The sequence below is a fragment of the Bacteroides faecis MAJ27 genome, from assembly GCF_900106755.1.
GTDB classification, from domain to species: Bacteria; Bacteroidota; Bacteroidia; order Bacteroidales; family Bacteroidaceae; genus Bacteroides; species Bacteroides faecis.
Genome location: NZ_FNNN01000001.1, coordinates 57,672 through 288,357, shown reverse-complemented (window position 1 = coordinate 288,357; position 230,686 = coordinate 57,672). Strand labels below are relative to the sequence as shown.

At 41.9% G+C, this 230,686-nt stretch carries 132 protein-coding genes and 2 pseudogenes (2 of these 134 only partly in view); 85 read left to right on the top strand and 49 right to left on the bottom strand.

Annotated elements, in window-relative coordinates:
* Together mgtE and rsmA are read right to left on the bottom strand one after the other, a co-directional pair.
* A protein-coding gene (mgtE, locus tag BLW31_RS00835) for a magnesium transporter (RefSeq protein WP_010536633.1) crosses the window boundary here: on the bottom strand, positions 1-1,220 show its 5' portion. It extends 121 nt beyond the left edge of the window; the window shows 1,220 of its 1,341 coding nt (coding positions 1-1,220); it begins with the start codon at positions 1,218-1,220; its stop codon lies beyond the left edge, outside the window.
* A 57-nt stretch (positions 1,221-1,277) separates the two neighbouring features.
* Entirely contained in the window at positions 1,278-2,081 is an 804-nt protein-coding gene (gene rsmA, locus BLW31_RS00830) for a 16S rRNA (adenine(1518)-N(6)/adenine(1519)-N(6))-dimethyltransferase RsmA (protein ID WP_010536634.1), read from the bottom strand.
* A gap of 70 nt (positions 2,082-2,151) precedes the next feature.
* On the opposite strand from rsmA, the gene BLW31_RS00825 reads away from it, so the two are divergent.
* From BLW31_RS00825 to BLW31_RS00800, 7 genes and pseudogenes are all read left to right on the top strand, one after another.
* Positions 2,152-3,138 carry a lysylphosphatidylglycerol synthase transmembrane domain-containing protein gene (locus tag BLW31_RS00825; RefSeq protein WP_010536635.1) on the top strand — a complete coding sequence of 329 codons (987 nt, stop codon included), beginning with the start codon at positions 2,152-2,154 and terminating at the stop codon, positions 3,136-3,138.
* Positions 3,139-3,163: 25 nt separating this feature from the next.
* Positions 3,164-4,621: an aminoacyl-histidine dipeptidase gene (locus BLW31_RS00820; protein ID WP_010536636.1), complete on the top strand. Its 1,458-nt coding sequence runs from the start codon at positions 3,164-3,166 to the stop codon at positions 4,619-4,621.
* A 671-nt stretch (positions 4,622-5,292) separates the two neighbouring features.
* Positions 5,293-8,481 (top strand): annotated as a pseudogene (locus tag BLW31_RS25195) (MG2 domain-containing protein); the annotation flags it as partial.
* A 210-nt stretch (positions 8,482-8,691) separates the two neighbouring features.
* Positions 8,692-11,031, top strand: a pseudogene (locus BLW31_RS25190) (alpha-2-macroglobulin family protein); the annotation flags it as partial.
* Positions 11,032-11,266: 235 nt separating this feature from the next.
* A complete protein-coding gene (locus BLW31_RS00810) occupies positions 11,267-12,334 on the top strand; it encodes a DUF1573 domain-containing protein (protein WP_010536638.1) in 1,068 nt (355 codons plus the stop codon).
* A gap of 11 nt (positions 12,335-12,345) precedes the next feature.
* A complete protein-coding gene (meaB, locus tag BLW31_RS00805) occupies positions 12,346-13,440 on the top strand; it encodes a methylmalonyl Co-A mutase-associated GTPase MeaB (protein WP_010536639.1) in 1,095 nt (364 codons plus the stop codon).
* Between the two features lie 97 nt (positions 13,441-13,537).
* Positions 13,538-17,566 carry a glycoside hydrolase family 2 TIM barrel-domain containing protein gene (locus tag BLW31_RS00800; RefSeq protein WP_029425298.1) on the top strand — a complete coding sequence of 1,343 codons (4,029 nt, stop codon included), beginning with the start codon at positions 13,538-13,540 and terminating at the stop codon, positions 17,564-17,566.
* A 75-nt stretch (positions 17,567-17,641) separates the two neighbouring features.
* On the opposite strand, the gene BLW31_RS00795 is transcribed toward BLW31_RS00800, so the two are convergent.
* Positions 17,642-18,559: a DMT family transporter gene (locus BLW31_RS00795; RefSeq protein ID WP_010536641.1), complete on the bottom strand. Its 918-nt coding sequence runs from the start codon at positions 18,557-18,559 to the stop codon at positions 17,642-17,644.
* Positions 18,560-18,665: 106 nt separating this feature from the next.
* On the opposite strand from BLW31_RS00795, the gene BLW31_RS00790 reads away from it, so the two are divergent.
* The 7 genes from BLW31_RS00790 to BLW31_RS00760 all read left to right on the top strand — a co-directional run bounded on the left by BLW31_RS00790 (position 18,666) and on the right by BLW31_RS00760 (position 30,127).
* Positions 18,666-19,541: an AAA family ATPase gene (locus tag BLW31_RS00790; RefSeq protein WP_010536642.1), complete on the top strand. Its 876-nt coding sequence runs from the start codon at positions 18,666-18,668 to the stop codon at positions 19,539-19,541.
* Positions 19,542-19,554: 13 nt separating this feature from the next.
* Positions 19,555-20,556 (top strand): DUF4435 domain-containing protein, encoded by a 1,002-nt coding sequence (locus BLW31_RS00785; RefSeq protein WP_010536643.1) that lies wholly within the window; start codon positions 19,555-19,557, stop codon positions 20,554-20,556.
* A gap of 56 nt (positions 20,557-20,612) precedes the next feature.
* Positions 20,613-21,944, top strand: coding sequence for a mechanosensitive ion channel family protein (locus BLW31_RS00780; RefSeq protein ID WP_010536644.1), 1,332 nt, complete (start codon positions 20,613-20,615; stop codon positions 21,942-21,944).
* A gap of 53 nt (positions 21,945-21,997) precedes the next feature.
* The gene (locus BLW31_RS00775) at positions 21,998-22,894 is read left to right on the top strand and encodes an AraC family transcriptional regulator (protein WP_010536645.1); all 897 of its coding nucleotides are present in this window, start codon (positions 21,998-22,000) and stop codon (positions 22,892-22,894) included.
* Between the two features lie 269 nt (positions 22,895-23,163).
* The gene (locus BLW31_RS00770) at positions 23,164-25,878 is read left to right on the top strand and encodes a TonB-dependent receptor (protein WP_010536646.1); all 2,715 of its coding nucleotides are present in this window, start codon (positions 23,164-23,166) and stop codon (positions 25,876-25,878) included.
* A gap of 43 nt (positions 25,879-25,921) precedes the next feature.
* Positions 25,922-27,136, top strand: a complete 1,215-nt coding sequence (locus BLW31_RS00765) for a beta-helix domain-containing protein (protein ID WP_010536647.1) — start codon at positions 25,922-25,924, stop codon at positions 27,134-27,136.
* Between the two features lie 192 nt (positions 27,137-27,328).
* Entirely contained in the window at positions 27,329-30,127 is a 2,799-nt protein-coding gene (locus BLW31_RS00760) for a sensor histidine kinase (RefSeq protein WP_010536648.1), read from the top strand.
* 80 nt (positions 30,128-30,207) lie between these two features.
* Here BLW31_RS00760 and BLW31_RS00755 read toward each other — a convergent pair whose 3' ends face one another.
* The 11 genes from BLW31_RS00755 to BLW31_RS00705 all read right to left on the bottom strand — a co-directional run bounded on the left by BLW31_RS00755 (position 30,208) and on the right by BLW31_RS00705 (position 41,123).
* Positions 30,208-31,650, bottom strand: a complete 1,443-nt coding sequence (locus tag BLW31_RS00755) for an NADH-quinone oxidoreductase subunit N (protein WP_022300932.1) — start codon at positions 31,648-31,650, stop codon at positions 30,208-30,210.
* A 37-nt stretch (positions 31,651-31,687) separates the two neighbouring features.
* Entirely contained in the window at positions 31,688-33,172 is a 1,485-nt protein-coding gene (locus BLW31_RS00750; protein WP_010536650.1) for a complex I subunit 4 family protein, read from the bottom strand.
* Between the two features lie 39 nt (positions 33,173-33,211).
* Positions 33,212-35,140, bottom strand: a complete 1,929-nt coding sequence (gene nuoL / locus BLW31_RS00745; RefSeq protein ID WP_010536651.1) for an NADH-quinone oxidoreductase subunit L — start codon at positions 35,138-35,140, stop codon at positions 33,212-33,214.
* A 215-nt stretch (positions 35,141-35,355) separates the two neighbouring features.
* Positions 35,356-35,664: an NADH-quinone oxidoreductase subunit NuoK gene (gene nuoK / locus BLW31_RS00740; RefSeq protein WP_007764713.1), complete on the bottom strand. Its 309-nt coding sequence runs from the start codon at positions 35,662-35,664 to the stop codon at positions 35,356-35,358.
* A 95-nt stretch (positions 35,665-35,759) separates the two neighbouring features.
* A complete protein-coding gene (locus tag BLW31_RS00735; RefSeq protein WP_010536653.1) occupies positions 35,760-36,272 on the bottom strand; it encodes an NADH-quinone oxidoreductase subunit J family protein in 513 nt (170 codons plus the stop codon).
* A 2-nt stretch (positions 36,273-36,274) separates the two neighbouring features.
* On the bottom strand, positions 36,275-36,763 hold the full coding sequence (locus BLW31_RS00730; RefSeq protein ID WP_010536654.1) for a 4Fe-4S binding protein: 489 nt from the start codon (positions 36,761-36,763) through the stop codon (positions 36,275-36,277).
* A gap of 56 nt (positions 36,764-36,819) precedes the next feature.
* On the bottom strand, positions 36,820-37,896 hold the full coding sequence (gene nuoH / locus BLW31_RS00725) for an NADH-quinone oxidoreductase subunit NuoH (protein WP_010536655.1): 1,077 nt from the start codon (positions 37,894-37,896) through the stop codon (positions 36,820-36,822).
* A gap of 123 nt (positions 37,897-38,019) precedes the next feature.
* On the bottom strand, positions 38,020-39,612 hold the full coding sequence (locus tag BLW31_RS00720; RefSeq protein ID WP_010536656.1) for an NADH-quinone oxidoreductase subunit D: 1,593 nt from the start codon (positions 39,610-39,612) through the stop codon (positions 38,020-38,022).
* An 85-nt stretch (positions 39,613-39,697) separates the two neighbouring features.
* Positions 39,698-40,291 carry an NADH-quinone oxidoreductase subunit B gene (locus BLW31_RS00715; RefSeq protein WP_008764304.1) on the bottom strand — a complete coding sequence of 198 codons (594 nt, stop codon included), beginning with the start codon at positions 40,289-40,291 and terminating at the stop codon, positions 39,698-39,700.
* Positions 40,282-40,632 carry an NADH-quinone oxidoreductase subunit A gene (locus BLW31_RS00710; protein WP_008760952.1) on the bottom strand — a complete coding sequence of 117 codons (351 nt, stop codon included), beginning with the start codon at positions 40,630-40,632 and terminating at the stop codon, positions 40,282-40,284. The genes BLW31_RS00715 and BLW31_RS00710 overlap by 10 nt, the downstream gene beginning before the upstream one ends.
* 113 nt (positions 40,633-40,745) lie before the next feature.
* Positions 40,746-41,123, bottom strand: coding sequence for a hypothetical protein (locus tag BLW31_RS00705; RefSeq protein ID WP_010536657.1), 378 nt, complete (start codon positions 41,121-41,123; stop codon positions 40,746-40,748).
* A gap of 259 nt (positions 41,124-41,382) precedes the next feature.
* Between BLW31_RS00705 and susR the strand changes: the two genes are divergently transcribed.
* The 28 genes from susR (at position 41,383) to BLW31_RS00560 (ending at position 92,421) form a co-directional block, all read left to right on the top strand.
* A complete protein-coding gene (susR, locus tag BLW31_RS00695; protein WP_022301547.1) occupies positions 41,383-42,987 on the top strand; it encodes a SusR family glycan utilization regulator in 1,605 nt (534 codons plus the stop codon).
* A gap of 190 nt (positions 42,988-43,177) precedes the next feature.
* Positions 43,178-43,702 (top strand): RNA polymerase sigma-70 factor, encoded by a 525-nt coding sequence (locus tag BLW31_RS00690; protein WP_010536660.1) that lies wholly within the window; start codon positions 43,178-43,180, stop codon positions 43,700-43,702.
* Positions 43,703-43,777: 75 nt separating this feature from the next.
* Positions 43,778-44,002, top strand: coding sequence for a hypothetical protein (locus BLW31_RS00685; protein WP_010536661.1), 225 nt, complete (start codon positions 43,778-43,780; stop codon positions 44,000-44,002).
* Positions 44,003-44,015: 13 nt separating this feature from the next.
* Entirely contained in the window at positions 44,016-46,565 is a 2,550-nt protein-coding gene (locus BLW31_RS00680) for a glycoside hydrolase family 38 N-terminal domain-containing protein (RefSeq protein WP_010536662.1), read from the top strand.
* Positions 46,566-46,599: 34 nt separating this feature from the next.
* On the top strand, positions 46,600-48,948 hold the full coding sequence (locus tag BLW31_RS00675) for a GH92 family glycosyl hydrolase (RefSeq protein WP_010536663.1): 2,349 nt from the start codon (positions 46,600-46,602) through the stop codon (positions 48,946-48,948).
* A 14-nt stretch (positions 48,949-48,962) separates the two neighbouring features.
* The gene (locus BLW31_RS00670) at positions 48,963-52,046 is read left to right on the top strand and encodes a discoidin domain-containing protein (protein WP_010536664.1); all 3,084 of its coding nucleotides are present in this window, start codon (positions 48,963-48,965) and stop codon (positions 52,044-52,046) included.
* Between the two features lie 772 nt (positions 52,047-52,818).
* Positions 52,819-54,225: an SGNH/GDSL hydrolase family protein gene (locus tag BLW31_RS00665; RefSeq protein WP_022301544.1), complete on the top strand. Its 1,407-nt coding sequence runs from the start codon at positions 52,819-52,821 to the stop codon at positions 54,223-54,225.
* Between the two features lie 70 nt (positions 54,226-54,295).
* Positions 54,296-56,974, top strand: coding sequence for a family 78 glycoside hydrolase catalytic domain (locus BLW31_RS00660; protein ID WP_022301543.1), 2,679 nt, complete (start codon positions 54,296-54,298; stop codon positions 56,972-56,974).
* A 9-nt stretch (positions 56,975-56,983) separates the two neighbouring features.
* A complete protein-coding gene (locus tag BLW31_RS00655) occupies positions 56,984-57,850 on the top strand; it encodes an alpha/beta hydrolase (protein ID WP_010536667.1) in 867 nt (288 codons plus the stop codon).
* Positions 57,851-58,204: 354 nt separating this feature from the next.
* Entirely contained in the window at positions 58,205-58,876 is a 672-nt protein-coding gene (locus tag BLW31_RS00650; RefSeq protein ID WP_229035514.1) for a GDSL-type esterase/lipase family protein, read from the top strand.
* 33 nt (positions 58,877-58,909) lie between these two features.
* A complete protein-coding gene (locus BLW31_RS00645; RefSeq protein ID WP_010536669.1) occupies positions 58,910-60,670 on the top strand; it encodes a hypothetical protein in 1,761 nt (586 codons plus the stop codon).
* A 183-nt stretch (positions 60,671-60,853) separates the two neighbouring features.
* Positions 60,854-62,224: an IPT/TIG domain-containing protein gene (locus BLW31_RS00640; RefSeq protein ID WP_010536670.1), complete on the top strand. Its 1,371-nt coding sequence runs from the start codon at positions 60,854-60,856 to the stop codon at positions 62,222-62,224.
* A 31-nt stretch (positions 62,225-62,255) separates the two neighbouring features.
* Entirely contained in the window at positions 62,256-65,357 is a 3,102-nt protein-coding gene (locus BLW31_RS00635; protein ID WP_010536671.1) for a SusC/RagA family TonB-linked outer membrane protein, read from the top strand.
* Between the two features lie 31 nt (positions 65,358-65,388).
* Positions 65,389-67,440 carry a RagB/SusD family nutrient uptake outer membrane protein gene (locus BLW31_RS00630; RefSeq protein WP_010536672.1) on the top strand — a complete coding sequence of 684 codons (2,052 nt, stop codon included), beginning with the start codon at positions 65,389-65,391 and terminating at the stop codon, positions 67,438-67,440.
* 19 nt (positions 67,441-67,459) lie between these two features.
* On the top strand, positions 67,460-68,488 hold the full coding sequence (locus tag BLW31_RS00625; protein ID WP_010536673.1) for a BT_3044 domain-containing protein: 1,029 nt from the start codon (positions 67,460-67,462) through the stop codon (positions 68,486-68,488).
* A gap of 26 nt (positions 68,489-68,514) precedes the next feature.
* Entirely contained in the window at positions 68,515-69,843 is a 1,329-nt protein-coding gene (locus BLW31_RS00620; protein WP_010536674.1) for a DUF5005 domain-containing protein, read from the top strand.
* Between the two features lie 217 nt (positions 69,844-70,060).
* Complete coding sequence (locus BLW31_RS00615; protein WP_022301540.1) at positions 70,061-71,917, top strand: RagB/SusD family nutrient uptake outer membrane protein; 1,857 nt, start codon at positions 70,061-70,063, stop codon at positions 71,915-71,917.
* A gap of 29 nt (positions 71,918-71,946) precedes the next feature.
* Entirely contained in the window at positions 71,947-72,399 is a 453-nt protein-coding gene (locus tag BLW31_RS00610; protein ID WP_010536676.1) for a DUF5004 domain-containing protein, read from the top strand.
* 17 nt (positions 72,400-72,416) lie between these two features.
* Positions 72,417-73,469, top strand: a complete 1,053-nt coding sequence (locus tag BLW31_RS00605) for a DUF4961 domain-containing protein (protein ID WP_010536677.1) — start codon at positions 72,417-72,419, stop codon at positions 73,467-73,469.
* A gap of 24 nt (positions 73,470-73,493) precedes the next feature.
* Positions 73,494-76,628, top strand: coding sequence for a SusC/RagA family TonB-linked outer membrane protein (locus tag BLW31_RS00600; RefSeq protein WP_010536678.1), 3,135 nt, complete (start codon positions 73,494-73,496; stop codon positions 76,626-76,628).
* Positions 76,629-76,634: 6 nt separating this feature from the next.
* Positions 76,635-78,431: a RagB/SusD family nutrient uptake outer membrane protein gene (locus BLW31_RS00595; RefSeq protein ID WP_022301539.1), complete on the top strand. Its 1,797-nt coding sequence runs from the start codon at positions 76,635-76,637 to the stop codon at positions 78,429-78,431.
* Between the two features lie 4 nt (positions 78,432-78,435).
* Complete coding sequence (locus BLW31_RS00590) at positions 78,436-81,516, top strand: SusC/RagA family TonB-linked outer membrane protein (protein ID WP_029425302.1); 3,081 nt, start codon at positions 78,436-78,438, stop codon at positions 81,514-81,516.
* 152 nt (positions 81,517-81,668) lie between these two features.
* Entirely contained in the window at positions 81,669-83,657 is a 1,989-nt protein-coding gene (locus BLW31_RS00585; RefSeq protein ID WP_010536681.1) for a sialate O-acetylesterase, read from the top strand.
* A gap of 37 nt (positions 83,658-83,694) precedes the next feature.
* On the top strand, positions 83,695-85,968 hold the full coding sequence (locus BLW31_RS00580; protein WP_008764319.1) for a GH92 family glycosyl hydrolase: 2,274 nt from the start codon (positions 83,695-83,697) through the stop codon (positions 85,966-85,968).
* 118 nt (positions 85,969-86,086) lie between these two features.
* Positions 86,087-88,240 carry a GH92 family glycosyl hydrolase gene (locus tag BLW31_RS00575; RefSeq protein ID WP_010536682.1) on the top strand — a complete coding sequence of 718 codons (2,154 nt, stop codon included), beginning with the start codon at positions 86,087-86,089 and terminating at the stop codon, positions 88,238-88,240.
* A gap of 26 nt (positions 88,241-88,266) precedes the next feature.
* Positions 88,267-89,400, top strand: coding sequence for a beta-1,2-mannosidase (locus BLW31_RS00570; protein ID WP_010536683.1), 1,134 nt, complete (start codon positions 88,267-88,269; stop codon positions 89,398-89,400).
* Positions 89,401-89,406: 6 nt separating this feature from the next.
* On the top strand, positions 89,407-90,945 hold the full coding sequence (locus tag BLW31_RS00565; protein ID WP_010536684.1) for a family 43 glycosylhydrolase: 1,539 nt from the start codon (positions 89,407-89,409) through the stop codon (positions 90,943-90,945).
* A gap of 93 nt (positions 90,946-91,038) precedes the next feature.
* Positions 91,039-92,421, top strand: a complete 1,383-nt coding sequence (locus BLW31_RS00560; RefSeq protein ID WP_010536685.1) for an SGNH/GDSL hydrolase family protein — start codon at positions 91,039-91,041, stop codon at positions 92,419-92,421.
* 89 nt (positions 92,422-92,510) lie between these two features.
* On the opposite strand, the gene BLW31_RS00555 is transcribed toward BLW31_RS00560, so the two are convergent.
* From BLW31_RS00555 to dxs, 3 genes are all read right to left on the bottom strand, one after another.
* The gene (locus BLW31_RS00555; RefSeq protein WP_010536686.1) at positions 92,511-93,962 is read right to left on the bottom strand and encodes a TrkH family potassium uptake protein; all 1,452 of its coding nucleotides are present in this window, start codon (positions 93,960-93,962) and stop codon (positions 92,511-92,513) included.
* A gap of 98 nt (positions 93,963-94,060) precedes the next feature.
* Positions 94,061-95,401: a Trk system potassium transporter TrkA gene (gene trkA / locus BLW31_RS00550; protein WP_010536687.1), complete on the bottom strand. Its 1,341-nt coding sequence runs from the start codon at positions 95,399-95,401 to the stop codon at positions 94,061-94,063.
* Between the two features lie 2 nt (positions 95,402-95,403).
* Positions 95,404-97,347, bottom strand: coding sequence for a 1-deoxy-D-xylulose-5-phosphate synthase (gene dxs, locus BLW31_RS00545; protein WP_010536688.1), 1,944 nt, complete (start codon positions 97,345-97,347; stop codon positions 95,404-95,406).
* Positions 97,348-97,866: 519 nt separating this feature from the next.
* Between dxs and BLW31_RS00540 the strand changes: the two genes are divergently transcribed.
* The 5 genes from BLW31_RS00540 to BLW31_RS00520 all read left to right on the top strand — a co-directional run bounded on the left by BLW31_RS00540 (position 97,867) and on the right by BLW31_RS00520 (position 105,977).
* Positions 97,867-98,856, top strand: coding sequence for a GSCFA domain-containing protein (locus tag BLW31_RS00540; protein ID WP_010536689.1), 990 nt, complete (start codon positions 97,867-97,869; stop codon positions 98,854-98,856).
* Positions 98,832-101,321, top strand: a complete 2,490-nt coding sequence (locus BLW31_RS00535) for a bifunctional UDP-N-acetylmuramoyl-tripeptide:D-alanyl-D-alanine ligase/alanine racemase (protein WP_010536690.1) — start codon at positions 98,832-98,834, stop codon at positions 101,319-101,321. Before BLW31_RS00540 ends, BLW31_RS00535 begins: the two co-directional genes overlap by 25 nt.
* Before the next feature lie 145 nt (positions 101,322-101,466).
* The gene (locus tag BLW31_RS00530; RefSeq protein WP_008760985.1) at positions 101,467-101,688 is read left to right on the top strand and encodes a Sec-independent protein translocase subunit TatA/TatB; all 222 of its coding nucleotides are present in this window, start codon (positions 101,467-101,469) and stop codon (positions 101,686-101,688) included.
* Between the two features lie 6 nt (positions 101,689-101,694).
* Positions 101,695-102,522 carry a twin-arginine translocase subunit TatC gene (tatC, locus tag BLW31_RS00525; RefSeq protein WP_010536691.1) on the top strand — a complete coding sequence of 276 codons (828 nt, stop codon included), beginning with the start codon at positions 101,695-101,697 and terminating at the stop codon, positions 102,520-102,522.
* Between the two features lie 83 nt (positions 102,523-102,605).
* Entirely contained in the window at positions 102,606-105,977 is a 3,372-nt protein-coding gene (locus BLW31_RS00520) for an AAA domain-containing protein (protein WP_074759430.1), read from the top strand.
* 370 nt (positions 105,978-106,347) lie between these two features.
* Here BLW31_RS00520 and BLW31_RS00515 read toward each other — a convergent pair whose 3' ends face one another.
* The 3 genes from BLW31_RS00515 to BLW31_RS00505 form a co-directional block, all read right to left on the bottom strand.
* Positions 106,348-107,865, bottom strand: a complete 1,518-nt coding sequence (locus tag BLW31_RS00515) for an MFS transporter (RefSeq protein WP_029425304.1) — start codon at positions 107,863-107,865, stop codon at positions 106,348-106,350.
* 258 nt (positions 107,866-108,123) lie between these two features.
* Positions 108,124-109,044 carry a 5-dehydro-4-deoxy-D-glucuronate isomerase gene (gene kduI / locus BLW31_RS00510; RefSeq protein ID WP_010536694.1) on the bottom strand — a complete coding sequence of 307 codons (921 nt, stop codon included), beginning with the start codon at positions 109,042-109,044 and terminating at the stop codon, positions 108,124-108,126.
* Positions 109,045-109,077: 33 nt separating this feature from the next.
* Positions 109,078-110,475, bottom strand: coding sequence for a PTS galactitol transporter subunit IIC (locus BLW31_RS00505; RefSeq protein ID WP_010536695.1), 1,398 nt, complete (start codon positions 110,473-110,475; stop codon positions 109,078-109,080).
* 301 nt (positions 110,476-110,776) lie between these two features.
* On the opposite strand from BLW31_RS00505, the gene BLW31_RS00500 reads away from it, so the two are divergent.
* The 4 genes from BLW31_RS00500 to BLW31_RS00485 all read left to right on the top strand — a co-directional run bounded on the left by BLW31_RS00500 (position 110,777) and on the right by BLW31_RS00485 (position 119,398).
* The gene (locus BLW31_RS00500) at positions 110,777-111,976 is read left to right on the top strand and encodes a glycoside hydrolase family 88/105 protein (RefSeq protein ID WP_029425305.1); all 1,200 of its coding nucleotides are present in this window, start codon (positions 110,777-110,779) and stop codon (positions 111,974-111,976) included.
* A gap of 9 nt (positions 111,977-111,985) precedes the next feature.
* Positions 111,986-112,954 carry a pectinesterase family protein gene (locus BLW31_RS00495; RefSeq protein WP_029425307.1) on the top strand — a complete coding sequence of 323 codons (969 nt, stop codon included), beginning with the start codon at positions 111,986-111,988 and terminating at the stop codon, positions 112,952-112,954.
* Between the two features lie 40 nt (positions 112,955-112,994).
* A complete protein-coding gene (locus tag BLW31_RS00490; RefSeq protein WP_029425308.1) occupies positions 112,995-114,734 on the top strand; it encodes a pectinesterase family protein in 1,740 nt (579 codons plus the stop codon).
* A 122-nt stretch (positions 114,735-114,856) separates the two neighbouring features.
* Positions 114,857-119,398, top strand: coding sequence for a hybrid sensor histidine kinase/response regulator transcription factor (locus BLW31_RS00485; RefSeq protein WP_050544913.1), 4,542 nt, complete (start codon positions 114,857-114,859; stop codon positions 119,396-119,398).
* Between the two features lie 909 nt (positions 119,399-120,307).
* On the opposite strand, the gene BLW31_RS00480 is transcribed toward BLW31_RS00485, so the two are convergent.
* The 5 genes from BLW31_RS00480 to BLW31_RS00460 form a co-directional block, all read right to left on the bottom strand.
* Positions 120,308-121,885: a DUF5123 domain-containing protein gene (locus BLW31_RS00480; protein WP_010536700.1), complete on the bottom strand. Its 1,578-nt coding sequence runs from the start codon at positions 121,883-121,885 to the stop codon at positions 120,308-120,310.
* Positions 121,886-121,898: 13 nt separating this feature from the next.
* The gene (locus tag BLW31_RS00475) at positions 121,899-123,719 is read right to left on the bottom strand and encodes a RagB/SusD family nutrient uptake outer membrane protein (RefSeq protein ID WP_010536701.1); all 1,821 of its coding nucleotides are present in this window, start codon (positions 123,717-123,719) and stop codon (positions 121,899-121,901) included.
* A 19-nt stretch (positions 123,720-123,738) separates the two neighbouring features.
* A complete protein-coding gene (locus tag BLW31_RS00470; protein WP_010536702.1) occupies positions 123,739-126,960 on the bottom strand; it encodes a SusC/RagA family TonB-linked outer membrane protein in 3,222 nt (1,073 codons plus the stop codon).
* A gap of 219 nt (positions 126,961-127,179) precedes the next feature.
* Complete coding sequence (locus BLW31_RS00465) at positions 127,180-128,673, bottom strand: pectate lyase (protein WP_010536703.1); 1,494 nt, start codon at positions 128,671-128,673, stop codon at positions 127,180-127,182.
* 6 nt (positions 128,674-128,679) lie between these two features.
* Positions 128,680-130,251, bottom strand: a complete 1,572-nt coding sequence (locus BLW31_RS00460; RefSeq protein WP_010536704.1) for a pectate lyase family protein — start codon at positions 130,249-130,251, stop codon at positions 128,680-128,682.
* A gap of 273 nt (positions 130,252-130,524) precedes the next feature.
* On the opposite strand from BLW31_RS00460, the gene BLW31_RS00450 reads away from it, so the two are divergent.
* From BLW31_RS00450 to BLW31_RS00415, 8 genes are all read left to right on the top strand, one after another.
* The gene (locus BLW31_RS00450; protein WP_010536706.1) at positions 130,525-131,319 is read left to right on the top strand and encodes a LiaF transmembrane domain-containing protein; all 795 of its coding nucleotides are present in this window, start codon (positions 130,525-130,527) and stop codon (positions 131,317-131,319) included.
* A gap of 3 nt (positions 131,320-131,322) precedes the next feature.
* Positions 131,323-132,135: a LytTR family DNA-binding domain-containing protein gene (locus BLW31_RS00445; protein WP_010536707.1), complete on the top strand. Its 813-nt coding sequence runs from the start codon at positions 131,323-131,325 to the stop codon at positions 132,133-132,135.
* 258 nt (positions 132,136-132,393) lie between these two features.
* Positions 132,394-134,823: a glycoside hydrolase family 95 protein gene (locus tag BLW31_RS00440; protein ID WP_229035538.1), complete on the top strand. Its 2,430-nt coding sequence runs from the start codon at positions 132,394-132,396 to the stop codon at positions 134,821-134,823.
* Positions 134,824-135,099: 276 nt separating this feature from the next.
* Positions 135,100-136,734 (top strand): pectate lyase family protein, encoded by a 1,635-nt coding sequence (locus BLW31_RS00435; protein ID WP_010536709.1) that lies wholly within the window; start codon positions 135,100-135,102, stop codon positions 136,732-136,734.
* A 34-nt stretch (positions 136,735-136,768) separates the two neighbouring features.
* A complete protein-coding gene (locus BLW31_RS00430; protein WP_022302169.1) occupies positions 136,769-138,433 on the top strand; it encodes a hypothetical protein in 1,665 nt (554 codons plus the stop codon).
* A gap of 47 nt (positions 138,434-138,480) precedes the next feature.
* Entirely contained in the window at positions 138,481-141,888 is a 3,408-nt protein-coding gene (locus BLW31_RS00425; protein ID WP_022302170.1) for a SusC/RagA family TonB-linked outer membrane protein, read from the top strand.
* An 11-nt stretch (positions 141,889-141,899) separates the two neighbouring features.
* Complete coding sequence (locus BLW31_RS00420; RefSeq protein ID WP_010536712.1) at positions 141,900-143,978, top strand: RagB/SusD family nutrient uptake outer membrane protein; 2,079 nt, start codon at positions 141,900-141,902, stop codon at positions 143,976-143,978.
* Between the two features lie 205 nt (positions 143,979-144,183).
* Positions 144,184-145,761 (top strand): glycoside hydrolase family 28 protein, encoded by a 1,578-nt coding sequence (locus BLW31_RS00415; protein ID WP_010536713.1) that lies wholly within the window; start codon positions 144,184-144,186, stop codon positions 145,759-145,761.
* Positions 145,762-146,031: 270 nt separating this feature from the next.
* Here BLW31_RS00415 and BLW31_RS00410 read toward each other — a convergent pair whose 3' ends face one another.
* Positions 146,032-150,381 (bottom strand): hybrid sensor histidine kinase/response regulator transcription factor, encoded by a 4,350-nt coding sequence (locus tag BLW31_RS00410; protein WP_010536714.1) that lies wholly within the window; start codon positions 150,379-150,381, stop codon positions 146,032-146,034.
* Positions 150,382-150,824: 443 nt separating this feature from the next.
* Between BLW31_RS00410 and mnmL the strand changes: the two genes are divergently transcribed.
* From mnmL to nagB, 3 genes are read left to right on the top strand one after another with little or no spacing between them, the layout of a single operon-like run.
* Positions 150,825-151,799 carry a tRNA modification radical SAM protein MnmL/YtqA gene (mnmL, locus tag BLW31_RS00405; RefSeq protein ID WP_010536715.1) on the top strand — a complete coding sequence of 325 codons (975 nt, stop codon included), beginning with the start codon at positions 150,825-150,827 and terminating at the stop codon, positions 151,797-151,799.
* Between the two features lie 56 nt (positions 151,800-151,855).
* Positions 151,856-153,052: an FprA family A-type flavoprotein gene (locus BLW31_RS00400; RefSeq protein ID WP_010536716.1), complete on the top strand. Its 1,197-nt coding sequence runs from the start codon at positions 151,856-151,858 to the stop codon at positions 153,050-153,052.
* 51 nt (positions 153,053-153,103) lie between these two features.
* Positions 153,104-153,916 (top strand): glucosamine-6-phosphate deaminase, encoded by an 813-nt coding sequence (gene nagB / locus BLW31_RS00395; RefSeq protein ID WP_010536717.1) that lies wholly within the window; start codon positions 153,104-153,106, stop codon positions 153,914-153,916.
* Between the two features lie 129 nt (positions 153,917-154,045).
* Here nagB and BLW31_RS00390 read toward each other — a convergent pair whose 3' ends face one another.
* The 4 genes from BLW31_RS00390 to BLW31_RS00375 form a co-directional block, all read right to left on the bottom strand.
* A complete protein-coding gene (locus BLW31_RS00390; protein WP_010536718.1) occupies positions 154,046-154,660 on the bottom strand; it encodes an L-threonylcarbamoyladenylate synthase in 615 nt (204 codons plus the stop codon).
* Between the two features lie 18 nt (positions 154,661-154,678).
* Positions 154,679-157,195: an AsmA family protein gene (locus BLW31_RS00385; protein WP_010536719.1), complete on the bottom strand. Its 2,517-nt coding sequence runs from the start codon at positions 157,193-157,195 to the stop codon at positions 154,679-154,681.
* Positions 157,196-157,355: 160 nt separating this feature from the next.
* Complete coding sequence (locus tag BLW31_RS00380; RefSeq protein ID WP_010536720.1) at positions 157,356-159,353, bottom strand: tetratricopeptide repeat protein; 1,998 nt, start codon at positions 159,351-159,353, stop codon at positions 157,356-157,358.
* 45 nt (positions 159,354-159,398) lie between these two features.
* Entirely contained in the window at positions 159,399-160,184 is a 786-nt protein-coding gene (locus BLW31_RS00375) for a Cof-type HAD-IIB family hydrolase (protein ID WP_010536721.1), read from the bottom strand.
* 70 nt (positions 160,185-160,254) lie between these two features.
* Here BLW31_RS00375 and BLW31_RS00370 point away from each other — a divergent pair, with 70 nt between their 5' ends.
* From BLW31_RS00370 to BLW31_RS00345, 6 genes are all read left to right on the top strand, one after another.
* Entirely contained in the window at positions 160,255-161,217 is a 963-nt protein-coding gene (locus tag BLW31_RS00370; RefSeq protein WP_029425313.1) for a ligand-binding sensor domain-containing protein, read from the top strand.
* On the top strand, positions 161,160-162,140 hold the full coding sequence (locus BLW31_RS00365; protein ID WP_010536723.1) for a response regulator transcription factor: 981 nt from the start codon (positions 161,160-161,162) through the stop codon (positions 162,138-162,140). Before BLW31_RS00370 ends, BLW31_RS00365 begins: the two co-directional genes overlap by 58 nt.
* A gap of 142 nt (positions 162,141-162,282) precedes the next feature.
* The gene (locus BLW31_RS00360; RefSeq protein ID WP_229035512.1) at positions 162,283-164,760 is read left to right on the top strand and encodes a beta-galactosidase; all 2,478 of its coding nucleotides are present in this window, start codon (positions 162,283-162,285) and stop codon (positions 164,758-164,760) included.
* A gap of 83 nt (positions 164,761-164,843) precedes the next feature.
* The gene (locus tag BLW31_RS00355) at positions 164,844-166,013 is read left to right on the top strand and encodes a MalY/PatB family protein (protein WP_010536725.1); all 1,170 of its coding nucleotides are present in this window, start codon (positions 164,844-164,846) and stop codon (positions 166,011-166,013) included.
* A gap of 276 nt (positions 166,014-166,289) precedes the next feature.
* The gene (locus tag BLW31_RS00350) at positions 166,290-166,607 is read left to right on the top strand and encodes a hypothetical protein (RefSeq protein WP_029425315.1); all 318 of its coding nucleotides are present in this window, start codon (positions 166,290-166,292) and stop codon (positions 166,605-166,607) included.
* 362 nt (positions 166,608-166,969) lie between these two features.
* Positions 166,970-167,296, top strand: a complete 327-nt coding sequence (locus BLW31_RS00345) for a hypothetical protein (protein ID WP_010536727.1) — start codon at positions 166,970-166,972, stop codon at positions 167,294-167,296.
* Between the two features lie 635 nt (positions 167,297-167,931).
* Here the strand turns inward: BLW31_RS00345 and BLW31_RS00340 are convergent.
* Genes BLW31_RS00340 through BLW31_RS00315 form a run of 6 tightly spaced genes read right to left on the bottom strand, consistent with a single transcriptional unit; the run spans position 167,932 to position 178,314 of the window.
* Positions 167,932-170,697, bottom strand: a complete 2,766-nt coding sequence (locus BLW31_RS00340) for an alpha-L-rhamnosidase (RefSeq protein ID WP_010536728.1) — start codon at positions 170,695-170,697, stop codon at positions 167,932-167,934.
* Positions 170,697-172,118 (bottom strand): rhamnogalacturonidase, encoded by a 1,422-nt coding sequence (locus BLW31_RS00335; RefSeq protein ID WP_010536729.1) that lies wholly within the window; start codon positions 172,116-172,118, stop codon positions 170,697-170,699. Before BLW31_RS00335 ends, BLW31_RS00340 begins: the two co-directional genes overlap by 1 nt.
* Complete coding sequence (locus BLW31_RS00330; protein ID WP_010536730.1) at positions 172,099-172,686, bottom strand: DUF4450 domain-containing protein; 588 nt, start codon at positions 172,684-172,686, stop codon at positions 172,099-172,101. Before BLW31_RS00330 ends, BLW31_RS00335 begins: the two co-directional genes overlap by 20 nt.
* Positions 172,637-174,157 (bottom strand): glycoside hydrolase family 28 protein, encoded by a 1,521-nt coding sequence (locus BLW31_RS00325; RefSeq protein ID WP_010536731.1) that lies wholly within the window; start codon positions 174,155-174,157, stop codon positions 172,637-172,639. The genes BLW31_RS00330 and BLW31_RS00325 overlap by 50 nt, the downstream gene beginning before the upstream one ends.
* 24 nt (positions 174,158-174,181) lie before the next feature.
* Positions 174,182-175,420 carry a rhamnogalacturonan acetylesterase gene (locus BLW31_RS00320; protein ID WP_010536732.1) on the bottom strand — a complete coding sequence of 413 codons (1,239 nt, stop codon included), beginning with the start codon at positions 175,418-175,420 and terminating at the stop codon, positions 174,182-174,184.
* A gap of 17 nt (positions 175,421-175,437) precedes the next feature.
* Entirely contained in the window at positions 175,438-178,314 is a 2,877-nt protein-coding gene (locus tag BLW31_RS00315; protein WP_010536733.1) for an exo-beta-1,4-galactosidase, read from the bottom strand.
* Positions 178,315-178,556: 242 nt separating this feature from the next.
* On the opposite strand from BLW31_RS00315, the gene BLW31_RS00305 reads away from it, so the two are divergent.
* The 6 genes from BLW31_RS00305 (at position 178,557) to BLW31_RS00280 (ending at position 189,485) form a co-directional block, all read left to right on the top strand.
* Complete coding sequence (locus tag BLW31_RS00305; RefSeq protein WP_029425318.1) at positions 178,557-180,914, top strand: family 43 glycosylhydrolase; 2,358 nt, start codon at positions 178,557-178,559, stop codon at positions 180,912-180,914.
* A 22-nt stretch (positions 180,915-180,936) separates the two neighbouring features.
* Entirely contained in the window at positions 180,937-183,039 is a 2,103-nt protein-coding gene (locus BLW31_RS00300; protein ID WP_010536735.1) for a beta-galactosidase, read from the top strand.
* A 43-nt stretch (positions 183,040-183,082) separates the two neighbouring features.
* Positions 183,083-184,381, top strand: a complete 1,299-nt coding sequence (locus BLW31_RS00295) for a rhamnogalacturonidase (protein ID WP_010536736.1) — start codon at positions 183,083-183,085, stop codon at positions 184,379-184,381.
* Between the two features lie 12 nt (positions 184,382-184,393).
* Positions 184,394-185,362 (top strand): polysaccharide deacetylase family protein, encoded by a 969-nt coding sequence (locus BLW31_RS00290; RefSeq protein ID WP_010536737.1) that lies wholly within the window; start codon positions 184,394-184,396, stop codon positions 185,360-185,362.
* Positions 185,363-185,395: 33 nt separating this feature from the next.
* Positions 185,396-186,784, top strand: coding sequence for an alpha-d-galacturonidase (locus tag BLW31_RS00285; RefSeq protein WP_022302207.1), 1,389 nt, complete (start codon positions 185,396-185,398; stop codon positions 186,782-186,784).
* Between the two features lie 292 nt (positions 186,785-187,076).
* Entirely contained in the window at positions 187,077-189,485 is a 2,409-nt protein-coding gene (locus BLW31_RS00280; protein WP_010536739.1) for a glycoside hydrolase family 2 TIM barrel-domain containing protein, read from the top strand.
* Positions 189,486-189,602: 117 nt separating this feature from the next.
* Here the strand turns inward: BLW31_RS00280 and BLW31_RS00275 are convergent, their stop codons facing one another.
* From BLW31_RS00275 to BLW31_RS00265, 3 genes are read right to left on the bottom strand one after another with little or no spacing between them, the layout of a single operon-like run.
* A complete protein-coding gene (locus tag BLW31_RS00275) occupies positions 189,603-191,801 on the bottom strand; it encodes an alpha-L-rhamnosidase-related protein (protein WP_010536740.1) in 2,199 nt (732 codons plus the stop codon).
* A 35-nt stretch (positions 191,802-191,836) separates the two neighbouring features.
* On the bottom strand, positions 191,837-194,722 hold the full coding sequence (locus BLW31_RS00270; RefSeq protein WP_010536741.1) for an exo-beta-1,4-galactosidase: 2,886 nt from the start codon (positions 194,720-194,722) through the stop codon (positions 191,837-191,839).
* Between the two features lie 51 nt (positions 194,723-194,773).
* Positions 194,774-196,357 (bottom strand): alpha-galactosidase, encoded by a 1,584-nt coding sequence (locus BLW31_RS00265; protein WP_010536742.1) that lies wholly within the window; start codon positions 196,355-196,357, stop codon positions 194,774-194,776.
* A 243-nt stretch (positions 196,358-196,600) separates the two neighbouring features.
* Between BLW31_RS00265 and BLW31_RS00260 the strand changes: the two genes are divergently transcribed.
* The 8 genes from BLW31_RS00260 to BLW31_RS00235 all read left to right on the top strand — a co-directional run bounded on the left by BLW31_RS00260 (position 196,601) and on the right by BLW31_RS00235 (position 202,517).
* A complete protein-coding gene (locus BLW31_RS00260) occupies positions 196,601-197,293 on the top strand; it encodes an SGNH/GDSL hydrolase family protein (protein WP_010536743.1) in 693 nt (230 codons plus the stop codon).
* A gap of 12 nt (positions 197,294-197,305) precedes the next feature.
* On the top strand, positions 197,306-198,913 hold the full coding sequence (locus tag BLW31_RS00255) for a glycoside hydrolase family 43 protein (RefSeq protein ID WP_233424536.1): 1,608 nt from the start codon (positions 197,306-197,308) through the stop codon (positions 198,911-198,913).
* A 158-nt stretch (positions 198,914-199,071) separates the two neighbouring features.
* Entirely contained in the window at positions 199,072-199,206 is a 135-nt protein-coding gene (locus tag BLW31_RS24640; protein ID WP_256207740.1) for a hypothetical protein, read from the top strand.
* A 15-nt stretch (positions 199,207-199,221) separates the two neighbouring features.
* Positions 199,222-199,539 carry a glycoside hydrolase family protein gene (locus tag BLW31_RS00250; RefSeq protein WP_029425319.1) on the top strand — a complete coding sequence of 106 codons (318 nt, stop codon included), beginning with the start codon at positions 199,222-199,224 and terminating at the stop codon, positions 199,537-199,539.
* A 7-nt stretch (positions 199,540-199,546) separates the two neighbouring features.
* The gene (locus BLW31_RS24280; RefSeq protein ID WP_022302215.1) at positions 199,547-199,699 is read left to right on the top strand and encodes a hypothetical protein; all 153 of its coding nucleotides are present in this window, start codon (positions 199,547-199,549) and stop codon (positions 199,697-199,699) included.
* Positions 199,677-199,976: a hypothetical protein gene (locus tag BLW31_RS00245; protein WP_130061481.1), complete on the top strand. Its 300-nt coding sequence runs from the start codon at positions 199,677-199,679 to the stop codon at positions 199,974-199,976. Before BLW31_RS24280 ends, BLW31_RS00245 begins: the two co-directional genes overlap by 23 nt.
* A 32-nt stretch (positions 199,977-200,008) precedes the next feature.
* A complete protein-coding gene (locus BLW31_RS00240; RefSeq protein WP_010536745.1) occupies positions 200,009-200,701 on the top strand; it encodes an SGNH/GDSL hydrolase family protein in 693 nt (230 codons plus the stop codon).
* A 154-nt stretch (positions 200,702-200,855) separates the two neighbouring features.
* Entirely contained in the window at positions 200,856-202,517 is a 1,662-nt protein-coding gene (locus BLW31_RS00235; protein ID WP_010536746.1) for a glycoside hydrolase family protein, read from the top strand.
* A 209-nt stretch (positions 202,518-202,726) separates the two neighbouring features.
* On the opposite strand, the gene BLW31_RS00230 is transcribed toward BLW31_RS00235, so the two are convergent.
* The gene (locus tag BLW31_RS00230; RefSeq protein WP_010536747.1) at positions 202,727-203,338 is read right to left on the bottom strand and encodes an HU family DNA-binding protein; all 612 of its coding nucleotides are present in this window, start codon (positions 203,336-203,338) and stop codon (positions 202,727-202,729) included.
* A 412-nt stretch (positions 203,339-203,750) separates the two neighbouring features.
* On the opposite strand from BLW31_RS00230, the gene BLW31_RS00225 reads away from it, so the two are divergent.
* Positions 203,751-205,829, top strand: coding sequence for a BT4734/BF3469 family protein (locus tag BLW31_RS00225; protein ID WP_010536748.1), 2,079 nt, complete (start codon positions 203,751-203,753; stop codon positions 205,827-205,829).
* 267 nt (positions 205,830-206,096) lie between these two features.
* On the opposite strand, the gene BLW31_RS00220 is transcribed toward BLW31_RS00225, so the two are convergent.
* The 9 genes from BLW31_RS00220 to BLW31_RS00180 form a co-directional block, all read right to left on the bottom strand.
* Positions 206,097-208,514 carry a hypothetical protein gene (locus BLW31_RS00220; protein WP_010536749.1) on the bottom strand — a complete coding sequence of 806 codons (2,418 nt, stop codon included), beginning with the start codon at positions 208,512-208,514 and terminating at the stop codon, positions 206,097-206,099.
* A gap of 191 nt (positions 208,515-208,705) precedes the next feature.
* On the bottom strand, positions 208,706-211,213 hold the full coding sequence (locus BLW31_RS00215) for a hypothetical protein (protein WP_029425323.1): 2,508 nt from the start codon (positions 211,211-211,213) through the stop codon (positions 208,706-208,708).
* Between the two features lie 143 nt (positions 211,214-211,356).
* Positions 211,357-213,000: a hypothetical protein gene (locus BLW31_RS00210; RefSeq protein WP_074759413.1), complete on the bottom strand. Its 1,644-nt coding sequence runs from the start codon at positions 212,998-213,000 to the stop codon at positions 211,357-211,359.
* A gap of 5 nt (positions 213,001-213,005) precedes the next feature.
* Complete coding sequence (locus tag BLW31_RS00205; RefSeq protein WP_010536752.1) at positions 213,006-216,134, bottom strand: SusC/RagA family TonB-linked outer membrane protein; 3,129 nt, start codon at positions 216,132-216,134, stop codon at positions 213,006-213,008.
* 17 nt (positions 216,135-216,151) lie between these two features.
* Entirely contained in the window at positions 216,152-217,834 is a 1,683-nt protein-coding gene (locus BLW31_RS00200; protein WP_010536753.1) for a fasciclin domain-containing protein, read from the bottom strand.
* An 8-nt stretch (positions 217,835-217,842) separates the two neighbouring features.
* Positions 217,843-219,612, bottom strand: a complete 1,770-nt coding sequence (locus BLW31_RS00195) for a fasciclin domain-containing protein (RefSeq protein WP_029425325.1) — start codon at positions 219,610-219,612, stop codon at positions 217,843-217,845.
* 10 nt (positions 219,613-219,622) lie between these two features.
* A complete protein-coding gene (locus BLW31_RS00190) occupies positions 219,623-221,185 on the bottom strand; it encodes a RagB/SusD family nutrient uptake outer membrane protein (RefSeq protein WP_010536755.1) in 1,563 nt (520 codons plus the stop codon).
* Between the two features lie 12 nt (positions 221,186-221,197).
* Complete coding sequence (locus tag BLW31_RS00185; protein WP_010536756.1) at positions 221,198-224,476, bottom strand: SusC/RagA family TonB-linked outer membrane protein; 3,279 nt, start codon at positions 224,474-224,476, stop codon at positions 221,198-221,200.
* 17 nt (positions 224,477-224,493) lie between these two features.
* Positions 224,494-226,779: a fasciclin domain-containing protein gene (locus BLW31_RS00180; RefSeq protein WP_022302224.1), complete on the bottom strand. Its 2,286-nt coding sequence runs from the start codon at positions 226,777-226,779 to the stop codon at positions 224,494-224,496.
* Between the two features lie 444 nt (positions 226,780-227,223).
* On the opposite strand from BLW31_RS00180, the gene BLW31_RS00175 reads away from it, so the two are divergent.
* Both BLW31_RS00175 and BLW31_RS00170 read left to right on the top strand, forming a co-directional pair.
* Positions 227,224-228,402 carry a tyrosine-type recombinase/integrase gene (locus tag BLW31_RS00175; protein WP_010536759.1) on the top strand — a complete coding sequence of 393 codons (1,179 nt, stop codon included), beginning with the start codon at positions 227,224-227,226 and terminating at the stop codon, positions 228,400-228,402.
* Positions 228,403-228,800: 398 nt separating this feature from the next.
* On the top strand, positions 228,801-230,686 hold the 5' portion of the coding sequence (locus BLW31_RS00170) for a fasciclin domain-containing protein (RefSeq protein WP_010536760.1). 367 nt of this gene lie beyond the right edge of the window; the window shows 1,886 of its 2,253 coding nt (coding positions 1-1,886); it begins with the start codon at positions 228,801-228,803; its stop codon lies beyond the right edge, outside the window.

Below are 230,686 nucleotides of genomic sequence, written 5' to 3'. Positions count from 1 at the left end.
ACGAGGGTACCGAAGATAGAGGCGAACATTACTACGGCAAACAGGCTGATGGATACGGAATAAGTGACCGTAGCCGTCGCGCCGAACCGGATAAAGTTGTAGGTATATACCAGCAGGGAAATAATGGTAGCATTGATTAAAGCTACTACCGCTTCCTTGGTTACTTGCTTGAATGTGTTTTTTGCGTCCAGCGAACTGTTGGCAAGTCCTTGTACGATGATGGCGGAAGATTGTGTTCCGACGTTTCCTCCCGTACCACCGATCAGCGGAATGTATAATGCCATTTCGGGATGGGCGGCGAAAGTGGCGTCGAAGTTTCCCAATATCATGGAGTTTCCGATTCCTCCGATCATACCGATCAGTAGCCACGGTAGCCGGGCTGTGGTTTGTCTCAGTACGTTGTCATCGGTTTCTACGTCCTGCGAAAGACCGGATGCCAACTGGTAATCGCGTTCCGACTGTTCACGAACTTCGTCCATGACGTCGTCGACAGTGATCTGTCCTATCAGTCTGCCGATACTGTCTACTACAGGGATGGCAACAAGGTCATACTTTTCAATGGTTTGTGCCACTTCGTCGATGGAAGTGTCTACGTGTACCGAAATCGGGTCTTTCTGCATCACATGTTTCACTTTGGATACAGAAGGGGAGGTGATCATCTTCTTGAGCGGGAAAATTCCCCTTAGACGTTCATCGTCATCGATGACATATACATAATATATCTCATCCAGTTCTTCGGCTTGCTGGCGCATTTCCTTCAGACATTCGGGCATACTCCAGTTTTCGTTTACGACTACCATTTCGGTGCCCATCAGACCACCGGCGGTGTTTTCGTCATATTTCAACAGGTCTACAATGTCGCCTGCCTGTTCGATGTCTTCGATGTGCGAAAGAATTTCTTCCTGTTTGTCTTCGTCGAGGTCACGCATCAGGTCTACGGCGTCATCCGTATCCATGTAGTCCACAAAGCGCTTGGCAATCGTTTCCGAAGGGATCATTTCGAGGAATTCCTTACGAACGTCCTCATCCATTTCGACAAGTACGTCGGCTGCGGTTTCATTGTTGAGCAGGCGATAGATAAACCGGGCTTCTTCCGGGTTCAGGTCATCACACAGTTCAGCGATGTCGGCGGGGTGAAGGTCGACAAGAAGTTCTTTTACCTTATCGGCATCCTTCTGCTCGATAAGGTGTTTTACGTTGTCAATGTATTCCTCGTTCATCTTTTTGTTTGCGATTAAACGTTTTACAAATTACATACAGGTTCCTCTCACAGACTGTCAGTTGCCGGAAGTGTTGGCTGCTTTCAGTGCTTCCTCTACCTGATTCGTCAGGCTGATGAATTCTTCTACCGATAGCTGTTCCGGGCGTTTGTTGAATAAGGCGTCCTCTGTCAGCGGGCAGTCTTTGCCTAAAATCGGTTTGATAGAGTTGCGCAATGTTTTACGCCGTTGGTTGAAGGTGGTCTTCACTACTTGTTTGAACAGCTTTTCGTCGCATCCCAGATTTTGCGTGTCATTGCGTGTCATCCGGATGACGGCGCTTTTAACTTTGGGAGGCGGGTTGAAAACATGTTCGCTGACGGTAAAGAGATATTCTACTTTATACCATGCCTGTATCAGTACACTCAGGATGCCGTAGGTTTTACTGCCCGGTCCGGCAGCGATACGTTCGGCTACTTCCTTCTGGATCATTCCGGTACAGCAGGGGATGATGTCTTTGTTTTCCAGCATCTTGAAAAATATCTGGCTGGAGATGTTGTATGGGTAATTACCGGTCAGAACGAAAGGCTTTCCGTCGAACAACCGGTGAAGATTCATTTTCAGAAAATCGTCTTCGATAATGTGATCTTCCAGTGACGGATAGGCTTCGCGGAGATAGGCAACCGATTCGTAGTCCACTTCAACGACTTTTACCAACCGGTCCTTTTTTACCAGAAACTGTGTCAATACCCCCATGCCCGGTCCTACCTCCAATATCGGCAATTCGGGAAAGGTGTCGACTGTATCGGCAATATCCTGCGCTACTTTCAAATCTTTCAGAAAGTGCTGTCCGAGAAACTTTTTAGGCTTTACTAATTTCATTTACCAACTAAATAATTACTTTTGCAGCCGACAAAGGTAATTCTTTTAAATGAAGAATGAAGAATTAAGGATGAAGAAACTACTAAAAAAGACGCTGAAACTGATATTACCGATCGTTTTAGGCGGCTTTATTCTATATTGGGTTTATCGCGACTTTGATTTCGCCGAAGCCGGCGAGGTATTGCGGCATGGCACGAACTGGTGGTGGATGCTCTTCTCTCTCTTGTTTGGAGTGCTTGCCCAGGTGTTCCGCGGATGGCGGTGGCGGCAGACGCTGGAACCGTTGGATGCTTTTCCCAAGAGAAGTGACTGCGTGAATGCCATTTTTGTTTCGTATGCTGCCAGTCTGATTGTTCCCCGGATAGGGGAGGTGAGTCGTTGCGGTGTATTGGCGAAGTACGATAATGTCTCGTTTGCCAAGTCGCTGGGGACAGTGGTGACGGAACGACTGGTAGATACACTGACCATTCTTCTGATTACCGGTGTGACTGTGCTGCTGCAAATGCCGATCTTTGTCACTTTCCTGGAAAACACAGGTACCAAAATACCTTCTTTGATACACCTTCTGACTTCAGTATGGTTCTATATCGTCCTATTTTGCTTTATCGGGGTAGCGGTCCTCCTTTATTATTTACGGAAGACGCTGTTTTTCTATGAACAGGTGAAAGGCTTTGTTCTGAATATTTGGGAAGGGATCATGTCTTTGAGAGGTGTACGTAATATTCCTTTGTTCATCTTTTATACATTAGCCATCTGGGCTTGTTATTTTTTTCATTTCTATTTTACGTTCTATTGCTTCGCTTTTACGGCTCATCTGGGGGTAATGGCGGCCTTAGTAATGTTTGTAGGTGGCACGTTTGCTGTCATTGTGCCAACTCCTAACGGGGCGGGACCGTGGCATTTTGCCATCATCTCCATGATGATGCTTTACGGAGTAAATGTAACGGATGCCGGAATATTTGCTCTAATTGTGCACGGTATTCAAACTTTTTTGGTAGTTTTGTTGGGTGTATATGGTTTGGCGGCTTTGTCGTTTACCAATAGACAGCGAAAGTAATCACTTAATAAAAAATAGATTTGTTATGAGTACTATTCTTTCTTTAGCTCCACAGAATGTGTGGAAGCATTTTTATTCGTTGACTCAGATTCCCCGTCCGTCCGGACACATGGAGAAAGTGACTGACTTCCTGATGAACTTCGGAAAAGGTTTGGGATTGGAATCTTTTGTAGACGGAGCGGGTAATGTGATTATCCGTAAGCCGGCAACTCCGGGCATGGAAAACCGGAAAGGTGTAATTCTTCAGGCACACATGGATATGGTTCCTCAGAAGAACAATGATACGGTTCATGATTTTGAAAAAGATCCTATCGAAACTTATATAGATGGCGACTGGGTGAAAGCCAGAGGCACTACTTTGGGTGCAGATAACGGACTTGGGGTAGCTGCTATCATGGCTGTGCTGGAAGCGAATGATTTGAAACATGGTCCTCTGGAAGCACTGATCACCAAAGATGAAGAAACCGGAATGTACGGTGCATTCGGCTTAAAACCGGGTACGGTAAACGGAGAAATCCTGCTGAACCTTGACTCAGAGGATGAAGGTGAACTGTATATCGGTTGTGCCGGAGGTATGGATGTGACTGCTACGCTGGAATATAAAGAAGTAGCTCCCGAAGAAGGCGATATCGCTGTTAAAGTCACTCTGAAAGGCTTACGCGGCGGACACTCCGGATTGGAAATCAATGAGGGACGTGCCAATGCCAATAAACTGCTGGTTCGTTTCGTACGTGAAGCGGTTGCCAGCTATGAAGCTCGCTTGGTAAGCTGGGACGGGGGTAATATGCGCAACGCTATTCCTCGTGAAGCATGTGCCGTACTTGCCATTCCTGCTGAAAACGAAGAAGAACTGCTGGGACTGGTGAAATATTGCGAAGACCTGTTCAATGAAGAATATGCTGCGATTGAAACTCCGATCAGTTTTACGGCAGAGCGTGTAGAACTTCCTGCCGGTGAAGTGCCCGAAGAGATTCAGGATAATCTGATTGATGCTATCTTTGCTTGTCAGAATGGCGTGACTCGTATGATCCCGACCGTTCCCGACACGGTAGAAACATCCTCCAATCTGGCTATCATTACGATTGGCGGAGGTAAGGCAGCGATTAAGATTCTGGCTCGTAGCTCCAGTGATAGCATGAAAGAATATCTGACTACCAGTCTTGAATCCTGCTTCTCAATGGCAGGTATGAAGGTAGAAATGACCGGAGGTTATTCCGGATGGCAGCCGAATGTTGACTCACCGATTTTGCATGCGATGAAGGAATCCTATAAACAGCAGTTTGGTGTAGAACCTGCTGTGAAGGTAATCCATGCGGGATTGGAATGTGGTATTATCGGTGCTATTATTCCGGGGCTGGATATGATTTCGTTTGGTCCGACGTTACGTTCACCGCATTCACCGGACGAAAGAGCACTGATTCCTACTGTACAGAAGTTCTACGATTTTCTGGTAGCTACTTTAGCACAGACTCCGATGAAATAAGTATTCTTTTCCTATTATATAAATAGGCGTCATATAGTAAAAGGCATGAAAGATAATCTTTCGTGCCTTTTTGTCATAGTTGCTGCCATTGATATTACAATTCTGTCTCGTAACAAATAAATTAATTGATGCAAATCAATTAATATGCTGTAAAACATAAAATTCTGGCTTTTTTAGGTATAACGTATAAACAAAGGTCGTATTTTTGTGTTGTAAAACATGTAAATAGGAGGATAACAAAATGAAAAAGTTAGAAAGATTGTTTAGAAAGATCGGCAGTGCCGATGTACATGTTTGGGGATATTCAACACTTGGCATACTCCCCAAGGAAAAAGCTTGATTTTTTAGTTTTCAGGTATTAGTAATTTTAAAAGTTTAAAGATTATGGCAAAGAAAATGAGTTCATTCATTAGAAAAATCCTCAGTGAAGTAGGTCGCAACGAAATGCTTTCATGGGGGTACAGAATTGAAAAATGAGATTCAGTACATTAACTAAGCTTAAGTGGGGATGCGTGATTGAAAACGTTATCCCCACTTTTTTTATCTTCTCTTACTACTGCTTACTTCTCTGTAAAAGTGTTTTTTAAGCTAAAAAGTACAAATCTTTAAACTTTATTTCTTTACTTTGTTATTTATACAGAGAGATATATCAAACTTAAACTGGATAAATTATGAAAATAAAGCAGATGTGTATGCTGGTGCTGTTATGGTTGGGAGTGATTCCGGCGATGCAGGCACAGACGTTCGACAAATTGTGGAAAGAGGTGGAGCAGGCGGAAAAGAAAAGCCTGCCTCAAACAGTGATAAAGCTGACAGGCGAGATCTATCAGAAAGGAGAGATGGAAAAGAACTCTCCGCAAATGTTGAAAGCGTATATGTGGCGGATGAAGTATCGGGATATGCTGACTCCTGACAGCCTTTATACAAGCCTGCAGGAGTTGGAACAATGGGCTAAGCAAGCTGACAAACCGATGGACCGGGCTATATTGCATTCATTGATCGCAGGAATGTATGCAGATTATGCCGCTAATAACCAATGGCAACTCCGGCAGCGGACGGAAATTGCAGGCGAAGCTCCCTCGGCAGATATGAGAGAATGGACAGCCAATATGTTTGTAGAGAAAGTCAGGACGAATGTCAAAGAAGCAATGGCAGATTCTGTGTTATTGCTCAATACTTCTTCACGTACTTATATTCCTTTTGTAGAGTTGGGCGAAACAAGTGAATACTATCATCATGATATGTATCATTTACTGGCTTCCCGCAGCATTGAAGCATTGCAGCGGATACAGGGGCTGGATCGTACGACTCCGATAGAGGCCTATTCGGAGGAAACTTCTTCTGAAAAAGAATCGTTGGTGAAACAGGATATTGAACGTATATATGATCAGATGCTCACTTCTTATAAAGCCAAGGGGGATAAGGAAGGGTGTTTGCTGACAAGTCTGAATTATTTGAATTGGAAGCATGGCACCTCGAAGAGTTTTCGTGAGCCTTTTAGAGTGAAGAAAGGCGGTACTTATATGACATTCGATCCTTATGAAACAGGGCTGGATGCATTGAAAACCGAGTATAAGTCGTTAGATCTTTGTGCTGAAGTGTATTTGGCTCAGGCTAATAATGCGATTGGGAAAGAACAGGAAACTGTTGCTTTGCAACTTTGTGACGAGGCGATCCGTTTGTATCCCGGTTACCGCAGAATCAATGCATTGAAGAACCTTCGCGAAGATATCCTGGCACCTTCTCTGAATGTGACTGCGGCTGCTACGGCTTTTCCCGGTGAGGAAATAGAGATAAGGGCTTCGCACAAGAATCTGGACGGATTTACGCTTCGGCTCTATCAGGCTAAGAAAATGACAAAGGAGCAGCATTTTGCAGTTCTCCGTCCGAAAGATTACCGGACACAGGATACAGTATTTACATTCAAGGCACCGGAAGTTGGAGAATATGTAATGCGTATTGTTCCGGATATTCGTGCAAAGAGAGACGGTGAAAGTAAATTTAATGTCACGCGTCTCAAGGCATTGACTTGTCGTTTGCCGGGAAATCAGTATGAGGTAGTGACACTGGACGGACAAACGGGCCATCCTGTTCCGAATGCAAAGATAACTCTTTATACAAATGATGAAAAAGTATTGCAGGAATTCACGGCAGGAGCAGATGGAAAAGTGGTATTCCCTTGGAAATCAGAATACAGATATTTGAAAGCTACCAAAGGTGCGGATATTGCTATGCCGTTTCAAGGTATCTATGGCGGAAGCTATGGATATTATGGAGATGAAAATAAGGTTTCGGAACAAATGACCCTGTTGACAGACCGTTCTTTGTATCGTCCCGGACAGACTGTGTATGTGAAAGGAATTGCTTATGCACAAAAATCGGATACGGCGAATGTGCTTCCGAACAAAGAATATACTGTGATATTGACAGATGCGAACGATCAGGAAGTCGGACAGAAAAAGGTACGTACCAATGAATTCGGTTCGTTTGCCACAGATTTTGCATTGCCTTCGGCCTGCTTGAATGGGATGTTCTCGTTGAAGGCCGGAAATGGCAGGACAAGTATTCGCGTGGAAGATTATAAACGCCCGACATTCGATATCACTTTTGAGAAACAGACAGGAAGTTATCAACTGGGAGATCAGGTAGAGGTAAAAGGTAAGATACAGTCTTATAGCGGTGTTTTATTGCAGGATCTTCCCGTGAAATATACCGTGAAGCGTTCTGTCTTTAGTTTGTGGCGGTTTGCGGAAAGCACACAGATCGCTTCCGGTGAGGTGACTGCCAATGAGAACGGGGAATTTACGATACCGGTCCGTCTGGAAGAAAATGATGCTTATAAGAATGATGCCAGAGTATACTACCGTTATTCGATAGAAGCTACTGCAACCAATGTGGCGGGTGAAACGCAGTCTTCTACAGATGTGATTGCAGCAGGTAACCGTTCGTTGGTTTTGCAGACCGAGTTAGCTGATAAGACTTGTAAAGATAAGCCGTTTCATACCGTATTTAAGGTACAGAATCTGAATGGTCAGCCTGTCGAAGTGACGGGTACGTTCAATTTGTACAAAGCCCAAGATGCGGATTTCAAGAAACTGGATGAGAAGCCGGTGGCAACAGGAACGTTCACTTCTAACGAAGAAATGACGATTCATTGGGGAAATCTTCCTTCCGGACCTTATGTATTGAAAGCAACGGTGAAAGATACACAAGGCAAGGAAGTGACAGCTGATGCGAATACGATTCTTTTCTCTTCGAAGGATCAGCGTCCGCCGATTGAAACGACTGTGTGGTTCTATGAGGCAAATACGGAATTTGATGCTGAGCATCCGGCAATGTTCTGCTTCGGGACTTCGAAGAAAGAGGCTTATGTGATGATGAATGTATTTTCCGGAAATGAACTGCTGGAAAGTAAAGTCATGAACTTGTCCGATACGATTGTACACTTTAAATATCCGTATAAGGAAAGTTATGGAGAAGGTGTCTTTGTCAACTTCTGCATGGTAAGGGACGGACAGGTATATCAGGAACAGGTCCGATTGAAGAAACGCCTGCCGGACAAGACGTTGACAATGAAGTGGGAAGTATTTCGTGATAAACTGCGTCCCGGACAAAAAGAGGAATGGAAGCTGACGATTAAGACACCGCAAGGACAGGCTGCCGAGGCAGAAATGTTAGCGACTATGTACGACGCTTCGTTGGATAAGATATGGAATAGAAAGCAGAATTTCAGTATTTATTATAATCAGCTCATCCCTTATTCCAATTGGATGAGTGGATATTTCGGCAATAATTCGTTCAATTACTGGTGGAATCAAAAATATCTCAAGGTGCCGGCAATGGAGTATGATCATTTTGTGACGCAACTATCCATTGAGCATTTCTTGTCTGCCCAGTTGGGAGGGGTACCGGTAATTGTTAGTGATGCTATGGATCAAGCATCATCTAGGACTATACGTATTAGAGGTACAAATACATATGCTGCAAAAGGGAAAGTGGAAATGGTTGGAGCTGTAGCTTCTAATGCTGCAATGGAAGTTGCAATGGATGCGGCAGGAAATATTGAAGAGGAAACCCTCCCTGAAGCCCCTGCCGACTTGCGTACCAATTTGGCGGAAACAGCTTTCTTCTACCCGCAACTCCGTACTAATGAGCAGGGAGAAGTTTCCTTTTCTTTCACTATGCCCGAGAGTCTGACCCGTTGGAACTTCCGCGGATATTCTCATACGAAAGGAATGCTGACGGGTACATTGGATGGTGAAGCTACTACGAGCAAAGAATTTATGCTGACTCCCAATCTTCCCCGTTTTGTTCGTGTCGGAGATAAGACGTCTATTGCTGCTTCTATTTCCAATATGACCGGAAAGCTGCAGGTCGGTACAGTGAGCATGATTCTCTTTGACCCGATGACGGAAAAGGTGATCAGTACACAGAAACAGAAGTTTACCGTAGAAGCCGGAAAGACAATAGGGGTTAACTTCATGTTTAGCGTGAGTGATAAATACGAGATACTGGGCTGCCGGATGATTGCTGACAGCGGTACATTCAGTGATGGTGAGCAGCAGTTGCTTCCGGTGCTTAGCAACAAAGAGCATTTGGTAGAAACTCTTCCGATGCCTGTCCGTGGAGAAGAGACACGTATTTTCTCTCTCGACAGCCTGTTCAATCATCACAGTAAAACTGCGACTGACCGTAAACTGACTGTCGAGTTTACCGGAAATCCGGCCTGGTATGCTATTCAAGCATTGCCTTCATTGAGTCTCCCGGAAAACAATAATGCTATTTCATGGGCTACCGCCTACTATGCAAATACGTTGGCTTCTTATATAATGAATAGTCAGCCACGCATCAAGGCTGTATTCGATAGCTGGAAACTTCAGGGTGGCAATAAAGAAACTTTCCTGAGTAACCTGCAAAAAAATCAGGAGGTGAAGAACATTCTGTTGTCTGAGTCTCCATGGGTGCTCGAAGCGCAAACGGAAGAACAGCAGAAAGAACGCATCGCCACTCTGTTTGATCTGAATAATATCCGTAGCAATAACATTGCCGCTTTGACAAGATTACAGGAATTGCAGAATTCAAGCGGAGCATGGTCCTGGTACAAAGGAATGAGCGGCAGCCGCTATGTCACTACGTACATTGCCGAATTGAACGCCCGTCTTGCTATGATGACCGGTGGGAAACTGGATGGTGCAGCACTTGCTTTACAGAAAAATGCCTTTACCTATCTCCATCAGGAAGCTTTGAAGGAGTATAAAGAAATTCTCAAAGCACAGAAAGATGGTGTGAAGTTTACAGGTGTTTCCGGAAGTATCCTGCAATATCTGTATCTGGTCGCAATTTCGGGTGAACAAGTCCCTGCTGCCAATAAATCTGCCTATACTTATTATCTCTCCAAGGTGGGTGAAATGCTCACGACCGCTTCGATGGATACGAAGGCGATAGCTGCCATTATTCTGGATAAAGCAGGACGGAAGAAAGAAGCTCAGGAATTTGTTGCTTCCTTGAAAGAGCATCTGACGAAGACAGCCGAACAGGGAATGTTCTTCGCTTTCAATGAAAACCCGTACGCTTGGGGTGGAATGAAGATGCAGGCTCATGTAGACGTGATGGAAGCATTGGAATTGATAGGCGGAAATAACGATACTGTAGAAGAAATGAAACTTTGGCTGCTGAAGCAGAAACAGACGCAGCAGTGGAATTCTCCGGTAGCTACTGCCGATGCTGTCTATGCTTTACTGATGAAAGGCGTAAACTTGCTCGATAATCAGGGAGATGTGCGTATTGTTATTGCTGATGAGGTACTGGAGACCGTTTCTCCAAGTAAGACGACTGTGCCGGGGTTAGGCTATATCAAACGTTCGTTTACACAGAAGAATGTGGTAGACGCTCGTAAGATAGAAGTCGAAAAGAGAAATCCGGGCATTGCGTGGGGAGCTGTTTATGCGGAATATGAATCACCGGTCAGCGATGTGAGACAACAGGGAGGAGAGCTGAATGTACAAAAACAACTCTATGTAGAACGTATGGTGAACAATGCCCCTCAACTGCAACCTGTTACTGAAAAGACGGTTCTTCAGGTAGGCGATAAGATCGTTTCCCGTTTGAGCATTCGTGTAGACCGTCCGATGGACTTTGTACAGTTGAAAGACCAGCGGGGAGCCTGCTTCGAACCGATCGGCAGTGTATCCGGTTACAATTGGAGTAATGGAATCGGTTATTATGTAGATATCAAAGATGCTTCCACTAACTTCTTCTTCGACCATCTGGGCAAAGGAGTGTATGTATTGGAGTATGGCTATCGCATCAGCAGAGCAGGAACCTATGAGACCGGCTTGGCTACGATGCAATGCGCCTATGCGCCGGAATACGCTTCCCATTCTGCTTCAATGACAATAATTATCAAATAGTTCAGGGAGGGGATTTCTTGTCCACCGATGAGAAAGGCGTTCCCCACCGATGAAGAAGGTGTTCCCCACCGATGAAGGCCTCCCTCATCGGTGGGGAACTTTTTGTTGATGAATACTGCCTTGCAGGAGCCGTCACCGGGTAAAGTATTTTCTCAAACGGTGTTAATCTATGTAATCTGTGATGAAAAACTCATCTAAAACTCCTACATTTGTGGACCAAAATAAAATATATCACATGAAACGTACTTTACTATTGATATTTACACTGCTTACTGTCACTTTGGCGGCTGTTGCCCAACCTCGTATTTCTTCTAATAAGGAGACGCACAACTTTGGACAAATAGAATGGAAAAAGCCGGTAACAGTGGAATATACGATCACCAATACCGGAAACGAGCCGTTAGTGCTGACAAATGTCACTACTTCCTGTGCCTGTGCTGTAGCAGACTGGACAAAGGAACCGATTGCTCCGGGTGCCAAAGGAACCGTAAAAGCTTCTTTTGATGCGAAAGCACTGGGGCGTTTTGATAAGTCAATAGGTATCTATAGCAATGCCACCCCGAATCTGGTTTATCTGAAATTCACCGGTGAGGTAGTGCAGGAAATCAAAGATTATTCAAAGATTCTTCCTTATGCTATCGGTAATATCCGCATTGACCGTGACGAGTTCTCTTTCCCCGATGTTTATCGTGGACAGCAACCGTCTATGACATTCAGCATTGCCAACCTTTCCGACCGCCCTTACGAACCGGTATTGATGCACTTACCTCCTTATCTGAAGATGGAAGCGGAACCTAAAGTACTGCTGAAAGGTAAAAAAGGAACGATTAAACTGACGCTGGATGCCAGCCAGTTGCAAGACTTCGGACTGACACAGACTTCTGTCTACCTGTCCCGTTTCTCCGGTGATAAAGTGAGTGAAGACAATGAGATACCCGTTTCAGCCATTCTTCTTCCCGATTTCTCGCGTATGACGGAGAAAGATTCTTTGAATGCTCCTTCCATCCACATCTCGGAGACGAATATTGACCTGAGTATTCCGTTGATCAAGAAGAATAAAGTCAGCCATGATATATTGATCGCTAATGCGGGCAAGACCCCGTTAGTCATCAGCAAGCTACAGGTATTCAACTCTTCTGTAGGAGTAAGACTGAAAAAAACGGTCATTCCACCGGACGGAATGACCAAGTTGAAAGTGACAATCCACAAGCGGGATGTAGGTAATAAGAAACATCATTTACGTATCTTGATGATTACAAACGACCCGTTGCGTCCGAAAGTTGAAATAAATATCAAACGCTAACTCTTATTGCCATGGAACATCCTGAAAATAACGAAGAATATAAAGGACTCGTTGTCAATAAAGGCATCGAACAGCCCTCATCTGTGAATCCTTATTTGAAACGTAAACCTAAAAAGCGTCAGCTTTCGGTTGCGGAATTTGTAGAAGGTATTGTGAAAGGTGATGTCACTATTCTCAGTCAGGCTGTGACATTGGTGGAGAGTGTGAAGCCCGAACATCAGGCTGTCGCTCAGGAAGTGATTGAGAAGTGTTTACCTTATTCCGGCAATTCCATTCGGGTAGGTATCAGTGGGGTGCCCGGTGCAGGTAAAAGTACATCAATCGATGTATTCGGCCTTCATGTGCTCGAAAAAGGCGGCAAGTTGGCGGTATTGGCCATTGACCCGAGCAGTGAACGCAGTAAAGGCAGTATATTGGGAGACAAGACACGTATGGAGCAGCTTTCCGTACATCCTAATTCATTTATCCGCCCCAGCCCCTCAGCGGGTTCATTGGGAGGAGTCGCAAGGAAGACCCGTGAAACCATTGTGCTTTGCGAAGCTGCCGGATTCGATAAAATCTTTGTGGAAACCGTTGGAGTAGGACAAAGCGAAACGGCGGTTCATTCGATGGTGGATTTCTTCTTGCTGATTCAACTCGCAGGTACGGGAGATGAATTGCAGGGAATCAAACGCGGGATCATGGAAATGGCGGACGGTATTGTGATTAACAAAGCCGACGGAGATAATCTGGAACCTGCCAAGCTGGCTGCCAGTCAATTCCGCAATGCGCTGCATCTGTTTCCGGCTCCCGAATCGGGATGGATTCCGAAAGTATTGACTTATTCCGGTTTTTATAATATCGGCGTGAAGGAAATCTGGGACATGGTGTATGAATATATCGACTTTGTGAAGAAAAACGGCTATTTTGGATATCGCCGTAATGAGCAGAGTAAGTACTGGATGTACGAGACAATTAATGAACAGCTCCGTGATAGTTTCTATCACAATCCTCAGATTGAAGCGATGCTTCAGGAGAAGGAACAACAAGTGTTGCAGGGAAATCTTACTTCGTTTACAGCTGCTAAGAGCCTGCTGGATACCTATTTTGATGAATTAAAACGATGATAAACCGGAAACAGTGATGGATTAAAAAACGACCGAACATTTACCCCCGATAAATATACCCTAATTAGTAATAACCAATTGTTAACTTTAACACCTGATGAACAAAACCTTATTAACCGGGCTTTTGTGTTGTAGTTTGTCAATACAAAGCTTCGCAGACCAACCGTTAGAGGGGTTCGCTTATGGATCAGTGAATGCCCCTACAGGAAAAGAGTGGGAATCTCCCGAAAATCTGGCGCTGAACAAGGAACAGCCGCATGCTTATTTCTTCCCGTTCCAGCATCTGGACAATGCCCGAAAGGTATTACCGGAGAACAGTCAGTTCTGGCAGTCACTCAATGGTGACTGGAAGTTTCACTGGGCACCCGATCCGGACTCCCGCCCTAAAGATTTCTATGAGACGAATTATGATGTAACTTCATGGGATGTGATTCCCGTACCTTCTAGCTGGAACATTTATGGCATTCAAAAAGACGGAAGCCGGAAGTATGGAACCCCTATTTACGTCAACCAACCGGTGATCTTTCAGCATAGCGTGAAAGTGGACGACTGGCGTGGGGGTGTGATGCGTACCCCTCCTGCCAACTGGACCACTTATAAGGACCGGAATGAAGTGGGTTCCTTCCGCCGTGATTTCGAAATTCCGCAGGACTGGGACGGACGTGAGACCTTTATCAGTTTCGATGGTGTCGATTCCTTCTTCTATCTGTGGATTAACGGTCAATATGTGGGCTTCTCCAAGAATTCACGCAATACCGCTGATTTCAATATCACTCCCTATTTGCAGAAAGGTAAGAATACCGTAGCTGCTGAAGTATACCGTAGTTCGGACGGTTCCTTCCTCGAAGCTCAGGATATGTTCCGTTTGCCGGGTATCTTCCGCACGGTTGCCTTGTATTCGGTTCCTAAAGTTCATTTCCGTGACTTGGTTGCCACCCCCGATCTGGATGCTACTTATACAGACGGTTCTTTGACAGTCAATGCTGAGATCCGTAATCTGGGTAAGAAAGCAATAAAAGACTACAAAGTATATTATTCTTTATATGCTAACAAACTTTACTCTGATGAGAATACATTAGTAGATGGATTCCTGTCTCCTGTTATCGACAAAATCGCTCCGAATGAAACAGGCAGTGTTCAGACTGTCCTTAAGGTGAAAGCTCCCAACAAATGGTCGGCGGAGTTTCCTTATCGCTACACATTGGTAGCCGAATTGAAGGATAAGAAGAACAAAACAATTGAGATGGTTTCCACTATTGTCGGTTTCCGGAAGGTGGAGATTAAAGATACTCCTGCCTCCGAAGATGAATTCGGGCTTGCCGGACGATATTATTATGTGAATGGAAAGACGGTCAAACTGAAAGGGGTAAACCGGCACGAATCCAATCCGGGAGTGGGGCATGCCATTACCCGTGAGATGATGGAAAAAGAGATTATGTTGATGAAGCGCGCCAACATCAATCATGTACGTAATTCACATTATCCGGATGATCCGTATTGGTATTTCCTGTGCAACAAATATGGTATTTATCTGGAAGATGAGGCTAATATAGAATCTCATGAATATTATTATGGTGCTGCTTCTCTCTCTCATCCGGTAGAATGGAAAAATGCACACGTAGCACGTGTGATGGAAATGGTGCGTGCCAATGTCAACAATCCGTCTATCGTTATCTGGTCGTTGGGCAATGAAGCCGGACCGGGGAAGAACTTTGTGGCTGCTTATGATGCTTTGAAGAAGTTTGATGCTTCCCGCCCTGTACAATATGAACGTAATAATGACATTGTAGATATGGGCTCCAACCAATATCCGTCTATCGGCTGGGTACGCGGAGCCGTTCAGGGGAAATATGACATCAAGTATCCGTTCCATATATCCGAATATGCTCACTCAATGGGGAATGCCTGCGGCAATCTGATTGATTACTGGGAGGCGATGGAATCGACCAATTTCTTCTGTGGCGGTGCTATCTGGGATTGGGTAGACCAGTCTATGTACAATTATGACCCGAAGACAGGTGTTCGTTATCTGGCTTATGGGGGCGACTTTGGTGATACTCCCAATGATGGACAGTTTGTAATGAACGGCATCGTGTTTGGTGACCTTGAACCGAAGCCTCAGTACTATGAAGTGAAAAAGGTATATCAGCACATCGGAGTGAAAGCGTTGGATATTGAAAAAGGAGCATTCGAAATCTTCAATAAGTACTACTTTAAGAATTTGGCAGAGGATTATTTGTTGGTGTGGTCACTCTATGAAGATGGTAAAGCGATACAGACAAGTCAGCCGATGGATATTAACGTAGCTCCACGGCAGCGCATGCAGATTACGCTTCCTTATAATTATGCCTCTCTTAAAAAAGATGCAGAGTACTTTGTAAAAGTCCAATTCATATTGAAAGGTCAAAGACCCTGGGCTGCCAAAGGCTTCCCGATGGCAGAGGAACAGATTTTGTTGAAGGAGGCTACAGACCGCCCATCCATCCGTGAGGTGGCAGCCGGTGCAGGAAAACTGGATGGATTCGTGCTGGACAAGGATACGAAGCGTATCTTTATAAAAGGAGCTGACTTTGAAGCCATATTTGATCCGCAAACCGGAAGTATCTACAGTCTGAAGTATGGCAACGAGACAGTTATCTCCGATGGCAACGGTCCGAAGCTCGATGCTCTCCGTGCTTTTACAAACAATGATAACTGGTTCTATGCTCCCTGGTTCGAACATGGTTTGCACAATCTGATTCATAAAGCAACTGAATATAAAGTGCTGAATAAAGGCAATGGAACTTTGGTCTTGAGCTTTACGGTAGAATCTCAGGCACCGAATGCCGCACGTATTAAGGGCGGTACAAGCTCCGGTAAGAATAGCATCGAAGAACTGACCGACAGAAAATTCGGTAGCAATGACTTTAAATTTATCACTAACCAGATATGGACAGTATATCCGGACGGTTCTATCGAATTGCAGTCCAGCATTACTTCTAATCGTTCAAGTTTGGTGCTGCCGCGTTTGGGCTATGTGATGAAAGTTCCCCAACAATACAGTAACTTCACTTACTATGGACGCGGACCGGTAGATAACTATGCCGACCGTAAGAGCGGACAGTTTATCGAACAGTATACGAATACCGTAGCAGGTGAGTTCGTGAACTTCCCGAAACCTCAGGATATGGGCAATCACGAAGATGTTCGCTGGTGTGCGTTGACCAATCAGGCAGGCAATGGAGCTGTCTTCGTAGCTACCGACCGTCTTTCGGCTTCGGCACTTCAGTACTCGGCTCTCGATCTGATTCTGGCTTCCCATCCTTATCAGTTGCCGAAGGCAGGCGATACCTATCTGCATTTGGATTGTGCAGTGACCGGTTTGGGTGGTAATAGTTGTGGTCAGGGAGGTCCTCTCGTACACGACCGTGTGTTTGCCAACCAGCACAGTATGGGCTTCATCATTCGTCCTGCCGGTAAGGAACTGAGTGTTGTTGCCAATGTTGCCCCTGCGGGAGATCTTCCTCTGTCTATCACCCGCACTCCTGCCGGAATGGTCGAATTGACTTCGGCAAAGAAAGATGCTGTCATTTGTTATAGCATTGACGGAAGTAAGAAAGTGCAGGAATACACAGAACCTGTCCCTATGCGTAACGGAGGTACGATCAAGGCATGGTATAAGGATAGTAAGGATATCAGCAGCACAATGAAGTTTGAGAAAATAGAAAGCATTCAGACGCAAGTTGTGTACGCCAGTAGTCAGGAATCGGGTGAAGGTGATGCTTCTCATCTGACTGACGGCGATCCGAATACCATTTGGCATACCATGTATTCTGTGACAGTAGCCAAATATCCGCATTGGGTAGATTTGGATGCCGGTGAAGTGAAAGAAATCAAAGGATTCACTTACTTGCCACGTCAGAATGGCGGTAACGGTAATATCAAAGATTACTCTATTCAGGTCAGCATGGATGGTAAAGAGTGGGGAGAACCTGTTAATAAAGGAACGTTCGCAAGGGACTCCAAAGAAAAGAGAGTCTTGTTTGACAAACCGGTGAAAGCACGCTATATCCGTTTTACAGCTTTAAGTGAACAGAACGGACAGGATTTTGCATCCGGTGCTGAGATAACGATTCTGGCTAACTAGGAATTATTGAATATATAGCAGAAAGAGACTGACTTTTTAGTCAGTCTCTTTATTTTAATCGGAATTAGGGAACTCCTACAGCTCCTTTCCCGCTTTCTCAAAATCCGCCTTAGACTTACTCTGTGTCACAATATACACACCCAAAAACACGAGCGTAATGGCAATTCCCTTTTCCCAGCCGAAGCTCCCGATTCCCATGATAATCGCTGCAATCGAAGCCACAATCGGCTGCATATAATTATACATACTTACTACTGTCGGGCGAAGTAGCCTCTGAGCTGTCATGATGCAGAGATAAGCCAGGAAACTTCCTCCCAATACGACATACAGTACCTGCACAATGGCAATCGTTGGAATAGCAGCCCATTGAATAGTTGAAATATCATAGTAGGAGAAAGGAATATAGCATATCGAAGCGTAGATAAACATCCATTTATTAATAGTCACTGTCGAATATCGTTGTGACAGACCTTTGAATACCGTTAAGTAGATAGAGAAACTGATTTGCGCAACCAGACAGAGCAGGTCACCAATCAGACTTCCGTTGCCGCTGCTTGCCGCCTGACTGCTGATAATAAGAATCAGCGCTCCCATGGCACCGACGAAAATACCCAGCACTTTCTTATTCGTAATCGGTTCTTTCAGATAGATAGCAGCTACGACCATGGTCACTATCGGCAGGGTCGTTGTTACGATAGATGCGTCGATAGGTGAAGTCATGGAAAGTCCGAAGATAAATACTCCTTGATTGAAAACCAGTGCAAACAAGGAAGCAAAGAAAATCTTAAGCATATCACGATGATCCACATGTTCCTGCTTGCAAAAGATGGAAAGTATCCAAAATGCAGCTGCAGCTCCTACCATACGAAAGGTAGTGACGGAGATTGCAGAAAACTCCTGAAGTGCCGATTTTCCGATAGGAGACATTAATCCCCACATTACGTTTGCAGTTAGTGCAAACAGATGGCCGTGCGGGTTCTTATTATTACCCATAAGTTCGTGTATACCTTTTAATTGTTACCTTTATTGAAAACTGCTGCAAAGGTAACTAATTTGTCGCATGATTTGTTTATATTTGCCTTGATTAAAATTGAATATTATGGAACAACAGGCAGACTATATCCAGCGGATCGAGATCAACGGACTCTGGGGCCGCTTTAATATAAGATGGGATTTACGCCCGGATGTGAATATTCTTTCCGGCATCAACGGAGTGGGAAAGACGACTATTCTGAACCGTTCGGTGGGATACCTCGAACAGCTTTCGGGCGATATACAACTCTCCGGTGAAATGAAGAGCGATGCGAAGAACGGGGTACACCTTTTCTTTGATAATCCCGAAGCGACTTACATCCCTTACGATGTGATTCGTAGCTACGACCGTCCTTTGATTATGGGTGACTTTACGGCACGCATGGCAGATAAGAATGTGAAGTCCGAACTGGACTGGCAACTATATCTGTTGCAACGCCGCTATCTTGATTATCAGGTTAATATCGGTAATAAGATGATTGAGATGCTTTCCAGCAATGACGAAGAACAGCGCAATAAAGCGGCTACTCTGTCCCTTGCCAAGCGTCGCTTTCAGGATATGATTGACGAACTTTTCAGTTACACCCGTAAAAAGATAGATCGCCGTCGGAATGATATAGCCTTTTATCAGGATGGAGAACTGCTGTTTCCATATAAACTCTCGTCCGGTGAAAAGCAAATGCTGGTGATTCTACTAACGGTACTTGTGCAGGACAACAGCCATTGTGTTCTTTTTATGGATGAGCCGGAGGCCTCTCTGCATATTGAGTGGCAACAGAAATTGATTTCAATGATCCGGGAACTGAATCCCAACGTACAAATCATTCTGACCACCCATTCGCCTGCCGTTATCATGGAAGGCTGGCTGGATGCAGTGACAGAGGTGAGCGATATTTCTACGGAAGCGGATGGGTTTAAAATCCACCCGACTATTAATTGTTAATAACGATCTATACATGGCAACTTCACTACGCGATAATCTGACTTCTTCTTACTTCAATGCTGCTCACAAGCTATATTCAAAAAAGGCACGCCGGCGCATCATTGCTTATGTAGAGAGCTACGATGATGTTGCCTTTTGGCGCACATTACTCGAAGAATTTGAAAATGACGAGCATTATTTTCAAGTGATGCTCCCTTCGGCTACTTCGTTGGCGAAAGGTAAGAAGATGGTGCTTATGAACACGCTGAATACTGCCGAACTTGGAAGAAGCCTGATTGCCTGCGTAGACAGTGATTATGATTTCCTGTTGCAGGGGGCTACGAATACTTCCCGTAAAATCAACCGGAACAGATATATCTTCCAGACCTATACATACGCCATTGAGAACTATCACTGCTTTGCCGAAAGCCTTCACGAAGTATGTGTACAGGCTACATTGAACGATCGTTTTATTTTGGATTTCAACGCTTATCTGAAGCGATACTCCGAAATCGTATATCCGCTTTTCTTATGGAACGTGTGGTTCTATCGCCAACGGGATACTTATACTTTTCCGATGTACGATTTCCATACTTATACAGCTTTGCGTGAGATTAGTCTTAAACATCCGGAACACAGTCTGGAAGCACTGCAACATCGTGTCAATCAGAAACTCTCTGAGCTAAAGGCACGTTTCCCCGGTTCTGTCGGTCAAGTCAACGCATTGCGGTCGGAATTGAAGGAGCTGGGGCTTGTTCCGGAAACTACCTATCTGTATATGCAGGGGCATCATGTGATGGATAATGTGGTAATGAAACTCTTGATTCCTGTCTGTACCGCCTTACGCAGGGAACGGGAACAGGAAATCAAACGACTGGCAGAGCATAATGAACAATTCAGGAATGAACTGACTTGTTATCAGAATAGCCAGGTGAATGTGGAGATTATGTTGAAGAAGAATGTTGCTTATAAGCGACTCTTCCACTACGATTGGCTGAGGCAGGATATTCAGGAATATCTGGCAAAGGAAAAATAAACCGAAGGGAATAAATAAAGAAATAAAGGACAGTAAACTAAAAGAGGAACTATTTTATGAAAGAAGTGATTGATACGGTGAGTGTGGCGTTAGCAAATGGAGAAACGGAAAATGTAGGGAACGCTGTGATGCAGGAGGTTAACCGTACGTTGGTCTCGGCAGGAGTGGATGAGGTCTGGGCGGACAAAATAGATAATCTGATCGTATTGCTATTCATTATAGGAATTGCTTTATTGGCTAATCTGATCTGTCGAAAAATTATTCTGCGGGTAGTGGCCAAGTTGGTGAAGCAGACTAAAGCTACTTGGGACGATATTGTATTCAACCATAAAGTGATGGTGAATGTCAGCCGGATGGTGGCACCTATCTTGATTTATATTGCCATTCCTATCGCATTCCCCGAGCATGCGGATTCTGATTTACTTGATTTCCTGCGCCGTCTCTGCCTGATATATATCATTGCTGTTTTTCTTCGTTTTATCAGTGCTTTGTTTACGGCTGTCTATCAAGTATACAGTGAGCGGGAGCAGTATAGGGACAAACCGTTGAAAGGACTTTTGCAAACGGCACAAGTGATTCTTTTCTTTATAGGAGCTATCATTATTATCAGTATTTTGATCAATCAGAGTCCGATGGTCTTACTGACCGGATTAGGAGCATCTGCCGCTATCCTGATGTTGGTATTCAAAGACAGTATCATGGGATTTGTGTCCGGTATCCAGCTTTCTGCCAACAATATGCTGAAAGTGGGCGATTGGATTACTATGCCAAAATATGGGGCGGACGGTACTGTGATAGAGGTTACCCTGAATACTGTAAAGGTACGTAATTTTGATAATACGATAACGACTATTCCTCCTTACCTCCTGATAAGCGATTCTTTCCAGAATTGGCAAGGGATGCAGGAATCCGGTGGACGTCGAGTGAAGCGTTCCATTAATATTGATATGACGAGTGTACGCTTCTGCACTCCGGAAATGCTGGAGAAATATCGTAAGATACAGTTATTGACAGATTATGTAGAGGAGACGGAGAGGGTAGTAGAAGAATATAATAAGGAACATGATATTGACAATTCCGTGTTAGTGAACGGACGAAGACAGACCAATCTGGGAGTTTTCCGTGCCTATCTGACAAATTATTTGCGGAGTTTGCCTACCGTTAATCAGGAAATGACTTGCATGGTACGTCAACTTCAGCCTACAGAGACAGGTATTCCATTGGAACTTTATTTCTTCTCTGCCAACAAAGTTTGGGTGGCGTATGAGGGCATACAGGCAGACGTGTTCGATCATGTGCTGGCCATCATTCCGGAGTTCGGTCTGCGAGTCTTCCAAAATCCTTCAGGTGAAGACCTGCGTCGGATAGGAGTGAAGATAGAACATTGATTCAAAAGATAGCATATTATATAAACGATACATACTGTTAACTATAATTGATTATGAATACACCTATACCCAACCAGATTATCCGTGAGATTACACCTTTGTCTGACAAAGACTGTTTCTATATTGCAGAACGTTATAAAACGGAATTTACTTATCCGATTCATAATCATTCTGAATTTGAACTGAACTTTACAGAGAAGGCTGCGGGAGTAAGACGTGTTGTGGGAGATTCCTCTGAAGTGATAGGAGATTATGATCTGGTTCTGATCACAGGCAAAGATCTGGAACATGTATGGGAACAAAATGAATGTCGTTCCAAAGAGATACGAGAGATCACTATTCAATTCTCTTCAGACCTGTTCTTTAAGAGCTTTATCAATAAAAACCAGTTCGACTCTATTCGCCGGATGCTGGATAAGGCTCAGAAAGGACTCTGTTTTCCGATGTCTGCTATACTCAAGATCTATCCCATGCTGGATACGCTTGCTTCTGAAAAGCAAGGATTCTATGCAGTTATCAAATTTATGACGATTCTCTATGAGCTCTCTCTCTTTGAGGAAGAAGCCCGGACATTATCCAGTTCTTCTTTTGCTAAGATTGATGTCCATTCCGATAGTCGTCGTGTACAAAAGGTGCAGGAGTATATCAATCTTCACTATCAGGAAGAAATTCGATTGGGGCAGTTGGCTGGTATGGTCGGAATGACTGATGTGTCGTTCAGCCGCTTCTTTAAATTGCGCACGGGGAAAAACCTTTCCGACTATATCATTGATATCCGGTTGGGTTTTGCTTCGCGGTTGCTGGTAGATTCTACGATGTCTATCGCAGAAATCTGTTATGAGTGCGGGTTCAATAACCTTTCTAATTTTAATCGTATCTTTAAGAAGAAAAAAGATTGTTCTCCTAAAGAGTTTCGCGAGAACTACCGGAAGAAAAAGAAACTGATCTAGCTTTTCTGTATCCACCCTATTATAATAGTTTAGAGTCCTGTTCCCTGAGATTTATTCTTCGGGGTACTAAAATCTATTATCCGTTATGCAGATTAAATCTTACTGAGAAGCGGATTAAAGCTGTGTTGTAAATCGTTGATAACAAGTTTGTAATATGGCGTAATAAACCTGAAACGGCTATTTCAAACCATTGTATCTGATTCGTATTCGTATTGTAACCTCCTCCTTCTACCTTTGCCGACGTAATTAAAAACGTAGAGCGAAGTTCGATGAAAAAACTATTTCTTTTTAGATTTTCTGTTGCAGCCTTTTTTTGTTTGTTGTGTGTTCTTCCTGCATTGGCTGCCAATATCAAGATTAAAGGTGCGGTGAAAGACAAGCTCTCCAAAGAACCTTTGATTGGAGCAACGATACGATTGGTGGGAACTCCTGCCGGAGCTGTGACCGATATGGACGGTAATTTTGAGTTGAACAGTACCGGTGTGTTGGAAGGTATGTATGATGTTGAAATAAAATATATAGGATACAAGACGGAAGTACGCCGCAAAGTTCGTGTGGAGAACGGGAAACTGGTGATTTTGGATTTGGAATTGGAGACGGATACACATGAACTCTCGGATGTAGTGGTGGTAGCAAAGAAGAATCGCGAGAATGAGAATATGTTGTTGCTCGAACAACAAAAAGCAGTCATTGCCGTGCAGGCTGTCAGCGTCAAGGAGCTTTCCCGCAAAGGTGTTTCCGATGCGGAGGGCGCTGTAACCAAAGTGGCGGGGGTTTCTAAACAGGATGGAGTCAAGAATGTCTTTGTCCGTGGACTGGGCGACCGCTATAACGCGACTACCTTTAACGGATTTTCTGTTCCTTCGGAAGATCCGGAATATAAGAATATCTCTCTCGACTTCTTCGGTACGGATATTATTCAGTCTGTTGGCGTTAATAAGGCATTTAATGCCGGAGGTATCAGTGATGTGGGCGGTGCGACGATCGACATTGTTTCCAAAGAACTGATCGGTAGCGGAAACCTGAATATCGGTATTTCCGGTGGACTGAACACTCAGACAGTGACAGCCGACTTTCTGAAACTCGACGGAGTCAATTTTCTGGGTTTTGCCAATACAACAGAACCTGCCGATGAAAATAGCTGGGGATTCAAGAATAAACTGAACCCTTCCAGTCAGAGCTTCCAGATGAACCGAAGTTACAGCATCTCCGGTGGAAAGCGGTTTTATGTGGGAAAAGACAAAAATCCGCTCTCTTTCTTCCTGACTGCCGGACATACGACAGATTATCAATATACGGATGAAACAATTCGTAATACAACGACAAGTGGTACGGTGTACAAAGATATGACGGGCAAGAAGTATACCGAGAATATCAGTCAGCTGGCACTGGCCAATGTGGATTATGATATGCAGAACCGTCATCATGTGAGTTACAATTTTATGATGATTCATGCCAATGTGCAATCTGTGGGTGACTATACCGGTAAAAACTCGATCTTTAGTGATGATTATGATAATCAGGGATTTACCCGTCGCCAGCAAACGAATGACAACTTGCTGATCGTTAACCAGCTGATGACTAACTGGGGACTGACCAAAACATTGAGTCTGGATGCCGGTGCTTCTTATAATATTGTGAAAGGAAACGAACCCGACCGCCGGATCAACAATATAACAAAGGCAGAAGAAGGCTACACCTTACTTAGAGGTAACTCCCAACAACGGTACTTCTCCACTTTGGATGAAGATGACATCAATGTAAAGGCAGGACTTGTTTATCGTCTGAAAGATAATGTAGAAGAAATCTCTCAAATACGTCTTGGCTATGCGGGTCGGTTTGTTGATGATAATTTTAAAGCGACTGAATACAATCTGACTGTGGGACACGCTTCTTCCATTCCTTCACTCGACAATTTTTCGCTCGACGACTATTATAATCAGACGAATCTTTCTTCCGGATGGTTTGCCGTTCAGAAGAACATCGATAAGTATTCGGTCACGAAAAATATTCATTCCGCTTATGCGGAAGCTACTTACCAGTTTACTCCCCGGTGGATTGTAAATGTAGGAATGAAATATGATAATGTAGATATTCAGGTAGACTATAATGTGAATAAAGGTGGTTCGGAAGGGAACAACACGATTCAAAAGGACTTTTTTCTTCCAAGTTTGAATTTGAAATACAATCTGAGTGAGAAGCACTCCTTACGTTTGGGTGCAAGTAAAACTTATACGTTGCCGCAACCTAAGGAAATTTCTCCTTATCGTTACGTAGGAGTGAACTTTAACAGTCAGGGTAATGCGAACCTGAAGCCCTCGGACAACTATAACGTCGATTTGAAATGGGACTTTAATCCTACTCCGACTGAACTGATTTCTCTGACAGCCTTTTATAAACTCATCAAGAATCCGATCTCACGCATTGAGGTAGCAAGTGCCGGAGGATATCTTTCTTATGAGAACATAGCAGATAAGGCAACGGTAGCCGGAGTGGAAGTGGAGGTACGCAAAAACCTGTTTGTCCGCCCGGTAAGCAGTGCGGCAAACGGAATGAATAAACTCTCTTTCGGTTTGAACGGATCGTATATCTATACGAATGCGAAAATGCCTTTGGCAACCGTTACCACCGGGTCGCAACTGGAAGGTGCCGCCCCCTGGATTGCTAATTTTGACTTATCTCATAACTACACAAAAGGAGATCATAGTTTCATCAATACATTGGTGCTCAACTATGTCAGCGATAAAATTTATACCATCGGTACGCAAGGCTATCAGGATATCATGGAACAGGAAATCATGACACTTGACTTCGTCTCGCAGGTCAAACTGAATAAGTATATCTCACTTACACTGAAAGCCCGTAACCTTCTGAACCCATCGTATAAGTTGAGTCGCAAGGCTAATGAAAGTGGAGAAGAAGTGGTACTTAGCGATTACAAAAAAGGAATAAATATCAGTCTGGGAGTGTCGTGCACATTTTAAACCGGATCATGAAATAAGATTATTAACTAATTATTAAAGTAAAATGAAAAGATTGTTTGTAAACTTGATGACGTTTGCCGCTATGGCAACTGCACTGACATTCACTGCATGTAGTAGTGATAGTGACGGAGATGGTAATGGAAATGGAAACGGTGGAAATGGTGAAGGAACAGGTAGCTCTATCGTGGTAGGCGAAAATATTCTGTCCGGAACACTGACCGGTGAACAGACATTGGATGCGAAAGAATACATTCTGAACGGAACAGTCATCATTGCTGACGGAGGTCGTTTGAATATTCCTGCCGGAACTACCATCAAGGCACGTGAAGGTTTCAGCAGTTATCTGTTGGTTGCACAGGGAGGTAAACTCTATGCCGATGGTACGGCGGATAAACCAATCGTCTTTACGGCAAATACAACAAGTCCGGTGTCCGGATATTGGGGTGGAGTAATCATCAATGGTAAAGCTCCTATTTCCGGTTCGAAGGCCGATAAGAGTGATACAGCATTGACTGAAATCAACAATGACTATAAATACGGCGGTAATGTAGACAATGATTGCTCCGGTTCATTGACTTACGTGAAAATCTGCTATGCAGGTGCCCGCTCTACTGCGGATATCGAACATAACGGACTGACCTTGAACGGTGTTGGTAACGGAACAAAAATAGAAAATATCTATGTGTTGGAAAGTGCTGACGATGCAATCGAATTCTTTGGTGGTACGGTGAACGTAACTAACTTGTTGGCTGTTAATCCGGATGACGATATGTTCGACTTTACACAAGGTTATTGTGGTACATTGAAGAACTGTTATGGCGTTTGGGAAAGAGACTATACAAGTACGGAAGCCGATCCGCGCGGTATCGAAGCTGACGGTAATATGGATGGTCTGTATCCGGATCATTTGCGTCAGTCTGACTTTATAGTAGAAAACATGACGATCGTAAACAATGCTGCCAATACCACAGATAACGTAGACCGTATGCAAGATGTGATTAAAGTACGTCGCGGTGCGAAAGCTACTATCAAGAATGCATTAGTGAAAGGTACAGGCGGAACAATCGATTTGATCGATATGAAGGACAGTAAAGGTGCGGGTGACGCCAATTCCAGTATTAATATTACTAATACGCTGAGCATCACAGGAGGTAATAAGCTGAATGGTGACTTGAACACATTGGTTGAATCTGAAAACAATACCGGTGCGGATGCTTCTTTGTTCGGCTGGACAGGATCTAATTTATCTTCATTCTAATATACAAATTCGAAATCCGTTTTTATAGAGTTCAAGGGAGGCTTTGCAGGTGACTGTAATGTCCTCCCTTGCCGCATTTATCTTTTCTTATTTAACCTCTTTCTTTTTAATAGCAATTATTTCAGGTTTTATATGATTTGCCTGATACTATTTCGTATATTTGTTCTTTCATTACTGTACAAGACATAAAATATGCAAACAGACAACGAACGATACCGAAAAATGGCTTCTCTAGCCCAAGTAGGATGGTGGGAAGCAGATATATCGGCAGGATATTACTTATGTTCTGATTTTCTTTGCGACCTGTTAGGATTGGAAGGTGATACTATTTCAGCAGCAGAATTTATAAATATGGTGCGTGAGGATTATCGTGATCAAATCTTTCAGGAGTTTCGCGCAAACTCATCTATTCATAAAGACTTTTACGAACAAACCTTTCCCATTCATTCAAAATATGGTGAAGTCTGGTTGCATACCCGCCTGGCTTTTCGTGAAGCCGGTACGGGAGACAATGGCGGAGACCGGTCTTTCGGAGTGATTCAACGGGTGGAGGCTCCCAAAGAAGAGGAACAGCGAAACGCTTTGCGGCGTGTGAATGATCTGCTTCGTCGTCAAGGTTTTATTTCGCAATCTCTGCTTCGTTTTCTTCGGGATGATGAGATAGAATCTTGTATCTCGGATATCCTAAAAGATATACTGAATATTTATCATGGCAGGGGGCGTGTTTATATCTTTGAGTATGATAAAACACAGACTCATCATAGTTGTATCTATGAAGTTGTTTCCGAAGGTGTTTCGGCAGAGAAAGATAGTCTGCAATGTATACCTACTGATGAATCGAAGTGGTGGAGCCAGCAAATCTTATCCGGCAAACCTATTGTACTGCACTCATTGAAGCAGTTGCCGGAAGAGGCGGTGGATGAATATCAGATACTTGTCGTTCAAGGTATCACCTCATTGATGGTCACTCCTCTGATGGCGGGCGATCACGTGTGGGGATACATGGGTATTGATCTGGTAGATACTTATCATGAATGGAGTAATGAAGATTTTCAGTGGTTCTCTTCATTGGGAAATATCATTAGTATTTGCATCGAACTGCGTAAAGCCAAAGACCGTGTAACCCGGGAGCAGTCTTTCCTGAAAAATCTTTTCCACTTTATGCCGATGGGATATATACGTATGTCTATCATTCGCGATGAAAAGAATCAGCCTTGTGATTACCGGATAACGGATGCTAACCAGATCAGTACCCGTTTCTTTGGAAATCCGCTGCAAGAATATATGGGGGCTTTAGCCTCCGAGATATATCGTGATCCTTCATCAAAACTGGATTTCCTGGTTGATGTGTTGGAAAGTGACTCATATAAGGAGAAAGATGAATACTTTCCTAATACAGGATTGTATAGCCATTGGATTCTTTATTCGCCTGAGAAAGATGAAGTAGTCGGTCTGTTTACGGATTCAACGGAAGCTGTAAAAGCGAACCGGGCATTGGACCGTAGCGAGAAACTCTTTAAAAGCATTTTTGCCAATATTCCGGCAGGGGTGGAGATCTATGATAAAGATGGATATCTGATCGACTTGAACAATAAAGATCTGGAGATATTTGCTGTGGCAGATAAGAGCGATGTGATCGGAGTCAATTTCTTTGATAATCCCAATGTGCCGCAAGATATTCGTGACCGGGTACGGGATGAAGACTTGGTGGATTTCCGTTTAAGCTATTCTTTTGAACGTGCACAAGGATATTACCAGCCTAATCGCTCCAGTACCATTGATATATATACGAAAGTTAGCAAACTGTATGACAATGAAGGAAACTTTAATGGGTATATCCTGATTAGTATTGATAATACGGAAAGCATTGATGCAATGAATCGTATCCATGATTTTGAGAATTTCTTCCTTCTGATATCAGACTATGCGAAAGTAGGATATGCGAAGCTGAATCTTTTGAATCGGAAAGGATACGCCATTAAACAATGGTACAAGAATTTGGGAGAGGACGAAGATGTTCCGTTAGCTGATATTGTGGGAGTTTATCGCAATATGCACCCGGATGATCGTCAGTCTATCCTTGACTTTTATAAAGAAGTAAGAACAGGGAACCGGAAACACTTCCAGGGAGAAATGAGGGTGAAACGTCCGGGTAATAAAGATGAGTGGAACTGGATACGAATGAATGTGGTGGTTACTACCTATCTGCCTGAGAAAAATGAAATAGAGATCATAGGGATCAATTATGATATTACAGAGCTGAAAGAGACGGAGGCAGAATTGATTCTGGCACGTGATAAGGCGCAGATGATGGATCGACTGAAAAGTGCTTTCCTTGCCAATATGAGTCATGAAATCCGTACGCCACTGAATGCGATTGTTGGTTTCTCAGACTTGCTGGTTGATACGGAAAGTATCGAGGAACGGCGGGAATATATCCAGATTGTCAAGGAGAACAATGACTTGCTTTTACAACTGATTTCGGATATACTGGACTTATCGAAGATCGAGGCAGGTACATTTGAATTCACTAGTGGAGATGTAGATGTGAATATGCTTTGTGAAGATATTGTCCGTTCCATGCAGATGAAGGTGAAGGAGAATGTGGAACTGGTATTTGATCCGCATCTTGCGGAATGTAGAATTATCAGTGACCGCAATCGTCTGCATCAGGTGATTTCCAATTTTGTAAATAATGCGATTAAGTTTACTTCGGAAGGCAGTATTCGTGTAGGTTATCAACAGGAGGGAGGAGAACTGGAGTTTTATGTGCAAGATACGGGAGTTGGCATTGACAAAGAAGGCCAGTCACATATTTTTGAACGTTTTGTGAAGCTGAATTCATTTGTGCATGGTACCGGTTTAGGTCTCTCTATCTGTCAAAGTATTGTGGAACAAATGGGTGGGCAAATAGGAGTGGAATCCGAGCCGGGAAAAGGTTCGCGTTTTTGGTTCCGTCTTCCTTGTTTCGTGGTGGTTTCAGAAAAATAGATAAGTAAGAATGCTATAAAAGTAACGGTCTTGATGAGATTTCCTCATCAAGACCGTTACTTTTATAGAGAGTCGGTTTCTTATATTCCGAATGATAGTTTATCGATAGACTGATATACGATGCTTGCGATACCCAGTCCGATAATACCCAGTGTGCAGAGTGCCAGTCCCCACTTCGTGCAGCGGTCGCTGCGGAAAGTTGGAATCGGATGATCGGAAGGCGTGATATACATTGCTTTTACGATCAACAGATAGTAATATAATGAAATTACAGTGTTGGCTAATGCTATGAATACCAGCAGATGGAAACCTGCCTCGAAAGCTGCCATAAAAATGAAGAACTTTGAGAAGAATCCTGCAAACGGCGGGATACCTGCCAACGAGAACAGGGAAATAGTCATTAGGAAAGCCATTTTCGGGTTCGTCTTATAAAGTCCTGCATAATCTTCGAGTGTAAACTTCTGACTACGTAACGCTACGATGGTAATCACAGCGAATACGCCGAGATTGGCAGCAGCATATACAAGTACGTAATATACCAAAGCAGTCATTCCCTGTGCTGTTCCTCCGATGATACCCAGCATGATATATCCTGCCTGTGAAATACTGGAGAACGCCATCAGTCGTTTTAAGTTCTGCTGACGGATAGCGAATATGTTGGCAATGGTGATAGAGGCGATAGTCACCCAGTAAAGCACTTCCTGCCAGTCATGTATCATCGGTGCGAATACTTTGATCAGGATAGCCATCAGCACAAATGCTGCCGAACCTTTAGAAATGACACTCAGGTAGGCAGTAACTGCACTTGGTGCGCCTTCGTAAACGTCTGCCGTCCATAAATGGAACGGGACCAGAGAAAGTTTAAACGCCATACCGGTAAAGAAGAATACAAATGCCATGATTTGCAACGGATTTCCGTCGATATGTGCAGGAAGGTCTTCGAAATAGAGTGTTCCTGCGGAACCGTAAATCATAGAAAGACCAAAGAGCAACAGTGCACTGGAGAAGAGGGCGGTAAGGATGTACTTGGCACCGGCTTCAGCAGAGTTGTGACGATACTTGTCGAAAGCAATTAATGCTGCCATAGGGATGGAGGCTGTTTCCAGTCCGATAAAGAACATCAGGAAGTGTCCTGCGGAAATCATAAGATACATACCGAACAAGGTAGAGAGTATAAGTACATAGAACTCGCCTTGTTTGAATGAAGTATCATCGCGTTTCATCCATTCGTGTGCCATCAGGAAAACGATCAGTGTACCTATATTCAGTATTGATTTGACAACCGTATGCATGGGCACATAGTGATACATGCCGCCAAAAATATCGGCAGTTGTCCCGGGAACCAGATTGATCGCTGTATGGATTGCCATCAGGATAACAGGCAGCATGGTGTTTAAGACAGGTGTCGTTCCTTTTTGCTTGTGTGCGTCCGGGCTCATGAAGAGATCGGCAAGGAATAGCAGTAGTAAAACTGCTATGAGCGACAGCTCTTCCCGCATATGTAGAAATTGTGAATAATCCATCTTTATAAATTAAGAATTAAAGATTAAAAATTAAAGGTTATGGGATGAGTTGTGAGACCACAGGGAGTACACTTTCACCAATCATGTGGCTTACCCAGAAAGGAGCCATACCCAATCCGGCTACACAAACGATGAGGCAAATAACAGCTACGCGTTCATCCCAGGTCGCATCTGTCAATGCGAGATGATGTTTGTTAGTGCAGGTGCCGTACAGAATCTTGCCTACCAGACGCAGGATATAAACTGCCGTAATAACAATGGATGAACAAGCGATGATGGTCAGTGTACGGTGGAATACATCGTTGTTCTGGAAAGATCCGACGAAGATGGTCATTTCAGCAATGAATCCACTTAAGCCCGGCAAACCGAGATTGGCAAGACCGGCAATCACATAACAAACGCTGAGGAACGGCATCACTTTCATTAACCCTGCAAGTTCGCGGACATCGCGGGTATGCGTACGTCCGTAGATCATACCGATCAGGGCGAAGAACAAGGCTGTCATCAATCCGTGGGAAAGCATCTGAAGAATGGCTCCTGTTGCGGCTGTCTGATTCAGCATCAGAATGGCAAAAAGTACCAGTCCGCAGTGAGATACGGAAGAGTAAGCATTGATGTATTTCAAGTCTGTCTGTACGCAAGCGGAGAAAGCTCCGTAGACAACAGAGATACCTGTCAGTATCAGGAAGATCCATGAAAGTTCATTAGCTGCTTCCGGCATCAGATACATGGCAATACGGAAACATCCGTAACCTCCCAGTTTCATTAGTACTCCGGCATGAAGCATGGATACGGCAGTCGGTGCGGAAGCATGACCGTCGGGACTCCATGTATGGAATGGGAAAAGAGCACCCAATACGCCAAACCCAAGGAAGGTCAGCGGGAACCAGATGCATTGCTGTGCAAAAGGTATGTTGTGCAACTGTGCAATCTCCAGAAGGTTCATGGTAGTAGCTCCCGAACCGAAATAGATTCCGAGGATACCGATCAGCAGGAAAGCGGAACCACCCATTAGCATAAGTGTCAGTTTCATGGCTGCATATTCTTTCCGTCCCGATCCCCATACGCCGATTAGCAGGTACATAGGAATCAACGCGATTTCGTAGAACATGAACATGGTAAACAAGTCGATTGATATAAAGAATCCGAATACTCCCATAGACAATAGGGTGAACCAGAGGAAATATTCTTTTGTCAGAGGTTGCAGACGCCAGGAAGCGAACGTACCTGTGAACACAATAATGGCAGACAATAATAACATCGCTACCGAAATTCCGTCAACACCTACCGAATAAGCGATGTTGAGCGGAGCATACCAAACCGTATCTGCACGGAATAACATTTCTGCCGTGTTTCCGGCACTGCGTTCTCCCAAATACATGAAGGTAAGAACGACGGAGGCTATCAGAAGTGCCGATGCGCCGGTAACCATAACCCCTCGGATTGCTTTTATGCCCCGTGCTGCCCAAAGTCCGGCAAGCATCAGTAAGGGGATGAGTACGAAGATTGATAAAAAATTCATCTTTATGATTTACTAATTAAAGATTTACTATTTACTATATTAAAGAACCAACAGCAGGATAAGCGCCAACGCTCCGCAAAGGAACACATATGCGTATTGCTGTACCTGACCGCTTTGTAAACCACGAATTTCGTCGCTGGTTGTATTCGTTGCCCATGCCAGAAAATCAAAGAATCCGTCTACAACATGACGGTCAAACCAGGCGATAGGAGTAGAAATGCAGCGGAAGATAATCTTGTGTGTTACAAACTGGTATATATCGTCGATATAAAAACGATTGTATGCCGCCTTGTGTAAGCCTTTAAACTGTTTGGCCAACGAATCGGCGACTGGCTGTCTGGCATTCTTATACATCCAGGTAGCAACTGCTATAGAAATGATTGCAATAACAACACTTGTGATAGCTACTGACGGATCAAGATGAATAGAATAGGATTCACCGTTCGAACTGATAAAGTGTCCGAAAGGGATGAAACCTGCTCCACAGGTAACAGCAGCCAGAAACATTAATGGAAATGTCATAGCCAACGGACTTTCATGTAGGTGGCAAGGTGCCGCTTCCTGGTTTCCGTGCGGTGTATGATCCGAATGGGAACTTGCCCGGGACGGCTCTTTCCCCCAGAAGATACCATAGTAGAGACGGAACATGTAGAATGCTGTCATTGCAGCAATCACTGTCATTACCCAACCCATTACCGGACTGTATTGGAAGCATGCTGCCAGAATCTCATCTTTGGAGAAGAAACCGGAGAATGGAGGAATACCGGCAATGGCAAGACAGGCAATCAGGAATGTCCAGTGAGTAATAGGCATGTATTTGCGTAATCCTCCCATAGCTGACATTTCGTTGGAGTGTACCGCATGGATAATGCTGCCGGCACCCAAAAATAGTAATGCTTTGAACATGGCATGTGTGAAGAGGTGGAACATGGAAGCCATGTAGCCCAAACCTCCTTCATGTGGGTCCATAGAAGTACAAACGCCTAAAGCTACCATCATAAAGCCAATCTGTGAGATCGTAGAGAATGCCAGTACACGCTTGATGTCCGATTGTACGCAAGCTACACTTGCAGCATAGAAAGCCGTGAAGGCACCTACCCAGGCAATCATGTGCAGCACATCAGGTGCATAAGCGATGAAAAGCGGAAACATACGGGCAACCAGATACACACCGGCAACGACCATTGTAGCAGCATGGATTAGGGCACTGACCGGAGTCGGACCTTCCATGGCATCAGGTAACCAAATGTGTAATGGGAACATGGCACTCTTTCCGGCACCACCGACAAACATCAGTCCGAGCGCTAATGGAAGCATGGAGGCTCCGCCACTAATCAATGAAACTGTGTCCGGGGTAAAACCGAAGGTTCCACCATAATATCCGTAGATCAGAATACCGATCAGGAAACCCAGGTCAGCAAAACGAGTGACGATGAACGCTTTCTTGGAAGCCGCAATAGCAGCAGGTTTGGTATAGTAGAATCCGATCAGTAAGTAAGAACTTACACCCACCAGTTCCCAGAAAAGATACATCTGGAAAATATTTGTTGCCACAACCAGTCCCAGCATAGACATGGTGAAGAGTGACAGGAAAGCGTAATAACGTTGAAAACCAGTCTCGCCTTTCATATAACCGAAGGAGTAGATATGCACCATCAGTGATACGGTGGAGATGACGATCAACATCATCACAGATATGGGATCGAGCAGAATGCCCAAGTCAAATCGTAAAGTCTCGGTGAAAGGAAGCCACGTAAAATTATAAGGTATCAATGTGGCAAATGTTCCGTCTTCCAGGCGTGGAGCGGAGAAATATTGGAAAGCTGTAACGTATGATAGTACTGCTACTGCTCCCAGTATCAGCGTACCGATAGTACCCGCTGTCCGATGAGACATCCATTTTCCTCCGATTCCCAGAATGAGGAAGGAGAGGAAGGGAAGAAGGAGTATTAGAATTGTTAGTTCCATACAGTTTGTTTTAATTACTTGTTTTATTATAATTCATTCTTTATCTTTTAGCTTATAGCCGTCATTACCGGACTTGCCGTTGTGTTTCCCGGTATGAAACCTTTGTTTCCCCGGTGCGAAACTCTTGTTTCTCCGGCGTGAAACTCTTGTTTCCCCGGTATGAAACTTTTAGTTTCAAGGCATGAAACTCTTAGCTCCTCCGGTGATGAAACGCGTCACCACTTCAAGTCGTCCAGATTGCGAACCTGAATGCTTCGGAGATTACGATAAATGTTAATCATGATGGCGATAGCGATTGCTGTTTCCGCAGCCGAGATGGCGATGGAAAAGAGTGCAAAGAAATAACCTTCCATTCCTCCCGGAAAGAGAAAACGGTTGAACACGGCGAAGTTGATGTCCGTGGCATTCAGCATTAACTCTACAGAAATCAGGATAGCCAGCGTGTTACGGCGGGTAAAGAATCCATAGATTCCTGCAAACATCATGATGGTAGAAACTACCAGATAATATTCCATGTGTATCATATCTGAAATTATTAGGTTTTAAGTGTTAAGTATTAATTCCCTGCGGTTCATTGCGCAGCCTAATACCTGATACTTAATAGTTAATACTTACTTATTTATCTCTTTCGGGCGATTATGATACCACCGATGATACAAGCCAGCAATAAAATACTGATTGCTTCGAAAGGTAATATATAACCATATTTGTCACTGCTTAGCAGGGCATTACCGATAGCGTGAATGTTTATCTCCTGCGGTGCCAGATTTCCGGTTTGCAGGAAGTTGTGCTTCAGAGTGATGAACAAGATAATTCCCAGACCTGCAATCATCGTAAAGAGTCCTGCCAGAAGCCTGCTTCGTTTTAGTTTCTCGGCGCGGTCACCTTCTCCGCTGGTCAGCAGGATGGAGAATACATAAAGAACGACGATACCACCGGCATAAACCATAATCTGGACAGATCCCAGAAATGTGTAACCCAGCAGGAAATAGATGCCAGCCGTGCCGAAGAGCACGAAGAGCAGATAGGTGGCTGAGCGGACAATACGTTGGGTAGTCACCGTCATGATGGACATTGCAATAATAAATGCTGCCAAAAAGTAGAATACTACTGTTTCAAGTGTTGATCCCATATCTAAACTTCTTTTTTCTTTTCAATTACTTTACTACCGACATGATTCAGTCGCAAGACAAGCTTCGTCCGGTCAAAGACAGCATGCTCGAAATTCTGGTCGAACGTGATGGCATCGTGCGGACAAGCATTCACGCACAGTTGGCAGAACATACAAGCTCCCAGGTCATATTCATATTTTGCCAGGATTTTCTTCTTCTTACCGTCCTCTGTCTCAATCGTTTCGCTGGTCACTTTGATTGTATCGTTCGGACAAGCCATCTGACACAATCCGCAGGCTACACAGCGGTGTTCGTTATTCTCATTGTGGGGCATTGCCAGTGTACCACGGAACCGGTCGAACATTTTCAGCTCTTTCCGGTTTTCAGGATACTGTTCAGTCACCTTCTTACGGAAGTATACCTTGATACTGGTTTTCATACCCGTTGCTAGAGTGCTGATACCATGTATCAGTCCTCCTAAGTACGTATATTTTTGATCTTTATATTCCATAATTCTTATATTATATGATTATTCCAAATGGAAACCCGGTTGCGCCGTCTTACCGTTTAAAAGTGGAAGCCGAAAGCGACACAACATGCCATTAACAATAGGTTTACCATAGAAATAGGAACCAGATATTTCCATTCCAGATTCAGAATCTGGTCGATACGCAGACGTGGAAAAGTCCATTTGATCCACATTAAGAGGAACACAACGAAGAATGCCTTGGCAAAGAACCAGATGAAGCCGGGGATGTAGTCCATTACAGCGTTGAATCCGTCCAGACCAACGATATGCAGCGGCATCCAGCCTCCTAAGAAGATAGTAGCGGCTACACTGGCTACGATAAACAAATTCAGATATTCCGCTAGATAAAAGAAACCGAAGTGCATACCGGAATATTCCGTATGATATCCGGCTGTCAATTCACTTTCAGCTTCAGGAAGGTCGAACGGACCACGGTTACATTCTGCATTTCCGGCAATGAGATAGATGATGAAAGCGATCACGGCAGGAATATGTCCTTTAAAGATAAACCATCCGTTGGCTTGCCCCTCTACAATTTCAGAGAATTGCATGGTACCCATCAGTACAACCATCGTCATGATACTCATGCCTACAGACAGTTCATAACTGATAATCTGTGCACCGCTTCGCATGGCACCGATCAGAGAAAACTTATTATTACTACCCCAGCCGGCAAGCAGAATACCTACTACACCGATACTGGAAGCTGCCAGCAGGAAGAATACGCCCACATTAAAATTCAGAATTTCCGCTCCTTTATTAAAAGGAATACAAGCGAAAGTGAGGAACGAGGCGATAATTACCATGAATGGAGCCAGGTTGTAGAGAAAGCGGTCGGCATCCTTTGGAGTGAAAATCTCCTTGGTCAGCATCTTGAGTACGTCGCATATCACTTGAATAGAACCCCATTTACCGACACGGTTCGGACCGAGACGGCACTGGAAGAAACCACAGACTTTACGTTCCATGTAAATTAATACGATAGCCAGAATAGCATATAGTGCAATGATGCACACGCCGACAGCTACGCACTCTATAAAGATAGCCCATCCCTCCGGCATGACGGAGAGCAGCAGCTCATGTATCCAGTTTGTTACTATACTAAAGTCGAACATATATATTTTAATTATTAGGTTTTAAGTATTAAGTATTAATTCCATGCGGAATATAGCGTATATCATATTGCATAGTCGGTTAATACTTAATACTTTATACTTAATACTTGTTTTATCTCTTGTTTATCGGTCGATATCCGGTACTACATAGTCCAGTGTTCCTCCGATGGCAATCAAGTCAGCGATCTTTGCTCCGCGACAAATCGTATCGATTGCAGCAACAAGTGGCAATCCCGTAGCGCGATAGTGCAGGCGATAAGGCATCTTGTCACCCTGACTTTCGAGAAAAACTCCGAATTCTCCACGACTTCCTTCTACGGCAGCATAATAACTGCCTTCGGGAACACGGATGATAGGTTTCATCTTTTCCTGGTAGGGTCCTTCGGGAATATTGTCTATTAATTGCTCAATAATCTTCAGGCTTTCCATGATTTCGTCCATACGAACCAAGTAACGGGCAAAACAGTCGCCTTCCGTATAAACAATTTCCTGAAAGTCTACTTTATCATATACACCATACGGTATTCGCTTACGCACATCACAAGCCCATCCTGAAGCACGGCCTGTACCTCCGGTACAACCAAATGAAATTGCATCTTCACGACTTAAGACACCGACTCCCTTCATACGGCTTTGAGCGATAATGTTGCCGGTAAATATGTCATGGTATTCGTGAATGATTCCTCTCATATAAGGGATAAATTCTTTCACTCGTTTGATGAAATTAGGATGAAGGTCAGCTTGTACACCACCAATAGTATTGTAGTTCATAATCAAGCGTCCGCCACAAGTTTCTTCAAAAATATCGAGAATCTTTTCACGGTCACGGAATCCATAGAAGAAAGCTGTTAATGCTCCGAGGTCCATGGCAAGCGCGGAGTAGAATAGTAAGTGAGAGTCAATGCGTTGCAACTCATCCATGATGGTACGGATGTATTTGACACGGTCGCTCACTTCAATGCCCATTGCTTTCTCGATACACATGCATAAAGCATGGCGGTTTTGGTGTGCTCCCAGATAATCGAGGCGGTCTGTTAACGCCAGTGTCTGCGGATATGTAAGACTCTCGTTCATTTTTTCAATACCCCGGTGGATATAACCGCAGTTAGCATCGATTTTACGAATGATCTCGCCTTCAAGAGAAACGCGGAAGCGCATTACACCATGCGTTGCAGGATGTTGCGGACCAATGTTGACTACATACTCTTCTTCTCCGAAGAGTTTCATTTCTCTGTTTTTAATGGTTCCGTCCGGATTAAGTTCTATTTCCTGTGTTGTATCGAACGTCTCCTCGTTGGCCATACAAAGCGGATTATCTTTCTCCGGATCATTATCTTTACGCATGGGGTATCCTACCCAATCATTACGTAAATAAAGGCGGCGCATATCCGGATGACCTACGAAAACAATGCCATAGTAGTCGAAGACTTCGCGTTCGTAAAAGTCGGCTATCTTCCATATATCGCTGACTGACGGAATTTCCGGTCGTTCACGGTCGTTCACGGCTGTTTTTAGTGCTATCCGTTCTCCCGTAACAGTCGATTCCAGATGGTAGACAACGCCTAAACCACGGAGTTTCTCCGGGGCGTCCTTCTCGTCTGCCACTCCCCAGTCCATACCGGTCAGGCTTTCCAAGAAGTCCATCTGTTTTTCATTTCGCAAGCGCAGCATCTCGTCGTGTAACGCTGCAGGAGCTATAAATTGTATTTCTTGCATAATTGTTTAAATTAAGAATTAGGAATGAAGAATTATCTGAATTTCGGAACTACATAGAAACTCTTCATTCTTCATTTTTCATTCTTCATTTCATAAATTCCGGTTTCTTCTCTTTTCTATTCGTTCCACCAAAGAATTTTTCTATTTTCACTTTACGTTGTAATTGCATCATGCCATAATAGAAAGCTTCCGGGCGCGGCGGACATCCGGGAATATATACGTCTACCGGAAGAATCTTGTCCACTCCGTTCACCACGTGGTATGACTTTTTAAAAGGACCTCCACTGACGGCACATCCACCTACGGCAACCACATATTTCGGATCAGGCATTTGGTCATACAAGCGTTTCAGTACCGGTGCCATCTTATTCGTGATTGTTCCGCAAACCATGATCATATCAGCTTGACGCGGACTGGCACGTGCTACTTCGAACCCGAAGCGGGCCATATCATAACGCGCGGCACCCAGTGCCATGAATTCGATACCGCAACAGCTGGTTGCGAAAGTAAGCGGCCACAGTGAATTGCTGCGTCCCCAGTTGACCAGATCGTCCAGAACCCCGAGAAAAACATTCGCTCCTCCGGCATTAAGTTCTTTGACCAACTTTTCCAATGATTCATTATCGATGAATTCATCATACGGAATTGATTTTATTTTCGGTTTTTTGGTTATTTCCATTCCAAAGCTCCTTTCCTCCAGGCATAAGCAAGACCCAGAACTAAAATAATAAAGAAGAAGAGAATGCTAACGAGTCCTTGGGGCCCCATGTCATGCATGACCACTGCCCACGGGAACAAGAAAGCTGTCTCCACGTCGAACATCAGAAACAAGATGGCAAACAAGTAGTAACCTACACGGAACTGCATCCATGATTTGCCACGCGTTGGTATACCACATTCATAAGCTTCAAACTTTTGTACATTGTACGAACGTGGTGAAATAGCTCGTGAAAGGGCTATTACTACACCGACAAAAGCAAGCGCTGTCAGTAAAACAACAACTAAAAATGTAAAATTCATAATTTCAATAGCTGTTTAGATTGAATATTATATAGAGATAAACAATTAGTTTTTCCATACCCGGATGAAACCAACTGTAATGAATTGACGAATAAGATAAAAGATTGTACCGTCTAAATGACGATCTTCCTTAGGCCATATATATAATATGTAATAGGATCGTAAAAGTACTTGGGAATATGAAGTGAATGAGTTTGCGAAGTGTTTTGCTGGCTTTTATATTCACGAAAATAAGCAATCAGCAGTTGCACGCTTTTATCCGTGGGGACATGTGCAACATCTGCATGACTCATATCACAAGATTGGGTAGAATAAAAATAATATAGGCGTTCAAGAGCATTATGAACAGGGTGGTCCTGAGATACGTAGCATTTCTCCTGACGATATGTCGGGGGGGCTACTCTGCAGTTATCTTCCATTGTTTCATTGGGAACAACATGGATCAGCAAAGCAAGTACCAGAAATAGTCCGTATTTTAAGCTTTGTTTCATCTTTCTCTTTTAACGGCTGCAAATATAGGATTAATATTCATATTTTTTGCAAAGTCCGGATTACAAAAAAGTATTTTTTAACTTGCTTTACTTCAAGTCCGTTTTTATCTTCATATTGCTCTGGAGAATTATCTTCTTTTATAGTATGAATCAGTTCGCATTTGGTTAAAAGATGTAATAAAAAGAACGATTTACGTTCTTTTTGACGAATTACCCAAAGAAAATTCATTTTTTTGCAAATTGTATATAACACATTGATATGAAATACACACTTTGCTTTATAACAATTTTACTAGGTTCATTGTTGGATCTTCATGCAAATAGCGAGAATGATTCTCTGTTGAAAGTTTTAGATAAAGTGATTTCTGAGCGTCTTGTGTATACAGAAAAGAAAGAAGCTACTATCAAAGAGCTGAAAGCGAAAAAGAAAGAACAGAAGACATTGGACGATATGTACCGTCTGAACTCCGAAATCCTCCACCAATATGAAACGTTTGTCTGCGATTCTGCAGAACAATACATTAATGAAAATATTGAGATAGCTAAAAAACTGGGTAATGAAACCTACTTATTGGAAGGCAAGTTACAGTTGGCTTTTGTTTATTCGTTGTCGGGGCTGTTTGTTCAAGCTAATGATATTTTCAAGTCTATCAATTGTTCGGATTTACCAAGTCATTTACAAGCTTTGTATTGTTGGAATCGTATTCGGTATTATGAAAACCTGATTAAATATACAGATGATGTTCGGTTCGCCAGTGAATATTTGGTTGAAAAAGAGGCATATCGAGATACAGTCATGAGTATTTTGTATGATGCCTCGGAGGAATATTCGAAAGAAAGAGCTATAAAACTTCAGGATCAGGGAAATGCAAAAGAAGCACTTAAGATACTGACTAAAATCTATCAAAAGGAAAAAACTGGTACTCATGGGTTTGCGATGATGTCTATGGGACTGTCAAGAGCGTATAGACAGGTTGGAGAGCTTGAATTAGAGGAAAAGTATCTTATATTAGCTGCTATGACCGATATAAAATTGGCAGTGAAAGAAAATGAGGCTTTATTGACTTTAGCTGTGAATTTATACCATAAAGGAGATATCGATAGATCTTATAATTATATCAAAGTAGCATTGAGTGATGCTATCTTTTATAATTCCCGTTTTAAGAATACGGTAATAGCCCGTATTCATCCTATTATAGAGAATACTTACTTATATAGGCTAGAGAAGCAAAAGCAGAATCTTCGTTTTTATATTTTGCTCACTAGTCTGTTTGTAGTAGCTCTTGCTATCACTTTATATTTCACTTATAAACAGACTAAGATTGTTTCCCGTGCAAAGAAGAATCTTAATGTTATGAATGAAGAGTTGGTTGCGTTGAACAAGAATTTGGATGAGGCTAATTTAATAAAAGAAAGATATGTAGGCTATTTTATGAACCAGTGTGCCGTTTACATTAATAAACTGGATGAATATAGGAAAAATGTAAATCGAAAAATAAAAACCGGACAAGTAGATGATTTATACAAATCTTCTTCTCGTCCTTTTGAAAAGGAACTGGAAGGATTATATACCAATTTTGATAAAGCGTTCTTAAAATTGTATCCTAATTTTGTCGAAGAGTTCAATTCATTGTTGAAACCGGAAGATTGTTATAAACTGGACAAAGACCAGTTGAATACAGAATTGCGTATTTTTGCTTTGATGCGAATGGGGATTACAGATGTTTCGCAAATTGCTGTTTTCTTGCATTACTCAGTACAAACGATCTATAATTATAAGAGTAAAGTGAAGAGGATGTCTGTATTAGATGGAAATATCTTCGAAGAAGAGGTGAAAAAGCTTGGTTCTTTGTCTCAAAAATGATTCTATTTGGTTTACCAAAACCTTAAAATGGTAAATTGGTAAAATATTGAATAATAATATGTTATCTGAAAAATACCTTTAAAAATATCTACTTTACAGCCTACTTCCAATAAGAAGTAGGCTTTTTTCATCTCTATATTTGCATCACAAGATTTTTGATAACTGAATACTAATCTAAAGAAACACAACTATGGATTTTTCAGAATTGTATCTTACTTATTATTCAAAATTAGTTCGGTTTGCAAAGGAATTTGTGATACTGGAAGAGGATGCCGAAAACATAACACAAGATGTGTTTACCGACTTATGGGCGAAGCGCGATTCTATGGATCGCATTGAAAATATGAACGCGTATCTTTTCAGGTTAATAAAGAACAGATGCTTGGATCATTTGAAACATAAAATGTTTGAACAGAAATATATTGAGTCTGTACAAACATCTTTCGAAATAGAAATGTCTTTGAAGTTACAATCTTTAGACAGGTTTGATGTATCGGATATCTCGGAAGGAAATGAAACGGAAATTCTCGTTCGCAATGCAATCAATAGTTTGCCTCGGAAATGTCGTGACATATTTTTATTAAGTCGTGTCGAAGGATTAAAATATAGAGAAATCTCAGAACGTTTGGGTATTTCAGTAAATACAGTAGAATGTCAGATGGGGATAGCACTCAAAAAGTTAAGGGTAAAACTAAATATTTGCCTTGCAGCATGACTTTTAATAATTTTATTGATATTTTTTTAGGGGTATTTACCAGGATAATCGTTCTTTTGTAAAAAGGAACGAATAATGGGAACTAATTTAAATAAATATTTTGCAGGTGAATTGACTTCAGAAGAGAAGGAAGACTTCCTTTTGGATGTGAATAATAATGGGGAGATACGAGAGGAATTTATTGAGTATCAAAATGTTGTGGCTCTTGTGGATTGGTCGTTTCCTAAGGATGATAGAGAACTTGCTAAGCAAAAACTATCTGAATTTATGAGTCGGATAGAGAATTGCGAAAATAAATAGGCTTAAAAATACCATGAATAGACTTTATAACATCATATTACTACTTGTTTTTATATGTACGCATGTTCATTCGCAACAAGCTTATTTTGTTGATGGATATCATGGAGGGATATACGGGCATTATCCGGTGAAGTGGAAAACTCAGTTTATTGTCGACCAGTTGTCCAAGCATCCGGATTGGCGAATTTGTCTGGAAATAGAGCCTGAAACATGGGATACGGTGCAAATACAGACTCCTGAAGCCTATCGACAATTAAAAAATATAGTAGTAAGTAAACAGGTAGAGTTTACAAATCCTACTTATGCTCAGCCTTATTGTTATAATATATCGGGCGAAAGCATTATACGTCAGTTTCAATATGGTATTGCTAAGATAAATAAACATTTTCCGGGAGTGACTTTTACCACTTATTCTGTGGAAGAACCTTGTTTCACAAGTTGTTTGCCTCAGATATTGAAGCTATTTGGTTTTAAGTATGCTGTACTCAAATGCCCGAATACTTGTTGGGGAGGATACACTAACGCTTATGGCGGCGAATTGGTCAATTGGGTAGGCCCGGATGGAACTCCCATTCTTACTGTTCCTCGCTATGCTTGCGAGAAATTGGAAGAGAATTCTACTTGGCAGACAACTGCTTGGTGTAATGAAGAATCTTATCTGAATGCTTGTCGTGATGCAGGGATTGAACATCCTGTGGGAATGTGTTTCCAAGATGCCGGATGGAAAAATGGTCCATGGTTGGGAAGTGGAAAGAATATAAAAAGTAATTCAATTTATGTGACGTGGAAAGATTATTTTGAGAATATTTCCATTGGTAAAACGAATGATGACTGGTATTTCTCGCAGGAAGATATGCGTGTAAACTTAATGTGGGGAAGCCAAGTGTTGCAGAGAATTGCTCAAGAAGTACGTACTTCTGAGAATAAAATAATAATGGCAGAGAAGATGTCTGTTATTGCTCATCTTGCCAATGGTTACACTTGTGTTCAGGAAGATTTGGATGAGGCATGGCGTACTTTGATGCTTGCGCAACATCATGATTCCTGGATTGTACCTTACAATGGACTAAATAAATTTGGAACGTGGGCGGATCAAATAAAGCGATGGACAGATGAGACAAATACTGTGGCTGATAAAATTACTTCCGCTTCTATATGCAGTTTTGATAACGATACTATTAATTCTGAAAATGCTCAGGGATTTGTACGTGTTTATAATACATTGGGGATAAGAAGAACAGAGCAGGTCAATGTTGTACTTCCACAGGAATATGCAGATACTGATTTGGAAGTCAATGATTGTAGAAATAAAAAAGTTGATTATTCAATAGGAAAAGAAGGTGGAAAAATTAGATTGTTGTTTGAAGTAGATGTTCCTCCCTTCGGCTACTCCACATACCGTATAAAGCAAGTAAAGACAGGTAAAAGAACGGTTTCAGGAAACGAAAAGATAATAAATGAACGGGAATATGTGGTTGAAAATGATATGTATAAAATTGTTTTTGACTTGTCGAAGGGAGGAATTATTAAAAGTCTGGTAGCCAAAAAAGAAGGAAACAAGGAGTTTGCCAAACAGACGGGTGACTATTCGATTGGTGAGCTGAGAGGCTATTTTTATGACGAAGGTAAGTTTCGGTCTTCTACAGAGACTCCAGCTAAGATGACGGTTTTGCGGAGTAATATACAAGAGACAAAGGTAAAATTGGAAGGAGAAATCGCTTCACATCCTTTTGTACAGATTATAAGCATTGCCCAAGGGGAGAAACGTATTGATTTTGATCTTACTATTAACTGGAAGAAAAATGTAGGTATAGGAGAATATAAAGAAAATAGTTGGCGGGATAATCGCAGAGCTTATTGTGATGACAGATTTAAGTTAAGTGTACTTTTCCCTGTAGATCTTCGTTCTCCCCGTATTTATAAAAACGCACCGTTTGATGTTTGTGAAAGTAAGTTAGATAATACATTTTTCAATAGTTGGGATCAGATTAAGCATAACATTATTCTCCATTGGGTTGATTTGGCAGAGCAGGAAGGGGATTATGCATTGGCTTTATTCTCAGATCATACAACTTCCTATTCACATGGAGAGGATTATCCGCTAGGATTGACTGCTCAATATTCTGGTAATGGACTTTGGGGACCTGACTATAAGATCACGGGACCATTGAGAATGAAATATGCTATTGTTCCTCATCGTGGAAAATGGGACAAGGCTGCTATTGCAACGAAGAGTGATTGTTGGAATGAACCATTGTTATGTTCTTATCATCCATCTGTAAAATTGGAGTCAAGATCATTGGTAAACTTAAAGAACAGCGGTTATCAGGTGAGTGCTGCCAATATGAAAGATGGGAAAATTATATTACGCTTGTTTAATGCGGAAGGTGACAAGAAGCAGCACAATATCACTTTTGATATACCGCTGTCTAGTATAGAAGAAGTAGATCTGAATGGTAGAATTATCGACAGAAAGACAATAAAAACACGTGCCGGAAAATCTGAAATTAGTATTTCTATCCCTCGTTTCGGTATAAAGACATTTGCTTTGAACTTGAATTGAACATATTCTAATAATAGTAAACTGTAATATTTTTATGTATAAAGCTAGCGCTAATCTTTTAATAGCTTGCTCTTTTTTGTGGCTGACAGCTTGTTCTTCGGCAGGAGTGGTAACAGAAGATTTAATTCCGACTGATTATGTAAATCCTTTTATAGGTGCCAGTACCAGTGTAGGAGCTGCCGGTGTTTATCATGGATTAGGTAAGACATTTCCCGGCGCTACTACTCCTTACGGCATGGTACAAGTAAGTCCTAATACAATAACCGGCGGTGACAATGGTTCCGGTTATAGTGATGAACATAAAACCATTGAAGGTTTTGCCTTTACCCAAATGAGTGGAGTAGGGTGGTTTGGGGATTTAGGAAATTTCCTTGTGATGCCTACAACGGGCAAATTGCAAAAAATTGCGGGTAAAGAAGATGGAAGTATAAAAGGTTATCGTTCTGCTTATGATAAAGCAACCGAAACAGCTAAAGCAGGATATTATTCAGTAGAACTGACTGATTATAAGATTAAAGTAGAGAGTAGTGCGACACCTCATTGTGGAATATTGCAATTCACTTTCCCTTCCAGTGAGCAATCTCGTATTCAGATAGACTTGGCACGTAGAGTGGGAGGAACCTCCACTTCGCAATATGTGAAAGTATTGGATGATCATACCATCCAAGGTTGGATGAAGTGTACACCCGATGGTGGCGGATGGGGAAACGGTGAGGGAAACTCCGATTATACTGTTTATTATTATGCACAATTTAGCAAACCATTGAGTAATTATGGTTTTTGGAGTGCAGATATTCCCGATGACTGGGTTCGGAAGCGTGATGAAGTGGTGAGTATTCCTTATCTGACACGTGTATCACAAGCTCCGGTCATTAAAGATAAAAAAGAGCTGGAAGGAAAGCATCTTGGATTCTTCACCGAATTTCCGACGAAAGAAGGAGAAGAAGTTGAGATGAAAGTCGGTATCTCCTTTGTCGATATGGAAGGAGCAGCCAACAACTTTAAACAGGAGATTGCTTCTAAAAACTTTGCTCAAGTAAAACAGGAAGCAAATGATTTGTGGAATCAAGAGCTTAGCCGTGTACGGATATCCGGTGGAACGGATGACGAGAAAACTGTTTTTTATACATCATTGTATCATACTATGATTGATCCGCGTATCTATACAGATGTAGACGGGCGATACATTGGCGGAGATAAAAAGATACATGAACAGGATGGTACATTTATCAAACGTACCATATTTAGTGGTTGGGATGTTTTCCGTAGCCAGTTCCCTTTACAAGCGATGATCAATCCGCATTTGGTGAGTGATGCGTTGAATTCACTGATAACGATGGCAGATCAGAGTGGACGGGAATATTACGAACGTTGGGAACTTCTGAATTCTTATTCCGGTTGTATGATAGGTAATCCTGCATTGTCGGTGCTGGCAGACGCTTATATGAAAGGAATTCGCACATACGATGTGGAAAAAGCATATCAGTATGCAGTCAACACGTCGGCTAAGTTTGGGAATGATTTGTTGGGATATACACCTGAACCGTTGAGTATTTCGTATACTCTGGAATATGCTTATGCAGACTGGTGTGTGGCTCAGTTGGCAAAGGCGTTGGGAAAAGAAGAAGATGCAAAGCTCTTTTATGAAAAAGGGCAAGCCTATCATAATATGTTTGATGTGGAAAAAGGCTGGTTCCGTCCCCGTAATGCAGATGGATCATGGAAAGCATGGCCGGAGAATGCACTGACCGAAGAATGGTATGGTTGCATTGAGTCGAATGCTTATCAGCAAGGTTGGTTTGTACCGCATGATGTTCCGGGAATGGTTGAATTGATGGGTGGCAAGGAAAAGGTAATAGCTAATCTGACTAATTTATTTGATCATACTCCTTCTGATATGTTATGGAATAATTATTATAATCATGCTAATGAACCGGTACATTTTGTTCCTTTCCTTTTTAATCAGCTGGATGTGCCTTGGTATACACAGAAGTGGACACGATATATCTGTAAAAATGCTTATGCGAACAAAGTAGAAGGAATTGTTGGCAATGAAGATGTCGGACAGATGTCTGCGTGGTATATATTGGCTGCTTCCGGAATTCATCCTTCCTGTCCCGGTAATACACGTATGGAAATAACCAGTCCTGTTTTTGACAAGGTAGAATTTAAGCTGGATTCAAAATATCATCAGGGAAAAGTATTTACTATTATTGCTCACAATAACAACACAAATAATCTATATATACAAAAAGCCTTACTGAATGGCAAGGAGTACAATAAATGTTACCTTGACTTTGCTGAGATTGCAGCAGGAGGAACATTGGAATTATTTATGGGCGATAAGCCCAATACAAAATGGGGAGTTTTATCTAACATTTAAAATAGCTGAATAATATGATGAATAAGTTTAGACTTCTTTTACTGGCATCAAGTTTGTTTGTACTGAATGGAATAGGGCATGCTCAGACTTCTACCATGTCATTGAACAGTTCCAATCCCAAGATAGTATGGGAAGTCAAACCGCAGGCAGATTTGAATAATATGGGAGGAGAACAAATCTCTACCCCAGGTTTTAAAATGCCGGACTATGTGAAAGGAGTAGTGCCCGGAGCAGTTTTTACAGCATATGTTGAAGCCGGAATCGTTCCCGATCCTAACTATGCTGATAATATATACAAAGTAGACGAGGCGTTTTATAACCGTCCTTTCTGGTATCGTACGGAATTTGAACTTCCGGCATCTTATTCAGCCGGTAAGCGTGTTTGGCTTCATTTTGACAATACCAATCGTTTCGCCGATTTCTATTTTAACGGAGAAAAAATATCGGGGACAAAGACATCTACTAAAGATGTAAGCGGGCATATGTTGCGTTCCAAATTTGATGTGACACATCTGATTAAGAAATCAGGAAAGAATGCGGTTGCGGTTTTGATTACTGATCCCGACCAGAAAAAGACTCGTAAAGGAAAAGATCCGTATGGTGTTGCTTGTAGTCCCAGCTATCTGGCAGGTGCCGGTTGGGATTGGATGCCGTATGTTCCGGGGCGTCTTGCCGGAATTACAGGAAATGCATATCTGTCTATTACAGGTGATGCTGTGATGGAAGACCCGTGGATTCGCTCGGAATTGCCGACTTTGCAACAAGCGGAGTTATCTTTCTCTACAGGAATCAAGAATGCTTCTTCTGCTCCGAAAGAAGTGGAAGTTTCCGGTGTTATTCAGCCGGGAAATATAACCTTTTCCAAGCACATTCGGGTGGGAGGAAAAGAAACAGCACAGTTGTCGGTAGATAAAAGTGATTTTGCTGCATTAGTTATTCGTAATCCGAAACTTTGGTGGCCTAACGGCTATGGAGAACCGAATCTTTATACCTGTAAACTGACTTGTTCGATAGATGGAAAAGTATCGGATGAAAAGGATATTACTTTTGGTATCAAAAAGTATGAATATAAGATGATCAACAACGTAGTGAATTACCCGGTTCTGACATTCTTTATCAATGGACAGAAGATTTATCTGAAAGGTGGAAACTGGGGAATGAGCGAGTATCTGCTTCGTTGTCATGGCAAAGAGTACGAAACCAAAATCAAGTTGCATAAAGATATGAACTACAACATGATCCGTTTGTGGACAGGTTGTGTGACTGATGATGAATTCTATGATTATTGCGATAAGTATGGAATCATGGTATGGAATGATTTCTGGCTGTATGTAGCTTATAATAGCGTAGCTCAGCCGGAAGCATTCAAAGCGAATGCTCTTGATAAAGTGAGACGTTTAAGGAATCACCCTTCTATTGCTATCTGGTGCGGTGCTAATGAAACACATCCGGAGCCTGATTTGGATAATTATTTGCGTGAGATGATAGCTCAAGAAGACAAAAACGACCGAATGTATAAGTCTTGTTCCAATCAGGACGGTTTATCCGGAAGTGGATGGTGGGGAAATCAGCCGCCTAAACATCATTTTGAGACTTCGGGCAGTAATCTGGCATTCAATGAACCGGCTTATCCGTATGGTATAGATCATGGCTATGGTCTGCGTACTGAAATAGGAACGGCTACCTTTCCGACATTTGAGAGTGTGAAACTGTTTATACCCCAAGACTCATGGTGGCCTCTGCCTACTGATGAACAATTGAAAGATGATGATGATAACGTTTGGAATAAGCATTTCTTTGGTAAAGAAGCGTCCAATGCCAACCCTATCAATTATAAAAAATCAGTAAATACACAATTCGGGGAATCTTCCAGTCTGGAAGAGTTCTGTGAGAAAGCCCAGTTGCTGAATATTGAAGTAATGAAAGGAATGTATGAAGCATGGAATGATAAAATGTGGAATGATGCAGCCGGACTTCTGATCTGGATGAGTCATCCGGCATATCCATCATTCGTATGGCAGACGTATGACTATTATTATGATCCTACCGGAGCTTATTGGGGAGCAAAGAAGGCTTGCGAACATCTTCATCTCCAGTGGAACTCTTCTAATAATAGTATAAAAGCAGTAAATACCACTACCAAAGACTTGAAGGGCGCTTATGCTAAAGCAACTATCTACAACCTGAATGGAAAAGAGGTTGCGGCTTATGGACGTACAAAACAGATGGACGTACCGGCAAGTAACATTGCGGAAGCATTCACGTTAAACTTCAATCCATACAATCTGGCTTTTGGCAAGAATGTGGTAGCTTCTTCATCATCAGCATCCAGACCGGCTTCTTTAGTAGCTGACGGAGGAGCAGGGAGTCGTTGGGAAAGTGATGCGAGCGATTCTCAATGGATTTATGTTGACTTGGGTAAGAAAGAAAAAATAGAGAATGTTGTGTTGAAATGGGAAACTGCACGTGCCAAAGAGTATGAAATCCAAGTCTCGAATGATGCGAAGAAATGGAAAACTGTCTATACAAACAAAGATGGAAAAGGCGGTACAGATGAGATCAAACTCTCTCCGGTTACTGCGCGTTATGTGAAAATGGAAGGAGTTAGCCGTGCTACAGACTTTGGATATTCACTGTATGAATTTGAAATCTATGGTAAGAAACAAAAAAATGTTGAGGAATTGACTCCACTCCATTTCATCCGGTTAGAACTGACAGACGCAAATGGTAATTTGATTTCAGATAACTTCTACTGGAGAAACGGTGTGACTGATCTTGATTATACGGCCTTGAATACGTTACCGGAAGCAGAATTGTCTTGCAAGTTAGTTGACAAGTCGATGATATCTGAAGGGAAGATGAAATTATCGGTGAAAAATCATTCGAAAACAGTTGCTTGTGCTAACCGGATAAGATTGGTGAATACGGCCACTCAAGAAAGAATTCTTCCTGTTATCATGTCTGATAATTATATAACTTTGATGCCGGGTGAAGAACGGACTATTTCTGTTGAAGCAGAACCGGAAATGTTGAAAGAGGGAGTCAGTGTTTTGCTTAAACAGTATGGTAAGGCTGAACAGAAGAAATTGGATATATGATATATGTAGAAAACTAAGGACTACTTTTTTATTTTGAATACCAGAAGATAGTAAGTTCAGCATTGCTGCGCTATCTTCTGTTTTTTTATATCTCTTATATACTGTATTTACTATGCTCAGGAGTAGAAAGTGAACGCTTTACCTTGAATAACCTGCTTGATTTAATAGACAATGATTGACTTATTAATCTAGTATGTATGCTTGCTTAATGCCTTTTGGTACTAGCAATAGTTCGTTTCATGTACGTAATCCCATCGTTTCACATACGTAATCCCATCAGATCACGTACATAGTCCGAATGCTCCATGTACGTGAAACGAAGACATATTACTGACAAAGCTTATTCGTCAAAGCTTCTTTATGTATTAATGTTACCGTCATTTGTTTTAATATGTGCTATGATAAATAGTTTTGTGTACGGACAGAACGAAGAAAAATAGGACGTTAAGGTTGTATAAATCAGTGGGCATACTTGATGTGGGTAGACTGGAAGTGACAATAGAAACTTCGAAAATCTTATTATCACTCTTATTGTCACTGCTTATTATCACCGATATTCGTTTGATTGATAAATGGTTATCTCTGAAAAGTGACAAGTGACAATAAGAAATTGATTTTTCCTAGTGGAAGTTGCAGGAAAAATAAAAGATCTGTTTTAGTGGTTAAGTAAACTTGAATCGTCTTTTTAAACAAGATTCTTTTTCATTCAAAGTTGGAAAAGAGAATGTTTTGAAGGATAAATAATTAAATTTGTAATAAAGCATATAATCAAATGAACTGTAAAATAAACGTAAAGGTATTTTTCCTGCTGTTTCTAGTCTGCACTTGTTGTAATAGCTTGTGCGCACAATCGGCAATTCCTCCCTTTAAAAAAGGAGAACGGGTAGTTTTTGTTGGAAATAGTATAACCCATGGCGGACATTATCATTCGTTTGTGTGGTTGTATTACATGACTCGTTTCCCAAACAAGCCGATAACAATAATGAATGCCGGAATTGGCGGGGAGAGTGCATGGGATATTAAAGATCGGTTGGACTACGATGTTTTTGACAGAAAACCGACTTATGTGACTCTGACTTTTGGTATGAATGACACAGGGTATGATATTTTTTGGAAGGAGAATGCTAAGGAGTTGTCGGAGCAACGGATCGAAAAATCATTGGAAAGTTTTCGGGAAATAGAGAAACGCTTGCTGGCAGAGAATAAAATGACCAAAGTGCTGATAGGTGGTTCACCTTATGATGAAACGACGAAATTGAATAGTTTGCTTTTTCTTCATAAAAATGATGCTATTTTAAAGATAATTGATGCCCAGCGCAAAGCGGCTAAGAAGAATGGATGGGGATTTGTGGATTTTAATCAGCCGATGGTGCAAATAAGTCTGGAAGAGCAAAAGAAAGACTCAACATTCACTTTTTGTAGAGTGGATAGAATCCATCCTGATAATGACGGGCAGATGGTGATGGCTTATTTATTTTTAAAGGCGCAGGGATTGGATGGGGTCGAAGTATCGGATGTTTCGATTGATGCAAATAACAAGAATCTATTAAGTCATAGGAATTGTAAAGTCTCCGGACTGAAGAAAGAAGCAGGTAGTTTAAGTTTTGATTATTTGGCAAATTCACTTCCTTATCCTTTGGACTCTATTCCAAGACATGGTTGGGGAAACAAAAGGTCACAACGCGATGCTATGGATTTAGTTCCGTTTATGGAAGAATTTAATCAAGAGCGTTTGCAGGTGACTAACCTGGGAAAAGGTCATTATCGGTTGACAATAGACGGATTGTTTATTGATAATGTTTCATCTGAGCAGTTGGAAGATGGTATCAATCTGGCCGATTATCCCAATACACCCCAGTATCAGCAAGCTATGAAAATCATGTATCTGAACGAAGAACGTTTTGAAGTGGAAAAACGTTTCAGAGAATATTTGTGGACGGAATACTCGTTCTTGAAAAAGGAAGGTCTGTTGTTTGCTGATAATGAGGAGGCCGTAAATAAACTTAGGGAGTATTTACCTAAAGATGGTTTTCTGAGAATGAGTTATGAGTGGTATACCAAAGCGATGTATCCTGAGATACGCGAAGTGTGGAGTAAATATATGAAGACCATTGTCGATACAATCTATAAAATGAATAAGCCGACAACTCATAAAGTCAAGTTAACAAAGATAGATTGAGTCATTTATTATTTATTATGAGAGTATTGGACTGATGATCCATAGCTGTAATATTCATAGAAACTTATTTATGAAGAATAAAAAACTGTTACTAGGCATAGGAATAATATGTTGTCTTTGGTGTCCGCCAAAGATTGTACATGGGAAAGAGAACAGGGGGCCTTTCTCTTTGGTGGAATTAAAATGTGAGAATATGGTTGATCCTTTGGGGATTGACAACGTTACTCCCTGTTTTAGCTGGAAATTGAAAGGAGATGGGGCAGTGGATAGACAAGCCTTTTACGAAATTCAGGTAGCGTCAGATAGTCTTCTATTAATAGGGGAGAAGGCGGACTTATGGCAATCGGGAAAGTTGAAATCTGATGTTTCTGTGATGGTACCTTATCAAGGCTTGCCTCTGGCTTCGCGTTCTTTATGCTATTGGAGGGTACGTGCCTGGGACCGGAAAAGAAATGTTTCCCAATGGAGTACGGTGGCACGTTTTTCTATTGGTCTTTTGAATAAGGAACAGATACATGGCGCCTATATCGGTTCATCCCCGGAAGGAGGCAAAGTTTGTGCTCCTTTACTTCGCAAAAAAGTGCAAATAGATGAACTGGCAACAGCTTTTCTTTATGTGAATTCTCTGGGGTATCATGAAGTATATGTCAATGGAAAGAAAGTTACGGAGAATGTTCTTACCCCTGCTGTTTCGCAGCTGAATAAACGTTCGTTAATGGTCACTTATGACGTATCTTCTTATTTGAAAGAAGGAGAGAATGATCTGTTGATATGGCTTGGACAAGGTTGGTATAAGAAAACTACTTTTGGTGCTGCTTATGACGGTCCGTTGGTAAAAGCGGAACTGGATATGCTGAAAGATGGAAAATGGAAAGTATTAACTGCAACCGACACTTCTTGGAGCGGACGTGAAAGTGGTTATTCAGATACAGGTAATTGGTGTGCTTTGCAATTTGGTGGTGAAAGAGTGGATGGGCGAATAGTGCCGACAGAATTTTCAACCTATTCTCTGGATAAAATGAAATGGTACCCTGTGGTGGAAGTAAATGTACCGGAACACATCGTTTCACCTCAAATGTGTGAAGCTAACAAGATACATCACACATTGCAACCTGTTTCTATCAGGAAACTTAGTGAAGGTGCTTGGTTGGTAGATATGGGAAGAATACAGACCGGATGGTTTGAAATGCAGATGCCGGTGTTACCTGTGGGGCATGAGGTTACGATGGAATATAGTGATAATCTGACTAAAGAAGGAGATTTTGACAAACAGGGTGAGAGTGATGTTTATATTTCCGGTGGACGGAGGGGAGAGTATTTTAGGAATAAGTTCAATCATCATGCTTATCGTTATGTCCGTATCTCCAACCTTCCGGTAGGACCGAAAACTGAATGGATAAAATCTCTCCAGATTTATGGCGATTATCGGCAGACCGCGACTTTCGAATGTTCGGATGCAGACTTGAACGCCATTCATAATATGATTCAATATACCATGAAGTGTCTGACATTTAGCGGATATATGGTCGACTGTCCGCATCTGGAGCGAGCAGGCTATGGTGGCGATGGAAATTCGTCTACAATGAGTTTGCAAACAATGTATGATGTAGCGCCGACTTTCACAAACTGGATACAAACATGGGGAGATTCAATGCGCGAAGGGGGAAGTCTGGCTCATGTAGGTCCTAATCCCGGTGCAGGTGGCGGCGGTCCGTATTGGTGTGGATTTATTGTGCAGGCGCCATGGCGAACGTATGTGAATTACGATGATTCGAGATTGATAAAGAACTATTATCCAAAAATGAAAGAATGGTTCTCATATGTGGATAAATATACAGTGGATGGATTGCTGAAACGCTGGCCTGACACTCAATATCGTGATTGGTATCTTGGTGACTGGCTTGCACCGATGGGAGTGGATGCAGGAGCGCAATCTTCTGTTGATCTGGTGAATAATTGTTTTATCAGTGAATGTTTGGGGACAATGGAGAAAATAGCCCTGATGCTTGGAGAAGAAAAGGAAGCACAAGAGTTTGCTGTGCGCAGGAAAAATCTTAATGAGTTGATTCATCAGACGTTTTATCATCCGAGTGAAGGCATCTATTCTACCGGTTCACAGTTAGACATGTGTTATCCGATGCTTGTAGGAGCTGTACCGGATTCTTTGTACGATGATGTGAAAAGAAAGATGATGACTGATACTGAAAAGCAGTACAAGGGCCATATTGCTGTAGGGCTGGTAGGTGTCCCTATTCTGACAGAGTGGGCTATTCGTAACAGGGAAGTTGACTTTTTATATCAAATGCTGAAGAAACGTGATTATCCGGGTTATTTGTATATGATAGATAATGGCGCTACAGCGACTTGGGAGTCTTGGAATGGTGAACGGAGCAGGGTGCATAACTGCTATAATGGAATTGGAGCCTGGTTTTATCAGGCAATAGGAGGACTAAGAATGGATGAGACAGCACCCGGTTATCGGCATGTATTTATCGATCCTCAAATACCGGAAGGTGTGACCTGGGCTAAGATAACCAAAGACACTCCGTATGGTGTGATTGCTGTTGACTGGGAATTGACAGATAATATTATGACTCTTCAAGTCGATATTCCTGCAGGAGTTACTGCTACACTCTGTATTCCCGATGAGGCTGTTGCTTGTAAGATGAATGGGAAGAATGTTTGTATAGAAAAGAAAACAATCCAATTAAACGCAGGTAATTTAAAATACTATATTTACATGAAATAATAGATACGTATGAGAAAACATTTATTGTCAGCGCTTTTAGCGGTGTGTCTGGTTGCTACGGCCTTTGCTCAACAAGGGAAAGTATATGAGACACGTACTGTGAAAAGTAAGATTTTGGGAATGGAACGCAGTTACTCCATTTATTTGCCGGTAGGCTATGAAGAAGGAGATGGTAGTTATCCTGTATTGTATTTGCTTCATGGGTTAGGTGACAATCATACGGGATGGATACAATTTGGTCAGGTTCAGTATATTGCTGATAAGGCGATTGCTGAGGGGAAATCAGCACCGATGATTATTGTTATGCCTGATGCTGACACGGTTCATAAAGGCTATTTTAACTTGCTGGACGGAACGTATAATTACGAAGATTTCTTTTTTAAGGAATTAATCCCACATATAGAGAAAACGTACAGGGTGCGTGCTGAAAGTCGTTACCGTGCTATCTCCGGCTTGTCGATGGGAGGTGGTGGAGCGTTGTTTTATGCGCTTCATTATCCGGAGATGTTCGTTGCTGCTGCTCCGTTGAGTGCTGTTGGAGGGGAATGGACATTCGATCAAATGAAGAATCAATCGGATTTATCGAAGGTATCGGAAGAAAAGAAAGCGGAAATTCTCGGACAAATGGATATACAAACTATCTTGGAGAAATCCCCGAAAGAAAAGTTAGACCGCATCAAATGGATTCGCTGGTATATCAGTTGTGGTGACGATGATTTTTTATCGATAACGAACTGTCTTCTACATAACACGCTGTTGCAACATCAGGTTGGTCATGAATTTCGTGTGAAAGACGGTGGGCATTCGTGGACTTACTGGCGGATGGAGTTACCTGAAGTAATGAGGTTTGTATCCAGAATATTTACTCAATATTAAGCGTAAGTAAAGTAGGTTTTGTAGAGATAGGCTTTGGAGAATAAGACCTTTTGTCCTATGAATCAAAATTTATGGATATTTTTTTTATTTCTTTTTAGTGGTATTTGCCTGTTTACTCGTTCTTAATATGAACATTGTTTTTTATGGGTTTAATTTAGGTAAAAGGTTAGGATTGGTGTTTGATTGATTTTCAAGTTTATCCTCCGGCTAAAATTGGCTCCTCATTACTCTTACTATAGTCGGAGGGAGCTTGCAAAATATCGTAGGTTAAGATAGGTGGATTGTTTTTTAAAAGGTAAAGCGGTTTTGTTTTCAGTTGAAACAGGAAAAATAGTGACTAGAATACAAAATCATATGACGAAAATAGTTCGAATATTAGTTTTCGCATTTCTGATGCTCATATCTGTTTGCGGTGTAGCGCAGGATAAGATTAAAATAGCTTGCATTGGCAATAGTATCACCGAAGGGGTTGACAATTATCCGACTCCTTTGGCTCGTATGCTTGGAGATCAATATGAAGTTGGTAATTTTGGAAAGTGGGGCCATACTTTATTGCGAAAAGGTGATCATCCTTATATGAGTACCGATGCATTTATCAATGCACAGAAATTTCAACCGAACGTTGTAATTATTAAACTTGGTACTAATGATTCCAAACCAGAAAATTGGAAATATAAGGATGAATTTGAAACTGATTTAGAATATATGATCACTACTTTCCAGAAGTGTGGATCTAAACCGAAAATCATTATATGTCGTTGTATTCCGGCAAGTAATAATTTATATGGAATCCGCAATGAGGTAATAACAGATGAAATTTATCCGATCCAAAAGAACGTTGCAAGAAAGTTCCATCTGAAATTGGTAGATCTGTATAGCCCATTAGAGCATAAAGTTGATTCAACTTGCTATGTATGGGATAATGTGCATCTGAATAAGAACGGTTCGCTCATATTGGCGGAGCATATATATAAAGCTATTACAGGTAAAAAAGCTCCTAAATTAAGAGATCCATTTGCTAAATAGAAGTAGGAGAAAAATCATACTATAAAACAACACATGAAGCGATATATTTATTTTATTTTTTTATCATGTTATGCAGCTAATCTATTGCTGACAGGTTGTGTACGACAGAAATTTGTTGTGATGGATATGGTACACCATAATCCGGGTGAAGCTATGACAGAATCAAAGTTTCTCGATCCTTCTTTCTTGAAAATAAATGAATATGGAGCAAAAGTTTTTTTCTTGTTTGAGGCTGCGCAGTTTGGAATTGACTGGAAGAGTTTTGATCCTTCTTTATTTCCGGATACTACTGAAGCCGGGCGCTGGGTGGCAGAGAAAGCAGAAATAATCCATAAAAAATATGATGAGGCAAAAAAGGAAGGTCTTCAGGTATATTGCATGCTTGATATGTTAGTACTTCCTTCCTCATTGGTAGAAAAACATAGAGCAGAACTTACTAACGAACAAGGAAAACTTGATATCTCGAAACCTTACACTCAGTTTTGTATTCGTGAATTGATGGAGGAAATGTTTAAAACGTTTCCACAATTGGATGGATTAGTGATTCGTACAGGAGAAACTTATCTGCATGATGCTCCTTATTACGTAGGTAATCATCCGGTACAAAACGGTATGCATGACCATATTACGTTAGTTAATTTATTGCGGAAAGAAGTTTGTGAAAGACGTAATAAGAAGTTGTTTTATCGTACATGGGATATGGGACAATTGCACTCGGTCCCAAAATATTATTTATCTGTTACAGACAGTATAGAGCCGCATCCCAATCTTTATTTCTCTATCAAACACACCATGACAGATTTTTGGAGATCAGCAATTGTAAATCCTGATATGAATTATAGTGCACTGGACAAATATTGGCTGGAAGAATCAGGACAATATGGTGTTCCTTTTAATCCTTGTATAGGTATTGGTAAACATCAACAAGTAGTAGAAGTGCAATGCCAACGTGAATATGAAGGAAAGGGAGCGCATCCAAATTATATCGCCAAAGGAGTAATTGATGGTTTTGAAGAATTTAAGAAACCTGGTATAAAGAATCCGTATTGTTTAAACCAAGTGAAAGATAATCCCTTGTTTAAGGGTATTTGGACTTGGTCACGTGGTGGTGGTTGGGGAGGGCCTTATATCAAAAATGAGTTTTGGGTTGAATTAAATGCTTATGTCATGTCGCATTGGGCTAGTAATCCTTTGAAAACAGAAAAGGAAATACTATATGATTTTGCAAAAGCAAAGGGGCTTCCCGAGTCGGAATGGGAGATGTTTCGTCGGCTTTGCCTGTTATCAGAAGATGGAGTGATAAAAGGGCAATATAGTGCTATGGGAGATACTTATGTTAATTGGACACGTGATGATACCATAACTGGAGATGTATATCAAAAGAGTTATTTTGATCGTATGATTGAAAGAAATCAGGTAAATGCTTATCTGAAAGAAAAGGAAGAAGCTGTCCGTATTTGGAAGGAAATAGAACAGATCTCTCAAAAACTACATTTTCCTTCAGAAGAATTGAATCATTTCATTCGTACTTCCTGTTCGTATGGGCGCATTAAATATGAGCTTTTTTCTGTTTCGTGGCAGATTATGCTATGTGGTTATGTGGCAGATACAACAAAAAAGCCTTTTAATCGGGTAGAAATGGATAAGTATATTACCATATTTGATAGTTTGTGGAAAGAATGGAATGACTTATCTAAAGAAAACGATGATTGTCCTTCATTGTATAAGATTTCTTCTAACTTTTTTGGTTTTCCGGTTGGTATACAAGAGACAGTTGATAAATACAGGAAATAGCTTTCTACCTTTCCTCTTATATGTTATAGAAAATAAAAAATAAATGAATATTACTTAGTGGTTAGTATTATTCTAGTCGTCTTAATATTAACTGTAGCGAAAAGTATGAGAAAGAAACATAAAATAACAAAAGTAAGACTATGATCATTATTATTATATAAATTCTTAAAAACGGTATTTTCTATGAGAAACTTATTACAAAAATGTTTTAAATGGCAGTGGCTTGTTTGCATAGCTGTAGGCTGCTGCTTTGCGTCTTGTAAAGACGATGAAGAGTCAACTTCGGGCTATGACCCGAATAAGCCGATTGTGTTGACTGATTTCTATCCGAATGAAGGCAAACTTGCCACTCAAGTGATTCTTAATGGATCAAATTTTGGGAATAGTAAGGAAAATGTGAAGGTCTTTTTCAATGATAAAGAGGCTTCTGTAATTTCAGTGAAGGATGATAGAATGTTGGTATTGGCTCCAAAACGTGCATCTACAGTAGAGGACCCGGAGTGTGTTGTTAAAGTACAAGTGCAGGAGCAAATGGGAGAGTACAATCAGACATTTAATTATTATATCCAGACCACTGTTACTACATTAGTGGGAGGAAGTACATCAGCGCAGGTGAATCCAACAGGAACTATACCACTTTCGGAAGCACAATTTAGAGCAAATATTGACAGGTGTATTTGTGTAGATAAGGATAAAAATGTTTTCTTTTTAGTAGATAATGATGGAAAATTTGCTGCATTTATGTTGAATGAGGAGGCTGATAAATTAATATCTCTAAAATCAGATATTAATGCGATGTTTAACTCTCCTATCTTGGGATATAATAGTAAGGAGGGAATCGTTTATCAGTTTTGGGCCAATAGAGATAGTCATGATGTTAATTATTTTGACCCTAAGACGGATTATGCACCAACTACAGCTATAAGCTCTGTTTCATGGGATGATTCAAATTTCCCAAATATTGAAGGATTTGGAGTATGGGCAGCCAAGTGTAATTTTACAATGGGACCAGATGGAAAAATGTATTCAAGAATGTTGGGTGGAAATCTGGTACGGATTGATGTAGAGAATGCTAGGGGAGAGAATCTAACGAATGGGGATTTGGTTGGAACCAAGGATGGTAGTGCTTATGGACTTGTTTTCGATCCCCAAGATGAGAATGTTTTTTATTTCTCAAATAACGATAAACATTGCATTTATAAATATGATTTACGTACTAAAGAATGGGCATGTTGGGCTGGTCAAGAAGGTAAAAGCGGATATTTGGACGGACCGATAGGACAGGCTATGTTTAATAAACCTGGACAGATGTGTGTCGATTCCGAAGGCAATATAATTTTGACTGATACCGAGAATCACTGTATTCGTAAGATAACAATGAGTACAGGTTATGTATCTACATTAGCAGGAAAACCTCAAAATTCAGGTTATGTAAATGGTAGTGCAGAAGATGCTCAATTTAAAAAACCACTGGGAATCTGTATTGATAACGACGATGTAATGTATATCGGTGACTCAGAGAACCGTGCTATTCGTCGATTGGCTGTCGAATAAATAATTAGTGAAACTTTATATTTAATATAATATGAATCGAATATTTGTAATTTTTGCTTTGCTTCTTGCGTTTGTAGCACAAGTACACGCACAGAAAGAGCATAGCTTCATGTTGACTGGTACAGTCTTCGATGAATTTAATGAACCGGTTCCGGGAGCAAATGTATATGTTAAAGATAAACCGGGTGTGGGAATAACTACTAATATTGATGGTAAATTTCGGTTAAAGGTGAACATATATGATATAGTGGTTGTGTCTTTTTTGGGATATGAAAACTATGAGCAACGTTTAACGAATAAAATTGATAACATTAAAGTTACCTTAAAACCGGCTACGGAGAATATTGATGAAGTAGTGGTAGTAGGTATGGGTACACAGCGAAAGGTCAGTGTTGCTGGTGCAATTACAACGATGGATCCAGCACAGCTAGAGGTTCCTGCTACAAATATAGTTAATACACTAGCAGGTCGTGTTGCAGGTGTGATTGGCGTTCAATCTAGCGGTGAACCGGGCAAAAATATTTCCGAGTTTTGGGTGCGCGGTATTGGTACGTTTGGTGCTAATAGTGGTGCATTAGTGTTGATTGATGGTTTGGAAGGTAGTTTGAGTCAGATAGATGCTGCCGATGTTGAAAGCTTTTCTGTTTTGAAAGATGCTGCGGCTACAGCGGTGTATGGTAGTCGAGGTGCAAATGGTGTAGTATTGGTAACGACGAAGCGTGGTTTGGAGTCCAAATTGAAGATCAGTGGTCGTGCTAATATGACAATCTCACATTTAAAACGTTTACCTGAATATGTTAATGCCACTCAATATGCTGAAATGGCAAATGAAGCTTCTGTTGCAACCGGATTATCTCCTATTTATAACAAGACAGAAATGGATATTATAAAATATGGTTTAGATCCGGATCTGTACCCAAACATTGACTGGCAAGATGTTATTTTAAATCCCAATTCTTTCCAGCAAACTTATTATGTAAGTGCTCAAGGTGGTAGCAGTGTTGCCCGTTATTTTGCAAGTTTAGGAATGTCGAAAGAATCTGCGGCTTATAATCCATCCAAAGATAGTAAATACAATAAAGGTGTAGGCTATGATACTTATAATTATCGTTTGAATTTGGATATAGATTTGACTAAAACAACTAAAGTCTATATTGGAACAACTGGCTATATGTCGGTGAATACTCGCCCGAGCATGGGGGAATATTCTAGAGGAGTCAGTTTGACAGATTGGCTATGGAGTTCACAGGCAAAGACTACTCCAATAAGCTATCCATTACGCTATTCAAACGGATATTATCCTGCTGCAGGAACTAAGGATGAAATATCTCCGTATGTTCTATTGAATTATACAGGTAATGCTAGAGAACAGAATACCAGGAATTTAGTTACTTTAGGTATTACACAGGATTTGTCGATGATTACTAAAGGGCTATCAGCTAAAGTACAGGGATCATGGGATACACAAAGCTTATTCGGAGAAGCGCGCTATAAAATGCCGGAACTAAATGAGGCATTGAAGGAGCGTAACCCTAATGGTACCTTGAGTTTTGAGAAAATAGCTGATGAAAAGAACGTTACATATAGTAGTGCTGCTTGGGTTTGGAGGAAGCTATATTTAGAGGCAAATGTTAATTATGACCGTACCTTTGGTGATCATCGTGTAGGCGGTTTATTGTTTTATTATATAGAAGATACATCTGAAACTGGTGCGGATAAAAGCATGAATGCTATACCAAAACGTTATCAAAGTCTTTCTGGTCGTTTTACATATGGTTTTAAAGATACATATTTTTGGGATTTGAACTTTGGTTTGAATGGATCTGAAAACTTTGAACCAGGTAAACAATATGGATTCTTTCCGGCAGGAGCTTTCGCATGGGTACCATCTTCATATGAATTTATGCGTGAAAATGTAAGTTGGTTGAATTTTCTAAAGCTTCGCGTTTCTTATGGTGTTGTTGGTAATGACCGCATCAGTTCTAGACGTTTTCCTTATCTGACCCTAATAAAAGAAGAAAATGCTTCAAATCCTTGGGGAGGGACTGGTAGCTTAACAGAAGAACAAGTTGGTGCCAATAATTTGATGTGGGAAAAAGCAAAGAAATTTGATGTTGGCATGGATCTTCATTTATTTAAGGATAAATTTACTTTGACTTTAGATTATTTTAAGGATACACGGGATGGAATTTTTCAGGAACGTAAACAAATTCCTGATTATGTAGGCTTGATTCAAATGCCTTATGGTAATATAGGTCGTATGAAGAGCTGGGGTGCTGATGGAAATATGGAATTCTATCAACAGATAGGAAAGGATGCACATGTGATATTACGTAGTAATTTTACTTTAAGCAAGAATAAGATATTAAATTGGGAAGATACAAAAAAGCCTTATACATATTTGGAAAATAATGGTTACGCCAATAATGTACAACGTGGATTTGTTGCTATGGGATTGTTTAAAGATCAACAAGATGTAGAAATGAGTCCTACACAATTTGGTACGGTACGCCCTGGTGATATTAAATATCGAGATATAAATGGTGATGGCAAGATTACTGATGATGATAAAGTACCTTTATTTGCTTATTCAGGGGTACCACAGTTGATGTATGGTATTGGTGCTGAGTTTCGTTATAAAAGTTGGACACTAAATGTCTTGTTCAAGGGGACAGGACGTAATAAGTTCTTATATGGTGGTTCGGATGGTAAAAGTTTCGATGGATATATGCCATTTAATCAGAAGGATAAAGGAAATATAATGACTATTGCTTATAATCCGGAGAATCGTTGGATTTCTGCTGAATATTCAGGAAATCAGGCTACAGAGAATCCAAATGCTCGTTTTCCACGTTTGTATTATGGGAAAAATGAGAATAATACGAAACCTTCTACATTTTGGATGGGTGATGCCCGTTACTTACGTTTGCAGGAGTTGAGCTTGGCATATAATCTAAAAGTTCCTGCATTACAACGTATTTTGGGTATTAATTCCATGAATATTCAGTTGATGTGTGAAAATTTAGCAGTATGGGATTCTGTAAAGATCTTTGATCCAGAACAAGCGACCTCTTGTGGACAGGCTTATCCTTTGCCTGCACGTTATTCATTGCAGCTTTATTTGAATTTCTAATACTATATGTAAACTTAATAGAAATTAGTCCATGAAAAAATATTTTATATTATCGGTTCTGTTATTGGTATCCGGCTTTTTTGCTTCTTGTAATTATTTGAATATAGATGATTATTTTGAGGATACCTTTCAAGAAGATTCTATTTATGCAAATAAGCGTAATATTGAACGTTATTTTAATGGAGCTGCCGCTCTGCTTCCTGTTGTCGATAAAAATTGGGAATATGGGAACACTCCTGGAGTTACAGGTTCAGACGAGGCTGTGAGCTGTGGTGATTGGAATGGCATGGTTGTTATACAATTCTCTGGAACGAAGTTAATGAATAATGAGATTACTTCTAGTTCAATGGGCGGTTGGACATGGGATTTCAATATTTGGCCTAAATGTTATAAGGTGATTCGTAAGGTGAATACTATATTGCCACATATTGATGGTGTTCGTGATATGAATAGTTTTGAAAGAATGGAATTTCGTGCAAAATGCCGTTTCTTAAGAGCTTATGCATATTATTTGATTTTGCAACAGAATGGTCCAATGATTTTGCTAGGTGATGAAGTTGTGAGTAATAATGAGGAAGCGGAATATTATGCAAGAACACGCAATACGTACGATGAATGTGTGGATTATATTTGTTCTGAATTTGATGAGGCTGCTAAAAATTTACCTGATGTTACCACTTCGATGGATCAATATATTCCTACAGAAGGAGCTGCCTTAGCTTTAGCTGCTCGTGTGAGATTACAAGCTGCTAGCCCATTGTATAATGGTGGAGAGGCTGCCCGTAGATTCTTTGGTGATTTCACGCGTTGTACAGATGGAGAATATTATGTTTCTCAAACATATGATGAACGTAAATGGGCACTTGCTGCTGCAGCAGCGAAAAAAGTAATTGATTTAGGACGATATCAATTATATACAGTTTCTGCTTCCACTGATGTTGAACATCCTGAATCTGGAAATTATGGTACATATGTAGTCACACTTCCCCAAGGAGTTCCTACTGCTGAATTTCCAAATGGCGTAGGGATGGGAGATAAAAAAGTTGTAGACCCTTATAGATCCTATGCCGAAATGTTCAATGGAGAGCTTTCTATTAATCAAAATCCTGAGTTCATTTGGTGCAGTTCTACAGCTCAAGTGGGTAGCCATATGGGTTATGTATTCCCATTGAATTTTGGAGGTTCTTCTTGTTTGTGTGTGCCTCAGCGTATAGTAGACCAATTTTATATGGCAGATGGGCGTGATATCAAAAATTCCAGTAGTACATATCCATATATAGCCCGTCCTTATGATAAGACTTGTGTGACGACAGAAGATAAAGTTTTATCTGAAGGTTATAAAATCAGCCAGGGAACATACTTGGCATATACTAACCGTGAACCACGTTTCTATGTGAATATTGGCTATTCACATGCTTGGTGGCCGATGGGATCTACTACTGAAAGTGCAAAGAAAAATGTTAATATTGATTATTGGAATGGAGCTAATTCAGGTAAAAATCATTCTAATAATAATGTTTATAATATAACTGGATATACTTCTCGAAAATATATAAATCCACAAGATGCTATGAGTGGTAGTGGTGCACGTCAAAAAGATAAGCCATTTCCGATTATTCGATATGCAGAAATATTGCTTGCTTATGCAGAAGCCTTGAATAATTTAACTCAAGCGCATGAGATTGATGGTCAAACTTATATTCGTGATACAGAAGCTATCAAATATTATTTTAATCAGATTCGTTATCGTGCAGGTATTCCAGGATTGACAACAGATGATTTAGCTACAGCAGATGCTTTTAACAAAGTCATTCAACGTGAGCGTTTGATTGAGTTATTCTGGGAAGGACAACGTTATTATGATATTAGGCGCTGGGGAATTGTTGAAGATTTAGAAAGGGAACCTTTAATGGGATTGAATGTAGAACAAGCTGAATGGGAGGGATTTTACCAACCTACCGTGATTCAGTATAAATCAATAACTGAACGTGATTTCAAACCTAAGATGGTATGGTTGCCTTTGCATCTAGATGAGATTAGAAAAGTTTCTGTTCTTGATCAAAACCCGGGTTGGGATAAATAATTTTTTAAATGAATAAATTATGAAATATAGGAAAATTATCAATAAATTGATACTTATGGTAGGTGTGACAACTACTGGTGTTCTAACGTCTTGTGAGCAAGAATTTTATCAGGATGAACAGTATCGTAAGGAAATTTATATTGTTAGCGGAGAAGATAATATCTTCAAGCAAGAATTTTCTTTTGGCGGGGAAGGGATAGGATACCTTTCTGTTTATGCAAGTGGTACGACTCCAATTGAAAAAGAAGTAACAGTAGAACTAGAAAGGAATGAAACTGTATTATCAGACTATAATCAGAAGAGATATGGGGATAATTATAAAAACTATGTCTTAGAATTACCGAAAGACCACTATAAGGTAGATGATTGGGCTATAAAATTATATCCAAATGTAAATTCATCTTATTCTTTATTCCCAATTCAAGTGGATATTGATGGTTTGGAACCTGAAGATAATTACTTTCTTCCTTTAAGAATAGCTTCTGTTTCTGATTACATGATTTCTTCTGAAAGAAGGAACGTATTGATGCAGATACTTATGAAAAATGCTTATGCAACGACCAAGGAAAAAAGCTATTATACAATGAATGGAACAAGTTTGCGAGTGGTTAAGGATACTTGGGAGCCTTTGGACAAAAAGAATGATGCCCCTGATTATAAACCAATAAATGCTACTAAATTGGTTGCTCCAGTTACGGAACATGGTATTCGTATTTTAACAGGATCTACCCTTACATCGGATAGAAAGGAGCTTCGTAAACAAGGGATCGTTGTTACAGTTCATCCTGAGGAAATGATTGATGTTGCTATTATTGGGAGTAATGGGTTGCCAACTGGAGAATATATAAAATGCCAAAAAGTGACATTAGATAAATGGTATGATGTAAATGGTGGAATTACTGTGTTAAATATTGAAGATACTCCATCATACTATAATCCTGATAAGAAAGAGTTTACGTTGAATTATCGTTATAATTATAATTCGAATGATTGGTATGAAATGAAAGAGGTAATGTCTCCAGTGGCTATTGCTAACGAAAATAATTGAGTGGCTGATAATAATTGATAAATCTTATGAAAACAAGAAATATATATAGTGCTCTATGTACAACTTTCGTTGCAGGACTGGTATTAGTTGCATGCAACGATTATGATGCAGCGCAAACTGCATATGAAGAAATAGTGGATAGTGATGTAACGATTACTCCTCCAAATATGGATTCGGCATGGGAATTGCAGCTAATTCCTAATGTGGGTCAGCATAGTGGTGAGGTTTTTGTTTATAAAGACAAAAAGTATGATAAGCTATTTACCCGTACATTGGGATGGAATGGTGGAATTGGTGTGCAATCTACATTATTGTCTGATGGAAATGTTTTTTGGGCTTTTAATGATAGCTATTATGGAGTTGTAGATGCTGAAACAAGAGCAAGGGGGAATTGCAATTTCCCACATAATAGTATTATGGTCCAAACGACTGTTAGTGGTAGTCTCGGAGAAACGGATGATGACCTAAGATGGTTGGTTGATTATGTGCAGACTAATGATCCAGATGGAGAAGGCTATTATCAAGCGTATGCACACATAGCTCCAGATGAGACTATTATGGGAGAAACAGATGAAGAGTATTTTTATCAAATAGGTGGCGCTACGGTATTTGATAATAATGGGGTTGAAGAACTTCAAATGTTATGGGGGAAATATAATGAGGAGAAAATGACTCGAACTGGTACTTGTCTAGCTGTTTATAGTTTGGAAGGACAGCCCGGTAATAGTACTTATCTTAAAATAATTAGTAAAAATGAAGAATTTAATATAGATGATGTTGGCTATGGTTCTACTATGTGGAAAGATGAAGATGGGCATATTTATCTTTACGTAACAGAGAATAATCGACCATTAGTAGCTCGTACCACTACTCATGACTTGGCTTCAGAGTGGGAGTATTACATACGTGATTTAAATGGTAACTTTATATGGCAAAAGATGTATCCGACGAAAGAGGAGAGGACTCGCTCTACTATAATGGAAAATAATTATGTATGTAGTATGCCACAGATCTTTAGAAAAGGAGATTACTATTATATGGTAGGACAGGCCAAATCTTATGGTCATTCTGTTTATCTATATCGTAGTGAAACACCTTATGGACCTTTTACTAATCAAAAGATTTTATTTAATGTACCTTATTCTGTAGATAAGATAGGTAATCAGTATTATAAAGATTTACTAAGAGTAAATCTGCATTTAGAACTTGCACGAGAAGGTGAATTAGTATTTTCTACTAATACTGATGCTGATACTGTTGGAGATAATTTTGATTTTCCGGGTAGTGCTGACTTTTGCCGCCCTTATTTCTATCGTGTTTTCAATTGGGAAAGTATATATGATGAAGATGAGTGATAGCTACTGACGGACTCATCTTGGTAAATTGATTTAGAAAGTCGTTTCTTCATAAAAGGGAGAAATGGCTTTCTTTTTTAATATGTTCTGAGCTTTCCTGCATACAAGTAAATTTATTAATAAAAAACATGTAATTGTTTTAGTGGTATATCGTTTTTAAATCGTCATTATATAAATAACAACAAAGTAGTACACATATTAAAAAGAACTAATAATAATGAATATTACCGTTTTTAGAGTTTATCAACTAAATTTATTAACCGCTATTTCTATGTATATGAAAAGCTTATTTTATTTATTCCTATCTATTGTAGGTGTGTGGCTTTTTTCGTCTTGCTCAGATGATTTTCTGGGTGAGACAGAAACCACGGACTTAGATCAGGCAACCGTATTCGCTGATAGTACTTATACGGCAGATTTCTTAAACCAGATTTATGTGGATATTGGTTTTGATATCCAACATAATCGGTATAAAGATCAGTATAATGATCATGGAGGATTGCAGACTAGTTGTGATGAAGCTGCGTATAAAGCTAGTACCGGGCTTACGACAGATGTAATGTTCGCTACTGGAACAGTCAATCCTGTTACTATTTCTGAGGACGATGTTTGGAGAATTGCATATCGAAATATTCGTCGAGTAAATGTGTTTTTTAAATATGCAGATGGATCCCGAATGGCTGAAGCGGCAAAGGAAGAGTATAAAGCAGAAGCACGCTTTTTGCGTGCTTGGTATTATGCAATGCTATTAAGACATTATGGTGGTGTGGCTTTAATTGGTGATGATGTTTATGAAACTGTAGAAGAAGCAATCAAGGAGCGTAACTCTTATGCGGATTGCGTTGAGTATATTGTGGATGAAGCTAATAAAGCTGCAGAAACATTGCCAGTTGAAAGAAGTGGAAACAAATTTGGACGTGTAACCCGAGGAGCTTGTAAAGCCTTAATTTCACGTGTACGTTTGTACGCTGCTAGCAAATTATTCAACGGTAGTGATTTTGCGCCTACTGATTTTCCGAAAGAATTGTTAGGGTATCCTACTTATGATAAGGAGCGTTGGAAGATAGCTGTAGATGCTGCCCTTGATGTGATAAAGATGAAGCAGTATGATTTGTACATCCGTAATGAAGATGAGAATAATGAGGCTTATCCGGGATGGGGATATTATGCACAGTTGTTACCTGCTGATTATTATGGAAAAGTGGGAACGGAGGTTTATTGCGGTACAATCTTTGAAAAGAAAGCAGGAGCTAGTATAGATACAAACCGATGGTTTGCTCCTCCTAGTACAGGAGGAAATGGTATTGGAGGGTATGTTTATCATGATTTGGCTGAACTTTTCCCAATGGCAGATGGCACACCGACTAAGGATAGTCCAGATTATGACCCTACGAATCCTGCTAACAAACGTGACCCTCGTTTCATGTTCACTGTTACTTATGATGGATGCATAATGAAGAGTAATATGCAGGATACTGAAATTAATATATCTGTGGGAACACAACAGGACGCTATCTATCGAGGGACTCCGACAGGGTATTATACACATAAATTCTTGAAATTTGGTTCAATGGCAAATCAAATGCTTTATGGAGGTTCGCAAGCACGACCATTGATGCGTTATACTGAAATTTTGCTGAATTATGCAGAAGCTGCTAATGAATATTATGGACCTGATCATAAAGATGTACTAGGAGATCAAGAAATTAGCCCGTATATTGTATTGAGAAAGATACGTGAGTGTGCTGGCATAGAGCCTGGCGAGGATGGAACATATGGAATTGAAAATAATATGAGTCAGGCTGATATGACAGAAGCTATCCGGTTGGAACGTCGGTTGGATTTAGCGTTTGAAGGACATCGTTTCTTTGATGTACGTCGTTGGATGATTGCTGAAGATACAGATAATAGGATGATGCATGGTTTTGAAATCACAAGAAATGGTGAGCAGAAGACAGGAAGAATCATTGATACTCGTCAGCATACCTTCCGTAAAGCGATGTATTTTTATCCAATACCTTATAAAGAGACTGTGAAATCACCGGATTTGTTGCAGAATCCTTATTATGAATAGGAATGATTGTTATATTAAAAATAAGAAATATGAGATTTAAAATACAAACTACGGTTTTACTTTTCGTCTTATTAGGTATTGTGAGTGCTTGCAATACATTTAAAGATGAAATAACTCCTGATTCTTATATGGAAGTACCAAAGCAGTTAGATGGGAAGTGGCAATTAAAAACTGTTATACGCAATGGAACGGATATATCTGAAGTGATGGACTTTAGTCAGTTTCGTCTGATTATGAATAAAGATAATACATATAATATTGAAAACTATCTCCCTTTTTTAGTAAAGAAAAATGGTACATGGAGAATTGATAATTTGACATATCCTTTTTTCTTAACTTTTCAGGAGGAAGGTGCTGAAAGAGAAGCAATAACTGAAATCACTTACCCGATTGTACAAGGGAAACGCCATATAACCCTTACAATTAGTCCGGGATGCTCGAGCAACTCTTATGTTTATTCTTTTGAAAAAATAGAAGAATGATTTAAAAAGAAAAGCTTATGAAATATTATTTTAAAAAACATAGAATAAAAATCTCTTTTTTGTTGGTACTTTCCTTAATAGTCTTTGGATGTTCCTTTTTGATTAAGGAGGTAAATGTTAGACAAGAGAACGAGGCTGGAGAGATGGTTGCCTATATTAAGGCTGGTGAAATTGCAACTTTTACGTTTAGTGGAGAAATAAACATCGATGGTGATGCAAGCAATGAAACGTTTATTGTTGGATTCTTGGCTCCAAGAAGTTGGAATGTACGTCAGAATGCAACTGTGACATACAGAGAAGATAGGTATGAAACGGAAGTGGATCACAAAATGACAGTAATTCCGGATACTGAACAGCCTGCAAATTATAAAGGTATGAGTTGGTCAGCGGCATTGAAAAAAAAATATGGTGTACGAGGCAATGTCTTGAACGATATGGAATGGATTGCATTTAAATCAGATAACTATTCTAGTGTAAATGGAACAATACATTATACAGTAACAATTAAGTGTAATTCAGGAAAAAGTAACTTAAAATTCCGACCAAGTTTTTTTATCAATCACTCTAGTGATGGGATTGGAGGAGACGAGGCTCATTATTCTGTTAAGGATGCTGATGATTGCTTTGAAGTGGTAGAAGGATCAGGTACTGTGATTGATTTTTGTTCTACGCACTATTATCAAATTGAACCTTTGTCTGCTTTACAAGATGATTATGTAACATTCACTTTTCAAGGGGATATTAATACCAATGAATTGATAAAAGCTGAGAATGTGTATATAGAAGCTACTGCTTATACGATAGAAGGAAAGATATATACAGTCAATGAAAAGAGTGCGAAAACACTGATGAAAAGAGAAACGAAATTGCCAAGATATAATGTAACTCTTTGGCCTGGTGGATTTTTTAACATTCCGGACGGTGAAACAATTTCTCGTATAGAGTATATTTTCACAAATGAAGATGGAACAGTATCTATTTCCCAGTCAGATGACAGTAGAGATAATGAAGGAGAAGAGGTAGAAGAAGGAATAAAAGAGCCTTTCGTATTTGAGTTTCAATGTGAATAGAGTTTAACCTTAAAAAAAGATTATATGCGTAATATTTTGAATAAAAGAAATAGTCGGTACTGTTTCACATGGTTTGTAATGTGGCTACTATTTGGCTTGGGACATTTGAATGCGGTGGCTCAAGAAGCAGGAGGAACGGCTAATATTACAGGTAAGGTAATCGATCAATATGGCAATCCTGTCTCGGGTGTTGTAATCACGATGAAGAATACTGATTTTAAGACTGTGACAGGTGATGATGGAGCTTTTGAATTTCAGTATAAGAAGGGCGATATGCTTCGTTTTTCTCATCCAGGTTTTTTACATAAGGAGATTAAGGTGAACAAGCTAAGAAATCTGGAACGTATTTTTAAAGTAACGTTGACAGAAGAGTTCGTGAAATTTCCAGATGTAATAAATGGACCTTATGATACGAAAGATAAAGCAAGCTATTTAGGTTCAGCTGCTACGGTTTATACAGATCAGGTTAGTTCATTGATGGGAACTACTATTCTTCCTTCATTACAAGGGCGTTTACTAGGATTAGATATTGTACGTACTCGTGGTGCACGTAAGAGTCAAATTGAATCCAGTTCTTCTGGAACCATCTTTAACTTTAATAGCCCTACATTGGGTAAAGAGGCATATAGTGATAATACGGAATTTAATGTTCTATCACGCCACAATGCACCGGTGGTGGTAGTGGATGGTGTGCAAAGAGAATTGTATTCTATCGATCCTGATGCTATTGAATCGGTATCAATTCAGAAGGATGCTTTGTCATCTATGTTTTTGGGGATGCGCAGTTCTCGTGGTGCATTAGTAATTACTACTAAAGATCCTATCAAACAGGGATTTCAGTTATCGTTTACTGGACGGTTTGGTGTGCAGAGTTCTGTGAAAAAACTAAATCCGCTGTCTACTTCTCAATATGCTTATTTATTGAATGAGGCGTTGCTGAATGATGGTAAAAATCCCTTTTATTCTTATGATGACTTTATTAAGTTTCGTGATCATTCCAGCCCGTATACACATCCAAGTGTGAATTGGTGTGATGAACTGATGAACAAAAATTCGACTACTCAGTCTTATAATTTGAATGCTACAGGTGGTAACAAGTACGCACAATATTTTATTAGTGTAGGCTATGTAGGTGAAAATGGATTATTTAAAAATCCAGGTGGAGATGCTCACGATACAAATATGACATTTGATCGTTATATGATTTCTTCTAAAGTGAACATCAATATAACTGATGATTTGATTGCAAAAGTTACTTTGATGGGACGTATAGAAGAAGGTACCCAACCAGGAGGGACTGGAAATGGGTATGATGATATTCTCAGTTCAATTTATTCTACTCCAAGTAATGCATATCCTGTGACAAATCCGGATGGATCATGGGGAGGTAGTCAGTCGTTCAATAATAATTTGCTATCGCAGACTATTAACTCTGGTTATATAACAGATGGGGCTCGGGATGTATTGGGAGCTATTAATTTGCGCTATGATTTTGGCAAGTTAGTTAAAGGCTTGTCTGTTCGTATGGTAGGTAGTGTAACTTCTCAGAATCGTTCGACTACGAAACGAACAAAAACTTCTGAAGTTTTTGATTATACTATTGATAAGGATGGCAATGACGTTTATACTCGGTATGGAGAAAAGAAAACGCAATCAAATTCATTTAGTTCTGTGTCTACCTATCGGCAGATGTATGGTCAACTTGCTGTTGATTATGAACGTCAATTTGATAAGCACAAATTTAAGGCCAGTGTTCTAGGAGATACGCGAAATACTCTTACTAACTGGGATCTTCCTGAATATCCATCAAATATTATAGGTGATGTCTCTTATGATTATGCGGGGCGATATTTTGCACAGGTAGCATTAAGTGAAAGTTATTACAATCGTTATGCTCCAGGCAGAAGGTGGGGAACCTTTTATGCTTTCGGTTTAGGATGGGATATCAGCAAAGAGAATTTTATGGAAAACTGTGAGTGGCTGAATCAACTAAAGATACGCGGTGTGTATGGTAAAACAGGTAATGGTATGAACAATGCTGGGTACTATACGTATTATCAGACTTATTCCTCAGGAGGTGATGATTATCGGTTGGGGACTAATTTAGGACAAAGTTCAGGAAGTTTTACAGAAAAAGATAAACTGGCGAATTTATATCAAACGTGGGAAAAAGGTAATAAACTGAATATTGGTGTAGATATAGCTTTGTTTAACAATAAATTACAGGTAACTGCTGATTATTTTAATGATAAATATTATGACTTGTTGCAGGCTCGTGGAAAAAGTATCGAACTAATTGGCCAGAATTATCCAGATGAAAATATTGCTAAAGAACGTTGGTATGGAGGTGAATTCTCAATTACCTATCAAGATCACGTTGGCGATTTTAATTATTATGCATCTGCTAACTGGAGTTGTGAGCAAAGTAAAGTGTTATATAAAGACGAACAAAAAGTGCCTTATGAATATCTGCGTACTACAGGTAAACCCAAAGGGGCAATCTTCGGTTTGGTGGCAGAAGGTTTTTTCACTTCTCAAGACGAAATTACAAAGAGTCCTGTAATTGAAGGATTTAACAATATTCAGCCTGGTGATATCAAGTACAAAGATCAGAATAACGATGGAGTTATCAATGACTTTGATAAGGTAATGATTGGTGGCGATAAACCACTCTCTTATTTTGGTATTGATTTAGGTTTCGAATGGCGTGGATTAGAATTCTCAATGTTTTGGCAAGGAGTGTACAATAAAGATGTTTTAATGAGTGATTGGAATTTATTGGAAGGTTTTCAAACTCAAGGACAAGTTTATGGACAGGCATATGAAAACATGTTAGATCGATGGACTCCAGAAACTGCTGCTACAGCAACTTTCCCGAGGTTGAGTGCTGGTGGTAATAAGTATAATCAAGGTAATGGCTGGGGGTCTTCTTTTTGGTTACGTTCCGGTAATTATATTCGGTTGAAAAATGTTAGTTTAGGATATAACTTACCTGATTCATTCTGTCGTAATTATTTAGGTGGAGCACGTGTGAAGGTTTTCGTAAGTGGACAAAACTTATTCACAAAAGCTGCTAATGAACTCGTTGACCCCGAAGTTAGCTTCGGTAACTATCCGCTACAACGTTGCATCAGCACAGGTATTAATGTTAAATTCTAATATACTATGATATCTATGATACGAAATAAATATTTGACGCTAATCGGAGCTGGATTGTTGTTTACAGCTGTATCCTGTACCGATGGGTATGAACCAGAGCCAGTTGAACTGGTATCAATTGATTTTGTATTTTCAAAAACCGATTCTCTTGGTACGAATGCGGTAAAGTTTATGAATAATATTTATGCTACGTTGCAAAACGGGCACAATCGTGTAGGAAGTGATTATTTAGATGCTGCGTCTGATGATGCTATATCTATAAATGTTTCTGACCCGGATGTTTATAAGTTGGCAATGGGACGGTATACTGCGAGTACACGTGTTGAATCGGACATGCGATGGAAAGAGTATTATTCAGGAATCCGTAAGGCAAACATTCTAATTAATCATATTGATGTTGTCCCTTTTATGCTGACTTATAAGAACGCAAAGGGAGAAACAAAACCATTGAATGTTACAATGAAAGCAGAAGCGCGTTTCTTGAGAGCTTATTTCTATTTCGAATTAGTGAAACGCTATGGTGGTGTTCCTTTGATGGGGGATGATGTACATATATTGGGTGATGATATGGAGATCCCAAGAAATACTTTTGAGCAATGTGTACAGTATATTTGTGATGAATTAGATGATATTAAAGATGATTTGCGTACCAATCCAATGCCTGATTTTGAACAATATGCACATACTCCTACTCGTGAGGCTTGTCTAGCTTTAAAGTCTCGAGTGCTATTATATGCAGCGAGTCCTTTATTTAATGAACGTCCTATTGAGATTGGTAATGAATTGATAGGCTATGCTTCTTATGATAGAGAGCGTTGGAATGATGCGGCTAAAGCTGCCAAGACATTTATTGATGAGTACGGTCCGAATGGTAATGGGGCATATGGTTTAACACAGTCTACATCTGATGGCGATAATCGGGATTTTCGTGACGTCTTTTTAGGTTTTTATAATAAGACTAATAATCCTGAAGTCATCTTTTATCGTCCGGGGGGTGAAGATAAGTCTATAGAAAGCAATAATGGGCCTTTAGGATTTTCTGGTGACAATTTAGGTAAAGGACGTACGCTTCCAACTCAAAATTTGGTAGACGCTTTCCCTATGAAGGATGGTATGTTTGCTGGACAAGGTAGTAAATATACTCTTAATCAGAGTAATCCATATGAAAACCGTGATCCGCGTTTGGATTATACAATACTGCATCATGGGTCATCTTGGTTGAATAATACGCTTGATATTTCAATCGGAGGAGTTAATAATCCATCTAACTCTGCTGAATATTCTAAGACGGGTTATTATATGTGTAAGTTTATGGGTAAATTCGGTGAAGAGTCTCAATATGGGAATAAGATACATCTTTGGGTTATGTTTCGTTATGCAGAGATGTTGTTGAATTATGCAGAGGCAATGAATGAGTACCTTTCTTCTCCTTCTCAGGATGTGTACGATGCTATCATTGCATTACGGGCACGTGCTGGTATTGAAGCAGGTAATGATGAATCTCCTTATGGGCTTAAGAAAAATATGACACAGGCAGAGATGCGTGAAGTGATTCAAAACGAACGGCGTATTGAAATGGCATTTGAAGAACAACGATATTGGGATATTCGCAGATGGAGAATTGCTGAAGAGATATTTAAGAATCCTTTGGAAGGTTTGGAGATTAGGGTAAAAGGAAATACTACGAGTTTCAATGAAGTGGATGTCCTAAGTACGACGTTTGATGTGAAACGCTATTTATATCCGATCCCATATAATGAGGTAGTTAAGAATGATAACATGATTCAAAATCCGAAGTGGTAATATTATGAAAAGACTATTATTAATATTAGTATGTATAAGCCTTTTTATGTCGGCGTTCGGTCAATCGTTCGTTTTGAAGGGAATTGTCTCTTCAGCCGACGGTGAGTTGTTGCCGGGGGTAAATGTAAAAATACAAGGTACAACAGTGGGTACAATTACCGATATTGACGGTAATTTCCAATTAAATGTAAACAAAGGTGCTGTATTGGAGTTTTCTTATATCGGTTTTAAGAAACAAAGCATTAAAGTAAATAGTCAGCAAATGCTGAATGTAGAATTGGCTCCTGATCAAACAAATTTGGATGAAGTCGTTGTCGTTGGTTATGGTAAGGCTAAGCGTATAACGTTGACAGGTGCAGTTAGTGGAATACAGGCACGTGAGATTCGTAATGTTCCAACTAGTAGTGTACAGAATGCTTTGACAGGAAAGCTGCCGGGTTTTTTTAGTCAGCAACAGTCTGGGCAACCTGGTAAAGATGCTTCCGACTTCTTTATCCGCGGTGTCAGTTCTTTGAATAATGATGGTAACAAACCGTTGATTATGGTGGATGACATGCAGTATACTTATGAACAGTTGTCTCAAATTAATGTCAACGAAATTGAAAGTATATCAATATTGAAGGATGCTTCTACTACGGCCATCTATGGTATCAAAGGTGCTAATGGTGTATTAGTAGTAAAAACACGTCGTGGGGAGCAAGGTAAACCGAAAATTAATGTACGTTTGGAAACAGGTATGCAAACCCCAGTTCGTACGCCTAAATTTCTGAACGCTTACGAATCTTTACAATTAGTAAAGGAAGCACATACGAATGATGGTACTTTGTCTGATTTCCCGTATACTGAAGACGATATGATCGCTTTCAGAGATCATACTGATCCTTATGGGCATCCTGATGTCAATTGGTATGATGAGATTTTTAAGAAAATGGCATTTCAGGAGAACATAAATGTTGATGTCTCAGGTGGTTCTAAGAAATTGAGATATTTTGTTTCTGCGGGATATTTTACTCAGAATGGCTTGGTAAAAGACTTTGGGGGGAATTCTGGTGATGGTGTGAATCCTAATTATTCCTATCGTCGTTTCAACTATCGCACTAATCTTGATTTTGATGTGACTGATAACTTCAATATGCGTTTAGATGTTTCTTCGCGCTTCATGGATATCAATGAACCGTACAATATGAATGTAACAGGTGAGCTTTATGATTTCTCTAAGATGCACCCTTATTCGGCTCCACTTTTGAATCCGGATGGTTCATTTGCTTATTTATATGATACGCAAGATAGAAAACCGACATTGAACGCACGGTTGGCAAATGAAGGATATAAACGTACTAGACGTAATGATAATAATATTTTGTATGGTGCAACATGGAAGATGGACTTCGTAACGCCAGGGCTTGCAGCTGATTTTCAATTGGCATATTCCAGTAGTGATGAAAATTATCGTGCAGTGATGCGTACACGATATCCGACTTATCATTACGATTCTACAACAGGTTTGTATAATATCAATCCGAATGGAGTCTATGATTATGAGCAGTATTTTGTATATAACAGTACAGATAAAGCTATCAAAGATTTGAATATCAAAGCATCTTTGAAATATGCCCATGTTTTCAATAATGCACATGATGTAAATGTTATGTTTTTGTACAATCGTCAGAGTACAACAAATGAAAAGGATGCAGCTGTTCCCAATAATTTCGAAGGTTATACGATGCAGCTAGGCTATAAATATAAAAATAAATATTTGGTAGATTTGAACATGGCATATAATGGGACCGATCGTTTTGGTAAAGATAACAATTTCGGATTCTTTCCAGCATTGGCTATAGGTTATGCTATCTCTCAAGAAGACTTTTTCAAGAATGTAGACTGGTTGGGAAGGAATGTGCAGTTATTGAAGTTTAGAACTTCTTATGGTCTTGTAGGGTCAGATGTAGCAAGCGGCGATCGTTATCTGTATCGGCAGGTATATAAAACAGGTGATTCTTATGCTTTTGGTGAAGGTAACAACTTTGGTGTTAGTGGCATTAAAGAAGGTGATTTAGGAAATTTAAATGTAACGTGGGAGAAAGCGAGAAAGTTTAATGTTGGTGTAGATATGAATTTGTTTGATAAATTCTCCTTGACTTTCGACTGGTTTATAGATAAACGTTATGATCAGCTAGTTACTAGAAATGATATTCCGGACATATTAGGTATCGGCTTGTCTCCTGAAAATGTAGCAGAAACTACCAATAAAGGTTTTGATGGACAGATTGGTTATCAAGACCGTTTTGGTAACTTCAACTTTAATACCAATTTTGTATTTGGTTATGCTAAAAATCGAGTCGATTATAAAGCTGAGGCTCAACAGAAATATGAATGGTTGAGAGAAACGGGTAGACAGATTGGGCAGCCTTTTGGTTATCATTGGATTGGCTATTATACACCGGAAGATATTGAAAAGATTAATTCTGGTGCTGCGGACGCTCCGGCTAAACCTGATATTGCTGTGCAGGCAGGTGACTTAAAGTATGCAGATTTGAATGGTGATGGTACTATCAATGATTTTGATAAACGTGCTATTGGTAAACCGAACTTACCTACTACAACATTGGGGTGGACGATTGGAGGAAGTTGGAAAGGGTTTAGTATCAGTGTATTATTCCAAGGATCGTTTGATTATAGTTTTGCTATCAATGGAACAGGGATTGAGTCTGGTAAGAGTCAGTTCCAGCCACTTCACCAAAAGCGTTGGACACAGGAACGTTATGAAAATGGAGAAAGTATTGAGTTCCCACGTTTGACAATGCAAGATGGTACAATAAACAGTGCTTCTGCTTATAATTCGGATTTTTGGCTGATTAATGCATGGTATATTCGTTTGAAGACTGTTGACTTGGGTTATCAACTTCCCAAGACAGCATTACCTAAGTTCTTAGACAATGTCCGTTTTTATGTAAATGCTTATAACTTACTGACTTTTACCGGTTATGATAAATATCAGCAAGACCCTGAAATTAAGACCAATACAGCAGGTGATGCTTATATGAATCAGCGTGTTATAAACTTTGGAGTTCAGTTGGGCTTCTAGTAAATAAGTAGAGCTTAGATAAAAAGAGAATAATGTTTGCTATAAAAACATTATTCTCTTTTACTTTTTTAAGGAGTAAGTTTAGTGGTTATTGTATATTTGTTCGTCATAAAATAAATTGAAACATTGTATACTATAAAAAAGTAGTTAATATGAATAAGAATCTTGCAATCTCTCTATTCTTTCTATTAGGGAGTGCTACACTCTCTGCACAAGTGAAATTGCTTCCGATATTTTCGGATAATATGGTGTTGCAGCAACAAACGCAAGCCCCTATCTGGGGCGAGTCTAAGCCTAATAAGAAAGTAGAAATTACGACTTCATGGGATCAGAAGAAATATACTATTCAAGCTGATGAACAAGGAAAATGGAGTACGAAAGTTGCTACCCCAGTAGCGGGTGGCCCTTATAATATTACAATTTCTGATGGTAAAAAGGTGAAACTTTCTAATGTAATGATTGGTGAAGTCTGGATATGTTCCGGACAATCCAACATGGAAATGCAGGTAGAAGGTTGGGGCAAGGTGAAGAACTATGAACAGGAGAAAGAAGAGGCAAATAATTATCCTAATATTCGTTTCTTACTGGTAGAAAATGCGATGAGTCCTACACCTGTTGAGAATATTACAGCAAAAGAGAATGGTTGGCAAGTGTGTACATCAAAGAGTGTAGCGGACTTTTCTGCAGCAGGTTACTTCTTTGGACGTGATTTAAATAAATACCGTAATGTGCCAATCGGGTTGGTTGATACATCTTGGGGAGGAACAATCATAGAAACATGGACCAGTAACGAGGCGTTAGCCACTATACCGAGTATGAAGAAAAGACTCGAAGCATTGGTCGGTTTGCCTGCATCTCAGGAAGGACGCAAGAAAAAGTTTGAAGAAGATGTTGAGACTTGGAAATCTGAAGTTGAAAGAATTGACAAGGGGTGTGTTAATGGGGAGGTTATATGGGCAGCTCCTGATTTTAACGATGCGGCATGGAAATCTATGAAAGTTCCAGGTTTGATGCAAGAACAAGATTTACCAGGATTTAGTGGGCTTGTTTGGTTTAGGAAAACAATTGATATCCCGGCTGGTTGGGCAGGAAAAGACTTGATCTTGAATTTAGGTGTTATTGATGATAATGATTTTACTTATTTCAATGGTATACAGATAGGACATACAGAAGGATGGATGGCACCTAGAAGCTATAAGATTCCGAAAGAACTTGTGAAGAAGGGAAAAGCGGTGATTGCTGTACGTGTAATGGATACTGGTGGTACTGGTGGTATCAATGGAAGTCCTGAAAGTATTTCACTTCATCTTTCCGATGCAGAAGCTATCCAGTTGGCTGGTAATTGGAAATATCAGGTTTCTTTAGATATGAGAGAGGTTGCACCAATGCCTGTTGATATGTCATGGAATCCAAATTCTCCTACTTTCTTATTTAATGCTATGCTTAATCCACTGATTCCCTATGCTATCAAAGGAGTCATCTGGTATCAGGGAGAATCAAATGCGGGAGAGGCTTTTCAGTATCGTGATTTAATGCCGTTGATGATTACTGATTGGAGAAATCGCTGGGGATATGATTTCCCTTTCTATATGGTGCAGTTAGCTAGTTTTACAGCGAAACAAACAGCTCCTGTTGAATCTACTTGGGCGGAATTGAGAGAAGCTCAAACTCGGACTTTACATTTGCAAAATACAGGTATGGCTGTGGCAATTGATATAGGTGAGGAGTTTGATATTCATCCGAAGAACAAGCAAGAAGTGGGTAGACGCTTGGCATTAGCGGCCCGGGCGCAGACTTATGGCGAGAAGATTCCTTATTCCGGTCCGATATATAAATCTTATAAGATTGAAGGAAATAAAATTCGTATCTTCTTTGATCATATTGATGGTGGTCTGAAGACGGCGAATGGCGAAATGCCGAAAGGATTTACCATTGCTGGTGTAGACCATAAATTTCATTGGGCAGATGCTGTGATCGAAGGAAATACAGTTGTTGTTTCCTCATCTGAAGTTACCCTCCCGGTTGCAGTACGTTATGCATGGGCTGATTATCCGATATGCAATATGTATAACGGTGCGGATCTGCCAATGTCTCCTTTCCGTACTGATGATTGGAAAGGTATTACTTATGTCAATAAATAGTAAGTCTTTATTTAATTAATATATTCAATAATAAACCATGAAGAAACTAGTTTATTTAATTATCTTCTTTTTGTATTCGACTGTGATGAATGCTCAGCTAAAAGATCTGGTACAGTATGTGAATACGCTACAAGGTACCGATTCTAATTTTGGTTTGAGCTACGGTAATACTTATCCTACTACAGGTATGCCTTATGGTATGCATATGTGGTCTGCGCAAACAGGTAAAAATGGGGATGGATTTAAGTATATGTATGCTGTTGATAAGATTCGTGCTTTTAGCCAATCACATCAATGTAGTCCTTGGGTGAGTGATTATGCTGTATATTCTTTCATGCCGATGGTAGGGGAGCTGGTTGTAAATCAAGATGCTCGTGCTACCAAGTTTAGTCACGATAATGAGATAGCTAAACCTCATTATTATAAAGTAACATTCGATAATGGCATTACTACTGAAATGGCTCCGACTACCCGTGGTGTACATTTACGTTTTTCCTATCCTACTACGGGAGATGCTTATTTGGTACTTGACGGATATACGGATATGAGTGAAATCAAAATTGATCCGGCTAAGAGACAAATCTCCGGTTGGGTAAATAATCAACGTTTTGTGAACGATTCAAAATCATTCCGTAACTATTTTGTTGTTCAATTTGATAAACCTTTCGAAGATTACGGCGTATGGGAAAACCAAAAGGATGAAGTGTTTCCACAGAAATTAGATGGAGCAGGTAAAGGATATGGTGCATTTATTAAATTTAAAAAAGGCTCGAAGGTTCAGGCTAAAGCAGCTTCCTCATACATAAGTGCAGAGCAGGCTCTGATAACTTTAAATAAAGAACTCGGTAAAGATAAGAATCTGGAAGTAACGAAAGCACGCGGTCAGAAGACTTGGAATGAAGTATTGAATAGAATTGTAGTTGAAGGATGTACGGACGAACAGATGAAGACTTTCTACTCTTGTCTTTTCCGTGCTAATTTATTCTCTCGCAAATTTTATGAACGCAAAGAAAATGGTGAACCATATTATTATAGCCCATATAATGGTAAAATTTATGATGGTTACATGTATACTGATAATGGATTTTGGGATACATTCCGTTCTCAATTCCCTTTGACAAATATTTTGCATCCAACAATGCAGGGACGTTATATGAATGCTCTTTTGGCAGCCCAGGAACAATGCGGCTGGTTGCCTTCATGGTCTTCCCCGGGTGAAACAGGAGGAATGTTAGGAAATCATTCTATTTCATTGCTGGCAGATGCATGGGCAAAAGGAATTCGTGATTTTGATCCTGAAAAAGCACTGAAGGCTTATGCGCATGAAGCAATGAATAAAGGTCCTTGGGGTGGTGCTAACGGACGTGGATTCTGGAAAGAATATTTCCAGTTAGGATATGTTCCTTATCCTGAATCAATGGGTTCTAGTGCACAAACTATGGAATATGCATATGATGATTTCTGCGGATATCAACTTGCTAAAATGGTTGGAAATAAACATTACCAAGAAGTATTTGCCCGTCAGATGTACAACTATAAAAATGTCTTTGATAAGTCTATCGGATTTATGCGTGGAAAGGGTGTTGATGGTAAATGGCAGGAACCATTCGATCCACTGGAATGGGGGGGGCCTTTCTGTGAAGGAAATGCATGGCATTATACATGGTCAGTGTTCCATGATGTACAAGGCTTGATTGACTTGTTTGGAAGTGATGAAAAGTTTACTACTAAAATAGATTCTGTATTTACTATTCCTAACATAATTAAACCGGGCACTTATGGTGGAGTTATTCATGAAATGAAAGAAATGGAGTTGGCTAATATGGGACAATATGCACACGGAAATCAACCGATTCAACACATGCCTTATTTGTATTGCTATGCAGGTCAGCCGTGGAAAACTCAATATTGGGTACGTCAGATTGTTGAGAGATTATATAATTCAACAGAAAAAGGTTATCCGGGTGATGAAGACCAAGGCGGTATGTCTTCATGGTATATTCTGAGCTCATTGGGTATATATGCTGTTTGCCCGGGTACAGATGAATATGTGATTGGCAGCCCATTATTTAAGAAGGCTACCATAACTATGGAAAATGGCAATAAGTTTGTGATTGAAGCACCAGAAAATAGTAAAGAAAATTTATATATACAATCAGCTACTTTGAATGGCAGACTTTTAGATAAAAACTATATCCATTATGATGATATAGCAGAAGGAGGAGTCTTGAAATTTGAAATGGGAAGCCAGCCTAATAAAGAAAGATGTACTTCGAAGTATGCTGCGCCTTTCTCTTTGTCTAAAGAATAAAGAATCAAAGAATAAAGTTCAATAATACGATCGATTTTATCCGAATAGCGAAACAGGGTACTATTAGTGGTATTCCTGTTTCTTATTCGAAATAGACTCTACTAAAAGAACATCCGGAATGAAACATAAATTCTTATTTATTTTATTATTCTCTCTTGTTTTAGAAGGAATGGTTACAACACAAGCTGTGGCTGGTGACTATGTCCATCAAGTCAATACGTTGATTGGAACAAAAGGTACCGGACTGACTTCCGGATATCTTTATCCGGGAGCAACTTATCCTTATGGGATGGTACAATTTACTCCATCTTATTTTTCCAAAAGGTCGGGATTCGTTATCAATCAGTTGAGTGGTGGTGGTTGTGAACATATGGGAAATTTTCCCACTTTCCCTGTGAAGGGAAAACTGAAAATGTCACCTGATAACATCCTCAACTATCGTATAAATGTATCTGAAGAAAAAGGACATGCCGGTTATTATGAGGCTATGGTGCAAGAGGATATCAAGGCAAAACTGACAGTGACCGAGCGAACGGGGATGGCTAGTTATGAATATCCGGCAGATCAACAGTATGGTACAATAATCATTGGTGGAGGTATTTCTGCAACTCCTATTGAACAAGCGGCAATTGTTATTACTGCCCCGAATAAGTGTGAAGGTTATGCAGAAGGAGGAAATTTCTGTGGGCTCCGTACTCCGTATAAAGTCTATTTTGTAGCAGAGTTTGATACTGATGCTTTTGAAACCGGTACATGGAAGAGAGAAGAATTGATGCCAAATACAACTTTTGCAGAAGGTGAGTATTCTGGTGTATACTTTACTTTTGATGTAAACAAAAAGAAGAATATTCAATATAAGATTGGAGTTTCTTATGTTTCAGTAGAAAATGCACGTGAAAATTTGAAAGCCGAAAATGCAGAATGGGATTTCCAAAAGATACAGAATCAGGCGGAGGCAAAATGGAATCATTATTTGGGTATGATTGAAGTGGAGGGCACCAATCCCGATCGTACGACCCAATTCTATACACATTTATATCGTTCTTTCATTCACCCGAATGTTTGTAGCGATGTGAATGGGGAATATATGGGAGCGGATTTCAGAGTGCATAAGTCACGTTCTAAACACTATACTTCTTTTAGTAATTGGGATACGTATCGTACACAAATTCAATTATTATCCATGCTTGATCCGGAGGTAGCTTCCGATATTGTTGTTTCCCATCAATTGTTTGCAGAACAGTCCGGTGGCTCTTTTCCTCGTTGGGTGATGGCTAATATTGAAACAGGGGTAATGCAGGGAGATCCGACTCCTATTCTGATTGCTAATGCCTATGCTTTCGGAGCTCGTAATTATGATCCGAAACCTATCTTTAAGATTATGAGAAAAGGAGCGGAGGAACCGGGTTCTAAGTCGCAAGATGTGGAGACTCGCCCGGGATTGAAGCAATATTTGGATAAGGGTTATTATAATGCATCTATTCAATTGGAGTATACCTCAGCAGATTTTGCTATCGGACAGTTTGCATTGCATGCAGTGGGAGATGAATTTGCCAGTTGGCGTTATTTCCATTTTGCCCGTTCATGGAAGAATTTGTATAATCCGGACACAGGTTGGCTACAATCACGTAATCCGGACGGATCGTGGAAATCTCTTGGTGAAGATTTCCGTGAATCTACTTATAAAAATTATTTTTGGATGGTACCTTATGATATTGCTGGTCTGGTAGAAATAATAGGTGGTAAGGAAAAAGCCGAGAAACGGTTGGATGAATTCTTTACGCGCCTGGATGCCGGATATAACGATGCATGGTTTGCTTCCGGTAATGAGCCGAGTTTCCACATACCTTGGATATATAATTGGATTGGTCGTCCATACAAAACACAGGAAATCATTAATCGTGTGTTGAATGAGCAATATTCAAGTAAGATAGATGGTCTCCCGGGAAATGACGATTTAGGCACAATGGGTGCTTGGTATGTGTTTGCCTGTATCGGGCTTTATCCGGAAATTCCGGGTGTGGGGGGATTTACGGTAAATACTCCAATCTTTTCATCTGTCAAGGTACATTTGAAAAAAGGTGATATTGTGATAAAGGGAGGTTCAGAAAAGGACATCTATATCAAATCCATGAAACTAAACGGAAAATCATATGAAAGTACATGGATAGACTGGGACCAGCTCAACAGCGGAGCTACTATCGAATACAGTACTTCGGGTAAACCGGACATGAAGTGGGGAGCAAAGGTCGTTCCACCATCTTTTCCTTAATTAATGAATTATTATAAAGAACAATCATGAAAAGAAAATTTCAACATATAGCTTATTTACTGATGGTTGCAGCAGTGATTACTTCCTGTGGAGAGAAGAAGCAAACATCCGAATTCCCCGATTGGGCATGGGCGGATTTTCAACGTCCGGAAGGTATTAACCCAATTGTCTCTCCTGATACCACTACTGTTTTTTATTGCCCAATGAGGCAGGATTCGGTAGCATGGGAATCTAGTGATACTTTTAATCCGGCTGCTACAATTTATGATGGTAAAGTGGTTGTGCTTTACCGGGCAGAAGATAATTCGGCGGTAGGAATTGGTTCACGCACTTCTCGCTTAGGGTATGCTTATTCTGATGATGGTTTGCATTTTAACCGGATGACTGTTCCTGTATTTTATCCGGCAGATGATAACCAGAAAGAATTGGAATGGCCAGGGGGATGTGAAGATCCGCGAGTTGCTGTGACAGAGGATGGCCTTTATGTAATGCTTTATACACAATGGAATCGTAAGCAGGCCCGTCTTGCCGTAGCTACTTCTCGTGATCTTCAGATATGGGAAAAATATGGTCCGGCTTTTGCAAAAGCATATGGCGGACGTTTTTTTGATGAATTTTCCAAATCTGCTTCTATTGTCACAAAATTGGTAGATGGCAAACAAGTGATTGCTAAAATTGATGGAAAATATTGGATGTATTGGGGAGAAAAATTTGTAAACGTAGCTACTTCCACGGATTTGATTAATTGGGAACCAATGCTTGATGAAAAAGGAGACTTTCTGAAAGTAATTACTCCTCGTGAAGGTAAATTTGATAGTGACCTGACAGAGTGTGGTCCACCTGCAATCATGACTGATAAAGGTATTTTATTGCTTTATAATGGTAAGAATAAGTCAGGTGCAGAGGGGGATACATTGTATACTGCTAATTCTTATTGTGCCGGGCAAGCATTATTTGATGCTAAAGATCCGACTAAATTGATTGACCAATTGGATAAACCATTCTATATTCCGGAATCAGATTTTGAGAAGAGCGGACAATATCCCGCGGGAACAGTATTTATAGAAGGTTTAGTATTCCATAATCAGAAATGGTACTTATATTATGGTTGTGCAGATTCACGTGTAGCAGTTGCTGTGTATGATTCTTTTAAGAAATAAAATGCAATGAAAAAGATAGGACTCTTTTTGTTTGGTATTTGTTTTGTATTGCAAATGGTGGCACAAGAACACAACTACTTCACAAATCCTGTTATTCGGGGAGATGTACCCGATCCTTCCGTCATTCGGATTGAAGATACATATTATGCTACGGGTACCTCTTCGGAATGGGCACCTTTTTATCCAATGTTTACCTCCAAGGATCTGGTAAACTGGAAACAGGTAGGGCATGTTTTTACCAAGCAACCGTCCTGGACTTCTAATTCATTTTGGGCACCAGAATTGTTTTATCATAATAATAAAGTTTATTGTTATTATACCGCCCGCCAAAAAAGTACTGGAATATCATATATTGGAGTAGCTACGTCTGATTCTCCTTTACATGAATTTACCGATCATGGTCCGATTGTAGAGTATGGAAAGGAAGCTATCGATGCATTTATTTATGATGATAACGGGCAATTGTATATCAGTTGGAAAGCTTATGGTTTGGATACGCGTCCGATAGAATTGTTAGGATGTAAACTGTCCGCTGATGGTTTGCATTTGGATGGTGAACCTTTTACTCTTTTAGTAGATGAAAAGGGAATCGGTATGGAAGGACAGTACCATTTTAAAAAAGGCGACTACTATTATATAGTATACGCTGCCCATGGATGTTGTGGTCCTTCTAGTGACTATGATGTATATGTAGCACGTGCAAGGAATTATGGTGGACCTTATGAAAAATATTCTGGAAACCCCATTCTTCATGGCGGAGAAGGAGATTATAAATCATGTGGTCATGGTACTGTGGTGAGAACATCTGATGGTCGTATGTTTTATATGTGTCACGCTTATTTGAAGGGAGATGGTTTCTTTATCGGGCGTCAACCGATTTTGCAAGAAATGGAAATGACGGATGATCATTGGGTGCGTTTCAAGACTGGGAATTTGGCTATAGCTGAACAGCCTGTACCTTTTGTCGGTACAAAGCAAGAGCCTCTTTCGGATTTTGAAGATAATTTTAAGGGGAATCAATTGAAAGTTGATTGGACGTGGAATTATCCTTATTCAGATATACACGCTGTGCTAAAGAAAGGAAAGTTATTTTTATCCGGTACTCCAAAGAATAACAATAAATATGGTACAGCATTATGTTTACGTCCTCAATCTCCACAGTATAGCTGTGAGACGAAAGTAATAAACACAGGCAAAGGACTGAAAGGATTGACCTTGTATGGCGATGATAAAAACCTGATTGCTTGGGGAATTGAAGGAGATAAACTTATTTTGAAAGTGGTGAAAGACGATATTGAGTCAGTACTTTATGATTCAGCTTTTGCAAGTAAAGAGATATATTTGAAATTGGAAGTTGAACAGGGGTGTATATTCCACTTTTATAAAAGTCTGGATGGAAAAACATGGCAATCTGTGCAGAATACCCCTTTCAAGGGTAAATCCTTGATTCGTTGGGATAGAGTGCAGCGTCCGGGATTACTACATTATGGAGATAAGGATGTACCGGCAGAGTTTTCTTATTTTAAAATGAAGAATTTAAAATAAAAAGAAAGTAGATGGTGATAAAATTTTTAGTTTATACTATTAAATTATCCCTCATAGTAGATTAACAGTATTTGTAAAATATAGATTGATAAAATGAAAAAGTTTTTAGTATTAGTTGCAGCAGTTTGCATGGCGTATACTACTGCGTTTGCTCAGACTGTGAAACCTTTTAAGGAAGGTGACAGAGCTGTGTTTTTAGGAAATAGTATTACGGATGGTGGTCGTTACCATTCATTTATCTGGTTGTATTACATGACCCGTTTCCCGAATATGCCTATTCGCATATTCAATGGAGGTATCGGAGGTGATACAGCGTATGATATGAATAAACGTTTGGATGGCGACATTTTTAGCAAAAATCCTACTGTATTGATGGTAACTTTCGGTATGAATGATTCCGGTTATTATGAATATAATGGTGATAATGCGAAAGAATTTGGTGAACAGAAGTATCAGGAAAGCATCAAAAACTTCCAGCAGATGGAAAAACGCTTCAAGGAGTTGCCACATACTCGTATTGTAATGACGGGAACTTCTCCTTATGACGAAACTGCGCAAATAAAGGACAATACGGTCTTTAAGAAAAAAAATGAGACTATTAAGAGAATCATAGAATATCAAAGAGAATCTGCTGCAAGAAATGGTTGGGAATTCACAGATTGGAATGCACCTATGGTAGCTATAAATCAGGAACTTCAACAAAAAGATCCTAGTTTTACTCTTTGTGGTAACGATCGTATCCATCCGGACAATGACGGTCATATGGTGATGGCTTATCTTTTCCTGAAAGCACAAGGTTTTGCTGGTAAAGATGTGGCCAACATGGAAATCAATGCGAATAAGAAACAAGCAGTGAAGGCAGAAGGTTGTACCATCTCGAATATTAAGAAGATAGGCAAAGATATTAGTTTTGATTATCTGGCAGAGGCATTGCCTTATCCTTTGGATACTATTGCACGTGGTTGGGGATCTAAGAAGAGTCAGGCAGAAGTTATAAAAGAAGTTCCTTTTATGGAAGAAATGAACACAGAATTGCTGAAAGTTACCGGTTTGAAGGGGCAATATAAACTGTTGATTGACAATCAGGAAATAGGAACCTGGGATGCTGCTGATTTGGCAAAGGGTATAAACTTGGCTGCAGAATCTAAAACTCCACAATACCAGCAGGCATTAGCTATCATGCACCTCAATGAGTACCGTTGGGAACTTGAAAGAACATTTAGAGAATATGCGTGGTGTCAGTTTGGTTTCTTCCAACAAAAAGGTTTATTGTTTGCTAATGGCAGAAAGGCTATTGAAGTGATGGATGAAAATGTAGAGAAGAACATGTGGTTGAAGGGACGTCGAGATCTTTATTCAAAGATGATGTTTAAAGAGATTCGTGATGCACGTGAACAAGAGATGGATGTTCTGGTTTCCAAGATTTACGAAATCAACAAACCAGTAGTAAGAAAGATTGTTCTGAGAAAGATATAATATTGGCTTTAGATAAGTTAGTAAAGGTTTGAATTGGTGTATTGTGGTGCCGGCTAATAGTCGGCACCTTTTTTATATATGATGTTCAATTAATTCTTTTTCCAAAAGTCGGAACTGAACAGCAGCAATACCGTAAATAGCTCCAGACGTCCGAGAAGCATCAGAAAGGAGAGTAGCCATTTGGCTGCATCAGGCAATTCACTCCACGAGAAGGCTGGGCCACACGTGCCGAGTCCCGGTCCCATGTTACCGATGCTTGATATGACTGTTCCGATTGATTCAAGGAATCCTACTCCGAATCCCATCATAATAAGTATGCTGACAATAGCGATAACTGCATATAAGAATGTGAAAGCCAGTACGGTGGACTGGATAGAAGGGGAGATAACCTGTTTATTCACTCGTACGGGTAATACAGCATTGGGGTGCAGAATATGTTTAAACTCATTCTTGGCAACCTTGAAGAGAATGACCATGCGGATACATTTGATACCGCCTGTCGTACTACCTGCACAAGCCCCTATTATCATAACGATAAGAAGACAGCCCCAAAGAATAGAAGGCCAGAGCATATAGTCAGCAGTAGCAAAACCGGTGGAAGTCTGCAGTGATATAACTTGAAACAGAGACTTTCGGAATGCCTCTTCTGCTCCCATCGAACTGGTCTGATAAAGCCAGACAGCAATGAAAATTGTGAAAAAAGCAACAGATATGAAATAGAACTTCAGTTCGGCATCATGAATGAACTTCTTTATTTTTCCGTTGAACATCAACAATAATAAAGTGAAATTGACTCCCGATAGAAACATGAAAATAGATATCACATAATCTATGTAAGGCGAGTGATAATATTCAATGCTTGTTTGTTTAGTAGAGAATCCGCCAGTACTGGTAGTAGTAAAAGCATGGCAGATGCTGTCGAAAAGCCCCATCCCTCCAAATACCAGTAAGATAATCAGTGTTCCGGTCATTCCGGCATAGATTCCCCAGATCCATTTGGCAGTAACTCCGATACGTGGGTGTACTTTGTCGTGAGTAGGACCGCTGGCTTCGGCTGCAAATACCTGGATACCTCCCATACCAAAAATCGGAAGAACAGCAATCGTAAAGAACACAATTCCCAAACCACCTATCCATTGTGTCATTGCCCGCCAGGAGAGGATGCCGTGAGGCATTGATTCTATATTGTTCATGATGGTGGCACCTGTACTGCTAAATCCGGACATAGTCTCGAAGAAGGCATCAGTAACATTTGGAATATAACCACCTATATAATAAGGCAACATTCCAAAAAGAGAGAATGCGATCCAGGCTACACTGACAATAACATATCCGTCGCGACGGTTGAGTGATTTCTCAGCCCCTCTTCCGATAGCGAGCATAATCACCCCTACGAAGGCTGTGATAGCTGATGAAAGCAGGAAACTATTTAAGTCGTCTTCCTTATAGAATAGTGAAACGCCACCACAACACATTAACATAGCTGTTTCTATCAGTAACAGAAACCCCATGATGCGATATATCATCTTCGAATTAATCATAAACAGTCTGTTTTAGGTATTAAGTATTATGCGCCAAGTATAAGCGGCTACGGTTAGTACCTAATACTTAATACCTGATACTTAACACCTAATACTTGCTAATTAAAGAACTTTTCAATTTTCTTGATCATCATACTCAGACAGAATACAACAACATGATCTCCGGGACGAATCAGCGTATCTCCCGTTACGAGCACTCCTTCGCCATTACGGATCATTCCTCCGATGGTCGTTCCTTTAGGCAATCCCAAGTCCTTGATTAAATTTCTGGTAATCTTTGCTCCGGCGGGCACGGTAAACTCAGCTACATCGGCATTGGCGAATGTCAGACACTTCACATTGGATACATCGGCATCCAGCATCATCTGATAAATATGGCTGGCAGCAATCATCTTTTTATTGATGACGGTGCCGATATCAAGGCTTTCTGCCATGCCGATATAATCGATGTTCTCTACTTCCGCTACCGTCTTTTCCACTCCCATTCGTTTGGCGGCGAGGCAGGCGAGGATATTCGTTTCCGAATTGTCCGTTAAAGCGACAAATGCTTCGGTATTCTTTAATCCTTCTTCGATGAGAAGGTCCATGTCCCGGCCATCCCCGTTGATTATCATTGTTTTATCGTCCAATAATTCAGTCAGTCGGTTGCAGCGGTTGATATCATTATCTACGATTTTCACTTGCATATAATCCGGCACGTACTGGGCGGTACGGACAGCAATACGGCTTCCGCCCATGATCATAACGTTGCGTACATCGGCATAGTCCTCTTTACCGGCTATTTTTCGGATATAAGGAATATATTTTCGTGTAGTAGTGAAATAAACAATATCATGTAGTTTGATAACATCATCTCCGCGTGGAATGATGGTTTCCGTACCTCGTTTGATGGCTACCACGTGGTAGGGAATATCGGGTGCACCCAGTTCATGAAGAGGAATATTCAATATTTCTGCTTTTTCGCGCATCTTGGTACCGATCAGTATCAAGGCACCTCCACAGAACTCCCACCATTGACGTACCCAGCTCATGCGCATGGAAGATACGATTTCCTTGGCAGCCAGCATTTCCGGATAAATCAGCGAATGTACACCCAGCTTTTGGAAAAATTCCTTGTTTTTGGGTAGAAGATACTCGTAATTGTCGATGCGGGCGACCGTCTTTTTAGCTCCCAGATTCGTGGCTAGCATACAGGCAGTCATATTCTGGCTTTCGTTGGGAGTGACTGCGATGAACAAATCCGCCTCTTTCACACCTACCTCTTTCAGTCCCGAGATGGAAGAAGGAGAAGCTGTGACTGTCAGCAAATCGAAGTTGGCGCTAAGAGCACTTAGTTTTTCTTCGTCATCGTCCATCAGGATAATGTCCTGTTTTTCTCGTGACAATAATTTAGCCAGATGGGTGCCTACATTGCCGGCACCTGCGATAATTATCTTCATTTTCAGTTCGTTAATTCTTTTATTTTGCTCATGCTGGGCAGAAGCTCACATTGTTTCAGCAGTTCCTTTGTTATACTGTCTTCATCCATTCCGCAGAGCTGATATAGCTCGGGTATCGTACCATGTTGCACGAATTTATCCGGAATTCCGATGCGTTTGATGGTCGGGGTATATGCATGGTCGGCCATAAATTCGAGTACGGCACTTCCCATTCCTCCCTGAATCGTTCCGTCTTCTATGGTGACGATGTGACGGAATTTTCGGCCTGCTTCATGCAGCAGTTCCTCATCCAGTGGTTTGAGGAATCTCAGGTCATAGTGGGCGATGCTTTTTCCTGATTCTGCTTCGGCACGGGCGATGGCATTGGCTGCTTTATTTCCGATAGGACCTATGCTGATGACAGCCACATCCTTTCCATCTTTCAATTTTCGTCCTTTGCCTACGGGAATTTCTTCGAGCGGGCATTTCCAGTCGACCAACACACCGCGGCCACGTGGGTAGCGGAGTACGAACGGACCTTTGTCCGGCAGCTGTGCCGTGTACATCAGTCGCCGTAATTCATGCTCATCCATGGGGGAGGCGATGGTCAGATTAGGTATCGGGCGCAGATAAGCCATGTCGAATGCACCATGATGCGTCGGACCATCTTCTCCTACCAGGCCCGCACGGTCGAGGCAGAGAACTACAGGAAGGTTCTGAATAGCTACATCATGGATAATATTGTCATAAGCCCGTTGCATAAACGATGAATAGATGTTGCAGAAGGGGAGCAAACCATCCTTCGCCATTCCTCCGGAGAAAGTGACGGCGTGACCTTCGGCAATACCTACGTCGAAAGCCCGTTTGGGCATCTTAGACATAAGAATGTTCATCGAACAACCGGAAGGCATGGCGGGTGTTACACCTACAATTTTCGGATTAGATTCTGCCAATTCCACTAATGTATTTCCGAAGACGTCTTGAAACAGGGGAGGCATTCCTTCCGTATTAGCCACAAAACGTTCTCCGGTGATAGGGTCGAATTTGCCGGGAGCGTGCCATTCAGTAGCGTGTTTTTCGGCAGGGGCGAATCCTTTTCCTTTAATCGTGTGGAGATGCAGTATTTTGGGACCTTTCAAGTCTTTAATGTCGCGCAATACTCGTGAAAGGTTCTTTATGTCGTGTCCGTCGATAGGACCGAAGTAGCGGATGTTCATCCCTTCGAATATATTCTGTTGCTGGGCAGCCATTGATTTCAGACTATTGCCGAAACGGATAAGTGCTTTGCGGCGTTCGTCGTTCAGGATACCGAGCTTGAAAAGCAGGCGGGAAGCCTTGAAACGCAGTTGGTTGTAGCGGTTCGAAGTTGTCAGGTTGAACAGGTATTGTTTCATTCCACCGACACTACGGTCAATGGCCATATCATTATCATTCAGTATGATAAGCAGGTTGTTCGGGGTAGTTGAAGAATTGTTCAGTCCCTCAAAAGCCAGTCCTCCACTCATCGAACCATCTCCGATAATGGCTATCACATGGCGTTGGTCGTCTCCCTTTCTGGCAGCAGCAACAGCCATGCCGAGGGCGGCAGAGATGGAATTAGAAGCGTGTCCGCAGGTGAAGGTATCGTATTCGCTCTCTTCAGGAGAAGGGAAAGGACGAATGCCTCCCAGTTTCCGGTTAGTGGAAAATGCTTCACGCCGTCCTGTGAGAATTTTGTGGCCGTATGCCTGATGTCCTACGTCCCATACAATACGGTCATAAGGTGTATTGTAGACGTAGTGCAGGGCTACAGTCAGTTCCACAGTACCGAGGCTGGCAGCGAAGTGCCCCGGGTTGCAGGAGAGTTCTTTAATAATGTCTTGCCTTAATTCATCGCATACTTCCGGCAGTTGGTCTACTTCCAGACGGCGCAGATCATCAGGGCTATTGATTGAGTTTAGCAAGTTATATATCGGTTCATTCTTCATGATTCGAGAAAATTTGGTGCAAAAATACGAAAAAGAAAGCGGAAGCCCTTTCTTTTTGCTTAAATTCTTATTGTTAAAGCTAAGCTGCCGGAAGGAATCCCGTCGTTCACAGCTTTTTAAACCGGCTGGTTCGTATGAAGTATGTGGACTTAACTTGTTTATCCTTTATAGCAAACTTCTGCTTCGCAGGAAGATAAGTTATTTTCCTCCCATTCCAAAGTCTAATTGCAAGCTTTGTTTTTGTAATTGCAAGTTTTGATTATATAAACGCAAGCTTCGTTTTTATAATTGCAAGTTGCGTTTATAGATTTCTAACGGGTGAAGACACTTTTCCCTTAAGTCGAGTGATTCTTTTCCTTGCATGGAAGGTAACTTTCCAATTAATGGCTGACGTCGTAGCGAAGTGGCTTTAGGATGTTTGAGTAGAGAATATCATTATTTGTGTGCTGAAGATAAAATGGAATATCTTATCTTTGTCGTACTTTTGCTCTATAGAAACAATCGAAAGAAGGAGAATATATGGATTTTCAAACAAAGGTAGAACTGCCGACGGGTTCACCGCTTATCAGTCATTCAGAACGGATTCTTCTGATGGGTTCTTGTTTTGCTGAAAACATAGGCTCGCTGTTGGCTGAAAATAAGTTCCGTGTTGACATGAATCCTTTCGGGATTCTCTATAATCCGCTGTCTGTCTCTGCCGCTTTAGTGGAGATATTGAAGGGAAAGGTATATCAGGAGAAAGATTTATTCCTGTATAAGGAGTGCTGGCATAGTCCGATGCATCATGGTTCATTTTCCGCGTCATCTCCGGAGGGAGTTCTTCAAAAGATAAACGCTCGCCTGTCGCAGGCTCACCGTTCTGTTCATGAGCTCGACTGGCTGATGCTGACTTTCGGCACTGCTTACGTGTACGAGCAGAAAGGAACAAGGCAAGTAGTCTCTAATTGTCATAAACTGCCGGAAAGTCACTTCAACCGTCGGATTCTTTCAGTCGATGAGATCGTGAACGAGTATACCTCGCTTATTACCAGTATCGTTGCACGTAACTCCGGCTTGAAGATCTTATTCACGGTTAGCCCTATCCGGCATATACGAGACGGGATGCATGCTAACCAGTTGAGTAAATCGACGCTGTTGCTTGCAATCGACCGCCTGCAACAACGGTTTCCGGAACATGTATTCTATTTCCCTTCTTATGAGATTGTGTTGGATGAACTCCGTGATTATCGTTTCTATGCCGATGATATGCTCCATCCGTCACCGATGACTGTCCGTTATCTGTGGGAACGTTTTTCGGAAACCTTCTTTTCTGCTGAAACAAAGCAGCTGATTACTGCCGTAGAAGATATATCCAGAGACTTGTCACACAAGCCTTTTCATCCGGAGTCGGAAGCGTATCAACGCTTTTTAGGACAAATAGTGTTAAAAATCGAACGACTTAACGGAAAATACCCGTACTTAGACTTTCAAAAAGAAAAAGAACTATGTCATATACGATTGAATCCATAGCCGAATATATCGGTGCACGCCGTGTAGGAGAGTGCGAAGCGACGATTGATTGGCTACTTACAGATAGCCGCTCTTTGAGTTTTCCGGAAGAAACCCTGTTTTTTGCTCTGGCCACCAAACGTAATAATGGTGCACGTTACATCCCCGAACTGTATGACCGGGGAGTGCGCAATTTTGTGGTGACGGAAAAGGACTTTAAAAGAATGGAGAGCGGAGAGTGGAAATTGGAAGGTGATCTTAACTTTTTAATTGTAGCGAATCCATTGAAGGCTTTGCAAAAACTGGCCGAAGCCCATCGGGAGAATTTTAAGATTCCGGTAATCGGCATCACGGGTAGTAATGGAAAGACCATTGTGAAAGAGTGGTTGCATCAATTATTAAGCCCGGACCGCTGCATTATCCGTTCGCCCCGTAGTTACAACTCGCAGATCGGTGTTCCCTTGTCTGTCTGGCAACTGAATGAAGAAGCCGAACTGGGTATCTTCGAAGCCGGCATCTCCGAAATGGGAGAGATGGGAGCATTGAAGCGGATGATTAAACCGACTATCGGTATTCTGACCAATATAGGTGGTGCCCATCAGGAGAATTTCTTTTCATTGCAAGAGAAATGTATGGAGAAACTCACCCTCTTTAAAGATTGTGATGTAGTGATCTATAATGGAGATAACGAGCTGATCAGTAATTGCGTGGCAAAGTCGATGTTGACAGCACGCGAAATAGCCTGGAGTTGCAAGGATATAGAACGCCCGCTTTATATCAGTAAAGTGACCAAAAAAGAAGACCATACGGTGATCGCTTACCGCTATCTGGATATGGATAACATCTTCTGCATCCCTTTTATAGACGATGCTTCCATCGAGAATGCGTTGAACTGTCTGGCAGCTTGTCTTTATCTGATGACACCTGCTGACCAGATAACCGAACGAATGGCACGGCTCGAACCGATCGCCATGCGTCTGGAAGTAAAAGAAGGTAAAAATAATTGTGTTCTGATCAACGACAGCTACAATTCAGATCTGGCTTCCTTAGATATAGCGCTTGATTTTCTGGTACGCCGTTCCGAGAAGAAAGGGTTTAAACGAACACTCATCTTATCGGATATTCTGGAGACAGGACAGAGTACAGCTACGCTTTACCGTCGGGTGGCACAGCTGATTCAGAGTCGGGGCATTAACAAACTGATTGGTGTAGGAGCGGAGATTTCTTCGTGTGCCGCCCGCTTTGAAGGTACGCCCGAACGATATTTCTTTCCGGATACGGACGCATTGCTGAGATCAGGTCTTTTCAAATCCCTGCATTCGGAAGTTATCCTGATAAAAGGCTCCCGTGTGTTTAACTTTGATCTGGTGTCGGAAGAACTGGAACTGAAAGTGCATGAAACGATTCTGGAAGTCAATTTAGGCGCGATGATTGCCAATTTGAATCATTATCGTTCCATGCTCCGTCATCCGGAGACAAAAATAATCTGTATGGTGAAAGCTGCAGCTTACGGAGCCGGTTCATACGAGATAGCCAAAACGTTGCAGGAGCACCATGTCGACTACCTTGCTGTAGCTGTCGCCGATGAAGGTTCCGAACTTCGTAAAGCAGGTATCACCTCTTCTATTATCATCATGGACCCGGAGCTGACATCGTTCAAAACGATGTTTGATTATAAACTCGAACCGGAAGTATATAATTTCCATTTGCTCGACGCGCTGATTAAAGCTGCGGAAAAAGAAGGAATAACCAACTTCCCGATTCATGTGAAACTGGATACGGGTATGCATCGTCTAGGATTTTCCGTTGATGAAATTCCCTTGTTGATTCGCCGTTTGAAAAGTCAGAATGCAGTTATTCCCCGGTCGGTGTTCTCTCATTTTGTGGGAAGTGATTCGGCACAGTTCGACTTCTTTACCCGTCAACAGATTGAACTGTTCGAGAAAGGTTCTCAGGAATTGCAGGAAGCCTTTTCGCACAAGATTCTGCGTCATATCTGCAATACTGCCGGTATTGAACGTTTCCCCGGTGCACAGTTTGATATGGTACGCCTGGGAATAGGACTTTATGGAGTAAGCCCGATCGACAATTCGATTATCAATAATGTAAGTACGCTGAAAACGACAATCCTTCAGATTCGGGATGTACCCGAAGAAGATACGGTAGGTTATAGCCGGATGGGGCATCTGGCACGCCCTTCCCGCATTGCAGCTATTCCTATCGGTTACGCCGATGGCTTGAATCGTCATCTGGGACGTGGCAATGCCTATTGTCTGGTGAATGGCAAGAAAGCCCCTTATGTCGGAAACATCTGTATGGATGTCTGTATGATTGATGTGACAGATATCGATTGCAGAGAAGGCGACAAGGCTATCATTTTTGGTGATGACCTGCCGATAACCACTCTTTCGGATAAACTGGATACTATTCCTTACGAAGTGCTGACCAGTATTTCGAACCGGGTAAAACGAGTCTACTTTCTTTAATGGATAATGGACAATGGATTGGATAATGAATAAAAAACGAGTTGCACAATCATCTGCATAGCAAATTATCCATTATCCATTGTCCATTATCCATTAAAATAATTATCTTTGCACCAACTAATAAACCTCTATAATAAATAAACATATGACAAACTTATTATTATTAGGCTTTTTGCCTAGTGGCTCTGAATGGATCATTATTGCTCTTGTTATTCTTCTCCTTTTTGGTGGTAAGAAAATCCCCGAATTGATGCGTGGATTAGGAAAAGGAGTAAAGAGCTTTAAAGATGGCGTGAACGAGGCAAAAGAAGAAATCAATAAGGCAAAAGACGAAATCGACGCACCGGCAGATTCAGCTAAGAAATAATAAGCAATGGCAGAAATGACCTTCTGGGATCATTTGGATGAGTTGCGTCGGGTACTTTTTCGTGTTATCGGGGTATGGTTTGTATTGGCAATCGGCTATTTCATAGCGATGCCCTATTTGTTCGACCATATAATACTGGCGCCTTGCCATAATGATTTTGTATTTTACGACTTACTACGCTATATCGGTCAGAAATTCGATTTGACTGATGAATTCTTTACGCAGGAGTTTAAGGTGACGCTTGTCAATATCAATTTGGCAGCTCCTTTCTTTATACATATGTCGACAGCCTTCTGGATGTCGGTAGTGACAGCTATGCCTTATATCTTCTTTGAGGTCTGGCGTTTTATCAATCCGGCCCTTTATCCGAATGAACGGAAAGGAGTGAGGAAGGCATTGACCATAGGAACCGGTATGTTCTTTATCGGTGTGCTTATGGGGTACTTTATGGTATATCCGTTGACGCTCCGTTTCCTTTCTACCTATCAGTTGAGTTCGGAAGTCGAGAATATTCTGTCGCTCAATTCGTATATCGATAACTTTATGATGCTGATTCTCTGTATGGGGTTGGCTTTTGAACTTCCTTTGGTGACCTGGTTGTTGTCTTTGCTGGGAGTAGTCAATAAGTCTTTCCTGCGCAAATATCGCCGTCATGCAGTTGTCATCATCGTAATCGCTGCGGCTATTATCACTCCGACTGGCGACCCGTTCACACTGAGTGTGGTAGCTATCCCGCTTTATCTGCTCTATGAAATGAGTATTCTGATGATAAAGGATAAGAAAGAGGTGCCTGAATTGGAAGAAGAAGAGGAAGAAGGCGTGGCAAAAGTCTGATAAACCTAATTATTTATCGTTCGTTGCTCTACATCTGAAGAAGATATTCTTCAGATGTAATTTTTATCATGTACCTTTGTCGTATGGAAAATGAAGGAAGAGAATCTTATGAAATCCTTTTAGCTGTTTGTAAAGCAGATCATTTGCAACTGACAGTCGGTTACAAACAGATGCGCGATTTGCTCGAAAGGCTTTGTCGCTTACATATGCACAATGGGAGCTTGCAGATGACCGATCTTTCCGCACGAATTAGTTTTGTAGCGGCTAAAGTGGGGCTTTCTGCGGCAGAACAGAACAGGCTACATACCTTCCGGCTGACTTCCAATGCGATTCTGAACCGACAGCAGGAACCTACCCGTGAACATCTTCTGCGGGATGCGAAGACGTTGGCTTTCTTCATCCGTAAACTTTTTGAGGAAGATATTCCACAGGAACTGTATCAGTTGCTTCCCCGAACGGATGCCACTTATATCGTGGCTCCTCCGGCACACAAGCGCGTCCAGCGGATGCGTGTCTGTTTTCAGTATTCCGATGAGCAGTATCTGTATGTGACCCCTTTGGATGAAATAGCGGATGAACCGTTGCGCGTTCGTTATAATATTCCTCAGATAAATGAAGAATTTGCGGAGACTTGCCGGTTACTTTGGCGTCATGCACAACTCAACTTGCTGGATGTCTCTGTTGACGAAGCTGGCTTTCTCACCCCTTCGTTCATTGTCCTTGAACCGGACTACCTGATTGATATCAGTTCATTGGCAGAATGTTATCGGGATTATGGACATCATCCGGCAAACTATTTCCTTTCCCGCCTGCAGCCGATAGAGAATGCACGTCCATTACTTTTAGGAAATATAGCCAACCTTTTCCTCGATGAGTGGATACATGCAGAGGGAGAGGTCGACTATCTGAAATGTATGCGGAAAGCTTTCCGCCGTTATCCTATTGAGCTGGCGGCTTGTGCCGATCTGCGTGACCGGGAAAAGGAACGGCAGTTCTTTGATGACTGCAAACTTCATTTCGATCATATTCGTGAGACGGTGAATGACACCTTTCATGCAGCCGGCTATGAACTGGATAAAACGGATGCCGTGCTCGAACCTTCTTATATATGCGAAGCACTCGGTCTGCAAGGACGGCTCGACTATATGCAACGCGATATGTCTTCCTTTATCGAAATGAAATCGGGTAAAGCTGACGAATATGCGATTCGTGGAAAAGTAGAGCCGAAAGAGAATAATAAAGTGCAGATGTTGCTTTATCAGGCTGTTCTGCAATACTCAATGGGGATGGATCACCGGAAGGTGAAAGCCTATCTGCTCTATACTCGCTATCCATTGCTCTATCCTTCCCGTCCTTCGTGGGCAATGGTCCGTCGGGTGATCGATTTGCGCAACCGGATTGTGGCGGACGAATATGGTGTCCAGTTGCGGAACAGTCTTGAATACACGGCACAGAAGCTGGAAGAAATCAAGGCTTCCGTATTAAATGAGCGAGGGCTGTCCGGACGTTTCTGGGAAACGTATCTGCGCCCTTCCATTGATAACTTTCAAGAAAAACTGAGTTCTCTTTCTTCTTTGGAAAAAAGCTATTTCTATGCCCTCTATAATTTTATAACAAAGGAGCTTTATACATCCAAATCCGGTGATGTGGATTATGAAGGGTGTACAGGAGCAGCTTCTCTATGGCTTTCCACTTTAGCGGAGAAATGTGAATCGGGAGAGATTATCTATGATTTAAGAATTAAAGAGAATCACGCAGCTGATGAGCATAAAGCCCATTTACTGCTGGTACCGTCGGCACCTCCGGGAATGCCGGCAGAAGATGCGTCAGACGTCCTTCCTAACTTTCGTCAAGGTGATGCTATCGTACTTTATGAACGGAATTCGGATGCGGACAACGTTACTAATAAGATGGTATTTAAAGGGAATATCGACTTTCTGAACGAGAATGAAATCTGTATCCGCCTTCGTGCTACACAGCAGAATTCTTCAGTTCTTCCGTCTGATAGTCTTTACGCTATCGAACACGATGCGATGGATACTACTTTCCGCAGCATGTATCAAGGGCTCTATGCTTTTATGTCTGCTACCAAAGAACGTCGTGACTTGCTGCTTTCTCAGCGGGAACCACAGTTTGATGAGACATTGAATGCGCAGATAGCCGAAGCTGCTAATGATTTTCTCCGTATCGCCTTGAAAGCCAAAGCTGCAAAAGATTACTTCCTGTTGGTAGGCCCCCCGGGAACCGGCAAAACATCTTGTGCACTAAAAAAGATGGTTGAAACCTTTTATGAGGATGAAAATGCCCAGATTTTATTGCTTTCGTATACCAACCGTGCGGTTGATGAAATTTGCAAAGCCCTTTCCTCCATTCGTCCGGAAGTTGATTTTATTCGTGTAGGAAGCGAACTTTCATGCGACGAGAGCTATCGGGGGCATCTGATAGAAAATGAACTGGCTGCCTGTATGCGTCGTAGCGAGGTTTACGAACGTATCAACCGCTGCCGTATATTGGTAGGTACAGTAGCGTCTATCTCCGCCAAACCGGAACTTTTCAGACTGAAACATTTCAATGTGGCTATTGTCGATGAGGCTACTCAGATATTGGAACCGCAGCTACTGGGCATTCTTTGTGCCCGGGGAGAAAATGGGAAAGATGCCGTTGACAAATTTATTCTGATAGGCGATCATAAACAACTTCCTGCCGTCGTCTTGCAGAATTCGGAACAGTCGGAAATTTATGATGAATCCCTGTCCGCTATCGGGTTGAAGAACCTGAAGGATTCTTTGTTTGAAAGACTGTATCGTACAGTCCGCCAGCATACTGATGCTCATCATCTTTACGATATGCTTTGCCGTCAGGGGCGTATGCATCCTAAACTTGCTCTGTTTGCAAACCGTGCTTTCTATGAAGGCCGCCTGCTGCCTGTCGGGCTTCCGCATCAACTGGAAGACTCCGAACATATCGACCGACTGGTTTTCTACCCTTCGCAACCCGAACCGATGGGATCTTCCGCAAAGACAAACCGTTCGGAAGCACAGATAGCTGCCCGTTTGGCTGCAGATGTATATAAAGAACATTCAGAGACCTTTGATGCTTCCCGTACATTGGGAATCATTACTCCCTATCGCAGTCAGATCGCTTTAATCAAGAAAGAAATAGAGGCTCTTGACATCCCTGCACTGAATCAGATATTGATTGATACCGTAGAACGCTTTCAGGGAAGTGAGCGGGATGTGATTATTTATTCATTCTGTGTGAACTATCCGTATCAACTGAAATTCCTTTCTAATCTGACAGAAGAAGATGGAATTCTGATTGACCGGAAATTGAACGTCGCTCTGACGCGTGCAAGAAAACAAATGCTTCTGACAGGTGTGCCGGCTTTGCTTGAGCGTAATCCACTCTATAAAAGTTTATTAAAATTAATAGAGAGCCTTCGGATTATTGCGTAATTTTTGCAGTCGTTAATTTTTATTCTCTCTTTATGCAATTCATTAACACCTATTTGTTGAACAAACCCCTATCTTTGCAATACGTTTTTTTCATAGAGATTTAGATTTAAGGTTAGAAGAATTGTGGAAGTCGTGAGACTTCCCTTTTTTTCATCTTAACGTTTACTATCCTTCATTGTTTGAATGCACAATATGTTTTGTAAAATAGGCAGAATGGCTATGAAGAATAAGTAAACCTAAAAAGCCTTCTTCGTGAGAAGAGGCTTTTTTGTTTTTGAGCTTTTTTGAATAAATAATTGGTTAATAAAAACAGGAGGACAAACTCGTATGAGTCGTCCTCCTGTTTTTATTCTATATTATTATATTGGGATTAATCCAATACGATAGGTTTGTACTTAGGTACCAGTGCTTTCATGATTACCCAACCGATCAGGTAAGCAACTGCACATACGCAGAAGATGACGAAGTATCCGGCTGGTTTGCCTTCGAAGCCCATGAATGTCATGGCAGGATGTACAAATTGTGCTCCTTGTTCCAGCAGATCTTTTGTCATTTCCACTTCTTTACCGTCCAGCATCGTTGTTCCGGAAGCGTATACGAATAGGTTACCTGCTACTTTCTGTAGAATCATGGAGCCGATACCGCCGGCCATACCGCCAATACCTGTGATACTTGCAATCGCTGTTCTGGGGAACATATCACCGACAGTAGAGAAGATATTAGCTGACCAGGACTGGTGAGCTGCTCCCCCGATACCAATAAGGATAACAGGGAACCAGGGAGAGAATGTTCCCAAAGGCTGTGCCAGCAGTACTACTAGCGGGAAGAATGCGAAAATCAGCATCGCTTTCATACGCGCTGCATAAGGATTCATACCAGTCTTGTTGATAAAGATAGTAGGAAGCTTACCACCGTAGATTGATAACATGGTGATTGCGTAAAGTGTGAAGATCAGTCCCATTCCCAGAGGATCAGATGTTTTGATGCCAAATTGAGAATTCAGGTAAGACGGAGTCCAGAACAGGAAGAACCACCATACCCCGTCAGTCATGAATTTGCCAAAGACAAATGCCCAAGTCTGTTTGTAACTGAAACATTGCCAGAATCTCATCTTTTTCTCGTCTTTTTCTTCAGTCTTCGGACCGGCACCGGCTTCATTCTGGTCTTGTTCGATATATTCAAGCTCGGCTTTGTTTACGTATTTGCTCTTTGAAGGAGCATCATACATAAATACCCAGAACCCCATCCAGATAAAGCCGAGTCCACCAATAACGATAAATGCCATTTCCCAACCAAAAGCCTTAGCAAGGATAGGAATTGTCAACGGAGCGATCAAAGCACCGATAGAAGCACCGGCGTTAAAGATAGAAGTAGCGTAGGCACGGTCCTTCTTAGGGAAGTACTCGGCAGTTACTTTAATAGCAGCGGGGAAGTTACCGGCCTCTCCGAGAGCAAGTATACAGCGTGCAGCCAGGAAACAATACATACTGACAGTAGCGATTGTCACAACAACGTCTCCGGTAGCTCCGGCCAGTTCGGCAGCACTGTGAAGTCCTACCTGAGCTTCTGTAACAACACCGCAAACGGCGTGAAGGCAGGCACCGGCAGACCATACACCAATAGCCCAAAGGAATCCTTTCTTCGTTCCCATCCAGTCCACAAAGCGACCGGCAAACAACATACATATTGCGTAAACAATAGAAAATACGGAAGTGATAGTACCGTAGTGCGATTCATCCCAGTGAAATTCCGGTTTGATAAATTCATCCCAGGTCAGCGAAAGTACCTGGCGGTCGAGATAGTTAACTGTAGTAGCAAAAAATAGCATCGCACAGATCGTCCATCTGTAGTTTGTCATCTTTTCGCCTGTTTTTTGAAATGCATTCATGATAATGGATTTAAATAGATTTTGATTTGCTGACAAAGGTCGGTATTTCAGCTGATTTTTTTTTGTAATAATTGGTCAAAATCATGTATAATTCGTTGCATTATACATATAATTTGTACATAGTAATGTATTATCGTAACATTTGGTCTCTTTGGGGGAAGAATATGACAAATCCGGAAAGCTTCATCCTTTTCCTGTTTTGGGGAAAGGATGAAGCTTTTCGGATCACTTGATATGTGCTAAAAAACTGCGCAATGATTAGCGCATTTCTGTATATTTGATCTTATCCATGTCGCCATAGTCAAGATTTTCACCAGCCATACCCCAGATAAACATATAGTTGCTTGTTCCGGCAGCTGCGTGGATAGACCATTCCGGTGACATGATAGCTTGTTCATTCTGCATCCATACGATACGTTCTTCCTGAGGTTCGCCCATGAAGTGGCAGATAGAATTGCCTTCCGGTACGTTGAAGTAGAAATATGCTTCTACGCGGCGAGTGTGAGTATGTGCCGGCATGGTGTTCCATACACTGCCCGGTTTCAGTTCTGTCAATCCCATTTGCAGTTGGCAAGGACCTTCTTCAAGTACATTATTAACAATCAGCTGGTTGATAACGCGGTCGTTACTTTCTTCCATCTTTCCTGCAGGGAATGAGTTAGCTTTCAGAGAACCTTTACGACCGTCGATGGTGATCAGCTGAGTTTTGTATTCTTTGTGAGCGGTAGCGGAGTTGATGTAGAATTTAGCAGGTTTGCTGGAGTCTTTGCTCTTGAAAGTCACTTTCTGCTTGCCTCTTCCTACATACAATGCATCTTTGAAATTCAGTGTATATTCTTTGCCGTCAACAGTTATGATACCTTCGCCACCAATGTTGATAACACCCAGTTCGCGGCGTTCCAGGAAAAATTTAGCTTTCAGAGGATCAATTGTTTCCAGTACCAGTTCTTTTGTTACAGGTACGGCACCCCCAAAGATGAGGCGGTCATACATAGAATAAGTAACATTGATTTCGTTAGGAACCATTACCTTTTCCATCAGGAAGCTGCTACGCAGGCGGTTTGTATCATACGTTTTCACGTCTTGCGGATTGCAAGCCACTTGCATCTTGTAATTTACCTGGGCAGAAGCAGACATAGCTGCGATACCCAACATCATTGCAATTGCTAATTTTTTCATGTTTCGAATCTTTATTTTGGATTATATGATTACTTAATTGTTTACTGCATCTTTTGCATCATTTCTTGTCATACGGATACGGTTGTAGATTGCCATGCCCAATGCAAGTACTACAAGTATGGCAGGACCGATAATCTTCAGACTGTAAGTCAGGTGGAAGATACCCCAGCAGAAGAGGCTGGAAGCGAAGTCGAGCGCTCCGCCTTCAAAGCCGGCGGGGATATTTACCGTAGGGTCACCTGTAGCGGCATATACGTCTTTGGCAGCCATTGTGAAGAATCCGGCCAGTTCTGTAACGAAGTACAGACCTACGATCAATGCTACCAGTCCGATGATGAATGATTTCACTACATTGCCTTTGGTGATAGGCAGAATCATCGGGAATAAGTAGAACATACCCGCCAAAGAGGCCAGAGGCAAGAAACGGTTGCCCGGAAGAATGACTGCAAGGAAAATAGTAACAGGGATCAAAAGCAGAGATACAACCAGGGTTGTCGGATGTCCAATAACCAGTGCAGGACTCATACCAATGCTCAAACCTGTATTATTCTTATATTTTTTAGCGATCAGTTCGCGGGTAGCATCGGAGATCGGTTTCAAACCCTCGATGAAAAGGCTGGTAATACGTGGAATCAATTCCATTACTGCTCCCATTTTAATACCCAGTCCAAGGATACCCGGAATACTGTCCAAAACTTCTTTCCAGCTGGCACAGCCCAAAGCTCCGATACCGCAACCAATTACGATACCCAAAAACAGCGGTTCGCCCATCAGGCCGAATTTCTTTTTCATTCCTTCAGAGTCAATATTCAGTTTGTCGAATCCCGGAATTTTATCTAAAAGTTTGTTGATAACAATAGCAAACGGAACAAAGCTCTGGCAGAAAGGTTGCGGGATAGAGATACCGTCCATCTTATCATAGAACTTCTGGAAGGCAGGGGCAGTCATATCTGCCATTACCAACGTTATAATATAGCAAATGATAGCAGCGAAAAATCCCCAGAAAATACTATCGGAAGCGAAGTATACGATAGCTCCGATAAATGCGAAATGCCAGTAGTTCCAGAGGTCAATATTTACAGTACGGGTGGTTTTGGTCAGTAGCATCAACAGGTTGACTCCCAGACAGACAGGGATGATGAAGGCTCCGACTGAGGTGTTATAGGCTACCGCTGCCGCAGAAGGCCATCCCATGTCGAAAATACCTAGCTCCAATCCATAGATTTCTACCATTTTACTTAAAGCCGGACCAAGACTACTGGTCAACAGGGCTGTGACTACAGATAAACCAACGAAACCGACTCCCACCAATAAGCCACTTTTAAGTGCTTTAGGGAGTTTAATACCGATACATACTCCTAAGATTGTGAAAATGATCGGCATCATCACTGCCGCTCCCAGACCGATAATGTACTTGAATACTTCTTCCATTCTGTTCTATTTTTTCTCTGTTTTTAATGATAAATTACTGTGTTTCCCCAGAGGGTATTAGTTGTAAACCGTGCCAAAAGTACGACCTTTTCCGCTTTATTCCAAAACGAAACTCTTAATTTATCAGTTATTGCATCAAAAATGGACATTTTTGACGTTTACGTGCACAAAATTGGTCGTTTCCGTGCACGAAAAACAAAAAATACACCTTCTTAACTAAAAAGTCCCACTCTGTTTGGAGGAAATACACTACTTTCGTAGCATGAAAAAATAGCATGTATAATCCTTAAAACAATAAACCATGAGACGAAGCTCTTTTTATAATTTTTTGATATTAGTAATAATAATGTCAAGCCCCATTTCACTGTCGGCACAGCAGGTGGATGAAAAACTGCCTTGGTCGGTGCGGATGACTGAGTCGGAGATGATCCGTTGCCCGGAATCCTGGCAGCTCGATTTTCAGCCAAAACTGAAATGGGATTATTGTCACGGGCTGGAACTGGGGGCGATGCTTGATGTATATGATGCTTATGGAGACAAGAAAATACGTGATTATGCAATTGCTTATGCAGATACGATGGTGCATGAGGATGGAAGTATCACTGCATACAAGTTGACAGATTATAGTCTGGACCGTATCAATTCCGGGAAGATTCTGTTTCGTATCTATGAACAGACAAAAGATGAAAAGTATAAGAAAGCATTAGACTTACTTTATAGCCAGTTTGCCGGACAGCCTCGAAATGAAGATGGGGGATTCTGGCATAAGAAAATATATCCGCATCAGATGTGGCTGGACGGGCTTTATATGGGAGCTCCTTTTTATGCGGAATATGCATATCGTAATAATCGCCCGCAGGATTATGCGGACGTTATCAATCAGTTTATCACTTGCGCCCGTCATACTTACGATCCGAAGAACGGTCTTTATCGCCATGCGTGTGATGTAAGTCGCACGGAGCGTTGGGCAGACCCAGTGACAGGGCAGTCAAAACATTGCTGGGGACGTGCGTTAGGCTGGTATGCGATGGCGTTGGTAGATGCACTGGATTTTATCCCGAAGCATGAGGCAGGGAGAGATTCCTTGCTTGCCATTTTGAATAATGTAGCCGTTCAGGTCAAGAAATTGCAGGAGCCGAAAACCGGCGGATGGTATCAGGTGATGGACAGAAGCGGTGATAAGGGTAACTATCTCGAATCATCCTGCTCTGCCATGTTCATTTACAGCCTGTTTAAAGCAGTGCGTATGGGATATATTGACCAGTCTTATCTGGACGTGGCATTGAAAGGTTATGAGGGTTTTCTGAAGAATTTCATTGAAGTAGATAAAGAGGGAGTGGTGACTATTACGAAGGCTTGTGCGGTAGCAGGGCTGGGAGGAAAGGTCTATCGTTCCGGTGATTATGACTATTATATTAATGAAACGATCCGTAATAACGATCCGAAAGCAGTAGGACCATTTATAATGGCAAGTCTGGAATATGAACGTTTGCAAAAGTAATTTCTACCGATGAAAAGGAGTATTTTAAGAGGAATGGTATTGTTTCTTCTATTCTGTTCGGGAGGAACCTTGACCTGTGCGCAACAGCAAAAGCAAGACACATTGGTCGTGTCACGTGATGGAACAGGAAAGTATCGTGATATTCAGGAAGCCGTGGAGGCAGTACGTGCCTTTATGGACTATACGGTGACTATCTACATAAAGAAAGGCATATACAAAGAAAAACTGGTGATTCCTTCGTGGGTGAAGAATGTTCAACTGGTGGGTGAAGAGGCCGAAAATACAATTATTACGTATGATGACCATGCTAATATCAATAAAATGGGCACTTTCCGTACTTATACAGTAAAAGTAGAAGGTAGTGACATTACGTTTAAAAATCTGACGATTGAGAATAATGCCGCTCCTTTGGGACAGGCAGTGGCGCTCCATACCGAAGGAGACCGGCTGATGTTTGTCGGCTGCCGTTTTCTGGGAAATCAGGATACTATTTATACAGGTTCGGAGGGCAGTCGCTTGTTGTTTACCAACTGCTATATCGAAGGAACTACAGACTTTATCTTCGGGCCTTCTACCGCTCTTTTCGAATACTGCGAGCTGCATAGTAAACGCGATTCATACATCACCGCAGCTTCTACTCCGAAAGGGGTGGAGTTCGGATATGTTTTCAAGAACTGCAGGCTGACAGCTGCTCCCGGTATAAAGAAAGTCTATTTGGGTCGTCCTTGGAGACCTTATGCCGCTACGGCTTTTATTAATTGTGAGTTTGGCGGACATATCCGTTCGGAGGGCTGGCACAACTGGAAGAATCCGGAAAATGAAAAGACTGCCCGCTATGCAGAGTTTAAAAATACGGGTGAAGGTGCGGATACTTCCGGACGTGTGAAGTGGGCTAAACAACTGACTGATAAAGAAGCAGTGCAATATACTCCGCAGAATATATTTAAGGAATGCAGTAATTGGTATCCTTATAAATAAATGTTGTATTAAAACAAGAAGCCACAAGATCAATACAGATATGAAGATACATAGAAACAGACCGCTATTATTGTTAGTAACAGCTTTTATCCTTTTCTCCGCATTCCGTGCGGACAAGCCTTTCATAACGATTTTTACGATAGGTGATTCTACGATGGGCAACAAAAAACTGGACGGTGGAAATCCCGAACGTGGTTGGGGGATGATGCTTCCCGGATTCTTTTCAGAAGATATCCGTGTTGACAATCATGCTGCCAATGGACGCAGCTCGAAGAGTTTCATTACTGAGGGCAGATGGGAGAAAGTGATTTCTCAGGTGAAGAAGGGAGATTACGTCTTTATCCAGTTCGGGCACAATGATGAAAAGACCGATTCTGCACGCCATACCGATCCGGGAACGACCTTTGATGACAACCTTCGCCGTTTTGTAAATGAAACTCGTGCCAAGGGAGGTATCCCTGTGTTATTCAATTCGATTGTCCGCCGTAATTTCGTTCAGCCGAAAGATGCGTCGATTGCGAAAGATGCCCGTCAGACTCCGGGCGAGCAGGAATTACCCAAAGAAGGAAGTGTATTGTTCGATACACATGGTGCTTATTTAGATTCTCCGCGTAATGTTGCAAAGGAGATGGGAGTTGTATTTATCGATATGAATAAAATTACTCATGACTTGGTACAGGGACTGGGACCGGTAGAGTCGAAGAAACTTTATATGTTTGTCGAGCCCGGTAAAATCCCGGCTTTCCCGAAAGGACGGGAAGACAATACTCACTTAAATATATACGGAGCACGGACCATTGCCGGGCTGACAGTAGATGCGATTGCCGGACAAATACCGGAATTGGGAAAATATGTTCGTCATTATGATTACGTAGTGGCACAAGACGGAACGGGTGATTTCTTCACGGTGCAGGAAGCGATAAATGCAGTGCCCGATTTTCGCAAGAATGTGCGTACTACTATATTAGTCCGTAAAGGGACGTACAAAGAGAAGATCATTATTCCGGAATCCAAAATAAACATCTCCCTGATAGGAGAGGACGGTGCGGTGCTGACAAACGATGATTTTGCCAACAAGAAGAATGTATTTGGTGAGAATATGGGAACTTCGGGATCGTCAAGCTGCTACATCTATGCTCCGGATTTCTATGCAGAGAACATCACTTTTGAAAATTCGGCAGGGCCGGTAGGGCAGGCGGTAGCTTGTTTTGTATCTGCTGACCGTGCATTCTTTAAGAATTGCCGCTTTCTGGGTTATCAGGATACACTTTATACGTATGGTAAGCAGAGCCGCCAATACTATGAAGATTGCTATATTGAAGGAACGGTTGACTTTATTTTCGGATGGTCTGTCGCTGTCTTCAATCGTTGTCATATCCATAGTAAACGTGATGGTTACGTGACGGCCCCTTCTACAGATCAGGGTAAAAAGTTTGGCTATGTCTTTTATGATTGCCAACTGACCGCTGATCCGGAAGTTGCCAAAGTATATCTGTCCCGTCCGTGGCGTCCGTATGCTCAGGCTGTGTTTATTCGTTGTGAGCTGGGTAAGCATATCCTTCCGGAAGGCTGGAACAACTGGGGAAAGAAAGAGGCGGAGAAAACAGTGTTTTATGCCGAATACACTAGTCGTGGCGAGGGAGCCAATCCGAAAGCCCGCGCGGCTTTTTCCCATCAGTTGAAGAATCTGAAAGGCTACGAAATAGAAACGGTTCTGGCAGGTGAAGACGGCTGGAATCCGGTAAAGAACGGAAACCGGATGGTGGAAGTAAAACGCTGACCCAATCAAAAAGTAACATTATTTGATCAGAAATAAAAGAGAGATTCTGTTAAATAAACACTGAATATAGATGTAAGTTCAGCTTAATTATTATCTTTACACCATTCAATATGTGTGTAATAATGATAAAAAGAATCTTATATCTAATTCTTTTGTGCCTGACTGTGCATGTGGTGCAGGCACAACAACACAGCTTTTTCACCCATTATTCTACCGAGGATGGGTTGTCTCAAAACACAGTAATGAGCATATTACAGGATCACAAAGACAACCTCTGGTTTGCCACTTGGGATGGAATCAATCGTTTTGATGGCTATAACTTTAAAACTTATAAAGCACGTCAGGGCAATTACATCAGTCTGACCAATAACCGTGCCGACCGGATGTATGAAGACCGGTACGGTTTTCTATGGTTGTTGACTTATGACAACCGTGTCCATCGTTTCGATCCGAAAACGGAGACGTTTGAGCAAGTCCCGGCTGCGGGTGAAGAGGGAAGCACCTACAATATTCATTCTATTCAGGTGTTGCTTGATGGTACAGTCTGGCTGCTGACGGAGAATGACGGAGCTATCCGTGTTGTGACGCTTCCTGAGAAAAACTATACGACGAAACCGGAGATTTATTCCACTAAGTCCGGTTTGTTTCCTGCCGATCACTTTTATCAGGTCTATCAGGATAGAGCCGGCAATAACTGGCTGCTGACTGATAATGGGCTGGGAATGATACGTCCCGGTGAGCGGCAACCTGTGAACTACTTTGTGGAGACGCAGGGAAAACAAGACGGCATGAACCAGGCATTTTATGCAGTCAGAGAATGTGAAGACGATATCTGCTTTACTTCCGATCGGGGAAGAATCTGGTGCTATCAGAAAAAGAGCGGGGAGTTTCGTCTGCACGAACTTCCCACAAAAGCCCGTATAACTTCCATACATGCTGTGGGCAATGACAATACCGTCGTTACAACCGACTCGGACGGATTCTTTCTCTCTAACCTGAAAACCAACAAGCATATACACTATTCCCCTGTGACCTGCAAGGAGTTGTCGGACCAGCCGATTCTTTCGGCTTATGTAGACCGTACATCGGAAGTTTGGTTCGAACAGGAAGAGCCGGGAGTCGTTGTTCATTTTAACCCTGCTACCGGGGTGGTAAAGCGTGAGCAAATGCGGGTGGAATATAGTAACGCTGACCGTTCGCGTCCTGCTTTCCATATTCATGAAGATATACACGGACATGTATGGGTGCATCCTTATGGCGGAGGATTCTCCTATTTTGACCGCGAACGGAATTGTCTCGTTCCTTTCTACGATGATTTGGGGAGCAATAACTGGCGCTTCTCTAACAAAATACATGCGGCTTTTTCTGATAAACAAGGCAATTTGTGGCTTTGTACCCATTCCAAAGGGCTGGAGAAAGTCACATTCCGCAATGTACCGTTTTCAATGCTGACTCCAGTTCCGCATGAATACGAATCTTTGAGTAATGAAGTACGGTCGGTTTGCGAAGATAAGCTGGGAAATTTATGGGTCGGACTGAAAGACGGCATGATCCGCCTGTACGATTCGAACCGGAAGTATATAGGGCATCTGACAGGAAATGGAACCGTTTCGCTCACAGGTGCGCCTATGGAAGGCACTGCCTATTTTATTTTGCAGGACTCGAAAGGAATTATCTGGATTGCCACCAAAGGAAACGGATTGGTGCGTGCCGAACAGGCTTCTGCTACGGGTATGTCTTACAAACTGACTCGTTATCAGCATGACGCCAACGATATGTACAGTCTGAGTGATAACAATGTATATTGTGTTTACGAAGATCATCATGGTCGCATCTGGGCAGCAACTTTTGCAGGTGGTATCAACTATATTGCCCAGGGAGAAAAAGGGGAGACAATCTTTATCAATCACCGGAATAATCTGAAAGGATATCCCATTGATGTCTGTTACAAAACGCGTTTTATCACTTCAGATAATAACGGACGACTTTGGGTAGGTACTACTACGGGAGCCGTTGCTTTTGACGAGAACTTCGAGAAGCCGGAAGATATTCAGTTCCACCATTTCTCTCGTGTCCCGAATGACACGAAGAGTCTGAGCAATAATGATGTGCACTGGATCATCGCTACCCGGCAGAAGGAACTTTATCTGGCAACTTTCGGTGGGGGACTGAATAAACTGATTTCTATCAGCGAAGACGGTCACGGTGAATTTAAATCCTACTCAGTGCTCGACGGACTTTCTTCGGACGTCCTGCTTTCTATCCGTGAAGATCATAAACAGAATCTCTGGATCAGTACAGAAAATGGAATCTGTAAGTTTGTCCCATCCGGCGAGCGTTTTGAGAATTACGATGAACGCAGTATCAGTTTCCGGGTACGTTTCAGCGAGGCGGCCTCTACGCTGACATCCGGTGGGGATATGTTGTTTGGAACCAGTAACGGATTATTCATGTTTAGTCCGGATTCTATACGGAAGAGCAGTTATGTGCCTCCTGTCGTCTTTTCCAAGCTGATGGTGGCGAATGAAGATGTGATTCCGGGAGAGAAATCCATATTGAAAGTCGATTTGGATGATACACACGAACTGGTGCTTTCTCATGATGAGAATATCTTTTCAGTTCAGTATGCTGCGCTCGATTATACGAATCCGCAGAATATACAGTATGCGTACATTCTCGATGGTTTCGAGAAGCAGTGGACTTTTGCCGACCGGCAAAGAAGTGTGACCTATACCAACTTGCCGAAGGGAGATTATGTATTTCGTGTCCGTTCTACCAATAGTGACGGGGTGTGGGTGGACAATGAGCGCATTTTGAATATCACGATTCTCCCTTCTTTTTGGGAGACGCCTTTAGCGTATGTGCTGTATGTCTGCTTTGTATTATTGATTATTTTCGTTGCGGTTTATATCCTGTTTACCATTTATCGTTTGAAGCACGAAGTGTCTGTCGAACAACAGATCTCTGATATTAAGCTACGTTTCTTTACGAATATATCTCACGAGCTCCGTACTCCTCTGACGTTGATTGCGGGTCCGGTAGAACAAGTGCTGAAGAATGATAAGTTGCCGGCTGATGCACGGGAGCAGCTGGTAGTGGTGGAGCGGAATACCAATCGTATGCTTCGCCTTGTGAATCAGATTCTGGACTTCCGTAAGATTCAGAATAAGAAGATGAAGATGCAGGTGCAACAGTTGAATGTGGTAGCCTTTGTCCGTAAGATTATGGACAATTTTGAATCAGTGGCGGAGGAGCATCATATCGATTTCCTCTTCCAGACGGAGAAGGAGGCTTTGAACCTTTGGGTAGACGCTGATAAGTTTGAAAAGATTGTATTTAATCTTCTGTCCAACGCCTTTAAATATACGCCTAACGGGAAAATGATTACCGTTTTTATCCGCGAAGATGAGGGCACGGTATCGGTTGGTGTGCAAGATCAGGGAATTGGTATTGCCGAAAACAAACGTAAGTCTCTCTTTGTACGCTTTGAGAATTTGGTAGATAAGAATATATTCAATCAGGCAAGTTCCGGAATCGGTCTTTCTTTGGTAAAGGAACTGGTAGAAATGCACAAGGCTACGATTTCCGTTGATAGCCGTTTGGGGGAAGGAAGTTGTTTCAAAGTTGATTTTCTGAAGGGAAAAGAGCATTATAATAGTGCAGTAGAGTTTATTCTCGACGATTCGGCTGTTCCGCTGAGTATGGAACGTATTGTGGATATCGCTAATTCTTCGCTTCAGACAGAAGCTGCTATCGTAGATGCACCTAGTTTGGAGATATCTGTCGCTGAAGAAGAGGCTGAGGAAAGCAGTTCGAAAGAACTCATGTTGCTGGTGGAGGATAATCAGGAATTACGTTCTTTCTTACGTGGTATTTTTGCTTCAACCTATCGGGTGGTAGAGGCTTCTGACGGTATGGAAGGATGGAATAAGGCTTTGAAGTATCTGCCGGACATTATCATCAGTGACGTGATGATGCCGGAGAAAGATGGTATCGAAATGACGCGTGAGCTCCGTGCGGATATGACGACCAGCCACATCCCTATTATTCTGCTGACTGCCAAGACAACCATAGAAAGTAAGCTGGAAGGGCTGGAATATGGAGCGGATGATTATATAACCAAGCCTTTTAGTGCTACTTATCTTCAGGCCCGTGTGGAGAACTTGCTGATACAGCGCAAGAAACTTCAGAATTTCTATCGTGATAGTCTGACACATGTGATGGTATCTGAAGTTCCGGGTGTTCAGGAAGAGGTTTTATCCGGTCATGAAGTTACCGGGTCGGAGTCGGAGAGTGGTGTGGCAGAAAAGCCTGTAATGCCGGAAATGTCTCCTAACGATCGTAAGTTTATGGATAAGCTGGTTGAACTGATGGAGCAGAATATGGATAACGGAGAATTGGTGGTGGATGATTTGGTTCGTGAGTTGGCTGTCAGTCGTTCGGTGTTCTTCAAGAAGTTGAAAACGCTTACGGGACTGGCCCCTATCGAGTTCATAAAGGAAATGCGCATCAAGCGTGCTGCACAGTTAATTGAAACGGGAGAGTTTAATATGACTCAGATTTCTTATATGGTCGGTATTAATGATCCGCGTTATTTCAGTAAATGCTTTAAGGCACAGGTCGGTATGACTCCGACGGAGTATCGGGAAAAAGTGGGACGGTGACAGGAGTTTTTGGGCACTTTTAGTACCAGAGAAGTTTTATTGGATAATCGGTGTTCAGTTGTTTCAGTCTTCTTCGGAAATGCCCTGTCAGAAGGCGATAGCGGCTGAAGGCACAATTTTGTACCCTTGCGTGAGTGTACTCTGAGAGGGGAGGGGTGGTTTCAGTTCTTTCAGATTGGTAGTTTCGGATTTTTTTCTTTGATGGTTGATGACTATATATTCTATTTGGCAGCAAAGGCTAGTTAACATGTAGGCTTGGGCTCACTAGTGTCCGAGCTCAGGCTCACTAGTGTCCGAGCTCAGGCTTGCTGACGTCCGGGCTTACCCTTGCTGACGTCCGGGCTAAGCTCTGCTGACATACGGGGTGAGAATGATAGCGACAAGGGGGGAGATAAATAGAGCCTCTACTTGATTAAAACAGACCTTTTACTTGTAGTAAATAGAGCCTCTGATTGGAGTAAATGCCAGCTCTGTTTTTGAAACTGAAAGAGCTGAATGCTGAAAGTCACCATTTGGAACCACTGCTTTCAGCTGTATCTCCTTCTGTCAGGGCTTTGCAGAGATAACTGAAAGGACTGAATGCTCTGAATCTTACTTTATTTAGTAGATGATTGATGGTTTCGTGTATGAGGTGTAAAGTAGGCTTGCTATCTAAGTTTGTACTAGAGTTAACCGAGAGAAGTACAAGAGTTGCCATGATGATGTACTAGAGTGGACTCAAAGATGTAGGAGGTTGGAGGAAAAGATGTACAAGAACCGAAGGGGAGATGTACAAGATGTGTTTGAATGAGGTACTTCTAACTGCCTTAGCGTCATAAAAAAAAGATAGCGATACTGAATACGGGCATCGCTATCTTTTTTATAATGCAGTGTCTGTTTTAGACACTTGGGGTTTATTGATTATCAGAACTATTCTTTAATCCATCTAGGGTCACCAGCTTTGGAATCTTTAATATCTTCTGCTCCAACAGTGAAATCTCCACTTTCAGGATTTGTGAATTTAGGATCTATTTCTGTAGCGTTACATGCTGACGGATCTGTATAAAGTCCATTGGTTGCATCCCATAGGTTTGCACTGTCATGGTAGTAATTTTTTGAATAGCTAGCTTGAGCTTTCATCTTTCCCTTCTTTGCCCAGTATCCTAATGTTCCGACACCGATTTGTGAGAATACGCATTTTTCAACAGTTAGTTTGCCTGTAGAAGTAGAAACCTTATCCATTAAGAACAATCCATTATTATTGCTGCCGCCATCATAAGAGCATACTTTGTAGAAAGTGCAATTGGTGACGCTTACAGTGGCTGATGTCATATTACAACGTAAGAATGTACGTATACCATTACTAAAGGTTGAGTTTTGGATCGTCAATGTTCCCAATGTCGTATTGGCGCGAAGGTCGAAGCCGTCACCACCGGAACCTGTAATATTATCTGCCCAACAGTTCTCAAATAAGGCCGCTCCTAAAGTTGCCGTTGCATTACAGTAAAGAATCTGATTCTTATAGTTTCTGATTTCGCAACCGCTGACTGTTAAAGTCGAAATATTAGCTCCACTTTGCAACTCTATGAAATTAGAAACCAACTCTTCTGCTCCCGGAGTGTCACCTCGGAAAATTATATTATTGATTTCTATGGAAGAAGCTCCGGCCTCGGGTTGTAGACGACCATAGATGGTAGGCATATTGGCCTTGTCATAACCACTGATGATAACAGATTTGTTTAGTGCATAATCTCCCAAAACAAACGAGCCTGAGACAAGAACGATGTTTGCACCATCTGCTGCTCCTTCGAGTACGGTAACAAGATCATCACCTTCATATACAGGAGTCTTTCCCTGAAAGTCAATGGCTGTTTTAAATGTAACGGTACCACGGAGCTTATCTACATTGTATAACTTGGCTGTATACGATGTGCTTTCTTCCAGTCCGTCTATATAAGCCTTTTTGTTGGCTATATCTGTACTTTTCAGAGTATATGTTATGTCTGCTTTTCCATCTGCACTCAGCACGATTTTGGTTGCCGTTGCATCAATAGCATCCCATGTAAGCGTTACTGCATGTGCTTCTATATTTTCGTCTTTCACAGAATTGAAGATATTCTCAGCTTCTGTCATGAAGGAAACAGCCGACCATTTTGATTCATTGATCTCTTCACTCAAGGCTCTGATTCTTGCTGTATATTGAGTTTCACCCAATAGTCCTTCTACAGTATATGTGTTGTCCGTAATCCCTTCATATGTTTTCGGAGTACCTTCGAAAGTCATATCTTGATTTTCATAAAGCTCGATCGTATATGATGTGGCATTTGTCACTGCTGTCCATTTAAACTTTACATTTGTCTTTTTCTGGATAACAGCTTCTACATTTGTCGGTGAGAATAATCGGTCAAATATTCCCGTCGTGACTTCGTCATCCGGTTCTGAACAGCTTACTGTAAAGGCAGACAGAATCAGGCTAAATAATACTGTATATATATAATTCTTTTTCATAATTCATTCATCATTAATAGTCATAATCGTTTGTTAGCACACCGTTACTTCCGTCTATAAATACTTTCCAGATAGGCCAGAATTGCTTGGTATCGGGATTGTTATCATACAATTGGTCGATAAGCAGCAAAGCAGCAGCCTGATCTGCAGATTCTTTCGGTACAATCCATTCCTTACTTTTAGAGTAGCCTAATGTTTGTCCTATTTCATCTGTATCTCCATGGTTTAATCCATACATTTTGTAGGAAGTTGCATCTGTTCCATCCAAACCCTCATTATAATAGATTTTCAAAGGAAGATCAGCGTATTCACCTTCACGGTTATATAATCGTGTCATTTTCTCTTTGGCTTCATTCATTTTACTTCCTAGAAGATTCCAACGGATCAGGTCGACTTTGCGTATTGCTTCTCCTGCAAATTCAAATTTACGCTCGTCTACAATTACGTTAAAGAATGCATCCTGACTGGCTTTTGCCTTCGTTAATATAGCACTTGCTTTTTCGGCCGGGTATGAACGGTCGAGAATTGCTTTCAAATATTTTCCTGCATCAGACGATCCTTTAGGACCTTCCAGTTCATTGATAGCTTCTGCTGCCATTAAATAAATATCAGCCATACGCATTACTTGCCAGTTCATGCCATCATCATTTGAAGAGTCAACTACACGGTTCATCCACTCGAAACGAACTTTACCAAAACTCCATCCACCCCAGCATTTATTGGGTGCTTTCCAGGCAATGTCTCCATCGTTGTCACTTGTCCATTTAAAAGGTACACAAGTGATATCACGACGAACATCTTCTACATCATAATCATAAAACAAAGTCGGAATAGGGCCGTTTATGCCTCCTTTGGCTAGTTTTGTCCATTGGTCTTTCTTTTCGTGTTTCACTCCCCAAGTGTAGATGACACGTCCACGGGATGCGGAAAATGGAATCTCGAAAATAGATTCTGCTCCTGCAATTGTTCCTTCAGCACATAGTGCTTTAAAGTTAGCTTCAAATGTGCCTAATGTGTTATAGCCTTTGCTGATGATGTCCAGACATTCATTTTTTGCAATTGTATATAGTTCCTGTCTTTCTGTTGCATCCTCTGTATTGTAACGGATTCCATCCGGATGTTGTGAGTAACCAGCCGCAAATAATGCAATCCGCGCGCGTAATCCTTTAGTGAAGGTTTGGCTCACTCGTTCTGTTGATTTAGTAAAACTGTTCTCGTTAGGCCAGCCTACGTAGTCTTGTGCTGTAAGTAAGTCGTCCAACAGTCTTCTCATGATAACCATACGGTCGGTTTTAGGCAAGTCGATCGTTTCTGTGGTGTTGGGCTCAAAACGGGCAGGGACATCACCGAACGCTTTAATCAGATCGAAATAGATAAAAGCTCTTAAGGTCAATAGTTCACCGTAAAATTGGCGCATATTGGTGCTGCTCATATCGCTGTACTCGTCCATACCGGTTATAGCGCTGTTTGCGCGTTCTATGGCTTCATAAAGTTTGGCCCAAACGTTGTTGTCCGTATTCATGTATTGATTATCGGTAGTGGCATTATATGTTACCAAGGCTCCTTCTTTATCAGTGAAAGCTCCTTTTTTACCCGTATTGTTCCAAATTTCACAGTCGCTATTGACTCCGAAGTAGGCAATATAACGTCCGCGATAAGAGTTTGTTTCACCGAATGACTGGTGCAATCCCATCACTACATCATTGACCAAAGCCTCGTTAGAAAAAACTTCTGTCTTTTCCATAGATGACTTTTTGGAAGTATCTAATATGTCATCACAAGAAGAAAAAGCAAATAGTGATGCTGCTAATGCGGTATATAATATTTTTTTCATTACTTACTAGTTTTACTGATTAAAAATTAAGGTTCAAACCGATTACAAACTGACGGCTCTTAGGATATGCTGAATAGTCTACACCCGGAGTCAGTTGGCTGCCATTTCTGCGGCAAGTAGAAACTTCCGGATCGTAACCGCTATATCCCGTGATACAGAACAGATTGTATCCCGTTACATAGAAACGAAGGTTGTTGATTCCAACTTTCTTGGTTAGATGGACAGGCAGAGTGTATCCCAATGTCAAAGTGCTCAGACGAAGGTAAGAACCGTCTTCAACAGCCCAATCCGAGAATACGAATTTGCTCATGTAAGGTGACCACATGGTGGTGTTCTCGTTCATTTGCGCCAATTGGTTCATGTCTGTTACCAAATTGCCGTTTCCGTCAATATTAGTCCAACGTTTTGCTGCGGACATTTCAGAAGTCATGTTTCTATATAAGTACTTGGAAGTAGAAGTGGTTTCGATCTTATTGGCGTTATAGATATCGTTACCATAACTCCATGTAAAGTTGGCTGCCAAGTCGAAACCATATAAGCGGGCATTGATATTGAACCCGCCTGTATGCAGGGGATTGGCATCGCCAATGATCGTTTTATCTTTTTCACCATTCGCATCTCCACTATTATCCAAATCTTTTAGTTTCATCATACCCGGGCGCGCAGTTCCTACGGCAGAAGATTTGTTGATATCTTTCTTTAGAGTCCAGGTGTCGGTTGTTGCATCATAACTTTCAAAATCAGAAACTTCATAACGTCCGGCACTTACATAACCATACATTTTTCCAACAGAACCACCTACTTCCGGCAAGAAATCCTGACCTATCTCTGTTGAAGCCCAATAAGATTGTGCTTGTTCGTTAGTTAGCTTCTGTAAAGAACCGAGAGATTTGATCTTGTTTTTATTAAAACTGATATTGGCACCAATGCTCAGACCGAAATTCTTTTTATCAACGGCTACCCAGTTGACGCTGGCTTCAAGACCTTTGTTTTCTGTCTCGCCCATGTTACGGTATTGGTAGTTATAACCAGTTCCGGATGTAGGGAACATAATTAACAGGTCTTTTGTATTATTCCAGTAGCCTTCAATTGTTCCGCTTAATCTGCCTCCTAAAGTGGTGAAATCCAAACCAACATTTCTTGTAATGGTCGTTTCCCATGTGAGATCGCTGTTTGCCATGTATTTGCTTGGAGCAATATAGGAATTGACACCATTGATCCATGGAGTTTTATTTAATTCATACAATTGAGAGATCTGTCCCGAGGGAATATTATTGTTTCCGGCTGTACCATAGCTGAATCGGAGCTTTAAGTCATCCAACCAATTTTTGGTATTCTCCATAAATGATTCGGAAGATATACGCCATGCGACGGCAGCAGATGGGAAGAATCCCCATTGGTTACCTTTGGCAAACTTCGAAGAACCATCGGCACGGAAAGTAGCGCTAAACAAGTATTTGCTGTCAAAGTCATAGTTTGCGCGTCCGAAGAATGAGAACAATACATCATCCGGATAACCATAATTGGTCACTTCATATGGATTTCCTTTTGTAGAATAGTTGATGCAGTCGTCTGCCGTATATTCAGTCGGGAAACCATGTACAACATTTCTTAATTCTCTCTCCCTGGTGACAATATATTCCTGACCGGCCAGCAGATTTAAATGGTTTTTGTTATTCTTAAAGAACTTCTTGAAGTCATAACTTAAGGTGTTTGTACTGCGGAAGGCAGTTCTTGTACCACGGGTGAAAGAAATAGCAGGCTTGCTTTTATCCTCATCGTCCACGTTATTTCTTACATAGTAGGTAGTCACACCATAATAGCGGTCTGCATTGTTTCGATAATCGTCATAACCAACTTCTGCTTTTAGTTTTAAATCTTTGATTATTTCCCAAGTGATAGAGCCGGCAAGGTTATAGTTGATACGTTCTTTGCGGGTGTCATTATCTCTTAGGGAGATTAACGGATTTATCAATAGAGAATTGGCATCTTCTTCGTCTGCATTGAGTGCATCAGAGATACCAGGTACAGGATATGGAGTATACAACAAAGAATATTTCAGACGTTTGTCTGTGTTCAATGAACTGTTGGCGTCATTGGAACCTCCACCATTGATTTTTGTTTTGGAAAAGCGTGCTGAGAAATCTAAAGAAACGTTCTTCAGAGGCTTATGATTCAACTTTAAATTGAGGTTATCACGTGCATAGTCAGACATTTGCATGATAGCTTTATCGTCAATATGAGAGTAACTGAACGAATATTTGAACTTATCGCTACCACCGTTGATGCTGAGATTGTGATTAAATGAATGTCCGGTACGTCCGAAAGTTAAATCCTGCCAGTCATTGGTAGCTACGTTGTCATACATGTCAAGGTCTTGATAATTCCCAAAATACTTGATATAATCATCATTCTTATTTGTTAGTTGAGCCAGTTCATACTGCCATTTGGTATAATCGCTTGCGGAAAGTACATCTAATGTTTTTGCTACTTTTTTCCACGCATAATAAGCATTGTAACTAACACTGACTTTTCCTTCTTTACCACTCTTGGTAGTAACAATAATTACACCATTAGCACCACGTGCACCGTAGATAGCAGTTGAAGAAGCGTCTTTCAATACATCGATTGATTCAATATCTGTAGGTGGAATATCTGAGATACTTTCTACAGGAAATCCGTCTACAATAAATAAAGGCTCATTACTTTGAGTGATTGAACCGCCTCCGCGTACACGAATACTCATCTGTGCATCAGGAGAACCTTCTGTAGTTGTAATTTGTACACCAGCCATTTTCCCTTGCAATGCTTCCGTGGCAGATGCAACAGGAATAGCTGCTAAAGTTTCTGAATTGACTGATGCTACTGATCCTGTAATGTCTTTACGTTTGGCGGTACCGTAACCGATAACGACAACTTCATCCAATGCTTTCGCATCGTCTGATAGTGTAACGTCAATTTTGCTTTTTCCTTTGATTGCGATTTCCTGCGTTTTCATACCAATATATGAAATGACGACAGTTGCGTTAGCAGGAACCTTTAGAGAGAAATTACCGTCCAGGTTGGTGATTGTACCATTGGTAGTATTTCCTTTTTCTACGATGGAAGCACCGATAATCGGCTCTCCGGTTGTGTCTTTCACATTACCATTTAAGGTAATAGTCTGCGCTGATACGCTGAGCGATAATGCTGCGAAAATCATTAGCAGCAAAGTGCGCATGTTTTTCATTCCTTTAGGCATCTTTTGTTCTTTTATATTAGATTATTAATATTCGAGTGTATCCACTCTTAGAGTTCTCACTGGTGCAAAATTATGTTTTTGAGGCTTGTGGGATGTGTAATATTTGTTTTTACGATAGTATTTTTTGTTTTTCCGGCAGAAAATAAATTAAGACGAGGGTTTATAGGAGAATGTACTCTCGTCTTAATCTTTTATAACTGTTTATTCGGGCTTTTAATTTTATTTTTTAGAATCCGCAGGATACAGATGGTTCACCAGTTCATTCAAATATACCTCAAGATTGGTGTATTCTTTGTTCAGACTGTATTGAGCACCGTCATTCGGATCGTCCGGGTTCAGATTGTGCTTTTTTTCCCATTCGTCCGGTATGCCATCTCCGTCAGTATCGAGTGGGGCCGGTTCGGATTTATATTCAGGCCAGCCTCCTACGTCTATTGGTTGGTCAACCATTCCATTGGTACTTCCATGAGAACCTTCATAAGTATAGTTTCCTTTGCGGGTTTCTTCTACGATTCGCTGGTCTACAACATCACGGCGGTGAGAGGCTCCGGCAAATTGAAGTACATCTTTATAGGCTTTCTTTGCCGGTTGCAATGAAGTGTGTTCTGCTATGTCAAATGCTTTCTTGGATAATAAATTCTTTTCCGGTGCGAAGTCGTTTTTGACAACTAACCCAAATGTGTTATCCATATTGACTTTATAAAGCGCTTCTTTTTGTTTATCCGTCAGGCTGGGACAGGTGGCGTCCATAAAGTTTCCTTTGAAATGGAATATTCCGTATACACCTGCTTCATTTTGATTTTTGCCATCGTCTGCATAAGCAGTGAATAAACGTCGGTATGAACCTTTGGTGGCACTATAGGGGCCTGGTTTATAGTAATTATTGAGAAAGTTGTACGACCCGCCTTCGCCGGCATAAGCTCCATCGCTGCCATAATTGTAGATTACATTATTAAATAGTTCCACTTTTTCTTCTTCCGGTTTGCCGGTGTAGCGGCTGCCGCAAAGTCGTGGAGTACGATTGGTGTGATGTGCAAGCAGATTATGATGGAAAGAAGCTTTTTGTCCACCCCAGATACCACCATAGCCGTGTGCTCCCTTTTCGTGAATAGAGTTAGCGAGACTTTCACTGATGATACACCATTGGAGGGTGAAGTTATGGTTGTCATAGAAGGTAGCACATTCATCCGTACACCAGCTCAAGGAGCAATGGTCTATGATAATGTTGCTGTTTCCTTTAATACCATTCATTGCGTCATCACCTTTTTGCTTGATGTCCGCTCCCATGCGTGAACGGATAAAGCGGACAATCACATTGTCTGCTTGAATGGAGAATGTATAATTCTTCAGACAGATACCGTCTCCGGGAGCTGTTTGACCTGCGATTGTCACATCTCCATTGTTGAGCTTTAAAGGTTTCTGTAATTCAATGATGCCGCTGACTGCAAAAATGATGGTACGTGGCCCTTTTTTATTGATGGCCCAGCGGAAAGTTCCTTCCGAACCATCATCTGCCAGTGAGGTTACAGTGTATACAGTTCCACCGGCACCTCCTGTTGCATATTTCCCTGCACCATCAGCACCCGGAAAAGCAGGAACTTGAGAACGGTCGGGAGTAGAATACTCTTTTGACGGTGTAGCCAGTCCCACAGCACCAGCCATGGAAGGAAGAATAAATAAAGCACATAGGCCTACTAAGATTTTTTTGTTCATAGCTACTTAGTTATTGGTTGGATATAAGGAATTTACCAAACTATTCAGATACACTTCCAGATTGGTATATTCTTTGTTTAAGTTATATTTGTTTCCGTCATTGCCATCGTTGGGATTCAGTCCGTTTGCTGTTTCCCATTCATCAGGTATGCCGTCTTTGTCACTATCCTGTTGGGTGGTGGCAGCGGATACGTATTCACTCCAGCCTTCCACATCAGTTTGTGTATCAATCAGCCCATTGGCTCCACCACTTGAGCCTGTATATGTAAATGTTCCTTTTTCCGTCTCATCTACAATACGCTTGTCTATATTATCGCGTATATTAGAAGCACCTGCATACTGTAATATAGCTTTGTAAGCATTTTGTGCCGTTTGAACGAACGAATAATCATCTAAGATAGGAAAACGTGAAGATACAAGCAAATTTTGGCTGGATATTTCGTTGTTTTTTACGACAAAGGCAGTAGAGGATGTATTGTCTGCGTTTGCATTGGCTGCTTCCGTCTTTTGTGAGGCAGACAACTTATCGTATGTCTCAAAATAGTTCCCGTTTACATAGAATTTGCCATATACTCCTTTGGCCTGTTGATTTTTACCATCATCTACATAAGCTGTGAAAATACGGCAATGAGTCTTTTTCGCTGCATTAACAGGACCTGGCTTATAATAGTTGTTTATAATGTTATAACTTCCTCCTTGTGCTCCGTACGCTCCTTCGCCGGTCCAATTATAGATAACATTGTTACAAAGATCTACTTGTTCCATATCTGCTCTATTGGAGTAACGACTCCCACATAGGCGTGGGGTGCGGTTGCTGTGATGAGCCAGCAGATTATGATGGAAGGTGGCGGGACTGCCTCCCCATATTCCACCATATCCGTGTTGCTGTTTAGTATGTATTGAATTGGTCAGACTTTCGCTGATGATGCACCATTGCATAGTGAAGTCCGTATTTCCATAAAATGAAGCACATTCGTCTGTACTCCAACTCATAGAACAATGATCGATTATAATATTCTTTTTGCCGGGGTATGAACTTTGATATCCGTTCATAGCATCATCTTCCGTTTTGCATTCATCTCCCATACGTGACCGGATAAAACGGATAATGACATTGTTTGCATTAACGCGCAGCGTATAGTCTTTCAGGCATATACCCGGTTGGGGGGCGGTCTGACCGGCAATGGTTATATCGTCATTCTTTATTTGCAGTTGTTTTGTCAGGGAGATAGTCCCGCCTACAGCAAATACGATTGTTCTTTTACCCGATTTCTCTATCGCCCAGCGAAGAGTCCCTTCTGAACCATCGTCTTTGAGAGAGGTTACTGTGTACACTGTCCCCCCGGCTCCACCGGTAGTAAGTTTTCCTGCCCCTTCGGCACCGGGAAAAGCTGCGATTGTCGAACGGTCCGGAGCTGGATATTCTGGTAATGGATCATCTCCCGAATCCCCCGGATCGGTAGAATCTCCTGGCTGTTCTGCCGGAGGATTGGTGTCTTGCTCCGGATTCTCTTCCGAACAGGCTGTGAGTGAGAGGAAAATGGATGCAAGGAAAGCACCTAATAATAGTTTATTCATGGCATTAGTCTTTTTATTCATAGGGTTGTATTCACATATTGTGTTCATTTTATGGGGCAAATGTATAACGAAGAAAATATCCAGGTGTGCAATATTTGTTTTTCACATTGTATTTTTTGTTATTAGATTCGGTTTGAGCATAATTAAATGTGCTTTATTTACCGATTTTTATCCGGTATTCATCGGTTTTCTGACCGGAAATCAACAGAAAAGCCTCTGAGGGCACAAAGAAATGACGTATCTTTGAACCATCAATCATTAATCATAGAAACGATGGAACAGAAATCTAAATTCTCATCTGCTACATGCTTTTCAGGAAAATTTCTGATAGCTTTATTGTTTATCCTTTCAGGAATTCTGTTATTCGCCCGCAATATGGGGTGGATGACTGATGAATTGTTCAGTATGATAGTATCATGGCATTCCTTACTGATTGTATTAGGAATTTATTCGATGATACGCTGTCATTATATTGGTGGAATTATCCTTTTATTAATAGGTGTTTATTTCCTGATAGGAGGTCTTTCGTGGTTGCCTGAGAATTCTCAGGCAATGGTTTGGCCATTTGCCCTGATCATAGTCGGAGTCTTATTTTTCTTCAAGCCTCGTCGCAGAGGACCATGGGATGACAAACAGCGTATGTTTCGTCACCATAAGGAATGGATGCAGCGCGGACGGTGCAGTCAGGCAGGGATGAACTTTACTGACGAACAGCAAAAATACGAATCGGAAGATGGTTTTCTGCGTTCTGATAACACCTTTGGAGCCGCTCGTCATGTAGTACTTGACGAACTATTCAAAGGAGGAGTTGTCCGTACTTCATGCGGAGGGACAACAATTGACCTGCGACATACCCATATCGCACCAGGGGAAACGTATATCGACCTGGATTGCAGCTGGGGAGGAATTGAGATATACGTCCCTTCTGATTGGAAAGTAGTATTTAAATGTAATGCTTTCTTTGGCGGATGCGATGATAAACGTTGGCAAAATGGGAATATTGATAAGGAAAGGGTGTTAGTCATTCGGGGAAGGCTTTCTTTTGGGGGACTGGAGGTTAAAGACTAACGTATGAAAACACATCCGATTATAGATTATCCTTATCGCTGGGTCCCGATGTTGGTGGTAGCACTGGTGTTGGTAGCAGCTCAGGTGGCGATAATGAGTGTATACACGGGCGCGGATTATGTACCTGCTGTCATAGATGGAATAGCAGCAATCGGTTGGTTGATGGCATTAGGTTATTTGGCTTGGTTCGTTGTTGGAGTGGTGTCTATCTTTCAGACAGAAGTCATTATTCTGGTGACAGGGATATTGATCTGGATAGCCGGCAGCTTTATGGTTAATGATATCATGACAAGAATAGCAGGTATACCATATATCGCTTTTGCATCTACCATTCCTTTTCGTCTGTTGTTTGGCATTCCGACCTGGGTCGCGATCATACTTTGGTATCGTTTGATTGTTGCCAAAGAAGATGCGCTGAATCAAGAACTGGAAAAAGAGTTGGCAATGCGTCAATCGGTTAGTTTGCCGGAAGAACCGCGGATTGAGCAGATTGACCGTATAACAGTGAAAGACGGTTCGAAAATTCATTTGATTAAAACAGATGAATTAACTTACATACAGGCATGCGGAGATTATGTTATGCTGATTACTCCCTCGGGAGAATATCTGAAAGAACAGACTATGAAGTATTTTGAAACTCATCTGCCTTCCGACACTTTTGTTCGTGTTCATCGTTCTACAATTGTCAACGTTACGCAAATCTCCCGTGTAGAATTGTTTGGAAAAGAAACGTATCAGCTTTTATTGAAGAACGGGGTTAAACTTCGGGTAAGCCTCTCCGGTTATCGATTATTGAAGGAACGGTTAGGAATATAAGAAACGGCTGTTTGATAATACAAATGATTGATTTTTACCCTAGTCAGCTGTTTTTGAGGTATTGATGAGGCGGTTTGCATTTAAATTCATATAAATACAAACTGCCTCATGGGCGTTTTTTCCTCCAATCTTACCAAATTTTACTCTATAAGAAGATTTCTCTGCCTTAACTTTGCCATATCATCGTTTGTTAACTCAAATTGTATATATATGGCTTATAATTTATTTAGAAAATGTTCCCTTTGTCTTGTATTGGTTATGTGTACCGGGATGACGGTTCAATCACAACAAAAGGCTATCCTATGGTATGATAGTCCTGCTCAACATTGGGAGGAGGCGCTACCTTTGGGGAATGGTCGTTTAGGTGCAATGGTATATGGAGATCCGGTCAATGAAGAAATTCAATTGAATGAAGAAACAGTTTCTGCAGGCTCTCCTTATAAAAACTATAATTCAGAAGCTAAAGAAGCTCTTCCAGCTATTCGGAAACTGATTTTTGATGGAAATTATGCCGAGGCGCAATTAATGGCCGGTGAAAAGATTCTTTCTAAAAATGGCTTTGGAATGCCTTATCAAACAGTCGGGAGTCTGCGTTTGCATTTTCAAGGGCAGGAGAACCATACGGATTATCGTCGTGAGTTGGATATAGATAAAGCCCTTGCTATAACTACATATCGAGTGAACGGCGTTGAGTATAAACGTGAAACCTTTACTTCTTTTACGGATCAGTTGGTGATTGTTCGCCTTACTGCTTCCAAGCCTGGTATGTTGACCTTTACTGCAGCATTGACTTGTCCGCAAGCAGTAGAAGTTTCTGTTTCCGGCAAAAATACTATAAAGATGAGTGGCATTACTAAAGGCGATCAATTCACTGAAGGAGCGATACGATTTGCTGCTGATTTGAAGCTTGAACTACAAGGAGGAAAAAGTATAGCACAAGACTCAGTATTATCAGTTAGTAATGCCGATAGTGCTGTGCTTTACATTGCTATGGCGACTAATTTTGTTAACTATAAAGACATTTCTGCTGATGCTGTAAAACGGAATCAGGTTTATCTTAGAAATGCTGGAAAGAACTATTCGAAAGCACTTCAGGAGCATATCGCAGCATATCAGAAATATTATCATCGTGTATCGTTAGACTTAGGATATACTTCTCAGGCTGATAAACCGACAGATGTAAGAGTAAAAGAATTTGCTGTTTCTGATGATCCGCAGTTAATATCACTTTATTTCCAGTATGGTCGTTATCTGCTCATATCTTCTTCACAGCCTGGAAGGCAGCCTGCGAATTTACAGGGGATCTGGAATGATAAGTTGAATCCGGTGTGGAAATGCCGGTACACAACGAATGTCAACGCAGAAATGAATTATTGGCCTGCAGAGGTTACCAATTTGAGTGAAATGCATGAGCCATTTTTACAGATGATAAGGGAATTGTATGAGAATGGACAAGAGGCAGCCCGTGAAATGTATGGTTGCCGTGGATGGGTACTGCACCATAATACTGATTTGTGGCGGATGAACGGTGCCGTTGATAAAGCATATTGTGGTACTTGGCCTACTTGCAATGCATGGTTGTGTCATCATTTGTGGGAACGTTATCTTTATTCAGGTGATAAAGATTTTTTGGCTAGTGTATATCCTATAATGAAAAGTGCTTCGGAATTTTTTGTGGATTTCCTTGTCAGGGATCCTAATACAGGATATATGGTGGTAACTCCTAGTAATTCTCCCGAGAATGCTCCTCGTCAGTGGAAAGGAAAAGCTAACTTGTTTGCCGGCATTACGATGGATAATCAGTTAGTATTTGATCTTTTTACAAATACGGAAGCTGCTGCACATATTTTAAATGGAAAAGACGAACAGTTCTGCGATACTATCCGCTCTTTGAAAAAACAACTTCCTCCTATGCAGGTCGGACAATATGGACAATTGCAGGAATGGTTCGAAGATTGGGATAATCCAAACGATCATCATCGGCACCTTTCTCATTTATGGGGACTTTTCCCTGGTTTTCAGATTTCACCTTATTCATCTCCCATACTTTTCGAGGCTACCCGGAATACACTGATGCAGAGAGGTGATCCGTCTACTGGTTGGTCCATGGGGTGGAAAGTTTGTTTTTGGGCAAGATGTCTGGATGGGAATCATGCATTGAAGCTCATTACAAATCAGTTGAACCTGGTATCTCCATTAGTGCAGAAAGGGCAGGGAGGAGGAACCTATCCTAATTTATTTGATGCACATCCTCCTTTTCAGATCGATGGAAACTTTGGTTGTACTGCCGGTATTGCCGAGATGCTTGTACAGAGCCATGACGATGCTGTCCATCTATTGCCGGCTCTGCCTGATGCATGGAGGAATGGGGAAGTGAAAGGACTTCGAACGCGTGGAGGATTTGAAATTGTTTCTTTGAAATGGAAAGACGGAAAAATAGAATCAGTGGTTGTAAAATCTACTATTGGAGGAAATTTACGTTTACGGACTCATAATATGTTGAAAGTGGATGGCAAAGATTACTCTGAATCCAAAAACGACAATCCGAATCCTTTGTTTGCCAAGCAACACATTGCCCGTCCGTTGGTAAGTGAGAAGGCTACATTGAAAGGTATCAGTTTGATGAAGACATATCAATATGATGTACCTACTGAAGCAGGTCAGACTTATACCCAGATAGGGTATTGAGTACTAGCAGGGAATAATTTCTAAAATAGTAGTGTAAAGTAAAATATGGAATTTTTGGTATTTTAATCCTAAAATCTTGTACATGATATTTCTGTGATAAAATAGTGCACCTAAATGCTCAAAAAGTCCCCTCTCTTTGTATTTGATATAACTTACTTTGCGTAAAACCTTTCTGTTAATAGGTGAAAAAGTGAGTAACATTCAACTCTGATTTGTGCCTAACAGATGTTTTGTGAAAAGTATATAGTAAGATGTATTAACTTTAAATTAAGATGGATGAGAAATTATGCATTAATTGAAAAATGGAAAACACAGCATGAAGGTGTTATGTATTATTTTACTAAGTGTCTGTTTTTTGTAGGTTGTACTACGATTTTAGGAGCATGTACTGATGTCAAAGGATTCACTAATATGGACTTGGGCCCTTACGCGAAAGCACCGGAAGTATTGAAAGCTTTTCCTACTGCCGAAGGCTTTGGGAAAAATGCGACGGGGGGTCGTAACGGAGTCGTAGTTAAAGTAACAAACACCAATGATGATGGCGAAGGATCTTTTCGGTGGGCATTGAAACAATGTTCAGAGAATGAGGCTACTACGATTGTTTTTACCGTTTCCGGTAAAATAGAATTGAAGTCGGAGATACGTTGTAAAGCAAAGAATTTCACAATAGCCGGACAGACTGCTCCGGGAGGTGGAATTTGTGTGATAAAGAATGAAGTGAATTTTGGAGGTTCTGAAAATTTTATTATTCGCCATGTGCGTTTCCGTGTAGGGGATAAGGATGCGAGTGGAAAAGATCATAATGCTGCATGCCTCCGTGTGGAAAATGCTAATAACTTTATCATTGACCATTGTTCATTTAGTTGGGCAAGTGAAGAAAACACGGATTTTATTGATACCCATTTTTCTACAGTACAATGGTGCATCTCCAGTGAAGGACTTTATTATTCTGTAAATAAGAAAGGTTCCCGTGGCTATGGCGGTGCATGGGGTGGTACCTCTTCTACTTACCACCATAATTTGTTTGCTCATTGTAATAGCCGTACTCCATTGATGAATGGCGCGAGAGGCAAAGACCCCGGACAGGATATCAATGTATATATGGAATATATTAATAATGTGAACTATAATTGGGGGAGCCAAATGGCTACTTATGGAGGAATGGACGAGTCACAAGATTCGGAACATCATGGATGGTCATGTAACTTTGTGAATAACTACTATAAACCGGGACCTGCTACAACGGCTCGTGTGAAGGAACCGAAATTCTTCCGTCAATCAAGTGCACGTGATCCGGAAAAGGCTCCTTTGCGTGCTGCATCCAAGTGGTTTTTTGATGGAAATGTAATGGAAGGGAATTCTGATCTCACTTCTGACAACTGGAAGGGTATATATACAGATGGTAACTACCCTTATAGTCTTGATGAAATGAAAGCTTCTTCTTTTATTGTATCTTCTGGTAAAGATAATTACGAACAATATTGGTTTGATTGGGAAGCATATACCTTGTCCGAGAATTACGAATCTGCCGAAAAGGCTTTCCAGTCGGTAATCGGTGATAATGGCGCTGGTGCCTTTCCACGGGATAAAGTGGATGCACGTATCATTAAAGACGTGAAGGGGGGAAGTTGCACCTATACGGGAGCCGGTGATGATAAAAGTGGGCCTCTTCCTGGGATAATCAATAGTCCGGAAGAAGCAGAAGGATTTGAAGGGTTGACATATAATACATCCGGAGTTATTACAGATGCAGATAAAGATAGTATGGATGATGCTTGGGAAAAGAAAGTAGGATTGGATCCGACTAATTCGGAAGATCGCAACAAAACTACGGATATTGGGTATACTGCTTTAGAAGTATATATCAATAGTTTGGTGAATGAAAGCATCTCATACAACTTCAAGAAGTAAGATCAATGAAATGTTAATATTAAAATTAAATACTATGAATTTAATGAAATTAATGATGGTAGGCCTCCTGTTGAGTAGCTTCTTGTTTCTGGTGACAGGCTGTTCGGACAATGACGATTCAGGTGCTAAAGTTCTATTACGGCCTGTGGCAACGATGGAGGTCGTACAAAACAAAGCCTATATTAGTTGGAAGAGTGTAGAAGGGGCGACTGAATATGTCGTCGAAGTATATAAGGTGACTAATAAGGAGGAAGAGCTCTATAAAACAGAAACAGTATCAACTGACCAATCTTCCTGTGTTATTGTTTTGGATTGGGAAGAAAATTACAAATTTAAGGTAAAATGTATAGGTAATGGAAGATTGTCCGGTTATTGGGAGACGGAGGTGACAGGGATTCTTTATCGTCCTTTGTCTATTGAGTTGAAGGAAACTCGTACGATTGATACGCAGGCTCTTATCTCATGGTCCCCCAATGATACGGTTGTTATTACGGCTTTGACCGCAGTTCCGGTCGGAGCAGAAGACGATTCACAGGAAATGAAGGTATATCAGGTTTCTTCGGAAGAGTACCTGGCTGGTTCGAAAATTATAGGTGATCTGACTCCTGAAACATCTTATCGTGTCAGTCTGTATTCAGGGGCTGAGCAGACCTCTGAAACTTATCAGGCACGTATCGAAGTAACAACAGAAACTACAGAGAATTTGGATGCGGATTATGGAACGGCAAATCGTGTAGACTTGCGTAACGAACCGTTTGACCCGAATTATTTCAACAGTCTCGATTGGAATTCTATAGCAGAAGGCACCACTTTTATTCTTCCGGCAGGAAAAACATATGTGTTGAATAGTGGTGAATCGATTATTGAATTTGCTCATTCTGTTAATTTTGTAACTCCGCAAACATTGGAGGAGTATCCTACTTTTAGCTTTGATAATGCTTTTCGTGTGGTAGAAGATGGTATGATAGATAAGATAACGTTCAAACGCATCAATCTAAAGGCTGCAAAACCTTTGTCGGAAATGACTAACAACAGTTTGAGCGGCAAACAGGTGATCTGTCCGGAATCTAAAGTCTTCTTGATCAATACGGTCGATTTTACCAATTGTTATATCGAGAATTTCCGTGCTATTGTTCGTTCGAAACAAGCAGGCGGAAGTGTTGAAGCAATTTTATTTAAAGAATGTACAATCAATGCAATAGGTAATCAAGGTATTGTTTCTACAGATGGAAAAAAAGGAAATTATGTAAATGATGTTTCTTTTGATGGATGTACCATAACTAATATTTGTGCTATTGCCGATTTGCGTAATACGGATAGTGGTAAAAATATATCAATTACGAACACGACATTCTGCTATGCCCCTATGGAAAATGCATTTTTATTCCGAGTAGCTGCAAATATTCCCATTAAAATAGAGAATTGCGTTTTTGGTGGCTCTATGAAAATAGACAATAATATTCCGAAGTTTAATGAACTGGGTTCTGGTGGTCAGGATGACTATACGGGAAGTTATCGCTTTAGTCCGGTTAACAGTTTTCAGACAAGTGATCATTCATCAACTAAGGGCAGTCTTGGGCTGAGTGATTCTAAAATGTCGACAACTGGTTTGTTTACCGATCCGGCTAATAACAATTTTAAACTGAATGAATTATTTGAAGGTTGTTCTAGCGTGGGAGCTCCCGAATGGAGAAGATGAACTGCGCATTTAATAAAGGAAATAATATGTATAAATACGTTATATTTATGAAGTACATAAGTTCTTCATCCGTTAAAAAGATAGGTATGCTGTTATGCTTCATCGCATTTGCATTATCTGTTAACGCACAACCCCGGAAAGTAACGGGGCAGATATTGGATGAAAGTGGTCAACCGATTATTGGTGCCACTATAAGGTTGCAAGATTCTCCGACGGGTACTATCACTGATATTGACGGTCATTTCTCTCTGGATGTTCCTGAAGGGAAAAAGGTTGTAGTTTCTTATATAGGCTATATTAAGCAAACTTTTGTTCCTAAAAGTAATACATTAAATATAGTTCTTCAGGAGGATAACCAAAAACTGGATGAAGTGGTTGTGGTTGGTTATGGTAGTATGAAACAGAAGAATATAACCGGTTCTGTTTCGACCATTTCTGCTGAAGAGTTGGAAGACCTTCCTGTATCCAATCTTTCGGAAGCATTGCAAGGAATGGTTAACGGTTTAACAGTAGAATTGGGTTCCAGTCGTCCGGGTACGAATGCTAATGAAGTTTATATTCGTCAGAATCGTACTTTTACCGGTATTTCCAAAGACGGTGGTAACTCGACTCCTCTGATTATTATCGATGACGTCATTCAGCTGGGTACTAATGGGCAGCCGAGCATGGAACAATTCAATATGCTTGATCCTTCGGAAGTGGAGAGCATTACCGTCTTACGTGATGCGAGTGCGGCAATTTATGGTTCGCGTGCTGCCAATGGTGCAATTCTGGTAAAAACCAAAAGAGGTAAAAAGGGAATACCAGTTATTTCTTATTCCGGGAAATTTGCGGTAAATGACGCAGTCAGCCACTCTAAGGTGTTGAAAGGTTCTGATTACGGACGTTTCTATAATGCTTTGGCAATCGGTTCCAACAAGGCGAGTGGATATGACGATTTGGATGTACTTTACAGTGATATGGAATTGGCTGAAATGGATAACCTGAATTATGACTGGCTGGATAAGGCCGGTTGGTCGTCCGCTTTTCAACAGACACACACTCTGAACGTTAATGGTGGCAGTGAACGTGCTACTTATTATGCAGGTGCTACTTATTATGACCAAGGAGCGAATTTGGGGGAACAAAGCTACAAGCGTTATACTTATCGTGCCGGTGTTGATGTGCGTTTGACGAATGACATCAAATTGTCTGCCACTGTTGCCGGTAATGAAGGAAAGTCTGACCAGATATATACAAAAGGAGCGCGTTTTAAACTGTACGGAATGAGTGGAAGTACAGAAAAATCGGACTATAGTGCCTTGCATCATATGCCGAATCATATGCCTTGGAGTGTGATGTTGCCGGATGAGAACGGGGTCGATCAGGAATATTGGCTGGGACCGATAGAGAATACTTATACTAGTCCGAACTTTAATCGTGACTATGTTACTTCCTGGAATTATTTCGCATTGAGCAACAGTGGCTCATTCAGTAAGAACAGGACCAATAGCTGGAATGCTGATATTTCATTGACTTATGAGGTTCCATTTGTGAAGGGACTGTCACTCCGCGCCACATATTCATCTTCACATTCAAGCGAAGCTACAGAACAAGCCAGTTTTCCGTATGAATTAGCTTATGTAGGTGGCAGAATGCCTGCTAATCAACATTTGGTATATACCATTCCGAACAGTTCTTTTAAACAATCGGTTTTCGATAAAAACAGTACCTTATCATTCAAAGATAAACAATCGGACAGACGGCAAATGAACTTTTATGTAAATTATGACCGTACGTTTGGATTACATAGCATTTCGGCAATGGCGTCTATTGAACGTTACGAATCATTCTATGATTCCCGTGATATTGAATATGCTGATCTGGCGCACGATATTTCTGATACTTATTTGGGGGTAGGGGGACCTTCTATCGTAGGAACAGATGGCAAATCTGCATTGACTTCTGATAATACAGTAACATTGAAAGGAGAATCAGGTTCTCTTTCTTATCTGGGACGTATCGCCTATTCGTATGCCGACCGTTATATGTTACAGTTTATTTTCCGTTCGGATGCTTCTACGAAGTTTGCTCCTGAAAACTATTGGGGATTTTTTCCCGGTATTTCTGCCGGTTGGATTCTTTCCGAAGAAGGATGGTTCAAACGTTCACTTCCTTGGTTCGAGTTTCTGAAGATACGCGCATCCTGGGGACGTACGGGACGCGATAATATCAAGATGTGGAAATGGAAAGAACAATATAAGATGGATCTGAAAGGTATGCAGTTCGGAGCTGAGAGTGGTAAACCGGGTACCAGCCTCATACCACAGGCATCTCCTAATCGTAATGTGAAATGGGATGTTTCCGATAAGTTCAATCTTGGTTTTGACACTCGTTTCTTTGATGGTCGTTTAAGTGCTGTATTCGATTTTTACTATGACATTAATGATAACATTCTGAATCAGTTTATGGCAAGCCAACCAGGAATACCTATTTATGCCGGTGGTTCGTATGCGGAAGAGAATTTTGGTCGTGTTGATACATATGGTGGTGAACTTTCTTTGACTTGGCGTGATAAAATCGGAAAAGTAAACTACAATATTGGTATGGATTTTGGTTTAAGTGGTAGTAAAGTGAAAGAATGGGTTCCCGGTTTACGCTATAATAAATATCCTTGCAGCTCAAGTTGGGAGGAAGGAATGTCTACTTATCTGCCTGTATGGGGATTTAAAGTATGGAAAGGTACTTCGATGGGTGATGGTATTTTGCGTACACAAGAAGATATCAATAATTATTGGTATTATCTGGAATCATGGACACCTGAAGGAGGACAAACTAAGTATCTTGATAAAACCAGCAAGGATGATTTGCGTCCGGGCATGGTCGCTTACCAGGACTTAGGAGGTGAAATGGTGAATGGCGTACAGCAGGGTCCTAACGGACAGATTGTTCTTGAACAGGATTATGGGAAATTATGTGAGAAAAACAAAACCTATAATATTTCGACTAGATTAGGTGCTAGTTGGAAGGGACTTTCTATAAGTGCCAACATTGCAACTTCATGGGGTGGTGTACGCTTTATTGACCGTGCTTCTATGGGGGGTAACAAGAGTACGATGATATGGGCACCGGATTCCTTTTGGGGAGATATGTTTGATGAGGTAAACAATCCGTATGGCAAGTATCCCAATTTAGGAGCAGAATCTTTGATCTCCAGTTCAGCTATTGCCAATTCAGATTTCTGGATGATCAGTACGTTCCGCTGCTATATACGTAATTTGTCTGTCAGCTACTCGTTCCCTAAGAAATGGATTGCTCCGTTGAAGATGTCGGCTGTCCGTGTGAATCTGACAGGTAATAATTTATGGGATTTATACAACCCTTACCCTGATCATTATCGTAATATGTATGATTCTTCTTCTACAGAATATCCTACTTTGAGAACATGGTCATTAGGTGTTAATGTTACATTTTAAAAACTGTATCAATGATGAAAAAGAAAAACTTATTATATGCGGGAACTTTAGCTCTGGGAATGTTCATGTCCGGATGTAATGATTCCTTTTTGGATATGAATAATTATGGAGCTTATGATGATTTTGATTCCGAAACCAAAATTACCTGGTATTTGGCAGGGCTTTATCAGAATTGCTTTGAGAATTACACTTCTCCGGCATCTCAGTACTTGGGATTGCATACAGCTTATGCGCAGGACTTCAATGAGTTTACAGATGAGATGTGGGGTATTACTTCTACCAGCCGGATTGACCCGAGTACCCAATATTCGACAATTGATGATATAAAGACACAGACTGATGCTTCCAGTGGTAAAAGTTATGATCCGTTGTTTGCCGGTTATTTTGGAAAGGCATTAGGTTCAAGCATTACCAATAATGCCTATACACGCATTCGTAATTGTAATGTTTTACTTCGTGATATAAATGCTTCCTCCGTTTCGCAGGAGACTAAAGATCAAGCCAAAGGTCAGGCACTCTTTTTGCGTGCCATGCAATTGTTCGATTTGGTTCGTATGTATGGTTGTGTACCTATTGTGACAACCGTGTTGAATGCGGAAGCGACCGATGCAGGACTACCAAGAGCTTCTGTAACTCAGTGTATAGATCAGATAGTGAAAGATTTGACCGAGGCGTCTACTTTATTGCCGGACGAATGGGGGACAAACGACTACGGTCGGTTGACACGGGGTGGTGCATTAGCTTATAAAAGTCGTGTCTTGCTATTCTATGCCAGCCCTATTTTTAATAAAAATTGGAATGATGCTGGTAATATCCGTTGGCAACAAGCATTGAAAGCCACTCAAGACGCTATGTCGGGCATTACTGCCAGTGGCTTGAACGGTGTGACTGATGCTGTAACTTGGGGCAAGATACTTGCTGATGATGATAACGAACATTCCAATAGAGAGACGTTAGTTGTCAGATTATTGGCAAAGGAAAGTAATTCTTCGTTGGGTTACAAAAACAATCGTTGGGAAAAGTCTATTCGACTGACTTCTCAGGGAGGTAGCGGTGGAAAAGGTGTACCTATTGAATTAATAGATGTATTCCCGATGGCTGATGGAACCCTTCCCGATGCTAGTCACAGAGTGGTAGATGGAAGTTTACGTTTCATGGAATATCGTGATCCACGTTTTTACCAGACATTTGCATTCAGTGGTTTAAAGTGGGGACATAAAGCGTTGACTAATGATACCGTTTGGGCTTATCGTTGGAGAACTTCAGAATCAACCACTAGTGGATTTGCATATAGTGAAGGCGTAAATATAACTAGTCCGGTGTGTGTACGTAAGATGAGTGGGCTCAATACGGCTTCGGATAATAACTATGAAGCTTCAGGTGTACATATTTATGATTTTCGTTACGCGGAATTACAGTTGAATCTGGCCGAATGTTATGCGGTGACCAATCAGATAGACTTATGTAAACAAACAATTGGAAAATTGCGTGCCCGTGTCGGTATTCCGTCAGATAACAACTATGGATTGGATACTTATGTGACAGATCGTGCTTCAGCACTCGCTGCTTGTTTACGCGAACGTCAGGTTGAGTTGGCTTTTGAAGGAAAACGGTACTGGGATATTTGGCGTTGGATGCTTTATGATGGAGGACAAGGGGAAAATATGCAGTTAAGCACTACAAATACTTGTTCTTTCTTGGGCATAACTCCGTTGACTGAGAAATATCGTACAGCTAAATATGTAGATGTAAAAGATGGATATACACCTGGCAGCAAAGATGTATTGGCAGATCTTCGTAAGACTATTTTTGCTGACCCTGAGTCAGTTGATTTTCAGGACCAACTTAAAAAGGTTGCCGATTTTTGGGAAGCTAACTTCCAGTATGGGGAACCCAATGCGCAACCGGATAAGAATAATAATAATGAATGGATTAAGATGGGCTGGAGATCTAATTATTATATGATGGGGCTATCGAAGGATATTCTGGACAATAACTCCTGGCTCGGACAAACCAAAGGTTGGACAGACCAGAACGGTGCTGCCGGAACTATAGATTGGCAAGATGATGAAACTCTAACCATAGATTAAAGGCGTTTTCAGGATTAAATAAAAGGCCATAGTAAGGGAATATTCATAATATTTTCTGCTATGGCTTTTTTATGGACAATTCTTCGGATGCGTATTATTAGCAAATGAATGACGAACGACTATTTTTTACTCCTTATCTATCAATATTTGAACTTAATGGTAGTGTACTTCCATTATTTTTGTCGATAATATAAATTTTAAAAAGATGAATACACTTTTGAAAAAGGATTTGAGAGTTATGATGACAGGTATATTGATGTTTATATCATGCCTGGCTTATTCGAATCCGGGAAATGGAACTAAAGAGAAAGAAGATGTGTACAAGAATCTTCCGTTTTCGATGCCTGAAGTGAGCAAACCTTCCTTTCCCGATTATGAGGTTAATATCCGTGATTTCGGCGCACTCAGTGATGGTGTTACCTTGAATACAGAGGCGATAAACAATGCAATCAAAACGGTAAGCTCCAAAGGAGGAGGGAAAGTTATCATACCCGAAGGGTTATGGTTGACGGGGCCCGTTGTACTTTTGAGTAACGTTAATCTATATACTGAGAAGAATGCTCTTATTGTATTTAGCAGCGATACATCTCTATATCCCATCATCGAAGCTTCTTTCGAAGGGCTGGACACCAAGCGTTGCCAATCGCCGATTTCGGCAATGAATGCTGAGAATATAGCCATCACCGGCAGTGGTGTTTTCGACGGGGCAGGAGATAGATGGCGTCCGGTCAAGAAAGATAAGATGACGGAACGGCAATGGAAAAATCTGGTGAGTTCGGGTGGTAAAGTGGATGAGAATGGAAAGGTATGGTATCCTGATGCGGGTGCTTTGAAAGCCTCTGTACTTATGACCGGACAAAATAGCGGACAGAAAGAAATAACCGATGAAGAGTGGATTTACATGAAAAGCTGGTTGCGTCCTGTTATGCTGAGTATAGTAAAAAGTAAACGGATTCTGCTGGAAGGGGTGACTTTCAAGAATTCACCGGGCTGGTGTATCCATCCTTTGTCCTGCGAATCTTTGACTTTGAACGATGTGAAGGTATTCAATCCCTGGTATTCGCAAAATGGCGATGCGTTGGATGTGGAGTCGTGTAAAAATGTACTGGTCACTAATTGTTTCTTTGATGCGGGGGATGATGCTATCTGTCTGAAATCGGGTAAAGATGAGGATGGACGCAGGCGGGGGGAACCTTGTGAAAACGTGATTATTAAGAATAATACAGTTTTGCATGGGCATGGCGGATTCGTAATCGGCAGCGAAATGTCCGGTGGTGTTCGGAATGTATATGTATCGGGCTGTTCTTTCGTGGGCACAGATGTAGGTCTGCGGTTTAAGAGTACACGCGGACGTGGTGGCGTAGTGGAGAATATTTTCATAGATAATATCAATATGATTGATATTCCCAATGATGCTCTGACGATGGATTTGTATTATGCTGTCAATGACTCTCCGGAAACTCCGATACCGGATGTAAATGAGGAAACTCCTGTTTTCAGGAATATTTATATTTCAAATGTTCTTTGCAGAGGTGCGGGCCGGGCAGTCTATTTCAACGGACTGCCGGAAATGCCTCTAAAGAATATCCTTATCAAGAACATGACTGTAACTAATGCCAAGAAAGGTATTGTAATCAATCAGGCTTCTCAGGTAAATATGGAGAATATCAAAGTGGAGGATTCCGAGATTCCGGCCATACAGATAGAAAATGCTACAGGTGTCATTATTAACGGAAAAGAATATAAAAAGGATTCCGGAAAGATGCTACTTTCCGGAAATTAGTGGAACAAATAGATTCGGGACTGTTACTAATTTGTTGGAAATTAGTGATAAATACGTATTCTGCTAGTCAAAATCTTCTATGGTTTTGGTTGTTTTCTTTCGTCTCACCTGGGTGAGACGAAAGAAAACAACTGATTATGATGATTAATGAATACATATGGTCGGCTAATGTACCGTAATAGCACATTAGTTTATAACCGTACAATTCAGTTCATTCTTGTAGAGTCCGAAATTGTTCTTATATGGACTTTGCGGAAAGCCTTTCTTCTTTTATTTCTTTTCTTTATATTCGGAAGGCGTAATACCTACTATCTTCTTGAAGCATTTACTGAAATACTTCGGGTCATTGAAACCGGTCATATAGGCTACCTGTGAGAAATTATATTCCCCGCTGTCTATTAGCTGTGCTGCACGTTTGATGCGTACTTCACGTATGAAATCTACAGGAGTCAGGCCGATGATGGACTTTAGTTTTCGGTAGAAGATGGTACGGCTAAGCATCAGATGCTCTGCAAATTCGTCGATGGTCAGTTCGGCATTATCCATCTGTTCTTCTATGAACTCCATTACCTTTTGCATGAATTGCTCGTCATAAGGAGTAATCTGCGGTTGCGACGGGGTAAGAGCTTCTGCGACAGCTATTTTTTTTCCTTCCGTCAGTTTGGCCATATAGATTTCCTGCAAGGATTTGCGTTGGCGGAGCAGTGAAGCGATACGTGTTTTCAGATATGTAGCGCTGAAAGGTTTCGTGATATAGTCATCTACACCTTGCTCCAGTCCGGCAATCCGGTCATCCAAAGAGGCTTTTGCCGATAATACAATAATGGGAATGTGGCAGATGTTGTTGTTTTCTTTGATTTGCCGAATCATCTCGAGACCGTCCATAACCGGCATCATTACGTCACTGATGATAAGATCGGGTATATTATCAACTGCGTGTTGCAATCCTTTTTTTCCGTTCGGAGCGGTGATAACAGTGTAATTCTCAGATAAGATGTTCTTTAAGAAAGCTTTTAGTTCCTCGTTGTCCTCAACCACCAATATAGTAAACGTATCCGGAACCGTATTATTTACCATATCTTCTTTGTCTTCCGCTTCTGGTCTTTTCTCAGTCTGGAGGCAACTGTCCGGACGAGTAGCCGGACTTTGGCTGTCATTCAGAATAAATTCCACTTGACTATCTTGTTCGAAGACTTCTTTTTGGAGAGGCAGAGTTACCACGAAACGGCTTCCTGCTTCCGGTTCGCTTGTTACTTTGATTGTACCATGATGCATATCGACCATTTCTTTTACCAATGACAGACCGATGCCGGAAGACGGTTGGAGCATATTTTGTTGGGCTAGTGTTTCAAAGCGTTGAAACAAATTGCGTAGTTTAGTTGGTTCAATCCCGATGCCCTCATCCACAACAGAGATCGTCACTTTATCCATCCGTTTTGTCACTTCTATTATAATCGCCTTTTCAGCTGGTGTATATTTGAATGCGTTGGATATCAGATTAAAGAATATCTTTTCGAACTTATCGCGGTCTACCCATGCATATATTGACTTAAGTTCGCTCTCTAACCGGAAATTAATCTTCTTTTCTTCTGCAATCAAGCGGAAGTTGATCATTACTTTTTCAAGAAGTGGAATCAGGTCTGTCTTCTCCACAAGCACTTTCATCTTCTGATTCTGTATTTTGCGGAAGTCCAGAATCTGATTCATGAGACGTAACATACGTTCGGCGTTCTTTTGTACCACAGCCAGATGTTCACGGGCTGTGGCGGATAAATCTTCATTTTCCAGTACTTCATTGACCGGACTGCTGATCAGGGTCAGTGGTGTCCGAAGCTCGTGAGATATGTCGGTAAAGAAACGGAGCTTGATATTGGATAATTGTTGCTCGATATCTACTTGATGGCGTAAACGATAAATGTAAAAGAGTACATATACGATAGTACCTGTAAAGAGAATAAAGAGAATAAGGTAAAGAAGCCATGCCCAGCCCGTTTCCCAGAAAGTAGGCAGTACGTTGATAGATAAAGTGCGGATATTGTTCATCCATACGCCATCACTGTTGGTAGATTTGATTTGCAGTTTATAATTGCCATTCGGCAGGTTGATGTAGCTGGCAGAGCGATTTTTGTCCCCGTCATGCCATTCTTCTTCCAATCCTTTCAATCGATATGCGTAGCGGATTTCTTTAGAATCGACATAATCAAGTGCTGCAAACTGGAAAGTAACATTCCGCTGGGAAGGTTTAAGGCGTAATTCTTCCAGATCGTCAATGGCGATGACAGAAGATTGACCTTGCACTTTCAACCCGGTGAAGACGATAGGGGGAACATAGGTACTTTTCTGCATTTCTTTGGGAGAAATTTCAATGAAGCCTTTATCTGTACCGAATACAATTTGATTTCGTGCGTTGATCACTGGAGCTGCTTCTGAAAAACTGAATTCCTGGTGTAGAGAGTTCAGTCCATAATTTTCAAAAGCCTCTCTTTGTGTGTCGAACTTGGAAATTGCATTCTCGGAAAGGATCCATAAGTTACCTTGTTGGTCTTCTTGTATGGCCTGTACCAAGTCTGAAGCAAGGCCATCATCGGTTGTATATGTCTTGAACTCAATCTTATTGCTGAGTAGATTCTTGGACACGATTTGGCTGATACCTCCTGTAAAGCTGGCTATGTAGGTTCGTTTTTGCTTGTCAGTGTACGTATGCATCACATCGTTTCCGCTCAGGCTGGTACTTATTCCTGACTCGCAACAATTACGATAAAACTTGATTTCTTCCGGTCTCTCAAATTGATTGGAGAAAGTCAGTAGTCCGTTGGTTGTTCCTATCAACAGCACACCGCCCGGTGCTTCGGATATGTGGCGGACTTTTGAAGCGTAGCCGGTCGGGTAATTTTTCAACTCATTATCGCTGTGTATAAATTCTGTCTTTCCGTTCTTGTTGCAGGTCAGTAGATTGATTCCTCCACCGTAGCAGCCTATCCAGATACGTTTATGGCTATCTTGAAAAATGGAATATACACTGTTGCCGCTCAAACTGTATGGCATATTCGGTTGATGAGTGAATTGTTGTACGGAATAGGAATCCGGCGACTTTTTCTTTAACAGATAAATGCCGTTTTCTTTTGTTCCTATCCAGATATTGCCTTCATGGTCTTCAAGAAAGCAATATACACTTGTAAAGCTATGCTTGTCTTTGCTTATTTTTCCTTGTGGTGTCAGATAGCCTCCCAACTGTCCGTCCGGTTGGTACACTCTGATGACCTGTGCCTTCGAAGAAACCCACACCCTCTTTTCACTGTCGCATAAAAAAGCACGGGTCTCAAATCCATCGTCAATATGCACCAGATTATAAGTATGCGGGAAGAAAGATAATTTGTAAATGCCGCGTGCACTGGTCAGCCAGCAATTACCCTGATTGTCTAATGTATAAAAACGGACGAGCGGACTGAAAACAGACTTCGGATTGTTGCTGTCCTTCAGCATGGATTTCAGTTCTTTCTTTTCACGGTCATAATAAGACAGATTCCCTTCAGGAGGGAGAATCCACAACGTGTGTTGCTGGTCTTCAAAGATTACATTCTTGTTTTTCCGTTCATATCTGATCACTTCGTTGGCTGGTGTGAACAAATGCTGCATTTCCTCGGTAGATGGATTATAACGGATTACTCCTGTCGTTTTGGGGAATATCCATAGTTCCTTGTAATGGTCTTGATAAACAGACTGTACGACGCTGGAAGGTTGTGTTGATGTGCGTATATCAATTAACTGGAATTTTTTTTCTTTTATCTTATAAATAATCAGTCCGTTGTCTGTAGCCAGCAAAAGTGTATTGGAGTCAAATTTCTTGACTTCGTTAATCATCGAAACATGATAAGGAATCTCTATGAATTTGAATTGTCTGCTCTTAAAATTGTAAGAGGCCAATTTGTCCGATTGGGAAACTAAATAAATAATTCCATCCGCTTCTTTGATATATTGAAACGGGAAATCGCTGTCTACCTGCTTTTTCCCTACAATAGAAATACCTTTGTTGGTCAGTATCCATTCATCACCTTCGGAATCTTCAAAAACTGTATAGATTTTGTCTCCTTTTAGGTTTTGTTTAAAAGCACTGTATAAAGTAATTCCTTTCCCCTGTTTGCAAAGTTGATCGTCAATACGGACGGCGACACATTCATTTTGAAATGTGATCCAGGAAACACCTTTTGAGAGAGTATAAATATGGTCGGCATAATTGTTCACTATCATGGATTCTGCCACAGAGCTCAGGACATCGATAAACTTCTCCGTTTGGTTATCGAACATATACACACGTCCGTCATAGACTTGACACCAGATATCTCCATATTTAGTCTCCGCTATCTGGCTGATTCGATTGGTATTTAGAATATAAGCATCTTTATAGGATGTTTTATAGTTTTTGAATGTATACCCGTCAAATTTGTTCAGACCGTTCCAGGTTCCGAACCATAAAAATCCTTTTTTATCTTGTATAATAGTCTGGACTATTCCTTGTGACATTCCATCATTAACGGAATAATGTTTGATTTGATAGGTAGGTTGGGCTACTAGTATGCAATAATTGAGAAGAGAAATAAGGAGGAACAATATGTGTTTCATAATATTGGTGTTTTTGTTCGAACAAAAATAAGCAAAAGGATGGAAAACAAGAACTCCGGGCGGTACATTGAACAGATAATACGAAAGTTTGCCTATTTTTTCCTCTTTCTAGGTATCCTTTCGGCTTACTTATGCTAAAAATCCTCTTTACATTCTGTTTTTAGAACATAAAGAGGATAGTTTATTGACGAGAGTCGCATGGGGTATGGTGAGATGAAATCATAATTGGGGAATAATTGCACAAGACTTTCACAAGTATCCTCCCGTCAATGCTTAAAATCACACAAAACTAACTAAATACTTTCTGCTTTCGCAATAAATATTAATTTATCTTATGCACTTTATGTTTTTTTTAATATATTGAAGATATTTTGGGGCATCTTTCTGTAACTCGCTGTTTTTTCTTATGTTTGCCACACAAATAACAAATGAATTAAATAGATATGTCTCATCAAATACAATATAATGATTTTCCGACCTTTCTGCGAAAGTATTTTCCTTACAAAGTGCAGAAAATATCATTAAATGCCGGCTTTACTTGTCCTAATCGGGATGGAACAAAAGGATGGGGAGGTTGCACTTATTGCAATAACCAGACTTTCAATCCGGACTACTGTCGGACGGAAAAGTCAGTCGCTACCCAACTGGAGGAAGGGAAGTGTTTCTTTGCCCATAAATATCCGGAAATGAAATACCTGGCATACTTCCAGGCATATACCAATACTTATGCGGAATTAGAGGGATTAAAGCGTAAATACGAGGAAGCATTGCAGGTGGATGGGGTAGTAGGACTGGTGATCGGTACACGTCCGGATTGTATGCCGGAAGACCTGCTCCGTTATTTGGAAGAACTCAATAAGCATACTTTTTTGATGGTGGAATATGGCATAGAGAGTGTGAGTGATGAGACTTTGCGGCGCATCAATCGCGGACATACTTATGCGGATACAGTAGAAGCGGTTCAGCGTACTGCTGCCTGTGGTATATTGACAGGCGGACACATCATTCTTGGTCTTCCTGGAGAAACACATGACACAATGGTGGCGCAGGCAGGAATGCTTTCCGAACTTCCTCTGTCTACTCTCAAAATTCATCAGTTACAGTTAATCCGTGGTACTCGTATGGCGCATGAATACGAAGAAAACCCGACAGGCTTTCATCTGTTTAGGGAAGTAGACGAATATATTGACCTGGTAATTGATTATGTAGAGCATCTTCATCCGGATCTGGTGCTGGAACGTTTTGTCTCGCAGTCTCCCAAGGAATTACTGATTGCTCCGGACTGGGGGCTGAAGAATTATGAATTTGTAACTCGTTTGCAAAAAAGAATGAAAGAAAGGGGAGCTTATCAAGGTAAGAAGTACAGGGATTCAGAAAAAAGAGTTATTTTTGCGGAAGATAACTTCACCACAGAGTAAATCTCTGTTTTTAAGGGAATCATAGCTGGTGAGCAGAAATTAATTAAAGTTGAAGAATGGAACAGAAAACAAGAATTAAAGGAAATGTCCACTATGTGGGAGTGAATGACCGTAATAAACACCGTTTTGAGGCGTTGTGGCCATTACCCTATGGAGTTTCGTATAACTCTTATTTGATTGATGATGAAATGGTGGCGTTGGTGGATACTGTGGATATTTGTTATTTTGAAGTCTATTTGCGTAAAATCAAGCAAGTAATCGGTGAACGCCCTATTAACTATTTGATTATAAATCATATGGAACCGGATCACTCGGGCTCCATCCGATTGATTAAACAGCACTATCCGGATATTATCATTGTTGGTAATAAGCAGACCTTTGGCATGATTGAAGGATTCTATGGTGTGACCGGCGAGCAGTATCTGGTGAAAGACGGAGATTTCCTTGCCTTAGGCAAGCATATGCTTCGTTTCTATATGACTCCAATGGTGCACTGGCCTGAGACAATGATGACATTCGATGAAACAGACGGAATCCTTTTCTCCGGTGATGGATTCGGATGTTTTGGTACAGTGGACGGCGGATTTCTGGATACCCGTATCAATGTAGATAAGTATTGGGGGGAAATGGTTCGTTACTACTCCAATATCGTAGGCAAGTACGGTAGTCCGGTACAGAAAGCATTGCAAAAGTTGGGAGGACTGCCTATTACTACCATTTGTTCTACGCATGGGCCGGTATGGACAGAAAATATAGCCAAGGTGATCGGAATTTACGACCGTTTGAGCCGCTACGATGCGGATGAGGGGGTGGTGATCGCCTATGGCAGCATGTATGGAAATACGGAGCAGATGGCGGAAGCTATTGCTGAAGAACTCTCCGCACAGGGAATCAAAAATATCGTTATGCACAATGTGAGTAAAAGTGATCCTTCTTATATCATTGCGGATATTTTCCGTTATAAGGGTTTGATTATCGGTTCTCCCACATATAGCAATCAGATTTTCCCGGAAGTGGAATCGTTGTTATCGAAGATTCTGGTTCGCGAACTTAAGGGACGTTATCTGGGCTACTTCGGTTCCTTCACATGGGCAGGAGCTGCTGTGAAGCGTATGGCTGAATTTGCGGAAAAGAGCAAGTTCGAACTGGTGGGCGATCCGGTAGAGATGAAGCAGGCGATGAAAGACATTACCTATACCCAGTGCGAGAATTTAGCGCATGCGATGGCGGACCGTTTGAAGAAAGACCGTTAAAACGATGAGTGAGATAATTATTAATTGACTAACCTATAAAACAATCGACTTATGAGACTTATTATTCAGCCGGACTATCAGTCCGTATCTCAGTGGGCTGCACATTATGTTGCTGCAAAAATAAAAGCTGCCAATCCAACCCCCGAAAAACCATTTGTATTGGGCTGCCCTACCGGATCTTCTCCTTTGGGTATGTATAAAGCTTTGATCGACCTTAATAAGAAAGGAATTGTTTCTTTCCAAAATGTAGTAACATTCAATATGGATGAATATGTTGGTTTGCCGAAGGAACATCCGGAAAGCTACTATTCTTTTATGTGGAATAACTTCTTTGGTCATATTGATATCAAACCGGAGAATACAAATATTCTGAATGGTAACGCTCCTGACTTGGATGCAGAGTGTGCACGTTATGAGGAAAAGATTAAGTCTTACGGTGGCATTGATCTTTTCATGGGTGGTATCGGTCCTGACGGACACATCGCTTTCAACGAACCGGGTTCCTCACTGACTTCCCGCACTCGTCAGAAAACATTGACGATGGATACTATCATTGCTAATTCCCGTTTCTTCGACAATGACATCAATAAGGTTCCAAAGACTTCTCTGACAGTTGGAGTCGGTACGGTACTTTCTGCAAAAGAAGTGATGATCATTGTAAACGGACATAACAAAGCCCGTGCTTTGTATCATGCAGTAGAAGGTGCTATCACACAGATGTGGACTATCAGTGCATTGCAGATGCATGAAAAAGGTATCATCGTTTGTGACGATGCTGCTACTGTAGAACTGAAAGTGGGTACTTACCGTTACTTCAAAGATATTGAGGCTACACACTTAGATCCCGAATCTTTGATCAAGTAAGAGGATTTTAGGCACGGATGACGCGGATTAACACGGTTTTAGATACTCAACTTAATCTCTAAAAACCGTGAAATCCGCGTCATCCGTGCCTAATTTATATGTTTTCTATATGTTAACTGTTCCCCGATGCTAGATTTCTTCCAGCCATCCTTTTCCTTGTCGGACGATTTCCGGCTCGTCTTCTGTACATTTGACTACTGTCGAGGGTTCTATCCCTCCGATTCCTCCGTCGATAACTAAATCCACCATATCTCCGAATTTCTCGTCTATGAGTTCAGGGTCAGTCATGTATTCCAGGTCTTCATTTTCGTCATACGGCAGCGTGGTCGTCATGATGGGGGCATCCAATAACCGGGCAATCTCACGGATGATGTTATTGTCCGGCATGCGGATACCTACCTCTTTCCGGTTGCGGAAGATTTTGGGCAACCGGTTGGTTCCGTTCAGGATAAAGGTGAACGGACCGGGGAGATTATGCTTCATGAGCTTGAACTCGTTGTTGCCTACTTTGGCGTATTCGCTGATACTGCTCAGGTCATAGCAGATGATGGACAGATTGTTTTTGCGCGGATCGATTTCCTTGATACGGCAAATACGTTCGATGGCACGCTCTTTCAATCCGTGACAGCCGATGGCGTACATCGTATCCGTAGGATAGATGATCAGTCCGCCATCGTTCAGGATGTCGGTTACCCGTTGCAGGTCTTGCGGGTTGTTGTTTTTATCATACAGCTTCAGAAGCATAATCTCTTCTCCTTTCTTTTATTTGATTTTCTTCAAGAGTTCCAGAGCTTTCTCAGCGGCCTTTTCTGTAACCTTCTGTTTGATAGAATCTTTGTTTGCAGTGGTTGCAGAGTCGAGTCCCAGCTTTTCTCCTAATTTACTGATTGCTTCGTTGGCTACGGCTTCCACAGCTTGGTTTGCCATACTCTTGGTGTCGACACTGACCTTAGGAGAAGTGAATGAACCACCGATCTTTAAGTCGAGGGTCATCATTTTAGATATATTGCCGGCAGAGGCAGGAAGTTTGATTTTACCCGTATAGTCGATAGTCTGGTCAAGTCCTGTGCTACCGGAGAGATTCAGATTGTAGTCGCCCATCTTGATATCGAACGGCTGGGTTTCCACTCGTCCGTCTTTGATGGTGAAGTCCAGCGTCATATCCTTCACTTTCATCTCTTTCAGACTCGGCTGCTTGATGGCATCGGCTATCTGGTCAATCGCTTTCACGCCGCTTAGGCTGAGGTCGCGGGTAGACAGGCTGCCGTCTCCTTGCATGGTATCCAGTACCGGACTCATTGTGGCATCCAGATCAGTCAGTACGTTGATACTTCCGGAGAAGTTTCCTTTCAGGCTTTCGAAGATAGGAGCCAGTTGTTGTACCATGTCCAGTTCTTTGTAAGCTTGTGAGAAACTGAGGTTGGTCAGTTTGAACCCGGCTTTCATTTCCGGCTTCTTGGCGTTGGCGGTAGAATAATAACCGTTCATCACCACATTGCCACCCATAGTGCTCATAGAAAGATTCTTCATGTCCACTTTTCCGTCTTTCACCACAAGTTTACCATTCATATTGTTGAATGTCATCTTGTCAAATAATACTTGCTTCAGGTTGGCATCCATCTGGAAATCGATGTTCTTAGGAACTTCAACGATACCGGTAACAGTAGTGGAGTCTGTAGTTGCAGCGTCGGCAGTTGCAGTACTGTCTGCAGAAGCCGTCATGAAATCATTCAGATTAAAATAATTGGAATGAATGTTCAGCGTTCCTTTCAGCGTAGTACCTTTCAGGACGTAGCCGATATAATTTTCGAAACGACTGTCGGCGGTAATGTCATTCTTGCCGATGTTGACGGTTGTTTCACTTAGCTGCAGATACTTCGGAGTGAAGGTAAAGAGCGATTTCTTGATATCCACATCCGGCATATCCTGCATTTTCAGTTTCATATTGGTCAGGCCGATCGTTCCGGATGCTTTCATATTGTCATATTGCTCTTTTTCTATATAAGAAAGGCGTCCGGCCATCTGCATATCGGCATTGATGGTACCATTCAGTTCCATATCCCCCAGTGGATATACTTGTTTGATCATTCCCAGATCGAGTACTCCCTTTGCTTCAGCCTTGAAGTCAGGATCGCTGACCGGGGTTTTCACATCTGCAATCAAACTGAACGGATTGCCTGCCAGACGGAAACTGAACGGATTGATCTTGATAGTGGTCAGATCGATGTTTCCACCCGGATTCTGAACATTGGCACTGACATTGATCTGGTCGACTCCTGCCGGTAATGCCGGATAACGGAACATGGCGTTCTTGACTTGCATATCGATGTTGAAGGCAGGAACGGTGTCACCTTGTAGCATACCCTTTGCCGATGCGGTAAGAGTGGCGGTTCCGTCAGTTTTCAGGCTGGAGAATTCGGTTGCGTAGATAGCAGGAATCAACGAAAGAATTTCTTTGAATCCTACGTCATTCGTGTTTAGTTTCAGATCCATGTCGATCGCAGGATCTTTCAGTTCTACCCAGCCGTCGATACCTGCCTGGATAGCGTTGAGGCGGATAACATTATCTTTCAAAGTATACTTGTTGTTGGCAAGATCGGCATCCACATCCATTTTGGCGGAGATATTGGCATTTGCGAGGAATGGAATTCCATTCATCTTATAAGTCAGTGATTTAGTTTCAGCCTCTAATTTCAGAGTCGTGCGGTTACTGCCTAAATCTCCGGCACAAAGCGCATTGAAATCACGGATGTCAGCATACATTTTTCCTTGTTGATCATCATAGATCAGATTCATGTTCTTGATAACGAAACGTTGCAGCTTAATTTTGAAAGGAGAAGCTTCTTCTTCCGTGGCAGGTGTTTCCTGTGTAGCTGCTGTATCGGGTTTCATGATATCCCAGTTGGCACGTCCGTCCGGCAGAACGATGGCATGCAGGCGGGTATCTTCTATGAATACTTTGGAAATGTCATAGCCGCTGTCTCCGAAAAGAGAGAACAGATTGATGGTGGCGGTTACTTCTCCGGCTTGTACAAGCGTGTCATTGGCGAATTCTCCTGCACCTTTCAGCCAAAAATCTTCGAGAGTGACAGAAGCCTGTGGGAAGTTACGGAACAGGCTAATGTTAAGTTTCTTAAAGTCAAATTGTGCATTAAGCATCTTATTGCCTTCCGTTTTTACAATACCTGCTATCTTTCCCTGGAAGGCGAAAGGAAGGAGGAGCATCAGAATGATAATTACTCCTACGATGATAGCTGCGATTTTCAAACCTTTTTTCATTTGCTTTTCTTTTAAGAGTTTGACGTACATACGAAGGCAAAGTTAATAAAAAGTTTTTGATGTAAAGTGATATTCAGCAACTTTCACAATCGGAAGGCTTCTGAAGCATTTTGAGTGGGGAAAGAACTGTATCTTTTCCGAAAGGGATGTTTGTACTTATTTATGACTTCTTCTTTCTGAGTTCTTCCGCTATTCTCCATTGTATGGCGGCTTCTACCTCTTTTCCGGTTTTCAGCAGGGCGTCACCAAAAAGTTCATGTGCGCCGGCATGTTCAGGTTTCAGGCTGGTTGCCTTGTCCAGATCGGCTATGGCTCCTTCGGTATTTTCCAGTTTTAGTCTGAGTTTGCCACGGTTGTATACCGCTTTAAAGTTTGCCGGGTGGAGGCTGACAGCCGTATTGAAACAGTTTTCCGCATCAAAATACTCCTTGCTGTTGAGCAGGGTGATTCCTTTTCGTATCCAGGCGTCTATATAGTTAGGATCGAGACTAAGCGCCTTATCGTAATTGGCTATGGCGGCACGGGCGTCGTGAGCTTGGGTGATACACTCATTTCCCATCAACAGGTATTCGTGTGCATATTGTCGCAGACGTTCCTGCTGTTCCCGCATTTGTTCTTTCAGTTTTTTGTTCTGTTCCTGCAAAGTATTGATAATACCAAGTTTCCGGCGGATTAAACGGCGGGGAACAGGTTTTTCTATATCATAACGGGAGTGGATGGCGCGGAAGAATTGTTCCAGGCACTCTTCCATATCCCCTTTATCGAATGCACGTGCGGCAGCAGCGTATTGAACATCCGCTTGCGCCTGTTTTAGTGCCTTGTCAATAGCTTGCCGGTCGTTGAACCGTCCGGCAAAGTTTACAATCTCCGGTCGTACAAAGATATCTGCCCGGTGGATAGGCTTTTTGAGCTGGATACCATCCAGTGAGGTACAGCGGCTGAGGGCTACATACGCCTGTCCGCCGGCAAACACCCCTCCTGTGAAGTCAATGACTACACGGCTGAAAGTCAGTCCCTGACTCTTGTGAACGGTAATGGCCCAAGCCAGCCGGATAGGGTATTGTGTGAAACTGCCTAGGACTTCTTCTTCAATCTCTTTCGTCTTTTCGTTGTAGCGATAGCGGATGTTACGCCATGATTCCCGTTTTACATCACATTCTTTGCCGTCATCGGTGATGACGTATATCGTTTCTTCTTCCTCGTCGATACCGGCGATCACTCCGATAGTGCCGTTTACCCATCGGCGGTCGAAATCATTCTTGATAAAGATGATTTGAGCACCCGTTTTTAAGACGAGTTCTTGTGAGGTTGGCAGACTGCTTTCAGGGAAATCTCCTTCAATGTTTCCCTCAAAAGTGATCGGATCACCCGCAAGTTCAGTCAGTTTCTTTTCATTGATCGAATCGACTGTATCCCTTCGGGTGGCAAGTGTGATGTACATATCGGCTTCCGATTCCTCTATATGACTTCCGTATCGGGTGTTCAGCAGCTGAAGATCAGCGGCTCCGGCAGTGTTGGTACGGATATGGTCGAGAACGCTGACAAAAACGGGGTCAGTCTGTCGGTACACTTTCTGAAGTTCGATGGATACCAGGTCGATCTGGCTGAATACTTTTGCAGAGAAGAAGTACGGAGTAGGGTAGGCACGGTTCAGAATCTCCCGCTCATCGTTTTTAACTACAGGTTCCAGCTGGAAAACATCACCTACCAATAATAACTGTTTTCCGCCGAAAGGTTCCCGTAAGTTATGAGAATATACGCGTAAAATACGGTCGATAGCATCAATGATGTCCGCCCGTACCATCGAGATTTCGTCTATGATGACCAGTTCTATTTGTTCCAACAGCTTCCGGTGCGGTTTGGTATACTTGAAGAACTCATGGATGCGTCCTCTCTGAAGACTTAAGTTCGGATCATCCGGCAGTAACGGATAGAAAGGGAGTTTAAAGAAACTGTGCATTGTACTCCCTCCGGCATTGATGGCGGCAATACCGGTAGGTGCGAGTACAACATGTTTCTTTCTGGTATGTTCGCAGACGTAACGTAGGAATGTAGATTTACCTGTACCCGCTTTTCCGGTCAGGAAAACCGACTGGCGGGTATATTGGATAAGGTTCAGGGCGTCCTGAAAAGCTGCGTTATTAATGTCTACGCTCATAAAACTTGTGACGGATAGGCAGAGATACCGACCGGATAAATAAAATTAGATAATACCGAAATGTTTCATAGCCTTACTGATGCCGTCCTCATCAATGGGGACTGTCACATAATCAGCTGCGGCTTTTACATCCTCTTTGGCCTGTCCCATGGCAACCCCGATAGCTGCATGACGAAGCATGCTGATATCATTTCCTCCGTCGCCGAATGACATCGTTTCTTCCAGCCTGATACCGAAATACCGGATTATTTCGTCAATGCCTTTCTGTTTGGTGTCGCCTTTGGCTGTGACATCCGCGAAGGCCGGATACCAGCGTCCTATTTCACACGTCGGTATAGAGGGAAGCACCTCTTTTTCTTCTTCTTCCGTGATGAAAGGAGTCATCTGGATTACTTCTTTATTGCTTGCTTCTTCAAACGAAACCGTTGGGATGACATTGACATGCAGGAAGTCATAAAAAATCTTCTTCACCATCTCATTCGGCTGACAAACAGAGATGTTGTGTTCCTCCACGAAGATGCAGGGTACTCCTTTCTTTTCGCAGAAAGCAGCCATTGCCTTTACTTCTTCCTGCGGAATGGCACTTTTGTAAATCACCTCTTCTCCGACAAAGCAATAGGCCCCGTTCATGGTTATATATCCATCGATAAGGTTCCGGTCCTGCAATTCGGAAAGATTGTTGATAATCGCTTTCGGACGTCCGGTAGCGATAAATATTTTAAGCCCTTTTGCGTGGGCGGCTTCCAATGCCTCAATAGTAGAAGACGGGATACGATGTGTTTCGAAACTAACCAGCGTTCCGTCTATATCAAAAAATAAAGCTTTCGTCATAGATTCCTTTTTGAATTGAGTACAAATGTACTATTTTTGTAGGAGTAAAACGAATATATACTTGAATATTATGATAAAACACATGTTGGTTTCCCTCTTGCTGTTGCAGCTATGTATCTCTTCTTATGCCCAGATAGAAAGGACACGTGAGTTTGTGAACTTCGATAAGGGAGGAGCATTTGTCCACTGTTTTTTTCAGGACGAGAAAGGCGTTATATGGATGGGGACTTCCAACGGATTGAGTATGTTTGATGGTCAGAAAGTATGCAGACACAAGGTGCTGGATGGCAGTGACGTTTTAAAAGGAACTTTCATTTATTGTACGCTGAAACAAGATGATGTCCATTTTTATTTGGGAACAGAAAAAGGACTTTATTTGCTGGATCTGAAGTCAGATACGTGTCAGTTGCTTTCTTCTCCCACTATGTCCATAAGAGCCATTGAGCAGATGAATGACTCGGTCATTCTGTTAGGCACATTGAACGGTCTCATTAAATATGATACCGGGCGGAATACGTTTCAGCCCGTCGATAAAATACCTCAATTGCCTACTAATCCGATTGTCAGGCTGGACAAAAGTCGCTTCCTTATTGCCAACTATCAAGGGCTGTACCTTTATGATGAATCCGCAGATACTTATGAATATTTGTCTGTGCCTTCCGAAGAATCTTCTTTAATACTTTCATTAGAAGTCGATTCCGCTAACCGGTGGGTATGGATAGGCAGGGAGAACGGACTGTGGAAATATGATATTTCGTCGGGGAAGTTTACCCGCATCACACCGTTCCCCCATACTCCTGTTAAGAATATGCACATCAGTGCTGATGGCTTGTTGTGGCTGGGTACGGACAATGGATTGTATATCTATGATGAAAGTTTGAATCGTTATGAGCATGCGGTTCATAGTTCTCAGAATACGAAATCACTGGTAAACAATATAATATGGCATATTTTTGAGGACAGGGATGGGAATATATGGCTGGGTACAGGATCGGGCATTTCTCTGTATTACAATTCGCATATGGTGGAATAAACAGATTTGACTATGCGACGGAAACCTTTGAGAATTATCAGATAGCAGATTCTACACATACCCGGAATGCAAACTGGACTTACTATATCAATGGCGATAATCATAGTAATTTATATCTGGTAGCTTATTGCGGAGGAGTTTTCGTAGTCAATAAAGAGAAACTGCTTTCCCAAAAAGGAAAACTGTATGTGGCAGATGAGAATTATTATCATCACTCGGGAGAGAATAGCCTGCATAATGCCGAATGCCTGTTGGCCTACAATGGCAAGAAAGGGATGGAGATGGCTCTGCAGTATTCTCCCGATGTGATCATTGCGGACATTATGATGCCTGTAATGAACGGGGTAGAGATGGTAAAGCAACTGAAGGCGAACCTGACGACATCTACTATCCCTGTAATCATGCTGACGGCAAAAGATGACAAGAAGACCGAATATAATCTGTTGTCACTGGGAATCGAGGCATTTATCTCCAAGCCTTTTGATATCAAAGAGCTGGTAGCGCATATCGATAGGATTCTCCGTAATAAGTACCGGTTAGTGCGTAAACTGAAAGAGGAAGGCATTTCTTTGGAAACAGATACGGTAATCACAGAATCTCCGGATGAGAAGTTCCTGACTTACATAACGGAGGTCATTGAGCAAAATCTTTCAAACTCCGATTTGAATGTAACCAGACTGTCAGAACTGTCAGGTTATCATTCAAAACAGATTTATCGCCGTGTCAAACAACTGACCGGCTATACCACAGTTGAATATATAAAAGGTATACGGATGAAAAAGGCTGCGATGCTTCTTGCCAAGAAACAGTTTATGATTTCGGAAGTCATGTATATGGTCGGTTTTTCCGACTCTTCTTATTTCTCCAAATGCTTTGTGGAGAAATACGGAAAAACTCCCAGACAATACATGGAAAATATGTAAGGATGGGCTTTTGTCTGAAAAGTACCCTTGGCTGTCCATTTCCTTTTGTCTTTTTTCATTTTGTTTTGCTATCCGTTCATTTTCTCCTCTTCGGGGGAGTTATTTAGGCATACCTTTGTGATGTAACTAAAAATGACGTATTATGAATTTTCGATTATCCCGATTGCTACTGCTTTGCATAAGCTTGTTAATGAGTACGTATGTATGGTCGCAAAAAGACTATACAGTTGTTTTGCCAAAGGAATCTCCACTGATAGAAGGACATTTGAAACAGGGGACTCACCTTTCTCCTTCCGGTCATTCCTTCTCTTTGAACAACCTGTATTATCTGAAAGACGGGCAACCCTGGTATCCTGTAATGGGTGAGATTCATTACGGTCGTGTTCCCCGTGCCGACTGGGAAGAATCCATCCTGAAAATGAAAGCATCCGGGGTAACTGTCATAGCGACTTACGTCTTCTGGAACTATCATGAAGAAAAGGAGAATACGTATATTTGGGAAGGTAATAAGGATTTGCGTCATTTTCTGGAACTATGTCATCAGCATGGCATGTATGTGTGGCTGCGAATCGGACCGTGGTGTCATGGTGAGGTTCGTTACGGTGGTTTTCCCGATTGGCTGATGGGCATTGAGGGAGGAGTGCGTAAAGATAATCCGGTTTATCTGAAACATGTGGAGCGGTTTTTCAATGAAATAGGCAAACAGGCGGAAGGAATGTACTTTAAGAATGAAGGTCCCGTCATCGGCTTGCAGATCGAGAACGAATATCGTTTTGATAGCAGAACGCGGTTAAATCATATGCTGAACCTGAAGCGGATAGCCATACAATCCGGCATGGATGTTCCTTATTATACAGCTACCGGCTGGCCTAAGTCGGATTTGAAGCAGACCGAGCTGATTCCTGTCTGGGGAGGATATCCCGAAGCTCCCTGGAGTTCAAAAGTCACCGAACTGGCTTTGTCACGAAATTACTTGTTCAGTTCCTGGGCTAGTGATCCTGCTGTGGGCGCCGATTTGCTGGGCGAGCAGGAAAATACGACGTCCAAAGGACTTCAATATCCTTATAGCACAGCCGAGATGGGAGGAGGAAATCAGATCACTTACCATCGCTGTCCTGTGATCGCTGCCAAAGATGTGGTAGCCCAGAGTTATGTCAAAGTAGGTTCGGGAGCTAATATGATGGGATATTATATGTATCATGGCGGCTCCAATCCCATAGGCAAATACAGCACGCTGCAAGAATCGAAAGCAACCAAATACCCCAACGACTATCCGATTATCAATTACGATTTTAATGCACCGATAGGAGAGTGGGGGCAATTGAATGAATCATATTACGATCTGAAAACTCTGCATGCCTTCCTGAATGATTTCGGACCGCACCTGGCAACTACAGTGACTACTTTCCCCGACAAACGTCCGTTGAAACCGGGTGACAATGAAACGTTGAGAATGAGCGTGCGCAGTCATGGAAATAGCGGTTATGTTTTTATCAATAACTATCAGCGTTTGCTGGAAATGAAGGATTTAAGTGATATTCGTATCCGTATTCAGCAGCAAGGCGGTACAGAATTGCTTTTCCCGCCACTGAACATCGCATCCGGCGAGCAACTGATTATGCCTTTCAATATAGACATTAACGGGCATTTACTGCATTATGCAACGGTTCAGCCACTCTATATTCTGAAAAACAAGGTGCCGACTTACGTGTTTCTTTCTCATCCGGCCACTGCTTCAGAGCTGGTTTTCTCTGCCGGTCAGTTGAAGAAAGTGATGATGGATGGTCGTCCGGTAAAGAATACAGGCGATAAATACCTCTTGAAGTGCGGACAGGAAAAAGAACATCTGATCGTGTTGTCGGCAGTGAATGGCAGGCAGACTAAAATTCTGCTGCTGACTCAGGAGCAAGCCCGTAGGAGCTGGAAGATACAGAAAGGGAATGAAGATCTCTTATGTATCACTTCTTCGCAGGTCATTCCTTCTTCGGAAGAAATAACCGTTCGCAATGTCGACAGGAATCAATTTGAAATGCAGATATATCCGGCGGACAGCCGCTGGAAAGTCCGGGAGGGAATCAGTGTGAAGAAACGTAAGCAGGGAGAATTTCAAGTCATTCGTTTTGAAGTTCCGGCAGTTCCCTTACAGGTCTCTTGCCGGAAAGAGCAGAACCCGGACTCTTATGTTCCGCAGCAACCGGTTTATCCTGAAGACAACAGATTGAAAGAAACTCCTGAGTCTTGTCCGGGACCTCAGTATTTTGTGAATTTCAAGCCTGTCCCCTCATCATTGTATTATGCGGTTAGTGTTCCTCAGTTGCCTGTTTCCGTGAAAAATGCCTATTTGATGATAGACTATACGGGAGATACCGGAGCTCTGTATAATAAAGGTGCATTGATAGCCGATGATTACTATTGGGGAGGTCCTATGATGTTTGACACCGGCAGAATGAAGCGGCAGGGCAGTCAGGAATATTTATTGCAGATAATTCCCTTTGCACCGGAAGTGAATATTTATCTGGACCCATCTGTCAGAAAGAAGTTAGAGTTATCTTCGCAAGGCGTCCGGTCGATACGCATAGCTCCGGTATATGATGTGAAATTTGACAGACCGGCAGGATAGAAAACGTCTGTTACAGAGTTTTAAGATACAAACTCAGAGTTTTTGTGTACTTTTGCTTCAAGATTCATAAAAACTTATGCAGTATGAACTATAATTTTGATGAAATAATAGACCGTAACGGTACGGATTCCGTAAAATGGGATGCCGTACAAGGACGTTGGGGACGTAATGATTTGATTCCGATGTGGGTGGCCGATATGGATTTTCGTACGGCTCCTTTTGTTATCGAGGCTTTAAAGAAACGTCTTGATCATGAAGTGTTGGGGTATACCTTTGCTTGCAAAGAGTGGGCGGAATCCATTGTCAACTGGCTGAAAGAACGGCATGGCTGGGAGATTCGTGAAGAAATGCTGACGTTTACTCCCGGTATTGTCCGTGGACTGGCTTTTGCTATCCATTGCTTCACGGAGAAAGGAGATAAAGTGATGGTGCTGCCTCCTGTGTACCATCCTTTCTTCCTAGTGACGCAGAAGAATGAACGTGAAGTGGTATTCAGTCCGCTGGTGCTGAAAGAGGGACAATATCATATTGATTTTGACCGTTTCCGTAAAGATGTACAAGGATGTAAACTGCTTATTCTAAGCAATCCCCATAATCCGGGCGGACGGGTATGGACGAAAGAGGAATTGTCACAGATTGCTGATATCTGCTACGAAAGCGGTACCTTGGTGATTTCTGACGAGATTCATGCCGACCTGACTTTACCTCCTTACAAGCATCCTGCCTTTGCCTTGATTTCGGAGAAAGCGCGAATGAATTCACTTGTATTTATGTCTCCGAGCAAGGCATTCAATATGCCCGGACTGGCAAGCTCTTATACAATCATCGAGAATGACGAGCTTCGTCACCGGTTTCAGGTATATATGGAAGCTGGCGAGTTTAGCGAAGGACACTTGTTTGCTTATCTCAGTGTAGCGGCGGCGTACAGTCATGGTACTGAATGGCTGGATCAGGTCATAGCTTATATAAAAGCAAATATTGACTTTACCGAAAATTATCTGAAGGAACATATTCCTGCCATCAGAATGATCCGTCCGCAAGCATCTTACCTTATCTTTTTGGATTGCCGCGAACTGGGATTGAATCAGAAAGAACTGAACAACCTGTTTGTGGAAGATGCTCATTTAGCTTTGAATGAAGGAACGACTTTCGGCAAAGAGGGTGAAGGATTTATGCGGTTGAATATCGCTTGTCCACGTGCTACGCTGGAGAAAGCTTTGAAGCAACTGGAGCAGGCGGTCAACAATAGATAGCAGTATTGCTGAATGTCTCGCATAAACCTAATTATAATTATTATGTAGTAGAAACATGGTGTTTCTGCTGCATAATCTTTATTTTAGCAAATATAGACTTCGATTCCTGACAAATACCTCACAAAAATATGCAGACACTCCACTGCCTGACTACGGAGAAGGGCGATAATGTATTTGATAACCATTTTAACTTATAACGATTATGCGGATATTTTTCCTGATATTTATACTTGCCTATGTAGGAGGCAATGTCTCATATTTATCCGTGCTTTACAGATGCTCTCCGGTTTCTCACTGGGGATGAAGGTGCTGCTGTCTGTCATCTACTGGATGGTAGCGTTCTCGCTGGTAATCGCTATGCTGACCCGTCACATTGATATGCCTGTTCTATTGTCGAAATCCATGTTTCACATCGGTTCGGCATGGCTGGTATTTACCTTGTATATGATTTTTGCTTTATTGATAGCCGATGTGACGAAGTTGTTTGTACCATCGCTGAATCACGGTTTCTATTATGCGTTGGGAGTTACTTGCTGTCTGCTTATCCAGCGGATTATCTTTGTGAGGACCTCCTTTCAGAATAGGGACGAATAGCGATATGGCAGTATTCCAACTAAATCAGATGGCAAAATAGTACTCACCAAAGTTTCAATATCGGAAAATATAACTATATTTGTGGCGTATCTCTGCAAAGGAGCTACGCTTTTTTATTTTGGGGATAGCGTATTTATTATCTGTTTCGCAAATCTGGTAAATTTGAAGCTCGCAGATAATAAGTAACCATTCTCCACGTCTCTGTTGTATATATATATGTTATATGCCTCATGGGTGTGGAGCTATTGCTTATTATTCGAGTACGGCCCTACCAGAGCCAGCGAGGGGTAATGTGGTAATAGTTTCCACGCTTTTCTTTTGAAAGCGTGCGGAAATACACACAAATAAAAAAACAAATAATTATGGATGACCCTACTTGTTCCGGTACCTGCTTGATGAAGACTGATTTGCAGAACACCACCGATAAACTTGCCTTTCTTAAAGACAACTGGCCCAGCTTTGGACAAATTGAAAGTATTGATGAGTCGTCAAAACAGGATCTTAATTGCACACTTTGTTTCCTTAATGTCCTTATTGATGAGTTTGTAGATGATGCATCACCCTGCTCGGATCGTGTTATGGCCCGTTTGGTATTGACACGGGAATATGTTCAGAATGCTATAGAAATCATAAAATTGAAAGAATTACAAACAGAACAAACGAAGTCGAATGAAGAGGAAATCGGTTGAACTTAACTCTGTTTCAACTAATTTATCTCTCCCAATAGATTTAATATGAGTTTTGCTCCCATGCTCTCACTATTCGTCTGTATCCTCCTGTTCATCGGTATTACAGTGATGAGAGCGAATGTGGTAGCAGAGTGAGAGCAAGCTGTTGCTCTCACTGTTCAGATCGCAGGTTCTTAGCGGTTATTCATTCGATATAGTTCAAATACCGGTTTCATGCGGTGAAACAACAGTTTCTTACCGTTTGAAACTTCAGTTCCACATGGCTTGAAACTTTAGTTTCCCCGCTTGAAACAACAGTTTCTTCTGCTTGAAACTCTTGGTTTCATTACTTGAAACTTTTAGTTTCCCTATATGAAACTACTTCGATTGACTCCCCTGGTGTAAAGGGCTCTGCGAAACCTGGATGATACAAAGTGAGGGCAACAGTTATCTCTCACTCTGCTACCACATTCGCTCTCATCACTGTAACGCCGATGAACAGGAGGATACAGACGGATAGTGAGAGCATGGGAGCAAAAGTCGTGCATAATTACTGTTGAGAGCAAAAAAATCCCCTCCTTTTTGAAAAGAGGGGAATCAAGGTATATTGCCTTATCTTGAACTGAGAGTAGATTTAGATAATAACTTCAGTGTGTCTAAAAAGATAAATAATCTACCGGAATCAGCCGGACTTCACTATTTAGTCCCGAAGGCATGGGAGCCCAATGACCGTAGTTAGCCGGACGATAGTTCAGATCGACGATATTGATCTCCTTGAATTTGCGCCACTGCACTCCCTGCCTGTCCAGTTCGGCTATTCGGTTGGCAGGAAGGTTGGTGACTTCTATCTCGATGTGGTTTTTTCCTGATTTCAGCAGATGGCCTACCCTTAGCTGATAAGGTACTGCCCATGCGCAGCCTGCTTCCTGTCCGTTGATCCGGACACGGGCACTTTCGCGGACATCTCCTAAGTCGAGCACCCAGTCGTCAGCTTGCAAGGCAGGCAATTCGATGTCCAATGAATAAACACCGGTTCCCATATTGGTTTTGGCTGCCGGATGGTCAATGGCCGTCCACGAACAAGGGCGGTCGATGTTGAATGTACCTTTTATTTCCGGCTGGCTTTCGGCAAAATGCAGTTTCCAGCCATGATTCAGGCTGAGGCTGAACGGTTGTTCCTGAATGTATTTCCATGATTTGGCGCCTGTCAACGGCTGTTGATAAGTCTGCAAAATCACCGATTCACCGGATTTCAACTGGAGGTAGACTTGTGTCTGATCTCCAGTCTGGCGTATACGTGCTTCTCCGCATTCGCCTGTCATGGGATTGAAGAGGGCGGCGGCTTCGGCTTTTGTTCCCAGTGTCACCCAATCATCCACTCCTTTATCTTGGAGGGAAGAGATGAAATAATGGTGGCCGTTATCGTTCACCCTTCGGATAGCTTGCAGTCCGAACCTGGTTTTCATTTCTTCCTGCGGAATATTGCAACTCGCCAAAGTGCGTGCATAGTCCGTTCCTGTAATGATCTTGCCTTTTCCCACCGGGGTGACCGTTGTTTCGGAGAATGATACGGAAGGCAGCTTTTGCAGCGTTTGTTGATAAGTCTTGCGCTTCTGTTCCAGCTGACCGTATCCCGGCACGTCTGTCGGGTAGTTTTCGAGGAATACGATGGTAGCTCCTTGTTGCGCCAGTTTCAGCAGATGAGCCAGAACGTCATTCGGCATTAAGTGGGCGGCGGGCACAACCAGTGCTTTGTAGCCGGTTCCGCCGGAAGTGACTAACTGGCCGTCTTTGAAACGGGTGCTGCGGATGAAGTTGTCAGAGATATAATCTCCGTCATATCCGCTGTTGTTGATGCGGTGGATGGCATTTATAAATTTGGGGGCGAGTTTGTCCATGTGATGAATGCTGAATAGCAGCAAACGTCCCGGCTGCTCCTCCCACATATCATAGACGGGCAGATAGATAAGGAAGTCATTATCCGGTTTACCCATTTGCAGGAAACTCTGGCAACGGGTGATATAATCGAAGAAAGAAGGAGCGTCGTGCCAGATACTGTTGGTCGGGCTCATATTGATAGAGGCGTAAAACAGCCATCCCGGCCATTCGGCTTCTTGGGGCGAATAGGGAGTTCCGTGAAAGAACATATGATTGATGCCGGAAACAAACATCAGGTCCATATCCGGTTTGCATTGCGACAAGGAAGTGCGGAAATGCTCCGTCAGCCATGTAAATGTCTCGGTAGAAGTATAGGGCTTTCCAGCAATATGGGCAGCAGAAGAGGCATATTTCAACATCGACAAGTCCGAATCATTCTTCTTGGTCAGTGAATCCCGGCGTAATCCTTTGATATGGAATTGAGACAGACCGAATCCTTCACATTCGGGAATGTCTACGGCTGCGTAAACATCAATCAGGTTGGCAGGCGATCCGTGTGCCTGATTGCGGGTGATGCTTCCGTTCTTGTGTGCCCAGTCCGTCCATTGACGGGTAAAGTTTTCCAGCAGTAAATCGGAAATCGTTTCCCGGTAATCGGATATGATGCGGCGGCTGACTTCCGGACGGCTTTCGTCCAGGAACTCCGGAAAGTGTTCTTCCAGCTTATATCCTCTCCTGCGGGCGAACTGATCCAGAAAATCTTCTGTCCAGTCTGCCTGATATACCTCGTAGGAGTCGTTGAAGAATGTATGCGGATAACTCGTCTTGCTGCTTTTGAAAGCGCGGTCGAACCGGGAAAGATAGCTTTTGACCGCACTTTTGGAAAGATGGTTCATCACGTATCCTTCTCCTCCGGGAGCGGCACGTTTAACCTTCTGCCGTGTCTTGCCGTTATAAAGGGCTATCACTTTCCATTTTCCGGCGGGAGCTTTCCATTCCAGTTTGTCTTTCCTGACATGGGAAGTCAGATTGATGCACCGCCCGTTTCCGTCATAGGCCATCACGCGGCTCAATACCGAATAAGGTTGCTGTTTCTTGTCAGCTACATTGATGTCCTGTACGATTTCCTGGCCTCCCTCTATCTCATACGTCTGGAAGATAGCTTTGCTGGCTGCCTCTTCGATGCTGACTTCCGGTCCTCCGAAGGGCCATCCTGTTCCGGTATTCATGTCGATCTCGATGCCGGTGCGCTTTCCTTCCGCTTGTGTATGTTTGAGCACTTCCATCCATCGGGGAGAAAGAAACTGAATATCGTTGGCGTCATTGCCCTGCACTCCATAAATGGGAGTGATTTCTACGGCGCCCATGCCGGCACGGGCGTATTCTTCGAGATTGTAAGTCAGGTTCTTCTCGTCGACAGCGCTTCCCAGCCACCACCATCTGGTGCCGGGGCGGGCTTCTGCCGGAGCATCCGGCCACTGTTGTGCTTGTACACTTCCGCCTGCTGCGAGCATGCAGAGGAATATCAGTTGTTTTTTATTCATTATTCTGTGGGTGTATGATAGTATTCAATGTTTTCTACGTCGTCAGTCACGAAGAGCGGACGTCCGTCCGGCTGTTCAAAGTGGAAGCGGATGCCGTCGAAAGTTATGTTCTTTGCGTGGCGGATATAAAATCCTTTGGCGGGAATCGTGCCGAACATCCAGGGTTCGGGATATACTTTCTCCTGTTCGGGCGGAACACGTTTGCCGTCTTCCGCGCTATATCCACCTTTATAATATAGATGAATGTTGCGGAAAGTCACGTCCTCGATATAGGTTCCGGGCACGCCGCTGATGATAGAAGCATAACGGCTGTCGGCATTCCATACGTTGATGTCGCTGATAAGAATGCGTTTCATGCTTCCTGCGGGAGTACCTTCGGGGCTACGCATTCGCGCGCCAAGCCGGAGGAAGACAGGAGCGTTCACGATATTCCTCATGGTAATATTGCTGATAACGATGTCTTCCAGATGACCGCCGTCCACGCTTTCGAGTGCCAGTCCCCGGCAATGTTCGAATATACAGTTGGTGATGGCGATGTTGCGGAATCCTCCGCTGCTTTCCGTTCCGAGCTTGATACGTCCGGTGCGGTATCCGTGGTCGGGTGCCTGTGGTTCGTCGAGTTGCCAGCTTCCGTCCAGTACACTTCCTTTGTCGAATCCGCTGACGTAGCAATCGCTGATCGTTACGTTTTCCGTATCTTTGAAACGTCCTAATGCATAAGAGGCTTTCAGAACAATGGCATCATCCCACGGAGAATTGACCGTGCATTGGCTGATGCGTACGTTGCGGCAGCAGTCGATATCGAATCCATCGCGGTTGGTATCTACTTTCAGGTTCAGCAGGGTGAGATGTTCCACACCGGTGGCTAGCAGGGCGAAGTGTCCGCAATGGAGCATGGAGAAATCTTTCAGCGTGACATTCCGGCAGTCTTTGAGGCTGATAGCTTTGTTGCCTACTCCCGGCAGACGGCTTTCTTCACGGGTCAGTCCCTTGCCATAGATCAGTCCCGGACCGCTGATGGTGATATTTTCCAGACCGATTCCCCAGATGAGCGAGTTCTTCCAGTGACTGTGTCCGAAGTCCTGATATTTATTATGCTCGTTGGGCTCTGCCAGGTCATATCCTTCCTCCTTGCCCGGGAAAGCGGCGATGATGCGTGCGCCCTGTTCCAGATAGAGATGGATGTTGCTTTTCAGCCGGATGGAATAACAGGCATATTCTCCGGCAGGAAGATATATGGTGCCTCCGCCGTCTTGTGCCGCGGCTTCGATGGCACGGTTGATGGCGGGAGAGTCAATAGTCTTTCCGTCCGCTTTTGCTCCGAAGTCTCTGACGTTGTAGGTTGCTGCCTGCAAATACAGGCAACTGGCCAGCAGAGTGAGTAATAGATATATTCTTTTCTTATTTGGTTTTGAGTTCATTCTTTATTTTATTAAAAAGCTCCGGCAACATGAAATAATTATAATCCGCTTGGGCGTTTTGCTCGTAGAAACAGAAATAAAGCTTCCCGTTTGCTGTGAGCGGACAGCGACCTGCAAGAACAGGGCGGTCTGTTCGTTTTCCCGATTCGTAGAGCTGCAAAGGGGTCTTGTCCTGATGACCGTTGCTTAGACGGATGTCGTCAGTGGGAGTGACGGCCTGCAAGGTACGGAGTTTTATACTTTCACCGTAGTAGCAGGTGAAGGCTTGTCCTTCTACACTGAATACATTGATATCCATGTCCGGACGGCAGTCTCCGAAACTCCAGAATAAGGTGTCGGCCTGCTGTAAGGAAGCGACTGTTACTTCGAGGATAAAGCCACGGGTATCCGGCAAGGCTTTCCACAGGAAAGTGATTCCTTTTACTTTTTCCTGAGGAGCCAGCCAATGACTGTCGGCTCCTTTCGAAATTCCCAGACGGAAGGTTCCGGCGGGAGGAGTCAATGGCTGCGCTTGTACGCTAATGAGGCAGATTGCCAGCAGTACGGCGGTCAGTAGTTGTTTTAACATAGTCGAAGTGGATATTACTTTGTTCGTTTTCCTTTAATTCGATGGCATCCCTGTCTTTGACGTCCAATGTGATTCCCGATAAATTAAAGTTTCTCGTATAGCAGATTTTTCCCGGTTTATTGGTCTGCGCTTCGATGCCGTAAAGATAGAAGTTTTCCAGACGTAACGTATCATTCCAGCCGGAAGCAGAGATAAATTCATCTACATTTTCCGCTTTTACCTGCGACAGATATACATTGCGGAAACGCGGATATCCTTTTTCGGGCGGTTCTACCGGAGTCAGCATCACTTTCCAGTGCTCCGGAATTTCTTTGCCTTCATATTCTTTAGGCAAGGTGCTGTAGCTATAACTCGGATTCCAGTTTAAGTCTGCCGCCAATACCTGACTGATATTTTCCGCGCTGACGCGGGTCATGTAGATATTTTCTATGGTTCCTCCACGGTTCATGGCACTTTTTAACCGCAGTACGGTCGATGTGCCGACCGCTTTGAGGTCATAGCCCAATATATTGCGGATGCTGCCCGAAGTTTCGCTGCCGCAGGTGATAAGTCCTGCTCCTTTGCGGGCGGTACAGTTACGCACTACCACATTCTCAGTCGGACGGTTCACGCGCAGTCCGTCTGCGTCCCTTCCCGATTTGATACAGATATTGTCGTCGTTGCAGTCCACGTCACAGTTTTCGATCAGAATGTTGCAGGAGGAGTCGATGTCGATGCCGTCCGTGCTCGGGCCGTGACCGCCGATGTTATTGTTGATCGTCAATCCGTCTATGGTGCAATAGTCGGAATAAAGAATCTGACATCCCCAGAACCCTGTACGCATCAGAGTGAAACCGCTTAGTGTGATGTCCGAACTGCGTTCGACGAGGATGCCCCGTACCCGTTTGCAGTCATAGTCCACAATCCAGCGGAGCCCTTTGGCCACATATTCTTTCCTCATTTCCCAGTATTTGTCCCAGAAAACCTTTCCCCGGCAGTCCAGGGTACCTTCTCCGCTGACGGCAGCGTTTTTCTCGTCAACAATGTTGATTACTGCTGCCGGCCATGTCATCTCTATTCCTGCTATGCGCGAACGGAATTCGGGATAATGGTGGATGTCGGGACTGGCAAGCAGAGTCACCCCTTTGCCGATTTGCAAGTTGACACCGCTTTTCACAAACAAGGCGCCTGTCTGGTAATACCCCGGTTGCAGGATTACAGTTCCTCCGCCGGAGACAGCGCAACTGTCGATTGCCTTCTGAATGGCTTCCGTGCTGAGTACAGTGCTGTCTGCTACTGCGCCAAAAGAATTGGCGGATATAATCATCTTGTCTCCGGGAAGTTGGCGACTGCCTACGCTGTCTGCCCACGACAAGTCCGGTTGCTGAGGTACCTGTCCCCATTCGAAGCTGTTTCCGGCTTGTTTTGCCGGGGTGCACGCTACCATAAACGAGCCTGCCAGCAGTAGGGGAAGGATGTTTTTGATTCTCATATAGTTCTTTAATATAGGATTCTTTTAATTGCCGTCCGGTTTCTCTATTTCCGTGAAAGGTGATTCATTCCAGCGGAACGCATTCACGTCGTCCGGATGTGCAGGATCATATGCCGGGTCTATTTTGAGATGCTTCGCCAGTTCGGGTACGGCTTTCTTCATTCCTTCGATGACGCATTTGGCTATCTGATAAGCACCGTAAGGATTGAAATGCGTATTGTCGGCGATATCCTTGGTCTGCCCCGGATAAGTGCCTGCCGGATAGTGGACGAAAGCACGTTTGGAAGTGTCCGGTCCCAGTGCTTCATACAGAGTGCGCGTCATTTCATTGAGATCGATCAATGGAACATTTTCTTTGGCTGCCAGCCAGCGTATGGCTTCCGGATAATCTTCATGAGTATCGCGGATGTGCCCGTTCGTATCGAAACTGCGGCGCTGGGTAGGAGTGACGAGTACAGGATGCGCTCCGCGGGCACGTGCCTCATCGATAAATGTTTTCAGGCTGGTCATGAAGGAGTAGTAAGCTCCTTTGCCCGGTCCTTTCTGCTTCTGGTCGTTGTGGCCGAACTCCATAAAAAGATAATCTCCCTTTTTGATCTGGCTTAACGCTTTTGCCAGCCGTTTGGCTCCGATAAAGGTATTCGCCGATTCGCCGGATTCGGCATAATTGGCTATGCAGACGTCGGTGCCGAAGAAGTGAGGAATCATTTGTCCCCAGCTTGCCCACGGTTCGTTGTCCTGATCGACCACCGTACTGTTGCCGCATAGGAATACGGTAATCACAGACGGGTCGGCAGGTTCAATGCTGATGCTTTGGCATACGGGAGCGTCACCGTTGAACTCCAGTGTCAGCTTGTCATCCCAGTTCAGTTTGGTCTTTTCACGCGGCTTGATGTGTACCGATTCTTTGTCGGAAATGCGTGGATTCCGCTTGTTGATGACAAATGTTTCGTCTACAAACTGACCTTTCCGGGTGGGTAGATTCTCGACAAATAAACGTCGTGATTCACCTCGTACAGTGGTTACGCCTGCCTGCTTCTTGCTTCCGAGACGTACGGTTACTTTGTAGTTGCCGTCCGGCACACGGACCGAGAAGAAGAAAGGAGCTTTGCTTCCTTTTTCGGGCGTAGCTGCGAGGTCATATCCATATCCTGTTTCCTCGCTGTAGCGGGGAGCGTCTGCCAGTTGAAATGTCCGGGCTTGTTCCTGAGCACCGATAGACGTTGCCATCAGGAGCAGAAGCCCTGCGAAGATTGTTTTCATATCAGTAATCAATAAGTTTAATTAATATTCGGTTTTAGTTCGTCGGGCGAATCTTTGGTGTAAGATTTCACGTCTCCTGCTACTTTGGTGAATAGTTCCTGAATCAGTTCCGGAGCAATGTTCGCTGTCGGGCGGAAAGCGTCGGAATTCATGTAGTCCAGAATTGCTTTATGCATCTGGCGTGCAACTACTCGTTTTTCCGGTTTTGAAGTGATGTCCATGCTGGTCATCAGCACTTTGCCGTTCAGTACGTTGGCTTCGAACAACATTCCGATTTTCCGGTTGATAAACCAGGTGTCTATGCTCTGAATAGTCGGCTGGAAGTCTGCCGGGAAACCGGTGAACTGCATCACTTGTGCTTTGTTCAGCAGTTCCCACCATTGCAGGTTACTGTGATATTCTGTCGGGAATTCACGGAAAAGCGGATGATATTCGTTGAGGAAGATACCCGTGGTGTGGGGTGGACGCATCTTGAACCAGGAAGTGTTCCAAAAGACAGGGGTGAAGTATTGTTTCACTTCCTTGCCGTACTGGATTTTTCCGGCTGCCGTAATCAGTACGTTTCCTCCTTCTTTCAGAATGGAGATGGCCTTCGCATCTAGTGTGTCGGTAGTATATACATTCCCCTGAGTCAGTTCTACCTGTGCAGGATATACCCAGAAGTCCCAGTCGTTGATAGCGTTGCTGCCTTCAATACGAATCTCCATATTCAATTTCTGCGGTGTAGTGATGCCGTTCAGTTTCATATCTACACTTCCCAGCTGGCAAAGATTTCCGACAGGTATGTCCTGAGTACCTACTGTTCCGTGAGCGTATACTTTGCCATATTCATCTTTGATGCTGTACACGGTTTTGGCTCCCTGCAAGGGGGCTGCCCCGAAGTGCGACACTTCGATATCGGCATGGAAAGTCTCATCGTTGGTATACACGAATTTGGGAATGCGTGCCAATGGGACGGTCGGACTGCAGAAGCGTCTGAACTCATCTGCGTTGATATAGCCTTTTTCTTCAAAGAAGACATCCAGAAGACCTACCAATGCAGTTCCCTGACCGGAATAGTCATTCAGTGCCAGCAGTTGGAATCCTGCATAATCGGGTGTACGCAGTGTCTTTTCAATCTCGTGTTTGTAGCAGATTGCCTGAAGTTTGCCCGAAGCCATCATGAAGTCGTGTCCCATGCTGCCCATGTGATTGTCATTCAGGATATCCCGGAAGATTTCAAAGTTCTTGGCCTTGTTTACTCCGGTATATTTGCGTATCTCGCTGAAATTCGGGAATGCGCACCATTGTCCGGTCTCATGAGATACATACGGTTGCTTCACGGAATCGATTTTGGCACGGTAGTCGGACATGCTTTCCGGTTGCGAGCCGGCCCAGCTGAGACCGCGTGCTCCGGCTTTCACATGATATTGATTGTGAGGTTGCCATTGCCAGCTGCCTCCCACAGAGGCTCCTGTATATACGTGGCGGGGATCGGTTGCTTTCCAGTAATCGACGAATTTGCTTACCCAGGGTACCCAACGACCGGAAGGTTCGTTGCCACACGCCAGCATGCAATAAGAGGCGTAATTTCCGTATTCCTTAGTCAAAGCGATCGTTTCGTCCATCAGATACTTGTCGATAGGCTGTCCGTTGCCCAGTCTCGGACCATGATTGGGCCAGCTGGGACCTTCGGGTTGCAGGTAGAAACCGACCAGATCGGCAGCAATGAAAGCTGCTTCCGGCGGACAGAAAGAGTGGAAGCGCATGTGGTTCAGTCCGTAGCTGCGGCAGATGCGGAAAACCCGTTCCCATGAAGCCACATCCATCGGCGCATAGCCTGTAAGCGGGAAGTCACAGTTTTCCACTGTACCGCGGAGCATTGTCTTCCGTCCGTTGACGTAGAACCATTTTCCTTCTATCTTAAAATCACGCATGCCGAACTGCACTTGCTTCCTTTCAGACTGCTTGCCGCTGCTCAGTGTAGCCGTCAGCTTGTAGAGTGCCGGGTTGAATTCATCCCATGTCAGGAAGTCTTTTCCCATCGGAAGTTCCATTTCTACCCGATTGTCTCCTGACTGGATACGGAATGTCTGTTGAACAGGGGCTACCTTATGCCGGGTATCTGTATTGAAGCTTTCGGCAGAAAGCGTTATTTCTCCTTTGGCAGCGGAAGAGGATTTCACATTCATACGTACCAGCGCTTTCCGGTTGCTCAGATCGGGATATACCTGTATGTCATCGAAATAGACTTTAGGTGTTGTTTGCAGTTCGATTTTGCCTACGATACCGTTCCAGTTGCCCTGTGTCTGGTCGGTGATGCTATGTGAGTCCGGACCGACATTGATTTCTTTAATCCGGTTATCGATCCGGATAGTGATCCGGCAAGGTTTGCCGGGAGTGACTGCCGAAGTCAGGTCGTATACATGAGGAACACAAAGACTGTTCTGCATACCCATCTTCTTAGAGTTTACCCATACGGTCGTTTCGATATGCGGACGCTCCAGGAAAAGAATGATTCGCTCCCCTTTCCAGTCGGATGGAATTGTCACTTTCTTTTGATACCAGGCGACACCTACATAGTGTTTGTCGGGAGTCAGGAAGAAAGGTAATTTGACTTGCCCTTCTATCCGGTATTTCTCCATGTAAGGATTGAAATAGTAAGAACTGTCATATAAACTTCCTGTCCATTTGGTGCGTGCGGTTACGTTGTCCCCTTTCAGTTTTTCGGGCATGGAACCGGGCAGGTTGATAGATTCGTCGAGCGATTTATTGAACCATTGTTCTTTCACACCCGCATCTTGCCGGTCAATTTGGAAATCCCATGTCCCGGATAGGCTGAAAGAAGAGTTTTGCCCTCCTACAGTCAGTACAGAGGCGAATACAATGGCAATACTTACTAAAAGTTGTTTCATGATATGTAGGATTGATATGTTTCTCACTATGTTTTAAAATCTGGTGCTAAAGTAGGGGTTTTGGAGAATCAATAAAATAGAAAGATGTACAGATACATAGAATATTGTGCTAAAAATGGCTTTTCTGACGGTTGGTGTACGAAACTACATGAATGTGATAATATCTCCATTATCATTGATTTCTGATTTTCTGATGGATGCCATATCTTTGCGAAGTAAACTTTTTAATCTTAAGGTGAACCATGAAAAAAGTATTTGCCTGGATGGCTTTAACTCTCTGGTCAGTAATGACAATCTCGGCAGGTGAGACTGCTTATCTCTTTTCTTATTTTATCAATGACAGTAAGGACGGTCTGCATCTTGCCTACAGTTATGATGGACTGAACTGGACTCCTTTGAACGGCGGACGCTCTTTTCTGACTCCGGCTGTTGGTAAAGATAAATTGATGCGTGACCCCAGTATATGCCAAGCTCCCGACGGAACATTTCACATGGTCTGGACTTCCAGCTGGACGGACCGGATTATCGGATATGCCTCTTCCCGTGACTTGATTCATTGGAGTGAACAACAAGCCATTCCGGTGATGATGCATGAACCGAAGGCCCATAATTGTTGGGCGCCGGAACTCTTTTATGACGAAGCTTCGGAAACGTATTATATCTTTTGGGCGACTACTATCCCCGGACGTCACAAAGAAGTGCCCACTAGCGAAAGTGAGAAGGGGCTGAACCATCGCATGTACTATGTCACTACGAAGGATTTCCGCACTTTCTCAAAGACAAAGATGTTTTTCAATCCGGATTTTAGTGTTATTGATGCGGCTATCGTGAAAGACCCGAAAGAGGGAGACCTGATCATGGTCGTTAAGAATGAGAACTCCAATCCTCCGGAGAAAAACCTGCGTGTGACACGTACCAAAGATCTGGCCAAAGGTTTTCCAACGAAGGTATCGGTCCCCATTACGGGAAAGTATTGGGCGGAAGGACCGGCACCTCTTTTTGTCGGTGATGCGCTTTATGTATATTTTGATAAGTATCGTGATCATCGCTACGGTGCAGTCCGTTCGCTGGATCATGGTGAAACGTGGGAAGACGTGTCCGATCAGGTTTCTTTTCCGAGAGGAATCCGTCACGGAACCGCTTTTGCGGTGGATGCTTCCGTAGTAGAGGCGCTGGTTGCCAACCGGGCTTACAATCCGTTGATCCCCGATAATCTGGCAGACCCTTCTGTCTCCAAGTTCGGCGATACGTACTATTTGTATGGTACGACAGATTTGGACTACGGATTGGGACGTGCCGGCACTCCGGTAGTGTGGAAGTCGAAAGATTTTGTAAACTGGAGTTTTGAAGGTTCCCACATTCGCGGGTTCGACTGGGCGAAAGGATATGAATATGTAAATGACAAAGGTGAAAAGAAAAAAGGATATTTCCGGTATTGGGCTCCCGGAAAAGTGATTGAACAGGACGGCAGGTATTATCTGTACGTGACATTTGTAAAACCGGACGAGAAGATGGGTACGTATGTGCTTGTGGCCGATCGTCCGGATGGCCCTTTCCGGTTTGCTGAAGGAAAAGGACTGTCTGTGCCCGGAACAGCGGAAGCGGATAGTCCCGCTATTGTACCGGATATCGATGGAGAACCGTTTGTCGATGAGGATGGGAAGGGATATATTTTCTGGCGGCGCAGGTTTGCCGCCCGTCTTTCGGATGATAAGCTGCACATAGAGGGTGAGCCGGTCAGTATCAAAACTGCCCGTCAGGGATACTCTGAAGGCCCGCTGATGTTCAAGCGAAAAGGTATTTACTACTATGTATATACCTTAAGCGGTCATCAGAATTATGCCAATGCCTACATGATGAGTCGTGAGTCTCCGTTGACAGGCTTTGTCAAACCGGAAGGCAATGATATCTTTTTATTCTCTGCCCCTGAAAATCAGGTTTGGGGACCGGGGCATGGCAATGTGTTCTATGATGAGGGAACCGATGCATATATCTTCGTCTATCTTGAATATGGAGATGGAGGTACCACCCGGCAGGTATATGCCAACCGGATGGAATTTGATGAAGACGGGACCATCAGGACGCTGGTACCGGACGCACGGGGAGTAGGCTGTCTGGCTGCTCCGCAGGAAACGAGAAAAAATCTGGCATTGCAGTCGCACTTTTATGCTTCCAGTGAGAAAGCACCGCGTACTTCAACGGTCAGCATAGAAACACAACCCAATCAGCCCCTGCCGGATAAAGGCTCAGTGAAGAATTATACCCGTACACATACTTATCAGGCTGCCCATGTGGCGGACGAATCAAACGGAACCCGTTGGCTGGCAGCTGATACGGACAGCAGTCCCTTTATTACAGTAGATTTGAAAGAAGTACGGACAGTAAGTGAATGTCATTTCTTCTTTACCCGTCCCACAGAAGGGCATGCGTGGAGGCTGGAGAAATCTGCAGATGGAAAGAATTGGCAGACATGTGCCGAACAGGGCAAGGTACAGGCACGGTCTCCGCATATTGCCGGTGCCATCGGTGAAGCCCGCTATCTTCGTCTCCATATCCGTCGGGGAGATGCCGGCTTGTGGGAATGGAAGATTTATGAATAACTAAAACAGTGTAATAACTATAATGACAGAGAATATGAAGAGCAAAATTCTGACAGTCTTTTGTGCCGGTATTTTAGCCCTTTCCGGGGGAATGCAGTCTGCAAAAGCACAAACTTCTTCTTGGTTCAATGATAAGGATCTGACATTGACTGGGGTTTATTATTATCCCGAACACTGGGATGAAAGCCAGTGGGAGCGTGATTTCAAGAAGATGCATGAACTGGGATTCGAGTTTACCCACTTTGCAGAGTTCGCATGGGCGCAGCTGGAGCCGGAAGAAGGACGATACGATTTTTCCTGGCTCGATAAAGCTGTGGCTCTTGCAGCCAAATATGATCTGAAGGTCATCATGTGTACTTCTACCGCTACTCCGCCCGTATGGATGAGCCGGAAATATCCTGAAATTCTGTTGAAGAATGAAGATGGTACCGTTCTCGACCATGGTGCCCGCCAGCATGCCTCGTTTGCTTCGCCGCTCTATCGGGAATTATCGTATAAGATGATTGAGAAACTGGCACAGCATTACGGAAGTGATTCCCGTATTGTGGGATGGCAGCTTGATAATGAACCAGCCGTACAGTTTGATTATAATCCGAAAGCGGAGCTTGCTTTCCGCGACTATCTCCGTACAAAATACAATCATGACATTCAGTTGCTGAACGATGCATGGGGAACGGCTTTCTGGAGTGAGGCTTATTCCTCTTTTGATGAAATCACTCTTCCTAAGCGTGTCCAGATGTTTATGAATCATCATCAGATTCTGGATTATCGTCGTTTTGCCGCTGCGCAGACCAATGATTTTCTGAATGAGCAATGCCTGCTGATCAGAAAATATGCAAAGAACCAGTGGATTACTACCAACTATATCCCCAACTATGATGAAGGACATATCGGCGGTAGTCCTGCACTTGATTTCCAGAGTTATACACGTTATATGGTGTATGGCGACAACGAGGGGATCGGACGCCGCGGATATCGGGTCGGAAATCCATTGCGTATTGCCTGGGCGAATGACTTCTTCCGTCCTATACAGGGTACGTACGGAGTGATGGAGTTGCAACCGGGACAAGTGAACTGGGGTGGCATTAATCCGCAACCGCTTCCGGGGGCTGTCCGTCTGTGGATGTGGAGTGTATTTGCCGGTGGAAGCGATTTTATCTGTACGTATCGCTATCGCCAGCCTCTGTACGGTACAGAGCAGTATCATTATGGAATAGTAGGAACGGATGGGGTAAGCGTCACTCCCGGCGGAAGGGAATATGAAACCTTTATAAAAGAGATAAGGGAACTCCGGAAACATTATGCTCCGCGCGAAACGAAGCCTGCTGACTATCTGGCACGTCATACCGCCATCCTTTTCAACCACGAGAATTCCTGGAGTATCGAGCGGCAGAAACAGAACCGTACATGGGATACTTTTGCACATATAGAGAAGTATTACCGGACTTTAAAGTCCTTTGGTGCTCCCGTTGATTTTATCTCCGAACAGAAGGAGTTGACGGAGTATCCTGTAGTGATAGCTCCTGCTTACCAACTGGCTGATAAGGCATTGGTAGACCGATGGGTTGCTTACGTGAAGAATGGCGGTAATCTTGTGTTGACCTGTCGCACGGCCCAGAAAGACCGTTATGGACGTTTACCGGAAGCTCCTTTCGGTTCTATGGTTACTCCTCTGACCGGCAATGAAATGAACTTTTATGACCTGCTGCTACCGGAGAATCCGGGTACTGTCGTCATGAACGGAAAGGAATATACGTGGAATACATGGGGTGAAATTCTGATTCCCGCCTCAGATGCACAGGTCTGGGCGACGTACACCCGGGAATTTTATGAAGGTGGTCCTGCCGTCACATTCAGAAAACTGGGTAAAGGCACTGTAACGTATGTCGGAGTGGACAGCCACAATGGTGCGTTGGAAAAGGATATCCTGAAGAAATTATATGCACAGCTACAAATTCCTGTGATGGATTTGCCTTATGGAGTAACGCTGGAATACCGGAACGGGCTGGGGATTGTGCTGAATTATTCCGACCGTCCTTATACATTCAGCGTACCGGAGGAAAGTAAGGTACTGGTAGGAACTGAAGAGATCCCAACCGCAGGAGTATTGGTGTTTTCAATGTGAGGTGTTGATTAATAATAGATAAGTATAAAAAGATAAATAGGTAATGAAACAAATTGTAGGACTGGTATTGATTTTGTGTTGTACACAAATGGTGGCTCAGGAGGTTTTTCCTGACGGCAAGGCAATCCCTGAATGGTTCAGGGAAAACAAGGAAGTGAATGTGAATGCTTTAGGAAAGAAATATAGTATAACCAGTTATGGGGTAGTGAACGACAGTACGGTGGTGCAGACGAAGAAGATACAGGAAGTAATTGATCTGGCTGCACAGAATGGGGGTGGAGTGATAGTAGTTCCCCAAGGTACCTTTTTAAGCGGATCGCTTTTCTTTAAGAATAATACTCATTTATATCTGGAGGAAAATGCGGTATTAAAGGGGAGTGATGACATCAGTCATTTCCCGGTGAAAATGACCCGTATGGAGGGACAAACTTTGAACTACTTTATGGCTTTGGTAAATGCAGACGGACTGGATGGATTTACTATTTCGGGAAAGGGAACTTTGAATGGAAACGGGCTCCGGTATTGGAAGTCATTCTGGTTGCGCCGTTCCATAAACCCGGATTGCACGAATATGGAAGAAATGCGTCCTCGCATTATTTATATGTCCAACTGTAAAAATGTTCAGATTGAAGGAATCAGGATTATGGATTCTCCTTTCTGGAGCACTCATTTCTATAAATGCAGTTTCCTGAAATTATTGAATCTCCGCATTACCTCGCCTGCCAGCCCCGTAAAAGCTCCCAGTACAGATGCGGTGGATCTGGATGTTTGTAATAATGTGCTGATAAAGAACTGTTATATGTCTGTCAATGATGATGCAGTAGCCTTAAAAGGCGGAAAAGGACCTTGGGCGGATAAAGATGACAATAATGGAGAAAATTATAATATTATTATTGAAGACTGTACTTATGGATTCTGTCATAGCGCCTTCACCTGTGGCAGTGAATCCATTCATAGTCGGAATGTGATTGTCCGCCGTTGTAAGGTGGATAAGGCACGTGCTCTCCTGACTCTTAAAATGCGCCCGGATACACCGCAAAAATATGAGTATATTTTGGTAGAAGATATCACAGGGAATGTGCAGAATTGTCTGAATATAGCTCCTTGGACACAGTTCTACGACTTGAAAGACCGCAAGGATATTCCCCTTTCTTATTCCAATAATATTACGATGCGCAACCTTGATATCGATTGCAATGTCTTCTTTAATGTGAAGAAGTCCAACCAATATAAATTGTCCGATTTCCATTTTGAGAATCTGACAGTACGGGCTAAGAAAGGAAATGTGGATCAGAGCATCATCCATTCATTGACAATGAATAATGTGAAGATAAACCAATAAAACGATAGAACGATGAAAAAGTTTTCACTCTTTATTTTGAGTTTGTTGTTCTGCACCGGCTATATGTCGGGGGCAGATTGGAATGTATACGTTGCCAGATATAAACAGGACAAGGCCTGTGCCATCAGCTATACTTTTGATGATGGATTGGCGGAGCACTATACACTGGTTGCTCCCCAACTGGAAAAGAGAGGTTTTCGGGGAACATTCTGGATATGCGGCTCCAATATAAACAAAGATAACAGGAATATAACCGACACTACAAGAATGACTTGGCCTCAACTTAAGGAAATGTCTGATAAGGGGCATGAGATATCCAATCACGGCTGGGCGCATAAAAACTTCGCACGTTTCCCGATTGAAGAAATCAAAGAGGATATTTTAAAGAATGATAGTGCTATCTTTGCAAATACAGGAGTAATGCCTCGTACTTTCTGCTATCCCAATAATAATAAAAAAGCGGAAGGGCGGAGGATTGCCGTACAGAATCGGGTAGGAACAAGAACTCATCAACGTTCGATTGGAAGTAAATCGACTCTGCAGGATTTGGAAAAATGGATGAATACCCTGATTGAGACAAATGACTGGGGAGTAGGTATGACACATGGCCTAACTTATGGTTATGATGCTTTTCGCAATCCTCAACGCTTGTGGGATCATTGGGATCAGGTAAAAGCGAGAGAGAATGAAATATGGGTAGGAACGTTTCGGGAAGTAGCTTCTTATATCAGAGAAAGAGAAGAAACGAAACTGGATGTTGTGAATAAAAAGAATACCCTGTTGATAACTCCGGAACTGAAATTGGATCAGAAACTTTTTGTAGAACCATTGACAATGGTGATTACCGGTAAGGATATAAAGAAAGTGACTGTAAAACAAGGGAAAAGAAAATTGCCTGTACAGGTTACCGGTGACAAGGTTCTTTTTGATTTTGATCCGTATGGAGATGTGATAAAGGTGACTTTGAAAAGTCGAAAATAAAATGGATTGGATAAATTTAAATACGATATAATAATGAAACAGAACTTTTTAAGATGGATGGTAAGCATGTGTTTCGGGCTGTTGTCCGTTACCATGGTTGTGGCAGGAGATCACTATAAGACTGTCAAAGTAAAAGCTCCTTTTCCGATGCAGCCGATCAAGATTTTTATTTATCCGGAGCAGGATTTTAAAATTACTGATTTTGGAGCTGTACCGGGTGGGGAAGTAAATAATACCCAGGCGATTGCTGCTGCTATTGACGCATGTAATAAAGCGGGCGGCGGGCGTGTTGTTGTTCCGGCAGGCACTTGGCTGACGGGCCCCGTACACTTTAAAAGCAATGTAAACCTCTGTTTGGAAGAAAATGCTGTATTGAGTTTCACCGATAATCCGGAAGATTATCTTCCGGCAGTCATGACTTCATGGGAAGGGCTGGAGTGCTATAATTATTCACCTCTGTTGTATGCATTCGAATGTGAAAATGTGGCAATCAGTGGTAAAGGAACGTTGCAGCCGAAGATGGGAACATGGAAAGTATGGTTTAAACGCCCTGCACCTCATCTGGAAGCATTGAAGGATTTGTATACAAAAGCTTCTACCAATGTGCCTGTCATTGAACGTCAGATGGCTGTTGGCGAAAATCATTTGCGTCCGCATCTGATACATTTCAATCGCTGTAAGAATGTAATGCTGGACGGATTTAAAATACGTGAGAGTCCTTTCTGGACAATTCATCTCTATATGTGCGACGGAGGAATGGTACGTAATCTGGATGTACGGGCACATGGACATAATAATGATGGCATTGACTTTGAGATGAGCCGTAACTTTCTGGTCGAAGATTGTTCTTTTGACCAGGGAGACGATGCTGTCGTAATCAAAGCGGGTCGTAATCAGGATGCGTGGCGGTTGAATACACCTTGCGAGAATATAGTTATCCGTAACTGCCGGATATTGAAAGGACACACATTACTGGGTATCGGTAGTGAGATTTCCGGTGGTATACGGAATATCTATATGCACGACTGTACGGCACCTAATTCTGTGATGCGTCTTTTCTTTGTGAAGACCAATCATCGCAGAGGAGGATTTATTGAGAATATCTATATGAAAAATGTAGAGGCAGGTACAGCACAGCGGGTACTTGAAATAGATACGGAGGTACTTTATCAGTGGAAAGATTTAGTGCCGACATACGAAAAGAGAATCACTCGCATTGATGGTATCTATATGGATAAAGTAAACTGTGAGTCGGCAGACGCCGTTTATGAGCTGAAAGGAAATGCTGAACTGCCTGTAAAGAATGTGCAAATCAAAAATGTAAAGGTCGGGTCGGTTAAGAAGTTTGTGAAGAAAGTAAGTAATGTTGAAAATGTAGTAGAAAAGAAGATAACTTATCAAATGGAGAATCATAAAGACTGAGTAAAAAAGTTCATATATGAACTTTAATTTGTTTTTGGGTTCATCTCTGTTTTTGGGAAAACTGCCGGATCATTCCTTGTTTAATTGATTTTTTTATTTAGGGTCTGGTTTGTATAAAAAGTAAGTGATCATATTTAAACGAAAGTCTCGGGTAGTTTGCGGCTACCTGAGACTTTATCGTTTTTACGGGTGATAAGTGATGAATAATCTATGTAAATGTACAAACTTCTATGTACTGATATTGAAATCGAACCTATCTTTGTGACACTATGAAATTATTAATATGCACCAAATGAAAAAACTGATTTTATTATCTTTATTGACTCTTCAATTTAGTTTGCTCATCGCACAAGATACTGGTGAACAAGTGCGTTTGTCCCGATTGTTTAATTTCGGATGGAAATTCCAGGCTGGCGATTTGAAGGATGCGTATTCCTTGAACTATGATGATAGTAATTGGCGTGTGCTGGATTTGCCTCATGACTTTCAAATAGAACAGCCGTGGAACCAGGGTGCGGGTGGAGCGCGTGGCTTTAAAGCGATGGGAACCGGTTGGTATCGTAAGGCTTTCAAAGCTGAACCTGAGTGGAAAGGAAAACGAGTACTGCTTGATTTTGAGGGAATTATGTTAGTGGGTGATGTCTGGGTGAACGGTCAGAAAGTAGGAAGTACAGACTATGGTTATCTTGGATTCGAAACGGATATCACCCAATTGCTTAGATATGATGCAGATAATGTAGTGGCTGTCAGTGCTTCTACAGGCAATAAAGGAGGATCACGCTGGTATACAGGAGGAGGTTTGTTCCGGGATGTCCATCTGTTGGTAAAAGATTCCGTTTCCATAGCCCGTCATGGAGTGTTTATATCTACTCCTAAAATAACTGAACAAAGTGCTGATATTAATGTACAGGTTGAGTTGGAAGGTATTCGTGGGAAGCAGCTGGATATAGAAATCAATGCCAGAATTTTTTCTCCGAAAGGTGAACTGGTAACGGAAACAAAGGGAATGGCTCCTAAGAAAAACAAGTTGGCTACCGTTGAGGTACCTCTTCCGATAGTTGCTGTTTCCAATCCTCAGTTATGGTCTTGTGAAACTCCGAATCTTTATAAAGCAGAAATAACATTGCTCCATAAGGGGAAAGTTATCGATAATGTAACTGAGACTTTTGGTATTCGTACACTTGAATATTCTCCGGAGTTTGGCTTTAAACTAAACGGTAAGAAGTTATTCTTGAAAGGTATTGCCAATCATCACGATTTAGGTGCTGTGGGAGCAGCCGCATTCGACCGTGCTATTGAACGACAGTTTGAATTACTTAAGAAGTTCGGCTATAATCATGTCCGTACATCGCACAATCCTTATTCGAAGTCTTTCCTTGAATTGGCAGATAAGCATGGTATCCTGATTGTAGATGAATTGATTGACAAGTGGAGTGATAAATCTTACTGGGGAGGCCGGGTTCCTTTTACTCAGTTATGGTATAAGATGATTCCCGAATGGATCAAGCGTGACAGAAATCATCCTTCGGTTATTATGTGGAGTATAGGCAACGAATTGCAGATGCGGGAAGATCTGGCCGGATTTCCTACCGGTGATTGGGGTGTTACGACTTATCGAATTTTCGATGTGCTTGTGAAACGTTATGACCCTACCCGTAAGACAACGGTGGCTATGTATCCTTCGCGGGCAGGTGCCATCAGTCGAAAAGAGTCAGACTTCAATAAGAAAATCCTTCCTCCTGAGCTGTCTACAGTGACCGAAGTGGCCAGTTTCAACTATCAATATGTTGATTATGCCAAGTATCTCGAAGCTTGTCCCGGATTGATCGTTTATCAGAGTGAGGCAACAAGTAGTGAACTTACTGCTCCTTTCTTTGGTATGGATCAGGATAAGATGGTAGGACTTGCTTATTGGGGAGCTATTGAATACTGGGGAGAATCGAATGGGTGGCCTAAAAAAGGTTGGAATTATTCATTCTTTAATCATGCTTTGGAACCTTATCCACAAGCGTATTTGATAAAAAGTGCGTTTAGTGATGAACCTCTGGTTCATATCGGAGTAGTAGATAGTAAGAAAGAAAGTATTGAATGGAATGATGTCACAGTGGGCCGTATGCCTCTTTCTTCTCATTGGAACAGACCTGAAGGAAGTAAGCAGAACCTGTTCACTTATACAAATGCTGACGAAGTAGAATTGCTGGTTAATGGAAAGTCTTTCGGCATTCAGAAGAATAAACGAGATGATATACAGAGCCGCAATATGATCTATTGGAAAGACATACCTTATGGCAAAGGAGGAAATATACTGGCGATAGCCCGTAACAATGGAAAAGAAGTGGCACGTCATCTGTTGGAAACGACAGGTAAGGCAAAAGCGCTGAAAATAGAACTGGAAAATGCAGACTGGAAGGCAGATGGAATGGACTTGCAGTATGTGAAGGTATATGCTGTTGATGGTAAAGGACGGGTAGTACCTGCTGCCGAAGGTGAAGTCACTTTTGAAGTTTCAGGTGAAGCCAGACTGATTGCTGTAGATAATGGTGATCACATGACCGATGAGCTTTTCTCCGGAAATCATAAGAAGCTGCATCAAGGGTTTGTGATGGCTATATTACGTTCCAGTCAAACCGGTGGTGATGTGAAGGTCAAAGCTTCTCTGAAAGGATTGAAGAGTGCGGAAAAGAAGATGATGACCAAATGATAAATGAAATAATAAATAAGGGTTGTCGAAACCCTTATTTTATTAAAAATAGCCCTCGCCACAGATCGTTGTAGCGAGGGCTATTTTGTTGAGAGGGGAGTTTTGACATCCCCTTATTTATATGCTATAACTGCCTTTTCTCGTAAATGTCTTTTTGGCCTTATTCTTATCAATGAAATCCACTTTACATCCGTCAGGTATTTCAATCAGATTTTTACCTTCTTTGGATAGCTTCAACTTGATTTTACCTTCTTTGACAGGGAATTCGATATTTGCCCATTTCAAATCCATTAGTTCAGGACGTATGATATAATGATTCGATTTTGTTGGAGATTGGCTGAAACCTGCTATGCCATTTAAAACAGCCACTACTCCCGGAACTCCATTAGCGCCATGACATAAACTTAGACCATAAGGACGTTTATAGAAGACCAGTTGTTCATCTTTGGGCTTCTTGTATGAGAAGTTTTCCGGAAAACGGGTATGTCCCTGTGCAAGCCAGTCACCAAATACAGTAAAAAGGAAGTCCCACATTTCTCTGACCTTACCTGCTTTTGAATAAGCAAGGAACTCATATCCTTTCTCATAACTTACATAATCATGGTAATAAGGAATGGTGGGGAGTACTTCAAACAGATGATCATACCGTTCTTTGGGAAATATATCGGCAAGGATAGCCCAGTACTGGGCATGATGTGAAATCACTGTATCCAGTTTGCCGTCTTTGGTATATCCGTTTATGAATAATCCCTGTTCTTCATTCCAGAAATGTTTGATTATACTTTTCTTTAAAGCCTCGGCTTTCATTCGGTAATGTTTTGCTGATTTTCTGTCCTCCCATTTTTCGGAGAAGTCTGCACCAATCTTGTAATTATAATAAAGCATTATTTGTGCATACGTAGGAGTTCCCTTCTTGTCAGGGCCTCTTCTGGTAGCCCATCCCGGTACAAATCCCCAGCTGACACCGACATTGGCGGAGATAAAGCCACGTTCATCCTGAAGAGTCTCGTAGAGTTTCAGCAGTTGTTCTATGCGGTCACGATAGGAGAGGATCGTATTGAAATCTCCATATCTTTGGTAATAGTGGTTAAAACCTATCAAAGCATGAAGTGGATAATCCGGTATTCCCAAATCTGTTTTTTGCGGATTTAGCGGGAGCATAGCTACTGAAAGGCTGTTGCGCGAAACCTGTTCATCTCCGAAAAGGTAATCTCCGGCAAAGGTACTTAAAACGGCATCCATTGACCAGGGCAGATAGTCTCTCTTGATACCATCCAGATAAAAGCCGTGCGTGCTGGTATGCAGGGAGGCAACCGAAGCATTCCAGATGTTATTCATACGTTCGTCATTGCATTCAAAGGACATCAGGAAGTCTACAGGCCATATCTTAGCCTTAAACTTAACATCAGATATCTCACATTCTTTATCACTGAATATTTTCAGATAGCGGACCGCCCTTTCCGGAAGGATAATTTGTTGTTCTCCTTCTGTCAAAGGATAGGATTCAATAGGATATTGTTCGAAGAGTTTGGTGTTTTCGTTTAATGCCTCTTCCGGACTTTCTCCTACAAAAGCAGTGAGCGTTCCCTCACCTTTGGCAGTGAATGAGACTTTTCCGACTTCAATATGGAAAAAGTCAACTAGAATATATCCATTCTTTTGAATCTTTATTTTTTCATTTTCAACTGTTGCGTTTCGTATAGGTAAGATTGAAATCGGATGAATGGTAACCTCTGTTTCCGGATCATCCAAAGGCATTCTGCCTGCAGTGCCGAATACCGGAGATGTTTCTGCAATATTCCATTCAATACCATCCATACTTGCTTTCCAATGATCCGTTGAGACTTCTCCATTGAAGGATACTTTAATGGCAGGCAGATCATTATCAGTCTCTACTTCGAATAATAAAGTTGATTTTCCTTTAGGTAGTGTAAGAGAACTTTTGTCGGAATTGCCTGCTTCTTTTTCATTGACAGATACTTTTACCTTTCCGGTAGATGTCCATTCCATTAGCGTTTCTGCCGGCAAGTTTACTTCTTTACAGAATGAGGTATGATATACCGGAGCATAAAATTTGCCGGGATACCCTACGTTCACACAACGTTTCTCCGATTCTTTTAGTCTTTTCTGCTGAAGATGCGCACTCAGCTGTCCCGGATACCAGATATACTCTCCGTTTCCATTCCTTACCGGTGCATCCGGGATTTCTACAGCCGGGTCCAGTAAAGGATCATACTGTATATTTTGTGCTTGGATTGTATATGAGGAAGCATACAAACTTAAATATACAAGTATAAATTTCAATTTTACATTCATTGTTTTATCTTTATTTTAAGTGTTTTCACTTAGGATTACCGGAAGTCAAACATCAGATTCAGATGAAGCCCTTCGTCTCCCGATTTGATCCGGATATTTCCCGGCTGGCTGTTGGGACCTTGCTGTTCGATAGGTTTGAACGAGCAGATAGCCGGAATATCGAGTAAGAATGAAAGGTCACCTTCAGGGAATGCAGGCATTGTATCTTTCACACGTCCTGCGGGTTCTTCGGGAGTAAATACCCGGAAGAAGATGCCATCATTACGGGAATAAACAGTAAACGAAGTCTTTTCACCTTCCAGAGTTGCCCAATAGAGATTGGCATGGTAGCCTTTGAACTCCGGATATATCAGATTCTCAAAGCTTTCTCCGGTGATGGTGTTATTGTAGTCTTTGTGCCAGATGCCGTAGTTTGTTCCTGCAATACGGTTTTTCCAGACCCGATAAGGACCACGTCCCATCCACTTCATGCCCGAGCAATTTTGTTCCGGATAAGAGAAGGTAAGTCCGAGATTGAAAATCTGGGAATCCATAAAAGCATCGTCAAAGCCGCTGCCACCGGAACCACGGTTCAACAGAATAGCATCCATGTAGAGCAAACCTTCATTTGTCAGGCGCCATACAATCGAATCTGCTGCACCTTTGTATTTGGCACAATAAATGGCTCCGTCGGAGGAATGACGGGTATAGCTGAGCGAAGGTTCATATCGCATCTTCATACCTACTGCCACCGGACCATCTTTGAATGGAACCTCAGTCTCACCGGATGTAATGTGACGAATCATACCGGTTGCCGCATCGAAGGTTACGCAGACTTTACTGCTCTTTAGTTCGATGGCATCAGCTGTTTGCCGGGCTTCTGCCTTTGGGGGAGCAGGAGTGGGCGCAGCCTGTGTCAGCTTGCGTTCAAAATATCGTTTTACCAGATGAATCGGGTAAGTCCAGTTACAGATACTTTTTCCTTCTTTATCGAATGCTTCCAGTTCAAGTATATCCCCTTCCCGGAATGAATCGGGCAGTTCAAAACGGGCAGTGCCTGTTTCTCCCGGATTGATGGATGGAAGTTGAACTCCTCCTTCGGCGATTACCTTTCCTGTTTCTGTGTTTCCTTGAAGAGGAGTGCCGCATGTCAGAACTTTGTAAGACATACGACAGTCTTTCAGGTTGGTAAAGGTATATTCATTGGTCAGTAGGAAACTGCCGTCGAAGTGGTTGGTAATGAGAAGAGGTTTCAACTGGATAGGCGACCATTGTGCACGGATAGCGTAATAGCTTCCTTCTTTTTCGCGGCGTGGTCCCACTACTCCGTCAGGTGCATTTGACTTGTCGGAATCGAGTATTCCTCCTTTATCACTGCGCTTGGGAGCTTCATCGCAATAGACCCAGATAAATCCTCCTGCAAACAATGGATTGGTGCACCATCGATCCCAGAAATCACGCAGACCGGCTCCCCCTCCCTGATCGTACATGGCATGCATGAATTCGGTCGGCATGAATACCTTATAACCATTCGTAAAACGTGCCACTCCTGTCAGATAAGTAGGGTAGTGGTGGGTATCCAGTTCATTAAAGTCAGCCCAGGGATGCACCATGTGACGCTTTTGCAGCCTGTCATATTGGGCAAATAAAGGATCGGTTTGCGTATTCCAGCCACCTTCATTTCCGTTGCTCCAAAGGATGATGCATGGATGGTTAACATCCCGTTCAATCATTTCTTTCACGAGTTTTGCCCCGACTTTGGAGTCATAACTGTTTTGCCAGCCTGCCAGCTCATCCATGTAGACAAGTCCCAGTGAGTCGCACATATCGAGAAAATGTTCATCGGGCGGATAGTGCGAACGGACAGCATTCATATTCATTTCTTTAATGAGCTGGGCATCCATGCGGCTTAATGCTGCACTGGTGGTACGCCCTCCATCTACGGAGAATGAATGACGGTTGATTCCTTTTACCACTAATTTGGTACCGTTCAGGTATACTCCGTCCTGCGGAAAGAACTCTATGGTACGGAAGCCGATACGTGTTTCCCTGGTCTGTACGATTTTGCCTTCGGGATTCTTCAGTTCCAATTTGGCTACATATAAGTTGGGGGCTTCTGTAGACCAGGGGACTATGTTTGTCCATTCACCGCTGATCATCTGTTCTTTACCGGAGTTGTTGATTGGATGAGTGATTGTTGTTTGTCCATTGGAAGTATATACGGTTTTCCCATCTTTTAATGAACGGACGGATACGACGATTTCATGCCCTTTGGCATCTCCTTCCATGTCTATGGAAGCTTGGAATTTCCCTTTGTGGTCTGCACTTAAAACAAAGTGCTTCATGTGTATCTGTGGCAGAACTTCCAGCCATACAGGACGGTAGATTCCGCCAAATAACCACCAGTCTGCTTTCCGTTCGGCGGCATTGATCGATCTGTTGGCTGATTCTTTGGCTACTTTTACTTCGAGCTGGTTCTTTTTCCCGAGGTTAAGTAATTCGGTAATGTCGTAACTGAAACGATAGAATCCCCCTTGGTGCAGTTCGCCTGCCGGTTTGCCGTTGATGATGATTTCGGCATCCGTCATCACTCCATCGAAGAAGATCTTTACCCGTTGCCCTGCCCATGATTTAGGGACGTCGAATTTATAGCGGTAGATTCCGGTTTCATCACTGGGGCGTTGTCCTTTCACCGTGTACCAACGTCCGTAGGTATATTCTCCAAATCCCTGTAGCTCCCAATTACAGGGAACTTCGATCTTTTTCCATTTACCGCTATTCTGTCCCGCAGAACAGAAAAAGTCCCAGGTCCTGGTATCATCGATACCTGTTCCCGAAAGGTAGATACGTTCGGGATGAGGTGCCTGTGCCTGCAAGGTTACCCCGTTCCATAGGGTAAAGAAAACCCAAAGCACAAACATACTTATAATTTTGTTGTTCATATCGTTATTCTTACACGTTAAGTTTTTCTGTTTCCATATAATCAGAGAAAGTTATTGCCTGGATAATGTAAAACGGTCTATGTCCGGTGCCCATCCGAAATCATTTCCCATTCGCACCGTATTATAACCTTTTTGTAAGGTGACAGGGATCGTAATGGATTTCACCTCCTTGTTGCTGTTCAAATCTTTGAGCACAGTTTCCGTTCCGTTGACGGACACTTCCAGTTTGCGATTCTTGTCACAACTGTAGAAGATAGTCATGTTATACTTACCTCCTTTTTCGCTGTATACTTCACTCCATTCGGCGAAGTTTTCTTCCCGACCGCCCAATCTGGATATTTTCATTTTACCGGAACAATCAGCGTCAGGTACGTAGACAATCGGTTTGGATTTTTTGCCCAAGTCGTCATAGCAAGGCAGATACGCCCATTCGGCTTCATAACAAACGGGTTCCAGTCGCTTTTCAGCCTTCACTTTACATATCAGTACGCTATGTGGCTGAACCGTCTGCCGGATTTCCCCTTTCATTTTCCCAAGATCCTCTTGTTTGATTAAATCCCGTACTTTTACCTCACCTCCCAGTTCCAGAGTTTCGAAAGGAACGATAAAGTCACAGGGCTGATTGGACGGATTATATAAGGCTACCGCTCTAGTTAATCCACGTTTCTGTTCGATGTCCTTAACCAGCACATAACTTTCATTTTCATGTTGTACGACGTGTGCCTGTAATCCTAATACATCTTGGTTCAGTGCGATAAGCTCTTTATTTTTAAGTAGTTTCAATGAAAAATCGGGAATTGTATTCATATCACATCCGATCAGTAAGGGAGAACTCATGATACACCACATTCCAAAGTGAACTTCTTCTTCGTTGGGTTTCAGCCCGCGTCCGATTTCGAGCATATCCATATCGTTATAATGCCCGCCGGTAGCGTAAGCAGAAAGATATAAGTTCTTTTCAATAATCCCTTTGACAGAATTCCATTTGGGGCGGATATCCGGACTGATACGCCAGGAACGTGCCAGTTTTTTGGCCCAGGTGCCGGGGAATGCCCATCGGCAGATGTTGATAGATACATCCGTTCTTCCGGTGTTGGCAATAGCCTGGCAGATTGCGTTGTAACGTTTTTCTTCATCCAGTCCCAGTTCACGTCCGCCACAATAATCGATTTTAATGAAATCGTAGTTCCATTCTTTGATATATAAATCCATATCCTGCTGTTCGTGTCCATACAGTCCGGAGCCTACTCCGTTTGCATCGTTGTCATAGATGGAACCGCAGGTGTTGTCTCCTGCATCCGAATATATTCCGGCTCTTAGTCCCAGAGAATGGATATAGTCAGAAACCACTTTCATCCCGTTCGGGAAGCGGTCGGGGTGCGGATGCATTTTACCTGTCTCGTCCCGGTAGCCGAAAAAGCCGTCATCTATATTGATATAGTTGTAACCTGCCTCTTTCAGCCCGTGCTTGATTAAAGCGTCAGCTTGCTGTTTTATTAACTCTTCACTGATATTCACGTGATAGGTATTCCACGAACTCCATCCCATGATAGGACGGTCGATGTCTTTTTGGGCAAAACTAGTTGCCATAAACATAGTAGATAAAATGCCGCAGGCAATCAGATGTTTTTTCATACGTTGGTAGTCTTTTGTAGAAATGGATAACTTTCTTGGCAAAGATAGGCAAAGTCATGGCGTGCTCCAATGGTAAATAAGTATAGAAAGATGGAAAATCGTCCGTTTATTGGGGTATTTAGGCCAAAAAAGACGAGCAGTGAGATAAAAAGCGTATAATTTTAATGGAAAACGTATGAATTTCCATGTGCTGATATAGAAACTACCTTTATCTTTGCCATCAAATGAAAAATACATCAAGAAATGACACATTTAAAAATCTTTTTATTGTTAATCGTTTGTGCATTTTCCGCTCAGGCAGCGAATGCGCAGAATAGTAAGACGACTGTCGACGAACTGAATGGCAAGAGAATCGGAGTAATTGGCGATAGCTATGTGCGGAATCATAAAGAACCGTTTGAGAATACATGGCACTATAAGTTTGCGAAGAAGCATGGCATGGAGTACTTTAATTATGGAAAGAATGGAAATAGCATCGCTTATTCCAGTCCGCGTTGGGGGAAAGCAATGTATCTTCGGTATGCAGAAATGGCGGACAGCCTTGATTATGTCATTGTCATCGGCGGACATAATGATGCTTTTAAACTGGATTCTATCGGGGGGATTGATAACTTCAAAGATAAAATGGAGATTCTGTGTAAAGGACTGGTCGAGAAATATCCGACGGCGAAAATATTCTTCTTTACCCGTTGGAATTGCAAAAACTTCAAAGGAAGCGATTCGGAAAAGGTCGTTGATGCCATGATTGAAGTTTGCGGCAATTACAGTATTCCTATTTTTGATTGTGCAAGAAAAGGAAGTATCTATGCGGATAATGATACTTTCAGAAAAATCTATTTCCAGAAAAGTAAAAACAATACGGATACGGCGCATCTGAACAGTAAGGGACATGACCGTTTCTTGAAAGTCGCGGAGAGTTTCCTGCTGCAATATTAATTGAATAAAAAAATGAAAATAGTAAGTATTATGAACAAGGGACTGTTTATTTGTATATGGTTGTTGGCTACAGTTTGGCTGGCGCAAGCCCAGACTTTTAAAAATCCGGTTCTGCCGGGCTTTAATCCTGATCCTTCGATCTGCCGGGTGAATGATGATTATTATATGGTCACCTCTTCTTTTACATGGTATCCCGGAATCCCCATTTATCATAGTAAAGACTTGGTCAATTGGGAGATTGTAGGACATGGTATTAGTCGTCCGGACATGATTGACATGAATGGACTGAATGATAATGATGGAATATGGGCAGTTACTATACGTTTTCATGAAGGTCTGTTTTATTTAATCACAACCGGATCAAAATGTGGCGGTAATTTTTATATAACAGCTGCTGATCCTAAAGGTCCTTGGTCTGATCCTGTATGGCTGAAAGATGCGCCCGGAATAGACCCGTCATTATTTTGGGATGATAATGGAAAATGTTATTATATCGGGAATACATGGGATTTTAAAAGCTCATGGCCGGCCCAATGTGCTATATGGATGCAAGAGTTGGATCTCAGCCGGAATAAATTGGTGGGCGAGCGTAAGATTCTGACTTACGGGCATGCGAATAATGCAACTTATGCAGAGGGACCTCATCTTTATAAGATAAACGGGAAGTATTTATTGCTGATGGCCGAAGGAGGTTCAAGTTATCATCATGCAGTGACGGTGCATCAAAGTAAGTCTTTGTGGGGACCTTATGTTGCAGATAAAACCAATCCGGTATTATCACACCGCCATTTAGGTGAAAACTATCCTATTCAGGGATTGGGACATGCTGATCTCGTACAGACTCAAAATGGAGAATGGTATTCAGTTGTTTTGGGAAAAAGAATGATAAAAGGGTACAATCCGCTTGCAAGAGAAACTTTCTTATGTAAAGTCAATTTTGAAAATTCGACTCCTATTTTCAATCCGGGGTATGGAATCGTGCTGCCGGAGCAGGAACGTCCGGATCTGCCGTGGCAACCAGTGAAGGTTGAACCTGTAAGAGATGACTTTGAAACAGAGAATCTGGCATCAAAATGGTATTTTGTAAGAATCCCCCGAAAGAAATTCTATACTCTGGAAGATAACTGTTTAAATATATCGTTGCAGCCTGAAGTCATCGACAGTCTGGTGAATGCCGCCATGATTGTACAGAAGATAAAACATCATGATTTCACAGCAATGACTAAACTGGAATTTCAGACGAAAAAAGAAAATGAACAGGCGGGTTTGGTCGTTTACCGTACGGCTACCGGATATTATACACTGATGAAAGATAAATCTGGTATTGTATTGACTAAAAGGCATTTAGGTAAAAAGGAAGTCGTAAGCCGCATTCCTTATGCTAAGAAAGACGTTTATCTGAAAGTTACCGCAAACGGATTGAATGTTGATTTTAGTTTTGGCGAAACGATCGATAATATGACGAATATCGGTGGAACCCAAACGCTGGAAGTAATATCGGACAATAAGTTTAATAAGTTCAATGGTTCGGGAGTTGGAGTCTACGCGACAAGTAATGGAAAGCCATCCAGGAACAAGGCAGCATATGACTGGTTTGAATATCAGGAAACCATTAAATAAAAGAAAACAAAGAAGGCGATGAACACATTAACGAATAATCCATTCCGGAGAATCTCAAACAGATTATTGCTGGGAATGCTGGTTTTTCCTTTAGTGCTATCCGTCCATTCACAAACACGTGAATATATACCGTTGCGGGAGAAGTAGGCCCTGAGCTTGTGACAGAAGAAATAGCCTCCATTCAGGCTCCTTGGGCGATGCCTGAAATGAAGCGTCCGGTCTTTAAAGACCTCACATATTCCATCGTGGAAACAGGTGCCAAATCTGAGAAGATGGTTACTAAAGCAATCTAGAAAGCGATAGACGAAGTGAGTCGTAAAGGTGGAGGAAAAGTAGTGGTACCTCCCGGAGTCTGGAAAACCGGTCGTATAGAGTTAAAGAGTAATGTGAACCTGTATTTGGAAGAAGGTGCGGAACTGCATTTTAGCGGAAACATCAAAGATTATCTGCCTGTTGTCCTGACTCGTTATGAAGGGATTGAAGTCTATTCATTAGGAGCACTGGTATATGCTGATAATCAAGAAAATATAGCACTGACCGGTCATGGGAGACTGATAGCTCCCACGACCGATTGTGAAATATGGAAACATCAGTGTTCCGTTTCGATAGAGCAGTATGTGGAGTAAAATCCGGATGAATCTAGCCGGAATTGCTTTCTGGTGGGACATGTTGGGAGAAGAAAAACATGTCGGTGATTTGGCTAAGCGTTTGCCGGCTCTTCCCGTCACTCCTTTGACTCCTTCTTTCAAGAATATCGCAGCCCGTGATATCATTGTTGTTTATTGATTTGAATGGTATCCCCGAAACTCCGGCAGAGAATTGTTTGATAGAAAACCTGATGGGAAAGACCGATAAATTGATACGGATGACAGATGTGAAAGGTTTTACACTGAAGAATATCACAATTCAGAGTAAAGACTCCACTGTTTTGATCGACGATGGACGCAATATTCTCTTTGAACAAGTGCATTTCCAGATACCGGGCGGGAAAGTGAAAATAAAGACACAGGGTGACTTGGCAAAAGAGCCGCAGTTTGTCCGTTGCTTGATGAAAGAATATTGATAAGACGAATTATATTCATAAAAAAATAAAAGATGAGAAAGTCCTGTGTATTTTTGCTTATAATTACTCTATGTAGTAGTCTAAGCTTTGCTCAAAGTAAAAAGTCAGTTTCTATCCTGGGTGACTCCTATTCCACATTCGAAGGCTACTTGCAGCCTGATACCAATAGTATATGGTATTATACTATTCCGAGGCATAAGACTGACGTTGTCTCTGTACGACAAACTTGGTGGCATCAATTTATCAAAGAGAATGATTATCGGCTTTGTGTCAATAATTCTTTTTCGGGAGCTACCATTTGCAATACTGGATACCGTCAGGCAGATTACTCCGACCGTTCCTTTATCACTCGTATGGATGAACTGGGATGTCCGGATGTCATTTTTATTTTTGGTGCTACGAATGACTGTTGGGCGGGTGCTCCCCTCGGAGAATATAAATACGGCGGATGGACCAAAGAGGATTTGTACCGATTCCGTCCCGCTATGGCTTATATGCTCAACCACATGATTGACCGTTATCCAAATGTTGAAATCTACTTCCTGTTGAATTCCGGTTTGAAAGAAGAATTCAACGAATCAGTCAGAGCAACCTGCAAACACTATGGTATAGATTGCATCGAATTGCATGATATTGATAAACAGAGCGGGCATCCTTCCGTCAAGGGGATGGAGCAAATTTGCGACCAAATAGAAAACTTTATTTTGAAGAAAGATAAAGAATGAGAGTATGAATGTCTAATGTTTGGATTCTTTACGTAAAGCATTACGTGCCTTTTTCCCTTTTCTTATCATCGACTAATGGGAGATTGTCTTACTTTTGCCGTTATACTATAGTGTAAATCAAACGAACTATCAAACTAACTAACAGAAGAAAAACATGTACGGAAAGAATCTTAAATTAGCATTAATGGGGGCATTGTTGCTCATCAGTAATGTCACTTTCTCACAAGTGACGGAACGGGAGCGCCCTAAAGAGTGGGATCAGCTGGTAAATGGTGCCCGCTTTATGGATCGCTTTTTACCAATGAAAGGAAACAAGCTGTCATCTGATACGTGGGGAACCGCCGGTGTGCGTCCGCGATATGTTGATAATGGCATTGAAGACCGCATCTGGTCTTACTGGGGCGGAAATATCCGCAAAGGAGAAGACGGAAAATACCATCTTATGGTCTGCGGCTGGCTGGAAGCTTCCCCAAAAGGACATATGGAGTGGGGCAATTCATGGGTATTCAATACGGTAAGCGATAACTTGACCGGACCTTTTAAACCTGTCAATATCATCGGCAAAGGTCATAATCCTGAAATATTCAGAGCAAAAGACGGGCGATATGTCATTTACGTAATTAACGGTCGCTATGTTTCTGATGATATCAATGGTAAATGGGAATATGGAAAGTTTGATTTCAATGCCCGCGATCGCCGGATTATAGAGGGATTGTCCAATCTGTCATTTGCCCAACGGGAAGACAGCTCTTATATTATGGTTTGTCGTGGCGGTGGAATCTGGATCAGCCGGGATGGCTTGTCGGAATATAACCAGTTGACGGATAGCCGTGTTTATCCGAATGTGAAAGGACGGTTTGAAGATCCTGTCATTTGGCGTGACCATATTCAGTATCATATGATTGTAAATGACTGGTTGGGGCGCATAGCTTTCTATCTCCGTTCCAAAGATGGTGTAAACTGGGTTACAGATCCCGGAGAAGCGTATATGCCGGGCATTGCTGTTCACGAAGATGGCCGCGCTGAAGACTGGTTCAAGTACGAACGTATCAAAATGTATCAGGATAAGTACGGACGTGCTGTTCAAGCCAATTTTGCTGTGATCGATACGCTGAAGAATGAAGATAAGCCATTCGATAATCACAGTTCGAAGAATATCAGTATTCCGCTGAACCCGGGAGTATTGCTGACTATCTTGGACAAAAAGCCCATAACAGCCCAAACTAAAACCATCCGATTGAAAATACAAGCAGAAGACGGCTTCAATCCGCAAACCGATATCGATCTGAATTCTTTGCGTTTTGGTGCTTCCACCGAAGTGAATTACGGCAGGGGAAGTAAATTGCTGAAAACGGAAACAGATGGTAATGATCTGATCGTGACTTTCGATGGAAAAGGAAACGGAATGACTGAAGATGAATTTGCTCCGAAACTGATAGGGAAATATAAGAACGGAAAAATGCTGTATGGGTATGCGCGTTTACCTTACATTGATTATATTGAACCGATCCTGTCGGCACGTGCACCTGTTTTTGTCCAATCGGATAAAGGCTGGGAAGGAAATATTGAAGTGCAGAACTTTGGACAGGTCAGCTCACAGAAGGCTTCGGTAAAGATCGAATATAAGAAGGATGGTAAGATGATAAAAGTAGCTTCTGCTACAGTGCCGCCTCTGACACCGTATGAAAAAACAGATGTACGGTTTGTGACTAAGGCTAATTTTGAGAAAGCCGAAGACTATGATTTCCTTGTGACTATTTCTTCCGGCAAGAAGGTGTTGTCCACTTTCCGTTTGAAACAGAAAGTAGGTGAATAGATGATTCATTGTGAGAAAAACAATATTACTTACTGAATACAATCCCATATAGAAAAAAAGTCTCTTTCTATTGTCACTTATCACTTGTGATAGATAAATGTTTAGTAATCAGGTGAGAATGATAAATAAAAAGTGATAATAGGAAGTGATAATAAGGTGATAATAGAATTTTCAAGCATTTCTATTATCACCTCTGTTTTATACTTTTCTTATTTAATAGGCTGATTTTCAGATTTTAAGTATATAATCCGATTACCATACCCACGAGTGTTAAGAACTCCGTTTTCTACCAGAAGATTCAGTTCCCGCTGTGCTTTTCCTTTCAATAAACCTGTTAATCCGCTGTATTCCCTACGGGTGATGAAATGGTTTTTAGCTAAGAATGCTTCAAGACGCAGGCGGCGTGTCTCTTCCGACATATCTGATGATTCCTGAAATCCGAATTTGGCACGGGTCACCGTGCCCGAACTTCGTCGGCGAAACCACTTCGTAGCTCTGAAATTGACATTGTCAAAAGAAATAGAGACAGAACGGATTTCTTTCTTATCCATAACCGGACGTGCTTTCAAGCTTGCGGAGAAATATCCGATTTCTCCTAATTTCACGTGATACCCTTCACTCAGATAGTAAGATACTTTTTCTTGAAGAGATACCATGATACCTGCCAAGTCACCTTCGGTAAAGGTGGACGCTTCGGATATTTCACGAAACAGTCGTTTGCAATCAATGGTACCTTTAGATACAATACGAGGATATAATGGTTGGAGCTCTTCATCTCCTTTCTCATTCGGTTTTCTCCGAAAGTCATAATCTGCTGCCATAGCGTTACTTGTTTTTTGTTGGTTAATGCCCTGTGTTACTTAATTGATACCGCGTGTATTAAGACAAAGACTAGTAACCTTAACATGCAGGCAAGGCTCGACTAATATATTTTGTTAGTTGCACGTTTTCGTTCCACGTATGTGAACCGTTCGGACTACATACGTGAACCCGAAGGATCACGTACGTGAGTCGATGGGACCATGTACGTAAAACGATTTCTTATCACTGCAAAGATACATTAATCTAACGTTCGAAACAAGTTAATGAACGTTTTATTTACCGTTATTTCCAGTACGTCAGACAAAGTTGAAAAGGAATGGATATACTTCAAATAATAACTGTTGAAAAGGTTGCATCCTCTTCTTTTTATGCCTATCTTTGAAGGATATATATAAATAATTTAGAAAATAAATGAAGATCACACAAATCAGGGAAAAAGAAGACGCTGAAGCACTGAGTGTATTAGATTTTGACTTGTTGATGGAGAAGATAAAAACAGAGACGAAGACTCGCCCGGTGACCGGACTACGCCAAGCCCTGCATTTTGTTTTGCCCGGAGAGCCTTGCAGCTTTGCCGGAAAGCTTCCTAAAATAATGCCCGCTGCCGTTTTCGGGCGTGTCAATGGCGTGAGACGGATGAAAGTTTATAATGGTATCGTTGAATTGACCGTTGGCCCGTTGGCTGGAAAGGTAGAGGTGGAATTGGTCAAGAAAAAAGCGGCAGACTTGCCACAAACGATGTTTGCCTATATGGGGTCGAGCGGAAATTCAGTCAAGATATGGACGCTTTTTACCCGTCCGGACGGAACATTGCCGCAAACACAGGAAGAAGCGGAACTGTTTCAGGCACATGCTTATCGTTTGGCTGTGAAATGTTATCAGCCGCAGATCCCTTTCGATATCCAGTTGAAAGAGCCGCTTTTGGAGCAGTATTCACGGCTGAGTTATGATCCGGCACCTTTCTATCGGAAGAACGCCGTGCCTTTTTATCTTTCTCAACCGTTTGGGATGCCTAAGGAGATGACTTATCGGGAGAGAACGGTGACGGAAAAATCCCCATTGAACCGCGCTGTTCCGGGATATGCGGCAGAAGATGCGCTGGCACTGATGTATGAGGCTGCCTTGCGGAAAACTTTTCAGTCGATGGAGGAAGGATGGAGGCGGAATGATGATTTGCAACCGATGGTTGTAAGGCTGGCGGAGAACTGCTTTCTTTCCGGTATTCCCGAAGAAGAGGTGGTCAGGCGGACCATACATCGGTATTATGATTCCGGGCAGTCGGTGCTGGTTCGTGAGATGATAGGGAATGTGTATCAGGAGTGCAAGGGGTTCGGAAAGAAAGGCGGTCTGACAAAAGAGCAGTATCTCAATATGCAGACCGAAGAATTTATGAACCGGCGTTATGAGTTTCGCTACAATACTCAGATGAGTGAAGTGGAATACAGGGAGCGCTGTTCGTTTTATTTCCGTTTCCGTCCGTTGGACAAGAGAGCACAGAACAGTATTTTGCTGGATGCGCAAAGTGAAGGAATCGCAGTGTGGGACCGGGATGTGGACCGTTACTTGCATTCCAACCGTGTCCCTGTCTACAACCCGTTGGAAGAGTTTATCTTCCATCTTCCTAATTGGGACCAGAAGGACCGTATTGCGGAGTTGGCAGGTCGGGTTCCTTGTGACAATCCACACTGGACAATGCTTTTCCACCGTTGGTTTCTGAACATGGTGGCGCATTGGAGAGGATTTGACAAACAGCATGCGAACAGTACTTCACCATTGCTGGTCGGTGCACAAGGAACACGTAAATCCACATTTTGCCGGGACTTGATACCGCCTGAGCTTCGGGGTTATTATACGGATAGTATTGATTTCAGCCGCAAACGGGATGCGGAAATGTATCTGAATCGTTTTGCGCTGATCAATATTGATGAGTTCGATCAGGTGACTTTGACTCAGCAAGGCTTCTTGAAGCATATTCTGCAAAAGCCGGTAGTCAATCTTCGTAAGCCGCATGGAAGTTCGGTGCAGGAGTTGCAGCGTTATGCTTCATTTATTGCAACAAGCAATCAAAAGGACTTGTTGACCGATCCTTCCGGCAGCCGCCGTTTTATTTGCATTGAAGTAAAGGATACGATCGATACGGCACGTCCTATCGATTATCAGCAATTGTATGCGCAGGCGATGTACGAAATTTATCATGGCGAACGATACTGGTTTGATGATAAGGATGAGGCTATCCTGACACAGGCTAACCGGGAGTTTGAACAGACTCCGCCGGCTATTCAGTTGTTCTATCACTACTTCAAAGCTGCCAAAGAGGATGGGGAAGGGGAGTACTTGTCTCCGGTAGAGATTTTGGATTATCTACAGAAAAGAACGACTATCACATTGTCTTCGGGGAAGGCGTACCATTTCGGAAGGCTGCTTCAGAAGGAGAAGATTCCCTGCAAACATACGAATAAGGGGACGGTGTATCTGGTTGCCAAACTATAAAAGAGCAGGGGAGAAAGGTGACAATAGAAAGTTGAAATCTTCTATTGTCACCTTATTATCACCGGCTATTGTCACTCGTTACTTGTTGATTTAAAGGTGGTTGGGATGAAAAGTGACAAGTGATAATAAGAATAGTAGCGAAATTTTATAAGAGTATGCCTCTCTTGGTGCATTGATAAGCTCCACTATATTTATTTTAAGTCAATTTTCTTTATTGCATAGATTAGCTTATTAATATACTGGAACAAACAGTTGCATTACTGTTTCTTATTTCGCTGTATTCAAATAAAAAGGTTGTCCATCCTTTGTTATTCCTTCTGCTGAAATAATCATCTTTTTGCATGTAGCGTTGTTGTAAAACTGTATAGATGCATTTCCATTCTTATCCGTTTTAATATCCGGATTCCAATATAAGGTACGCCTGTGATCCGGTTTATCCGGTAGTTGCATACTGTAATCCGGTGAATAGAATTGTACGGGTGGTGCATATCCATAGAAGTAGCAACGGTCGCCTACCATGTCGGGAAGATATTCTTTTTTTGACCGTTGTGTGTAGTTTATATAAAAATCCCATTTACCGGAGTGGGCTTCTGTTTTGCCTATGAGACGTGAACGGTCCCTGATATCAAAATAGCCACATATCGTTTTCAATCTTTTAAAACTAAGTATATCCCTTCTTCTAATTTTGTCTGAGGATGATAAGTGAGAATCGGGATAGTATTGCTCAATATCTTCACCGTTTCCACTGCAAATATGAGTAGTTCCCGACAATATACCCTTTAATGGTGAAACAAGTTCTGTAATGTAAAGAGGTATTGTAAATGTGGATCTGTTGAATTCGTATCCAAAATCATTGATATAGTCTATTGCTTCAATAAAGTCATAACAAAAATCAGGTTTTGTGAAATCTATCTTAATTTTGCCTCTGTCTTTAATAGTAACCTGGTCAATGGATTGTTCGAGAAAAGAAAATGTCGATAATTCCTTCTCATGTGTTTCATAATAATTATATTGTTTAGGCAGCGGAGAAAATACACGGTCTTTGCAAACATAGTGGTCATAGAAAAAGGAATCTCCTCGCTTGTGATAATCCAGTTCTTTTCTTATTTTGTCTTTATTTTTGTATGCTTGAATGAACATGGTATGTTTACCATAGATTTGAACTACATCGAAGGAGAAGTCACCATTTTTAGTTTGCTGAACTGCATCATAGGTATAGCCGTCAGGATAGCATATTTGACAACGAACAAAAACTTCTTTGTTCCATTTCTTTAGTTCGCCGCTTGAACTTCTTCTTTTATAGACAGTTCCTTTTACTTGTAGTTTCTGTTCTATCGGATAGTGTGGTTTGAATGTTTTTACTCCTGCCATGGTTTGCCAGTCATATCGTCTCCATCCCTGAATCATCATTAATAAATCCAGGGCTTTGCGGTGATGCAGGTCTTGAGATTCGAAATAATATTCCGGTGACTGTATAAAACCTCGTATTTCTGAAGACAATAGCAGATTCGTGAGAATATTTCCTTGGCTGTAGTGTAAATCTTCCATATCATTATCTCTGACTGCTACGGAAAATGATGTTTCCGGAAGACTTTTACCATTCCTGTCTTGTATTTTGAATGAATATTTTTCAGGATGGTATGGTTGGTGGTTGTCTTTTATAGCGTGATCATGTAAAGTGATGGACACTGTTTCTTGTTTTCTGACAAAGAATAATCGATCTGCAAAGATATGTCCTGCACGATCAAAGACTGTTAGCTGGTGTACGCCTTGTTGAAGAGAATCAGTGTTGAAGCATAGTTGGAAACGGTCCTTGATACCGAGTGACTGGTAATGGACAGGTTTTCCTCCTTGTTGCAAAGTTATAAACAAGGGAGATGTGATATTTTTGGAAAGAATTTGGATATTTATCTGATTCTCATTTATATCAGCCTGCAAGGCTACTCCTGCTTTCTCAGGTGTGGGCAAAGGATATTCATATATTTGGTTTTGATCGGAAATTGTTAAGTGGCAATTTTTTAATCCTATTTCCCAATGGAGGTGATTGATATTGAAGGTTCCCCGTCCGTTGTGTACTACTTGTAGTGTATCCAGAACTTTATAATTGTTGGTTTCTATGAGTATGTATTTGGGAGCGATTATTTTCTCTTCCTTATCACGTAATTCAAAGGCAATTCTATTATCAATTTCTTCGATCAGATGTCCGCCTTCAGGATAAAAACCAACTTTAATACGCTGTTTCTCTTCCTTTGGAGATGATCTGTTAAAACGTGGGCGTGTCCGCATTTGTTTGGTTGGGTATTCTTCATTTTCTATGGCATTGTATACGGGAAGTACACGAGAAAAAATAGAAGGAACTTCACTCGTACGTTTTTCTACATTTTTAAAATCACTTAAGATACTTCCGTCTTTGTACAGGAAATTCTCGATAAGAAGCGGGCTTGTTATCCTTCCGAAATTCAGCATCCAGGCTGTGTATGCGCGCACTTCATAATATCCGGCATTTAAGGTGTCCGGAAGATAGAAGTTTCCTGAACACATTCCTTCTTCTATATAATGCCTGTTGCGTTTCACCAGAATTCCTTCTTGGCTTAATAGGTCAACATAAAGCACTTTGCTTTTCACTTCTGGAATTAGAGTTTCGGCACTCACTATATGAGCTTTATACCAAATTGATTCCTTCATGAAATAGGAAGTGTTGTCGAAGTGTAGATAGACTTTTTCCTGCGGATGGAGGGCGGAAAAAAGTGATATGTTTTGATAAAGTGAATCAGTTTCCTTTTCATCTTGTGATATTGGGGATGCGCATAGAGAAAAAGGAATTCTGATGATGAAATATAATATGATAACTAAATGTTTATTTAGCATGAGTCTCTTTACTCTTTTGTTATAATTGGTATCCCACTGTCACTCAGTCCTTCCGCACTGATCTTCATCCGCCTACACGTAGTATTATTATAGAAACTAATTTGCGCTTTGCCTTGACTGTCGGTTTTTACTTCCGGATTCCAATACAGGGTACGGCGAAAATCAATGTCACCGGGTACACTATTGCTATGATCTATGTGATAGAACCTTTTCACCTGAGAATAACCATCATAAAAAGTGTGGCGGATTCCTTTCTGATAACCGTCGTGTAAACCGTCATTGTATGGATGGACCATGATGATGACAGGGGTGTGGAGTAGTGAAGCTACTGTTGGCAAGTCTATATCAGACGGAGATGCGGCTTCTATTCCCTCTTCTTTGATTTTCTTGACAGCCCACAGTTGTGCATACTGATCATAAAGAGTTATTTGCCGGATATTCTCAATGGGCATCTGTTCTGGTGGTAGCCCCCTTGCAGGGTAGCGTGTTGATCCTTTTTGGATATCGAAGAAGTAAACAATGTCTTTGCCGGCATATTGATAAGGACCGTCTGCACTATCTTTTCTAAGGTGGGGTATATTGTTCTCCATATATTCTCCTAAAGTACCGGGATAATTTTTTCCCGAGTCCATTAGTTTGTTGACATCCTTTTCCACATCATAAACAAATTCCGGAGATATTTCCTTTCTTATTCGCTGCTTTTTAATGATAACCTGCGGCAGATATTGCATCTCATCAACAGAATGTTGTTTTAAGCTATCCTCAAACTCGTCAGAGAACACTGTAACCGTATCTTTCACCAGTAAATCGGGGTAGGAGTAGCTGCGTGGAACAGGGCTGAAATGGCGGTCCAGCATGATCCGGCAATGCTTTAGCTTTTTCTTTTCTGTGACGGACAGGCTGAGTTGCCATTTCCCTTCAAGTTTGACACTATCCGGTAACATAAAGTAGAAATGTCCGCCAGCATCTGTTTGGCAGTGGCTGTGAAAACTTGCATTATCTTTATTCATCCAGAAGATGACATCTGCGTATGCTTTTGACTTGTTCCTCAGTAGCTCCATTATTTTACCGTTTATCGGAAGAGCTTGTTCAATATAATGTTTTACCCTGAAAGGTGATACATCTGCCATCGTCTGCCAGTCATAGCGACACCACCCCTGAACCATCATCAGTAAATCCAGCTTCATGCGGGTGGCGCGGTCGTCCTTCTCAAAATATTGCATAGGATTGGCCACATATCCTTTTATATCGGAAGAAAGTAACAGATCGGTTAATATGTTATCCTGGTACGAAGTGTAAATCTCCGTACCGGCATCGCGTACAGAAAGAGAAAAAGAACTTTCAACGGGATTTCCGATGGAATCGTTCAAGGAAAGAAACATGTTTACCTTTTCGAGAGGTACATAAGTCTGTTTCTCTGTTTGAGCAGATAGCCGGTAATACGTTAAAGGACGAGTGTTGAACGACAGGCGTTCGGCAAGGATATTTCCTTTTTTATCATATAATGTAAACTGTATGCAACCTGCCGGAAGCCGGGATTTGGGTAACCGGAAAACATAGGGGGCGTCTGCCAGCCTCATGGCTTCTACTGCATAGACTGTGCCACGACAAGATACGGATACCGCTATGGTGTCACGGGGGAGGACGGAGGATTTGGATATCTCTATCTGGTATGATTCTTCGTTAGTATCATTGATACGCATCACGTATCCTGCCGGGAGGATATCTGAGAAATTAAAGTCATATTGTTTGCCTTCATGTTCGACTATTACTTTGTAAGAGGTTGTTTCCGGCAATAGCTCAAAGAATCCCATACCTTGATGATAGGTCGAAAGGAAGGAAACTGAATTGCCTGATGAATTGTAGACGGCACCTGTTATTTGGAGGTCTTCTCCTTTTGCTCCCCATGCTTTAAAGCCGATACGGGAAGCGATTCCGACTACTGCATTGCCGCCTTCCGGGAAGAAAGCCAGATTTACTTTTCCTCCTTTCTTTTCTTTTTTGCGTTCGTTCTTCACTCCAAAGCCGCTGTCCATTGCTTTTTCTGCATAGTTACCGTCCGTTTCCGGTTCATCATAAACAGGGAAAACGCGGGAGAATATACAGTCGTCTCCAAAGTTTAGCATCCCTCGTGTGTACGCACGAACCTCATAAAAACCACTCCGGTAAATCCTTTTCAGTGGAAATTCACCATGACATTGACCGTTCTCTATCATGAGTTTTCGGTTGGCTATCACTTCTCCCTGTGGGGTCAGAAGTTCAACATGCAGTACTTTGCTTAGTGGGCTGAAGCGGTGTTGCTCAGCTAAAACGGTATATGCTTTGAACCAGATGGTATCGCCCAGAAAGTAGCCGGTATTATCAAAATGAAGGTATACTTTTTCCTGAGGATTGCGTTTGTTGAATTGGTTGATTTCTTTTATATAGTCAGACAAGACTTTTGCCGGTTGGGATTGGGCAACTAAAGGCAACACTAATAAATGTGTCAGTAATAGTAAAACAGCTGATTTTTTCATATTTCAATCGTATTAGTGTTCGTCTTCTCTCTGACTGCTTCCGGTGTTTGTATTAGATTCTTGTAGTCAGCTTGCTTTATAGAGACTATTGTCAGTTGACGCTTTTCCGGGAAAAGTATCAACTGACAATAGCTGAATTTTAATTAATGAGTAGAAGAGGTGCTGTCGATATCCCAATGGACGAAGTAGTCGCCACTTTCAATCTTTGCACGTACTTTTGCGGCTATTGCTGCATTTTCTTCGCTGTATTTGGAACAAACTAAATCTGAGATGATAGTGGGGTCATTGTAACGTTTTGCCATACGTATCATTACCGGAAGGGTTTTACCTTCACAGGGCATCTCCAGACAGATTTCTTTCAGGAGTTCGATGTCATTATGACGCTCGTTGCCCGGTTCCTTTTTCATGTCACGGCATAGTAGACCTTTACTTGTATCAGATGCTCCCCATGTGCCACGGATACCGGTATCCGCATAGGTATGTGTAACGGCACCGCCTACACGTGTCCAGTCATTGGTGAATCCGGGATAAGTGACTCCTCCGTCCGGATAATAGCTGCTCACTCCTTCGTTCATCAATACATATCTCTCTTCCGAACGTTCGGGAAGGTGGTTGAATGCTTCGATCAGCATGAAATAAAGTTCCACATTGCGATAAATGTAAATAAAGTTATCGGCAGCATAGCTCCATTTCTGCATTCTCCAGTTTCCATATGAGTCTTGGCTGAAATGAGAATTGAACCGTCCGTCACGAGAATCTTCCGAAGTAAAAGCATTCGGGTTAAAGTCTTTGTCAGAATACCGGGCTATACCCAATTCTGATGGTCTCAGAATAGGAGCGGAGTAAAGATTCTGCTTGGTTGCATTCGTCTGGTTTTTCTTGTACTCATAAGTGATTACCGAAACAGTTGCCGATCCGTAAGGATTATCTCCTCTGAATATTTTCGAATATGCGTTGTGGTAGTTAGATTGGCACATCCATTTGGTATAAGTAGAAGAGGAGGCGAATGCTTCATTCATTTTAGGCAGAACCAGGTCCACCACATCTTGCCATCTTCCCTGCCACAAAGCGAGTTCGGCAGACAGTGCAAAATACTCCGGAGTCATAAGATCCCAAAATGTGTAGTCACCTGCTGAAAGTGAACTGTCTGAGGCGATCCATTCTGTCCATGGCATAGTATGATTTCCGTCGATTCCGTCAAAACCTGTCTTCAGATATTCCACACATTTGGCTATTGTCTGGTCTAAATTCAGTTTGGGGTATTGGGAATAATCTTTCATTTCGTACATGGGATCATCAAACCAGACTACTTCATTATAGATTTTCGCCATTGTGAAATAGACCCATGCTTTTACTCTTACAGTGCTGGCAACCAATCCTTTGTAGTGCTCCATGTCGATGCTGTACAAATGTGCCTGCTTGAATTCGTAGATTTTCTGCAGGTAATCGTTGCATGAGATGATCAAATCATAGTATTTGGCCGGATCGGCATATGTGTTGCCTGTCAGATCCGATTCATAATTGGACAGTGCATACATGTCGACATCTCTGTCGGTAGGGATCAGCATTTCAGCCCGGGAATCAGTCAGATAAATGGCTTTGTCGCCAATAGCCTGCATCTTCGTTGCGACTCCCAGAAAGCCTGCATACATTTCGCTGGCTTCTTTTATATAGTCATCTCCTTTCAGCATTGTGTTGTTCTCCGGTTCAAAGAAATCGGAGCAGGCACTAAGACCCATCATGGCTATACCACACAACATGCTTTTTAATAGTATATTCTTTTTCATTGTCGTTAGAATTTCAAATTAACACCAAATTTTACAGATTTCGGTTGTACCATCTTTGCATAATCCAGTCCTTGAGATGTTTCGCCGTACGAGTAAGAGAATTCCGGGTCCAGTCCCAGGTATTTTGTTGCTGTCAAAAGGTTCTCGCCTGATACATACAATGTGCCTGAACGGAAGAAATTAAGTACGGTCTTGTCAAAACTATAGCTCAAAGTCACGCTTTTCATGCGGAGATAAGAAGCATCTTCCAGCCATCTTTCAGAGAATGAAGTACTGCGATAAGGGTCGTTGTGCTGTACACGTGGCATATTGGTCACTTGTCCGTCCAAAGACCAGCGATTCAATACGGCGATACTTTGGTTGCCTAATGTATTCATACCTTCCAGTTGATTGCGTACGGCATTGTAGGCCATGTTGCCTTTGGAGTAGCTGAACTCAGCACCGAGTGCGAATCCTTTGTATTTGAACTGAGTATAGAAACCTCCGAAGAAATCGGGAGCTGCACTTCCCAAAGCTACACGGTCTTTGCTGTCAATTCTATGGTCTCCGTTCTGGTCTACATAATGCATATCCCCGCCTCGGAAATAGTTACCGTTGTCTGCCATCAGACTGGCCGCATCAGCTTCTGCCTGAGTGGAGAACACGCCTGCTACCTGATAGCCGTAGAACTGATAAGGCGACTTTCCGACTTCTGTGATCCAGTTGCCATTAATGATTCTTTCTTCACCACCCAAAGAAGTGATTTTATCATCGTAATGGGCGATATTACCACCTATAATCCATTCGAAATCACGGGTACGAACCAATGAGGCTTGTACGGAGAGTTCAACTCCCTTGTTATCCATCTTACCGACATTCGCATAATAAGGTGCGGAACCGTATATAGATGATGTCGGTTGCATACAGATCATATCACTGATCTTGTTATTGTAATAATCGAAACTCACATTTAAGCGGTTGCGGAACAATGACAGATCCAGTCCCAAATTGAGAGAAGCATTCTTTTCCGGCTTTAAATGAGTGTTCGGTACATTGACACGCGCAATGGCGGAAATATCCTGATAAGCGGCTGATGAATAGTAGAACGTACCCATATTGCTTGCAAAGCGGGTGTTACCGGTCAGACCATATTCAGCGCGTACATTTAACTTGTTGATCCATTCTGAATTCTGCAGAGGTTTCCAGCCCTTGCCCAGCCAGACTAATCCTACCGACGGATATACATAGAACCGGTTGGCACTTGTACCTGTAGATGAGGCTCCGTCTACTGATACATTGACAGAAGCCTGTACCAGATTATTGTAGGTATAATCAGCATGTCCGTAATAGCTCATCCAGTTCCATTTGTTAACATAACCGTAGAAACGGTGTCCGTCAGCCTGTGTGTTACCCAGTGTCTGATAAAAGTCATTGTCTGTGTTACGTCCTTCACCCACATCGAATTCGTTCTTGGTTGTCAGAATCTGTGCACCGGCGATTGCATTCAACTGGTGAATGCGATTGAACATTTTTGAATAACGTGCATTCAGATTCAGATACAGGTTGCTGGTTTCGCCCACACCGGAACGAACCATGTTGTTGGCTGTACCATAAGTGTCGGATATCGGAACGATGGTTTTGTCTGTCAATCCGGGGATAAACATAGCTTCATTGTCATAATTGTAGTACATTCCTATCATTCCTGTGAATACCAGTCCCGGTAGCGGGGTATAGTTTACACCTGCTCTCAGATTTAAATCGTATTGACGATTATGTGCGTCTAAGGTATTGACGATAGCTAATGGATTGCTTATCGCAAAATCCATGGTGGTACATTTACCGAAATAGTAAGGTGAATAAGTACTTAATATATTTCCGTCTTTATCCTTGTTGTATGGACTGAGTACCGGTGATTGCGCATAAGCTGCCAGAATCGGGTTGGTCTTGATGTTCATGCCTTGTTCCTGGAAATGGCCGTTCATATAAGCAAATCCGATGGTAGCAAAGATATCCACTTTCTTGCTTACGAGGATATTACCATTCAACTGAGTATGGAAACGTTCTGTACTGGTGCTTTCATATAAACCGTTTTCTTTGGAATAACCTAACGAAAGGTCATATTTTGCGATTTCGTCACCACCTTCCACGCGGAAAAGGTGATCTGTCGCATAACCGGTATTGTACATCAAATCCTGCCAGTCAGTCTGATTATTATAGGTGTTGAGGTATAATGGATTATTAGGGTCCTTCAGGAAAGGAAAGTTGCTATAGAATTTATCCATATCACTATAATATGTCATACCTGCATCCGTCAGATAGTTCAAATAATCTTTCCCGGCCAACAAAGGAATGCGTTTGTCACTCCAGGTAACGCCATACTGTCCGTAGTAGCTTACCTTCGTTTCCATATCGTTGGAGCTGGCACCATCTGTCTGGATCAGAATAACTCCGTTCGATCCCATTGAACCATACATAGCGGCTTCCGCACCTTTCAGCACTGTAATGTTCTGAATATCATTAATATTGTATGCCTGAAAAATATCACGGGTCAGACCTCCGATTATCGGTGATTCGTTTTTGTCCGGCAAGTAAGGTACACCATTGACTACGATCAATGGCGCATTGTCACCTGTCAGTGAACGGATACCCCGGAGGTTATAATAACTGCCTTCACCCGGCATACCACTGCCGCGTTTTACTTGTAAGCCTGCTACTTGTCCTGCCAAAGCCCGGTCAATCTTAGAGCTTCCCAAAAGAAAATCTTTTTTGGTAATATTTGTTGCAGTAGTATAATCGGAAATTTCCGTATTATCTCCCCGGAAGGGCAATACAACTTGCTCGTTGTGCTTATACTGGTTGTCTGAAATCATCATGATCACCACTTCCGTTCTTCCGTTCAGCAACTGCCGAACGGGAAGGTAACCGGGTGCCCAAACCGATATCACTCCGGATTTGTCTCTTAATTTAAAAGTGAACTCTCCATCGGCTTTGGTAGTCGCATTCAAGGTATCTTGTACAGACACTACAGCATCTGCTATAGGTTTATTAGTGGCAGAGATGATCTTACCTGTCAGTTTGTAGTTTTTCTGTCCGTACATGCAAGTTGCAAACAACAATGGCAATGCAACCGCAAGTATTCTTTTTATATTTTTCATATCGTTCCTTATCTAGATTAATAACAGTTTGCAGTCGGGCGGATGCACCAATGGTTCGGAGTAAAGGCTGTTCCTCCATTGTGCCTTGCCACGAACTTCAGATGAAGTTCCACAGGTTCATCTCCTTCGATTGTAAAGACACCGACTTCTCCACCGTCTCTGTCATATTTATTGTTCAGACTGGATGGGTAGAACTCCGGTGCACCTCCGCCACCTCGGTCATTACTATAGCTGCTCCATTTGGACCTGACTATTGTTCCCACCAGCTTATCATTAATATAAATATCACAATCATTTTTCATGTTCGCATTTTTGCCGACACCAAAATGGAAAGTATATTCGCCGGGAGGAATGATGTAAGGTTCGGCATCATACGTATTGTCGCTGTGCAAATCAAATTTGAAGGCGGTGAAATCCAGAATTGTCTCCAGATTATTTGCATCCTGACGTACAAACCATACATATTCATTACTGATTTCCGGCCATCCGTATCCCGGAGTCCATGCTTTAACATCGGTACGTGTAGGTCCGCCGGTTCCGTACGGAGCTAAGTTGGTACATGCAAAATATTTGTCCTTATCATCCTGGCTCATGTATTTGAACCATTTGAAAAGATCCTTAAAACGCCATATCAGCACGTCTTTTTGTGGCAGTTTCAGAGAAGTGACATAATAAGCTATACCATTGCTCATTCTCACAGGATTATCGAGGTCTACCTTATTGACTGTAGTTCTCCACTGTTTACCAAAAGCGGAAGTCAAGTCCGGTTTTTGCGGATTGCCGAAAGCTTCGGCGTCATATTCCACATCTTTGAAAAACATGGCCTGAAAACACCAGTTTTCCAAAATTGAATCCGGACGCTCCAAGTTCCACTTTTTAAGTTTCGCTTTCCCTTCATCCAATGCTTTCTTGATCAATTCGTCAGATGGAATAAGCATTGTTATCTTTTTGCTTTCAGATGCCAAATCCAAGCCTTTATCCAGGAAATAAGGGTTCTTCACCGTAAAGACAGAATCATAAACCGTATTACCGGATTCATCTACTCCAATGCTAAGGCTGTTATTCTTATCAAAGATCTTTATGTTTCTTGAAAGAACCGCATTTTTAAAGATGGAATATTCGTCTGATAATCCTTCCAGAGTTTCCAGCAAAGATTTAGGAGTAACAATGACATTGTCTAATTCATAAACATATCCATTGTTTACCTTCACTACTTTTTTAACTTTACAGTTACTGTTGAAAATAATTTCTTGTGATCCGCTATCTTCTGATACCATCTTGTTGATCATCACATATTTTCCGTTCCACATCATCAGACGCTGACCGTCTTCGATGGTATTAGGTGAAAGGGAGGCGGTCGTTATATGGCTTTTTGCCATATAAACTTTCTCTTCGTCTATGCCGTCATCCGAACTTTTCGTTGCGGTCATGAGTGCATTGTCAACCACAAAAAGAGTGTAAGATACTCCGGCAGCTTCCATCTCCTTAAAGACTCCTGTCTCTTTGAATAAATTGCATATGGAGCTGTATGACTGCTGTGACTCTAAATATTCAATGGCCGGCGCATCGACAATAGTCATTTCTTCATTGTTGATGATAGCTGCCTGTTTATTGTAATGGTTATCCCATTCGTCCGTACAGGAAGACATCAATCCTCCCCATATGATTGCAGCGGATAAGATATATTTATATGCTTTCATAATCTGATTCAATTTATTGGTTCAAACAAAATATAATCAACTTGGATACGGAAGTCTTTTGAAATACTGGCTGCCGGATCATTCAAAGTGATTCTCATTGTATATTCCTTCATATCAGGGATTTCTACAACATCGTATAGAACGGTGTCAAATAGCCCCATAGTTACCAAATAATTACCATTAGCATCTTTGTCGTCCGGAAGACTGGAATATAAAAGACGTGATACGGAACCGGCTTTCTCCATTTCAGTGAATTCGACATCTATTTGCCCTCCGTTACTTCCACTACCGTAGGAACGGAAATTCTTCATACTGTTTGCGTAAAAATAGCGTAAAGTCACTTTATATTTTCCGGGAATCATAACAGGAGACTTCATTTCTACCCATCCTTTATACCCCAATGAAACAGTCAGTAAATCACCATGCAGGAATCTTCTGGTTTTATCTTGGTTATCATAGTTTGAATTACTGCGCAGGGTTCTATAGGCTAAATTGCCAAAATTACTTTCAGGCATTCCTTGAGAACCTACTTTATATTCATAGCATGATAGTTTTGCATCTTTCAGTTCTGTCGACGGTTCCGTCTTTGCATCTATCTCTTGCTGGAAAATCTGACCGTCTGCTCCGTTGGAACCGATATAGTTGGCTACTTCCGGATAATCGGCCAAATCCCAGTAAAGAATAAATGGTTTAAGGTCTTTGCAAACAGGAAGTAAGCCTTCCAGTTGCTGTATATAACCGTTCTTGGTCTGATAGTCGCAATCACTTTCACGGAAAACAGCTTTCATTTCACTGCCACCATCGTAATTCAGGTAATAGTTGCCATCTGCTTCTTTGGATATTTTGATTGCTGCATTTTCGCAGGCAGTTCCCCATATCTTACAAGTTGCTACTGTATCTACGTCAAATTTCTTCAGATTGTCTACTTTATAACGTCCGTTCAGGATATGATAAGCTGCATAGCGGTTCAACGCATTGTTCTTATTTTCATAGTCTTCTCCGGCTCCCAGTTTCTTCACCAGGTCGTCACAGGAAGAAATCCCTTCACGCTGGAAAACATCATCGGGTACTCCCAATATGGTATAATTCCGGCGTACTTCCTGTTTGGTGCCATCGGGCATCGTGATGGTATCGGCAATTATATTCAATGTATCGTGCCATCCGGTTCGTTTCAAGGCTTCTGCAAGAATATTATTCTTATTGTTCTCGAAAAATTTCTGATAGACACTTTCGACCATCGGGCGCATGACATCGTCCAATACATAAACAAAACCATTGGAAGTATGTATAGCCAGTTCCTTCACATGAGCTTCTCCATTCATATACATGGAGTTGAATCCTCCTTCGGAGGCATCGTCTGCATTAAAGGTTACTTCCAGTATATCATTGGACAGCGTCTTGTCTTCCAGCTCTCCGCCTTTGGAGAATTCTTCCAATGTGATCGTGTCATTTACCAGATGGTATTGTACCAGCTGTCTTACATAGACTTTTCCCAGTTCTTCTACTGAGGAGACTTTCTTTTCCTGATAAAAAGCTTCCATCGCCCGATTGGTGGGAGCGAACAGCGTTAACTTGGCAGTCGCTTGATTCACTGCATTGTACATATCGGCATATTTCATCACCTTGATCCATTCCGAAAAATCATCAGGACGGGTACTCAGGTAAGATGAAATAGGTTGCATGTTGTACACTGCAAAAGTTTCATCCTTATAAGGATCGTCGCAGGAATAAACGGCAGCGACAATGATCAATATACAAATTCTAATCAAATTCTTCATAGTAATATAATTAATCGGTTACACCTGCATAATACGGGTTTTGAACTAACAATAAATTAGAATCAATTTCACTCTGATTGATTGGCAGATACCAAGCATATTCATTGCTCAATACGGAACGTATCCAAGAAACGTTGGCGGTTGAATTGTATGTTACAATCGTTTCAATGAATGAATCTTTATATCTGTAATTTTTCGTTTTGCCGAAGCGGACTAAGTCATACCATCTTTTCCCCTCTGCGGCAAATTCTATATTACGTTCATGCAGTACAGCTTGCAACATCTCTTCTTCTGTTACAGATTCTGCTGTCAAGTCCAGATCTTTGAGCCGGGCACGGTTACGCACTTTATTGATAATTTCCAATGCTTCTTCGTAATTGGCAGCACCTTTCCAGATCAATGCTTCTGCTTTCATTAATAATATTTCGGTCATACGATAAATGATGTAGTTGGCATCGTCGTTCGGGCGTACCTGACTTAAATCCTGATATTCTGATCCTTTGTACTTCCAGATGCAATATTGTTTTTTATCGGCTGTTCCTGTGGCGTCCAAGTCTGCATAAGCTCCCCACTTTGCACGTACGGAAGCGGTGAGGTCACCGGCACCATTCTCAATGTTCTCATTATATAAATCTTCGCACATTGCTTCTGTATATAAGTATGGAGCGGTAGCGCTGAGTGTGAAGTAATAAGAAGGTGAGGTGCCTTTATTTTCTTCCTGCTGAGCGAAGTTCTTTTCGTCCCAATTTATCTCAAAGATGGATTCGTTACTGTTTCCTTGGGTAAAGATGGTGATCCACTGTTCGGGAACAGCCATGAATACCGGACGGCGTGAAGCTGTAGCGTTAATCAGCTGATTGGCATATTCTATACAGCCGTCATAATCTTCACTCCACAAGCAAACATCTGCCATCAGGGCATACAGTGCCCATTTGGTAGCACGTCCTTTGCTGGCACCTTCCCATTTGTCATCTTCAAAAAACTCTTTAGCTGCTCCGGTATCCAGTGCAGTTTGAATGTCTGACTTAATCTGGGCGATTATGTCTTCTTCTGAAGATTTAGCGATATCGTAAGGAGCGGAATCGTCTACATAAGGTTCTGTTACAATAGGAGCTTCCTTAAAGTTACGAACTAAATAGAAATGACACAGACCGCGTAAGAAATAGGCTTCGGATAAATGCGAGTTCATCGTGACTTGCAAATAGGTCTTGTCTTTAGCTTGTACCTCCGGTGCATATTTTATTACAGAATTGGCCATATTCAGTATGTTGTATATGGAGGCCCAACTGCATAAGGCATCAGAAGCTGTAATCTGGAAGTTCTGTAATTTTTGTTTTTTAGTATCACTGTAGGCGTAGATAGAAGCACCTCGCAGTTCTCCCCAATCAACCAGTGTACGGGTACAGGCACGTAAAGAGGAATATCCTGAAGCTAAAACAGCTTCTACATCTTCTTTTGCTTTCCAATAATTAGCTGTTATCTGCTCATTTTTAGGATAAACTTCAAGCCAGTCACTACAACTGCCGCAAAGTAGGCTCCCGAAAGCGAATAAACATATTAATATCTTTTTCATATCTGAATAGTATTAGAAACTCATATTTAAACCGAAAGAAAATCTCTTGGAGACAGGAGTGGTAGCTGTATCTATTGCTAGATTGTCTTTAACAGATACTTCAGGGTCCTGTCCTGTATAGTTAGTCCATGTAAACAAGTTATATCCTGTTACGAATACGCTTAATGAATTGACATTGAATTTATTACAGATTTTTCTGGGGAATCCGTAGCTTAATGTCATTGATTTCAGACGTACGAAAGAAGCTTTTTCTACGAAACGGTCTGATCCCAGATAGTTACGTCCTTCATTGTATAAGGCGCGCGGTATGTCTGTATTATCCCCTTCATTTTTCCAACGACGAAGTACAGCTTTACTTTGATTGCTGGAACCATACATGGATTCGTTGTTCATACGAGCCATATTGACGATGGATTGGCCAAAACGTCCATGGAAGAAGGCGCTTAGACTTACTTGTTTATATTTGACGGTTACTCCTCCACCTCCGGTGACTAGTGGCTGAGTGTTTCCCAGGTAAACAATATCATATTTATTGATAACACCGTCATGATTAATATCCTCGTACATTGCATCACCCGGATAGCAAAGATATGAACCGTTTTTCATAACAATCGGATTACCTTTCAGGTCATTCATTACATTACCTTCTGCATCACGGGCATAAGTAGCATCTTTATTCTGATAAACGCCCTTATAACGATAACCGAAGAAGGAGCCGATAGGGCGGCCAACTTGTGTGATGTATGCATATTCTCCATTTTTCACTTCATCGGCATTCTTTATACCTTCTGTTACGCCGGACTGCAATTCAGTAATTTTATTCTTGTTACGTGATACATTGAAATAACCGCTTACACGCCAGTCTTTGTTTTCAAAGAATACCAGGTCTGTACGGAATTCCCATCCCTGGTTTCTGGTAGACCCCGAGTTGAAGTATGCAATATTGGAAAATCCTGTTGTAGAAGGTATTCTGAAGTTTTTGTTTAAGATATCTTCTCTGTCTCTCCAATAGTAATCAAAAGTAAATCTCAAACGGTTATGCAAGAAACCTAAATCAACTCCAATATTGTATTCCTTAAGAGATTCCCATTTTAATTGATCCAATTGCATACGGCTGGGGGCAATGGAAGACATATTCATATAATTATCTCCGGTTGACTTAAATGCACCCATATAAACAGAGTTACCTTTGGGAGGAGTTCCACTTTCTCCATAGCTAAGACGTATTTTGGCCATATCCAGCCATTTTTCTCTTGCAGCAGCGAGGAAAGGTTCGTCCTGAATGTTCCAGTTTACACCAAATGCCGGGAAATAACCCATGCGTTGGTTGCGTCCCATTGCCGAACTGCTTTCTATGTTTAATAATGCCTGGAATACATAGCGTCCTAACAAGGTATAGTTGATCATTCCCATTCCTGAAATACTTCGGCCTTCAGATTCTCCGGACCCCATACTCTGTACAGATGTTCCTACTGTAGGATCGGACAGGCCGGAAGAAGCCATTCCGGATGTTTTACTTGCGTAACTGGAACTTGTCGACTGGCTGGTATTCCAACGAAGATTGGTGATCAGGTTGTGCTTGCCGTTCCAGTTTTTCATGAATTGAAGTTTGTTTTCAGTTTGAATAGACAAACTTTCGGACATTCCATCATAAGCCTGATTAGCAAAAGAGTTCATCCAGACGGCACCTGTTACTGATTGCGGCAGGAATTTAGTGTTTTTGGATGTATTCATCTTTATAGATACATAACCACTATAGGTGAAGCCCGGCAATATTTTGTAGTTGGCATCAATGATTGCTCTGGTTTCCCGTTGAAGGGTATTGTTTTTGGATTCTTTTGCCATAGCTACCGGATTGTAGTTAGTAGCACTACTTCCTGTATCATTACTTTTGAAAACGCCTTCCCAGTCTGTGGTTTGACGAGTGAAGTATTGATCCAGCGGAAGATGAGTTGCATCATCAATTACATAAGGTGACTTATTAGGCATCTTTTTGAAGGCTTCGGAACGAACGGTTGTTGCCCAGTTCGCATCTTTGTCAGTCTGAGTATAGGTAACATTGGCGCCAAATCTCAATTTCTTCGAGAAATTGTAATCAATACGCAATGTAGAGTTGAAACGGTCCATGGAAGTACCGATTGTTGTTCCGTCGTCGGTTGCATATCCCAAAGAAAGACGATAAGTTGCTCTGTTACCACCTCCGCTCATAGAGAAACTATTATCGGAAGATAAGGCATTCTGACGTACCAAATCCAACCAGTCGGTATTCTGATGATATTCATCGTAATATTGCCAGTCCGGGTTATCTCCGATTTCCGGTGTGTTGAACAACAAACGCAGATAATTGGAGGCCTGACTTACACCTACATAGTTGGCACTATTCCAGATAGCATCCTGCATCAAGGCAACATATTCGTCACCATTTAACATCGGGATTGTCTTCGGCTCTACTTTAGCAGTCCATTTGGAGGAGAAAGAGAAGCGTGTCTTACCTACTGATCCTTTTTTGGTTGTAATGATCAATACACCATTGGCTCCCTTGGTTCCCCATACGGCTGTAGCCGAGGCATCCTTCAATACTTCTACAGACTCGATGTCATTCGGAGAAATGTTAAGTAAGGCTCCCAGATCTTCTTCATTGGCTGTTGCAAAATCAAAGTCACTGGTGTTGCTGTCCGAGTAAGGTACACCGTCAATCACAATCAGAGGGTCAGAGGAGGCATTCAATGTACTGGCACCACGAATGAAAATAGTACTTTTTGCACCGGGGTCACCACTTAATGTGATATCCACACCTCCTAATTGTCCTTGCAAAACCTCTTCGACAGATGTTACAGGCGAAGTGGCTACCAAATCTTCCATATTGATTTTTTGCGTAGCCGAAGTCTGTTCCTTCAAACCTACTCCTAAATCATTACGGTCTTTACGTTCAGCCACAATTTCTACCTGACCTATTGCCTCAGACATAGATTCCATGGTGACATTTAAGGACTTTTGTCCGTTGTACTTTATTCTCTTTGTTTTCATTCCGATATAAGAAAACACGAGAGTCAGGTCTTTCTCTTTTTCAGGAATAGCCAGCTTGTACTGACCGCTCATATTGGTAACAGTACCTCCCAGAGAGCGTTCCTGCGAGTTCATAATATTAATATTAACACCGATCAAAGGTTCTGCACTTTTCCCAATGAGTTCCGTCACATTACCGATGATAATCTGCTGCGTCTGTGCCACTACTTCTCCTACAGTACAAAGAAGTATGACTACAGAAAAATATAATTTTGTTAACTTCATAATTCTTAAAATTCAAATTACATAAGAAGAGATTCGATAAAATGGAAACATCCGTCATTATAACAGAATGGGAAATAGTTGTATTTTCCAGATACCTGTACCACTTTTGTACCATTCTTAAGCTGGAATGAGAGAGAGGTCCCCAGGTCGTTATAAATAATTGTATTTCCGCTGTAATTGACATATTCGCCACTTTCCATCTTCGAACCCGGATAACAAGCTGAAGGTACAGAAGAGGCTACTAGGAAATAGTTACTGATGTATTTCTTCAGCTCAATCTTTTCGTCACCGGTCAGTCCGTTACCAGAATCAATCAGACCTAATGTACCATCCTCATAAACCGTAAGCTTGTCGGCTCCCGGAATCTGTTTGCCGGCTAATGCATTCTTGATCGTTTCATTGGTCGGAATAAAAGCAATGGTACGGCCTGCTAATCCCGCTACTGTTTCTCCGGAAATCATATCTGCCTGTTTCAATAATTGTGCGAAACAATAATAAGGATAACGTGCATCCTGACAGATAGCCAATGCTTTTTGCATGCTGTTTCCCTGACCGTCTTCTGTTTCTGCCTCGAATAATCCGGATATTGCATTCGCTTTATAAGTGTAGGTCTTTCCGTTTGCCCATGGTTTACCGCTATTGGTGACTTCTTCGAATTCAACAAATGGATCGATCGTACTTCCCGGTTCCAATATACCGTTGAAATGACTGTTACAGGTTATCTTTCCATCTTTAACAAACCAGTAGCAGAAGGCAGATTGAATAGGGATGACTTGTGTTCCTTGCTTTTTAAGTTCGACTTCCTCACTCATTACAGTATGTGCACGTATAATGCGTTGTAACTCGTCCGAAGAAACGGCTTCCCATTCTCCTTCGGGCTTTTGTTCGAGCTTTCCTCCTTCGGCATAATAATTCAAGAAGATACCATCTGATTCGAATCCGGAATTGTCAGGGATCAATAATGTGTATTTTTCGTTTTCAGATCCGAATGAACTCAGCAGGTTTGCGCCATTCATTGCATATAAGAAATTCAGGAATCTCTTTTCGTGGAAGGCCGGACCGGATACTGAATTGAAAAGAATCGGAGTCTGAATCTTGCCCAATCCGTAGAAACTGCCATTCACACACATTTTTCTATTGACGTCCGATGCATAGGGATCAAAATTATATTTTGTACCCGAAGCGGTGGTAACGGTGCCATTCACAATTTCTTCCGGGAAAGCTACTGAACCACTATATACATATTCATTAAGGAACAATGTCTGTATTAATGGGTCAAGTGAACTGTAATCAGCGTATCCGCTGTTTTTCCAGTATGAATTAAAGAATTCGTTCAATGCTGTATTATTAGGAGCAAACAGACTATATGCACGATAAGCTAATGTGTCCAAACGTTGATAGTCATATTTGTACCATTCCATAGCAATGGGAGCTAATGGAGATCTGTGGCTATGCAAGTATAAAGTATCTGCATTCAATGCGCTGCCATATTTCTGGGTAAGTTCATCGTTAGGCGTATAGATGGAGAACTTGTCATACATCGCCAGAAAATCGGAATATTCAGGATTAGATTTAAGTTGGTCATAAATTGATCCTAAAGGTTCCAGAACTTTGTTGATTGTATAAATATAGCCGTTGTTGGCTATTAAGCCATATTCTTTCACTGAAGCTTCCGAAACATTAAATCCATCATTACCGGTCCAGGTTGAATTGGGATAGAAAGCTTCGTAATTCTTTTTAGCATCAATTTTCTTAGATGAGAAGAAGTAGTGTGAAAAGACTGGGACAAATCGTTCCAGATGATAGACGGTGACTGATTTACCGGTTAAAGGGTCAACTTCTCTTGTCGGTTCTCCTGAACTACGTGTCCGGAATTTATAGTATAATCCCGGATCAAGAATTTCAGTACCTTCATCATAGGCTCCCTCACCTTCAGGACGGAAATTTTCCATACTACCTTTATTATAGGAATAATACAATAGATGGAATCCGATTAGTTCTTTCAGCTCTCTGGCAGGAATGTCTTTTACTGTCGAATAATTATGTTCCGACAGATAAGCGGTAAAAGCATTGTTGTCTGGTGCCATAACGGTCATTAATCCTCTCCCGTTCATAATCTCATAATAACCGGCACGCTCTGCTGCTTCAAGGAACATGGAGAATTGTCCATCCATGCTTTCGTCCGAAAGTAATTCCCAAGCGCTTCCTTTTACCCACCCGGGAACTTCATAATGTTCATCCATCTTATCCTCGCAGGACCATAGGAAAAATGGAATAAAAGACAGCCATAGCAGCCTTCGCATAATCGTTAAGTTTTTCATAATATAAAAAAATAAATATTTCAATAATAACTAAGATGTTTCTCGCGTACTCATGAAATTAATGCTGCACACAAATGCCATTGCTGATAAGAATTCTATTATCAGATGAAATTTGTGTGCATAAACAAGTTGTCACATTGGTTGCTCTTTTCATATAATCCAATTAAGTTAAGTTAAACAAAAGTTAGATTCTGTTTTCAAAGAGTTCTTTATTATAAAGACCTGTGAAAAACTGTTGCAAACATAGCGAGTTAGTGAAGAAATACCAATGAAGAATCGTACAAAAGCATGGAAAATACCGTCTTTTGCACGGAAATCCATGCAATGAACTCATTTTTTTATCAAGAAACAAGGTTTGGGGGGCATTTTATTCCTTTTTCGTTGTATGGAGGATAGTTATTTATAAAACAAAACCTTAAAAGTAATATGGCAAATTTTTCAATTGTAATTGTGCCGACTAAGAAGTTGGCGAATGGCAGACATCGGATAAGAATAGCAGTAGCTCATCGGTCAAAGACCAGATATATTCCGACTCAATTTACGTTGGATTCCGCAAGTCAGCTAAAAAATGGCAGAGTTGTCAGACACGAAAATGCAGTTAACATAAATTCGTGTTTACGTAGAATGATCGATGAATACGAGGAAATCCTCGCTTCCATTAGTTATTTGTCTACAATCTCATGTACTGAACTGATACATATTATCACTTACGAACAAAAGAAGAAAGGGATAACTTTTCAAACAATAGCAAAAGAATACTTAAGTTTCATGGCAGGGGAAGAAAGACAAAAATCTTATAGCTTGTACAAAATAGCAAGTGAAAGATTGATTAAATATATGAAGGGAGACTTTCCTTTGGTTCAACTAACTCCTCTTCATATACAAGAATTCGCAGAGTACCTATATAAGGAAGATTTAAGTGATACGACGATAAGAATCTATCTGACTCTGATAAAAGTAATATTGAACTATGCAAGTAAAATGAATTATGTAACTTATCACATTCATCCCTTTATACTTTTTAAAATGCCAATAAGTACTGTTAGGGATCTTGATTTGTCAATAGATGAATTAAAAAGTATTAGAGATGCGAAATTCCTGAAATCATCTTTGAACATAACCAGAGATATTTTTATGCTTACTTACTATTTAGGTGGGATTAACCTGAAAGATTTACTGGAATACAACTTTAAAGATAAAGATTATATAAGATATATACGTCATAAAACTCGTAACAGAAAAAAAGGGGCAAATGAAATCGTGTTCTCTTTGCAACCTGAGGCAAAAGAGATTATTAACAGATACCTGTCGAAGGAAGGTAAACTTAGATTCGGAAAATATTTATCCTATAAACAGATATATAGTTTAATTTTCCGTAATATAAATAAGGTGGCGGAAATATCTGGTATAAGCAAGAAGGTCACTTATTATTCTGCTCGAAAAACATTTGCACAACATGGATATAATTTGGGAATACAAATCGAGAAAATAGAATACTGTATAGGACATAGTATGAAAAGTAATCGTCCCATTTTTAATTATATAAAAATAATGCAAGAACACGCAGATAAAGTATTCAGGGAAATATTGAACCAATTATTATAAATTTATGCTGCAGTAAGGCATATCGATTTGATTTCAGAATAACTACTTCTTATCTTTTTAGTTGCTTATTAATTGTCCACAGGCAATCTTACATTTTTCATAATACGCTTATACACAAATATTTTGCTCAAAGTCATTAATCTAACTTTTGTTTAACTTAACGTTTTGATATAATTATGAAAAACCACGAAATTTATATGAATGCCTGCAAATCTATGCAGTTGCTAATATCAAATGTAAGTCTTTTATGCTATTCACGATATCAATCTCCCTTTTTAGCAGATTTTTAATTATAACTTAATATAATTTTTAGTATTATGAGAAATGCAATGATTCGAAAGCGGCATTTGCTGCTACTATTGTTCCTCTCTTCCTTTTTCCTGTCCTGTGAAGACAAGATGGATGAACACTATGAAAAACCGGCATGGCTGAAAGGTACAGCTTGGGAAGTTCTTTCTAATGAATATGGAGGTAAGTTCTCCATGTTTTTGGAAGCAGCAGAGCTATCAGGTTTCAGGCCTATTCTTGATGGTAAGAGTGTCGCAACTGTCATGGCTCCGGACAATGATGCGTTTACCACTTATCTGGAGGAACACGGTTATGTTTCAGTCAAGGACATACCGACAGATGATCTGAAGAAATTGATTGGTTATCACTTAATCTACTATTCTTATAGTAAAACCGATCTCGAGAACTTCCGGCCCGAGGACAGTGCAACAAGCAAAGACGACGATGAAGATGATGAACTGGGTGTATTGCAACCGGGTATGTATTACAAATTTCGCACACACAGTACCAGCCCTACTACGAAGGAAGTGGATCCGGCAACAAAAAACACAGTAACCGTCTATCACCTGGAGCGGTTTTTACCTGTATTCTCTCACCACATCTTTGCATCTAAAGGCATAGATGCAAAGAAGAATTATGAATTTTTCTATCCTAACTCTACATGGACGGGAGATAACGGGTTCAATGTGTCGAATGCAAGCGTTAAAGAATACCAAATCATAACAAACAACGGCTATATATATAATGTAGACAGAGTATTGGAACCATTGGAAACTATTTATGATGTTTTGAAGAAGAAATCAGATTATTCCGATTTCCTCGACTTCTATAGCCAATACAGTACTTATACCTATGATAAGGACTTGTCTGCCGATTATGGAAATGCAGTAGGAGTAGATAGTCTCTTCCTTCATGAACATGCGTCAAACGGACTTCCCAATATTGCTTTGGAATGGCCGACTTCCAATTTCCGTCTTTATCCGGAATTGGCTTCTATATCCTATAGTATCTTTGCTCCGTCCAATCAGGCATTAAATACTTTCTTCAATAAATATTGGAAAGCTGGAGGATATTCTTCTTTGACCGATTTGGACCCGTTGATTACCAAAATATTACTTTATCAATCAGTATATGGTGGATCTATTGTATTCCCAGACGAAATAAGCGGAATAACCAACTCTTTGGGTTCACACTATGATTTCCAGTTGAGCGATGTGAAAGATAAGAGCATCTGCGTGAACGGCAGCTTCTACGGATTGAGTAATTTCCCGATGCCTGAAATATTCAGCACTGTAATGGGACCGTCTTTCCTTAAAAGAGATTATCTGCTTTCGTTGTATGCTATCTATCAGAGTAATCAGATGGCTGCATATACTACCACTGCAACCAACTATACGATGTTGATCACTAAAAATAGCGGATATGAAATCAGTGATATGCGTCTGATGTCTGATGGAGTAGGCAATACATTGGCAACTTCCGGAGAAGATGGCGATGTGGCTGTATCATCATCAGATCTGAAAAGAATCGTTAGTGGCGGAACCGTAGTAGGTGAAGTTAATTTTAACGCTCCTTGGGCAGTTCATGCTACTCAGGATGGCGGAACATACTGGTTTATAAAAGACGGAAAGATGACAACGAACTACGTGTTTAATAGTGTGTTAGGGCAAGATCCGCAAACGGTGATTCCTACGCTTTTTACTGAAGTGAAAGAGGTGACCAACGATGGTGGCGGTGTGTGGACAAACGGAAAAGTATATGAATATGAAAGTGATTTCGGTGTATTCGGAAAGTTGGATGGATTGGAATATACAAGCCTGAAGACGATGTTAACCTCTATCGGGGAAACGAAATATCCCAATTTCGTGTTTGCCTATTTAATGAGACAGGCTGAAATATTTGCTACCATAGACGGTGTACTTGCTTGGGATTATCGATTGGCAGGGCGTCTTATCGGGTTCATTCCGACTAATGAAGCTTTGAAAGAGGCTTTGGA

What these genes read in the sequence shown, in the direction of transcription:
- rsmA (WP_010536634.1), bottom strand. Translation starts at nt 2,081, where the DNA reads ATGAAATTAGTAAAGCCTAAAAAGTTTCTCGGACAGCACTTTCTGAAA.
- BLW31_RS00825 (WP_010536635.1), top strand. Translation starts at nt 2,152, where the DNA reads ATGAAGAAACTACTAAAAAAGACGCTGAAACTGATATTACCGATCGTT.
- BLW31_RS00820 (WP_010536636.1), top strand. Translation starts at nt 3,164, where the DNA reads ATGAGTACTATTCTTTCTTTAGCTCCACAGAATGTGTGGAAGCATTTT.
- BLW31_RS00810 (WP_010536638.1), top strand. Translation starts at nt 11,267, where the DNA reads ATGAAACGTACTTTACTATTGATATTTACACTGCTTACTGTCACTTTG.
- meaB (WP_010536639.1), top strand. Translation starts at nt 12,346, where the DNA reads ATGGAACATCCTGAAAATAACGAAGAATATAAAGGACTCGTTGTCAAT.
- BLW31_RS00800 (WP_029425298.1), top strand. Translation starts at nt 13,538, where the DNA reads ATGAACAAAACCTTATTAACCGGGCTTTTGTGTTGTAGTTTGTCAATA.
- BLW31_RS00795 (WP_010536641.1), bottom strand. Translation starts at nt 18,559, where the DNA reads ATGGGTAATAATAAGAACCCGCACGGCCATCTGTTTGCACTAACTGCA.
- BLW31_RS00790 (WP_010536642.1), top strand. Translation starts at nt 18,666, where the DNA reads ATGGAACAACAGGCAGACTATATCCAGCGGATCGAGATCAACGGACTC.
- BLW31_RS00785 (WP_010536643.1), top strand. Translation starts at nt 19,555, where the DNA reads ATGGCAACTTCACTACGCGATAATCTGACTTCTTCTTACTTCAATGCT.
- BLW31_RS00780 (WP_010536644.1), top strand. Translation starts at nt 20,613, where the DNA reads ATGAAAGAAGTGATTGATACGGTGAGTGTGGCGTTAGCAAATGGAGAA.
- BLW31_RS00775 (WP_010536645.1), top strand. Translation starts at nt 21,998, where the DNA reads ATGAATACACCTATACCCAACCAGATTATCCGTGAGATTACACCTTTG.
- BLW31_RS00770 (WP_010536646.1), top strand. Translation starts at nt 23,164, where the DNA reads ATGAAAAAACTATTTCTTTTTAGATTTTCTGTTGCAGCCTTTTTTTGT.
- BLW31_RS00765 (WP_010536647.1), top strand. Translation starts at nt 25,922, where the DNA reads ATGAAAAGATTGTTTGTAAACTTGATGACGTTTGCCGCTATGGCAACT.
- BLW31_RS00760 (WP_010536648.1), top strand. Translation starts at nt 27,329, where the DNA reads ATGCAAACAGACAACGAACGATACCGAAAAATGGCTTCTCTAGCCCAA.
- BLW31_RS00755 (WP_022300932.1), bottom strand. Translation starts at nt 31,650, where the DNA reads ATGGATTATTCACAATTTCTACATATGCGGGAAGAGCTGTCGCTCATA.
- BLW31_RS00750 (WP_010536650.1), bottom strand. Translation starts at nt 33,172, where the DNA reads ATGAATTTTTTATCAATCTTCGTACTCATCCCCTTACTGATGCTTGCC.
- nuoL (WP_010536651.1), bottom strand. Translation starts at nt 35,140, where the DNA reads ATGGAACTAACAATTCTAATACTCCTTCTTCCCTTCCTCTCCTTCCTC.
- nuoK (WP_007764713.1), bottom strand. Translation starts at nt 35,664, where the DNA reads ATGATACACATGGAATATTATCTGGTAGTTTCTACCATCATGATGTTT.
- BLW31_RS00735 (WP_010536653.1), bottom strand. Translation starts at nt 36,272, where the DNA reads ATGGGATCAACACTTGAAACAGTAGTATTCTACTTTTTGGCAGCATTT.
- BLW31_RS00730 (WP_010536654.1), bottom strand. Translation starts at nt 36,763, where the DNA reads ATGGAATATAAAGATCAAAAATATACGTACTTAGGAGGACTGATACAT.
- nuoH (WP_010536655.1), bottom strand. Translation starts at nt 37,896, where the DNA reads ATGTTCGACTTTAGTATAGTAACAAACTGGATACATGAGCTGCTGCTC.
- BLW31_RS00720 (WP_010536656.1), bottom strand. Translation starts at nt 39,612, where the DNA reads ATGCAAGAAATACAATTTATAGCTCCTGCAGCGTTACACGACGAGATG.
- BLW31_RS00715 (WP_008764304.1), bottom strand. Translation starts at nt 40,291, where the DNA reads ATGGAAATAACCAAAAAACCGAAAATAAAATCAATTCCGTATGATGAA.
- BLW31_RS00710 (WP_008760952.1), bottom strand. Translation starts at nt 40,632, where the DNA reads ATGAATTTTACATTTTTAGTTGTTGTTTTACTGACAGCGCTTGCTTTT.
- BLW31_RS00705 (WP_010536657.1), bottom strand. Translation starts at nt 41,123, where the DNA reads ATGAAACAAAGCTTAAAATACGGACTATTTCTGGTACTTGCTTTGCTG.
- susR (WP_022301547.1), top strand. Translation starts at nt 41,383, where the DNA reads ATGAAATACACACTTTGCTTTATAACAATTTTACTAGGTTCATTGTTG.
- BLW31_RS00690 (WP_010536660.1), top strand. Translation starts at nt 43,178, where the DNA reads ATGGATTTTTCAGAATTGTATCTTACTTATTATTCAAAATTAGTTCGG.
- BLW31_RS00685 (WP_010536661.1), top strand. Translation starts at nt 43,778, where the DNA reads ATGGGAACTAATTTAAATAAATATTTTGCAGGTGAATTGACTTCAGAA.
- BLW31_RS00680 (WP_010536662.1), top strand. Translation starts at nt 44,016, where the DNA reads ATGAATAGACTTTATAACATCATATTACTACTTGTTTTTATATGTACG.
- BLW31_RS00675 (WP_010536663.1), top strand. Translation starts at nt 46,600, where the DNA reads ATGTATAAAGCTAGCGCTAATCTTTTAATAGCTTGCTCTTTTTTGTGG.
- BLW31_RS00670 (WP_010536664.1), top strand. Translation starts at nt 48,963, where the DNA reads ATGATGAATAAGTTTAGACTTCTTTTACTGGCATCAAGTTTGTTTGTA.
- BLW31_RS00665 (WP_022301544.1), top strand. Translation starts at nt 52,819, where the DNA reads ATGAACTGTAAAATAAACGTAAAGGTATTTTTCCTGCTGTTTCTAGTC.
- BLW31_RS00660 (WP_022301543.1), top strand. Translation starts at nt 54,296, where the DNA reads ATGAAGAATAAAAAACTGTTACTAGGCATAGGAATAATATGTTGTCTT.
- BLW31_RS00655 (WP_010536667.1), top strand. Translation starts at nt 56,984, where the DNA reads ATGAGAAAACATTTATTGTCAGCGCTTTTAGCGGTGTGTCTGGTTGCT.
- BLW31_RS00650 (WP_229035514.1), top strand. Translation starts at nt 58,205, where the DNA reads ATGACGAAAATAGTTCGAATATTAGTTTTCGCATTTCTGATGCTCATA.
- BLW31_RS00645 (WP_010536669.1), top strand. Translation starts at nt 58,910, where the DNA reads ATGAAGCGATATATTTATTTTATTTTTTTATCATGTTATGCAGCTAAT.
- BLW31_RS00640 (WP_010536670.1), top strand. Translation starts at nt 60,854, where the DNA reads ATGAGAAACTTATTACAAAAATGTTTTAAATGGCAGTGGCTTGTTTGC.
- BLW31_RS00635 (WP_010536671.1), top strand. Translation starts at nt 62,256, where the DNA reads ATGAATCGAATATTTGTAATTTTTGCTTTGCTTCTTGCGTTTGTAGCA.
- BLW31_RS00630 (WP_010536672.1), top strand. Translation starts at nt 65,389, where the DNA reads ATGAAAAAATATTTTATATTATCGGTTCTGTTATTGGTATCCGGCTTT.
- BLW31_RS00625 (WP_010536673.1), top strand. Translation starts at nt 67,460, where the DNA reads ATGAAATATAGGAAAATTATCAATAAATTGATACTTATGGTAGGTGTG.
- BLW31_RS00620 (WP_010536674.1), top strand. Translation starts at nt 68,515, where the DNA reads ATGAAAACAAGAAATATATATAGTGCTCTATGTACAACTTTCGTTGCA.
- BLW31_RS00615 (WP_022301540.1), top strand. Translation starts at nt 70,061, where the DNA reads ATGAATATTACCGTTTTTAGAGTTTATCAACTAAATTTATTAACCGCT.
- BLW31_RS00610 (WP_010536676.1), top strand. Translation starts at nt 71,947, where the DNA reads ATGAGATTTAAAATACAAACTACGGTTTTACTTTTCGTCTTATTAGGT.
- BLW31_RS00605 (WP_010536677.1), top strand. Translation starts at nt 72,417, where the DNA reads ATGAAATATTATTTTAAAAAACATAGAATAAAAATCTCTTTTTTGTTG.
- BLW31_RS00600 (WP_010536678.1), top strand. Translation starts at nt 73,494, where the DNA reads ATGCGTAATATTTTGAATAAAAGAAATAGTCGGTACTGTTTCACATGG.
- BLW31_RS00595 (WP_022301539.1), top strand. Translation starts at nt 76,635, where the DNA reads ATGATATCTATGATACGAAATAAATATTTGACGCTAATCGGAGCTGGA.
- BLW31_RS00590 (WP_029425302.1), top strand. Translation starts at nt 78,436, where the DNA reads ATGAAAAGACTATTATTAATATTAGTATGTATAAGCCTTTTTATGTCG.
- BLW31_RS00585 (WP_010536681.1), top strand. Translation starts at nt 81,669, where the DNA reads ATGAATAAGAATCTTGCAATCTCTCTATTCTTTCTATTAGGGAGTGCT.
- BLW31_RS00580 (WP_008764319.1), top strand. Translation starts at nt 83,695, where the DNA reads ATGAAGAAACTAGTTTATTTAATTATCTTCTTTTTGTATTCGACTGTG.
- BLW31_RS00575 (WP_010536682.1), top strand. Translation starts at nt 86,087, where the DNA reads ATGAAACATAAATTCTTATTTATTTTATTATTCTCTCTTGTTTTAGAA.
- BLW31_RS00570 (WP_010536683.1), top strand. Translation starts at nt 88,267, where the DNA reads ATGAAAAGAAAATTTCAACATATAGCTTATTTACTGATGGTTGCAGCA.
- BLW31_RS00565 (WP_010536684.1), top strand. Translation starts at nt 89,407, where the DNA reads ATGAAAAAGATAGGACTCTTTTTGTTTGGTATTTGTTTTGTATTGCAA.
- BLW31_RS00560 (WP_010536685.1), top strand. Translation starts at nt 91,039, where the DNA reads ATGAAAAAGTTTTTAGTATTAGTTGCAGCAGTTTGCATGGCGTATACT.
- BLW31_RS00555 (WP_010536686.1), bottom strand. Translation starts at nt 93,962, where the DNA reads ATGATTAATTCGAAGATGATATATCGCATCATGGGGTTTCTGTTACTG.
- trkA (WP_010536687.1), bottom strand. Translation starts at nt 95,401, where the DNA reads ATGAAGATAATTATCGCAGGTGCCGGCAATGTAGGCACCCATCTGGCT.
- dxs (WP_010536688.1), bottom strand. Translation starts at nt 97,347, where the DNA reads ATGAAGAATGAACCGATATATAACTTGCTAAACTCAATCAATAGCCCT.
- BLW31_RS00540 (WP_010536689.1), top strand. Translation starts at nt 97,867, where the DNA reads ATGGATTTTCAAACAAAGGTAGAACTGCCGACGGGTTCACCGCTTATC.
- BLW31_RS00535 (WP_010536690.1), top strand. Translation starts at nt 98,832, where the DNA reads ATGTCATATACGATTGAATCCATAGCCGAATATATCGGTGCACGCCGT.
- BLW31_RS00530 (WP_008760985.1), top strand. Translation starts at nt 101,467, where the DNA reads ATGACAAACTTATTATTATTAGGCTTTTTGCCTAGTGGCTCTGAATGG.
- tatC (WP_010536691.1), top strand. Translation starts at nt 101,695, where the DNA reads ATGGCAGAAATGACCTTCTGGGATCATTTGGATGAGTTGCGTCGGGTA.
- BLW31_RS00520 (WP_074759430.1), top strand. Translation starts at nt 102,606, where the DNA reads ATGGAAAATGAAGGAAGAGAATCTTATGAAATCCTTTTAGCTGTTTGT.
- BLW31_RS00515 (WP_029425304.1), bottom strand. Translation starts at nt 107,865, where the DNA reads ATGAATGCATTTCAAAAAACAGGCGAAAAGATGACAAACTACAGATGG.
- kduI (WP_010536694.1), bottom strand. Translation starts at nt 109,044, where the DNA reads ATGAAAAAATTAGCAATTGCAATGATGTTGGGTATCGCAGCTATGTCT.
- BLW31_RS00505 (WP_010536695.1), bottom strand. Translation starts at nt 110,475, where the DNA reads ATGGAAGAAGTATTCAAGTACATTATCGGTCTGGGAGCGGCAGTGATG.
- BLW31_RS00500 (WP_029425305.1), top strand. Translation starts at nt 110,777, where the DNA reads ATGAGACGAAGCTCTTTTTATAATTTTTTGATATTAGTAATAATAATG.
- BLW31_RS00495 (WP_029425307.1), top strand. Translation starts at nt 111,986, where the DNA reads ATGAAAAGGAGTATTTTAAGAGGAATGGTATTGTTTCTTCTATTCTGT.
- BLW31_RS00490 (WP_029425308.1), top strand. Translation starts at nt 112,995, where the DNA reads ATGAAGATACATAGAAACAGACCGCTATTATTGTTAGTAACAGCTTTT.
- BLW31_RS00485 (WP_050544913.1), top strand. Translation starts at nt 114,857, where the DNA reads ATGATAAAAAGAATCTTATATCTAATTCTTTTGTGCCTGACTGTGCAT.
- BLW31_RS00480 (WP_010536700.1), bottom strand. Translation starts at nt 121,885, where the DNA reads ATGAAAAAGAATTATATATATACAGTATTATTTAGCCTGATTCTGTCT.
- BLW31_RS00475 (WP_010536701.1), bottom strand. Translation starts at nt 123,719, where the DNA reads ATGAAAAAAATATTATATACCGCATTAGCAGCATCACTATTTGCTTTT.
- BLW31_RS00470 (WP_010536702.1), bottom strand. Translation starts at nt 126,960, where the DNA reads ATGCCTAAAGGAATGAAAAACATGCGCACTTTGCTGCTAATGATTTTC.
- BLW31_RS00465 (WP_010536703.1), bottom strand. Translation starts at nt 128,673, where the DNA reads ATGAACAAAAAAATCTTAGTAGGCCTATGTGCTTTATTTATTCTTCCT.
- BLW31_RS00460 (WP_010536704.1), bottom strand. Translation starts at nt 130,251, where the DNA reads ATGAATAAACTATTATTAGGTGCTTTCCTTGCATCCATTTTCCTCTCA.
- BLW31_RS00450 (WP_010536706.1), top strand. Translation starts at nt 130,525, where the DNA reads ATGGAACAGAAATCTAAATTCTCATCTGCTACATGCTTTTCAGGAAAA.
- BLW31_RS00445 (WP_010536707.1), top strand. Translation starts at nt 131,323, where the DNA reads ATGAAAACACATCCGATTATAGATTATCCTTATCGCTGGGTCCCGATG.
- BLW31_RS00440 (WP_229035538.1), top strand. Translation starts at nt 132,394, where the DNA reads ATGTGTACCGGGATGACGGTTCAATCACAACAAAAGGCTATCCTATGG.
- BLW31_RS00435 (WP_010536709.1), top strand. Translation starts at nt 135,100, where the DNA reads ATGAGAAATTATGCATTAATTGAAAAATGGAAAACACAGCATGAAGGT.
- BLW31_RS00430 (WP_022302169.1), top strand. Translation starts at nt 136,769, where the DNA reads ATGAATTTAATGAAATTAATGATGGTAGGCCTCCTGTTGAGTAGCTTC.
- BLW31_RS00425 (WP_022302170.1), top strand. Translation starts at nt 138,481, where the DNA reads ATGAAGTACATAAGTTCTTCATCCGTTAAAAAGATAGGTATGCTGTTA.
- BLW31_RS00420 (WP_010536712.1), top strand. Translation starts at nt 141,900, where the DNA reads ATGATGAAAAAGAAAAACTTATTATATGCGGGAACTTTAGCTCTGGGA.
- BLW31_RS00415 (WP_010536713.1), top strand. Translation starts at nt 144,184, where the DNA reads ATGAATACACTTTTGAAAAAGGATTTGAGAGTTATGATGACAGGTATA.
- BLW31_RS00410 (WP_010536714.1), bottom strand. Translation starts at nt 150,381, where the DNA reads ATGAAACACATATTGTTCCTCCTTATTTCTCTTCTCAATTATTGCATA.
- mnmL (WP_010536715.1), top strand. Translation starts at nt 150,825, where the DNA reads ATGTCTCATCAAATACAATATAATGATTTTCCGACCTTTCTGCGAAAG.
- BLW31_RS00400 (WP_010536716.1), top strand. Translation starts at nt 151,856, where the DNA reads ATGGAACAGAAAACAAGAATTAAAGGAAATGTCCACTATGTGGGAGTG.
- nagB (WP_010536717.1), top strand. Translation starts at nt 153,104, where the DNA reads ATGAGACTTATTATTCAGCCGGACTATCAGTCCGTATCTCAGTGGGCT.
- BLW31_RS00390 (WP_010536718.1), bottom strand. Translation starts at nt 154,660, where the DNA reads ATGCTTCTGAAGCTGTATGATAAAAACAACAACCCGCAAGACCTGCAA.
- BLW31_RS00385 (WP_010536719.1), bottom strand. Translation starts at nt 157,195, where the DNA reads ATGAAAAAAGGTTTGAAAATCGCAGCTATCATCGTAGGAGTAATTATC.
- BLW31_RS00380 (WP_010536720.1), bottom strand. Translation starts at nt 159,353, where the DNA reads ATGAGCGTAGACATTAATAACGCAGCTTTTCAGGACGCCCTGAACCTT.
- BLW31_RS00375 (WP_010536721.1), bottom strand. Translation starts at nt 160,184, where the DNA reads ATGACGAAAGCTTTATTTTTTGATATAGACGGAACGCTGGTTAGTTTC.
- BLW31_RS00370 (WP_029425313.1), top strand. Translation starts at nt 160,255, where the DNA reads ATGATAAAACACATGTTGGTTTCCCTCTTGCTGTTGCAGCTATGTATC.
- BLW31_RS00365 (WP_010536723.1), top strand. Translation starts at nt 161,160, where the DNA reads ATGGCTGGGTACAGGATCGGGCATTTCTCTGTATTACAATTCGCATAT.
- BLW31_RS00360 (WP_229035512.1), top strand. Translation starts at nt 162,283, where the DNA reads ATGAATTTTCGATTATCCCGATTGCTACTGCTTTGCATAAGCTTGTTA.
- BLW31_RS00355 (WP_010536725.1), top strand. Translation starts at nt 164,844, where the DNA reads ATGAACTATAATTTTGATGAAATAATAGACCGTAACGGTACGGATTCC.
- BLW31_RS00350 (WP_029425315.1), top strand. Translation starts at nt 166,290, where the DNA reads ATGCTCTCCGGTTTCTCACTGGGGATGAAGGTGCTGCTGTCTGTCATC.
- BLW31_RS00345 (WP_010536727.1), top strand. Translation starts at nt 166,970, where the DNA reads ATGGATGACCCTACTTGTTCCGGTACCTGCTTGATGAAGACTGATTTG.
- BLW31_RS00340 (WP_010536728.1), bottom strand. Translation starts at nt 170,697, where the DNA reads ATGAATAAAAAACAACTGATATTCCTCTGCATGCTCGCAGCAGGCGGA.
- BLW31_RS00335 (WP_010536729.1), bottom strand. Translation starts at nt 172,118, where the DNA reads ATGAACTCAAAACCAAATAAGAAAAGAATATATCTATTACTCACTCTG.
- BLW31_RS00330 (WP_010536730.1), bottom strand. Translation starts at nt 172,686, where the DNA reads ATGTTAAAACAACTACTGACCGCCGTACTGCTGGCAATCTGCCTCATT.
- BLW31_RS00325 (WP_010536731.1), bottom strand. Translation starts at nt 174,157, where the DNA reads ATGAGAATCAAAAACATCCTTCCCCTACTGCTGGCAGGCTCGTTTATG.
- BLW31_RS00320 (WP_010536732.1), bottom strand. Translation starts at nt 175,420, where the DNA reads ATGAAAACAATCTTCGCAGGGCTTCTGCTCCTGATGGCAACGTCTATC.
- BLW31_RS00315 (WP_010536733.1), bottom strand. Translation starts at nt 178,314, where the DNA reads ATGAAACAACTTTTAGTAAGTATTGCCATTGTATTCGCCTCTGTACTG.
- BLW31_RS00305 (WP_029425318.1), top strand. Translation starts at nt 178,557, where the DNA reads ATGAAAAAAGTATTTGCCTGGATGGCTTTAACTCTCTGGTCAGTAATG.
- BLW31_RS00300 (WP_010536735.1), top strand. Translation starts at nt 180,937, where the DNA reads ATGACAGAGAATATGAAGAGCAAAATTCTGACAGTCTTTTGTGCCGGT.
- BLW31_RS00295 (WP_010536736.1), top strand. Translation starts at nt 183,083, where the DNA reads ATGAAACAAATTGTAGGACTGGTATTGATTTTGTGTTGTACACAAATG.
- BLW31_RS00290 (WP_010536737.1), top strand. Translation starts at nt 184,394, where the DNA reads ATGAAAAAGTTTTCACTCTTTATTTTGAGTTTGTTGTTCTGCACCGGC.
- BLW31_RS00285 (WP_022302207.1), top strand. Translation starts at nt 185,396, where the DNA reads ATGAAACAGAACTTTTTAAGATGGATGGTAAGCATGTGTTTCGGGCTG.
- BLW31_RS00280 (WP_010536739.1), top strand. Translation starts at nt 187,077, where the DNA reads ATGAAAAAACTGATTTTATTATCTTTATTGACTCTTCAATTTAGTTTG.
- BLW31_RS00275 (WP_010536740.1), bottom strand. Translation starts at nt 191,801, where the DNA reads ATGAATGTAAAATTGAAATTTATACTTGTATATTTAAGTTTGTATGCT.
- BLW31_RS00270 (WP_010536741.1), bottom strand. Translation starts at nt 194,722, where the DNA reads ATGAACAACAAAATTATAAGTATGTTTGTGCTTTGGGTTTTCTTTACC.
- BLW31_RS00265 (WP_010536742.1), bottom strand. Translation starts at nt 196,357, where the DNA reads ATGAAAAAACATCTGATTGCCTGCGGCATTTTATCTACTATGTTTATG.
- BLW31_RS00260 (WP_010536743.1), top strand. Translation starts at nt 196,601, where the DNA reads ATGACACATTTAAAAATCTTTTTATTGTTAATCGTTTGTGCATTTTCC.
- BLW31_RS00255 (WP_233424536.1), top strand. Translation starts at nt 197,306, where the DNA reads ATGAAAATAGTAAGTATTATGAACAAGGGACTGTTTATTTGTATATGG.
- BLW31_RS24280 (WP_022302215.1), top strand. Translation starts at nt 199,547, where the DNA reads ATGAATCTAGCCGGAATTGCTTTCTGGTGGGACATGTTGGGAGAAGAA.
- BLW31_RS00240 (WP_010536745.1), top strand. Translation starts at nt 200,009, where the DNA reads ATGAGAAAGTCCTGTGTATTTTTGCTTATAATTACTCTATGTAGTAGT.
- BLW31_RS00235 (WP_010536746.1), top strand. Translation starts at nt 200,856, where the DNA reads ATGTACGGAAAGAATCTTAAATTAGCATTAATGGGGGCATTGTTGCTC.
- BLW31_RS00230 (WP_010536747.1), bottom strand. Translation starts at nt 203,338, where the DNA reads ATGGCAGCAGATTATGACTTTCGGAGAAAACCGAATGAGAAAGGAGAT.
- BLW31_RS00225 (WP_010536748.1), top strand. Translation starts at nt 203,751, where the DNA reads ATGAAGATCACACAAATCAGGGAAAAAGAAGACGCTGAAGCACTGAGT.
- BLW31_RS00220 (WP_010536749.1), bottom strand. Translation starts at nt 208,514, where the DNA reads ATGAAGGAATCAATTTGGTATAAAGCTCATATAGTGAGTGCCGAAACT.
- BLW31_RS00215 (WP_029425323.1), bottom strand. Translation starts at nt 211,213, where the DNA reads ATGAAAAAATCAGCTGTTTTACTATTACTGACACATTTATTAGTGTTG.
- BLW31_RS00210 (WP_074759413.1), bottom strand. Translation starts at nt 213,000, where the DNA reads ATGAAAAAGAATATACTATTAAAAAGCATGTTGTGTGGTATAGCCATG.
- BLW31_RS00205 (WP_010536752.1), bottom strand. Translation starts at nt 216,134, where the DNA reads ATGAAAAATATAAAAAGAATACTTGCGGTTGCATTGCCATTGTTGTTT.
- BLW31_RS00200 (WP_010536753.1), bottom strand. Translation starts at nt 217,834, where the DNA reads ATGAAAGCATATAAATATATCTTATCCGCTGCAATCATATGGGGAGGA.
- BLW31_RS00195 (WP_029425325.1), bottom strand. Translation starts at nt 219,612, where the DNA reads ATGAAGAATTTGATTAGAATTTGTATATTGATCATTGTCGCTGCCGTT.
- BLW31_RS00190 (WP_010536755.1), bottom strand. Translation starts at nt 221,185, where the DNA reads ATGAAAAAGATATTAATATGTTTATTCGCTTTCGGGAGCCTACTTTGC.
- BLW31_RS00185 (WP_010536756.1), bottom strand. Translation starts at nt 224,476, where the DNA reads ATGAAGTTAACAAAATTATATTTTTCTGTAGTCATACTTCTTTGTACT.
- BLW31_RS00180 (WP_022302224.1), bottom strand. Translation starts at nt 226,779, where the DNA reads ATGCGAAGGCTGCTATGGCTGTCTTTTATTCCATTTTTCCTATGGTCC.
- BLW31_RS00175 (WP_010536759.1), top strand. Translation starts at nt 227,224, where the DNA reads ATGGCAAATTTTTCAATTGTAATTGTGCCGACTAAGAAGTTGGCGAAT.